Source organism: Pseudomonas putida, from assembly GCF_004357765.1.
Taxonomy (GTDB): Bacteria; Pseudomonadota; Gammaproteobacteria; order Pseudomonadales; family Pseudomonadaceae; genus Aquipseudomonas; species Aquipseudomonas putida_U.
The window spans coordinates 113,589-344,274 of sequence record NZ_SMTE01000002.1 but is presented as its reverse complement, the minus strand read 5'-3'; the positions used below and the strand labels follow the sequence as shown (position 1 = coordinate 344,274).

The window sequence follows — 230,686 nt, the reverse complement described above, 5'->3', positions numbered from 1 at the left end:
CGTGCGCCAACTGGTCAGCGGCGTGCTGTTGATCCCGCTGGGCTTCACCTTGGCCTGGTTGTCGATCTTCGGCAACACCGCGTTGGACCTGGTCATCAACCAGGGCGCCGTGGAGCTGGGCAAGACCGCGTTGGAACAGCCGTCGATGTCCATCTACCAGCTGCTGGAATATTTCCCGGCAGCGAAGATCGTGATCGGTGTGGCAGTGTTCGTCGGCTTCGTGCTGTTCCTCACCCCGGCCGATTCCGGCGCGGTGATGATGGCCAACCTGTCGTGCAAAGGCGGCAAGGTCGATGAGGACGCACCGCACTGGATGGTGGTGTTCTGGTCGGTGGTGATCACCCTGGTGACCATAGGCCTGTTGTTCGCCGGTAACTTCGAGGCGATGCAGACCATGGTGGTGCTCGCCGGCCTGCCGTTCTCGGTGGTGCTGGTGCTGTTCATGTTCGGTCTGTACAAGGCCATGAAGCAGGACGTGGCAGGGGAGCAGGAGCGCGCCGAATTGGCCGCCCGCGGTCGCCGAGGCTTCAGCGAGCGCCTGACCCAGCTGGAACTGCAACCGACCCAGGCGGTGGTGCAGCGCTTCATGGACCGGCAGGTGAGCCCGGCGTTGCAGGAAGCCGCCGCGCAGCTTCGTACCTTGGGCTTCGAGGTCGAGACCCGGGTTGGCCAGTCGCGCAACATGATGGGTTTGCGGGTGATGATGGAGGAGGGCAACCCCTTCGTCTATGAAGTGAGCCTGGACGGCTACCTGGCCGCGCCGAGCGAGGCGCCGGTCGAGGGCGAGCCGGAGGTGCGTCAGCGCTTCTATCGTGCCGAGGTGTACCTGCATGACGGCAGTCAGGAATACGACCTGATGGGCTTCGCGCCCGATCAGATCGTGCGCGATGTGCTCGATCAGTTCGAGAGCCATCGACAGTTGCTGGGTCGCGTCTACAGCTGATCGCAATATGTACAGCCTGGTGGGAGAGGTGGGGCGGCAAAGTCTTGCGCCCTTATCCCGCCAGGAGCTTCCCTTCCCATGCTGCACTCTGTCCAGGGCGACCAGACCCTCAAGCAAGCGGTCGCCACACAGTTCGCCTCCCGTCCGACGGTACGCCAGGTGCTCAGCCAGCAGGTGTTCGACGTCGTCTGTAGGCACTACCCGGCCCACGCCGCTGCCGCTATCGATCATCATCAGCATGAGCCCTATACCCTGTGGCGCCCCGATACTACCGGCACCGTGCAAGCAGAAGGCTGCCTGACCCTGTTGCTGAAGGTGTTCGTGCAGGGCGGGCAGGTGGCGTTCGGCAGCCGTGACCTGCTGGTGTTGACTCCCTATGCCGCCGGACAGACAAGCGTTCTCGAGACGCAGGACAGCGCCCTGGCGTTGGCCGCCTTGAACCATGACCTTGAACAGGCCCTCGACACATTGCTGGTGCGCTTCCAGCAGGCCCAGGTGGCGTTCTGGAACGAGGACGATGTGACCGGGCCGCAGGCATCGGGGATCAGCCGGCATGGCTGGATGCGTCAGATGCTCAGGCTGGGGCTGGCAGGTCATCTGCAGCGCAGCGCGCTAGGGCCGCAGGAGCGTGCGGTAGTCTACGAGGTGTTGCTGGGCCAGCCGCATGCACCGTCGGTTTCGGCCATCGAACTGACGCGTGAAAGCGACGGCGAGACCTACACCCAGTTGTTGCCGGAGTTGCTGATCGAGGCCGAGCGGGACGAACGCCGCCTGTTGTTGCGCTGTCCACCTTCTGGTCAGTTCGAGGAACTGGAGTCCGAACAGGCGTTGGTCCAGTCCCTGTACACCCGCTTCGCCGTGACGCACCAGATCGATGGATTGGCGTGGCGGCGACGGCAGTTGGCCGAAGACGTGTTCTTCCAGCAATCGGCCATGCTACTGGAGAGCCTGCTCAACGATATCGACCGTCTGCGCCTGTCGGCCATCGACGACAATGAAACCCTCGAGCAGACCTTGCACTGGCTCAGCGATCCTGCGCGGCATTTTCTCGACGATGTCCTGTCGGCGTTGAATGCCACACCCGAGGTACCGGACTGGTTGGTCGCGGCCACCAGCCGTGATCGGTTCGAGTACCAAGTCGCCATGCTGGATGTCGCCTTCTATCAAGGCGCTTGTCAAGGTGCGACCTCGCTCGATGGCGTACAACCGCTCTCTCTCTACGCTGCTGGGCGCCTGCGTGAGCAGTTGTTGAAAGAGTGGCCGGTTGAGGCCAACTACTTTCCCGACGACCTGGTACTGCACGTTTCGGTCCCTGACCCGACCGTGGACAAAGAGTTGCCTGCGCGGCTCAAACCCGCCGGTAGCGTGAGCCTGACCGAGTTCGCGATCAACCGCCTCGGCGGCCTGCAGGATGCCGTGGTGACGAGCATCGGCCACCTTAACGATCAGTTGATCATGCCTTGGATGACCCCGGCGTATTGCGTGCGTCTGGTGGAGACTGTCGATATCGGCGGGCATTATCCAGGCTATGTCGCAGCGCTGTTGCGCGATCCGGCTCAGCAAGCCCAGCGCATGCGGCTCTTCGCCCGCGAGTGGCGCCTTGGTCTGTTGTTCGATGCTCTGCGGGCCAAGGTCGATGGGGTGCTGGACGAGCACTGCTGGGAGACGCTGGCGGAGTTTTGCCGCAGTGACCGCGACCTCAAGGCCACCGTCGATGTCGCGCCATTGGGATTCAAGGCGGACCCGAGCAGCCAGCGGCGTGATGAGGTGACGTGCATGTATGTCATCACCTTGCATCAACCCAGTACCGTGTTGTTGTATCGGCCGCTGTATCCTCAGCAGGCGTTGCTGAGCTACCCGGACAATAGGGCGCTGATGGCGGCGATCGCTGCACCGGGGGCGCTCCAGCAGAGTGTCCTCGACTGGTTGCCGGAATCGCTCTTCAGCACGTACGCCAATGGCGGTTTCCTTGAGCCGCATCTGCGCCGGGTCATTTTCGACACCTCGCTCTGGCCGGAACCGGTCGCGCCTGCACGGCTCGCCTTGAGCCCGTACAAGGCCGACATCGACAGCCGTCTTTACGTCGACCGATGCCGGGCGCTGGTCGAGCTGGGCGATCGCCAGAGCCTCTCCAATGCCGAGCAGCGCTGGGAAGTGGTTCAACGCTTCGGCTGGCTGTTGTTCGACCTGGTGGCGCCGATCGTGCCTGGGCTGCTCGGCAAGATCGCCGGGCTCGCCAGCCTGTTCGCGCCGTTGCTGCAAGCGCCGGTGCGTCTGCCGCTGGCCGGATCCGACAGCGTGTTCTCGGTCGAGCTCGCCGCCAACCTGGCGCTGGCATTGTTGCATGGACGCTTGCCCGAGCAGGGCCGACCGAATGCGCCAGTGAATGCCGGCGTACCCGTCCTTGCAGCGCCCCGCTCGCGGGCCTTCATACCTCTGTTACCGGAACCGATCGGGGTGGTTCATCAACCCGCTTTGCCGCTGCAGGAGTGGGAGGGACACTTGGCGCTTGGCGATGGCTGGGGAATGGGGCCGGAGGCTCGGCGGCGCTTGCTGGAACCGTTCCGCGCAGACGTCGATCTGAGCAAAGCCGCGCGCGGCAACGGCCTGGACGAGGTGAATGGCCGCTTCTATGTCTCGCTGGCGGAGGGCACCTTCGAAGTGATGCACGATGATAACGAGCGACGTATCAAGGGGCCTGACGGAGCGCCTGGGCCGTTGTTGGTCGATGCTGGCGGTTGGCGTATCCGGCTCGATGGCGTCGGTCTTGGCGGCTCACCTGGCGGTGCGCGGCGACCTCGGAACCAGGCCCGCTTCGATAGCCTGGCGACCAGTACCAATCGGATGGTGGCGGACATCAACGCCGACATCGAGACCGGCCTCCGGTTGATGGCCGAAGAACAGCAGGCCCGTAGACAGTTGACGGCGTTGCAGGAAGCCAGGGCCAAAGCCCAGGCTAACGAAGGCGGCCTGTCACCCGAGCAGGTCGAACGACTGCTGACTCTCTATGAGGGCAAGGTCTCGAAGCAGCGCGAGGAAGCCAACCGGGTGACGCTCCGTTATGTGGAGCATCTCGAGGCAGTAGTCGAGAAAAATGTCAGGATCGTCGAACAGGTCGACGAGATGATCGACTTGCAGCGGCATCGGACTATCGTCAATCGCATTCCCATGGACGCCTTCCAGGCGTCGCGCAAGGTGGGCTGTGAAACGATCGTGCGCTATTGCTGGGCGTTGCTCCCGCGTCTGTTCGATGCCGTGGATTATCCACAGCTTCGAAGGATGGCTCAGGCGCTCAAGGGCAAACCCGTGGGGCCGTTCGATGCGCAGTACCAGGCGTACAGGACTCGGCTGGTCGAGGTCGTGCGCCTGCAGCCGCGCGTGGTCAAGGCCAGTGCGCTGTTGGACAGGTTCATGCCGCAGGTGGCTGCGGATGTGGTCATCATCGTCGATCACCGCGATGGAGCCATCCAGACGCTTGAGCAGGTCAAGGCCCAGCGCAACGTCACCACCGTCGAGATGCGCTTCCAGCAGGCGGTGTATTGCAGCGACTTGGCTCTGCGCCCCGACCAACCGGATCCGGCGGGCAACTTCATGCGTTATCAGCGCGGGCTGATGAACCGTCACCTGATGGCGGCTGCCTTCGCCCATGGTGAAGCGCAACTGGGCAATCTGTCGGTCGAAGATCGGATCGAGGTATTGCAGAGCGCCTGGGACGAGTACAGCGCCGCCTTGATCAACGCCATCGACGTCCGCGCCGACAGCGGTACGCTGGTCGATATCTCGTACCTGACCTTGTACCAGGAAGCCCTGCAGGGGCTCAAGAACGATGTCTCGGACCGTTTGGTCGAAGCCCAGGGGGTGTTGGACGGCGATGAGCCGCCAGGCCCCGGGGCGTACCTGCCCAGCCCAGAGACGCACGGCATAGCGAGGGCAGAGGATGGGCAGATTCTGGTCGGGACCGAGGTCGAGCATGAGGGCCGGATGTTGCTCGAGATTCGCGATCCGCTCAGTCGTCAGGTGGTCAAGCAGTACCAGCGCCAAGGCCAGGATTGGGTCGAACTGACCGAGGTGGCGGCAGGCTCGCCTTCCGTGCCGGCGCTCGACAAACCGGCCCTGATCGCCGAAGCATGGCTGCAACTGGGCCAAGACGTCGCGGTGCGTAACCAGGCACAGGAATACGTGGCTCAGCAGGTCAACCATCGGCTGTTGACGCGTCTGGTCGACGAGCACATTGCCAGGCTGCAGGCCGTGGCGCAGCCGTTGGCCCAGGACGATGGAGCCACCGCGCGGAGCCTGCGCAAGCGGCTGGAGGCGTGGCCAGATTTGCGCCGCTCACTGCTGGTAGAGCTGTTTTCGCAGACGCGCTTTCCTGATGCCCAGGGCCTGCGGTTCCTGCATGAAGAGGGGTTGATCAAGGTCGAGTACCTGTCGCCGCGGCGAGTGCTTGCTGACGGCAGCGCACTGGATGAGTACGTCATCCGTCTGCTCGCCCGTCCCGGCGCGGTCAATGGCAAACCTATCTGGGTAGCGCATTTCCACTTCGCTGCCCAGGGCGATCCGGCCACGGCGTTTACCCGTGGTCACCTCAAGGCATGGGCGCAGCGCAAGTATGGTGCCCGCGACGCCCGATTGCTGGCCGACCAGGGCGAACGCATCCATCGGGGGCCACTGACGCTGGCCCAGGCGCAGGGCATCATTCCGTTCCAGTGAGCCTCGGCGATCACCGCCAGCGGTTACTGTAGCGGCCATGCTTGCCATGGGCAGGCATGGCCTGGTTGCCGCGCTCGGCGATCATTTGGTTCAGGTCGATCAACTCGACCCCTTGGCTGTGCAAGCGCGGCAGTTCCTGCTCGAGCACTTCCAGCGTCTGTGGGTAAGGGTGGCCGATGAGCACTGCCGAGCCCTGCTTGCGCGCCTGGGCAATGCCCAGTTGCAACTGAGCGCGAATGGCCTCGACGGTGCGCACGTCATCGAGGAACACGTCGCGCGACACCTGGGCCAGCCCGATTTCCTGGGCCTGGGCCGCAGCCACGGTGGCGGCGCTGGTACGGCTGTCGACGAAGAACAGATGGCGACGTTGCAGCTCGGCCATCAGCCAGGCCATCGGTTCGCGCTGCGCCGTCATTCGGCTACCCATATGGTTGTTGATACCCGCGGCGTAGGGCACCTTGGTCAGGGCGGCCTGGAGGCGCTTGGCGAGCTCGTCCAGTGGTAATTCGGGATGCCAGGCGTAAGGGCCAGTGGCAGGGTCCATGGGCATGTGCAGGATCACCGTGCGCTTGGCGTCATGGGCCTGGCGGGCGAAATCGCTGGCATGGGGTGTATCGGGCATGATCGCCAGGGTTACCGGGCCCGGTAGCGCGAGGGTGCGACTGTCGCGCTCGCTGCTCTGACCCAGGTCGTCGATGATGATGCTCATGTAGGCCTTGGCCGGCGCCGCTTGGGCGACACCGGCCAACAGGCAGAGCAGCAGACACAGCAGATAACGCATGGGTGGGGTCAATTCCCCTTGGTGATGTTGAGGCCCTTGAGTAGGCTCAAGGCCTGGCTCAGCTGGAAGTCGTCGTCCTGTGGGCGTTCCTTGCGCTTGCTGCTGCCGGTTGGGCGATCGGCGCCGCCATTGCCGTTGCCGAGGTGACCCTGCAGGTCGGCTTCCTTGAAGTTCTCGGTGTCGACCTCGGCGGTCAGCTTGGCCGGGCGTACCTCGATATCGGGCACGATGCCCTGGGCCTGAATCGAGCGACCGTTCGGGGTGAAGTACAGCGCGGTGGTGAGTTTCAGCGCCCGGTCATTGGCCAGTGGCAGCACGGTCTGCACCGAGCCTTTGCCGAAGCTGTCGGTACCCATCAGGACGGCGCGCTTCTGGTCCTGCAGGGCGCCGGCGACGATTTCCGAAGCGGAAGCACTGCCACCGTTGATCAGTACCACCAGCGGCACGCCTTCGCTGGCGTCGGCGGGGTCGGCAGAGAAGCGCAACTCGGAGTTGGCGATACGGCCCTTGGTGTACACGATCAGGCCTTTGGTCAGGAAGTGATCGGCCACTTCCACCGCCGACTGCAATACACCGCCGGGGTTGTTGCGCAGGTCGAGGACGATCCCGCGCAGCTTCTTGCCGTTGTCCTTGCGCAGCTTGGCCAGGGCCTTGCCGACTTCCTCGCCGGTCTTGACCTGGAACTGGGTGATACGGATGTAGCCGTAGTCGTTCTCCAGCAGCTGACTCTTCACGCTCTTGACCTGGATGACGGCGCGGGCGAGGGTCACATCGAACGGAGTGCCACCGTCGCGCACCAGGGTCAGAGTGATTTTCTCACCGACCTTGCCGCGCATCTTGTCGACCGCCTCGGTCATGGTCTGGCCACGGGTCGGGGCACCATTGATCTTGACGATCAGGTCGCCGGCCTGGATGCCGGCACGCGAGGCCGGCGTGTCGTCGATGGGCGAGACCACCTTGATGAAGCCGTCCTCCTGGCCCACTTCGATGCCCAGGCCGCCGAATTCGCCGCTGGTGCTTTCCTGCAGCTCCTGGAAGTCCTCGGGGCCCAGGTAGGCCGAGTGCGGGTCAAGGTTGCTCAGCATGCCCTTGATGGCATTTTCCAGCAGGGTCTTGTCATCCACAGGCTCGACATAGGCCGCCTTGATGCGGTCCATGACCTCGGCGAAGGTACGCAGCTCTTCCAACGGCAGCGGCGCCTTGGCGGCCTCGGTTGCCGGCGCTGCGGCAGGCTTGACCACGGCCGGTTCGGCGGCGATGGCCAGAGGCGCACCGACCACGAGGGCGATGGTCAGGGCCAGCTGGGTGAGGCGAGGCGAGTGCAGCATGTCGAACGAACTCCTGATCCTGTAGGCGCTCCCTGCGGAGCAACGGCGTAGCGTCAGGCGCCATGCCGGATAAAGTGGATTTAGCCTCGGCACCATTGCGCAGGATCGGTCGGCCGGCCCTGCTGGCGAATGGCGAAGTACAAGCCTGCGCTGTCCTGACCACCGCTGTCGCCAACGGTGGAGATGGCTTCGCCGGCCTTGACGATGTCACCGGCGCTCTTGAGCAGGCTCTGGTTGTGGCCGTACAGGCTCAGGTAACCGTTGCCATGGTCGAGAATGACCAGAAGTCCAGCGCCGCGCAACCAGTCGGCGAACACCACGCGCCCGCCATGCACGGCATGCACCTGGGTGCCCGGGCTGGCGCTGATCATCACCCCGTCCCACTTGGCGCGGGAGTCGCTGCCACGGGCTTCACCGAAGCGTGCCAGCAATCGACCATTGACGGGCCATGGAAGTTTTCCGCGGGCAGCAGAAAATGCGCCGCCATAGCTCGCACCGTCGCTGGATACCAGGGGGCCGAGGGTGGTCCGGGCCTTCTTCGGCGGCTCGGTATCGGCCGCGTCGCGGGCCGCCAGGGCTTGCTGCTGGCGGCGCTTTTCCGCTTCCTGCTGGGCGAGCAGGGCCTTCTTGCGAGCCTCCTCGGCTTCGCGGGCCTGGCGGGCAAGGGTTTCCTCGATGGTCTTGAGGACTTTGGCCAACTCGGCCTGATCCTGCTGACGGGCCTGCAGCTTCTGGTCACTGCTCTTCATGTCGCTGTTGAGCTTGGCCAGTACCTGCTGGCGTTTGCTCCGTTCGGCGTCGAGCGCCTGGCGGCGGCTGTCGAGGTCGGCGCGCTGGGTCAGGAGCTCTTCCTGGTGACGACCGATGTCCTGTTCGACGTTGGCCAGCTGGCGCAGGGTCTCGTTGAAGGCGCGCAGTTGCTCCAGGCGCGCCTTGCTCAGGTAATCGTAATAGGTGAGGGTGCGGGCGAACTTCTCGGGATTCTGCTGGTTGAGCAGGAGCTTGAGGTATTCCTCGCGGCCATTCTGGTAGGCCGAGCGGGCCTGGATGGCGATCAGTCGCTGTTGTTCAACGCGGGCGCTCTGGAGTTTTTTTTTCTCGGTATCAAGGCGCTCCAGCTCGCCCTCGGTCTTTTTTAACTCTTGCTGCAACGCCTCCACCTGCTTCTCGAGGTTGCCGATGTCGGTTTCGGTGGCCTTGAGGTCCTTTTGCACGCCGGACTTCTCTTCCTGGAGCTTGCCCAAGGTTTTCTTGAGCTCGGCGATGTCCTGGCGGGTGGCTTCCAGTTGTTGCTGGGTCTGTGCGCGCTCGTCGGCGAAGGCCGGACTGAGCAGGCATGACAGGGCGAGGAGGATCAGGGCGCGAAGCATGGGGTTGGGGGTACCGAGGATGGAGACCGACCTAGTATGCCCGCCTGGGCTGGCAAAAAAAACGCCTCGCTGTGGCTGCTGCGGGGCGTTTGTCTGGAATTCATCGACAACGGGGGCCGCAGCGCGGCCCCTGCCCGAGGATTCAGGCGTCTACCAGGATCGAGGTGCCGGTCATCTCGGCCGGTTTTTCCAGCCCCAGCAGCTTGAGCATGGTCGGTGCCACGTCGGCCAGCACACCGCCTTCGCGGACCTGCACTTTGCGTTTGCCGACATAGATGAACGGTACCGGCTCGGTGGTGTGCGCGGTGTGCGCCTGGCCGGTGCATTCGTCTTCCATCTGTTCGACGTTGCCGTGGTCGGCGGTGATCAGCGCTTCGCCGCCGACCTTGTCCAGCGCTGCGACGATGCGGCCGACACAACCATCCAGGGCCTCGACGGCCTTCACCGCGGCCTCGAACACGCCGGTATGGCCGACCATGTCGCCGTTGGCGTAGTTGACCACGATCACATCGTAGCGCTGCTGCTCGATAGCCTCGACGATGCGGTCGGTGACCTCCGGTGCGCTCATCTCCGGCTGCAGGTCATAGGTGGCGACCTTCGGCGACGGGATCAGGATGCGCTCTTCGCCTTCGAAGGGCTCTTCACGTCCGCCGGAGAAGAAGAAGGTGACGTGGGCGTACTTCTCGGTCTCGGCGATGCGCAACTGGGTCTTGCCGTTTTTCGCCAGGTACTCACCGAGTACATTGTTCAGGCTGGCCGGGGCGAACGCCGCCGGGGCCGGGATCTTGGCCGAGTACTGGGTCAGGCCGATGTAGGCTGCCAGCTTCGGCAGACGGGCGCGTGGGAACTCGTTGAAGTCGGGCTCGACGAACACGCGCGACAGCTCGCGCGCTCGGTCGGCGCGGAAGTTCATGAAGATCACGGCATCGCCGTCTTCGACCTTGACGGCTTCGCCGATGCGCGTGGCCTTGACGAACTCATCGCTTTCATCACGCGCGTAGGCCGCTTCGAGGCCGGCCAGTGCGGTGTCGGCGCTATAGTCGGCAACGCTGTCGACGATCAGGTTGTAGGCGGCGCTGACGCGGTCCCAGCGGTTATCGCGGTCCATCGCGTAGTAGCGACCGATCAGGCTGGCGATGCGGCCTTTGCCGAGCTTGGCGAAGGTCGCGTCGAGCAGTTCGATGGACGACTGGGCGCTGCGCGGCGGGGTGTCGCGGCCATCGAGGAAGGCGTGCAGGTAGATTTTTTCGGCGCCACGTTGCGCCGCCAGTTCGGCCATGGCGACCAGGTGATCCTGGTGGCTGTGCACGCCGCCGTCGGAGAGCAGGCCAAGGATGTGCACGGCCTTGCCGGCACCGGCGGCCTTGTCCACCGCCCCGGTGAGCACCGGGTTGTGGAAGAACTCACCGTCACGGATGGCCTTGGTCACCCGGGTGAAGTCCTGGTAGACGACGCGACCGGCGCCGAGGTTCATGTGACCGACTTCGGAGTTGCCCATTTGCCCGTCCGGCAAGCCGACATCCATCCCGGAACCGGAAATCAGGCCATGCGGCTGGGTGGCGCGCAGGCGGTCGTAGACCGGTGTATTGGCGGCATAGATGGCATTGTATTCGGGGCTTTCGCTATGGCCGAATCCATCCAGGATGATCAGGACCAGGGGTTTGGGCGTACTCGTCATCAATCAAACTCACGGTTGTTCAAAGATGATAAAGACACGCATTTTAGGGCAAATACGCCATCAGCGGCGAATATTCGTCCGCTCGTCCGACCAGCGCGGGCGACCTGGCAACATGAAGGTACCGTTGCCGCCCGCCCGTCGGGCTTTGGTGGTACTGGGGTGCTGTGTATACTGGCCGGCATTTTCAATCGCCTGGAACACCGCTGATGGTTGCTCACCTGATTCAATTCGCGACAGATCACTACATCCTGGTCGCGATTTTCGTTGTTCTGCTGATCCTGCTGCTCGTCAATGAAGTCCGCCGTGGCGGCCAGAGCCTGAGCAATGGCCAGCTCACCGCACTGGTCAACGCCGACAAGGCCGTGGTCATCGATATCCGCCCGGCCAAGGAATACTCCGCCGGCCACATCGTCGGTGCGCTGAACATCCCCCAGGACAAGCTGGTCAACCGCATGGCCGAGCTGGAAAAGCACAAAGAGAAGACCCTGATCGTCGTCGACGCGATGGGCCAGCAGTCCGGCACGCTCTGCCGCGAGCTGCTAAAGGCTGGTTACACCGCTGCCAAGCTCAGCGGTGGTGTGTCCAGCTGGAAAGCCGACAACCTGCCTTTGGTGAAGTGATATGAAGCCAGTCATCGTCTACTCCAGCGACTATTGCCCCTACTGCATGCGCGCCAAATACCTGCTCGAGAGCAAGGGCGTGGCGTTCGAGGAAATCAAGGTCGACGGCAAACCGCAGGTGCGTGCCGAGATGAGCCAGAAGGCCGGTCGTACGTCGGTGCCGCAGATCTGGATCGGCAGTACGCATGTCGGTGGATGCGATGACCTCTATGCCCTGGAGCGTGCCGGTAAGCTCGACGCGCTGCTGGCGGCCTGATTTTCTGCATTGAACAACATTAGGATAAGGATCTGCCATGACTGACCAACAGACCAACGGCGCTGCTACCGAAGAAGACAACAGCCCACAGTTCTCCATGCAGCGCATCTACGTGCGTGACCTGTCGTTCGAGGCGCCGAAGAGCCCGCAGATCTTCCGCCAGCAGTGGGAGCCGAGCGTCGCGCTGGACCTGAACACCAAGCAAAAGGCCCTGGAAGGTGATTTCCACGAAGTGGTCCTGACCCTGTCGGTTACCGTCAAGAATGCTGACGAAGTGGCCTTCATCGCCGAAGTGCAGCAGGCGGGTATCTTCCTGATCAAGAACCTCGACGCGGCTTCGATGAGCCACACCCTCGGTGCGTTCTGCCCGAACATCCTGTTCCCCTATGCCCGCGAAACCCTGGACAGCCTGGTGACCCGTGGTTCGTTCCCGGCACTGATGCTGTCGCCGGTCAACTTCGACGCCCTGTACGCGCAAGAAATGCAGCGCATGCAGGAAGCTGGCGAAGCACCGACCGTGCAGTGATTGCTACGGCAATGAGAAAAGCGCCTTTCGGGGCGCTTTTTTGTTGCCTGGGCCGGCCTCTTCGCGGGCAGACGATGGATCAACTCCCGGCAAACCCGTTCTGCCGCCACGCCTCGTACACCGTCACCGCCACGGTATTGGACAGGTTCAGGCTGCGGCAGCCGGGCCGCATCGGCAGGCGCAGGCGTTGCTCCGCCGGCAGGCTGTCCAGCACCTCGGCGGGGAGGCCGCGGCTCTCTGGCCCGAAGAGGAAGGCATCCCCCGGTTGGTAGGCGGTTTCGTGGAAGGGATGCGAGCCCTTGGTGGTGAAGGCGAACAGGCGCGGATTGCCCAGGCTTTCCAGGCATCCGGCCAAGCTTTCGTGGCGCCTGAGCGTGGCATACTCGTGATAGTCCAGCCCGGCGCGGCGCAGGCGCTTGTCGTCCAGCTCGAAACTGATCGGCTCGATCAGGTGCAGGTCGCAACCGCTGTTGGCGCAAAGGCGGATGATGTTGCCGGTGTTCGGCGGAATTTCAGGTTGAAAAAGGATGACGTGAAACATGCACGGCTCCAAGCGTGAAGATGACGAGCATTCTACCCTCGAACCGGACGAGCGTTCGAAGGCTTGGCCGCGTGTGCTGTTTTCTCTGGCGATCTTCGGGATGCTGGTGGGGCTGATGATCGGTCGTCTGACGGCCCCAGAAGAACGGGTGCTGGAACAAATAGCGGTGGTGCAGGATGGCCTGGACCTGTGGTTCAACGAAGAACCCAAGCTGCACGGCGAAAACGTGGAAGGAACGGTGGCACTGCTCTTCGAGGCCGAGGGCAAGGTGCAGCGCGGCCAGCTCGACCTGGGGGGGAGGCCGGTTGCATGGCAACTGCGCAAGAGCAAGGAAGGGTTGTTGCTGACGGTGGTTGCCGCGCGTCCCCTGCACGGCGATTGGGCCGGTGCAGAGGACGCTGGGCGTTGGCGTGTGCAGGTGAGGCTGCACGAATAAAAGAGGGGATTTCCCGGCCTGCCTGTACCGAGGTCCCCAAAACAGCAATACCGCGAATAAAAGGGGGGTTCACCCGGCCTGCCTGTACCGAGGCCCCCAAAACTGGAGTTACATTGGTTATTGCAGGTGGCGTGCCAAGTTTGAAAACCCCGCAAATAAGGCGTTTCGGGGTATTTTGGCCGGGTTTTGAGGGGATTTATGCCTTCGCAGGGTGCGTTGAGCACAACATCGGTGCACCGGAAGGCAGAAATGACTGAGGCCGCAAAGCGGCCCCAGGGTCTCGACGGTTCGAACGATGGTCAGTGATCGTCACCCTCGTCATCATCCCCACCATCGACGTTCATCCCCAACTCCTTGATCTTGCGGGTCAGGGTATTGCGCCCCCAGCCCAGCAGCAACGCCGCGTCGCGCCGACGTCCAGCAGTGTGCTTGAGGGCGGTCTCGATCATGATCCGTTCGAAGCTGGGCACCGCGCTGTCGAGCAGGTTCGATTGGCCCCGGGCCAGGGCCTGGTCGGCCCACTGACGCAAGGCTTGTTCCCAATTGGTGACCGGTGCAGCATCCTGTGGCAGGTTGAGCAACTCAGGAGGTAGATCGCCGACCAGCACTTCACGACTGGAGGCCATCACCGTGATCCAGCGGCAGGTGTTTTCCAGCTGGCGCACGTTTCCAGGCCAGGGCAGGTTGCGGATGAATTCTTCAGTTTCCGGCTTCAACAACTTTGGCTCGACTGCCAGTTCCTGTGCCGCACGGCCGAGGAAGTGCCGGGCCAGCGCCGGAATGTCCTCGCGACGATCGGCCAGGCGTGGGATGTGGATCCGGATGACGTTCAGGCGGTGGAACAAGTCTTCCCGGAACTTGCCGGCCTGTACCAGCGATTCGAGGTTCTGGTGAGTGGCGGCGATGATGCGCACGTCGACCTTGACTGGGATATGGCCACCGACGCGATAGAATTCGCCATCGGCCAGCACGCGCAGCAGTCGGGTCTGGGTATCGGCCGGCATGTCGCCGATCTCGTCGAGGAACAGCGTTCCGCCATCGGCCTGTTCGAAGCGACCGCGGCGCAGGTTGGCTGCGCCGGTGAACGCGCCTTTCTCGTGGCCGAACAGCTCCGACTCCATCAGGTCCTTCGGAATGGCCGCCATGTTCAGGGCGATGAACGGCGATGCCGAGCGCGGGCTGTGGCGGTGCAGGGCGTGCGCCACCAGCTCCTTGCCGGTACCGGATTCGCCGTTGATCAACACGGTGATGTTGGAGTGGCTGAGGCGACCGATGGCGCGAAACACCTCCTGCATTGCCGGTGCTTCGCCGATGATTTCCGGCGTGCGCGTGAGATTCTGCGGCACATCCAGGCCTTGCTGTTCCTGGGCGTGCTGGTTGGCACGCTTGACCAGCGACACCGCTTCGTCCACGTCGAACGGCTTGGGCAGGTACTCGAACGCGCCGCCCTGATAGGAGGCTACGGCGCTGTCCAGGTCAGAATGCGCGGTCATGATGATGACCGGCAGGCGTGGATGCTGCTCGCGGATCTGGGCCAGCAGGTCGAGGCCGCTGGCGCCGGGCATGCGAATGTCGGAAATGATCACGTCGGGCTGTTGCCGGGCCAGTCGGCCCATCACGCCGTCGGCGCTGTCGAAGCTCTGGGTGGTCATGCCCTCCTGTTGCAGGGCTTTTTCCAGTACCCAGCGGATGGAGCGATCATCATCGACGATCCATACGGTTTCACTTCGGCTCATGAGGCGGTGGCTCCTTGTTCCAGAGGCAGGAAGATCGAGAAGGCGGTGTGCCCTGCGTGGCTTTCACACTCGATCAGGCCCTGGTGCTGGCTGATGATGTTCTGGGTAATGGCCAGGCCGAGCCCGGTGCCGTCCGGGCGCCCGCTGACCATGGGATAGAAGAGGGTGTCCTGCAGTTCCGCAGGAATGCCTGGGCCGTTGTCGATGATCTCGACACGGGCCACCAGGCGGTGGCGCACATGGCCGATGGTGAACTGGCGAACCGCGCGGCTGCGCAGGGTGATGCGGCCCAGGCGCAGTTCGTTCTGCGAACTGATGGCCTGCATGGCGTTGCGCACGATGTTCAGCACCGCCTGGATCATCTGTTCGCGGTCGATCAACACGTCCGGCAGGCTGGGGTCATAGTCGCGCACCAAAGTGATGCAACCTTGGCTTTCGGCTTCGACCAGGCTGCAGACGCGCTCCAGCACTTCATGGATGTTGGTCATCGCCAGTGATGGCAGCTTGTTCGAGCCGAGCATGCGGTCGACCAGGTTGCGCAGGCGGTCGGCCTCTTCGATGATCACATTGGTGTAGTCGCGCAAGCCGTCGTCGGGCAACTCTCGGGCGAGCAGTTGGGCCGCACCGCGGATGCCGCCGAGCGGGTTCTTGATTTCGTGGGCCAGGCCACGCACTAGCATTTTGGTGGTTTCCTGCTTGCTCAGCTGGGCTTCTTCCTTGGTGATGCGCAGCAGCCGGTCACGGGGGTGTACCTCCAGCAGCAACAGGGTGTTGCCCAGGTGCAGGATTGGGGTCACGGCATAGTCGACGGTGATCGTCTGCCCGGTCAGCGAAGTCAGTTGCGCTTCGCGCTTGGTGAACGGGTGCGCTTGCTCCACCGCCTGGCGCAGCGAGTTCAGCGCCTCGGTGGATTCGGTGAACAACTCGCTGATGAACTGCCCGTGACTGCGCTGGCCGCTGACGGCCAGAAGCATCTCTGCAGCGGGATTCATGTACTCAAGGCGCAGTTCGCCATTGAGCAGTAGCGTGGCGGTGGTCAGGTTGTCCAGGAGCAGACGGTGCTGTGCATCGCTGATGGTCATAAGGCGTCGTTGACCTCTTTTGGCGCCCGCCTGGCAATGCATGGGGCAGGGCCGGGCGCGCAGTGGATCCGCTGATACCTGGAAAATGCAAGAAACAAACCAAGGCTCCGAAAAGAAGCGGAAATTGCCGATAAAGGCCTGCAACTGCGCAAATACGGATCAGAATTTTCTGAAGCGACGATCCTTATGACCCTTTTTGGGGTGCACTGGAAGGCATCGGCCTTTTGTGTGCACCAATATAGAGCATAGGCGGGTCGACCGTTATGGCCTGGTTGGCTGGTGGCCCGCACCGATGTCCATCGGCACGTCGCCGGGCATCGTCGCTCGCTCGCAGTGGGCCTGGGGAACGGAGAGCGGGAGGTGTTCGATGCCCGCGTGGAACATGATGATCGTGGCGGGTTCAGCCGCTGTATGCCCCCGGTGGACCTCGTCGACGACCTCAGCCAGGCTGTCGCCGGCTGATAGCGTTATCCGTTTACCTGTTGTGGTTTCGACCTCGAGTTTTCCGGCCAGCAGGTAGCCGAGGCTGAAGGACGGGTGGCAGTGCCAGTCCAGGCTGGTGTTGGCCGGTACGCTCACTTTCATCAGGGACAGCATGGGCTTGCCTTCGGGGTAGTGCTGATAGGGCGTGCCATCCCAGCTGGCGGTGGTGCTTAGCAGAAGCTCGGCATTTACCTGGTCGGATTTGTCAGGTGCTTTGCCGCAACCGGCCAGGAGAGTGGTGATGGCAAGGACGGCGAGGAGGGGGGGACGCATGATGCAGGGGGCTCCTTGAAGATGAGCGCTTACCCTGCGTGGTTTGTCTGTCACCGAATGCCGGCTGGAGCTGACTTTGCTGAACGAAAAAGGCCTCCCGAGGGAGGCCTTTTCCTTGAGCGAGCGGTTAAGCCCGATCTATTTCACTTACACGCTGTAGTACAGGTCGTATTCCAGCGGGTGAACGAAGGTGCGGACCTTGATTTCTTCTTCCGACTTCAGCTCGATGTAGGCATCGATGAAGTCGTCGGAGAACACGCCGCCCTTGGTCAGGAAGGCACGGCCCTTGTCCAGCTCTTCCAGGGCTTCTTTCAGGCTACCGCAAACCTGTGGGATTTCCTTGGCCTCTTCAGGCGGCAGGTCGTACAGGTTCTTGTCGGCGGCATCGCCTGGGTGGATCTTGTTCTGGATACCGTCCAGGCCGGCCATCAGCAGTGCGGCGAAGCACAGGTACGGGTTGGCAGCCGGGTCCGGGAAGCGCGCTTCGATGCGGCGGGCTTTCGGGCTGGAAACGTAAGGGATACGGATCGAGGCCGAACGGTTACGGGCCGAGTAGGCCAGCATGACCGGAGCTTCGAAGCCAGGTACCAGACGCTTGTAGGAGTTGGTGGCCGGGTTGGTGAAGCCGTTCAGGGCCTTACCGTGCTTGATGATGCCGCCGATGAAGTACAGGGCGGTATCGGACAGGCCGGCATAGCCTTCACCCGAGAAGGTGTTCTTGCCGTCTTTGGAGATCGACATGTGGACGTGCATGCCCGAGCCGTTGTCGCCGTACAGTGGCTTCGGCATGAAGGTAGCGGTCTTGCCGTAGGCATCGGCTACGTTGTGCACGCAGTACTTCAGGGTCTGGACTTCGTCAGCCTTGGTGACCAGGGTGTTGAACTTCACGCCGATCTCGTTCTGGCCGGCAGTCGCCACTTCGTGGTGGTGAACTTCGACGACCAGGCCCATCTCTTCCATGGCGTTGCACATGGCGGTACGGATTTCGTGGTCGTGGTCGCACGGCGGAACCGGGAAGTAGCCGCCTTTGACGGCAGGGCGGTGGCCCTTGTTGCCGCCTTCGACGTCCTGGTCGGTCATCCAGGAGCCTTGCTCGGAGTAGATCTTGAACATCGAGCCGGAGATGTCCGACTTGAACTTGACCTGGTCGAAGATGAAGAACTCTGGCTCCGGGCCTACGAAGACGGTGTCACCGATACCGGTGGACTTCAGGAACTCTTCGGCACGCTTGGCGATGGCGCGTGGGTCGCGGTCGTAGCCTTGCATGGTGGACGGCTCGATCACGTCGCAGACCAGGATCAGGGTCGGCTCTTCGGTGAACGGGTCCAGCACGGCGGAGGAATCATCCGGCAGCAGGATCATGTCGGAGGCTTCGATGCCTTTCCAGCCTTCGATCGACGAGCCGTCGAACATCTTGCCTGCTTCGAAGAAGTCGTCTTCCAGCGCGTCGCGAGCCGGCATGGTGACGTGGTGCTGCTTGCCTTTGGTGTCCGTGAAACGCAGATCAATCCACTTGACGTCATGATCTTTGATGAGTTGAACCGACTTCGACATGTTGTCCTCCGGATGAACGAGAGCGCGGTGAGCCGCTGCCCTGGAAAAAGGGTGTTGCCGGGCGCGGATAGTCGGCCAAGCTTACCTGCCTCACAAGGGAGCAAATTGCATGCCAGTGCCCGAAAATGGCGAGGGCGGGATAAAAGGGGGCGTTTGCGGGCATTTGGGCAGGGTCCGGCGTGAAAAAGTGCACCTTTTGAATGCGTTTATTGGTTGGCGCGCACCAAATGTGTGCGAGTCGTGGTTTTTGTGGTGCGCCCGAGATCGAGCGCCGCGCGGGCGGCGCTCGATCTCACCGGCCACGACAAACCCGCCCTTGGCCCCCGTCTCAAACGCCCTGACCAAAAGTTGGTCAAAACCTGAGCAATTTCCGCTATAATTCGCGCCCCTCATTTTCGGCAGGCCCTGCGCGCGCTGTTAACCCAATGAAACTTATCGTCAAAGTCTTCCCAGAAATCACCATCAAGAGCCGGCCGGTGCGCAAGCGCTTCATCCGTCAGCTCGGCAAGAACATCCGCGTCGTGCTCAAGGATCTCGATCCCGAGCTCGCGGTCGATGGTGTCTGGGACAACCTCGAAGTGGTCACCCGCGTCGAGGACGAGAAGGTCCAGCGCGAGATGATCGAGCGGCTCACCTGCACCCCAGGTATCACCCACTTCCTGCAGGTCGAGGAATACCCGCTGGGCGACTTCGACGACATCGTCGCCAAGTGCAAGCAGCACTTCGGTCACCTGCTGGCCGGCAAGCGCTTCGCCGTGCGCTGCAAGCGTGGCGGTCACCACGATTTCACCTCGATGGACGTCGACCGCTATGTCGGCAGCCAGTTGCGCCAGCAGTGCGGTGCCGCCGGCATCGACCTGAAAGCGCCGGAAGTCATGGTGCGTATCGAGATTCGCGACCAGCGCCTGTACGTGATCCACAACCAGCACCAGGGCATCGGTGGCTACCCGCTGGGCGCCCTGGAGCAGACCCTGGTATTGATGTCCGGTGGCTTCGACTCCACCGTGGCGGCCTACCAGATGATGCGCCGTGGCCTCATGACCCACTTCTGCTTCTTCAACCTCGGTGGCCGTGCCCACGAGTTGGGCGTGATGGAAGTGGCCCACTACCTGTGGAAGAAGTTCGGCAGCAGCCAGCGCGTGCTGTTCATCAGCGTGCCGTTCGAGGAAGTGGTCGGCGAGATCCTGGGCAAGGTCGACAACAGCTACATGGGCGTGACCCTCAAGCGCATGATGCTGCGCGCCGCTGCACGCATGGCCGACCGCCTGGAGATCGACGCGCTGGTCACCGGCGAGGCGATTTCCCAGGTGTCCAGCCAGACCCTGCCGAACTTGTCGATCATCGATTCGGCTACCGACAAGCTGGTCCTGCGCCCGCTGCTGGCCAGCCACAAGCAGGACATCATCGACCAGGCCTACGCGATCGGCACCGCCGATTTCGCCAAGCATATGCCCGAATACTGTGGGGTGATCTCGGTGAATCCGACCACCCACGCCAAGCGCCATCGCATGGAGCACGAAGAGAAGCAGTTCGACATGCAGGTGCTGGAGCGCGCCCTGGAGCGCGCCAAGCTGATCTCCATCGACCATGTGATCGACGAACTGGGCAAGGACATCGAGATCGAGGAAGTGGGGGAGGCCCTGCCCGGCCAGATCGTCATCGACATCCGCCATCCCGATGCCCAGGAGGACGAACCCCTGGTGCTCGAGGGCATCGAAGTCCAGGCCATGCCGTTCTACGCGATCAACAGCAAGTTCAAGCACCTGGATGCCAATCGCCAGTACCTGCTGTATTGCGACAAGGGTGTGATGAGCCGTTTGCACGCACACCACCTGCTCAGTGAGGGACATGCCAATGTGCGTGTTTATCGTCCGACATAAGACGCCGGGGTTGTATGGCGGCAGTATTCGCCATCGCCCTCCCGACCGCCGGGCCCGCTGAGCCTTAAACAGTACATATTGGCCGCCTAGACTAGGTGGCAACCGAATCCTCTGATCGAGATACAGTTGTGATCGAAAATCTGCGTAACATCGCCATCATCGCCCACGTTGACCATGGTAAAACCACCCTGGTCGACAAACTCCTGCGCCAGTCCGGCACCCTGGAGCGTAACGAGCTCAACGACGAGCGCGTGATGGACTCCAACGACCAGGAAAAAGAGCGCGGCATTACCATTCTGGCGAAGAACACCGCCATCAACTGGAACGGCTACCACATCAACATCGTCGACACCCCCGGCCACGCCGACTTCGGTGGCGAGGTCGAGCGTGTAATGTCGATGGTCGACTCCGTGCTGCTGCTGGTCGACGCTCAAGACGGCCCGATGCCGCAAACCCGCTTCGTGACCAAGAAGGCCTTCGAAGCCGGCCTCAAGCCGATCGTCGTGATCAACAAGGTCGACCGCCCGGGCGCGCGTCCTGACTGGGTTCTGGACCAGATCTTCGATCTGTTCGACAACCTCGGCGCCACCGATGAACAGCTGGACTTCAAAGTCGTCTACGCCTCGGCCCTGAACGGCATCGCCGGTCTGGACCACACTGACATGGGCGAAGACATGACCGCGCTGTACCAGTCGATCGTCGACAACGTACCGGCACCGAGCGTTGACCGTGACGGTCCGTTCCAGATGCAGATCTCCGCACTGGACTACAACAGCTTCCTCGGTGTTATCGGCGTTGGCCGTATCGCCCGTGGTCGCGTCAAGCCGAACACCCCGGTCGTCGCCATCGACACCAACGGCAAGAAGCGTAACGGTCGTATCCTCAAGCTGATGGGCCACCACGGCCTGCACCGTGTCGACGTCGAAGAAGCCCAAGCTGGCGACATCGTCTGCATCAGCGGTTTCGACGAGCTGTTCATTTCCGACACCCTGTGCGCCCCGGATGCGGTGGAAGCGATGAAGCCGCTGACCGTTGACGAGCCGACCGTTTCCATGACCTTCCAGGTCAACGATTCGCCGTTCTGCGGTAAAGAAGGCAAGTTCGTCACCAGCCGTAACATCAAGGACCGCCTGGACAAGGAGCTGCTGTACAACGTTGCTCTGCGTGTTCAGGAAACCGACTCCCCTGACAAGTTCAAGGTATCGGGCCGTGGTGAGCTGCACCTGTCGGTGCTGATCGAAACCATGCGTCGCGAAGGCTTCGAGATGGCCGTGGGCCGTCCTGAAGTGATCATCCGCGAAGTCGACGGCGTCAAGCAGGAGCCGTTCGAGAACGTCACCATCGACATCCCTGAAGAATCCCAAGGCAAGGTCATGGAAGAGATGGGCCTGCGTAAAGGCGACCTGACCAACATGGTGCCGGATGGCAAGGGCCGTGTTCGCCTGGAATACAACATCCCAGCCCGTGGTCTGATCGGTTTCCGTAACCAATTCCTGACCCTGACCAACGGTGCAGGCATCCTGACCTCGATCTTCGATCGCTACGACACCATGAAGTCGGGCCAGATGTCCGGCCGCCTCAACGGCGTACTGGTTTCGGTCGAGACCGGCAAGGCACTGACCTACTCGCTGGAAACCCTGCAGGCGCGTGGCAAGCTGTTCGTTGAACACGGCCAGGAGATCTACAACGGTCAGATCATCGGTCTGAACAGCCGTGACAACGACCTGGGCGTGAACCCGACCAAAGGCAAGAAGCTCGACAACATGCGTGCTTCGGGCAAGGACGAAGTCATCGCCCTGGTACCGCCAGTTCGTCACACCCTGGAACAGGCCCTGGAATTCATCCAGGACGACGAGCTGTGCGAAGTCACGCCGAAGTCGATCCGTCTGCGCAAGAAGATCCTGGACGAAGGCGAGCGTACCCGCGCTGCCAAGAAAGCCAAGAACTGAGTTAGCTCAGGCTGAATGAAAACGCCCCCGGTCGAAAGGCCGGGGGCGTTTTTGTTTGTCTGCGGGAATGCTCAGCCTGTCATGCCCAGCTCGGCGTCGTCCATTAAGGCCTTTGCCAGGGCGCTGAGGTAGTACGCGGCCCAGCGGGTATCTGTGGGAGCGGGCTTGTCCCGCGAACACCGGCGAAGCCGGTGCCATCCACCGCGTCGCCCCATTCGCGGGACAAGCCCGCTCCCACAGATACCGCATTAGCCTTGGTTACTGGGCGATCCTGTGGGAGCCCCGCTAAGCAACGGATATCAATGCAGGTTGCCGCTACGCTCCACGGCAATGCCGTCAAGGGCGCGGTGTGACCCTAGCCATCCTTCGAGTCGGCCTACGGCGCTGAAGCGGCACGAGAAAATCAAAGGCTGGTTGCTGATGCTGAAAAAACTGAGAAATGAGCCGATTCGACGGCCTGTAAGGCGATAGTAGTCCGTAAAAATACGAAACCCCCAATGAAGGGGGTCGTATCGCGGATGCCCTTAGGGAAAAATCCCATCAACCGGCACGGCCGGAACCAAGTGGCGGCGTCTAGACACTTCCTGACGGAAGCTCCGTGTACATCGAGACAGGTGAAAGTCTATTGGGTCTGGGTGGGACCGTCAACGGCCAACCACCTTCGGTTTGTAAGCACAATACCCCGGTCGCGGCCCGACCTTGGGGTGGTTGCGGCAGGTATCCGGACGCTTGTCGTAGATGGTGCACAGCCGGCTCTTGCGATCCAGGTACAGGCAATCGTCGTTGCTCATCCGGGTCAGGGTGAAGATCCCCGACTTCTGGTTGAAGCGCTCGATGATGCCGTCCTTCTGCAGGCGCTTGGCGATGTTCTTCGGCGGTTCGTCTTTCTCGAACTCATCCACCACGCCAATGCGGATCAGATCCTTGATCTTCACCTCCACCGGCAGGGTGCAACAGGTCGAGTGGCAGCCGTGGCACATGTGGCTGGCATAGCGCTGCCAGGTTTCCAGGCGGTCGACTTCGGCGGCGGCAATCAGGGTCGTTTTCATCGTTATCTTGGGGTGAATCACGGTCTTGGGGCGCGCGATCATACCGGAGTTGTTCATTTTGTGAACAACCTTTTGACCGATTGCCCTTCGACCCAAAGAAAAGGCACATGAAAACCGCGAACCCAGGCTGTCGCCCTCGGTCGAAGCGTCTAGGCTGAACAGTCTCCCTCCGAATTCGTCAACTTGCCCGAGGATGCCGCATGTCTCAGGAACCTAAAGCACGTGACGCCGAGGTGGCCGATTTTCGCGCCGCTGTACTGGACAAGCTGACCTACGCGGTCGGCAAGGACCCCGAGCATGCCTTCGACCATGACTGGTTCGAGGCCATTGCCCTGGCTGCGCGCGATCACATGGTCGATCACTGGATGGATCACACCCGACAGGCTTACCGGCGTAGCCAGAAGCGCGTGTATTACCTTTCCCTGGAGTTTCTCATTGGCCGTCTGCTCTACGACAGCCTGAGCAATCTCGGCCTGCTGGACATCGCCCGCGAGGCCCTCGACGGCCTGGACGTCGACCTCGAACGCATCCGCCTGCTCGAACCCGACGCGGCGCTGGGCAATGGCGGGTTGGGGCGGCTGGCTGCGTGCTTCATGGAAAGCATGTCGACCCTGGGCATCGCTGCCCATGGCTACGGTATCCGCTACGAGCATGGCCTGTTCCGCCAGGCCCTGGTCGATGGCTGGCAGCAGGAGCAGACCGAGAACTGGCTGGACTTCGGCAACCCCTGGGAGTTCGAGCGGGCCGAGGTGATTTACCCGATCAGCTTCGGTGGCAGTGTCGAGACCGTCCACGATACCCACGGCCAGCAACGTCAGGTGTGGTGGCCGGGCGAGACGGTGCGGGCAGTGGCCTATGACACGCCGGTGGTGGGCTGGCGTGGCTCAAGCGTCAACACCCTGCGCCTATGGCGGGCGCGAGCCCTGGAAGAGCTCCACCTTGAGCGCTTCAATGCCGGCGACCACCTGGGCGCGGTGGCCGAGGTGGCGCGCGCCGAGAGCATCTCACGGGTGTTGTACCCAGCCGACAGTACCGAGGCCGGCCAGGAGTTGCGTCTGCGCCAGGAGTATTTCTTCGTTTCGGCTTCGCTGCAGGACTTGCTGCGGCGGCACCTGAACATGCACGACAATCTGCTCAACCTGCCGGATGCAGCGGCCATCCAATTGAACGACACCCACCCGTCGATCGCCGTGGCCGAACTGATGCGCCTGCTGGTCGACCAGCACGAAATTCCCTGGGATACCGCCTGGGAGCTGACCGTCGGCACCTTGGCCTACACCAACCACACCTTGCTGCCCGAGGCCCTGGAAACCTGGCCGGTTGCACTGATGGAACGCATGTTGCCGCGGCACATGCAGATCATCTACCTGATCAACGCCTACCACATCGACGCCTTGCGGGCGAAAGGCATGCACGACTTCGACGTGCTGCGCGCGGTGTCGCTGATCGAGGAAGACAACGGTCGCCGGGTACGCATGGGCAACCTGGCGTTTCTGGGGTCGCACAGCGTCAATGGGGTCTCGGCGCTGCACAGCAAGTTGATGAAGAGCACGGTGTTCGCCGAGTTGCACAAGCTCTACCCGACGCGGATCAACAACAAGACCAACGGCATCACTTTCCGCCGCTGGCTGTACCAGTCCAATGCGCAATTGACCGAGATGCTCGTCGAAGCGCTTGGGCCTGAACTCAAGGACGATCCCGAACGGTTGCTGGTCAACCTGGTGCCATACGCCGACAAGGCGGCTTTCCGCAAGCAGTTCGCCGCTCAACGTCTGCACAGCAAGCGCGCACTGGCCAGCATCATCCAGGACCGCCTGGGCGTCACGGTCAATCCGGAAGCGCTGTTCGACGTGCAGGTCAAACGCATCCACGAGTACAAGCGTCAGTTGCTCAACCTGTTGCACACCGTGGCCCTGTATCAGGCCATGCGTAACGATCCCGGCGCCAACTGGGTGCCTCGGGTGAAGATCTTCGCCGGCAAGGCTGCGGCCAGTTATCACCAGGCCAAGCTCATCATCAAGCTGGCCAACGACATCGCCCGGGTAGTCAACAACGACCCGACCCTGCGTGGGCTGCTGAAGGTGGTGTTCCTGCCCAATTACAACGTCAGTCTGGCCGAAAGCATCATTCCGGCGGCCGATCTGTCCGAGCAGATCTCCACGGCAGGCTACGAGGCTTCGGGGACCAGCAACATGAAGTTCGGCCTCAACGGCGCGCTGACCATCGGCACCCTCGACGGTGCCAACGTGGAAATGTGCGAGCACGTCGGTGCCGAGAACATGTTCATCTTCGGTCTCACTGCGCAGCAGGTGGAAGCGCGCCGGCGCGCGGGCGACTTCGGTGCCAGTGCCGCCATCGCTGCCTCCAGTCGCCTGAACGACGTGCTGCAGGCGATCCGCAGTGGGGTGTTCTCGCCGGATGATCCTGCGCGCTACACCGGGCTGGTGGATGGACTGGTGGCCTACGACCGCTTCTTGGTATGCGCCGACTTCGAGGCCTACTGGGACGCCCAGTGCCGGGTCGAGGAGCTCTGGCACAGGCCTCAGGAGTGGTGGCGCATGGCAGTGCTGAACACCGCACGGATGGGCTGGTTCTCTTCGGACCGGACCATTCGCGAGTATGCCGGGGAGATCTGGAAAGCCCTGGATTGAGCGGCGGGGCCAACCCATGGCCCCATCGCCGGCAAGGCAGCCCCAACCGACCGCTGACCGGGTACCTGCTGAACTCACGGCAGGAACTCGAGTCTCTTTGCTCGCTAGCCTGCAACTCTCCCTGTAAACTGCGGGGGTTTTCTCCCCCTATCCTTCGGAGCCATACATGTCCCGCGTTACCCTGAGTCGCTATCTGATTGAGCAGACCCGCAGCAACAATACCCCTGCCGATCTGCGCTTCCTGATCGAAGTGGTGGCGCGTGCGTGCAAGGAAATCAGCCACCACGTGTCCAAGGGCGCCCTGGGCGGCGTATTGGGCAGCATGGGCACTGAAAACGTGCAGGGCGAAGTCCAGAAGAAGCTCGACGTCATTTCCAACGACATTCTGCTCGAAGCCAACGAGTGGGGCGGCCACCTGGCCGGCATGGCCTCCGAGGAAATGGACAATGCCTACCAGATTCCGGGTAAATACCCCAAAGGCGCCTACCTGCTGGTGTTCGACCCGCTGGATGGTTCGTCGAACATCGACGTCAACGTCTCGGTCGGTACCATCTTCTCGGTCCTGCGTTGCCCCAACGAATACCTGAGCCAGAACGAAACCCTCAACGAAAACGCCTTCCTCCAGCCAGGCACCCAGCAGGTCGCCGCCGGTTATGCGATCTATGGTCCACAAACCATGCTGATCCTGACCCTGGGCAATGGCGTCAAGGGTTTCACCCTGGACCGTGAGCTGGGCAGCTTCGTCCTGACCCACGAGAACATCCGCGTTCCGGAAACCACCGCCGAGTTCGCCATCAACATGTCCAACCAGCGCCACTGGGAAGCCCCGGTACAGCGCTACGTGGGCGAGCTGCTGGCCGGTGAGACCGGGCCGCTGAAGAAAAACTACAACATGCGCTGGATCGCCTCGATGGTGGCCGACGTGCACCGCATCCTGACCCGTGGCGGCCTGTTCATGTATCCCCGTGATGCCCGTGAACCGAGCAAGCCGGGCAAGCTGCGCCTGATGTACGAGGCCAACCCGATGTCGTTCATCATCGAGCAGGCAGGCGGCGCATCCACCAACGGTTACGAGCGAATCCTCGACATCCAGCCGGACAGCCTGCACCAGCGCGTGTCGGTCATCCTCGGCTCGAAGGAAGAGGTCGAGCGCGTCACCGCCTACCACAAGGAGTAAGTCATGCTCGCACCTTGGCAGCCGTTGCTGGAGTGGTGGTTCGGTTGGGGCACCAGTCCCCAGGCCGTGGCTGACGAGAAAAGCACGCTATGGTTCGGCAAGCACCACGATGCCGAGGCCCAGGCGCTGTTTGGCGAGCTGGTCGAACAGGCCCTGGCGGGCGGGCTCGACGAGTGGCAACAGTCGCCGCAAGGCTGGCTGGGCCTGCTGATTCTGTTGGACCAGTTGCCGCGCATGATCTACCGCGACACCCCGCGCGCCTTCGAAGGCGACCGGCGGGCCCAGGTGGTGGCCATGCAGGGGTTGCAGAAGGCCTGGGACTACCAGCTGCTGCCGATCCAGCGGGTGTTCGTGCTGCTGGTGCTCGAGCACGCCGAGGTCCTCGACTGGCAGAACCTGTGCGTGGAGCGTTACCAGGTGCTGCTCGAAGAGCAGCCCGAGGCCAACAAGCGCTTGTTCGAAGGCTTCCTCGACTACGCCGAGCAGCATCAGCGGGTGATCGCCCGGTTCGGGCGCTTCCCGCATCGCAACCTGATGCTCAATCGCCCGAGCACCAGCGAAGAGATGGATTTCCTCCTGGAGCCTGGATCCAGGTTCTAGTGCCAGTGGGGCTGCAAAGCAGCCCCAGTGGTTTCAGATTCGGAAACTGCCCACCAGATGCTGCAACCGCTCGGCCTGGCGCTCCAGGTCGGTGCAGGCACGCAAGGTGCTCTGCAGGTTCAGTACACCTTCCTGGTTCAAGGTATTGATCTCGTTGATGTCGACATTGATCGACTCGACCACGGCCGTCTGTTCCTCGGTCGCCGTCGCCACCGACTGGTTCATGCCGTCGATCTCGCCGATGCGTTGAGTGACGCTGCCGAGGCGTTGTCCGGCCTGGTTGGCGATGCCGACGCTGTGATCACTGTGCTGACGGCTCTGGTTCATGGTACTGACCGCCGTCTGCGCGCCGGCCTGCAGCTCTTCGATCAGACTTTGCACCTGCTGCGCCGATTCCTGGGTGCGGTGGGCCAGGTTACGCACCTCGTCCGCCACCACCGCGAAGCCGCGTCCGGCTTCGCCGGCACGCGCCGCCTCGATCGCGGCATTGAGCGCCAGCAGGTTGGTCTGCTGCGAGATGCCGCTGATCACGTCGAGGATCTGGCCGATATTGGCGGTGTGCGCATTGAGGGTTTCGATATTGCCGCAGGCGTCGCTGATGCGCGCCGACAATTGGTTCATCACCTCGATGGTATTACCGACCACCTGCTGACCATCTTCGGCCAGACCACGGGCCTCGCTGGAATGCTGCGAGGCCAGCGCCGCGTTCTGGGCGATTTCCTGGGCGGCGGCACCCAGCTGATTGATCGCCGCCGCCACGCTGCTGGTCCGGCTGGACTGCTGGTCGGCGTTGTCGATCGAGGCATTGGACGCACTCACTACCTGCGCGGCCACGGCATTGACCTGGCCGGTGGCTGAGGCGACTTCACGGATCGACTCGTGGATGCGCTCGACGAAGCGGTTGAACGACTGGCCGAGACTGCCGAATTCATCTTGGGCATGGATGGTCAGGCGCCGGGTGAGATCGCCTTCGCCCTCGGCGATATCGTGCATGGCGCGGCCCATCACGTGCAGCGGGGCCATCAGCACGCGAATCAGCAGGCCGAGCAAGGCGATGATCGCGACCACGGCGATCAGCGTCGCGACGATGGCCGAAGTGCGCAGCTCGCCGAGCATGGCGAATGCGGCGTCCTTGTCCAGGACCAGCGCTACGTACCAGTCTGCCGATGGCACGCCGTCCACATGGGTGAAACTGATGAACTGCTCACGATCGCCTTCAGCGACCTCCTGCAGCCCGCCGGCGATGCGTGGTGCGCCTTGCGGGTAGGCATCGGCGAGGCCTTTGAGCGCCAACTCGCCCTTGGGGTGGATGAGGATCTTGCCTTCGCCGTTGACGATGAAGGCGTGGCCGTGGCCGTCGAAGTCCAAGGCGTTGATCAGGTTGCTGATGGTCTGCAGGTCGGTGTCGGCGCCGCTGACGCCGATCAACCGGCCCGCTTGCTGGACCGGCGTGGCCAGGGTGATCACCAGCTTGCCGGCCGATGCCGAAATATAGGGTTCGGTGACGATGGTCTGGTTGCTGGCGCTGGCAGCCTTGTACCAGCCGCGCACCCGTGGGTCGTAGTCGGCGGCGCGGTTGCCCACCGGCACCGACTGCATGCTGCCGTCCTGGCCGCCGAAATAGGTGAGCTGGAAATTGCGGCTGTACACCGGCAACGCCAGGCTGCGATCCAGGCTGGCCTTGCCAGGGCCGTCCACGGCGACCTGCTCGGCCAGCGAATTGACCAACTGGATGCGGCTGTCGAGCCAGTTGCGGATGTTGCCGGCGGTGAGGCTGCCGAGGTCTTGCAGGTTGGTCTGGACGTCATCGCGCAACGACTGACGCTGACGATAGTCGTTGAACAGCACGAAACAGCTAAAGGCGACGGCCACCACGAGGGCGGCGGCCAACAGGATCTTGTGGCTGAACTTCAGGTTCTTGGTCATTTTCTTGGTCTGCGCAAGGCACTTCTTAGAGGGTTGCCATGGCGACGGGCCACAGCGTACACGCTGTGTCGTCACCAACCGGGCAAAGCTTTATCGTTTGCGCAGTACCAGCCGACCAACGGCTGACAACGAAAGGGGGGAGGGTAGGGAACCAGGGACCGTTTTTTTCGTCGAAGGTCACTGCAGGCCACTTGCCTGTAGCTATTGTCCAGGAGTGTCCCTTCATGTCGTTGCGTTCTCTCGCCTTGTTGTCCTTGTGCGTCGTCCTGACTGCCTGCAGCAAGATCAACCAGGAAAACTATTCCAAGCTCAAGGCCGGTATGAACAAGGCCGAGGTCGAGCAGCTGCTCGGCACGCCTACCGAATGCTCCGGCGCACTGGGCATGAGCAGCTGTACCTGGGGTGACGAGAAGAGCTTCATCAGCGTGCAATATGCCGCGGACAAGGTGTTGATGTACTCCGGGCAGGGCCTCAAATGACCCGTCTGCACCTGTTGCTGGGGTTGTGCCTGGCGATGCTGCTGGGCGGCTGCGCGACCTCCGCCAACGACCCGCTGGCGCCAAAGACCGCCGGTGACGTCGACCTCAAGCGTTACCAGGGCAAATGGTACGAGCTGGCCCGCCTGCCAATGAAGTACCAGGCCGATTGCGCGCAGTCCGAGGCGCACTACAACCTCAAACCGGATGGTTCCTACGGCGTACTCAATCGCTGTCGCACCCTGGGCGATGAGTGGTTGCGCGCCGAAGGCCATGCCAACATCCAGGAGCCGGGGCACACCGACAGGTTATGGGTCGAGTTCGACAACTGGTTCACCCGCCTGGTACCGGGCGTGGCCAAGGGCGAGTACTGGATCCTCTACGTCGACGAGCACTACCGCACGGCGGTGGTCGGTAGCCCGGATCGCAAGTACCTGTGGCTGTTGTCGCGCACGCCGACGATGCCGGCGTGGGAGCGCGAGAGCCTGATGTCCAAGGCCCGACAGCAGGGCTACGACACTAGCCGGCTGATCTGGCGCACCCCCGACAAGCAGATCGTGCAGATGCATTGATATCAGCCTTATCGCCAGCCTCCGGCGTGACGCAGGAGGCTGGCTGTCGAGAGGGCCGCCGATTTCAACGTATCATCCCAGCAGTTGCCGCAATACGTCAGCGAACGCCCGCGCGCTCTCCGCTTCCTGGGCATGGTGCCCCTGGCGCACGACCCACTGTCCATTGACCATTACGTCCCGCACCTGGCGATCACCCCCGGCGAACAGCCAACGGTTCAGAATGCCGTCGCCATCGGCGGTTGCGATGTACGGGTCCTGCCCGTCCAGCACGAGCCAGTCAGCTCGCTTGCCCGCTGCCAGGCTACCGACGGGTTGGCCCAACGCCTGGGCTCCACCGCCCAGCGCTGCGTCATACAACGTGCGTCCTACCATGGGCTGGTGCTCGCCATACAGCCGGTTGCGGCGCTGGTCTCGCAGGCGCTGGCCGTATTCCAGCCAGCGCAACTCTTCCACTACGCTCAGCGAGACATGGCTGTCCGAACCGATGCCAAATCGCCCACCTTGAGCCAGGTAGTCCACCGCCGGGAAGATACCGTCACCCAGATTGGCCTCGGTGGTCAGGCACAGGCCGGCGACGGCGCCACTGCGGGCCATGGCCGTCACTTCAGCGGGGTTGGCGTGGGTGGCATGCACCAGACACCAGCGCGGATCGACGCTGACGTGTTCGTATAACCACTGCAGCGGGCGCAGACCGCTCCAGGCCAGGCAGTCATCGACTTCTTTTTGTTGCTCGGCTATGTGGATATGAACAGGGCTGTGCGGGTTGACTGCTGCCAGCACCTGGTCGATCTGCTCTGGGGTGACCGCACGCAGGGAGTGGAAGCACAGGCCCAGCTGTTGCGCGGGTTCTGCAGCCAGGAGAGGGGCGAGCTGCGCCTGCAGGCTCAAATACTGTTCGGTGGTGTTGATGAAGCGGCGCTGGCCGTCATTGGGAGCCTGGCCACCAAAGCCTGCATGGCTGTACAGAACCGGCAGCAAGGTCAGGCCGATGCCGCTGCTAGCGGCGGCGGCACTGATGCGTCGGGACAGCTCGGCTGGGTCGGCATAGGCCTTTCCAGTCGGATCATGATGGACGTAGTGGAATTCGGCCACCGAGGTATAGCCGGCCTTGAGCATCTCGATATAGAGCTGGCGGGCGATGATCTGCAGTTGTTCCGGCGAGACTTTGCCGACCATCCGGTACATCAGCTCACGCCAGGTCCAGAAACTGTCGTTGGGGTTGCCCGCCACCTCGGCCAGACCTGCCATGGCACGTTGGAAGGCGTGGGAATGCAGGTTAGGCATGCCCGGCAGCAGCGGTCCGCTCAACCGCTCGGCGCCATCAGCGCTGGCATTGGCTCGCACGTCTGTCAGATAGCCATTGTCGGCTACCTCCAGACGGACATCGTGAGCCCAACCGCTGGGCAGGAGGGCGCGTTCGGCAAAGTAGGCGGGCATCGGGCTATCCTGTTGGTGTTTAGCTTGTATATACATATACAGCCGTTTGCCTGCCGGGTAAACTCCGGCAAGCTACCGCTCAATCAATTCGCACAAGGACAAACGCCGTGCCGACACCTCCTGTCTCCACGTTGGTCGCCCAGATGGGCGAAGGGCCGGCGCCGCTGTATGCGCGGGTCAAGCAGATGATCATCCAGCAGATCGAAAACGGTAGCTGGCCGCCACACCATCGGGTTCCCTCGGAGAGCGAGCTGGTCAGCGAGCTCGGTTTCAGCCGCATGACCATCAACCGCGCGCTGCGCGAGTTGACCGCGGAGGGCCTCTTGATCCGCATGCAGGGCGTGGGTACCTTCGTCGCCGAACCCAAGACCCGTTCGGCGCTGTTCGAAGTTCATAACATCGCCGACGAAATTGCCGCCCGTGGCCACCAGCATAGCTGTCAGGTCATCACCCTCGCCGAAGAGGCGGCCGGCTCCGAGCGCGCGCTGGCCTTGGACATGCGCGAAGGTCAGCGGGTGTACCACTCGTTGATCGTGCATTACGAGAATGGCGTACCGGTGCAGATCGAGGACCGCTACGTCAATGCGGCGATCGCCCCGGATTACCTCAAGCAGGATTTCACCCGCCAGACTCCCTATGCCTACCTGTCCCAGGTCGCACCGCTGACCGAAGGCGAGCACGTGGTCGAGGCCATCCTCGCTGACCCCGATGAGTGCCAATTGCTGCAGATCGAGCGTGGCGAGCCTTGCCTGCTGATCCGCCGCCGTACCTGGTCGGGTCGTCTACCGGTGACCGCTGCGCGGTTGATCCACCCCGGTTCCCGTCATCGCCTGGAAGGACGTTTCAGCAAATGAGCCAGTTGCAGTGCTTACGCGCTCGGGATTACCCGCGCATGCCTTGGAAGAACGGTGGCGGTTTCACGGAAGAGATCACCCGCGATTCGGGGGATGGTCTGGACGGTTTCGGCTGGCGGCTTTCCATTGCCGATATCGAAGCATCAGGCGGATTTTCCAGCTTCGCCGGCTACCAGCGGATCATCACGGTGTTGCAGGGTGACGGCATGCGCCTCAGTGTCGATGGTGTCGCATCGCGGCCATTGTTACCGTTCGATGCGTTCGCCTTCGATGGCCACAGCCAGGTGAGCTGTCACCTGCTGGGTGGGCCGATTCGCGATTTCAACCTCATCTATGCTCCGGAGCGTTACCGGGCACGCCTGCAGTGGTTCAATGGCAGCACCCGATTGTTCAGTGCCGCGAGCACCTTGCTGGTGTTCAGCGGGCAGGCTCAGCTGCAACTGAGTGTCGGCGGCCAGCCTGTGGATGACCTCGACCGCTATGACTGCCTGCGCCTGAGCGACAACGAACAGCTGGTGGAGCTGGCGATCATTGGGTTGTGCTGTGTCATCGAACTGAGCGACGTTTCCCGGTAACGCACTGCAATCGCGCATTCTGTTACCGAATGTCCCAAGGTGGCGCAATGCCGCCTTGACCTGAGTCTTTCCTCGCATCGTCCTTTCAGATTTTTCTCACGTCCCCCAGCCCCCGAATGACGGGGTTTTCCTGCTCTTCACAGGTGGCGGTCGCGTGCCCAGGTAAGCGACTTGGCAATTCAATTGCATATGCTTGTATGTACAAGTAAAGCCAAGTGCGCGAAAGTGGATAGGCCGTCCCTTTCGCGTGTGACACAACGCACCACTGGCCCGCCGATCACGTCGGGTTTGGATAGATCGCTCAAGGAGCACTTTTCGTGACTGACAACAACCTGAACAAATTCCGTGACGTCGAGATTCGTGCCCCGCGTGGCAACAAGCTGACCGCCAAGAGCTGGCTGACCGAAGCACCGCTGCGCATGCTGATGAACAACCTCGACCCGCAAGTGGCGGAGAACCCCAAGGAGCTGGTGGTCTACGGTGGCATCGGCCGCGCCGCGCGCAACTGGGCCTGCTACGACAAGATCGTCGAGAGCCTGACCAACCTGAACGATGACGAAACCCTGCTGGTGCAGTCGGGCAAGCCGGTCGGCGTGTTCAAGACCCACGCCAATGCCCCGCGTGTGTTGATCGCCAACTCCAACCTGGTGCCGCACTGGGCCAACTGGGAGCATTTCAACGAGCTCGATGCCAAGGGCCTGGCCATGTACGGCCAGATGACCGCCGGCAGCTGGATCTACATCGGCAGCCAGGGCATCGTGCAGGGCACCTATGAAACCTTCGTCGAGGCCGGTCGCCAGCACTACAACGGCAACCTCAAGGGCAAATGGGTACTGACCGCCGGCCTGGGCGGCATGGGCGGCGCCCAGCCGCTGGCCGCGACCCTGGCCGGTGCCTGCTCGTTGAACATCGAATGCCAGCAGAGCCGCATCGACTTCCGCCTGCAGACTCGGTACGTGGATGAGCAGGCCACCGACCTGGACGACGCCCTGGCGCGCATCGCCAAGTACACCGCCGAAGGCAAGGCCATCTCCATCGCCTTGCACGGTAACGCCGCCGAGATTCTGCCTGAGCTGGTCAAGCGTGGGGTGCGTCCGGACATGGTCACCGACCAGACCAGCGCCCACGACCCGCTCAATGGCTACCTGCCGGTCGGTTGGACCTGGGAGCAGTACCGCGACCGTGCCCAGACCGAACCGGCTGCGGTGGTCAAGGCCGCCAAGCAGTCCATGGCCGTGCACGTCCAGGCCATGCTCGACTTCCAGAAACAGGGCATCCCGACCTTCGACTATGGCAACAACATCCGTCAGATGGCCAAGGAGGAGGGGGTGAGCAACGCCTTCGACTTCCCAGGCTTCGTGCCGGCCTACATCCGTCCTCTGTTCTGCCGTGGCATTGGCCCGTTCCGCTGGGCGGCGCTGTCCGGTGATGCCGAGGACATCTACAAGACCGACGCCAAGGTCAAGGAACTGATCCCGGACGACGCCCACCTGCACCGCTGGCTGGACATGGCCCGTGAACGCATCAGCTTCCAGGGCCTGCCGGCGCGTATCTGCTGGGTTGGCCTGGGCCTGCGGGCGAAGTTGGGCCTGGCGTTCAACGAAATGGTGCGCAGCGGCGAGCTGTCGGCACCGATCGTGATCGGCCGTGACCATCTGGATTCCGGCTCGGTATCGAGCCCCAACCGCGAAACCGAAGCCATGCGCGACGGTTCCGATGCCGTATCTGACTGGCCGCTGCTCAACGCCCTGCTCAACACCGCCAGCGGCGCCACCTGGGTGTCGCTGCACCATGGCGGCGGGGTGGGCATGGGCTTCTCGCAGCATTCGGGTATGGTCATCGTCTGTGACGGCACCGACGAAGCTGCTGAGCGTATCGCCCGCGTGCTGACCAACGATCCGGCCACTGGCGTGATGCGCCATGCCGATGCGGGGTACCAGATTGCGATCGATTGCGCCAAAGAGCAGGGCCTGAACCTGCCGATGATCACTGGCTGACGAGCCGGCAAGGGGCCTCGGCCCCTCTTTTCAATCCCTGCCGATGTCCACTTACAAGTTTGGGAGCGTCACGCAATGAAAACCAACAAGACCCTGCTCGCCTCGCTGTTCGCCCTGGGTTTGCTCGGTGCTGCCGGTAGCAGTCAGGCCGCAGGCTGGTGTGAATCCGGCAAGCCGGTGAAGTTCGCCGGGCTGAACTGGGAAAGCGGCATGCTGCTGACCGACGTGATGCAATTCGTACTCAAGCACGGCTACGGCTGCGAGACCGACAGCCTGCCCGGAAACTCCATCACCATGGAGAACGCCCTGGGCACCAATGACATTCAGGTGTTCGCCGAGGAGTGGGTGGGCCGCAGCGAGGTCTGGAACAAGGCCGAAGCCGCCGGCAAGGTGGTGGGGGTCGGTGCCCCGGTCGTGGGCGCAGAGGAGGGCTGGTACGTGCCGCGCTATGTGATCGAAGGCGATGCCAAGCGCAAGCTCGAAGCCAAGGCACCATACCTGCACAACGTCGCCGACCTGGCCAAGTATTCCAGCGTGTTCAAGGACCAGGAGGAGCCGAGCAAAGGCCGCTTCTACAACTGTCCGGCCGGTTGGACCTGTGAGCTGGACAACTCCAAGATGCTCAAGGAATACGGCCTGGAAAGCAGCTACACCAACTTCCGTCCCGGCACGGGCCCGGCACTGGATGCCGCAGTGCTGTCGAGCTACAAGCGCGGCGAGCCGATCCTCTTCTACTACTGGACGCCGACTCCATTGATGGGCCAGGTCGACCTGGTCAAGCTGCAGGAGAAAGCGGGCGTGAACAAATCCGTGACGATCAAGGTCGGCCTGTCCAAGGTGTTCCATGACCAAGCCCCCGAACTGGTGGCGGTGCTGGAGAAGGTCAATCTGCCGATCGATCTGCTCAACCAGAACCTGGCGCGCATGACCAAGGATCGGATCGAGTCGCCGGAACTGGCCAAGGCGTTTCTCAAGGAACATCCTGAAGTCTGGCAGTCCTGGGTCGGCGCGGATGCCGCCAAGAAGATCAACGCGGCGCTCTGAGCGTCCTCAGCTGATGAGTGGAACCTATGTTTCCTGACAACCTGACATTCTCCATCGCCGATTGGGTCAATGGCTGGGTCGACGCCCTGGTGACCAATTACGGGGATGTGTTCCGGCACATTTCCGACACCCTGCTCTGGGCAATCGTCAGCCTCGAAGGCTTGCTGCGCGCCACACCCTGGTGGCTGATGCTGGCGGTGGTGGCCGCCATCGCCTGGCACGCCACGCGGCGCATTCTGCCGACCCTGGTGATCGCCGGCCTGCTGTTCCTGGTCGGCGCTGTCGGCCTCTGGGACAAGCTGATGCAGACCTTGGCGCTGATGCTGGTGGCGACCTTGATCTCGGTGCTGGTGGGCATCCCGCTGGGGATTCTGTCTGCGCGCAGCAACCGCCTGCGCGCAGTGCTGATGCCGCTGCTGGATATCATGCAGACCATGCCAAGCTTCGTGTACCTGATTCCGGTGTTGATGCTGTTCGGCCTGGGCAAGGTGCCGGCTATCTTCGCCACCGTGATCTACGCCGCGCCGCCTCTGATCCGCCTGACCGACCTGGGCATTCGTCAGGTCGACGGCGAAGTGATGGAGGCCATCAACGCCTTCGGCGCCAACCGCTGGCAGCAGTTATTCGGCGTACAGTTGCCGCTGGCACTGCCAAGCATCATGGCCGGCATCAACCAGACCACCATGATGGCGCTGTCGATGGTGGTGATCGCCTCGATGATCGGTGCCCGTGGGCTGGGCGAGGACGTGCTGGTCGGGATCCAGACCCTCAACGTCGGCCGTGGCCTGGAAGCGGGCCTGGCTATCGTCATTCTCGCGGTGGTGATCGACCGCATTACCCAGGCCTATGGCCGGCCACGCCATGAGGTGAGCAAATGAACACGCAGGCGATCAACAAGATCGAGGTGAAGAATGTCTTCAAGATCTTCGGTGACCGCGCCGAGGAAGCGTTGCGGCTGATCCGCAACAAGCAGAGCAAGGACCAGGTGCTGGCGCAGACCGGTTGCGTGGTGGGGGTCAACGACCTGTCGCTGTCCATCGGCAGTGGCGAGATCTTCGTGATCATGGGCCTGTCCGGTTCCGGCAAATCCACTCTGGTGCGCCACTTCAATCGTCTGATCGACCCCACCAGCGGGCAGATCCTGGTCGATGGCGAGGACATTCTTCAGTACGACATGGAAGCCTTGCGCGAATTTCGTCGGCGCAAGATCAGCATGGTGTTCCAGAGCTTCGGCCTGTTGCCGCACCGTAATGTCCTGGACAACGTCGCCTATGGCCTGAAAGTGCGTGGCGAGAGCAAGCAACTGTGCGCCGAGCGTGCCCAGCAGTGGATCGAGACCGTAGGCCTGAAGGGCTACGAGAAGAAGTATCCGCACCAGCTGTCGGGGGGCATGCGCCAGCGTGTCGGCCTGGCCCGTGCCCTGGCAGCGGACACTGACATCATCCTCATGGACGAGGCGTTCAGCGCTCTGGACCCGCTGATTCGCGCCGAAATGCAGGATCAGTTGCTCGATCTGCAGAAGACCCTGCACAAGACCATCGTGTTCATCACCCATGACCTGGATGAAGCCGTGCGCATCGGCAACCGCATCGCCATTCTCAAGGATGGTCGCCTGATCCAGGTCGGTACGCCGCACCAGATTCTGCACAACCCCGCTGACGAATACGTTGATCGTTTCGTCCAGCGCCGGGCGGTTGCGGTATGAGAAGCGCCATGTCGCAAGGCGAAACCGTGGTCATCACTGGCGCCCCGGTGCGCTGGCAGGACATCGCCGCCGTCGCCCGCCATGGCGCTCGGCTTGAGCTGGCACCTGCGGTGTGGGCGCGCATCGACAATGCCGAGGCCATCGTGCGGCATATCGTCGAGAGCGGCGAGCGGGCCTATGGGGTCAACACCGGCCTCGGCGCGCTGTGCAACGTCTCGCTGCAAGGCGATCAGCTGAGCGCGCTGTCGCGCAACACCTTGCTCAGTCACGCCTGTGGTGTGGGGCCGGTGCTGCCCGATGAGCAGACCAGGGCGATCATCTGCGCCGCCATCGTCAACTACAGCCATGGCAAGTCCGGCCTGCAGCGGGGCGTGGTCGAGGCGCTGCTGGCGCTGCTCAACCATGGCATCACGCCCCAGGTGCCGTCCCAGGGTTCGGTGGGTTACCTGACCCACATGGCCCATGTCGGCGTGTGCCTGCTGGGTATCGGCAAGGTCAGCTATCGCGGGCAGGTCGTGGAAGCTGCCCAGGCCCTGGGCGCCGAGGGGCTGGCGCCTGTCCAGCTGGGTGCCAAGGATGGCCTGTGCCTGGTCAACGGCACGCCGTGCATGACCGGTTTGGCCAGCCTGGCGTTGGACGATGCCAGCCGCTTGCTGCAATGGGCTGATGTGATCGGGGCCATGAGCTTCGAGGCGTTGCGTGGACAGATCGCCGCCTTCGATCCGGAGATCATTGCACTCAAGCCGCATCCGGGCATGCAGGTGGTAGGTGCGAATCTGCGTGCCTTGCTCCAGGGCAGCGAGGTGATTGCCACCAGCAAAGGCATGCGCACCCAGGATGCCCTGAGCATTCGTTCGATTCCGCAGGTGCATGGCGCTGCCCGCGACCAGTTCGCCCATGCGGCACGGCAGATCGAGGCAGAACTCAATGGCGCCAACGACAACCCCTTGCTGCTGGGCACCCCGGAGGACTTCCGTGTGGTCTCCCAGGCCAATCCCCATGGTCAGTCGGTGGCCATGGCCGCAGACCTGCTGGCCATCGCCATGGCCGAGATCGGTTCGATCGCCGAGCGTCGTCTGGACCGCCTGGTGAACCCGCACGTCAGCGGGCTGCCGGCCTTCCTGGTCAGCGAGCCTGGCGTCAATTCGGGGATGATGATCGCCCAGTACGTCGCGGCCTCGCTGTGCGCGCAGAACCGTCAGCTGGCGCAACCGGCCGTGCTCGACAATTTCGTCACCTCGGGCTTGCAGGAAGACCACCTCAGCCTGGGCACCAATGCTGCGTTGAAACTGCATCAAGTGCTGGAAAACTGCACCCAGATCCTCGCCATCGAGTATCTGCTGGCAGCCCAGGCCTTCGAGTTCCTCAAGGAGCAATGCCTGGGCATCGGTACCGACGCTGCCTGGCGTCTGCTGCGCGAGCAGGTCCCAGCCTACCTGCAGGACCGTTGGCTGGCACCGGACATCGCCTGTGCCGCAGCCCTGCTCAAAGATCCCCGGTTGCCGCAGCCTGTGCTGTCGGCGCTGAACTGAACAACAACAAGGAGCCTGCACATGCAAGCTTTCAACCTGGTTCCCGGCAGCCTCACCTTGGCGCAATTGCGCCAAATCCATCACGCACCGGTTCGCCTGGCCCTGGACCCGAGCGCTGACGCAGGCATCGACGCCAGCGTCGCCTGCGTCGAGCGCATCATCGCCGAAGACCGCACGGCCTACGGCATCAACACCGGTTTCGGCCTGCTGGCCTCGACCCGTATCGCCAGCCATGACCTGGAGAACCTCCAGCGCTCGTTGGTGTTGTCCCACGCCGCCGGTATCGGCGCGCCGCTGGACGATGCCATGGTGCGGCTGATCATGGTGCTGAAGATCAACAGCCTGAGCCGGGGCTTTTCAGGTATTCGGCGCAAGGTCATCGATGCGCTGATCGCCTTGGTCAACGCCGAAGTCTACCCGCACATCCCGCTCAAGGGCTCGGTCGGCGCTTCCGGCGACCTCGCGCCGCTGGCGCACATGTCGCTGGTGCTGCTGGGCGAAGGCAAGGCGCGCTACCAAGGTGAATGGCTGCCGGCCAGCGAAGCCCTGGCCATTGCCGGTCTCGAGCCGCTGACGCTGGCTGCCAAGGAAGGCCTGGCACTGCTCAACGGAACTCAGGCTTCCACGGCCTATGCGTTGCGCGGCCTGTTCCAGGCCGAAGACCTGTTCGCGGCAGCCATCACCTGTGGCGGGCTGACCGTGGAAGCCGCGCTTGGCTCGCGGGCGCCGTTCGATGCCCGCATTCATGCTGCGCGCGGCCAACCTGGGCAGATCGATACCGCGGCCTGCTTCCGTGACCTGCTCGGCGAATCGACCGAAGTGTCGCGCTCGCACCAGAACTGCGGCAAGGTCCAGGATCCATACTCCCTGCGTTGTCAGCCTCAGGTCATGGGCGCCTGCCTGACCCAGTTGCGCCAGGCGGCGCAGGTGCTGGCGGTGGAGTCCAATGCCGTGTCCGACAACCCGCTGGTGTTCGCCGAGCAGGGCGATGTGATATCCGGCGGCAACTTCCACGCCGAGCCGGTGGCGATGGCCGCCGACAACATCGCCCTGGCCATCGCCGAGATCGGCGCGCTGAGCGAGCGCCGCATCTCGCTGATGATGGACAAGCACATGTCCCAGCTGCCGCCGTTCCTGGTGGAAAACGGTGGCGTCAACTCTGGGTTCATGATCGCCCAGGTCACCGCCGCCGCGCTGGCCAGCGAGAACAAGGCCCTGTCCCATCCACACAGCGTCGACAGCCTGCCGACCTCGGCCAATCAGGAAGACCATGTGTCCATGGCGCCAGCCGCTGGCAAGCGCCTGTGGGAAATGGCCGAGAACACCCGTGGCGTGCTGGCCATCGAATGGTTGGGCGCCTGCCAGGGCTTGGACCTGCGCGAGGGGTTGAAAACCTCGGCGAAGCTGGAGCAGGCGCGCCAGGTGCTGCGCCGCGAGGTGCCGCATTATGACCGCGACCGCTTCTTCTCGCCGGACATCGAAGTGGCCAGCGCCTTGTTGGCTGAAGGCAGGTTGACCGCGCTGTTGCCAGCCGGTGTGTTGCCCAGCCTCTGACAGGAGTACCCGCATGAGAACCCTTTGGCAGCATTGCCACGCGGCAACCATGGCCCAAGGCAGCTACTCGATCATCGAGGACGCGGCCATTGTCAGCAACGCCGGCCTGATCGAGTGGATCGGCCCGCGTGGCGAACTGCCGCCGCTGGAGATTGGCCGCACGATGGAGCTGAACGGCGCCTGGGTCACCCCGGGTCTGATCGACTGCCACACCCACGCCGTGTTCGGTGGCAACCGCAGCGGTGAGTTCGAGCAGCGTCTGCAAGGTGTGAGCTACGCCGAGATCGCCGCCCAGGGTGGCGGCATCGCCAGCACTGTGCGGGCCACCCGGGCGGCCAGCGAGGACGAACTGTTCGCCAGTGCCCGACAACGGGTCCAGGCCTTGATGCGGGATGGCATGACCACCATCGAGATCAAGTCCGGTTACGGTCTGGATCTGGCCAACGAGCGCAAGATGCTGCGTGTGATCCGGCGTCTGGCCGACGAGTTGCCGCTGGCGGTGCGCGCCACCTGCCTGGCCGCCCACGCCCTGCCACCGGAGTACGCCGGCAGGGCCGACGACTACATCGCCCACATCTGCGACGAGATGCTTCCTGCGCTGGTAGGCGAAGGGTTGGTGGATGCGGTGGACGCCTTCTGCGAGCACCTGGCGTTCTCGCCGGCGCAAGTCGAGAAGGTCTTCATCAAAGCGCGCGAACTGGGCGTACCGGTCAAATTGCATGCTGAGCAGTTGTCGTCACTGCACGGTTCGAGCCTGGCTGCACGCTATCAGGCATTGTCGGCAGATCACCTGGAATTCATGACCGAAGACGATGCCCGCGCCATGGCCCAGGCCGGCACCGTGGCGGTGCTGCTGCCAGGCGCCTTCTACTTCCTGCGTGAAACCCAACTGCCGCCGCTCGATGCCTTGCGCCGCCACGGCGTGAAGATCGCCCTGGCCAGCGACCTCAACCCAGGCACCTCGCCAGGGCTGTCGTTGCGCCTGATGCTGAACCTGGGTTGCACGCTGTTTCGCCTGACCCCGGAAGAGGCCCTGGCCGGCGTCACCCTGCATGCCGCCGCGGCGCTGGGTCTGGGCGACAGCCATGGATCGCTGGAGGTCGGCAAGGTGGCCGACTTCGTCGCCTGGCACATCGAACGCCCTGCCGACCTGGCCTACTGGCTCGGCGGCGACCTGCCCAAGCGCGTGGTGCGCAAGGGCCATGAAATCTCCAATTGAGCGAGGCCAGGATGGATAACGTACTGCATTACCACAAAGGCCGGTTGCCGCTGCTGATCAGCATGCCCCACGCAGGCCTGAACCTCACGCCCGCCGTGCGCGACGGTCTGGTCGATCAGGCGCGTAGCTTGCCCGACACCGATTGGCACATCCCGCAGCTGTACGATTTCGCCCGCGAGATGGGCGCCAGCGTGGTCGCGGCCGAGTACTCGCGGTTCGTCATCGACCTCAATCGTCCGGATGACGACACGCCGCTTTACACCGGTGCCACCACAGGCTTGTATCCGGCCACGCTGTTCGATGGCGAGCCTCTGTTCAAGGCGGGCCAAGCTCCCAGCGCTGGCGAGCGCGACACCTACCTTGAGCGAATCTGGCGGCCTTACCACGCAGCCATTGCCCAGGAACTGGCACGCCTGCGCGACACCTTTGGCTATGCACTGCTGTGGGACGCCCATTCGATTCGCTCGCAGGTCCCACGCCTGTTCGACGGCAAGCTACCGGACTTCAATCTCGGCACATTCGATGGTGCCAGCTGCGACGCCGACCTGGCCGCGCGGCTCGAGGATGCCTGCCGCCAAGCCCAAGGCTACAGCCACGTGCTCAATGGTCGTTTCAAAGGTGGCTACATCACCCGGCACTACGGCGACCCGGCCAAGGACATCCATGCGGTGCAGTTGGAGCTGGCGCAAAGCACCTACATGGATGAAGTGGAGCCGTTCACCTACCGCGACGACCTGGCACGACCTACCCAGGCCGTCTTGCGGCGGTTGTTGGAGACTGCGCTGCACTGGGGCAGCGCACGTTACGGCGGTTGATTCACAGCGCCTCGCGCTCTGGGTTGGCGAGAATGGTCAGTTCGCGAATCAGCTCGTTCTCCCTGGACGCTTTGTCATTTTCCAGCGCTTTGTACTCGGCGCCCAGGTGCTCGATAGGAGTACCAGGAAAAGCATCCGGCAATGCCAGCACCCGGGCCTGGTAGTCCTGCTCGATGGCCTCGAAGCGGTCGGCGTGCTGGTGGCGCAGGTAGCGTCTCCATCCTTCCTGCTGGATTGCGAACAGGAGGAAGGGCTCGCCATGCTCCGCTCGTTGAATCTCCGTCCTGGCAGCCAGCACTTCCGGCTGCTTCAGGTCGGCGCAGGATGCGAAACTCATTTCATCTGGAGGCAGACCCAGCGCGAGGTCTTCATTCAGATTGAGCCTGAAGGCCAGGCGTACCTCGGCTTCGTCCCGGCCAGCAGCCTTGCTGATCGCGTATTCATCCAGTTCCTGCACGCGGAACAGGCGGCGTAGTTCGCGGTACATGCCCTCTGGTGTGTCGGAGGCAGTGTCGATTATACGCTGGTTGGCGATCAGCATCTCGATGCTCTGGAACAACAGCAGTATGCCGTCCTTGCACGTGGGATGGGGCTGCGACAACTGATCCTCGGCGATCAGGTTGAACAGATAGCGTTGCTGCGCGTTGTTCAGCGCGATGGCCAGTACCCGGCGTACACGTCGGCACAGTTCGGTGCGCAGAAGGGGATTCGTATAGACCCCCGTCTGCCTGAGGCGACCGATCAGCTCCAGGAGATAGGGTGCTTGCCCGTTTTCTTCGAGCCCCTCCCAAGCGCTCTGCAGCCCGTTGTTTTCGTCCACGGAAGCGTGCAACCAGTCCGCGGCACTGGGCTCGCCCTCGACAGCGACGGGGACGGGTATGTGCAGATGACCCTGTTCGATCTCTTCGTTCGACCAATACAGCTCTTGTATGTCATGCGGCAGATCCATGGCGAACGTGAAGCTGCGCTGGCTGTCCGAGGATCCGCGCGCGCGCGTGATGGTTTCGTTACTCAGTGGGTTGCCGTATAGCGCGATGGAGGAAATGGGGAATCTGCTTTCCAGGTTGCTCAGCACGAAAGGGGGCAGTTCCGTCAGCTCATTACCGCTGAGCTCCAGTACATCCAGTGGCAACAACTGGTTGACCCAGTCCGGCCATTCGCGCAGTGCCATATCGTTGAGATCGAGGCGGCGTAACGGCTGCAAGGCGGCGGGCGGAGTACCGACATTGCCCATCCGGTTGCCGGACAGATCCAGGGAGCGCAGGTGTTCCAAGCCGGCCAGGGTGGCGAGCAGTGCGTCGTTGATCTCCAGGTCCATGTTGCGCAGCCCCACGTCCATCAGGCCCGGGCGCTGCAGCAGCGCGGAGGTTAGATTCGAGTCGGCGTTCACCTGGCCATCGATGTTGAGTTCGGTGACGTTGGCAAATCGCTGGAGCAGGGCGGCAAGTTGCTCCGTGGTTCCGGTGACCTGGGACAGGGTCAGGCTGAGCACCCGCTCTTCGAGGAACGAAGGCAGGCGCATCGGGAAGTTGGCCAGGTCGACCTCTTCCAGGCGCAACGGTGCATGCTGTATCCCTTGCTCCTGATGGCGCCAGAAAGTATTGATGGCATCGCCGATCCTGTTGCGCTGCACAGTGATGGTGGCGTCCGGCGAGCTGCTGGAGCCGGAGGCGTTGGCCCAGTTGTCCAGGATGTCGTGAATGACTTGCCGTTGCTGGCGGTAGCGTGCCAGTCGTGCGTTGAGGATGTCGGACACATCCACATCGAACAGTGGGGCGCGACCATCTTCATTGAGCAGTATCCGTTGCAGGTGTTCGCCGATGATGTCGTTGCCTTGCAGCGAAATCGTGGGGTGACGTGCCAGGTCTAGCCGGTTTTCAAGCAGAAAAGCCGGCAACAACCTCAGCCCGTTCTCACGCATGGCCAGCTCGCCGATACGCTGCAAGGCATTGATGCCCAGTGCCTCTGGCCATTGGCCCAGGTCCATGCGATCCAGTATGAGGGTGTCCAGGGAGAGCCTGCTGAAGTCCGGTGGTGAGCTCAGACGCCAGCGATTGCCCGCCAAGTTCAAAGACCGCAGATGCGCCAGCCCGCGTAGACTGGCGATATCGAGGGCGCAAACCTCAATGTTCAGGTCCATCAGGGTCAAGCTTTCGAGCCGTGGCAAATGCTCGGCAATGACGGGTATCGCGAACACGAAGGCGTCGGGCTGTACCGGGCCATACATTTCCAAGGAACGCAGGTTGGGGAACTGCCGCAGAAAACGAGTGATATGCCGGCTTCGCTGCGTCCAACCGGGGACGAGATCCAGGAGGGGTTGTTGCAGCACTAGATGGCTGATGCTTTCCCTGAAAAACGCGGGTAGGTCGAGTGGAAAATGTGACAGCGAAAGGTTGTGTAGTCGCAGCACAGGCTCCCTGCGATTGAGCTCCGGCAACGCCCTTTCGTACCAGTGCTCCTGAAGTGCGTTGTGTAAGCGGTCGAAGTCGATTTGCGGTGGTTCGGGCATGGCGGACAGGTGTGCTCGCCAATCTTGCAGGTCGCTTTGCAGGGCGTCGCGCTGCACTAATATCTCACGCAAGCGGCTGCGTATATCGGAGCGGTTCAGACCCGCATTTTCCAGGGCAGTCAGTAATTGTTCCGCTGATCGGGACAAGGCCTGGTCCAGGCCGACCTGTTGGATCTGCGCGAGCAGGGCACGTCGAGTGATGTTTCCTCTCATGCCTCCCATGCCCCCTAACGGATAACCGAAGCGGCCATCGGCAAGCCGCAGGGGCGAGCGGTATCCAGGGTGAATCTCCCGCAGGCCCAGCACTTGCCTGAGGGCCGCGCGCGGCAGGGGTGGCGCTTGGCGTAGACGTTGGCGCAGGGCTTGCGGCGTGTCGATGTCCAGCGATTGGCGCTGGGCCGGGGTCAGCGTTTCGAACAATGCCTGGTGCAACGAAGGGTGCATCGACGCAGGGGCGGTGCCTGGTCCAGGCATCATCAGATAGCCGTTGCGAGTACTGATGATATGCCTGTGCACAGGGGCGTCGTTGGGGCCGATGGTATCGAGGTGCGATGGCCAGCTTTGACGCAGCTCGAGGCTCAGGGCCAGGTCCGCAGGCCATCCGGAAAGATGGGGCAGGCTATGCAGGATCAGGCGATCGCTGTCGTCGTTGCGCGGGCAATCGAGGTAGAGTCCTTCGTAGGCGCGGGCGAGACGCACCTGTTGCTGATAGCCCCGAACCTCATGGGCGACCTGCAGGGGTATCTGTCCATCGGCCAGGGCCTGCCGCTCGGCGCTGGACGCATCGCGCACGAGCGCCTCGACCACGCTGGTCGGCAGACGTGGGTAGCGGCTGTGCAGGGTTCTGGCTTCGGGCATGGACGGCTGGGGCGATTGGGCGTACTGGTCGGCGAAGGCCTCGTGCAGTTGCTGGGGTGTCGCGTCTGGCTGGGTCTCGCGGATCTGACGATCCAGATCGAAACGGGTCAGGCTGTCCTCCATCAGCGCAGGCAGTCTCTGATTTTCGCTCACGATGCGCCTGAGCGCGTCTTCGTGGATGTCGCTGACCTGCAGGATGTGTTGAGCTGTCGCCTCGTCGAATTGCCCGCTCAGCGGGCCGGCGCGGCGGAACAGGGTCATGCGCGTCCAGCTGCGGGGCTGGTCCAGTTCGTGCAGCCAGGCGCCGGCACCGTTGTGCTGCAGGGGCGGCTGGTAGCTCGACGGTTTGTGCGGATGGACCAGGTAGTGCACGCCTTTCTGCGCATCGGATCCCAGTTCGAAGAACCGGTCTTCCAAAGCCAGCCAGGTCTTGCCCTCGTGGTAGTACAAACCGAACTCATCGGGCTCCAGCCCTGCGGGCAGCACGATGTCATGTGCGAACGGCAGCAGGTCTGGTTTCCACAGCCGGGTACTGCCATCGGGCAAGGTGACGGTCTTGAGTTCTTCGATGAAGGAAGGCGTCTCCACTGGGATTCTTTCCACGGCGGGGATGCCGGGGCGGCTGCCAGCCGCCCCGAGGGCGGCGGTGAATGCCACATTCTCGATCACATCCAGCAGGTAGCCTACCGCCTGATCGCGTTCGCCGTCGGCCCAACTTTCCAGGCCCTCGAACAGTTCGTAGCTCAGTTGCGCCACGCTCAACCCCATCATCAGCTGGCCCAGACCGGGGATGAAGAAGGCGCCGAGGTTGATGGCGTTCATCGCCAACTGCGAGAAATAGGCCCAGCGCCTCGCCGCGCTTTTCTGGTCTTCGATCGCGGTGGGCACGGCATGGAACTGGGCATCGTCCCTGAGTTGTTGTCGTTTCCCTGCGACCAGTTCGTCGATCAGTGGCCGGTTGAACGCTTGCAGCGTGAGCGGCACCCACGCGTTCGGGTCCCGGGCTCGCTGCACCTCCCCTCCAAGATGACCTGGGAACATCTTGACGGTGTTCCAATCTGGGGGGTTCAGGCAATCGAGCAGCTTTTGCAGAAAATCGCTGCGCTCGGAGGCGCGAATCCGGGTCAGCAGGGTCGGTACATCCCAGGCCCAGAACTGCTCACGCACGTGGGTCTGCACGGCCTGGCCAGTGGCATGCACGGCCAATGGATCCGGGGCACCGGGCAGGTAGGTCAGCAGCACGTTCTTGAACGGCAAATGGATGGGGTCGTAGGACAGCAGCCTTTCGGCAAAGGGCACCAGGCCAATCATCAGGGCGCCCTCGATTCGAGAGCCGAAGGCTTCGATGAAGGCGCAGCGCAGCGGGCTGCCGAGGTACTCGCACTGTCCGTCGCGGGCGAGACTCGAGAGGGCCTCGCGAAGCGGGAGCTCGATTTTCTTGGCCAGGAACGCTCTGTCGACTTCCAGTAGAAAGGCGCAGCGCTCGGTGTCGCTGAAGGTTGCCCACACTTGATCGGCCGATTCGCCCTCATTGGCGGTGTAGAGTTTGTCGATCAGGCGCTGGTACTGGCCGTCGATGTCCAGCTCGCGGCACAGCGCTGCGAACTCGTGGGCGCTGATCGCCACCTCCTTGCCAAGCGGCCAGGGGCCTAGGAACTGGTTGCTGTCCAGTACGGCGGCCGGAAGACCCGCGCCGTTCTGTCCATTGGCTTGGGCTTCATACGCCTCGAAGTTCTGCATGGCGCAATGCAGCAGGGATTGGGTGGCCATCCTGAATGCCCGCATGGCGCCGAGGATCGGGTCACCCTGCATGTATTGCTGGTAGGTCACGGCTTTGCCAGTGTTGAACAGGTACGTCTTGTCGACATCCAGGTCCAGGCCGAAACGCGCCTTGATACCTGCCGTCAGTTGCGCTCTGGCGAATGACTCAAGCGTAGGGAGCGTGTCCAGTCGCGCCGTTACCTGCGACTCGTGGGTCCGGTAGCGGGCGTAGTCCTCGACCAGCGTGCGCGCGGCAAGTGGCGCTGTCTGGCATGCCTGTTCGAACCAGGGGATGGGTACTTTGCTGGCGGCGCGTAGTTCGCGGTGGGTGTCGGCGGACGCCTGTCGCATCCAGGGGGCGATCTTGCCCGCAATCAGCGTGGCAACGTTCTCGTGACCGGTAGGGGGGGTGTTTTCAGGGGGATTCATGATCAAGCCTCGTCAGTGAGGCAGGACATGCTAGGCAGGAGCGCAGGCGGGGTGCGTTAGCATGATAGTGCGACCCAGGCCGCCGTCCTTGAGACGGCCTGGGTCATGATCGGTCAAAGGGATAATTCGTTGGTCAACTCACGAATCACGGCATTGTCCTGTGCGGCCTTTCGACGCTCCAGTGCAGCATACTCTTCGGTCAGGTCTTCGACCGCCCGGTCCGGGAATCGCTCGGGAAGGGCAAGCACTTGCTGCCTGTACTCGTTCTCGATCTCTGCAAAACGGTCCTCGTAGGCGCTGCGCAGATAATCGACCCAGGTTGGATGGCGCGAGACGTAATCCAGAAACCCGTTTCCGTGTTCGCGCCGCTGGACTTCTGCCAGCACCAGGTTTCGCTCGTTGGCAGACACCGCTGCCGCACCCGCGTAGAGCATGCTCGATGGTGCCAGCGGCAGGTCGAGCGCTGCGGCCAGGAGCACGCGATAGGCCAGACGTACTTCGGCCAGGTCGCGCGCTCCCGGTTCTACAAGCCGTTGGCCGTTTCGCGTGATTCCCGCATGCGCGATGTTGTCCAGTGCCTCCGTACGGAAGGTCTGGCGCATCAGGCGCAGGAGCGCTGCACCGCGCTCCGGGCCGTCAAGTCCTTGCAGCGTTTGCTCGCTGAACAGCCGCAATTCGATCTGATTGAACTCCAGCATCGCACCGTCGGGGCAGGTCCGACCTTGCAGTCCGGCCTCTGCCATGCCATTGAATAGCTGAAGATCGGCAGGGTTTTGGGCTGCGTGCACGAGCACACGACCGACACGTTCGGCGAAACTGTTGCGTGTCTCGACGTTGTTGTACGGCGCCGTCTGCTCCATACGTCGCACAAGGTGCAGCAAGTTGTCGGCGCCCGCGTTGTTCTCGAGCTGCTGCCAGGCTTGACGGAGCGCTTCATTCTGCTCGGGAGTCGAAAGTAGCCAAGGTTCGACGGTGGGTCGTGGAAGCGGCTCAGGGCTCGGCTCAGGGCCCGACTCATGGCTGTGGTAGGGCGAGCTGTCACTGGAGTTCGCGGGCGAGAGCGCCTGAATGTCGTCCGGCAAATCCATGTTGAACCTGAAGCTTCGACTGAACCCTTCGCTGGTGTGAGCGCGGATCATGCTGTCGCGATCCAGCGGGTTGCCCAGCAGAGAAATCTCGCTCTGCATTTGCTCGCTGCGGGGGTTGTCGAGAATAGGCTCGGGCAGAGTGGTGATTTGGTTACCGTCCAGGTCCAGCAAGTTCAAGGGCAGTAATTCGTCTACCCATTCCGGCCACGCTTGCAGTTGGGTGTTCGTCAGATAAAGGCGGCGAAGTGAGTTGAGCGAGGGTGCCGCTTGGGTGATCGCGCCCAGTCGATTGCCTGACAGATCGAGCATCAGCAGCCCGTTGATGTCATTGAAGCTGTCCATCACCGGCTGGTCGATCAGCAACCCCTGGTCATGCAGCGTCAAGGCTTGCAGTCGCGGTATGTTGGAAAGGGCACGGGGCAGTCCGGCCATGGGCTGTACATGCCCTGAGAGCTGCAATTCGGTGAGGTTTTGGAAGGGCGTCAGGAAGCTGTTCAACTGCTCGGCGGTCGCGGCTACGCGAGTCAGCACCAGGCTTTCGACGCCCGCCGGGAAGAACGCCGGTAGTTGCGGTGGAAAGTCAGCCAGGCTCACATCGACCAGGTTCAGCGGCACGCGCTGTCCTGTCCTGGTGGTCCGCCAGTAATCGATGAGTACCCGGCCAAGTCGTGCACGGGTCGCGAGCGTTTCGGCATTCGGGATGGCGGCGGAGCTGGAGCTGTGAGTCCACTGAGTGATCGACACATCAAGTTCTCTCAATTGCTCGCGCAGGTAACCGATCCGGTTCCGAAGGGAGTCCGGCATGTCCACTGCGATACGGAAACGTGGCTGTGTTTCCAGGCCGATGCGCCAGATCTGGGCAGGCGGCAATCCGTTGCCGTGAAGCAGGATCCGCGTGGCGCGCTCACCCTGCGAGCCTTGCGAGAGCAGAAAATCAGGCAGTTCGCTGATACGGTTGTGACACAGTGAAAGCGTGTCGAGGCTTTCCAGGATCTCGGCGTCCAACCACTCAGGCCAGCGGTCGAGTGACGTGCCGTCGAGTGTCAGATTGCGTAGCGAGAGGTCTCGCATCGGGATGGACCAGGGCTCCATCAGATAATTGCCGCTGAGGTCCAGTGTATGCAAATGGGCGAGTGAACCCATCGCCAAGAAGTCTCGCTCGCTGGGATGCAGCTGCAGGTTCGTCAACCGCAGCTCTCGCAGTTCCGGCAGAAGTGGGATGGCCACGCTCAGGATCGAAGGGAAGGGCAAGGGGGCCGAAGCCGCCATCTGCGCCCGGGTAATCGTCAGGGACGTGACGCGGGGGAAGCGCCCCAGGAAGCCCTGAAAGGTCTCCAGGCCGGCCACGCTGAAGGGCACGATTCCGCCTGGGACATCCAAGGTCATATCGGTCAGCCGCAAGGCCCGGGTGCGCTCGTAGATGAAACCGGGGAGTTGTTCCGGGAAATCCACCAGATGGGCCTGACTCAACTCGAACGTCAGCTCACGCCCACCAATCTCCAATAGGCTGGTGCCATACCAATGACGCCAGATGGCGCCAGCGATATTTGCACGGCTATACATCCTGGCGGGCAGGTCGATCAGCGATGCCGACTGGTCCGCCCAGTTCGACAGCGCCAGTTCGAGGGTTTGACGCTCGCCCATCAGGTGCTGCAAGCGACCCAGAATTTGCGCACGGGTCATGCCAATGGCCTCAAGGCGCTCGAGGACGTTTTCGGCTGACAGCGTGTAATGATCTTCAATACCCAGCAGGCGGATCGAGTCGAGCAAGGTCTCGCGCAGGATATAGCCGGCAGTGGCTCCCCTGCCGCTGAGCAGGTAGCCGATCCTGCCATCGGCCAGGCGCATCGGGGGCACGAAGCCTGGTTGGCGGGCAGGAAGACCCAGCACTCGGCGCAGCGTCTGGCGAGGCAGCAAGGGAGCCTGCTGCACGTGGCGTTGCAGATCAGCGGCGGCATTGTCTGCGGAGAGTCCCAGGGCGGACACTTGCTCTTCTGGCAGGGCCCGGACGACGGCCTCGTAGAGTGTCTGCGCACCTTCTCCGTTGCCACCATCCAGCGGCTGCAGGCGATAACCGCCGGGCTCTCGGCTCAACACGCGGTTGATGGAGGCGTCGGTCGGGCCGATGCTGTCCAACAGCGGACCGGCGAACGTTTCGTCGTGGATCGCGATACGCAGTTGTTGCGGCCAGCCTGGCAAACGCTCCAGGGTGTGGAGGATCAGCTTGTCGGTATCGAGCGAGCTTACCGAACGCAAGAACAGGTTCTCGTACGCGCGGGTCAAGCGCACGTTGGGCAGATAGGCCTCGATTTCCGCTGTCAGGCGAGGCGGCATACGGCCTTGGTCAAGCGCTGCCCGCTCGGCGTCGCTCGCTTCGCGCAGCAGCTCTTGGCGGATGGGGGCTGGCAATCCCGGCCCTGCCTCGGCGATCAGCCGCTCGCGAGGGTTCTGCAGGGGTTGGGTGTCGCCGTACAGAACGTCGAACATGGCGCTTCTGGACGAAGCAGAGAAAGAGCTGATCGCCGTTCGTCGCGTGATCTGATCATCCAGACGGAAGCGCTGAAGGGTGTCTTCCAGTTGCCCCGGCAAGCGCTGGGACTCGCTGATGACTCGGCGCAGCACGGCCTCGTGGGTATCGGTGATGCGCAGGATGCGACTGGCGACTTCATCGCTGAAGTACACGTGGTGAGGTCCGCTGCGGCGGAACAGTCGCATGCCCTGCCACTGCGACGGTCGGTCCGTTTCCGCGATCCAGCTGCCTGCGCCATTATGGCGAATGGTCGGTTCGTAGCTGGAGGGGTTGGTGGGGTGCTCGATTTTGTAGACGTCGGACGTGTCGGTCGGTCGGAGCGATAAAGCCCGGTCTTCCAGAGTGAGATAGGTCTTGCCCTGATACTCGTAAACACCGAATTCGTTGGGTCGCAGGTTGCCAGGCAGAATGACGTCATGGCCGAACGGCCCGAGGTCAGGTTTCCATAGGCGAGGCTCGCCATCAGGCATGCTGATGCTATCGAGCTCTTCGATGAACGAAGGCATTTCGACCGGGGTATGTTCGATGGCTGGCATACCGCTCGCATGGCCGGCGACGCCCAACGCAGCGATGAGCGCGACGTTCTCGACGACGTCGAACAGGTAGCCGAGCGCCTCGTCGGTGTCCCCTTTGCTCCAGCTGTCGATGCCTTCGAACACTTCGTGAGCCAGGTCGAAGGCGGCGACCCCCATCATGATTTCGCCCAAGGCGGGGACGAAGAAGGCTGCTACGCTCAATGCCTGCATCGTCCTTTGCGCGAAGTACAACAGGCGTTCCTCGAACGCTTTTTTGTCCATGACGGCGGTTGGCACTGCGTGGAACGCTGCATCATCCTCCAGGCGTTTGATCTTCTGGGTGGCGAGATCGCTGGTCAGCCGCTTGAGCTGGGTACCCACGACTAGCGGCAGGCGTGCATTGGGATCGGGCGCGCGACGTCGGATCCCTTTATGGAAGAAGCCAGGATAAGGCGTCAGGCAGTCCTCGAGCTTGCTCAGGAACTTTTCCAGGTCGGCGGCTGGCACGAAGCGATGGAAGAACGTCAGGTAGCTGTCCTCGCGTAAACGCTCACGCAGTTCCGCGGTAAAAGCAGCGGTCGATTCGTACTGTTTCAGTGGGTATATCGGATCGTCGGGGATGAATATGACCACTGGGACAGTCGTCTTGGCGGCGTTTCGGTCCGGTCCGATGGCGACGATGCCGGTCAGCTCGATATCCCATAGCGAGAGGAAGTGGCAACCGACAGGTGCGCCGCGGTAACGCGGCTGGTCCATTTCGGACACCTGTAGCAGGGCCGTGTGCATATCGTCATCGACATGGCCTTTGAGCACTGCCAGGTGGGCATCGAGGCGCAGGTTCGCGCGTGCTGCAGCCTTCAGGCAGGTGGCCAGCGGGTCGTCGGTGGCGTTCTCGCCTGATGCCGCTGGCACGGGTGTGCGCAGGGCACTGATCAGTTTCTGGTATTCGCCCCCGAAGTCCAATTCGCGTGCGAGCGCGGCGAATTTTTCCGGCGGTATGTTCACCGTCTTGCCCTCGAAACCGACGAGTGAAAAGGCCCGAGTGTCGACCACCATCGACTTGAGCGTTTCACTTTCATCGAGCCCGCCGGATTTCGTCTCCGACGGCTCGAAGTTCTGCAAGGCGCTATGCAGCAAAGATTGCGTCGCTTGTTTGAGCAGCCTGCTGGTAGCCGAAAACTTGTCGACGCTGCGATCTGCCTGTGCGTAGGCCGCAAACTTCTTCGCATTGAGCAAATAGGTCTGTTGCACATCGACCGTGAGGCCGAAGCGCTCTTCGATGGCCTTGGTCAATCGCGGCATGGCGAAGGCCTCAACCTTGGGGAGGGTGCCGAGCAGCGCCTTGAGATTGGCTTCGGCTTCGATATGCGCGGCATGGTCTTTGCGCAACAGCCGGACAATGTCCGGTTTTTCCTGGCGCGCCTTCTCGAACCAGGGCAATGAGGTCGAGGCGGCTTTGCGCAAGGCCTGGTGGGTCTTTTTCGGCGCCGATTTCATCCAAACGGGGATTTTCCGCTCGATCAGTACATAAGGGGTGGGGGGAATGGAAAGGGACAAGGTAATGACTCCGCGATGAGGGGGAGCGAAGCGTGGAACAACCCTCGGTGCGTGACGCGTTAGATATGTCAAACCTTCGCAGGCATACGGTTTCGCTCGAGTGTTCGACAGAGCATGCTCAAACGGGCGATTCAGGTTTATGATGGCCAACGGCCGAATCAATCCCCACACGGAGTGCGCAATGCAGACCCTGTACCCGCAGATCAAACCCTACGCCCGGCATGATCTGGCCGTGGAAGCGCCGCATGTACTGTACGTCGATGAAAGCGGCTCGCCGGAAGGTCTGCCGGTGCTGTTCATCCATGGCGGCCCCGGCGCCGGTTGCGATGCCCAGAGCCGCTGCTATTTCGACCCCAATCTGTACCGCATCATCACCTTCGATCAACGCGGCTGTGGCCGCTCCACGCCCCATGCGAGCCTGGAGAACAACACCACCTGGCACCTGGTCGAGGACATGGAGCGCATTCGCCAGCACCTGGGGGTCGACAAGTGGGTGCTGTTCGGCGGCTCGTGGGGCTCGACCCTGGCACTAGCCTATGCCCAGAAACACCCCGAGCGGGTGCACGGGCTGATCCTGCGCGGCATTTTCCTGTGCCGCCCCCAGGAGATCGAATGGTTCTACCAGGCCGGTGCCAGTCGACTGTTCCCCGACTACTGGCAGGACTACATCGCACCGATTCCAGCCGAGGAGCGTGGCGAGCTGGTCAAGGCTTTCCACAAGCGTCTGACCGGCAACGACCAGATCGCCCAGATGCATGCAGCCAAGGCCTGGTCCACTTGGGAAGGGCGCACCGCGACCCTGCGCCCCAACCCGCTGGTGGTCGACCGCTTCTCCGAACCGGCGCGGGCCTTGTCGATCGCCCGCATCGAATGCCACTACTTCATGAACGACGCCTTCCTGGAGCCCGACCAGCTGATTCGCGACATGCCCAAGATCGCACACCTGCCGGCGGTCATCGTGCATGGTCGCTATGACGTGATCTGCCCGCTGGACAACGCCTGGGCGCTGCACCAGGCCTGGCCCAACAGTGAGCTCAAGGTCATCCGCGATGCCGGTCACGCGGCCTCCGAACCCGGCATCACCGACGCCCTGGTCCGGGCTGCCGACCAGATGGCTCGGCGCCTGCTCGATCTGCCCCTGGAAGAGGCATGAAGGGCCTGTTGCAGCGCGTGCGTGGCGCGCGGGTCGAGGTGGGCGGGGACATCGTCGGCGCGATCGATCAGGGCTTGTTGGTGTTGGTCGCGGTCGAGCCTGAAGATACCCGCGAGCATGCCGACAAACTGTTGCACAAGTTGCTCAACTACCGGGTGTTCAGCGACCCCCAGGGCAAGATGAACCTGTCTTTGAAGGACGTCTCGGGCGGTCTGCTGCTGGTGTCGCAGTTCACCCTGGCGGCAGATACCCGCAGTGGCATGCGACCGAGCTTCTCGACGGCGGCGCCTCCGGCGTTGGGAGCCGAGCTTTTCGACTATCTTTGCCAGCAGGCCCAGAGCCAGCATGCCGCTGTAGCCAGCGGGCGATTCGGTGCAGACATGCAGGTGCATTTGGTGAATGATGGCCCCGTAACATTTATGTTACAAATATGAGGTCAAAAACCCCTTGTTTGTCGGAAAACAAGGGGTTTTTTACGATAAATAGTTGTTCCAGCCTGATGCGTTGTAACGCGACCTGCTGGATAATCGCGCGCTGCGTGAGCCTGCGTCCGCAGGTTCGTTTCACACCGACTCGAGCATTGTCTGGATCCGTTTGGGGAATCATTACGCCCTCACGGGGTCCGAACAGTGCTCGCCAACCCGGCATTGGTAGCTGGCCGTTGGTTTCATGATTTGTTTTCGGCGAGGGTTGCTCGTGATTGTAAGTCCCCAAAAAGCATCAAGAATCCCCAGCACGCGACTGCGCTCGGCACTCATGGCCGGTGTGGCACTGTTTGGCCTGATGAGCGCGGGTCAGCTGTGGGCATTCAATCTTGACGATGTTGCAGCCAAGGCAAAGGATCTGGCCGGCCAGAAGTACGAGGCACCGAAAAGCAATCTTCCGGCGGTGTTCCGCGATATGAAGTTCGCGGACTACCAGAAGATTCACTTCCTGCAGGAAAAGGCCGAGTGGGCCGACGACAAGACTCCGTTCAAGCTGTCGTTCTATCACCAGGGCATGCATTTCGACACCCCGGTGAAGATCAACGAGGTCACCGCCACGACGGTCAAGGAAATCAAGTACGACCCGAGCCGCTTCGCGTTCGGTGACGTGCCGCACGACCCCGAGTCCACCAAGAATCTGGGGTACGCCGGTTTCCGTGTGCTTTACCCGATCAACAAGGCGGACAAGCAGGACGAGATCATGACCCTGCTCGGCGCCAGCTATTTCCGCGTCGTCGGCAAGGGCCAGGTCTATGGCCTGTCGGCGCGCGGCCTGGCCATCGACACCGCGTTGCCGTCAGGCGAAGAGTTCCCGCGATTTACCGAGTTCTGGGTCGAGAAGCCCAAGCCGACCGACAAGCACCTGGTGATCTACGCCCTGCTCGACTCTCCACGCTCCACCGGCGCCTATAAGCTGATTCTGCGCCCGGGCACCGACACCGTGGTCGACGTGCAGTCGCGCGTGTTCCTGCGTGATCACGTCAGCCGCCTGGGCATCGCCCCGCTGACCAGCATGTACCTGTTCGGCCCCAACCAGCCATCCAAAGTGCTGAACTACCGTCCGGCTCTGCATGACTCCGAAGGTCTGTCGATCCATGCCGGCAATGGCGAGTGGCTGTGGCGTCCGCTGAACAACCCGAAACACCTGGCCGTCAGCAACTTCAGTGTCGAGAACCCGCGTGGTTTCGGCCTGATGCAGCGCCAGCGTGCCTTCAGCGACTATGAAGATCTCGACGACAACTACCAGAAGCGCCCGAGCGCCTGGATCGAGCCGAAAGGCGACTGGGGCAAGGGTACCGTCGATCTGGTCGAAATCCCCACGGCCGACGAGACCAACGACAATATCGTGGCGTTCTGGAGCCCGGAAAAGCTGCCTGAGGCTGGCCAGCCGATCGAGTATGCCTACCGCCTGCACTGGACCCTCGACGAGCCGAAGTTCCAGCCGCAGGAACTGGGCTGGGTCAAGCAGACCCTGCGCTCGACCGGCGACGTCAAACAGTCCAACCTGATCCGCCAGCCTGACGGCAGCATTGCCTTCCTGGTCGATTTCGACGGCCCTGCGCTGGCCGCCCTGCCGGAAGACGCTCCTCTGCGCAGCCAGGTCAGCGTCGGCGACAACGCCGAACTGGTCGAGAACAACCTGCGCTATAACCCGGAAATCAAGGGCTGGCGCCTGACTCTGCGGTTCAAGGTCAAGGAAGCCAACAAGTCGACCGAAATGCGAGCCGCATTGGTGCGCGATGTTCCGGTCGAGGCGCCCAAGGCTGCCGAGGATGCCAAGCAGGACAAGGCGGCTGCCAAGCACGCCAAGGCCGAGAAAGCCAGTAAGGCAGATGCCGCCAAGGCCGAACAACCTGCCGCCGATGCGGCGTCCACCAACGGGGCCGCGGCCACCACCGAACAGGTGCTGACCGAGACCTGGAGCTATCAGTTGCCTGCCGATGAGTAACTCAAGCGCAAGGCCGGAATCGCTTGGCGAGTATCTGGCCCACCTCCCACTGAGCGATGAGCAGCGCGCGGAACTCGCCAGCTGCACCTCGTTCGGTGAGCTGCACCAACGCCTGGCGGCCAAACCGGCCGCCACCTCCGCCGAGGCCGTCCAGGCCTCGGTCGGCGCACGCCTGACCGTGGGCAGCGCCGCCGAGCTGGAAGACGCCGAAATGCTCGGTGTCGACGGCAACGGTCGGGTGTGCCTCAAGATCGCGCCGCCGATCCAGCGCACCCGAGTGGTTCCGGAACCGTGGCGCACCAATGTCCTGGTCCGCGTCTGGCGACGCATGACCGGCCGCACCAATGCCCCGCAACCGCCCAAACGCGAGCTGCCGCCGGCGCGCTGGCGCACGGTCGGCTCGATCCGCCGATACATCCTGCTGACCCTCATGATCGGCCAGACCATCGTCGCCGGCTGGTACATGAAGGGCATCCTGCCTTATCAGGGCTGGTCGTTCGTCGATCTTGACGAGATTCTTGCCCAGCCGCTGTGGGACACCGTGGTGCAGGTCTGGCCGTATGCCTTGCAGACCTCCATCCTGATCCTCTTCGGTATTCTCTTCTGCTGGGTTTCGGCAGGCTTCTGGACCGCCTTGATGGGTTTTCTCGAACTGCTGACCGGGCGTGACAAATATCGCATCTCTGGCAGCAGTGCGGGCAATGAGCCGATCGCGCCGGAGGCACGCACCGCATTGGTGATGCCAATCTGCAATGAAGACGTGCCGCGTGTGTTCGCCGGCCTGCGCGCAACGTTCGAGTCGGTGGCCGCCAGCGGCAACCTCGACCGTTTCGATTTCTTCGTGCTCAGCGACACCAATGACACCGACATCGCCGTCGCCGAGCAACAGGCCTGGCTGGATGTGTGCTCCGAAACCAAAGGCTTCGGGCGCATCTTCTACCGCCGTCGCCGGCGTCGGGTGAAGCGCAAGAGCGGTAACCTCGATGATTTTTGCCGTCGCTGGGGCGGCGAATACAAGTATATGGTCGTGCTGGACGCCGACAGCGTCATGAGCGGTGAATGCCTGAGTGGTCTGGTCCGTCTGATGGAAGCCAACCCGGAAGCGGGGATCATCCAGACCGCGCCGAAAGCGTCGGGCATGGACACCCTGTATGCGCGCATGCAGCAGTTCGCCACCCGCGTCTATGGTCCGTTGTTCACCGCCGGCCTGCACTTCTGGCAGTTGGGCGAATCCCACTACTGGGGCCACAACGCGATCATTCGCATGAAGCCGTTCATCGAGCACTGCGCCCTGGCGCCGTTGCCGGGCAAGGGCGCGTTCGCCGGTGCGATCCTCTCCCACGACTTCGTCGAGGCGGCACTCATGCGCCGCGCCGGTTGGGGCGTGTGGATCGCCTACGACTTGCCGGGCAGCTACGAAGAACTGCCGCCGAACCTGCTCGACGAGCTCAAGCGTGACCGGCGCTGGTGTCACGGTAACCTGATGAACTTCCGCCTGTTCCTGGTCAAGGGCATGCACCCGGTGCACCGGGCGGTGTTCCTCACCGGGGTGATGTCGTATCTGTCGGCGCCGCTGTGGTTCCTGTTCCTGGTGCTGTCGACCGCGTTGCTGGCGACCAACACCCTGATGGAGCCGCAATACTTCATCGAGCCTTACCAGCTCTACCCGCTCTGGCCGCAGTGGCACCCGGAAAAAGCCGTGGCGCTGTTCTCCACCACCATCGTGTTGTTGTTCCTGCCCAAACTGCTCAGTGTCATCCTGATCTGGGCCAAGGGCGCGACCGAGTTCGGTGGGCGCATCAAGGTGACCCTGTCGATGCTGATGGAGATGCTGTTCTCCATGTTGCTGGCGCCGGTACGCATGATCTTCCATACCCGCTTCGTGCTGGCCGCGTTCCTCGGCTGGGCGGCGACCTGGAATTCGCCCAGCCGCGACGACGACTCCACGCCCTGGAGCGAAGCGGTGCGTCGGCATGGCCCGCAGACCCTGCTGGGCTTCGCCTGGGCCGGATTGGTGGCGTGGTTGAACCCGAGCTTCCTCTGGTGGCTGGCGCCGATCGTCGGCTCGTTGCTGCTGTCGATCCCGGTGTCGGTGATTTCCAGCCGCGTGCGCCTGGGCCTGGCAGCCAAGGACGAGAAGCTGTTCCTCATCCCCGAGGAATACGCAACGCCGCAGGAGCTGCTGGCCACCGACCAGTACGCCCACGAGAATCGCTGGCACGCCCTGCGTGACGGCTTCGTGCGCGCGGTGGTCGACCCCCGGCAGAATGCCCTGGCCTGTGCCATGGGTACCGCACGCCACGGCCAGGCTGCGCCGATCGAGGCGTACCGTGACGAGCGTGTGGCCAAGGCGCTGGAAGTCGGCCCGCAAGGGCTGGACCTTGCCACCCGCCTGGCGCTGCTGAGCGACCCTGTGGCCCTGTCGCGCCTGCACGAGCAGGTGTGGGCGGGCCATCATTCGGCATGGATCGACGCCTGGCGGGCCTCGATCGACAGCGATCCGCATTCGCCGCTGTTGCCGTTGCATCCCGAGAACGAAGGCCAGCCGGCGCTCGTCGGCGCCTGATCGGTCGCATTCGCGGGCAAGCCCGCTCCTACAGGACTCGCATCGGGCCTGTAGGAGGGGGTTCAGCCGCGACGCTTTTCCCCGCCAAGACCTATTTTGGCCAACAAAGTCCCCCCCGGCGCTAGGTCCCAGGCCCGCCATGCGTTAGCATCCCTCTCCGATATTGCGCACTGCTGGGTACGGCCGTGCCTATAAAAAGATTCGTAATTTCTCTTGCTAGGGGATCTGGTGATGATCAAGAAATACCTCTCGCGGCTGCTGGTCGGTGTGACTGCGCTGGTCGCGGTCACGGCGGCGCAAGCCGGCGCCATCGACGACGCGGTCAAGCGTGGCACCCTGCGGGTGGGCATGGACCCGACCTACATGCCCTTCCAGATGACCAACAAGCGCGGCGAGATCATCGGCTTCGAAGTCGACATTCTCAAGGCGATGGCCAAGTCCATGGGCGTCAAGTTCGAGGCAGTGTCCACTGCCTATGACGGCATCATCCCGGCTCTGTTGACCGACAAGTTCGACATGATCGGCAGCGGCATGACCCTGACCCAGGAACGCAACCTGCGTCTGAACTTCTCCGAACCGTTCATCGTCGTGGGCCAGACCCTGCTGATCCGCAAGGAGCTGGCGGGCGAGATCAAGTCGTACAAGGACCTGAACAACGAGAAGTACCGCATCACCTCCAAGCTCGGCACCACCGGTGAGATGGTGACCAAGAAGCTGATGAGCAAGGCCAAGTACCATGGCTATGACAACGAGCCGGAAGCGGTGATGGACCTGGTCAACGGCAAGGCCGATGCCTTTGTCTACGATGCTCCCTACAACGTGGTGGCCGTGGAGAAGATGGGCGCCGGCAAGCTGGTCTTCCTCGACAAGCCGTTCACCTTCGAGCCACTGGCCTTCGGCCTGAAGAAGGGCGATTACGACAGCATCAACTTCATCAACAACTTCCTGCACCAGATCAAGCATGACGGAACCTACGATCGTATCCACGACAAGTGGTTCAAGAACAAGGACTGGCTGAAGGAAATGGAATAAAAGGCAGCGTCAAGCCGCAAGTTGCAAGCTGCAAGAAGAAGCGGATCAATACTCGGTCCGCTTTTTCTTGCAGCTTGCAGCTTGCGGCTTGTGCCTTTCTGGAGTGCTCCACGTGATCAAACACAAGAAAGCCCAGTGGCCCTGGCATGCGCTGACCGCGCTGGTCCTGGTGGGCCTGGCCTTCAGCATGTACCTGGCCACCTCGATGATTTCCTACGAGTGGCGCTGGAACCGTGTACCTCAGTATTTCGCCTACAAGGCGGAAGAGGTGCAGCGGGCAGCCGGCTATGGCAGCGTGCAGGAAATCGTCGTTTCCGGTGACACCGCGCGTGTCACGCTCAAGGATGAAAACGGCGATGAGCAAGTGCTCGACGTGGCCAAGGACAGCCTGCAACTGAGCCGAGGCGATGACGTCGCCGAAGGTGATCAGATCGGTGTGACCCGTCACTGGGCCGCAGGCCCCTTGGCCTGGGGCCTTTGGACGACCTTGTGGATTTCGGTGCTCTCCGGGGCGATGGGGCTGCTGATCGGCTTGGTCGCCGGGCTGTGCCGTTTGTCCAGCAACCCGACCCTGCGCGACCTGTCCAGTGTGTACGTCGAACTGGTGCGTGGCACACCGTTGCTGGTGCAGATCTTCATCTTCTACTTCTTCATCGGTACGGTGCTCAACCTGTCACGGGAGTTCGCCGGGGTAGCGGCGCTGGCGCTGTTCACGGGTGCCTATGTGGCGGAAATCGTCCGGGCCGGTGTGCAGTCGATCGCCAAGGGCCAGAACGAAGCGGCCCGTTCGCTGGGCTTGAACGCCGGGCAGTCGATGCGCCATGTGATTCTGCCGCAGGCCTTCAAGCGCGTGTTGCCGCCGCTGGCCGGGCAGTTCATCAGCCTGGTCAAGGACACCTCGCTGGTGTCGGTGATCGCCATCACCGAGCTGACCAAGAGCGGCCGCGAGGCCATCACCACCTCGTTCTCGACCTTCGAGATCTGGTTCTGCGTGGCAGGCTTGTACCTGCTGATCAACCTGCCGCTGTCGCACCTGGCCAGCCGGCTCGAGCGGAGGCTTGCGCAAAGTGATTGAAGTTCGTGACCTGCTGAAAGTCTTCGACACCCGCGGCCAGGTGGTGCGCGCGGTGGACAACGTCACCACCCAGGTGGCCAAGGGCGAAGTCGTGGTGGTGCTCGGTCCGTCGGGTTCGGGCAAGTCCACCTTCCTGCGGTGCCTCAACGGCCTGGAGCATTTCGACGCCGGGCATGTGTCCATCGGCGGGCTGTGTCTGGACGACCCGAAGACCGACATCAATGCCTACCGCCGCGAAGTCGGCATGGTCTTCCAGCACTTCAACCTTTTCCCGCACATGACCGTGCTGGAGAACCTGTGCCTGGCGCAGAAAGTGGTACGCAAGCGTGGCAAGACCGAGCGCGAGGCCAAGGCGCGAGCGCTGCTGGAAAAGGTCGGTATCGCGGAAAAAGCCAACGAGTACCCGTCGCGGCTCTCCGGCGGTCAGCAGCAGCGCGTGGCAATTGCCCGAGCCCTGGCCATGGAGCCCAAGGTCATGCTGTTCGACGAGCCGACCTCGGCGCTCGACCCGGAAATGGTCGGCGAAGTGCTCGACGTCATGAAGACTTTGGCCCAGGAAGGCATGACCATGGTCTGCGTGACCCACGAGATGGGCTTCGCCCGGGAAGTGGCCGATCGCGTGCTGTTCTTCGATCACGGCAAGCTGCTCGAGGACGCCGCGCCAGCGGCGTTCTTCGATGCGCCACGGGACCCGCGGGCCCAGGCGTTCCTGCGCCAGGTGCTGTAACCGCAGCGGCCTCTTGGCGGGGTTACCCGCGAAGAGGCCAGTACAGCGACCCATTCCTCAGATCAGAGCTTGAACCGCCCCACCAGCCCCTGCAGATGCGTCCCCAGACGCGCCAGTTCCACGCTGGAACTGGCGGTCTCCTCACTCGCCGCCGACGTCTGATCGGAAATGTCCCGCACGTTCATCACGCTCCGGTTGATTTCCTCGGCCACCGCGCTCTGCTGCTCGGCCGCCGTGGCGATCTGCTGGTTCATGGCCTGAATGGCCGAGACGGTGCGGGTGATGGTATCCAGCGAACCGCCTGCCCGGCGGGTCAGCTCGACGCTGCTGTCGGTCAGCTCGCGGCTGTTCTGCATCACGCTGGCGACGCGTTGGGTGCCATTCTGCAGGCTGGCGATCAGCTCTTCGATTTCTTCCGTCGACTGTTGCGTGCGTTGGGCCAGGCTGCGCACTTCGTCGGCGACCACTGCGAAGCCACGTCCGGCTTCGCCGGCCCGGGCCGCTTCGATGGCGGCGTTGAGGGCCAGCAGGTTGGTCTGCTGGGCAACCGACTTGATCACGTCCAGCACGCTGCCGATCTTGTCGCTTTCTGCCTTGAGCTGGTTCATCGCCTCGCTGGAGTTCACCACCTCGCCGGCCAGTCGCTCGATCTGGGCGACGGCTTCGCCGACCACGCGATCACCTTCGCGGGCTTGCTGGTCGGCCATGAGTGCGGCCTCCGACGCCTGCTCAGCGTTACGTGCCACTTCGTGAACGGTGGCGGTCATCTGGTTCATGGCGGTGGCCACCTGGTCGGTCTCCACCTTCTGGTTGGTGACCCCGGCGCTGGTCTGCTCGGTGACCGCTGACAGTTCCTCGGCGGCGCTGGCGATCTGCGTGACGCCGTCGCCGATGCCGGAGATCAGTTCCCGCAGGCGTTGGGTCATACGCTGCATGCTGGCTTGCAACTGGCCCAGCTCATCGCCCCGTTCGACTCGGGCGGTTTCGCGTAGGTCGCCGTTGGCGATGAGGTCGGCTGCGGCCAGGGTCTGGCGCAGCGGTACGACGATCTGCCGGGTGATCGACCAGGCGGCGAGCAGCCCCAGGAGCAGGGCGAGGCCGGTAGCCCCGGCCAGCAGCATCTTGGCCCGGCGAGCGCCGTCATCGCGCACCTTGGTCTGCGACAGGGTCATGGCCTTGCTGGCCTCAAGCAGAAGGCTGCCTTGGTCTGCCATGCGCTGTAGCACTTGGGGCGCCGCAGCGCCCGCGCTGCCTGCTTGCTTGAGCTCGGCGAAAGCCTGTCGGTATTGGCGCACGGCATCGAGCTGCTGTCCCAGGCGCTGGTGGTCCTGGGGTTCCTCGATCACTGCCTGCATGCGCTGGATCTGTCGTTCGAGCTGATCCAGTGCTGCCTCCAACTGCGTCACCGTGGCGCTGTCGGGATTGAGCGCATAGGCCTGGCGAGCGATGCGCAGCTCCTGAGTGTACTGGTGGATCACCGAGATGTTCCCCAGCTTGTCACCTCGATGGATGATGCTGTCCATGCCCGTCCAGCCCGTGGCGGTAATGGCCAGGGTGAGCAATAGCACCAGGCCGAACCCCAGGCCCAGTTTACGATTGACGCTTACATTCCCCAGCGATTGGGCAAACCATTGGTACATAGGTGACTCCCCGGCGATGTGGCAGCACGAATTGTTGTTGTGATGCCAGGGCATCGGCCCACGCCGGAGAAACTTGATGGCTTAAAGCTAACCGTTTGGTCAGAAAATTCGCGAAAGCAGGGCGGTGACTGCCGTTTCCACTCGCAGGATCCGGTCGCCCAGTTGCACCGGGGCCAGCCCGGCCTTGGTCAGCAGGTCCACCTCATAGGGAATCCAGCCCCCTTCAGGGCCGATCGCCAGGGTTACCGGGCCCTCCACGGCGCGCGGGCAGGCTGGGTAGGGGCCGGGATGGCCGACCAGGCCAAGGGTGCCGTGGGCGATGGCCGGCAGCCGGTCTTCGACGAACGGTTTGAAGCGTTTCTCGATGATCACCTCGGGCAGCACCGTATCGCGCGCCTGCTCAAGGCCGAGAATGAGGTTTTCCCGAACGCTTTCGGGGCTGAGGAACGGGGTTTGCCAGAAGCTCTTCTCGACCTTGTAGCTGTTGACCAGGATCAGCCGAGGCACGCCCAGAGTGGCGATGGTCTGGAACAGTCGACGCAACATCTTCGGCCGGGGTACGGCCAACACCAGGGTCAACGGCAGCTTGGCCGGTGGCGATTGGTCGAAGGCCACCTGCAGTTCGGCTTCGTGCCGTTCCAGGCGCATGACGGTGGCCTGGCCCATCAGCCCACCGATACGGCCAACGCGCAGCGTATCGCCCACTACCACGCCATGGATCTGCTGCATGTGGGTGAAGCGCCGGTCTGCCAACACGACGCGGTCGGCCGACACGAAATCGGCCTCCTCGAGCAGCAACAGATTCACGGTTGGGTCGCAGGCGGTTGGTCGTTGTGATCGTCGGCCGGTTGCTCGTCGTGACCACGTTTGCGGATCAGGCTGCCACACAGCACGCCGATCTCGAACAGCAGCCACATGGGCACGGCGAGCAGCGTTTGCGAGAAGATGTCCGGTGGCGTAAGGACCATGCCGACCACGAAGCAACCGATGATCACGTAGGGGCGGGCTTTTTTCAGGTATTTCACGTCGACCACGCCGATCCATATCAGCAGCACCACTGCCACCGGGATCTCGAAGGCCACGCCGAAGGCGAAGAACAACGTCATGACGAAGTCGAGGTAGCTGGCGATGTCGGTCATCATCGCCACGCCATCGGGTGTGGCAGCGGCGAAGAACTTGAACATCAGCGGGAATACCAGGAAATAGGCGAAGGCCATGCCGGCGTAGAACAGCAGGATGCTCGACACCAGCAGCGGGATGGCGACGCGCTTTTCATGGCGATACAGCCCAGGTGCGATGAAGCCCCAGATCTGCTGGAGAATGAACGGAATCGCCAGGAACAGCGAGACGATCATGGTCAGCTTGAACGGGGTCAGGAACGGCGAGGCCACATCGGTGGCGATCATCGTCGCATTGGCCGGCAGGTGGTCGCGCAGCGGCGCCGACACCAGGGTGTAGATCTGCTGGGCGAAGGAGAACAGCCCGGCAAAGATCAGGAAGATCACCGCCACGCAACGTAGTAGGCGAGTTCGCAGTTCGGTCAGGTGCGAGACCAGCGGCATGGGCTGGTCGTGTTCCGGATTATCGCTCATGGGGCTCGCGGCGGTTGGGGCTGTTCGGGCTGCTCAGGTGCGCTGACCGGCGCTGCCGGCGTGCTCGGCGCATCGCTCGCGTTGGTAGCGGGTGCCTGAGCAGGTGGCGTCTGCGGGTTGAGGATGCGCTTGGCTTCCTGTTCCATCTGCAGGATGTGCTCGTTGTGCAACTGACGACGGATATCGTCAGCGCCGATTTCGCGCTCGACTTCCATCTTGATGGTATTGAAGCTGCGCTTGAGCCGACCGACCCACAGTCCCGCCGTACGCGCCGCACCCGGCAGGCGTTCGGGACCGAGCACCAGCAGGGCGACCAGGCCGACGAGCAGCAACTCGCTGAAGCTGATGCCGAACATGGGTCAGTCTTTCCGTTGTGGCTCTTGGACCGGCTGGGCCTGGCCCTCGATGGTGTGGCCCTGGTTCTGCGGGGCGCTGGTTTGCTGTTGGGCAGACTGCACCGGTGGCACGGGCTGGGCCGGTGGCGGGGTTGGCTCGGCAGGTTTGTTTTCCTCGTCGCTCATCGCCTTGCGGAAGCCCTTGATCGATTCGCCCAGGTCGCCGCCGAGGTTCTTCAGCTTCTTGGTGCCGAATACCAGCACGACGACGATCAGCAGGACGATCCAGTGTTTCCAGTCAAAAATACCCATGGTGTTCTCCTAGAACGCTTGTAGTCAGGCCGACGGTTGCCGGGCGGCTTTTTCATCGTGGCCCGAGAGGCCGAAACGGCGCTCCAGCTCGTCGAGCACGGCTTGTGGGTGCTGGCCCAGGGCGCTGAGCATCACCAGGCTATGAAACCACAGGTCGGCGGTTTCATAGATGACATCGCTGCAATCGTGGCTGATGGCGGCATCCTTGGCGGCGATGATGGTCTCGACGGACTCTTCGCCGAGCTTTTCCAGAATCTTGTTCAGACCCTTGTGGTACAGGCTGGCCACATAGGAGCTGTCGGGGGCCGCTTGCTTGCGTTGCTCCAGCACTTCGGCCAGGCGGGCGAGGGTGTCGCTCATGTCAGTGTCCTGCGTTGTAGATGGCGTGCGGGTCCTTCAGGACCGGGTCGACGGTATTCCACTGGCCGTTCTCGAAGACGCGATAGAAGCAGCTTTCGCGGCCGGTATGGCAGGCGATGTGGCCCAGTTGCTCGACCATCAGGATGATCACGTCGGCATCGCAGTCCAGGCGCATTTCGTGCAGCTTCTGGATATGGCCGGACTCTTCGCCCTTGCGCCACAGCTTGCCACGCGAGCGCGACCAGTAGATGGCGCGTTGTTCGGCGGCGGTCAGCGCCAGCGACTCACGGTTCATCCAGGCCATCATCAGCACGCGTCCGGTCTTGTGGTCCTGGGCGATGGCCGGTACCAGCCCGTCGCTGTTCCACTTGATCTCGTCCAGCCAGTCTTTCATCGTCGACTCCAAAACGGGCCCGCTCCCGTACCGGGCCCTTTGCGCTAGTGTGCCAGTCAGCGGCGTTGCTGGCTATTGGCGCACGATCAGGTAAAGGCCAGCGGCCAGCATCAGCCACGCCGGCCAGGCAACGGGGGCGGCCAGGCTGGCCGCTTCGGCGGCACCCGTGGCCAGCACCGCACCGCCGCCGAGCAGCCCGGCGCCGAGCAGGCGCAGCGCCCAGCGGTCGCCCTGACGACGGCGCTCCGGCAGTTCCGGGTCTTGCAGGTGGGGTTGCGACAGGCGCTCGAGCAGGTCGCGGGTCATGCCGGCCAGGTGCGGCAATTGTTCAGCCTGACTGTAGAGGTTGCCGAATACCGCCTTGGGGCTCATGCGCTCGCGCATCCAGCGCTCCAGGAAGGGTTTGGCGGTGCTCCACAGGTCCAGATCGGGGTACAGCTGACGGCCCAGGCCTTCGATGTTGAGCAAGGTCTTCTGCAGCAGCACCAGCTGCGGCTGGACCTCCATGTTGAAGCGCCGGGCGGTCTGGAACAGGCGCATCAGCACCTGGCCGAAGGAGATGTCCTTGAGCGGCTTCTCGAAGATCGGCTCGCACACGGTGCGGATCGCCGCTTCGAATTCGTTGACCTTGGTCTGCGCCGGTACCCAGCCCGAGTCGATGTGCAACTGGGCGACGCGGCGATAGTCGCGCTTGAAGAACGCGATCAGGTTGCGCGCCAGGTAGTCCTGATCCTCGGCGGTGAGGCTGCCGACGATGCCGCAGTCGATGGCGATGTATTGCGGGCTCCACGGTTTGACCGTGCTGACGAAGATGTTGCCGGGGTGCATGTCGGCATGGAAGAAGCTGTCGCGGAACACCTGGGTGAAGAACACTTCCACCCCACGCTCGGCCAACAACTTCATGTCGGTGCGCTGATCGGCCAGGGTCGCCATGTCGGTGACCGGGACCCCGTAGATGCGTTCCATCACCAGCACCTTGGGCCGGCACAGGTCCCAGTAGACCTGGGGCACGTACATCAGCTCCGAGCCCTCGAAATTGCGCCGCAGCTGGCTGGCGTTGGCCGCCTCGCGCAGCAGGTCGAGTTCGTCGTAGATGGTTTTCTCGTAGTCGCCGACGATTTCCACCGGATGCAGGCGACGGGCATCGGCCGAGGCGCGTTCGGCAGCCTTGGCGATCAGGAACAGCCAGGCCAGGTCCTGGGCGATCACAGGCTTGAGGCCTGGGCGCACCACCTTGACCACCACTTCCTCGCCACTTTTCAGGCGTGCGGCGTGCACCTGGGCCACCGAAGCCGATGCCAGTGGTTCGACGTCGAAGCGGCTGAACAGCTGGGCGACCGGCGCACCCAGTTGTGCCTCGATCAGCGCCACGGCGCGCTTGGGGTCGAAGGGCGGGACTCGGTCCTGCAGGAGCATCAGCTCATCGGCGATGTCGTTGGGCAGCAGGTCACGGCGGGTAGACAACAGCTGGCCAAACTTGATGAAGATCGGCCCCAGGTCCTGCAAGGCCAGGCGCAGGCGGGCGCCGCGGCTAAGCTCCGAGGCCTTGCGCGGCAGCCAGCGCCAGGGCATCAGCAGGCGCAGGCCCATCAGCCACCAAGGCAGCGGCAGGTCGAACAACAGGTCATCGAGACGGTAGCGGATCACCACACGCTGGATGCGAAAAAGACGGCGGACGGCGAGCAGCTTCATGCGTTATCGCTGGTATCAAGGTGGCGGGAGAGGCGCTGCAGGCGCGCCTCGAGTCGTTCTATGTCGAGCTTGAGGGCATCGAGTTCGCTGAAGGCGGCTTCGCCTTCGCGTCTGCCGACCAGGGTGCGGGACTCTTCGGCCAGGTACTCGGAAAGGTTCTGGCTGAAGCGCGCCAGGCCCTGGCGGGTCCAGCGCGCACGCAGGCGTACATGGCCGGCCAGCAGCGAGGTGGCGACCGGACCGAGCCAGCGTTGCAGTTCGTGTTCCCAGTCCAGCTCCAGGTCCTGCAGGATGCCGAACAGGTCGAGCAGCACGGCGCTGTCGCCATGCAGTTCGACCTGGGGACTGTGCAGCACGGCCGTCTTGTCACCGGCCACGGCCAATTGCACCAGGCTACCAGCCGGGGCGCGCAGGCTGCAGTGAACCTCGCCTTCCCAGTGGCCGGCGAGCATCAGCCCGTCGTCATCGGGCAGGATGAATACCTGCAAGGCCGGCTGGCGGCAGTCGATCTCGATGACCTTGCCTTCCAGCGCAGCCAGGCGTGGCAGAGCCGTGCTGTCCATGCGCAGGACCCGGTTCAAGCCATGTTCGACGCTGGCGAGCAGCCCGGCCAGGAGCATCAGGGCTTGATTCCCCGGTGCACGGCGACGATGCCGCTGGTCATGTTGTGGTAGGTCACGCGGTCGAAGCCGGCGTCGACCATCATGGCCTTGAGGGTTTCCTGGTCAGGGTGCATGCGAATCGACTCGGCCAGATAACGGTAGCTTTCCGAATCGTTGGTGATCAGCTTGCCGGCCAGCGGCATGAAGGCGAACGAGTAGGCGTCGTAGGCCTTGGACATGAACTTGTTGGTCGGCTTGGAGAACTCCAGCACCAGCAGGCGACCACCCGGCTTGAGTACCCGCAGCATCGAGCGGATGGCCTCGTCCTTGTGGGTGACGTTGCGCAGGCCGAAGGCGATGGTCACGCAGTCGAAGTGGTTGTCCGGGAAGGGCAGCTTCTCGGCGTCGGCCTGGACGAACTCGATGTTGCCCGCCACGCCGCGGTCGAGCAGGCGGTCACGGCCGACCTTGAGCATCGATTCGTTGATGTCGGCGAGCACCACCTGGCCGGTCGGACCGACCAGGCGCGAGAACTTGGCGGCCAGATCGCCGGTACCGCCGGCAATGTCCAGCACGCGGTTGCCGCTACGCACACCGGACAGCTCGATGGTGAAGCGCTTCCACAGGCGGTGCATGCCGCCGGACAGCACATCGTTCATCAGGTCGTACTTGGCGGCCACGGAGTGGAAAACCTCGGCGACTTTCTTCGCCTTCTGGCTTTCGGGCACATCCTGGTAGCCGAAATGGGTGGTGGGTTCGGCGTGTTCGCCTTTGCGCTGGTCGTTCATATCGCTTCACCGGAAAAAATTACCCGCCATTCTAGGGTGAACCGGCGGATTTGTCTTGGCGGGGTGTACCGCCCGCCGGGCACGGGCATAATGCGTCCATTGTCTTTTCAGTACAGGATCGCCTGCATGACTCAGATCAGCGTCGAACGCAAACATTCCCTTGGTCGCGACGCCGCCCGGGCCAAGGCCGAAGCGCTGGTGGACAAGCTGGCCCGCGAATACGATCTCAAGGCCACCTGGAACGGCGACCGGGTCGATGTGGCGCGCAGCGGTGCCAGCGGCAGCGTGCAGATATTCGATGATCGCATCCGCGTCGACCTCAAGCTGGGCATGATGCTGTCGATCATGGGCAGCAGTATCAAGAGCGAAATCGAGCGGGCGCTGGACAAGGCCCTGGCGTGATCGCCTCACCTTAGGGTGAAGATTCTAAATTCGGTCTCTACCTTATGCTCAAGCCCGACCCCCCGGGCGCATCCTCCCTCCCTGAACGAGCAAGAGGCAATGAGCATGGCCAACGTGAACGCGAAGAAAAAGGACGACGCCACAGGCACCCTGGGCGAGGTGCGTGGCTACGCGCGCAAGATCTGGCTGGCAGGTATCGGTGCTTACGCGCGGGTCGGCCAGGAAGGCTCCGATTACTTCAAGGAGCTGGTCAAGGCTGGCGAAGGTGTCGAAAAACGCGGCAAGAAGCGCGTCGACAAGGCGCTGGGCGCGGCCAACCACCAGATCGAGGAAGCGACCGAGCAGGTCAGTCGCGTGCCGGGCCGTGTGGAACTGCAACTCGACAAGATCGAGCGGGCGTTCGACGCACGGGTGGGGCGCGCCTTGAATCGCCTCGGCATTCCGTCTAAACATGACGTTGAGGCGTTGTCCATCAAGCTTGAACAGCTGCATGAGCTGCTCGAGCGCGTCGCGCACAAACCATAAGGAGAGCAGGATGGCTGGCAAGAAGAACACCGACAAAGAAGGCAGCTCCTGGGTCGGCGGGATCGAGAAGTACTCCCGCAAGATCTGGCTGGCGGGCCTGGGTATCTACTCGAAGATCGACCAGGATGGTTCGAAACTGTTCGACTCCCTGGTAAAAGATGGCGAGAAGGCCGAAAAGCAGGCGAAGAAGACTGCCGAAGAGGTGACCGAAGGCGCCAAGGCCTCGACCACCTCCCGTGTCTCGGGGGTCAAGGATCGCGCACTGGGTAAGTGGAGCGAACTCGAAGAAGCTTTCGACAAGCGCCTGAACAGCGCCATCTCCCGCCTGGGCGTGCCAAGCCGCAACGAGATCAAGGCCCTGCACCAGCAGGTCGACAGCCTGACCAAGCAGATCGAGAAACTGACCGGCGCCTCGGTGACCCCGGTTTCTTCGCGCTCGGCAGCGGCCAAGCCTGCGGCCGGCAAGACCGCAGCCAAGCCACTGGCCAAGGCTGCAGCCAAGCCTGCGGCTAAAGCGGCCGCGGCCAAGCCAGCGGCGAAAAGCGCAGCGGCGAAACCGGCTGCGAAGACGGCAGCGGCAAAACCTGTGGCCAAGCCTGCGGCCAAAGCGGCAGCCAAGCCAGCGGCCAAACCTGCTGCGGCGAAGAAGCCTGCGGTGAAAAAAGCGCCGGCCAAGCCTGCTGCGGCGAAACCGGCAGCACCGGCGGCCAGCGCCGCTCCGGCTTCCAATGCGGCACCTGCGCCAAGCGCAGCGCCGGAAAGCGCTGCTACCCAGGCCTGATATCGCGTAGGGCCTTTCGCGGGGACAGGTACTCCATCGTTCTCTGGGGCGGTGGTGTACCTGTGGGAGCGGGCTTGCCCCGCGAAGGGCGCACTGCGTAGTCGCAGACCTACCCTTCCAGATACCGCTGCGCCAACTGCTCCGCCGCCTCCCGCGCCGGTGCCTGCAGATGCGGCACCACCAGCATCATCACCTGGTACACGACGATCCCCACGTCTCCCTCACGCCCGAGCACCCGCTGGTAATCCAGCGAGAACAGCAGGGTCAGGCTGATCTGCTCCACCAGCTGGCCCAGTGCCTGGGTCTCGCTCACCACCTGTCCCTGGCTCTTGAGGCTGGCCAACAGGGCCGCCAGCGTACGCTTGAGCGCATTGATCAGGTTGCGCATGCCACGCGCCAGCTTGGGCAGGCGACCGGTCAGGTTGGACAGGTCCTGGAACAGGAACCGGTACTGCGCCATACGCTCGACGATCAGGTGCAGGAACAGCCAGTAGTCCTCGGCATCCAGGCGCACCTCGAGCGGAGGGTCGAGCAATGGCAGCAGCGCTTCCTCGAAGCGCTCGAACAAGCCCAGGACCAACGGCTCCTTGCCGTGGAAGTGGTAGTACAGGTTGCCAGGGCTGATGCCCAGTTCGTTGGCGATCTCCAGGGTCGAGACGTTGGGTTCGCCCTGCTGGTTGAACAGCTGCAGGGCGCAGTCGAGGATTCGGTCGCGGGTCTTCATCCGGGGCGTTTGCTCATCGCGCGCGTACATAACTGCCAGGCGCCGGGCCCAGCGTTGGGTAGGTGGCGTTGCCCAGGTCCGTGCGTGGCGCTTTGAGCGGGCCGGAGCGGGCCGTGATCCACTCCAGCCACACTGGCCACCAACTGCCTTCGCGACGCTGGGCATCGTGGGACCATGCGCGGGGATCGCTTGGCAGCGCAGGGTTGTCGAGATAGAAAGCCTTGGGATTGCCAGGTGGATTGATGATGCTCTGGATATGCCCGCTGTTGGCCAGCACGAAGCGCCGGTCGCCGCCGAGCAACAGGGCCGAGCGGTACACCGCGTCCCAGGGGGTGATGTGATCGTTGCTGCCGGCGACGGTGAAGCTGTCCAGGTTCACCTGGCCCAGGTCGATCGGCGTGCCGCACACCTCCAGCCCGGCGGCGTGGGTCAACGGGTTGTGCTTGAAGAAGTCCAGCAGATCACCGTGCAGGGCCGCAGGCAGGCGGGTGTTGTCGGCGTTCCAGTAGAGAATGTCGAAAGCCGGTGGCGCCTTGCCGAGCAGGTAGTTGTTGACCCAGTAGTTCCAGATCAGGTCGTTGGGCCGCATCCAGGCGAAGATTCGCGCCACCTCGGCGCCGTCGAGCACGCCGCGTTGGTAAGAGCGACGCTTGGCGGCTTCGACGGTCTGTTCGTCGGCGAACAGGCTGGCGGGGCTGTCGAACTGGCTGTCGAGCAGGCTCACCAGGTAGGTCGCGCTGCGGACCCGGCGCAATTGGCGCTTGGCCTGCAGATGCCCCTGCAGTGCGGCCATGGTCAGGCCACCGGCGCAGGCGCCCATCAGGTTGGGGTCGCGATTGCCGCTGATGCTGCGACACGCAGCCAGGGCCTGCTCCAGGGCCTCGACGTAGCTCGACAGCCCCCATTCGCGGTGGCGCGGTTCGGGGTTGCGCCAGCTGACCATGAACACCTGTAGGCCGTTCTTGAGCATGTACTGGACGAAACTGTTGCTCGGACTCAGGTCGAAGATGTAGTACTTGTTGATCTGTGGCGGGATCACCAACAGCGGCCGGGCATGCTGCTTCTCGCTCATCGGCAGGTACTGGATCAGCTCGAGCAGCTCGTTGCGGTACACCACCGCCCCAGGTGTCGTGGCGAGATTGCCGCCGACCTCGAAGGCGCGATCGTCCACCTGGCGGGGCAGGCCGTGGTTGTGGCGCAGGTCGTCGATCAGGTGGGCGACACCGCGTACCAGGCTCTGACCGCCCGTGTTGAACAGCTCCTTGACCGCCAGTGGATTGAGCAGCGAGTTGCTCGGTGCCAGGGCATCGTTGAGCAGGTTGAACAAGAAGTGCACCCGGGCCCGGTCGTCGGCGTCGAGCTGGCTTTCCTCGATCCACAGGCGGGTCTGGCGCTGCCAGGCCAGGTAGGCCTGCAGGCCACGGCGGTAAAGCGGATTCTGGGCCCAGGTCGGATCGTTGAAGCGTGCGTCCCGTGGGTTGGGCTGCAGCGGCGTGTCACCGAGCATGACCTTGCCCAGCTGGCCGCCCAGGGCGAGCATGTGGCGGGCGGTGTGCAGCGGGTTGCGCAGCCCGTGGCGACCGATGTGGCGCAAGGTCGAGAACAGGTCACGGCCACGCAGGCCGACCATGGCGTTGTGTACGTTCATCTGGGTGGCGGGAAGCGATGGCGTTCCTTTGGCCGGTTTGTCTTTCATGGCAACACTCCTTCGTCTTCCCCGTTCTGCTTGCGGGTCTAGCCACCGGAAGCAGGGCGCGGGTGCATCACCGCCCGCTGACGCTCTTGCTGGAGAAACTTCATGATGATCGGCGCGACGGCCTCGGCGCGGGTAATCAGGAACAAATGACCGTCGTCGATAATATGTAGCTGGGCGTTGGGAATTCGCCAGGCCAGCAGGCGCATGTTGATCAAGGGAATCAGCGGGTCGTCGTCGCCTGCCAGCACCAGGGTCGGTTGGCGGATCTTGTGCAGCCAATGGATGCTGGTCCAGCCAAGGCCGGCGAACAGCTGCCAGTAATAGCCCATCTTGCCGCCCGAGCGGACCTTGGCTGCATGGTGCAGGGCCAGGTCCGGGTCACGGCGAAAGGCGCCACCGTAGATCAGCGGCGCGATGCGGATGACATGCGATGGCTGCACGTAGCGCCGCGGGCTAGCCATCATCCACAGTACCTTGGGCTTGCCCGGCACCATGAAGGCCCCGGCGGCGGTGGCGGCCAGCACCAGCTTCTTGCAGCGCTCGGGATAGTCGTGGGCGAACTGCTGAGCCAGGGCGCCGCCCCAGGACACCCCGACGGCATCGACCTGGCCGTAGTCGAGGTAGTCGAGCATGCGCGCGGTGAGCTTGGCCAAGCCCGGAAAGCGATAGGGATGGCGTGGTGTCGATGAGCCACCGACCCCCGGCACATCGAATGCGATGACCTCTAGATCAGGGTCGAGCGCTTCGATGAAGGGAAACACCAACTCCAGGTTGGCGCCGATACCATTGAAGATCAGCAGTGGCGTCAGGTGGGGCTTGCCGGGACGTACGGCGGTGCGAATGGATTGGCCATCCAGTTCGACGGTCCTGAAAACATAGGGTTGCGGCATGCACATGACTCTGTGTTGGGTAAAGCGCCGTGGCGCCGTTAGGCCACCACGGCGGCAAGGCTCAACGTTCGTGAACGTAGGTCCCTGGCGCGGACTCGCCGACGGTATAGGTGCGGTTACCCAAACGTGTCGGCGCTTTCTTCAGCTCACCGGCGCGTTCGCTCAGCCAGGCCTGCCAGTGCAGCCACCAGGAGTCGACGTGCTTGACGGCGTTCTCCTGCCAGGCCAACGGGTCGCCTGGGCGGTCGACGCCGGTCATGAAGCGTGCCTTGGGGTTGCCTGGCGGGTTGAGGATGCTCTGGATGTGACCGCTGTTGGACAGCACGAACTCGATCTTGCCGCCAAACAGGTGTGCTGAGCGATAGCACGACGGCCACGGGGTGATGTGGTCGTTGGTGCCGGCCACGCTATAGATGTCGCATTGCACCTGCTTCAGGTCGATGGCGGTGCCGCAGACTTCCAGCGCGTTGGCACGGGTCAGCGGGTTGCTCTTGAACATCTCGATCAGGTCGCCGTGGAAAGCGGCGGGCAGGCGCGTAGTGTCGTTGTTCCAGAACAGGATATCGAACACCGGTGGTTCGTTGCCCAGCAGATAGTTGTTGACCCAGTAGTTCCAGATCAGGTCATTGGGCCGCATCCAGGCGAACACCTTGGCCATGTCGCTGCCTTCCAGGACGCCGGCCTGGTAAGAGTGGCGTTTGGCCGCTTCCAAGGTCTGTTCATCGACGAACAGCGCCACCTCGGTGTCGATCGTGGTATCGAGCACGCTCACCAGCAAGGTCAGGGCGTTGACCTTGTTCTCGCCCAGGGCGGCGTAGTGGCCGACCAGTGCGGTGCAGGTGATGCCGCCCGAGCATGCGCCGAGGATGTTCAGGTCCTTGCTGCCGGTGATCGCCAGCACGGCATCGACTGCCTCCTTGAGGGCATCGATGTAGGTCGACAGACCCCATTCCCGCTGGGCTTTGGTTGGGTTGCGCCAGCTGATCATGAAGGTCTGCTGGCTGGAGCGCAGACAAAAGCGCGTCAGGCTTTTTTCCGGGCTCAGGTCGAAGACATAGAACTTGTTGATTTGCGGTGGCACCACCAACAAGGGGCGCGAATGCACTTGTTCGGTGATCGGTCGATACTGGATCAGCTCCAGCACGTCGTTGCGGAACACCACCGAACCTTCACTGGTGCCCAGGTTCTTGCCGACCTCGAAGGCATCCATGTTCACCTGGCTGGGCATGCCACCGTTGTTGACCAGGTCCTTGGCCAGGTTGGACAGGCCATCGAGCAGGCTCTTGCCACCGGTCTCGAAGAAGCGCTTGACGGCGGCCGGGTTGGACAAGGTATTGGTCGGCGCCAAGGCTTCGGTCATCAGATTGATGACGAACTGGCCACGGCTGATGTCCTGGGGCGGTAGGTCGCTATTGCCAATCCAGTCATGCAGTTCCTTGCGCCAGGCCAGGTAGGTCTGCAGGTAGCGGCGGTACAGAGGGTTGTGTGCCCACGCCGGGTCGCTGAAACGGCGGTCGTCGCCGGCAGGCTGCAGGCTCGACTTGCCCAGCAGCACGTTCTTCAGCTCCATGCCGAAATGCGCCGCGTGCTTGGCACTCAAGAGGGGCTGGCGTACGGCCTGACGCAGCACGGTGCGTGCCGAGCTGAGCAGGTCCTTGCGGCGGATGCCGATGATCGGGTTCAGGCCGAGAGTGTTCGCCGAGGCCTGCCGCTGCAACTCATCGTTGTTCTTGTTACTCATCTACGACGCTCCGTTGTCCTGAGACGAGTACCGGTCGTTCTGCCCGGTACTGCTACTCGGGTTACCAGTGATAAGAAACAGCGGTGTTACTGAGGATTCCGTACAGGACGGCAGGTGATTCCAGTTCCATTGGTTACCCGACTTTGCTCGAATGCGCAAGACTGCCTGTCTGTAAGGCATTCAAACAAATGGCATTAGAAAATGCGCTCTAAATTGAGAAACTGTTGTTTCAGAGCATCAGTTTGACGACCGATTCGGACGGATCGCGGGCCTTTCCGGCCTTGTGGAGTTCGTCGAGGTAATCGGCCCACAACTGTTCCTGGCGCAGGCACAACTGTTCGAGGTATTCCCAGGTGAACAGGCCGCTGTCGTGGCCATCATCGAAGGTCAGCTTGAGCGCGTACTGGCCGGCTGGCTCCAGGCCGCTGAGGCCGACGTTGAGCTTGCCGTATTGCAGGATCGGGTTGCCGTGGCCCTGGACCTCGGCGGAGGGAGAGTGCACGCGCAGGAATTCGGCGGGCAAGTGGTACACCTCGCCGGGGGCGTAGGTCAGCGTGAGGGTTTTCGAGGCTTTGTGCAGGTTGATGGCGGTGGGCAGGCGGGCCATGGGGATCTCTCCTGAGCGTCAAGCTACAAGCTTCAAGCTACAGGAAGTGATATTCAAGCGACCGTGAACATTTTTTGGAATCGAAGCGCTGCAAGCGACGCAGCCCAGCTTGTCGCTTGCAGCTCGCAGCTTGCCGCTTACAGGATGTACCGCGACAGGTCTTCGTTCTGCGCCAGTTCACCCAGGTGGCCGTTGACGTAGGCGGCATCGATGCGGATCGGTGCTTCGTCGTGGGCGCTGGCCAGGTCACCGGCACTGAACGACACCTCTTCGAGCAGGCGCTCGAGCAGGGTGTGCAGGCGGCGGGCACCGATGTTCTCGGTCTTTTCGTTGACCTGATAGGCGATTTCGGCCAGACGCTTGATGCCATCCTCGGCGAACTCGATATTCAGGCCTTCGGTCTTGAGCAAGGCCTGGTACTGTTCGGTCAGCGAGGCGTGCGGCTCTTGCAGGATGCGCTCGAAGTCTTCCGGAGTCAGGGCCTTGAGCTCGACGCGGATCGGCAGGCGACCTTGCAGTTCGGGCACCAGGTCGCTCGGCTTGCTCAGGTGGAAAGCACCCGAAGCGATGAACAGGATGTGGTCGGTCTTGACCATGCCCAGCTTGGTGTTGACCGTGCAGCCTTCGATCAGTGGCAGCAGGTCACGCTGAACGCCCTCGCGGGAGACATCGGCGCCGCCGACGTTGCCACGCTTGGCCACCTTGTCGATCTCGTCGATGAACACGATGCCATGCTGCTCGACCGCTTCCAGGGCCTTGGCCTTGAGCTCCTCGTCGTTGACCAGGCGGCTGGCTTCTTCGTCGCGGACCATCTTCAGCGCATCCTTGACCTTGAGCTTGCGCGCCTTGCGCTTGCCCTTGCCCATGTTGGCGAACAGGCTCTGCAGCTGGTTGGTCATCTCTTCCATGCCGGGTGGCGCGGCGATCTCGACGCCGACGTTGTCGGCGACTTCGATTTCGATTTCCTTGTCGTCCAGCTGGCCTTCGCGCAGACGCTTGCGGAACAGCTGGCGGGTGTTGGAGTCGGTGCTGGTCTGCGCGGCTTCCTCGCTGAAGCTGCTGACCCGGGCCTGGGGCAGCAGGGCGTCGAGGATGCGGTCCTCGGCGGCGTCTTCGGCGCGGTGGCGCACGCGGATGATTTCCTGCTCACGCAGCATCTTCAGCGCTGCGTCGGCCAGATCGCGGATGATCGACTCGACGTCGCGACCGACGTAGCCGACTTCGGTGAACTTGGTCGCTTCGACCTTGAGGAAAGGTGCGTTGGCCAGTTTGGCCAGGCGACGGGCGATCTCGGTCTTGCCGACACCGGTGGGGCCGATCATCAGGATGTTCTTGGGGGTCACCTCGGCGCGCAGCTCGACGGGAAGCTGCATGCGCCGCCAGCGGTTGCGCAGGGCGATGGCCACGGCGCGCTTGGCGTCATCCTGGCCGATGATGTGGCGGTTGAGTTCGTGGACGATCTCGCGGGGGGTCATGGACATGATGAAAATGGTCCTCGAGCGGAGTATTCAGTGTGGAAAAGTCCCGCTGCGAGCGGGACGCCAAAACAACTGATTTACTCGGCCAGGTCCTGCTCCTCGATGGTCAGGTTGTGGTTGGTGAACACGCAGATGTCACCAGCGATGTTCAGGGCGGTTTCGGCGATTTCCCGAGCCGAGAGATCGGTCTTGTTCAAAAGAGCGCGGGCCGCGGCCTGGGCGTAAGCGCCACCGGAACCCATGGCGATCAGGCCGTCCTCGGGCTCGACCACGTCACCGTTGCCGGTGATGATCAGCGAGGCGTCCTTGTTGGCCACTGCCAGCATGGCTTCCAGACGGCTCAGGGAACGGTCGGTACGCCATTCCTTGGCCAGTTCGACGGCGGCACGGATCAGGTGGCCCTGGTGTTTCTCGAGCTGTCCTTCGAAACGTTCGAACAGGGTGAAGGCGTCGGCGGTGGCACCGGCGAAACCGGCGATGACCTGGCCGTGGTACAGGCGACGGACCTTCTTGGCGTTGCCTTTCATCACGGTGTTGCCGAGGGATACCTGGCCGTCGCCGCCCATGACGACTTTGCCGTTACGGCGGACAGAAACGATGGTGGTCAAGGGAGAGTCTCCACGCAGCGGGGCGAAAATGCCTGATGCAGACTCATATGGGGGGAGGGGGGAAGAGTTTCAAGCTTCAAGCTGCAAGCACCAAGAAAAAGCAGATCGGCGGGACCGGCTTCTTCTTGCGGCTTGCAGCTTGCCGCTTCCCTTCAAGCCTCGTGGCAGATGTGCCCATCGACCAAGGTATAGCGCACCGCGCCCGGTAGGCAGTGGCCGATGAACGGGCAGTTCTCGCCGCGTGACAGCCAGCGTTCGCCGGCCACGGTGGACGCTTTGGCATCGAACAGCACCAGATCGGCCGGGCCGCCGACCTTGAGCTCGCCCGCCGGCAGGCGCATGGCTGCAGCCGGGCCGCTGCTAAGGCGGGCCAGCAGGGTCGGCAGGTCGAGCAGGCCGTCCTCGACCAGGGTCATGGCCAGCGGCAGTAGCAGCTCGACACTGCTGATGCCAGGCTCGGTGGCGCCGAACGGCGCTAGCTTGGCATCGCGCTCGTGGGGCTGGTGATGGCTGGCGATCGCCTGGATCACACCTGACTTCACCGCTTCGCGCAGGCCGTCACGGTCGGCAGCGGTGCGCAGTGGCGGTTGCACGTGGTACAGGCTGGAGAACTCACGCAGCGACTCGTCGGTGAGAATCAACTGATACAGCGCCACGTCGGCGGTCACAGGCAGGCCCAGTTCCTGGGCCTGGGCGATCAGCCGTGCGCCGCGGGCGCTGGTGATCTGGGTGAAATGCGCGCGGACGCCGGTTTGTTCGACCAGCAGCAGATTGCGCGCCAAGGCCACGGTTTCGGCGGTTTCGGGGATGCCCGGCAAGCCGAGGAAGCTGGCCATGGCGCCTTCGTGGGCCAGGCCACCCTGGGCCAGGTCGCGGTCCTGGGAGTGGAACACCACGGTCAGGTCGAACGTGGCGGCGTACTCCAGGGCCCGGGCCAGGGTGCGGTTGTTGGGGATTTCCTTGAGGCCGTTGCCGAAGGCCACGCAGCCGGTATCGCGCAGGGCTACCAGTTCGGCCAACTGCTCGCCTTCCAGGCCCTTGGTCAGCGCGCCAATCGGGTAGACCTTGCTGTTGCCGGCCTCGCGGGCGCGGTCGAGGATCAGCTCCGCTACCGCCGAGGTGTCCAGGATCGGTTTGGTCTGCGGCGGGCAGCACAGGCTGGTGACACCGCCGGCCACGGCGGCCCGGGTTTCGCTGGCGATGGTGCCCTTGCGGCTGTAGCCGGGCTCGCGCAGCGACACGCCCAGGTCGACCAGGCCGGGGGCGGCGATCAGGCCACTGGCCTCGATCGTGCGATGGGCGCTGAAACCGGCCGGGGCGGCGCCGATAGCGGTAATACGACCGCCATCGAGGTGCAGGTCGGTGACTTGGTCCAGGCCGCTGTTGGGATCGATGACCCGGGCGCCGAGAATACTGATGTTCACTGGGCGTTCTCCTGGTCGAACTGACGTTGTGCGTTTTGCCCGCTCATGGCCATCGACAGTACCGCCATGCGCACGGCGATGCCGTAGGTGACCTGGTTGAGGATCACCGAGTGGGCGCCGTCGGCCACCGCCGATTCGATTTCCACGCCGCGGTTGATCGGGCCAGGGTGCATGACGATGGCATCGGGCTTGGCCGCGGCCAGACGTGCGGTAGTCAGGCCGAACAGGCGGTAGAACTCGCCCTCGCTGGGCAGCAGGCCACCGGCCATGCGCTCACGCTGCAGGCGCAGCATGATCACCACGTCGACATCCTTGAGGCCTTCGGCGAGGTCGGTGAATACCTTCACGCCGTACTGCTCGATGCCGATCGGGATCAGGGTCTTCGGCCCGATCACGCGGATGTCCGGGCAACCCAGTGCCTTGAGCGCCAGCATGTCGGAGCGCGCCACCCGCGAATGCAGAATATCGCCGACGATCGCCACCGATAGATTCTCGAAGCTGCCCTTGTGCCGGCGAATGGTCAGCATGTCCAGCATGCCCTGGGTCGGGTGCGCGTGACGACCGTCACCGCCGTTGATCACAGCTACGTCGGGGCACACGTGCTCGGCGATGAAGTGCGCGGCACCGGAGTCGGAGTGGCGCACGACGAACATGTCGGCGGCCATGGCCTCAAGGTTACGCAAGGTGTCGAACAGGGTCTCGCCCTTGCTGGTCGAGGAGGTCGATACGTTGAGGCTGATCACGTCGGCGGACAGGCGTTGGGCTGCCAGCTCGAAGGTGGTGCGGGTACGGGTCGAGTTCTCGAAGAACACGTTGCACACGGTCTTGCCGCGCAGCAGCGGGACTTTTTTCACGGCCCGGGCGCCGACTTCGAGGAACGAGTCGGCGGTGTCGAGGATCTCGGTGAGCAGTTCGCGGGGCAAACCGTCGAGCGAGAGGAAGTGGCGCAGCTGGCCCTGGTCATTGAGCTGCAGCGGGCGCTTGGCGTCGATTGGCGTCATCGCGGGGGACTCTTTCAAAGGGCGGAGGCAGAAGCGAGGTCCTGGCGCTCGAGTGCGAGCGGCGTGGGGCCGGTCAATTTTACCCGCTCATGGGCAGCCAGCGACAGGGTGGCACCCAGCACATTGGGACGGATCGGCAGCTCGCCGGCGTCCAGGTCGAGCAGGCAGACCAGCGTCACGCTGGCCGGGCGCCCGTAGTCGAACAGCTCGTTGAGCGCGGCGCGGATGGTGCGTCCGCTCATCAGTACGTCATCGACCAGCACCAGGTGCTGGCCTTCCACCTCGAACGGCAGTTCCGAAGGTTGTACCTGCGGGTGCAAACCGTTCTGGCTGAAGTCGTCACGGTAGAACGATACGTCGAGCACGCCCATCGGGCTGCTGTCGGCCATCTCCTGCTGCAGGGCCTGGGCGACCCAGACGCCGCCGGTGCGGATGCCTATATAGCGGGGTTCGCCGATGCCGCGGCGGGCCAGGTGGGCGCGAAGGTCGACGGCCATCTGCCGGATCAGCTCGGCGGGATTGGGTAGGCTCATTGCGTGCGGGCTCCAGTAAGTGGTCGCGCGCCGGGGTGGCCCGGCGCCAGCGGATTAAGTATTGGCCTCCAACCAGCCCTGCAGCAGCAGGGCGGCGGCGATGGCATCGACCGGATTGTCGCGATAGCTGCCGCGCTGGCCGCCCCGGGCCAGGCGTTCGCCCTTGGCCTCGAAGGTGGTCAGGCGTTCGTCGTGGGTATGTACCGGCAGGTTGAAGCGGCCGTTGAGGCGGCGGGCGAACTTTTCGGCGCGGGCGCTCATTTCGCTGGGAGTGCCGTCCATGTTCAGCGGCAGCCCGACGACGATGGCGTCGGGTTTCCATTCAGCGATGAGTTTTTCCACCTGGGCCCAGTCGGGCACGCCGTTCTGGGCCTTGAGCGTGCACAGCTCACGGGCCTGGCCGGTGACCACCTGGCCGACGGCCACGCCAATCTGTTTGCTGCCATAGTCGAAGCCCAGCAGTAGGCGCAGTTCGGCCATCAGGCGTGACCTGCCTGGCTGGTCAGCAGGCTCAGATTGATGCCCAGACTGGCGGCGGCGGCGTCGAGGCGGCGGTCGCTGGCCAGGTCGAAGATGATCTCGGGGTCGAACGGGCAGTTGAGCCAGGCGTTGTCGGCCAGCTCAGCCTCCAGCTGGCCGGCTTCCCAACCGGCGTAGCCGAGGGTGATCAGGCTCTGCTTGGGGCCTACGCCTTCGGCGATGGCGAACAGCACGTCCTGGGAGGTCGACAGCGACAGGCCCTGTAGCTCGATGGTGGCCTGGTAGGAGCACTCGCTGGTGTGCAGCACGAAACCACGATCGGTCTGCACCGGGCCTCCCTGGTAGATCGGCACTTGCAAGGTGCCGACCGGCGGTGCTTCGTCCGGACGCAACTGCTCGAGAATATCGCCGAGATTCAGTTCCTGGGGACGATTGATTACCAGGCCCATGGCGCCATTGGCGTTGTGCTCGACGATGTACGTGAGGGTCTGGGCGAAGTTCGGATCGGCCATGTGCGGCATGGCGATCAGGAACTGATGCTTGAGATAGCTCGGCGTGAGGGTTTTCATGGGAGATAGTGTGGCGCCAGGTGGCGAGGCTGACAAGGTGGTTGTGCGGCGTTCGGCGGGAGGTCTGCGGCGCTCGATCTCTGCCCCACCGCAAACCTCATCCCGAACGCCCCAACCATTCAATCAGTTGCTCGACAACCGGTCCCCCCGGGCAAAGCGCCAGGTGCGGATGATCTCCAGGCGGTCGAACTCGGCCAGGTCCCCGGTGAACGGCGCGAACGGTGCCGCCAGTCGCACGATGCGTTGCGCTGCCTGGTCGAGCACTGGCTGCCCGGACGATTCCAGCACCAGCACCTCGTACAACGAGCCGTCGCGGTTGATCGACACCATCATCCGCAGGTTGCCGTAGATCTGCTGGCGGCGAGCTTCATCCGGGTAGTTCAGATTGCCCACCCGCTCGACCTTCTTGCGCCACTCTTCCTTGTACCAGGCGCCCTTGTCGCGCATGGTCGAGGCGGCATTGATGCGATGAATGCGCGGGCGTTTGGCATATAGCTGTTGCTCGTTGGAAAGCTCCGCCTCTAGGCTGGCGATCTGGCTGGACAGCTGCGAGCTGTCAAAATCCGGCGTCGCCGCCGGCTTGGGTTGCGGCTTGCTTTCCTTGGGCTTGGTCTCGACCTTGTGCGGTTTCGCCGCCTGGGTCACCACGGCGGATTTCTTCGGCGTTGGCGGCGGAGCGACCTCGGGTCTGGGGGCCGGCGGCGGGGTGACCTTGTTGATCTTGCTGTCCTGGAACGGCGCCACCTCGGTGGTCTTGGGCACTGCCTTCTTCTCCAGCGTGCCGCTACCCTGCTGGTTGTCCTGGGCCTGGAAATCGGCCTTCTCGGGCGGTTTCTCGCTCTTGAAGGTGGCCAGGGTGATGTCCATGGTGTGACGGACCTGCGCCGGCTTGACCACGGCGAAGCCGACGCCAAGGATCAATGCCAGATGCACCAGCGCCGCCAGAAACAAGGTAAAGCCCAGCCGGTCCACCGGGCGAACGCGGGGTGGCAGCAGGTCGGCGGGGATATCGGCAGGCAGCGTCATCGGGTATCCAGCAACCGCAGGGCGGGGCAGTAGCTCAATCGAAAAGGACCGGCATCATACCCCACTCTGCGGTTTTGCTCCGCGTCGGTGGTCAGCGCGCCTGGAGCTTGCGATCAATGGCATCCATCAGCTTGCCACCGATATCGGTGTTGTAGGCGGCGTCGATCTCGCGGATGCAGGTGGGGCTGGTCACGTTGATTTCGGTGAGGTAATCGCCGATCACGTCGAGGCCGACGAACAGCAGGCCCTTCTCGCGCAAGGTCGGGCCGACCTGGGCGGCGATCCAGCGGTCGCGCTCGGTCAGCGGGCGAGCCTCGCCGCGACCGCCGGCAGCCAGGTTGCCGCGGGTCTCGCCGCTGGCCGGGATGCGTGCCAGGCAGTAGTCGACCGGCTCGCCGTCGATCATCAGGATACGTTTGTCGCCGTCGACGATCTGCGGCAGGTAGGCCTGCGCCATGATCTGCTGGCCGCCATGCTGGGTCAGTGTTTCGAGAATCACCGAGAGGTTGGGGTCGCCTGGGCGGTGGCGGAATACCGAGGTGCCGCCCATGCCATCGAGCGGTTTGAGGATCACATCGCCATGGGTGGTCGCGAATTCACGCAGAATGTCGGCGCGGCGGCTGACCAGGGTCGGCGCCATGCACTGCGGGAACTGGGTGGCGAACAGCTTCTCGTTGCAGTCGCGCAAGCTCTGCGGGCGGTTGACCACCAGCACCCCTTCGCGTTCGGCTTGCTCCAGCAGGTAGGTGCTGTAGACGAACTCCATGTCGAAGGGTGGGTCCTTGCGCATGAGGATCGCGTCCAGATCGGCCAGGGCGGCGTCCTGCTCCTCGCCCAGCTCGAACCAGCGTTGCGGGTCGGCGAACACCTTGAGCGGACGCATCTGCGCGCGGGCCTGGCCGGCGCCCAGGTAAAGGTCGCGCTGTTCCATGTAGAACAGGCTCCAGCCACGGGCCTGGGCGGCCAGCAGCATGGCCAGCGAACTGTCCTTCTTGTAGGAGATGGACGCGATGGGGTCCATGACAATGCCGAGGCGAACGCTCATGGGGTGGTTCCTCTTGGCGGCGCACGGCCGCGATCGATCGAAAGAAAAGTGGCTCAGGGTGGCGCCGTGGACGCCTCGGGTCAAGGGGCGCGGCAGATGGAATGGCCCCTCGGAGTGTGCTAAAAATGCAGCTGCAGGCTCTCAACCGCAAGCCTCGAGACAAGGGCCAGCCAAGCCCGGTGTGCTTTTTCTTGCAGATTGTCGCTTGCACCTTGCCGCTTATATCCACTGGTAGGCCTCTATGGAACAACCCCTGAAGGTGATGGTGATCGATGATTCCCGCACGATCCGCCGCACCGCGCAGATGTTGCTCGGCGAAGCGGGCTGCGAAGTGATCACCGCCAGCGATGGTTTCGATGCCCTGGCCAAGATCGTCGACCACCAGCCTCGGATCATCTTCGTCGATGTGCTGATGCCACGCCTGGATGGGTATCAGACCTGCGCCGTGATCAAGCACAACAGTACCTTCAAGGATATCCCGGTGATTCTCCTGTCCTCACGCGATGGCCTGTTCGACAAGGCCCGTGGCCGGGTGGTCGGCGCCGACCGGTTCCTGACCAAGCCTTTCGGCAAGGAAGAGCTGCTCGATGCGATCAGGGCCCACGTACCCGGTTTCGTCGCTCACGAACAACACGCACCCTGACCGCGCCCGCCCTGGCGCGGCCACTTTTTGCCTGATGGGGAAACAGCATGGCCCGAATTCTGATTGTCGACGACTCGCCGACAGAGATGTACCGACTGACCGCATGGCTGGAAAAGCACGGCCACCAAGTGTTCAAGGCCAACAACGGTGCCGACGGCGTGGCCTTGGCCCGCCAGGAGAAACCCGATGCGGTGCTCATGGACATCGTCATGCCTGGCATGAACGGTTTCCAGGCCACCCGCCAATTGAGCAAGGATCCGGAAACCAGCGCCATACCGGTGATCGTGGTCACCACCAAGGACCAGGAAACCGATCGCATCTGGGCCACGCGCCAGGGCGCCCGGGTGTTCTTGACCAAACCGGTGGAAGAGGATGCGCTGATCGCCAAGCTCAAAGAGGTGCTGGGCGCTTGACCACCCGCCCCCAAGGCGCGTCGCTGACCGCCTTCGAGCTGTTGCTGGACATCGATCGGCGTTGTCGCCTGCTGGTGGCCGACCAGCCGCCCCAGGACACTCGGATGCAGAGCTGGAGCGGCATTGGTTTTCGTGTCGCCGGACAGTGGTTCGTCGCGCCCATGGGCGAGGTCGCCGAGGTCCTGCGCGAGCCGCGCAGCAGTCGGGTGCCAGGCGTGCAGCCCTGGGTCTGCGGGGTAGCCAACTTGCGTGGGCGGTTGCTGCCGGTGATGGACCTGAGCAGTTTCTTCGGCCTTGGTCCGGCGGCGCCGGGCAAGCAGCGGCGGGTGTTGGTACTGGATCACGAAGATTTGTTCGTCGGCCTGCTGGTCGACGAGGTACTGGGTCTGCAGCACTTCGCCCTCAGCAGCCTTGAGTTATCGCCCCCGCAGCCACTGCTGCGGGCTGCCGCACGCTTCGTCCAGGGCCACTTCGCCCGCGAGCGCAACTGGGCGATCTTCAGCCCCTTCGCCCTGGCCCAGGCCCCGGGCTTTCTCGACGTGGCGCTATAGGACCTACCAACGTGAACAAGCCGGCCCCCACCGTCGTCGCGCCCTCAGGCATGACCCCGCGCACACGCAGCATCGCGCAGATCACCGTATTGTTCGTGATCCTGATCCTGTCGATCATCCTGCTGTTCGCCAACTTCGCCTATCTCAACACCCAGTCCAATCACGACAAGCAGTACATCGGCCATGCCGGCGAACTACGGGTGTTGTCCCAACGCATCGCCAAGAACGCCACCGAGGCGGCGGCCGGCAAGTCTCTGGCGTTCCGCTTGCTGTCCGATGCGCGCAACGATTTCGAGCGGCGCTGGGGCTATCTGCGCGAAGGCGACAAGTCCACGGGCCTGCCGGCGGCGCCGCCTGCGGTTCGTGATGAGATGGAAGCGGTGGGCCGTGACTGGGAGAACCTGCGCAAGAACACCGACACCATTCTCGCCAGCGAACAGACCGTGCTGTCACTGCACCAGGTGGCCGCGACCCTGGCCGAGACGGTGCCGCAGTTGCAGGTCGAGTACGAAAAGGTGGTGGAGATCCTCTTGCAGAGCGGTGCTCCTGCCAGCCAGGTGGCGGTCGCCCAGCGTCAGTTGCTGCTGGCCGAGCGTATTCTCGGCTCGGTCAACACCGTGCTCGCAGGCGATGACAGCGCCGCCCAGGCTGCCGATGCCTTCGGGCGTGACGCCAGCCGCTTCGGTCAGGTGCTCGATGGCATGCTCAACGGCAATGCGGCCATCCAGGTGAGCCGGGTGGCGGATGCCGATGCGCGGGCGCGTCTGAGCGAGATCGCCGAGTTGTTCCAGTTCGTCGCAGGCTCGGTGGACGAGATCCTCGAGACCTCGCCGGAACTGTTCCGCGTGCGTGAGGCGGCCGGCAACATCTTCAGCCTGTCGCAAACCCTGCTCGACGAGGCCTCGCACCTGGCCAACGGCTTCGAGAACCTGGCCGGTGGGCGCACTCTCGACACCGTCGGCGGCTATGCCCTGGGTCTGCTGGCCCTGGCCTCGATCATCCTCATCGGCTTGGTGATGGTGCGCGCCACCCATCGCCAACTGCGCGAAACCGCCGAGAAGAACGAACGCAATCAGCAAGCGATCATGCGCCTGCTCGACGAAATCGAAGAACTGGCCGATGGCGACCTGACGGTGACGGTGTCGGTGACCGAGGACTTCACCGGCGCCATCGCCGACTCGATCAACTACTCGGTCGACCAGTTGCGCGATCTGGTCGCCACCATCAACCACAGTGCCGTGCAGGTCGCCGCCGCCGTGCAGGATACGCAGAACACCGCCCGCCAGTTGGCCAAGGCGTCCGAGCACCAGGCCGAGCAGATCAGCGAAGCCTCCGAGGCGGTGGGCGACATGGTCGAGTCGATCGACCGGGTCTCGGCGCACGCCTACGAGTCGGCCAAGGTCGCCGAGCGCTCGGTGGCCATCGCCAACAAGGGTAACGAGGTGGTGCACAACACCATCAACGGCATGGACAACATCCGCGAACAGATCCAGGACACGGCCAAGCGCATCAAGCGCCTGGGTGAATCCTCCCAGGAGATCGGCGATATCGTCAGCCTGATCGACGATATCGCCGATCAGACCAACATCCTCGCCCTCAACGCGGCAATCCAGGCCTCCCTGGCCGGCGAAGCCGGGCGCGGTTTTGCCGTGGTCGCCGACGAGGTGCAGCGCCTGGCCGAGCGTTCGTCCTCGGCCACGCGGCAGATCGAGGCGCTGGTGCGCACCATTCAGGCCGACACCAACGAGGCGGTGATCTCCATGGAGCAGACCACCGCCGAGGTGGTGCGTGGCGCGCGGTTGGCCCAGGACGCCGGGGTGGCCTTGGCCGAGATCGAGGGCGTGTCGCAGAACCTGGCGGAGCTGATCCACAGCATTTCCGACGCCGCGCAATTGCAGACTTCCTCGGCCGGGCAGATTTCCCACACCATGGCGGTGATCCAGCAAATCACTGCGCAGACCTCGGCCGGCTCTGGCGCCACTGCCGACAGCATCCGCCACCTGGCACGCATGGCCAGCGAGATGCGCCGTTCGGTGTCCGGTTTCACCTTGCCCCCGCCGCCCGAGCCCCGTTGAGGAGTCGCCCATGGCTGTCGCCGCTGTAAGCCTCGAGCGCCACGAAACGGTCGCCCTGGCCTGGACCAAGGATGCCCTCCTCGACTGCCTGGGGCAGGCCCGCCAGGCCTTGGAACGCTTTGCCGCTGATACCGGCGATCTGTCCATGCTGGCTTTCGTGGTGGACAATCTGCATCAGGTGCAGGGTTGCCTGCGGATGCTCGAGCTGCAGGGGGCCGCGCGCCTGGCCGACGAACTGGAGCAGCTCGCCCGGGCGCTAGCAGATGGCCAGGTCAGCCCGCGTGGCGATTGCCTGGGGGCATTGTTTCGAGGCCTGGAGCAACTGCCGGCCTATCTGCAGCGACTGCGTGGGGCGCGCCACGACCTGCCTCTGGTGATGCTGCCGTTGATCAACCAGCTCAGGTCCTGCCGCGGCGTCGAGCCGATGGCCCAGGGCAGTCTGGTCGGCGAGGCCGCGCAACGCCTGGCTGGCGAGGATGACCTGGCCGACCTCGACCTGTCGCTGGGTGCCTGGCGTGAACAACTGCAGGCCGGACCCGGGCGTGATGCGTTGCGCTCGGTGGTGGTGGCGTTGTGCGACGATCTGATGCGCATCAAGGAGCGCCTCGACCAGCAACCCGCGCACCTGGAGCAACTGCTGGCACCGCTGCGCCACGTTGCCGATACCCTGGCGGTACTGGGCTTCCAGCAACCGCGGCGGGTGATCATCGACCAGGTGTTGGCCTTGCAGGCGCTGGCCCAAACCGAACGCGAGCCCGGCGATGCGGTGCTGATGGACGTGGCGGGGGCGCTGCTCTACGTCGAAGCCACCCTCAACGGCATGGTCGGCCAGATGGAGCAGAGTGGCCAAGGCAACCTGCCGGGCTCGGATTTGGTCGAGATCCGCCAGGTGGTGCTGGAAGAAGCGCTGGCCGTGCTGCATCAGGCCAAGGAGTTGATCGGCGATTGCCTGGAGTCCGGCTGGCCGCGCGAGCGCCTGCTGGCGCTACCGGGTTTGTTGCAGCAGGTGCGTGGAGCCCTGACGATGTTGATGCTGCCGGCTGCAGCGGAGCTGTTTGGCGGCTGCGCGTCCTACGTGCAGGGCTGGTTGCAGCACCTCGAGGAGGAGCCGCCGGACGACGAGTTGACCCACTTGGCCGAGGCCCTCAGTGCCGGTGAGTGCTACCTGCAGTGGCGCGTCGCCGACCCCCTGGCCGATGGCCAGCCGTTCGTCGAGCGGGCTCGTGTCAGCCTGGCGGCCCTGGGCGTGCCGTGTCTGGTCGACAGCTCGATCGCCTTGCCGGCAGCGGGCAAGATCGCCACGCCGGATGCGCCAGAGCCGAGCGCCTCGATCGATGGGTTGGACCGGCAGTTGCTGGACATTTTCCGCCATGAGGCGCTGGGTCACCTGGCCAGTGTCGAGGCGTTCCTCGCCCAGGCCAGCGGCGACGATGCCGCGGTCGACGATAGCCTGCAGCGTGCCTTGCACACGCTCAAGGGCAGCGCCGGCATGGCTGGGGTTTTGCCGATCGCCGAGTTGGCGGCCGCCTTCGACCGCTTGGTGCGGGAATATCGCAGCCACCAGGTGACATTGCACCAGGGCGAGCTCAAGTACTTGGCGGTGGCGCTCGATCTGTTCCAGGCTGGCCTGGAGCAACTGCACGTCACACCGTTGGCGCCGATTCCTGGGGCCGCCGAGTTGATCGAGCAGGTCGACCGGGCCCTGGAGGCGCACTTCGGTACGTCTACCGAAACCCGTACCGAGAAGCGCCGTCGCGACCCGCAGCAGACGGCACGATTCCTTGGCCAGGCCATGGACATCCTTCTCGATGCCGAATCACTGTTGTCCGATTGGCAGGAGCAACCCGGCCAACGCCAGGCACTGGAGCCGCTGCTGGAGCAGTTGACGACCTTGGGGCATGCGGCTCACCTGGCCGATCTGTGGGCGATGGATGAAGTCTGCGAAGCGTTGCTCGACCTCTATGGCGCGGTGGAAGAGGGCAGCCTGGCCGCCGACGCTCGGTTCTTCGCCCAGGCCCAGCAAGCGCACGAGACACTGATCGACATGCTCGACGAGCTGGCTGCCGGTCAGGAGCCGACGGTGCGCAGGGCCACTGTAGAGGCCCTGCGCGGGCTGCTCGACGAGGGGTTGGCGCCAGATGCGATGGGCGTGGTCGGTGCGACTGGCGTGACTTCGCTCGACCCCATCGATGGCGTTGCCCAAGTCATTGACGAGGACCCGCAGAGTCCAGGTGACAAGGCGTTGATGGATGTCTTCCTGGAAGAGAGCGCCGACATCGTGGAGAGCGCCGCGAGTGCGCTGGCGCGTTGGCAGGCCGACCCACGCAATGGCGCCGAGGTAGAGAACCTCATGCGCGACCTGCACACCCTCAAAGGCGTGGCGCGCATGGTCGAGATCAGCGCCATTGGCGATCTTGCCCACGAACTGGAGTTTCTCTACGAGCTGCTGGCGGCGGGTCGCCTGCCGCCGACTCCGGCGCTGTTCTCGTTGCTGCAGAACTGCCATGACCGCCTGGCGCACATGCTCGATGCCGTGCGCCTGGGGCAGCCGTTACACGCTGCCACGGCGCTGATCGACTACATCCGCAACTTCAGCAGCGCCGCCCTGGCCGACAGCGTGGCGGCCCAGGCACCGACCGAGGCGGCACCTGCCGAAGCCCCGACGACATCGCCCGAGCGCGCGGCCGGTGACATGGTCAAGGTCGATGCCGAGTTGCTCGACGATCTGGGCAACCTGGCTGGTGAGCACTCGGTGATTCGCGGGCGCATCGAGCAGCAGGTCAACGATGCGCAGTTCGCCCTCAGCGAAATGGATACCACCCTCGAGCGCATGCGCGACCAGCTGCTGCGCCTGGACATCGAGACCCAAGGCCGCATCACCAGCCGTCAGCCCTTCGAAAGCGATGCCTACGAAGACTTCGACCCGTTGGAGATGGATCGCCATTCGCAGTTGCAGCAATTGTCGCGGGCACTGTTCGAGTCGGCGTCTGACCTTATCGAACTGAAGGAAACCCTGGCCCAGCGCGCTCAGGAAACACAAGGCCTGTTGCAGCAGCAGGCGCGGGTCAACAGCCAGTTGCAGGAGGGCCTGACCGCCACCTTGATGGTGCCGTTCGAGCGCCTGGTGCCGCGCCTGCAGCGGGTGGTGCGGCAGGTGGCCAGCGAGCTGGGCAAGCAGGTCGAACTGGTGGTCGGCAACGCCGAGGGCGAGCTGGACCGCAGCGTGCTCGAACGCATGGTCGCGCCCCTCGAACACATGCTGCGCAATGCCGTCGACCATGGCCTGGAGTCGCGACAGGCGCGCTTGGCGGCGGGCAAGCCGGAGCAGGGCACCATCCACTTGAACCTGCTGCACGAGGGCGCCGACATCGTCATCGAGATGATCGACGATGGCGCCGGCGTGCCGCTGGAGGCCGTGCGCCGCAAGGCGATCAAGCGTGGCCTGCTGGATCCGGCGGCGCAGCTGAGTGACCACGAGATCCTTCAGTTCATCCTGCGCCCAGGCTTCTCCACCGCGGAGAAGATCACCCAGATCTCCGGTCGTGGTCTGGGCATGGACGTGGTGCACGAGGAGGTCAAGCAACTGGGCGGCTCGATGACCATCGAGTCGGCCCAGGGCAAGGGGGCGCGCTTTCTGATTCGCCTGCCGTTCACGGTTTCGATCAACCGTGCCGTGATGGTGCACCTGGGCGAAGAGCAATACGCCATCCCGCTCAACACCATCGAGGGCATCGTGCGGGTGCCGCCTGGCGAGCTCGAAGCCTGCTACCAGCTGGACTCGCCGCGCTACACCTACGCCGGTTACGAGTACCAGCTGCGTTACCTGGGCGAGCTGGTGCAGGGTGTGCCTAGGCCGACCCTGTTGGGCCAGCGCGTGCCATTGCCGGTGCTGCTGGTGCATTCCCAGGAGCAGTCGTTCGCCATCCAGGTCGACAGCCTGTCACCGAGCCGGGAAATCGTGGTCAAGAGCCTGGGGCCGCAGTTCGCTGCCGTTGCCGGGTTGTCTGGCGCGACCTTGCTGGGGGATGGTCGGGTGGTGCTGATTCTCGACCTGCTCGGTCAGTTGCGTGGCCAGCAGCGCCGGCTGGCACGCCTGCCCGGTGGCAGCGGGGTGCAGCGCACGCTGTTCGGGCCGGCGCCACGGCGGCCGTTGTTGGTGATGGTGGTGGATGACTCGGTGACCGTGCGCAAGGTCACCAGCCGGCTGCTCGAGCGCCATGGCATGAGCGTGCTGACGGCCAAGGACGGCGTCGACGCCATGGCGCAATTGGATGTCCATCGCCCCGATATACTGCTGCTGGATATCGAGATGCCGCGCATGGACGGCTTCGAGGTGGCGACGCGCATTCGTGGTGATGCCCGCCTCAAGGACCTGCCGATCATCATGATCACCTCGCGTACCGGCCAGAAGCACCGTGAGCGGGCCATGGCCATCGGCGTCAACGACTACCTCGGCAAGCCCTACCAGGAATCGGTGGTGTTGCAGAGCATCGCCCATTGGAGCCAGCAGCATGCTTGAAATGATCGCCGGTCAGCGCAGCACCCTCACCGGTCTGTTGCTGCCGCTGGGTGACCGCACTCTGGTATTGCCGAACGTCGCCGTGGCCGAGTTGATCGGCCAGCGCAATCTGGCATGCCAGCCAGGGCAGCCGGCCTGGCACCTGGGCTGGATCGACTGGCGGCAGCAGCGCCTGCCGCTGATCGGTTTCGAAACCGCATGCGGTGGCGAGACGCCTTGTGGCGAGCGGGCCCGTATCGTCGTGCTCAATGCCCTGGGCGACACGGGACTGCGCTACCTGGCCGTGCTACTGCAGGACATCCCGCGCTCGTGCAAACTCGACAGCCAGCTCAACTATGTGGATGTGGCGTTGGGCAGCCTTGAGCTGGCGGCGGTGCAGGTGGGCGACCAGATTGCGCGAGTGCCGGATCTGGTGGGCTTGGAAAGATTGGTGCGTGACGCGGATCTGCAATCTGGGTTTGGGTAGGATGGGGTCTGTGCGGGCCTCTTCGCGGGCACGCTCCATGTCAGGAACCCAGCCCATCTCAGGAGGTCTGTGTTTGCATGTACTACGGTGAACGCTTCAATGCCTGGACCCACCTGGTCGGTGCCGTCCTGGCCTGTATCGGGGCAAGCTGGCTGATCGTCGTCGCGGGCTTGCAAGGCGATCCCTGGAAGATCGTCAGCTTCTCCATCTACGGCAGCACCTTGCTGCTGCTCTACAGCATCTCCACGCTCTACCACAGCACTCGCGGGCGGGCGAAGGTGATCATGCGCAAGCTCGATCACCTGTCGATCTACCTGCTCATCGCCGGCAGCTATACCCCTTTTTGCCTGGTCAGCCTGCGCGGCCCCTGGGGTTGGAGCCTGTTCGGCGTGGTCTGGGGATTGGCGGTGATCGGCATGTTGCAGGAGATCAAACCGCGTTCGGAAGCGCGGATCCTGTCGATCATCATCTACGCGGTGATGGGCTGGGTGGTGCTGGTGGCGGTCAAGCCGCTGTTGCACACCCTGGGTGCCGCCGGCTTCGCCTGGTTGGCAGCCGGCGGCTTGTTCTACACCATCGGCATCATCTTCTTCGCCCTCGACAGCCGCCTGCGCCACGCCCATGGCATCTGGCACCTGTTCGTGATCACCGGCAGCCTGCTGCACTTCGTCGCTGTTTCGGTCTACGTGCGCTAGTGCTGGAGGGCTAGAAATCGCCCCACAGTTGCTGCGCCACCGAAAGGGCCACCACCGGCGCGGTTTCGGTGCGCAGCACGCGCGGGCCCAGGCGTGCGGCATGGAAACCCGCAGCCTTGGCCTGATCGACTTCCGCTTCGCTCAGACCACCTTCCGGGCCGATCAAGAACGCCAGCTTGGCCGGCTTGGCATGGCTGGTCAGCGGTTTTGCCACCGGGTGCAGCACCAGTTTGAGCTCGGCCTCGCTGCCCTTGAGCCATTCGGCCAGGGTCAGCGGTGGGTGGATCACTGGCAAGGTCGAGCGTCCGCACTGCTCGCAGGCGCTGATCGCCACTTGGCGCCAATGGGCCAGACGCTTGTAGGCGCGCTCGTCCTTCAGACGCACTTCGCAGCGTTCGCTGACGATCGGGGTGATTTCGTTGGCGCCCAGTTCGGTGGCCTTCTGGATCGCCCAGTCCATGCGTTCGCCGCGGGACAGGCCCTGGCCGAGATGAATCTGCAAGGGCGAGTCGGGCTGGCCGGCAAGCGCCTGGTCAAGGCTGACCCGGACGTTTTTCTTGCCCACCTCGAGCAACTGGCCAAGGTACTCCTGGCCGCTGCCGTCGAACAGTTGCACGGCATCGCCGGGGCCCATGCGCAACACGCGGCCGATGTAATGGGCCTGGGCTTCGGGCAGGTCGTGCTGGCCAAGGCTCAGGGGGGCGTCGATGAAGAAGCGGGACAGTCTCATGGTTCAGCTCGAAATATGGAAGGACGCATGCCCCCTGTGGGAGCGGGTGGGACCGTGGGGAAGCGGGTTCAACCCGGATCGCGAAAGTCGGGATGGAAGTCTGCTGGCACTGCCACGCTCACGCTGCTGCGGGTGGCGATGTCGATGCCTTCGCTGGCCACCTCGGCCAGGAAGTCGATCTGCTCGGGGGTGATCACATAGGGCGGCAGGAAGTACACCACGCTGCCCAGCGGTCGCAGCAAAGCGCCTCGGGTCAGGGCATGCTCGAAGACCTTCAGGCCGCGCCGCTCCTGCCACGGATAGGCGGTCTTGCTGGCTTTGTCCTGGACCATTTCGATGGCCAGGGCCATGCCGGTCTGGCGGATCTCGGCGACATGGGCATGTTCGGCCAGGTGCGCGGTGGCGCTGGCCATGCGCGTGGCGAGTGCTTTGTTGGCCTCGATCACGTTGTCCTGCTCGAAAATGTCCAGAGTCGCCAGGGCGGCCGCGCAGGCCAGCGGGTTGCCGGTGTAACTGTGCGAGTGGAGGAAGGCCCGCAGGGTCGGGTAGTCGTCGTAGAACGCCTGGTACACGGTGTCGGTGGTCAGGCAGGCGGCCAGGGGCAGGTAGCCGCCGGTGAGCGCCTTGGACAGGCACAGGAAGTCCGGGCGGATGCCGGCCTGTTCGCAGGCGAACATCGTGCCGGTGCGGCCGAAGCCCACGGCGATCTCGTCATGGATCAGGTGCACGCCGTAACGGTCACAGGCTTCGCGCAGCAGCTTGAGGTAGACCGGGTGGTACATGCGCATGCCGCCGGCACCCTGGATCAGCGGTTCGATGATCACGGCGGCGATGGTTTGGTGATGCTCCGCCAGGGTCTGCTCCATGGCCGCGAACATGTTGCGCGAATGCTCTTCCCAGCCCATGCCTTCAGGGCGCTGGTAGCAGTCGGGGCTCGGTACCTTGAGGGTGTCGAGCAGCAATGCCTTGTAGGTTTCGGTGAACAGCGGCACATCGCCCACCGACATGGCCGCGATGGTTTCGCCGTGATAGCTGTTGGTGAGGGTGACGAAGCGTTTCTTCGCCGGCTGGCCGATGTTCTGCCAGTAGTGGAAGCTCATCTTCAGGGCGACTTCGATGCATGATGAGCCATTGTCGGCGTAGAACACCCGGTCGAGCCCGGCCGGCGTCATGGCGACCAGGCGCTCGGACAGCTCGATCACCGGCTGGTGGCTGAAACCGGCCAGGATCACGTGTTCCAGCTGGTCGACCTGATCCTTGATGCGCTGGTTGATGCGCGGGTTGGCGTGGCCGAAGACGTTGACCCACCAGCTGCTCACGGCATCCAGGTAGCGCTTGCCCTCGAAATCCTCGAGCCATACGCCTTCGCCGCGCTTGATCGGGATCAGCGGCAGTTGCTCGTGGTCTTTCATCTGGGTGCAGGGGTGCCACAGGACCTTGAGGTCACGTTGCATCCACTGATCGTTGAGGCCCATGGGCACTTCTCCTGGCGACGCGGCTTGATTGACCGCGTAAGCCTAAGCAATGCCGGGAGGCAGGACAACCGCCATGGTTCGCTGGGCGTGTTCAGTGGCGGCAGGTAGGCGTCCACCGCAGTCTGCGGATGTGCACGGTGCCGGCCTGAGAGGTGGAGATGGTCAGGCGACGAAACGGCCCCAGGACCAGATGGCTGGAAGGGCGGCTGAACACGGGGCCGGGGAGGAATTCGGTGTAGCCACTGCCGGTGAGCGTGATCCAGTAGAAGTAGCTCAGCGGTGCCAGTTGCGGATCGCCCTCCAGGCCCTGCGCGTCGGCCAGATCCCTTAGCTCGCCCTCCCGGTCGCTGACCACGTACAACTCCAGGTGCAGTTGTTCGACCTCCTGATTGAAAGCGATTTCCACGTCGCAGTTCTCGCCAATCACCAGTTCGGTGCCATCCTCGCCGCGGAAGGCCTCGTGCAGGCCGGCGCCGGCGATGCTGTTGGCGCGGATGCTCAGGCCCGAGTCGGTATGCAACGCCTGACACGGCACGAGACTCTGCTGGCCGACGTGGTCGAAGTCTTCGAACTGCTCCTTGTAGCGCATGCTCCACCCCCCTTTGTTCGGTTGGCAGCCTGTGGGCCAGCATCGCCCGCATGGTCTGTCTGCGCTACTGACAAAAATGCCAGTTGCCAAAGGCACTTGTTGCCGCTGCGCTGGCGAGGTGCCGGTACCTGACGTATTCTTAACGCATCGTCTTTCGAGACCCAGATCTCCCTTTTTTCGCTACTTCAACTCGGAGTTCGCCGACATGGCTGCTGCTTGGGTGCGCCTGTGCGCGTTGGTATTGATCGGTGTGTCCAGCGGCGCCGCGCTGGCGAAGGACAAGACACCCTCGGCAATCGTCGTCGGCGGCGGCCTGGCGGGCTTGACCGCTGCCTATGAGCTGCAGAGCAAAGGCTGGCAGGTGACCTTGCTGGAGGCCAAGTCGGGCATGGGCGGGCGATCGGGCCTGGCCACCAGCGAGTGGATCGGCAACAGCAAGGCGCAGCCGGTGCTCAACCAGTACCTGGACCGTTTCAAGCTTGAAACACTGCCGGCACCCGAGTTCGTTCGGACCCCGGGTTATCTGATCGATGGCGAATACTTCAGCGCCACCGACCTTGCCACCAAACAACCGGCTACCGCCGAAGCGCTCAAGCGCTACGAGAAAACCCTCGATGACCTGGCGCGCTCCATCGAAGACCCGCTCAAGCCCCAGGCCAACAGCACGCTGTTCGCCCTTGATCAGATCAACGTTTCCACCTGGCTCGACAAGTTGCAGCTGCCCGCCACCGCCCGCCAGTTGATCAACCAGCAGATCCGTACCCGCTACGACGAGCCTTCACGTCTGTCCCTGCTTTACTTCGCTCAGCAGAACCGTGTCTATCGCGGCGTCAGCGATCGCGACTTGCGCGCCGCGCGCTTGCCGGGCGGCAGTCCGGTGCTGGCCCAGGCCTTCGTCAAGCAGCTCAAGACCATCAAGACCAACTCGCCGGTCACCTCCGTCGTTCAGGACAAGGACGGCGTGACGGTCAAGGTCGGCAGTGTCGGTTACCAGGCCGATTACCTGGTCATGGCCGTGCCACTGCGCGCCCTGGCCAAGATCCAGATGATCCCTGGGCTGGACAGCCAGCATCTGGCGGCACTCAAAGGGACCAACTACGGTTGGCGCGACCAGTTGATGCTCAAGTTCAAGAAGCCAGTCTGGGAAAGCCGTGCGCGCATGTCCGGCGAAATCTTCAGCAACGCAGGCTTGGGCATGTTGTGGATCGAACCGGCGCTCAAAGGCGGCGCCAATGTAGTGATCAACCTGTCCGGCGATAACGCTCGCCTGTTGCAGGCATTTGGTGACAAGCAGATGGTCGACCAGGTGCTCATCCGCCTGCATGCCTTCTATCCACAGGCCCGCGGCTCGTTCACCGGCTACGAGGTCAAGCGCTACAGCACCGATGCGGGTACCGGGGGTGCCTACCTGGCCTATGGGCCGGGGCAGATCAGCAAGTATTGGCGGCTGTGGGAGCGACCGGTGCAACGCGTGGCGTTCGCCGGTGAGCACACCGACGCGATGTACCCGGGAACCCTGGAGGGCGCCCTGCGCAGTGGCCAGCGCGCAGCCGGCCAGGTCCAGGACTTGCTTGCCGGCAAGTCGTTCGAGCCGGAGAAAGCCGCTCCGGTGGCCGCCACGCCAGCCGCCAACGCAGCCAAGGGCAAGGGTGGTTTCTTCTCCAACTTGTTCGGGAGTGATTCAGAGCCGGAAGGCAAGGCCGACAAGGCTGACAAGGCGCCTGCCAAGGCCGAGCCTGCCAAGCGCGAAGAAGCCCAGCGCGAGGAGTCCCGGCAGGAGAAGCCAGGGTTCTTCTCGCGGCTGTTCGGTACAGCCGACAAACCTGAGGCCAAGCCTGCGCCGGTCACCCCGGCCAAAGCCAGCTGATCGCTCCTCGCCCCGGCGCCTGCAAGCCTTGTCAGGTGCCGGTTCGGTGGGGATGAGGCGGTACTGGCAACCTCATTTCCCAGCGCTATCGTTAATGTTTCCTTAACGGGACACCTGCAGACTTGCTATCGGATTTCTTGATGATCCGAAGCAGTTTTTTCCGCTTTTATTCGATACGTTTCGCGTTAGTCTGTGCACAGCTTTCACGGGGAAACAGGTCAACATGCAACTGCGCAATTCACCTTCTCGCTACGGCGTGGTCAGTATCGTCCTGCACTGGGGCGTGGCTCTGGCGGTCTTCGGCCTGTTCGGCCTGGGCCTGTGGATGGTCGGACTCGACTACTACAGCCCCTGGCGCAAGGCCGGCCCGGATCTGCACAAGAGCATCGGCCTGGTGTTGTTGGCGGTAATGACGCTGCGGGTGGTCTGGCGCTTCATCACCCCGCCGCCGCCGGCACCGGCCAACCATGGGGCATTCACCCGTTTGGCGGCCAAGCTGGGGCACCTGGCGCTGTACCTGGGGCTGTTCGCGGTGATGATCGCCGGTTATCTGATCTCAACCGCCGATGGCGTTGGCATCCCGGTATTCGGATTGTTCGAGGTCCCTGCGCTGATCAGTGATCTGCCTGATCAGGCCGACCTGGCCGGTGAGATCCACTTGTACCTGGCCTGGGCGTTGGTGATCTTCGCCGTGCTCCACGCCCTGGCTGCCCTAAAGCACCACTTCATCGACCGTGACGCGACCCTGACCCGCATGCTGGGCCGCAAAGCTTGATTCTCAACTCAATTGCATAGGAAGGAAGTAAGGATGTTGAAAAAGACTTTTGCCGCTCTGGCGCTCGGTACCGCACTGCTCTCGGCTGGCCAGGCCATGGCTGCCGAGTACAAGATCGACAAGGAAGGCCAGCACGCTTTCGTCGACTGGAAGATCAGCCACCTGGGCTACAGCTTCATCCATGGCACCTTCAAGGACTTCGACGGCACCTTCAGCTGGGACAGCGCCAAGCCAGAAGCCAGCAAGATCAGCGTCGATCTGAAAACCGCCAGCCTGTGGTCGAACCATGCCGAGCGTGACAAGCACATCGCCAGCGCCGACTTCCTCGACGTGAAGAAGTACCCTGAGGCCAAGTTCGTCTCCACCGCTGTCAAATCGACCGGCGACAAGACCGCTGACGTGACTGGCGACCTGACCTTGCATGGCGTGACCAAGCCGGTCACCTTCAAGGCCACCTTCAACGGCGAAGGCAAGGATCCATGGGGCGGCGAGCGTGCAGGCTTCAACGCCACCACCACGCTGAACCTGAACGACTTCGGCATCAAGGGCCCAGGCCCGACCTCGCAGACCCTGGACCTGGATATCAGCCTCGAAGGCGTGAAGCAGAAGTAACATTGCCTCGGCAATGAAAAACGCCGCCCATTGGGCGGCGTTTTCGTTGGTCCTGGAACCGTTGGCATCGTTATCCGGCCTTTCGCGGGCAAACCACACAAGTACAGTGCCGACCTCAAGGCGTGCACGCACCTGCGGGAGCGGCCTTGCCCGCGAAGGGCTGCGAAGCAGCCCCGGTTACCTGTCAGCCCTTGCGGGTAAGCAGCGCAGGACGCTCGCCGCGTGGGCGGCTCGGCAGGTCGTCCAGTTGCTCAGGCGTCGGATAACGATCGAGCTTGGATTCCTTGCGGATAATCACGGGTTGATGCTGCTCGCGACCACTGCGTACCGCTGGCTCCTGGCGCGAGGCCTCGTCGCGACCCGCCGGACGGTTGCGACCGCCGCCACCATCGCGACGGGCACCGCCGCCGGTGTTGTTGCGAGGACGTTTGTCACCGCCGCCGCTGCGTGCCTGACCACCGCCGTTGCGGCCCTGGCCACCGCCGTTCTTGGCGCGTTGACCGCCGCCCTGCGATTGACCCTGGCCTTGACCTTGACCGCCTGGACGACGGTTGCGGCCTTGGTTCTTGGCATTCTGGTAGGGGCTGACGTAATCGGCGCGGTTACCGAAGTTATCGATCTCGTCATCCAGGAACTCCTCCGGATCTCGATCGGCTGGCACCTTGGGCAGCCCGGCCTGGGCGCTCTGCTGCTGGCGGGGCTTCTTGTCACGCGGTTTGCGTTGTTGCGCTGGTTTGTCGCCAGACTTTTCCTTCTCGGCGGGCTTGTCGGCAGCCTGCTGCTTGGCTTTGCCTTTGTCCTTGCCCTTGTCCTTGCGGCCACCGTTGGTTTCTTTGCCGCCGTCACCGCGTGCCTGCTGGTTGCGACCGCGGCCGTTGTTCTGCGGACGCTCACGGACTTCAGGCTTCTCGGCTTCGACCTGGCTGGCATCGAAGCCCATCAGGTCGCCGTCGGCGATTTTCTGCTTGGTGACGCGCTCGATGCTCTTGAGCAGCTTCTCTTCATCCGGCGCCACCAGCGAAATCGCCTCGCCCGAACGACCGGCACGGCCGGTGCGGCCGATACGGTGAACGTAATCCTCCTCGACGTTGGGCAGCTCGAAGTTGACCACATGGGGCAACTGATCGATGTCCAGGCCGCGGGCGGCGATGTCGGTCGCCACCAGTACACGCACGCTGTTGGCCTTGAAGTCGGCCAGTGCCTTGGTGCGGGCGTTCTGGCTCTTGTTACCGTGAATCGCGGCGGCGGTCAGGCCGTGCTTTTCCAGGTACTCGGCCAGGCGATTGGCGCCGTGCTTGGTTCGGGTGAACACCAGCACCTGTTCCCAGGCACCAAGGGTGATCAGGTGCGCCAGCAGTGCACGTTTGTGACTGGCTGGCAGACGGTAGACACGCTGTTCGATGCGCTCGACGGTGGTGTTCGGCGGCGTGACCTCGATGCGCTCCGGGTTATGCAGGAGCTTGTCGGCCAGGTCGGTGATGTCCTTGGAGAAGGTCGCCGAGAACAGCAGGTTCTGGCGCTTGGCCGGCAGGCGGGCAAGGACCTTCTTGACGTCGTGGATGAAGCCCATGTCGAGCATGCGGTCGGCTTCGTCGAGCACCAGGATTTCCACATGGGCCAGGTCGACCTTGCCTTGACCGGCCAGGTCGAGCAGACGGCCCGGGCAGGCGACCAACACGTCGACACCCTTGGCGATGGCCTGGATCTGCGGGTTCATGCCGACGCCGCCGAAGATGCAGGCGCTGACCAATGGCAGGTCACGGGCATAGACCTTGAAACTGTCGTGGACCTGGGCGGCCAGTTCGCGGGTCGGGGTCAGGACCAGTACGCGCGGTTGGCGCGGGCCGTGACGCTGGGATTTGTCAGGGTGGCCGTCCGGGAACAGGCGCTCGAGGATCGGCAGGGCGAAGCCGCCGGTTTTACCAGTACCTGTCTGTGCGGCAACCATCAGGTCGCGGCCTTGCAACACGGCGGGAATCGCCCGCTGTTGCACCGGAGTCGGCTGGGTGTAGCCCGCAGCCTCGATAGCGCGGACAAGAGCCTCGGAGAGACCGAGGGAAGCAAAGGACATGGGCAATCCTGTTCTCGTGTGGGCTGGGCCCGTAGGGATGTTCTGCCTGGCGCGACGGGCATCGGTGGGATGCGATCGCGTCCGGTCCAGCTGGGCTTTCACTGCGCATCCGGGAAGCGGAGGGCGGACGCAGGCTGCGTCGCTGCTGATCGGGATGCCTGTTGCTAGGCCGAGCGTCCGGGCGTGAGCCGGGCGGGAAGGCCCGAGTATAACAGAGCTATCGGGCTGTGCTGCGTTCCTGCTGCTCAACGGCGACAGGAAGTTCGCCAACAGCGTCACTGGCCGCGGCAGTATGGGCGACAATGGCCCTGGCGCGGGGCCAGGACCCTTGCCGGGGTCGCTTAGCGCGGCAGCTTCAGGTTGTTCCAGATTGCCAGGCTCGGCTCGGCCTGGTTCAGGGTGTAGAAGTGCAGTCCTGGAGCTCCGCCCTGCAGCAACTGTTCGCACATGCGGGTGATGACTTCCTCGCCGAAGGCCTGGATGCTGGCGGTGTCGTCGCCGTAGGCTTCCAGTTGCTTGCGGATCCAGCGTGGGATCTCGGCGCCGCAGGCGTCGGAGAAGCGTGCCAGCTTGCTGTAGTTGGTGATCGGCATGATGCCGGGCACCACCGGAATGTCCACGCCCAGCTTCTGTGCCCGCTCGACGAAATAGAAGTAGCTGTCGGCGTTGAAGAAATACTGGGTGATGGCGCTATCGGCACCGGCCTTGACCTTGTGCGCGAAGTTGGCGAGGTCGCTTTCGAAATTGCGCGCCTGTGGGTGCATCTCGGGGTAGGCGGCGACTTCAAGGTGGAAGTGATCGGCCGTTTCCTGGCGGATGAATTCGACCAGGTCGCTGGCATAACGCAGTTCGCCGCTGGCCATGCCCATGCCCGAAGGCAGGTCGCCACGCAGGGCGACGATGCGCTTGATGCCAGCGGCCTTGTACTCGGCCAGCAGCGCGCGCAGATCGTCCTTGCTGTCGCCGACGCACGACAGGTGCGGGGCGGCAGGGACTTTCACCTCATTTTCCAGCTGCAGCACGGTGTTCAGCGTGCGGTCGCGGGTAGAGCCCCCGGCACCGTAGGTGCAGGAGAAGAAGTCGGGGTTGTAGGTGGCCAGTTGGCGGGCGACACCCATCAGTTTTTCGTGACCGGCATCGGTCTTGGTCGGGAAAAACTCGAAACTGTAGCGGCGTTCCTGGGACATCAGGTGTTCCTCTAGCAGCAAGCTTCAAGCGGCAAGCTGCAAGTAAAAGCCAGGTCGGTGAAGGCCGACCTGGCTTGGCATGATTCAAGATTTCGGAGTTCGGGCATCAAGTGGCAATGGCATGAGCTGCCTTGGCTTGCCGCTTGAAGCTTCGAGCTTGCCGCTTAGTAGCGGTAAGCGTCCGGCTTGAACGGGCCTTCGACGGTGACGCCGATGTACTCGGCCTGCTGCGGGGTCAGCTGGGTGACCACGCCGCCGAAGCCGCGGACCATTTCCAGGGCCACTTCCTCGTCGAGTTTCTTCGGCAGCACTTCCACGGTCAGGCGCTCGGCTTTCTTGGCGGCTGGCAGTTCGGCGAACTTCTGCTCGAACAGGAAGATCTGGGCCAGTACCTGGTTGGCGAACGAGCCGTCCATGATGCGGCTTGGGTGACCGGTGGCGTTGCCCAGGTTCACCAGGCGGCCTTCGGCCAGCAGGATCAGGTAGTCGTCGTTCTGCGGATCGAAGGTGCCAGCACCGGTACGGTGGATCTTGTGCACCTGCGGCTTGACCTCTTCCCAGGCCCAGTTCTTGCGCATGAAGGCGGTGTCGATCTCGTTGTCGAAGTGGCCGATGTTGCAGACCACGGCACGCTTTTTCAGGGCCTTGAGCATGTTGGCATCGCAGACGTTGACGTTACCGGTGGTGGTGACGATCAGGTCGATGCGGCCCAGCAGGTCGGCGTTGATGCCGGCTTCGGTACCGGTGTTGATGCCGTCCTTGAACGGCGAGACGACTTCGAAGCCGTCCATGCAGGCCTGCATGGCGCAGATCGGGTCGACTTCGGTGACCTTGACGATCATGCCTTCCTGACGCAGCGACTGGGCCGAGCCCTTGCCCACGTCACCGTAGCCGATCACCAGGGCCTGCTTGCCGGACAGCAGGTGGTCGGTGCCACGCTTGATGGCGTCGTTGAGGCTGTGACGGCAACCGTACTTGTTGTCGTTCTTGCTCTTGGTGACCGAATCGTTGACGTTGATCGCCGGGACTTTCAGCTCGCCTTTGGCCAGCATGTCCAGCAGACGGTGCACGCCGGTGGTGGTTTCTTCGGTCACGCCGTGGATCTTTTCCAGCATGGCCGGGTATTTCTTGTGCAGGATCTCGGTCAGGTCACCGCCGTCGTCCAGTACCATGTTGGCATCCCATGGCTGGCCATCCTTGAGGATGGTCTGCTCGATGCACCACTCGTATTCCTGCTCGGTTTCACCTTTCCAGGCGAACACCGGGATGCCTGCGGCGGCGATGGCGGCAGCGGCCTGGTCCTGGGTCGAGAAGATGTTGCAGGACGACCAGCGGACCTCGGCACCCAGGGCGACCAGGGTTTCGATCAGTACGGCGGTCTGGATAGTCATGTGGATGCAGCCCAGGATCTTTGCGCCCTTGAGCGGTTGCTCGGCTTGATACTTGCGGCGCAGGCCCATCAGCGCGGGCATTTCCGATTCGGCGATGATGACTTCCTTGCGGCCCCAGTCGGCCAGGGAAATGTCGGCGACCTTGAAGTCGGAAAAACCTGCAGGCGTGTTTACAGCGCTCATGAGAGCCTCCATTCGTAGTGTGCGAATGGGCGCCGTTGTGCGTTAAGCGTCCGCGGGAGCGGACAACGCCCCATCCGAGCCTGACAGGCCGAGCCTGCTGCAGCGCCCCTCGGGTGGGTGGCGGGCATGGCCGCGCCCAGCCGAGGGGCGTCGCCATGTGAAACGGCAGGGATTATAGCCGCGCCGTCGGCCAAGCCCAAGGTTTTCCGTCGATTAATCGAGACGATAGTCGATCTTCAATGGAGTGCTGGCGACGGCTCTGCCATCATGGTTGCATGTCAGGCAAGCAGGTCAGGAGAACAGATGAACTTTCATACCCGCAAATGGGTTAAACCCGAAGACCTCAACCCCAACGGCACCCTGTTCGGCGGCAGCCTGTTGCGTTGGATCGACGAGGAAGCGGCGATCTACGCCATCGTCCAGCTAGGCAATCAGCGCGTGGTCACCAAGTACATCTCGGAGATCAACTTCGTCAGCGCCTCGCGCCAGGGCGACATCATCGAGTTGGGCATCACCGCCACCGAGTTCGGTCGCACCTCCATCAGCCTCAAGTGCGAAGTGCGCAACAAGATCACTCGCAGGCCCATTCTCACGGTCGACAAGATGGTCTTCGTCAATCTCGGCGAGGACGGCCTGCCGGCGCCACACGGGCGCACCGAGATCAAGTACATTCAGGACCAGTTCCCGGACTCCGCCGTGGAGTGACGTCCGCCCATGGCGCTTCGCGGGCAAGCCCGCGAAGAGACCAGAACCTATCTCAGGGCTGGGCGCTGACGTTGCGTACCACGCGGCCGATGCTCAGGCCCTGCACCAGGATCGACGACAGCACCACGATGTAGGTGATCGACAACAGCAGGTCGCGTTCCTCGCCCTGGGGTAGCGACAGCGCCAGGGCCACCGACACTCCGCCGCGCAGGCCTCCCCAGGTCAGCACCCGGATCGTGCCCTTGGGCACCGAACGCCAGCGGCGCAGCAGAACGATCGCCGGTGCCACGGTGAGCAGGCGCGACAGCAGCACCGCCACCGCCAGCACACCGCCTGCCGCCAGGTGCAACCAGTTGAACGGCAGCAGCAACAGTTCCAGGCCGATCAAGGCGAACAGCAAGGCGTTGAGCATGTCGTCGATCAATTCCCAGAAGCCATCCATGTAGCGCCGGGTCATGTCGTTCATCGCCAGGTTGCGCCCCAGGTTGCCGATGATGAGGCCGGCCACCACCATGGCGATCGGTGCCGATACGTGCAGCTCGTAGCACATCGCCGAGCCGCCGATGACCAGGGCCAGGGTCAGCATGACTTCGACCTGGTATTGCTCGACGCTCTTGATCATGCGGTAGGTGGCATAGCCGATCAGGCCACCGAACGCGACGCCGCCGATGGCTTCGTGGGCGAACAGCAGTGCCGTTTCGCCGATAGTGGGGGTTTCGCCGAGTTGGACGATGCCCAGCAGTACGGTGAACACCACCACCGCTGTGCCATCGTTGAACAGCGACTCGCCGACGATCGTGGTCTTCAGCGGTTTCGACGCGTTCGCCGTGCGCAACGCGCCCAGTACGGCGATCGGGTCGGTTGGCGAGATCAGGGCGCCGAACAGCAAGCAGTAGATCAGCGGTACCTGCCAGCCGAACAGGGCGAACACCCAGTGCGCGAGAAAACCGATCACCACGGTGGCGATCAGCACCCCGAGCGTCGCCAGCAAGCCAATCGGCCAACGGTAGCTGCGCAGGTCGGAGAGGTTGACGTGCAGGGCGCCGGCGAACAGCAGGAAGGCCAGCATCCAGTGCATCAGCAGGTCATTGAAGTCGATCTGGTTCATCAACCCTTCGACCCGCGCCTCCAGACCTGGGAAACCGACCAGGCTCAAGCCCTGGAGAATCAGAGAGAACAGCAGCGCCGTGACCATCACGCCGATGGCAGGCGGTAGGCCGATGAAGCGGTAGTTGACGTAGGTGAGAAGGGTGGTGAGGCAGATAAACGCAGCAACGAGTTCGAGCATCCCAAGTCCTGTAACAGTGGCTTCCAAGTCGTAGCCCGAATCGCTCGGGCAGTTCTTTGATGATCTGGCGAAGGGACCGGGACACACGATTTGACCGGATTTGTTGGAAACGTTCTGTTTGGCGCTCGATCTCAAACGCGGCGAGGGCCTCTCGCCGTACTCGCGGAAGCACCACCCCCCCGAACGCTATATATTCACCTCTCCAAACGTCACAAGGACCCGCAGACGTGCTGGCAACTTCCCTGGTCTTGGTCGCCGCCCTGTTGCACGCGACCTGGAATACCTTGATCAAATTCAGCGGCGAGCGCTTGCTGGTGATTGCCAGCATGGATTCGGTGGCGCTGGTCTTCGCCGTCATCGCCGTGGCCTTCGTCGATCTGCCGCCGGCGGAGATCTGGCCGTGGCTCCTGGCCTCGGCGTTTGCCGAACAGCTCTACCGTTTTCTGCTGATCCAGGCGTATCGGGTGGGGGACCTTGGTCTGGTCTATCCTCTGATGCGCGGGCTGTCGCCGCTGGTGGTGCTGGGCTTGACCCTGACCTTTGCCGGCGAATCACTCAGCGGTCAGCAGATCATTGGCATCCTGCTCATCCCGTGTGGCATGGCTTGCCTGTTGTGGCAGGGCGGGGGTGGAGATCGGTTGCCGTGGTCGATGCTGCCGGTGGTGGCCCTGATTGGCCTGTGCATCGGTTGCTATACCTGGTTCGACGGCCAGGCCGTTCGTTTGTGGGGCAAGCCTTGGGATTACCTGGTGTGGCTAACCCTGCTCAGTGCCTGGCCGTTTCCAGTGTTGGCCTGCGTCGCACGGCGCGCGCCGTTCGTGCTGTTCTGGCGTACCCAATGGCGCCTGGGCGTGGCGGTCGGTGTATGCGTATTGTTCAGCTATGCCCTGGTCCTTTGGGCCATGCACCTTGGCTCGGTGGCGGAAGCTGCGGCGCTGCGCGAGCTGAGTGTGATCCTGGTGGTACTGCTGGGCATGCGTTATCTCAAAGAACCTTTCGGCGGCCCCAGACTCCTAGCTTGCGGGCTGGTCCTGGCAGGCATGCTGGTGATGAAGCTCTAACCCATTATCCAACAAGGAGTCCTGAGCATGACCGTCGCCCTGTGGTGCATTCTGATCGCGCTGCTGTTGAACCCCCTGTGTGCCTTGATCGCCAAGGTGAGCAGCGGCCGCTTCGGCCTCAAGGACAACCACGACCCGCGAGCCTTCCTCGACACCTTGTCAGGGCTGCCTCGGCGTGCCCATGCCGCCCAGCAGAACGGTTACGAGGCGTTTCCGGCGTTTGCCGCTGCGGTGCTGGTCGCCGATATCGTCGGCAATGCCGAGCAGGTGACCCAGGATGTGCTCGGCGTGCTGTATATCACCAGCCGCTTGCTGTACATCATCTGTTACCTGGCGGACTGGGCGGCGTTGCGCTCGCTGACCTGGTTTGCCGGGTTGGCGTTGATCGTATCGTTCTTCGTGGTTTCCATCTGAATCGCGGCGCTCTGTTCGCGGGCTTGTCGGAGCGCCGAACCGCCGCGAACAGAGCGACACGACTCAAAGTACTTTAGGTACTTCCGGCAGCGGCTTGCCTTTTGGCCACAGCATCCAGATCTGGCCTTGCTGCTTCATGTTACCGGCCAGTTCACCGGCCTCTGGTCCGGTTCCCCAGAACAGGTCCGCACGCACCTCGCCGCTGATCGCGCCGCCGGTGTCCTGGGCGCCTACCGGGCGAACCACGGGCGAGCCGTCGGGGCGTGTCGTCGATAGCCACAGCAGGCTGCCCAATGGGATCACCTTGCGGTCGATGGCCACGCTGTAGCCAGCGGTCAGTGGCACGTTGAGCGAGCCACGAGGCCCTTCGTTGCTGTCCGGGCGAGTGCTGAAGAACACGTAGCTGGGGTTGCTGGCCAGCAGCTCGGGGACGCGCTGCGGGTTGGCCTCGGCCCAGGCATGGATGCTGCCCATGCTGACGTCTTCTTTTTTCAGCAGACCTTGTTCCACCAGCCAGCGCCCGATGGGCCGATAGGGGTGTCCGTTCTGGTCGGCATAGCCCACGCGCAGTTGCCGGCCATCTTCCAGTTGGATCCGCCCCGATCCCTGGATCTGCAGAAACTGCAGGTCCATCGGGTCGGTCAGCCAGGCCAGCACCGGGGCCTTGGCACCTTCGCGGTTGATCACCTCGGCGGTGTCGTATGGCTTGAGTACGCGGCCTTCCAGTCGCCCACGCAGGCGTTTGCCCTTGAGCTCCGGATAGACGCTGGCCAGGTCCACCACGATCATGTCGTCCGGCACGCCATAGACCGCCACATGCGCGGTTTCGCTGCGGGTCAGGCTGCCCGGGTAGACCGGCTCGTAGTAACCGGTGATCAGACCGTTGGCATCGTTCTGTGCCGAACGCAGGCCGTACACTTCCAGGCGCTCCTGCAGGAAGCTGCGCACCTGCTGGGCGTCCACTGGCAGGTCGGCAGCGGCGGTGCAGGTCTCGGCCCACACTGCGTCGCGTTTGAGTTTCTCGCAGCCATTGCGCCAGGCTTGGAAACCGGCGACCAGGTCGCTGTCGCTGACGCTCGGTAAGTCTTGCCAGGTGGCGTGGCTATAGGTGGCGACGGCGTGAGGCTCGGGTTTGGCTTTGTCGCTGCCATTGCAGCCCGCCAGCAGGGCCAGGGCCGGGAGTGTCCAGGCAAGGTGACGCAAGGCTGATTTCATAAGTCTGTGTTCCTGTGCGTGGCGAAGATGAAGATTCGCCCCTGTTATTCGTATGGCTATTGGCCTTTGGCTGCTTGCCAGCGATACTGGCCGCCCTTTGCCCAGGCCTGGATGACCGTGATGTTCAAGCGATTGACCGTGATACTGCTCGCCGCGCTGAGCCTGGCTGCCTGTGGCGGTGTCGACCCGAACTCGCCCCTGGGCAAGCGCAAGGCGATCTTCAAGGCCATGCTCCATACCAGCGAGGACATGGGCGGCATGTTACGCGGTCGCCTGCCATTCGATGGGGTGAAGTTCGCCGAAGGCGCGCTGAAGCTCGATGGTCTGGCCCATGAGCCCTGGCAGCATTTTCCGCAGGTGAAGGATACCGGTGAAAGCAGTGCTCGTGCCGAGGTGTGGGAAAAGCAGGCACGGTTTCAGGAACTCGCCCGGCAACTGGAAAGCGTAACCGGCGAGTTGGTCGAGGTGACGCGTGAGCAGCCGCTGCTGGCGTCCGAGATGAAAGCGCCGATGGACAAGGTCGAGGCGGCTTGCAAGGCCTGTCATCGTGAGTTTCGTAATCATTGAGCAGTTGCACGATCGCCGGCAGCCTGCCCCCAGAACTGCGTAGACTTCGAGCACGCCGCAGTCGTTGGGGGCCAGCTTGCCGGCGATGAGAGCCTGATGGCTGGAGCCTGCTTCAGCGGTCCAGATCGTCGACCGCTTCCTGCAGCTCTTTACGGGCCTCGGCAAGCTTGTCCTTGCGCTTGTTGATCTTCTCGGCGTCGCCTTTCTTTTCAGCCTTCTTCAGATCGTATTCACGCTCGGCCACCTCGTGGCGCGCTTCTAGAACCTTCTGCTCGCGTTCTTTGCGCAGGCTGCTGTCGGTGCAGTGCTTGACGCCGTCCAGAGCCTTTTCGAGGCCGTCGACCTGGGCGTCGTTGTCAGCGGCGCGGGCCTCTTTCAGCTGGTTCTCGATAGCGCTGCGCTTGGCGGCGCAACCGGTCAGGCCGGGGTCGGGCTGGGCGGCTTGAGCCAGGCCAGCGGCGAGCCCGAGGGCAGTCAGCAGGACGAAAGTGGAAATACGTTTCATAGGGCCTCCTTGACGGGGCGGTGCAAAAAAGTGGGGAAATCCTGCCTGGGTTTTGCTGATTTAGGAACCCTTGGTGGGCAATTGCAATGCAGATTCAGAATTTTCCTAGCTCTCTTGTAGGAACTGATGGCTTGGTCAAGAGCTGCTTCTGTTGGAATCCGTCGACACCCTGTTCACCTAGCGCAAGCGCGATGGCTTGCACCGACGGTTCGGCGAAAAATGCCGCCAGCCGGGCCGCACGGGACTGACCGATGCCTGGCAAGGTTTGCCAGTCCTGTACGCTGCGTTGGGCGAGCTGCTGCCAATCGCCCTGCAGCACACTGTTTCGCGGCAGGGGGACACCGAGGCCGCGCAGCCACTGCTCGAATGGACGCGCGCGGGCGAGCTCGGCCAGTGCCTGCAGCTTGGCTGCGCGGGCGCTGTCGAAACCCGCCAGCGTTGCCAGGTGCAGGCTGTCGAGCGTCAGCCAGTCGGTCATGTCCGTCACTTGCCCTGCTTGTACCAGGTGCCGCCAGGTGCCCTGGCCCAAGCCGGGCAATGCCAGCCCCTGCTTACCACTGAGCCAGGTCAAACGGGCTATGAACTGGGCTTCGCAGCGCTCGCTGGTTTGCCAGCAGGTAAGAGCGCCATGCTGCATGGGGTCGGGCGATGCGACTGGCTGGCGCTCGCTGGCGCGGTGCACCACCTGCTCGAAACGGGGGATGGTCAATCCGGCCAAGCTGACGGCGACCTGATCGCCGGGGCGGATGTCGAGCGCCTGCCAGCGGGCCAGCGAACCCAAGCTGACCTGGCTGATGCGGCGGTCATCCAGCATCACGGGCTTGAGCTTCAAAACAGGGGTGATCTGCCCGGTGCGACCGATGCGAAAGTCGACGTCACCGACTTCGGCCAGGGCCTGGGCGAATGGGTACTTCCAGGCTGCGATCCAGGATGGGGCGCGGGCCTGCCAGCGCTGTGCGGGAGGCCGGCTGTCCTGGCGCAGAATCACCCCGTCGGTGGCGAAAGGCAGCGCTGACCGGTACCAGTGCTGGCGCCACTCAGCGGCCTCTTGTGGGGTGCTGATGGCCCTGCTGTAACGCAGGCTGTCGGCAAACCCCAGGGTGGCCAGTTGTGCCAGGCGCTCGGCCTGGTTGTCCGGCCCGTGTGGCCAATCCCAGACGAACAGGCCGATGCGCGTACCTTGCTCGTGCCCCAAGCGCTTGCGGGCCAGTAACCCTGCCACGCTGCCGCGGGCGTTGGCACTGCCGGCCTGGGCCTGGACATGCGCCTGCAGGCGCAGATAGAGCTCGCCTTGCAGCACGAGGTCCAACGCCTGCGGCAATTGCCGGGGCAGGGTGCCGAGGTCGCCGATATGGCGGCTCCAGTCATGGCCGTGAACTCCATCGCCGCGGCTGAGCAGGCTTTCCAGCCTACCCTTGCGATAGATCAGGGTGACAGCGACGCCATCGACCTTGGGCTGAATCCAGACGCCTTTCTTGCCGGCCATCCAGCGCTCCACGGCCTGGCTGTCGGCCAGCTTGTCGACCCCGGTGTGTACGACCGGATGGCTGATCGGGCCGCCGGCGCTGGCCAGAGGCGGCCGTGCGCCAGCGAGGCTGAAGCAGCGTTGCAGTTGCCGCAGGCGGCTCTGGCTCTGGTCGTAGATGTCGTCGGGCACCTTGGATAGCCCCAGGCGATGGTATTGGTCGTCCCAGTAGCCCAGGGTCTCGCGCAGCCGTCCGGCCTCGGCTTCGGCCTGTTCGGGGGTGTGCTCGGGGCATTGTGTGGCATGGGCGCTGAGCAGCGGCAGCATCAGCAGAAGGCACAACAGAAGCGACAGTGGCATTGCCTGCGTCCTTGCATGGCGGGTGGAACCGTCAGACTAGGCGGTCGCCCGGGGACAAGGTCGGCAGCTTTGTCAGCCGATATGTCATGAAAAAAGCCCCTGCCAATTGCTTGGCAGGGGCTTTCTCAGGCGGCTGTAGGAAACTTACAGGCCGGCTGCATCACGCAGCGCCTGGGCACGGTCGGTGCGCTCCCAGGTGAAGGTGGTGAAGGTGTCGTCGCCCACGGTCTTCTGCTGTGGGGTGCGGCCGAAGTGGCCGTAGGCGGCCGTCTCCTGGTACATCGGGTGGAGCAGGTCGAGCATGTTGGTGATGGCGTATGGGCGCAGGTCGAAGCACTCGCGGACCAGTTGCACGATCTTGTCGTCGGAGACCTTGCCGGTGCCGAAGGTGTTGATCGAAATGGAGGTCGGCTGGGCCACGCCGATGGCGTAGGACACCTGGATCTCGCAACGCTCGGCCAGGCCGGCGGCGACGATGTTCTTGGCGACATAGCGGCCAGCATAGGCAGCGGAGCGATCGACCTTGGACGGGTCCTTGCCGGAGAACGCGCCACCGCCGTGGCGGGCCATGCCGCCGTAGGAGTCGACGATGATCTTGCGACCGGTCAGGCCACAGTCGCCCACCGGGCCGCCGATGATGAAGTTACCGGTCGGGTTGATGTGGTACTGGGTGTCCTTGTGCAGCAGTTCGGCTGGCAGAGTGTGCTTGACGATCAGTTCCATGACCGCTTCCTGCAGGTCTTTCTGCGAGACCTCGGGGTTGTGCTGGGTCGACAGGACCACCGCGTCGATGCCGATCACCTTGCCGTTCTCGTAGCGGCAGGTGACCTGCGACTTGGCATCCGGGCGCAGCCAGGGCAGCAGCTTGGATTTGCGGGCTTCGGCCTGGCGCTCGACCAGACGGTGCGAGAAGCAGATGGGCGCGGGCATCAGCACGTCGGTTTCGTTGCTGGCGTAGCCGAACATCAGGCCCTGGTCGCCTGCACCCTGGTCTTCCGGCTTGGAGCGGTCGACGCCCTGGGCGATGTCCACCGACTGCTTGCCGATGATGTTCATCACGGCGCAGGTGGCACCGTCGAAGCCGACGTCGGAGCTGTTGTAGCCGATGTCGATGATCACCTTGCGGACCAGCTCTTCCAGGTCGACCCAGGCCGAAGTGGTGACTTCGCCGGCGATGATGGCGACACCGGTCTTGACCAGGGTTTCACAGGCAACGCGGGCATATTTGTCCTGGGTGATGATAGCGTCCAGGACCGCGTCGGAAATCTGGTCGGCGATCTTGTCCGGATGCCCTTCGGACACGGACTCGGAGGTGAAAAGGGAGTATTCGCTCATCTCGACGGGTTCCTAAAATTTACCGGTGGTGAGTGTCGCCAGCCGTCCGCTGAAAATGGCGGACCTGGATCTGGAAACCGTTACGCAAGCCCACATAGAGGCTGTCCCCGGGGGCTAGCCCCGCTGCGTTGGCCCAGCGGGCCAGTTCGTCCTGCTCGAAGCCCAGCCAGAGATCGCCGCAGGCATCCCGCGCCCAGCTCTGGTCATGGCTGCACAGCTCGGTGATCAGCAGGCTGCCGCCCGCCGCCACCCGTTTGGCCAGCAGGCGCAGGGCCAGGGCCGGGTCGCTGAAATGGTGCAGCACCATGTTCAGCACAACGCAGTCGGCTTGCACATCCGTTGCACCCAGTGCATCGGCCAACTGCAGGTTTACGTTTGCCAGGTTCTCGCGCTCGCACACCTGGCGTGCCAGCTCGAGCATGGTCGGACTGTTGTCTAGCGCGGTCACCTGGGCGAAGCGGCGGGCCAGGTCCGGCAGGAAACCGCCGTCACCCGGGCCGACCTCCAAGGCGCTGGCGGTCGGTGCGAAGCTCAGGTTGTCGAGCAGCGCCAAGAGGCTCTCGCGGTACTGCGGCAGCCCGGCGATCAGGTCCTGCTGGGCGCGGAATTTCTCCTCGACGCGCAGGAAGAAGTCCTGGCTGGTGGCCGCGCGGCGCTGCTGCACCTGGGCGATCCGGGCCTGGACGTCTTCGGGCAGGACCAGCTCGTCGACCTCTTCGAGCAGCGCCGCATGCAGGCGGCCGCCCAGGCGCAGGCTATCGGGCAGCGCACGGCGGTAGAAGATGGCATTGCCCTCGCGGCGGGTGGCCACCAACTCGGCCTGGGCCAGCACTTTCAGGTGGTGGCTCATGCCAGACTGGCCGACGCCGAAGATCTGCGCCAGCTCCAGCACGCCGAACGAATCGCTGGCCAGCGCGCGCAGGACGTTCAGGCGCAACTCGTCGCCACTGGCCTTGCACAAGGCGGCCAGTGCGTCGCTTTGCTGGGGGGCAGGATGCGCACGAAGGTTCATGAGGCGGCAGTCTAGTCAGGCCGGGTGGGCGCTGCAAGGCCAATATCAAAAAGTTTTGATATTGCGCGATGGGTGGCATCGAAGAAGGCTTCATTGGCTGTCAATACGTATCGCCAGAGACTTTTCTTACAGATTCCGCTGAAATCACAGGAAAATCGCCCAACCGCGACCATCCGTCATTGCCCCCAGGCCCGCTGTGGGCGAAAATGGCGACCTTTTTTCGTTTCACTACCTCATTCAAGCCCCAGGAGATTAGCGATGCCCAGCCGTCGTGAGCGTGCCAACGCCATTCGTGCCCTCAGCATGGATGCCGTGCAAAAGGCCAACAGCGGCCATCCAGGTGCCCCCATGGGCATGGCGGATATCGCCGAAGTGCTTTGGCGCGACTATCTGAAGCACAACCCGAGCAACCCGGATTTCGCCGACCGTGACCGTTTCGTGCTGTCCAACGGCCACGGCTCGATGCTGATCTATTCGCTGCTGCACCTGACCGGCTACGACCTGTCGATCGACGATCTGAAGAGCTTCCGCCAGTTGCACAGCCGCACCCCAGGTCACCCGGAATACGGCTATACCCCAGGTGTCGAGACCACCACCGGCCCGCTTGGCCAGGGCATCGCCAACGCCGTGGGCTTCGCCCTGGCGGAAAAGGTCCTGGCGGCTCAGTTCAACCGTGAAGGCCACACCATCGTCGACCACCACACCTACGTGTTCCTTGGCGACGGCTGCATGATGGAAGGCATCTCCCACGAAGTCGCGTCGTTGGCTGGCACCCTGGGGCTGAACAAGCTGATCGCCTTCTACGACGACAACGGCATTTCCATCGACGGTGAAGTGCACGGCTGGTTCACCGACAACACGCCGGCGCGCTTCGAAGCGTACAACTGGCAGGTGATCCGCAACGTCAACGGTCACGATGCCGACGAGATCAAGATGGCCATCGAGACGGCGCGCAAGAGCGACCGTCCGACCCTGATCTGCTGCAAGACCATCATCGGTTTCGGCTCGCCGAACAAGCAGGGCAAGGAAGACTGCCACGGCGCGCCACTGGGCAACGACGAAATCGCCCTGGCCCGCAAGGAACTGAACTGGAACTACGGCCCGTTCGAAGTTCCGGCAGAAATCTACGCCGAGTGGGACGCCAAGGCCGCCGGTGCCAAGGCCGAAGCCGAGTGGAACCAGCGCTTCGAAGCCTATGCCAAGGCCTACCCGGAACTGGCGGCGGAGTTCAAGCGCCGTGACAGCGGCGAGCTGCCGGCCGACTTCAGCGAAAAGGCCCAGGCCTATATCAATGAAGTCGCTGCCAAGGGCGAGACCATCGCCAGCCGCAAGGCCAGCCAGAACACCCTGAATGCATTCGGCCCGCTGCTGCCCGAGTTCCTCGGCGGCTCCGCCGACCTGGCCGGCTCCAACCTGACCCTGTGGAAAGGTTGCAAGGGCGTCGAAGCCAATGACGCCAGCGGCAACTACGTGTTCTATGGCGTGCGTGAATTCGGCATGACCGCGATCATGAACGGCGTTGCCCTGCACGGCGGTCTGGTGCCTTACGGCGCGACCTTCCTGATGTTCATGGAATACGCCCGCAATGCCGTGCGTATGTCGGCACTGATGAAGCAGCGCGTCATCCACGTCTACACCCACGACTCCATCGGTCTGGGCGAAGATGGCCCGACCCACCAGCCGATCGAGCAGCTGACCAGCCTGCGCAGCACCCCGAATCTGGACACCTGGCGTCCAGCCGACGCGGTCGAGTCGGCCGTGTCCTGGAAACACGCCCTGGAGCGCAAGGACGGCCCATCGGCGCTGATCTTCTCGCGCCAGAACCTGCAACATCAACCACGCGATGCCCAGCAGATCGCCGATATCAGCCGCGGTGGATACGTGCTCAAGGATTGCGCGGGCGAGCCTGAGCTGATCCTGATCGCCACCGGTTCGGAAGTGGGGCTGGCCGTCCAGGCCCAGGCCAAGCTGACCGAGCAGGGTCGCAAGGTACGTGTGGTGTCGATGCCGTGCACCAGCGTATTCGACGCCCAGGATGCGGCCTACAAGCAGTCGGTACTGCCCGTGGAAGTCGGTGCGCGCATCGCCATCGAAGCAGCGCATGCCGACTTCTGGTACAAGTACGTCGGCCTCGAAGGTCGTATCATCGGTATGACCACTTATGGCGAGTCGGCCCCGGCTGCCGCGCTGTTCGAGGAATTCGGCTTCACCCTGGAGAACATCCTGGGCACCGCCGAAGAGCTGCTGGAAGACTGATGTAAAGATCTGCGAGCGGTGTCGCTGCTGTTCGCGGGCAAGCCCGCTCCCACAGGGTTTCTTGCAACCTCTGTGGGAGCGGGCTTGCCCGCGAATGCGACACCACAAATGCTGCAGACAACCCACAACGATCTGTTCCGCGAGCCAACGAATGCCCCACCCGCGTCCCTATAAAGTTGCACTCAACGGTTACGGCCGCATCGGTCGTTGTGTCCTGCGCGCACTGTTCGAGCGAGGGGCGAAGGCCGGATTCGAGATCGTCGCACTGAATGACCTGGCCGATCAGGCCAGCATCGAATACCTGACTCGCTTCGACTCCACCCATGGGCGTTTCCCCGGTGAGGTGAAGGTCGATGGCGATTGTCTGCATATCAATGGCGACTGCGTGAAAGTGTTGCGCAGCGCCACGCCAGAGGGCGTCGACTGGGCGGGCCTGGACATCGACCTGGTGCTGGAGTGCTCCGGCGCCTACCACACCCGCGCCGATGGTCAGCGTTTCCTGGAGGCCGGTGCACCGCGCGTCCTGTTCTCCCAGCCCATGGCCAGCGAGGCCGATGTCGATGCCACGGTGGTCTACGGGATCAACCAGGATTGCCTGAACGGTAGCGAGCGTCTGGTCTCCAACGCCTCCTGTACCACCAACTGCGGCGTGCCGTTGCTGCGGGTGCTGGATCAGGCGTTCGGCATCGAGTACGTGCAGATCACCACCATCCACTCGGCGATGAACGACCAGCCGGTGATCGACGCCTATCACCACGAAGACCTGCGCCGCACGCGCTCTGCCTTCCAGTCGGTGATTCCGGTCTCGACGGGGCTTGCGCGCGGCATCGAGCGCCTGCTTCCGGAACTTGCCGGGCGAATCCAGGCCAAAGCGGTACGCGTACCGACCGTCAACGTCTCGTGCCTGGATATCACCCTGCAGACTGCGCGTGACACCAGCGCCGCCGAAGTGAACCAGGTACTGCGCGAGGCTGCGCTGCATGGCCCGCTGCAAGGTCTGCTGGCCTACACCGAGCTGCCGCATGCCAGCTGTGATTTCAACCACGACCCGCATTCGGCGATCGTCGATGCCAGCCAGACCCGCGTCTCCGGCCCACGCCTGGTGAACCTGCTGGCTTGGTTCGACAACGAATGGGGGTTCGCCAACCGTATGCTCGACGTTGCACAGCACTACCTGCACGTCGTCAACCCAACCCGCACCAAACAGCCCTGAAGGACTGCATTCATGACCGTGTTGAAGATGACCGACCTCGACCTGCAAGGTAAGCGCGTACTGATCCGCGAAGACCTCAACGTACCTGTGAAGGACGGCGTGGTCGCCAGCGACGCGCGTATCCAGGCCGCGCTGCCGACCATCAAGCTGGCCCTGGAGAAGGGCGCGGCGGTCATGGTCTGCTCGCACCTGGGGCGCCCGACCGAAGGCGAGTTCTCGGCCGAGAACAGCCTCAAGCCAGTGGCCGAGTACCTGACCAAGGCCTTGGGCCGTGAAGTACCGCTGGTTGCCGATTACCTCGAAGGCGTCGAGGTCAAGGCCGGTGACCTGGTGCTGTTCGAGAACGTGCGCTTCAACAAGGGCGAGAAGAAGAACGCCGACGAGCTGGCACAGAAGTACGCCGCCTTGTGCGACGTATTCGTCATGGACGCCTTCGGCACCGCGCACCGCGCCGAAGGTTCGACCCACGGCGTGGCCAAGTTCGCCAAGGTCGCTGCTGCCGGTCCGCTGCTGGCGGCCGAGCTGGACGCACTGGGCAAGGCACTGAAGGCGCCGGCCAAGCCGATGGCGGCCATCGTCGCCGGTTCCAAGGTGTCGACCAAATTGGACGTGCTGAACAGCCTGAGCTCGGTCTGTGACCAGCTGATCGTCGGTGGCGGCATCGCCAACACCTTCCTCGCCGCCGCCGGTCACCCGGTCGGCAAGTCGCTGTACGAAGCCGACCTGGTCGACACGGCCAAGGCCATCGCCGCCAAGGTCAGCGTGCCGCTGCCGGTCGATGTGGTAGTCGCCAAGGAATTCGCCGAGAGCGCCGAGGCTACCGTCAAGGCCATCGCCGACGTTGCCGCCGACGACATGATCCTCGACATCGGCCCACAGACCGCCGCCAACTTCGCCGAGCTGCTGAAGTCGTCCAAGACCATTCTGTGGAACGGCCCGGTCGGCGTGTTCGAGTTCGACCAGTTCGGCAACGGCACCCGGGTGCTGGCCAAGGCCATTGCCGAAAGCGCTGCGTTCTCCATCGCCGGGGGTGGCGATACCCTGGCCGCTATCGACAAGTATGGCGTGGGCGCGGATATCTCCTACATTTCTACCGGTGGCGGTGCGTTCCTCGAGTTCGTCGAGGGCAAGGTTCTGCCTGCCGTGGCAATCCTGGAAGAACGGGCCAAGGCCTGATAATGGCAGCGCCTGGCAAAGGGAGCGACCTGATGGTCAAACTGTTGCCTTTGATGATCACCGCCGGTCTGCTGGGCGCTTGCTCCGGCAGCCCGCCCGCGGAAGACCCGGCACATCCGCCCAAGGGCGGTTGCTACCAGTCGCAGTGGCAGGCCGAGACCGTGCCGGTGATCAACAAGCGCGTGGGCCCGGAGGGCCTGGAAAAGTACGATGAAGAACACCAGCGCCAGGCCCCGGGTTGCCCTTGATCGGTAACCGGGCAACCTAATCGGCATTTGGTGGTCTTGAACACAGGGGCCGCACCGCAGCCCCCAGCGGAGTAATGTGATGAAAGCGCTACTGGCCTCGATGGCCCTGGCGACATTGGCAGGATGCTCGCTGCTGCAGCCGGCGCCAGAAGCACCGGCTGACGATTGGACCCGCTGGGTCTGCGACACCCAGGCTGAAGTGCTTTGGCGCTTCGCCGACGCGCAACGCGACGCGGTCGACGTGCGCCTCGGCGGCGGCGACCAGGTCTATCGGCTCAAGTCCGAGCCGGGCGCTTCGGGCGCGCTGTACAGCGATGGCGTGCTGGCGTTCCACACCAAGGGTGAGGAAGGCCTGGTCTACTGGGTGGCGACCAACGATCTGATTGGGCGGGGCTGCAAGGCACCGTGACTGGCCGGGCCGTATCGATGGCCCACACTACTTGAACAGCAACCGCCCCTGCGGCAGGCTTGCACGAAACAAACGACGCTTGTCGGGAGAGAGATACACAATGGCACTCATTAGCATGCGCCAGATGCTGGACCACGCCGCCGAGTTCGGTTACGGCGTTCCAGCTTTCAACGTCAACAACCTCGAGCAAATGCGCGCCATCATGGAAGCCGCCGACAAGACCGACTCCCCGGTCATCGTCCAGGCGTCGGCCGGTGCGCGCAAATACGCCGGTGCCCCGTTCCTGCGCCACCTGATCCTGGCGGCCATCGAGGAATTCCCGCACATCCCGGTGTGCATGCACCAGGACCACGGCACCAGCCCTGACGTGTGCCAGCGCTCCATCCAGCTGGGCTTCAGCTCGGTGATGATGGACGGTTCGCTGAAGGAAGACGGCAAGACCCCGTCCGACTACGACTACAACGTCCGTGTGACTCAGCAGACCGTGGCGTTCGCCCACGCCTGTGGCGTGTCGGTAGAGGGCGAGCTGGGCTGCCTGGGTAGCCTGGAAACCGGCCAGGCTGGCGAAGAGGACGGTATCGGCGCCGAAGGCACCCTGGACCACAGCCAGATGCTGACCGATCCGGAAGAGGCCGCCGACTTCGTCAAGAAGACTCAGGTCGACGCCCTGGCCATCGCCATCGGCACCAGCCACGGTGCCTACAAGTTCACCAAGCCACCCACCGGTGACATCCTGGCGATCGACCGCATCAAGGAAATCCACAAGCGCATCCCCAACACGCACCTGGTGATGCATGGTTCGTCCTCGGTACCGCAGGACTGGCTGGCGATCATCAACGAGTACGGTGGCCAGATCAAGGAAACCTACGGCGTACCGGTCGAAGAAATCGTCGAAGGCATCAAGTACGGCGTACGCAAGGTCAACATCGATACCGACCTGCGCCTGGCCTCGACCGGTGCCATTCGCCGTTACATGGCCCAGCATCCGAGCGAGTTCGACCCACGTAAGTTCTTCGCCGAAACCGTGAAGGCCATGCGTGACGTGTGCATCGCCCGTTACGAAGCCTTCGGCACCGCCGGCAATGCCTCGAAGATCAAGCCGATCTCCCTGGAAGGCATGTTCCAGCGTTACGCCAAAGGTGAACTGGCCGCCAAGGTCAACTGATCGGCTCTCGCCGCTCAGACCCCGAAAAACCCGCAGCGATGCGGGTTTTTTTTGGGCTCTTCACGGAATGTTGGGAAAGAGTGGCGGCGATTGGCTTAGCGGCAGATTGGTGAGAGCCACCAGGTGCTTGTCTTGGGGGTTGAGGCGGCGCTCGATCTCACAGGCGCCAAATACCTTATGGCAGGCATTAAATAGGTTTCTTCCGCGCAAATGGATTGCACCAACATGAAGTTGGCAAGCTGACCGTTAGTCGGCTAGTTTCATAATTGATGGCGGATTGCCATTTTGTCGCGTTGCGAGTTTTCTGGCCACCGCTAAAGTAAACAATCGGATCCAATTGCAAGTCGAAGTCGATCTAACAAGAGACGCAGCATGGATGGCGCTAACCCTCACCCCCCGGAAAACCGTTCGGTCCTTCTGGTGGTAGACGATTACCCCGAGAACCTCATCAGCATGCAGGCTTTGCTCGCCCGTCAGGATTGGCAGGTGGTAACCGCCAGCTCAGGTATGGAAGCCCTGAGCGCATTGCTCGAATATGAGGTCGATCTGGTATTGCTGGATGTACAGATGCCGGAAATGGACGGCTTCGAAGTCGCCCGGTTGATGCGCGGCAGCCAGCGCACCCAGCTCACCCCAATCATCTTCCTCACCGCCAACGAGCAGTCCGAGGCCGCCGTGCGCAAGGGTTACGCCAATGGCGCGGTGGATTACGTATTCAAACCCTTCGACCCGCAAATCCTCAAACCGAAGGTGCAGGCCCTGCTGGATCAGCAGCGCAACAGACGCATGCTGCAGCGGCTCACCCGCGAGCTGGAGGCAGCGCACGTCTTCAATGCCTCGATTCTGGACAACGCTGCCGAGGGCATCCTGGTCGTCGATGTGCAAGGCACCATCGGCTTTGCCAATCCCGCGATCTGCAGGCTGCTGGACACGTCCGTGGAGCAGCTCCGGGGCAGCCACCTGCTGAGCCTGTTGCCGGTACCGGAAGGGACTGCCTGGAGCGAATCGGACTTCTTCAGGGCCTTCCAGGCTCAGCAGATCTTCCGGGTGCATGATGCCCAGTTGCGCACCCGGAGCGGGCAACTGGCGCCAGTAGCGTTGTCGTGCGCACCGTTGCCGGCCGAGCAGCGAGCGATGGTGGTGACCGTGCTCGACATGTCGGCGGTACGCAACCTGCACCAGCAACTGGAGTATCAGGCGGTGACCGATCCGCTGACCGGTCTGCTCAATCGAAGAGGCTTCTACCAAGCGGCCGAGGGCGTGTTGCTGCGCAACGAGCGTTCGGAAAAAGCGCAGGCGTTGATGTACATGGACCTGGACGGTTTCAAGCGGATCAACGATTCGCTTGGCCATGAGACCGGCGATCACGTGTTGCGCTGGGTTGCCGAGCAGTTCAAGGACTGCCTGGGCAGCGAGGCTCTGCTGGCGCGAATGGGCGGTGACGAATTCACCGCACTGTTCGATGGCCTGCCGTACCCCGAGCTGGCCGGTCGATACGCCGAAAAACTGCTCGAGCGCATGTCGGTGTGCCAGCAGGTCAATGGGCTGGAGCTCAGCCTTGGTGTCAGTATCGGCATCGCCACTTATCCGGACTGCGGTGCCACGGTCGAGGGCTTGTTGCGTGCGGCCGACGCCGCCATGTACGCGGCCAAGCAGGCCGGGCGCCAGCAGTATCGCTTCTATGACCAGGAACTCAACGGCCGCGCGCGTTCGCGGCTGATGCTCGAGACCAGCGTGCGCAGCGCCATCGAGCAGCACGACTTCAGCCTGGTCTATCAGCCCCAGGTGGGCTTTGCCGATGGTCGCCTGCGCGGCTTCGAAGCCTTGTTGCGTTGGCAGCATCCGAGTGTCGGCGATGTGCCGCCGGGGCTGTTCATCCCCTTGCTGGAGGAAGCGCGGCTGATCAGCCGCCTGGCCAGCTGGATCTACCGCCAGGGGGCTGCGCAGCGACAGGCCTGGTGCGAGCGCTTTCCAGCGGATCTGGTGCTGGGCATCAGTTTGAGCAGAGCACAGTTCACCATGCCCAACCTGGTGGAGGAGCTGCGTCAGGTCATCGAGACATGTGACTTGGTGCCGTCGCAGCTGGAAGTCGAGATTGCCGAGACCTCGTTGATGTACAACATCGATGCTGCGGTGAAGCAGGTGCATCGCCTGCGCGACCTGGGGGTGCGGGTCGCGCTGGACGATTTCGGCGCTGGCGACTGTTCGCTGCGTATGATCCGCGACCTGCCCATCGACACCCTCAAGCTCGACCGCCATCTGGTGGCCCGGCTGCCGGATTCGGAGTTGGACACTGCACTGGCGCGCAGCGTCATCGGCCTGTGTGACGAGTACCGCATCACGGTGATCGCCGAAGGCGTGGAGACACCGGCCCAGGCCGCCTGGCTCAAGGCCAATGGCTGTGCCTACGTGCAGGGCTTCCTCGTTGCCCACCCGTTGACCGCCGTGGATGCCGGCAACTTTGCGCCGATTTTCCCCTGGCCAGCCTGCTAGTTGGATAAACTCGCGTCTGTTATCCAAGAACGTCGGGCCATGACCGTCTTACGCTATTTGCAAGCCTACCCGCCGCACCTTCAGGAGCAGGTCCGCCAGATGATCGACAACGATCGACTGGGCGAGTACCTGCAGCGGCGCTATTTCGAGCGTCACGACGTGCAGAGCGACCGGGCGTTGTACGAGTATGCCCAGGGCCTGCGCCAGCAGTACCTGCGCAGCGCGCCGAACCTCGACAAGGTGCTGTTCGACAATCGTCTGGACCTCACCCACCGGGCCCTGGGGTTGAATACCGCGGTGTCGCGTGTGCAGGGCGGCAAGCTCAAAGCCAAGAAGGAAATCCGTATCGCCTCGCTGTTCAAGGAGGCCGCGCCACAGTTTCTGCGCATGATCGTCGTGCATGAACTGGCCCACCTGCGCGAGCGCGATCACAACAAGGCGTTCTACCAGCTTTGCCAGCACATGGAGCCGGACTACCACCAACTGGAATTCGACCTGCGCATCTACCTGACCTATCGGGAACTGCCGGGCCACGCTTGAGGACCACGCAGCATGGAAGTGAGCAAGACCAAGAGCAGTTTCTATCGGCGCCTTTACGTGGCCTGGCTCATCGATAGTCAGACTGCGACCAGTGTGCCGGCGCTGATGGAGGCCACCGGCATGCCGCGGCGCACGGCGCAAGACACCATCGTCGCGCTGGCAGACCTGGACATCGTCTGCGAGTTCGAGCAGCAGGAGGGCGCGCGCAATCACGCCGGGCACTACCGCATCCATGATTGGGGGGCGATCGACAAGCAATGGATCATCCGGCACCTGCGGCAGATCCGCGAGGTGCTGGGCTACCCCTGAACGCTTAGCCTTTGCGCATGCCGATGTGGGGGATGCCGTCCTCGAGGTATTCCTCGCCAGCCACTTCGAATCCATGTTGGGCATAGAAGCCCTTCAGGTGGGCCTGGGCCGAGAGATAGACCGGCGTGCCGGGCCAGCAGTGCCCGGCGGCTTCCAGGCCCTTGAGCAACAGCGGATGACCGAGCTTTTCGCCTCGTGCCCGCGGTGATGTCACCACCCGGCCAATGACCACATCGCCACCCTGGGACTGCGGGTCGAGCAGGCGCAGGTAGGCCACCAGTTGGTCATCCTGCCAACCCATCAGGTGCAGGGTATCGCCGGTCAGGTCCTGGCCGTCGACTTCCTGGTAGGCGCAGTGTTGTTCGACCACGAAGACTTCGGTGCGCAATTGCAGAATGGCATAGAGCTGTTCCTTGCTCAGGTCGGTGTGATGCTTGCAGATCCATTCAGTGGACATTGAAGTAACTCCTCGGAAAGACGAGCGATCATCGCAAATCGAGGCGGCGACGACGAGCCGATCGGTGCTTCAAGCCATGTCGATCCAGGGCCGGACAACGAGTCGGCCAAAATAGAGGCTAATTGACATTAATGGCCGCTGCCCAACGGGATGGCTTTGTGTAACCTCGTGGTCTGGCGTTTCCCTCCACAGCATCTCCCCTGTTGCAAAAGGACTTGAACATGAAGTCACTGCTTTGTGTATTGGGCCTGTTGAGCATAATGCTGTCGCCTCCGGCTCCGGCCAGCGACACGCTGCGGCTGGTGGCAGATAACTGGCCGCCGTTCACCGATGCCAGTATGCCAGGTGGTGGTTTGGCCACCCGCATCGTCAGCACGGCGCTGACCCGCGCGGGGTATACCTGCGTCACCGAGGAAGTGCCTTGGGCGCGGGCGCTGATGGGCATCGGCGAAGGCCGTTACGATGTACTGGTCAATGCTTGGTACAACGATTCGCGTACCCGTATCGGGCACTTCTCCAAGGCGTACCTGAGCAACCGGGTCCGTCTGCTCAAGCGCAAGGGTGACAGCTTCCTATATCGACGCCCGGCCGACCTGTATCCGCACAGCATCGCCGTGGTTCGTGACTACGCCTACACGACACAATTCGACGGTGATGCCCGGTTACGCAAGGTCGAGGTGCGCTCATTCTCGTCCGCCGTGCGCATGCTGGCGGCTGGGCGTGTCGATCTGGCGGTGGAGGATGAGCAGGTTGCCCGTTTCCATTTGCAGCGCGAGCCGGCCTGGGTGCGCGATGCGGTCGAGTTGGTGGAGCCGCCGCTGGCGGAGAATACCCTGCATATCCTGGTGAGCCTGAAGCACCCGGGGCACGAGGAGATCATCGAGCGCTTCGAGCGGGCCATCGCTGCAATGAAGGCCGATGGCAGCTACGCGCGGTTGTCGCGCCAGTACGGCTTCTGATTGATGTCCGCTTTTTCAAGTCGGCGCACTTTCCTTGATCAGGTGCGCAGCCATGGTGCGCAGCGGCGCCAATTGTCGACAGATCAATGCCAGCTGGGTCTGCACCAGGCGTTGATGCTCATCCAGCTCATCGGGCATCTGCTCCAGCTGATTGGCCAAGGCTTCTTCTGCATCGCTGTGGATCGCTACCGGCAAGCGCGCCGCCAGGCCATTGGCGATCTCATCGAGACTGTTGGCCAGGCTCTGCGCCGCGCCATCGATCAACTGTTCCTGGACCTCGGCCGGTAGCGCCGTATCGCGGTGGGCGCCAAGGCCGGAAAGATAGCTGAGCAAGGTATGCGACAGCACCAGGAAGCGGAAACCGACGTCGGCTTCCTTGCGGAAGTGCCCAGGCTCCATGAGCATGTTGGCCAACGTGGTGGACAGCGCCGCGTCGGCGTTGTGGGCGTTGCGTCGGGCCAGGCGGTAGGCCAGGTCGTCGCGTTTGCCATGGGCGTACTGCTGCATGATCTGGCGCAGGTACACGCTGGCGCAGGCGAGGGTGTTGGCCAGCGCCTTGTTCAGGCGCCGTCCCTGCCAGTCGGGCAGGAACAGGAACACCGCCAGGATGGCGATCAGACTGCCGACCAAGGTATCGAACAGCCGCGGCAGGAACAGGCCGTAGCCATCGCCGATCTGGTTGAAGCAGAACAGCACCATCAGCGTGATCGCGGCGGTAGCCAGGGTATAGCGGGTGGTACGGTTGACGAAGAACACCACCCCTGCGACCACGGCGAACAGCGACTGGATGATCGGATTGGGGAACAGGTCGAACAGCGCCCAGCCCACGGTCAGGCCGATGGCCGTGCCGAACACCCGCTGCACCAGCTTGCGCCGGGTGGCGCCGTAGTTGGGTTGGCAGACGAACAGCGTGGTGAGGATGATCCAGTAGCCCTGGGTCGGGTGGATCAGATGCACCATGCCATAGCCGATCGACAGCGCCAATGGCAGGCGCAAGGCATGCCTGAACAATAGCGAAGTGGGAGTGAGCTGGGTGCGTAGACGCGTCCAGACGTCCTTGAGGGTGCGCGGCGAACGGTCCAGCAGGCTGCTGTCGCTGGCGTCGGCGAGGCTGTCGGGGTTGCTGGCGGCACTGAGCAGGCGGTCGAGGGTGGCCAGGTTGGCTGCCAGTGCGCGCAGCGAGCGCAACAAACCCCGCCAGGCGGGATTGTTCTGTTGGCGTAGGTGTTCGAGTGAGGCGTTGAGGTCTTCCAGGGCATCGGCGAAGCGGGAGTCGAGGACGAACGGCTGACGCAGGCGGATCGACCGCCCCAGCTCCTGGCAAGCCGAGCCCTGCTGGCGCAGCAGGCGCTGGCAGCGGAACATCACGTCGCTGTGGAAGAACGCCTCCGCCAGGGCGTTGTAGGGATAGTGCGAGGCGCTGACCCGCTCATGGATGTCCTGGGCCAGAAAGTACAGTTTCAGGTAGCGGCTGACCTTGGAGTTGGGCTGGCTGTTGCCGACGCGGTGCAGAATGATTTCCTTGGCGGCGTTGAGCGCCGCCACCACCTTGCCGTTCTGCTGTGCCAACTCCAGGCGCCGAGCCTCGAGGTCAAGGTTGCGGATCGGTTCGAACAGATTGGCCTTGAGCTTGAGGTACAGGCCCAGCTCCTGGAATAGCTTGGCCAGGCTCTGCTGCACCGGTTGATTGGAAAACAACAGTTGCCACACTACCGACAGCAGGCCGTACCAGGCCGCGCCGGCCACCAGCAGCATCGGCTCGTGCCAGAAATCGCTGACCTGGCCGCCCCGCTGGTCCACGCCGATCATGGTGTATACCGAGGTGATCAGTGTGGCCGAAGCGATCGCCCCATAGCGTTCGCCGAGCGCGCCGAGCATGGTCAGGCCGAATGCGGCCAGGGCCAGGGCGATGACGAAGATCCAGGGGTAGGGGAACAACAACTCCACCGCCAGGGCGGCGATGGCGAAGCACACCAGAGTCACGGCCAGGGCGCTGAGACGCCCTTGCCAGCTGTCGTCGGTTTCGGCCAGGGCGCTGGCGATGATGCCCAGGAACAAGGGAATCAGCAGCCCCATCTCGTCCTGGTACCAGCACAGCGCCATGCTGCCGGTAAGCGCAACCGTTACCCGGATGCTGTAGCTGAACTTGTCTTGGCCCCACAGGCGACGCAGTGACTGACGGAACGAGCTCGATGACATGATGGCCTGCTGGGCAGTGATCGATTGAATGCATGAGCGCACGGACCAGCAAGAAGCGTTCCGTGCTGCTCGATGGACTCTACTCTACACGAACTGCGCGGCGGCGTTGGCAGAGGCCCAGGCCCACTGGAAATTGAAACCGCCCAGGTGGCCGGTGACGTCGAGCACTTCGCCGATGAAGTACAGGCCCGGGCTCTTCAGCGACTCCATGGTCTTGGACGACACCTCGCGGGTATCGACGCCGCCGAGGGTCACTTCGGCGGTGCGGTAGCCTTCGGTGCCGGCCGGCACCAGTTGCCACGCGGCCAGTTTATCGGCGATCTGCGTCAGCTCTGCCGGGGTGTACTGCTTCATCGGCCGCGAGTCGAACCACTGTTCGGCCAGCAGGTTGGCCAACTTGCGGGTGAACACCTCGCCGAGCACCGTCTTCAGCTCGCTGTTGCCTCGTTCGGCCTGCTGTTGTTGCAGCCATTGCAGGGCGTCGTGGTCAGGCAGCAGGTTGAGCTCCAGCGTGTCGCCTGCTTCCCAGAACGACGAGATCTGCAGGATCGCCGGACCGCTGAGGCCGCGGTGGGTGAACAGCAGGTTTTCCCGGAAACTGGTGCCATTGCAGCTGGCGATGCAGTCTAGCGAGGTGCCGGAAAGCTCTGTGCACATTGCCTTGAGTTGCGGCTCGGTGATGGTGAACGGCACCAGTCCTGCGCGGGTCGGCAGCAGTGTATGGCCGAACTGGCGCGCCACTTGATAACCGAAACCGGTGGCGCCGAGGGTCGGAATCGACAGACCGCCGGTGGCGATCACCAGTGACTGGCAGGCGAACGGGCCGACGCTGGTCTGTAGCAGGTAACCGGCTTCGGTTTTTTCGATGTGCTCGATGCTGGTGTGCATGCGCAACTGCGCACCGGCCTCGTCGCATTCGCTCAGCAGCATGTCGAGGATGTCGCTGGCCTTGTTGTCGCAGAACAGCTGGCCGAGCTTCTTCTCGTGATACGGCACCCCGTGCTTGGCTACCAGCTCGATGAAGTCCCACTGGGTGTAGCGGGCCAGGGCCGACTTGCAGAAGTGCGCGTTGTGCGAGAGGAAGTTGCCGGGCTCGGTGTACAGATTGGTGAAGTTGCAGCGCCCGCCGCCGGACATGAGGATTTTCTTGCCAGGCTTGTTGGCGTGGTCGAGCAGCAGTACCCGGCGGCCACGGCGGGCGCTTAGCTGAGCGCACATCAGGCCCGCGGCGCCAGCGCCGATGATGATCACGTCGGTGGTGTGCACGGTGTTACCTCTTGAATGTTTCTGGGGCTGCTGTGCCGCCCATTCGCGGGGCAAGCCCGCTCCCACAGGATCTCAATGATCCTTCAGACGGGGGAGTACCTGTGGGAGCGGGCTTGTCCCGCGAATGGCCCGTGCAGCGGCCGCAAAGAATGATCAGACGATACGAACCTTCAGCGATCGACCCTTGATCTTGCCGCTGTTGAGTCGCTGCATGGCCTGTTTGGCCAGCGCGCGCTCGACGGCGACAAAGGCCTGGAAGTCGAAGATGGCGATCTTGCCGACCTGCTTGCCGGGGATACCGGCGTCGCCGGTCAACGCACCGAGGATGTCGCCTGGGCGCAGCTTGTCCTTGCGCCCGGCAGCGATGCACAGGGTGCTCATGACCGGCAGCAACGGCTCACCACCCTTGTTCTTCAGGCTCTCAAGCGGGTCCCAGCGCAGCGGACTCTTCTGCAGGTCTTCGATGGCCTGGGCGCGGTGCCCTTCGGCCGGGGCCACCAGGCTGATGGCGATGCCTTTCTCGCCGGCACGGCCGGTACGGCCGACACGGTGCACATGAATTTCGGCATCGCGGGCCAACTCGACGTTGATGACCATGTCCAGACCGTCGATGTCCAGGCCACGGGCGGCCACGTCGGTGGCCACCAGCACCGAGCTGCTGCGATTGGCGAACATGGTCAGCACCTGGTCGCGATCACGTTGTTCCAGGTCGCCATGCAGGGCCTGGGCGACGATGCCTTTGGCCGTCAGGTGAGCGACAACATCTTCGCACTGCTGCTTGGTGAAGCAGAACGCCACGCACGATTGCGGGCGGTAGTGGCCGAGCACCCGGGTGACAGCCTCGAGGCGCTGCTGCGGGTCGATCTCGATGAAGCGCTGTTCGATCTGGTTGTCGGCGTGCAGGCTCTCGACCTTGACCTGCTGCGGCTTGCGCATGAAATCGGCGGCCAGTTGCTCGATACCGGCCGGATAGGTGGCGGAGAACAGCAGGGTCTGGCGGCGCGACGGGGTCTTGCCGATGATGCTGGCGATGGCATCGAAGAAGCCCATGTCGAGCATGCGATCGGCTTCATCGAGCACCAGGGTGTTGAGTCCATCGAGCACCAGGGTGCCCTTGTCCAGGTGTTGCTGGATACGCCCTGGCGTGCCGACGATGATGTGCGCACCGTGCTCCAGAGAGGCGATCTGGGGGCCGAGCGAGACACCGCCGCACAGGGTCAGGATCTTGATGTTGTCTTCGGCGCGGGCCAGGCGGCGCAGCTCCTTGGCGACCTGGTCGGCCAGCTCGCGAGTAGGGCACAGCACCAGGGCCTGGCAACCGAAGTAGCGTGGGTTGATCGGATTGAGCAGACCGATGCCGAATGCCGCGGTCTTGCCGCTGCCGGTCTTGGCCTGGGCGATCAGGTCCTGGCCCTTGAGAATGACCGGCAGGCTTTGCGCCTGAATCGGTGTCATCGAGGCATAGCCGAGGGCGTCCAGGTTGGCCAGCATGGCGGCGGACAGCGGCAGGGAGGCGAAGGCGGTGGAGTCGGTGGTCACGAGGCGGGCCTGCGGTGCGAAGCGAAAAATGTCGCACAGTCTACCAGCCTCATGGCCATTCGCCCTACGATTCCATGTGCGCTTCCGGACGACGGGCACGCCTTCCGTCCGTCGGCGACAACTGCAGGAAGATCGCCGCTGCCAGCGTGGCCATGACGCCGATGGTCACGAAGGTCAGTTGGAAGGCCCCCAGCGTGCTATCCACACCTTCGGCGCTGCCGGCTGCGGTGAACCCTCCGAGCAGTGCACCGGCGCACGCCACACCGAGGCTCAGCGACAGCTGCGCGACCACCGACAGCAGGCTGTTTCCGCTGCTGGCGTGTGCATCGTCGAGGTCGATCAGGGTCACCGTGTTCATGGCCGTGAACTGCATCGAGTTGACCGCGCCGAGCAGGCCGAGATGGATGAGCAGCACGGCATAGGGCGTTTGCTCGTCCACCAGCCCGAGGCTGGCCAGGAGCATACCGAGCAGCAAGGTATTGGCGGTGAGGATGATGCGGTAGCCGAAGCGCTCGATCAGTGGCCGGGCTATGGACTTGGCGACCATCGCCGCCGCCGCCAGCGGGATCATGCTCATGCCAGCCTGGGCCGGCGAGTAGCCCAGCGCCACCTGCAGCAGCAGCGGCACCAGGAAGGGCAGGGCGCCGCTGCCCAGACGGGCGAACAGGTTGCCGAGGATGCCGATGGCGAAGGTCCGTACGCGGAACAGGCTGGGCGAGAACAGCGGTTGGGGGTCGCGCCCGGCGCGCAGCCAATAGGCCGCCAGGCAGGCCATGCCGGCGAACAGCAGCAGCATCACCCGCAGGTGCGGCAGGTGCAGTTCGCCCAGGCCCTCCATGGCGATGGTGATCAGCACCATCGCCGCGCCGAACAGCAGGAACCCTGGGCCGTCGAAGGTGGTACGTTCGGCGCCGCGCAGGTCAGGGATGAACTTCCACACGGCATAGCAGCCCAGGACGCCGACCGGCAGGTTGAGCAGGAAGATCCAGTGCCAGCTGAGAATCTCCACCAGCCAGCCGCCCACCGTAGGGCCCAGCAGTGGCCCGAGCAGGCCGGGGATGGTGATGAAGCTCATGATCCGCACCAGGTCGCTGCGCGGGTAGGCGCGCAACACCACCAGGCGCCCGACCGGAAGCATCAGCGCCCCGCCCAGACCCTGCACGACCCGCGCGAAGATCAGAAAACCCAGGCTGTTGGCGGCGGCGCACAGCAGCGAGCCGAAGCTGAACAGCAAGATCGCGCTGAAGAAGATGCGCTTGGTGCCGAAGCGGTCGGCGATCCAGCCTGAGGCCGGGATGAGCAGCGCTACGGTGAGCATGTAGGCGATGATCACCCCCTGCATGCGCAGCGGGTCTTCAGCCAGCGAGCGAGCCATGGCCGGCAGCGCGGTGTTGAGGATGGTGCCGTCCAGCGATTGCATGAAGAAGGCGATGGCCACCACCCAGGGGATCCAGCGGGCAGTGACAGGGTCTAGCGGCGTGCGTTCGGGCATGACGTCCTCGTTTGTCAGTGCCGGCCCTTTCGCGGGGCAAGCCCGCTCCTACATGGATTGCGTGATCATCCTGGAGCGGGCTTGCCCGCGAAAGGGCCGGTGGTGCCAATCACAATGTCAGGGTCAGCCCTTTGACCAATGCCCCCGGCAAATGACTCGATCCGGTACTGCGCTGTCCATAGGTACTGGTCGACAGAATCATCTCGCGCTCCTGGGTCAGCGCTTCCAGCTCGCTGCCCAGCAGGTTGTACAGGCTGTCATCGAAGCGCATGGTGCTCACCGGCCCCTGGATCTGCCCGTTCTCGACCCAGAAGGTGGCGAAACGGGTCAGCCCGGTCATGCGCGCGGCGGGTAGGTCCGAGTAATTGAGGTACCAGAGGTTGCTGATGTACAAACCGGTGCCCAGTCGCTCGAGTATCTCGGCGTTGGGCAGATTGCCTGCGGCCAGGCTCAGTGCGCAAGGCGATTCGTAGCGGTCGGCGCCATTGCTCTGCAGTGCGAACTCGGCGGCGCTGCGGGCACTGATCAGTCGTTCGTGGGCCTGGCCGTGGTCGATCAGAGAGACGTCCAAACGTGGCGAGCCTTCGTCGGAAAACGCCGGGCTCAGCGACCCACTGACCTGCTCGGCGAAGCTGACCTGCGGGCTGAGCGTCGCATCGCCGTTGTACAGGCGCTGCAAGGCGCTGTTGCCGGTGGCCAGGGCCTGTGCCGAAAACCCGCCCCAGCACAGCATGCCGGCGATTTCGTCCATGGCCGCCGGGGCCAGGTAGGCGCGGTAACTGCCGGGTTTCAGGGTGATGGCTGCAAGGCCGAGGAAGCCCAGTTGTTCGCGCGCCTGACGCAACCTCGCGGTGAAGTCCACGGCGTTCCAGGCCTGGCCGGCATAGTTGGCTTTAACGGCTTGGCCATTGGCGTGGAACAGGCTCCAATCGAAGTTGAAGCTGTTCGCCTGGTGCCAGCCGAAGGCTCCGAACGAACTGGCGAAGCCGCGGCAGATCGGGCCCGCTGCATAGATGCCGACCAGATCAAGGTCGCCGGCCTCGCCCTCGACCAGTGCCAGCACCTCGTCCAGCTCGGGCAGCGGGTGCTGCTGCTGGCTGTGGGTGTGCCAGGCACTCTCGTTCAGACTCAGGTAAGGGTCGAGCGCCAGCAGTGGCAGGGTCTGGCGCAGCTGCTGCAACGCGTCGTCCAGACGCTGCCGGTCCAGTTGCGCGTCGTCGCTCAAGGTCACCTGCTGCTGCGCCTGGCGCCCCTCGCGCACCAGCCGCAGTTGGGCGCTGGCCTGGGCAACCGTGCCGGCCTGGCGCACCTTGGCGTGGTTGAAGCGGACGAACTGCGACTGCTCGGCACTGAAGCCGAGGGTGAACTGCTCGCCTGGAAGCAGGGCCGCGTGCAGTGCGCTGACCAGTGCTTCGAAGCGGTGGCGTGGGGTGTCGCTCATCAGGCGTCTCCTCCGAATACATCGATCTGGCGGAATACGCAGGCGGGCGAGGCGTGGCCGACGCGCACCACCTGGTTGGGTTCGCCCTTGCCGCAATTGGGTGTGCCGAGCACTTCGAAGGTGCTGTGGTCGCCGACTGCCATCAGGTTGCGCCAGAACTGCGCGGAGATGCCGCGGTAGTTGGGGTTCTTGACGATACCCTTGAGCTCGCCGTCCTCGATCACTTGACCCCACTCGCAACCGAACTGGAACTTGTTGCGGGCATCGTCGATGGACCAGGAGCGGTTGTTGCTCATCAGGATGCCGTGTTCGATGCCCTCGATCAGCTGTTGCAAGGTCCGATCGCCGGGTTCGAGGTTGAGGTTGGCCATACGGTCGATCGGCGCCCGGTTCCAGCCACAGGCGCGGCTGTTGGCCACGCCGCCCAGGCCGGAGCGCAACTGCGACAGCGCACCACCCAGGGGACGTACCAGCAGGCCGTCACGGATCAGGAACTGCTTGCTGGCCGGCGTGCCGTCATCGTCGTAGCTGTAGCTGGCCAATTCCTGCTCCAGGGTCGGGTCGAAGGTGACGTTGAGCAGATCGGAACCGTAGCGCAGGTGGCCGAAGTCGCTGGCCTTGACGAAGCTGGTGCCGGCGTAGTTGCGCTCGTCGCCGAGAATGCGGTCCATCTCCAGCGGGTGGCCGATGGATTCATGGATCTGCAGCATCATCTGATCGGGCATCAGCAGCAGATCGCGCGGGCCGCTTGGCGTATTGGGCGCCAGCAGCAGTTGCAGGGCCTGGTCGGCAATCCGCGGGGCGGCGCCGATCAGGCCGCAGCGGTGGATGACCTCGAAGCCACCTTGCTGGCCGAAGTTGCTCAGCCCCAGGCTGCGACTCTGGCTGTCCTTGCCATCACTGGCGGTCACGCTCAGGCCGGGGAACAGGAAGCGATGGGCATGGCGCAACTCGGCGCCGGCGGAGTTGAGGTAGGTCTGTTCGACCAGGCTGATGTCCAGGCTCGCCAGCCAGTCCACCAGGCGGCTGTCCCTGGGCACGCTGGCCGACTCGCTGGCCAGCAGGCCAAGGCAATCGGCGATGCCGGGCACGGCCTGGTCGAGGTTAGGCGAAAGGTGGTCGTGACGGGCACTGGTTACCGCTTGTCCGCGCAGGTCGAGCAGGCTGTGTCTGGCGATCTGCCGGGCCAGTGCCTCGGCCTGTTCCAGCGCCCGCTGCAAACCTGCCTGAGACAGATCGGCGGTGGCCGCATAGGCCTCGACGCCATCGACCCGCACCGTCAGCATGGCGCCTTCGTCCTGGCTGAACGAGGGCGGTTCGGCGACATTGCGCCGCACACAGAGTGCCTGATGCGATTGTTTGACGTGACGTAGGGAAAACACTTCGGCCTTGCTGCGCAGCGCGTTGAAGCGCTGGCGCAGCAGGGCGCCGGAATCGAACATGGGACAAGCCTCCGTCTACACGGTGGCTCCCCCTAGAACCACCCGTCTTGCATTTCGAGACAAGTGTCGTCGCGGGCCTCGAGCAATGCCAGGTCATTATGGCAGCCAGGCACCTCCCAGGTCAGGAAATAACGCGCGGCCTGCAGCTTGCCCAGGTAGAAGTCGCGATCGGCGTCGTTGCCCTGAAGCAGGCCGAGTTCGGCGTGGATCGCTTGCTGCAGCCAGCGCCAGCCGATCACGCAATGACCAAATGCCTTGAGGTACAGGGCGGCGTTGGCCAATGTCGCGCTGACCTTGCCCTGTCCCAGGTCGCCCAGCAGGGCCAGGGTCACGCCTTGCAGGCGACTGACCAGCTGTTCCAGGGGCCGGCGCAGGGCGTCCAGATTGGGGTGGTGGCTGGCGCGCTCGGCGGTGGCGGCGATCAGGCGGATCAGTTGCTTGAGCCCGGCCCCGTCACGCTGAGCCAGTTTGCGGCCGAGCAGGTCGAGTGCCTGGATGCCCTCGGTGCCTTCATGGATCGGGTTCAAGCGGTTGTCGCGGTAGTACTGCTCCACCGGATACTCGCGGGTGTAGCCGTGGCCACCGAGGATCTGGATGGCCAATTCGTTGGCTTTCAGGCAATAGGCCGAGGGCCAGGACTTGACGATGGGCGTCAGCAGATCGAGCAATACCTGGGCTTGCTGGCGTTCGGTCAGGTCGGCCGCGGTGTGCGTGTCATCGAACAGACGCGCAGCGTAGAGGCCCAGGTCGAAGGCGCCTTCGACGTAGGCTTTCTGCGCCAGCAGCATGCGCTTGACGTCGGCATGCTCACTGATCGCCACCGGCGGGCTTTGCGGGTCCTTGTTGTCCGGCAGGCGGCCTTGCGGCCGTTGACGGGCGTACTCCAGCGAGTAGAGGTAGCCGGCATAGCCGAGCATCACTGCACCCATGCCGACACCGATACGGGCCTCGTTCATCATCTGGAACATGCAGGCCAGGCCCTGGTGCGGCTGGCCGACCAGATAGCCGACGCACTGGCCGTCGTCACCGAAGTTCAGCGCCGTGGAGGTCGTGCCGCGCCAGCCCATCTTGTGGAACAACCCGGCCAGCACTACGTCGTTGCGCGGGCCGAGGCTGCCATCGGCGTTGACCCGATACTTGGGCACGATGAACAGCGAGATGCCTTTGACCCCGGGCGGGGCGTCCGGAAGCTTGGCCAGGACCATGTGGATGATGTTCTCCGACAGTTCGTGGTCGCCGCCGGAGATGAAGATCTTGTTGCCCTTGATGTGGTAGGTCCCATCGCCCAGCGGTTCGGCGCGCGTGCGGATATCGGCCAGCGAGGATCCGGCGTGCGGCTCGGTCAGGGCCATGGTGCCGAAGTAGCGACCCTCGATCATGGGCTGCAGGAACAGACGCTTCTGTTCATCGCTGCCGAAGCTCTCGATCAGATTGGCCGCGCCCATGGTCAGGAACGGGTAGGCCGTTGTGCCGGCGTTGGCGGCCTGGAAGTGAGCGAAGCAGGCCTGGGAGACCAGGCTGGGCAGTTGCATGCCGCCGACGTCGAAGTCGCGGTTGGCGTTGAGGAAGCCGGCGTCGAGAAACGCTTCGATGGCCGGCTTGACCTCGGCAATCAGCTCGGCCCGGCCCTCGACGTAGCGAGGCTCGTTTTCATCGGCCTTGCGGTTGTGCGGGGCGAAGTACTTTTCGGCGACGGTGCGGGCAGTCGCCAGCGCTGCGTCGAAGGTTTCGCGGCTGTGCTCGGCGAAACGCGGGCGCTGGGTGAGGGTTTGGGCGTCGAGGACTTCGTAGAGTTCGAAGGCCAGGTTGCGGGCGCTGAGCAGGGTCTCGGGCATGGGGGCGGTCCTGGGACGGGGATGCTACGAGTCTAGGGGGGGCGTGGAGGCAGGGGGAGGTTAATAGGTTTGGGTGATATGGGTATAGAAAGGGTGGGGGCATGCAGGTGCATGCCTTGATGCTTTCAGCGCCTGTGAAATCGAGCGCCGCGCGGGCGGCGCTCGATCTGGCAGGCGCCAAACCTCTCAAGGCGTACACCATGAAAAAGGAGAGCCGAAGCTCTCCTTTCTCTGTCCAGCAACCGCCCACCATCAACCGATGGTCATCAGGCTCGCGTTCCCGCCAGCGGCCGCGGTGTTCACACTCACCGCGCGCTCGATGACCAACCGCTCCAGCGCAATCTGGTGATCGCCGCTGGACAGCCCATGCACACCGACGATGGCACCGGCGCGCTTGGCCACCTGTTGGCAAACGCGGCGCAGTTGGTCCGAGTCGCCATGATGGAGCACAGCGTCGAATGCCACTTCGTCCTTGTTCCAGTCCGCTACCAGCTTGACCTTGGCCTGCAGCTCCTTCGGCAGGCGGCCACGCAGAGCCTTGCCGGGCTCGCCGTCGACCCATACTGCCGAGCTGCCCACCGCCAGTACGGCGGCGAACTGCGCCAGCAGGTCAGCCTCGTTGTCTGCCAGGCACAACACGTGCTCGCGGGGCAGGATGGTGTAGCTGTTGCGCTCGCCGGTCGGACCGGGGAGCAGGCGGGCGATGCCGCTCTGCGACTGGCCGGCGAACTGATCGCACAATACGGCCAGGTCGGCTTGCTGGTTGCTCTGCGCCCAGTCCTTGAGGACGTGCAGCGGCTTGATCAGTTGATCGTGCAGGGCGCGATCCGGCTGGCCGGCGCCGTCCTGTTGCTGGAAGTGGCGACCGATCGCGTCCGCCGGGCGGGTCGACAGCAGGCGGTACAGGTACAGCGGGCCACCTGCTTTCGGACCGGTGCCGGACAGACCTTCACCGCCGAACGGCTGCACGCCGACGACCGCACCGACGATGTTGCGGTTGACGTACATGTTGCCGGCGTTGGCTTTCTCCACCACCTTGGCGATGGTCTCGTCGATGCGGGTATGCACGCCGAGGGTCAGGCCGTAGCCGGAGTCGTTGATCTGCTGGATCAGTTGGTCCAGGTTGCGGCGGTTGTAGCGCACCACGTGGAGGACAGGGCCGAAGATCTCGCGCTTGAGCTCGTCGAAGCTCTCCAGTTCGATCAGGGTCGGCATGACGAAGGTGCCGCGCTTGACCTCGGCAGCATCGGCGATGGCTACCTGGTAGACCGAGCGACCTTTTTCGCGCATGCCCTGGATGTGCTTCTCGATGCCAGCCTTGGCTTCGGCATCGATCACCGGGCCAATGTCCACGGCCAGGCGGTCGGGATTGCCCAGGCGGCTTTCGGCCATGGCGCCCTTGAGCATCTCGATCACGCGGTCGGCGGAATCTTCCTGCAGGCACAGCACGCGTAGGGCCGAGCAGCGCTGACCGGCGCTGTCGAAGGCCGACGACACCACGTCGATGACCACTTGCTCGGTGAGTGCCGAGGAGTCGACGATCATCGCGTTCTGGCCACCGGTTTCGGCGATCAACGGGATCGGACGGCCCTGGTTGTCCAGGCGGCCGGCGACATTGCGTTGCAGCAGACGGGCGACTTCGGTGGAACCTGTGAACATCACGCCTTTGACGCGCTCGTCACCGACCAGGCCGGCACCGACGCTTTCGCCCTGGCCTGGCAGCAGTTGCAGCACGCCCTCGGGAATGCCGGCTTCGAGCAGCAGGCGCACTGCTTGGGCAGCGATCAGCGGGGTCTGTTCGGCAGGCTTGGCCAGTACCGGGTTGCCCGCGGCCAGTGCGGCCGCGACCTGGCCGGTGAAGATCGCCAGTGGGAAGTTCCACGGACTGATGCACACCACTGGACCCAGTGGGCGATGCGCGTCATTGCTGAAGTCGTTGCGTGCCTGCACAGCGTAGTAACGCAGGAAGTCCACTGCCTCGCGCACTTCGGCGATGGCGTTGGCGAAGGTCTTGCCGGCTTCGCGGATCAGCAGGCCCATCAGCGGCTGGATCTCCGCTTCCATCAGGTCGGCGGTACGCTCGAGGATCGCGGCACGCTCGGCCGGTGGAGTGGCCTGCCAGATCGGTGCGGCGTTGAGCGCGCACTGGATGGCATTGTCGACGTCGGCCACGGTGGCTTCGTGCACGTGGCCGACCACGTCACGGTGATCTGCAGGGTTGAGTACCGCAATTGCTGGGCTTTCGCTGGCGGCGCACGCCAGCAGCGGGGCGGCTTTCCAGTCGTTGTGAGCGGTGGCCAGCATGGCGCAGGACAGCGACGCCAGGCGGTGTTCGTTGGCCATGTCGATGCCCGCCGAGTTGGCCCGTTCGCTGCCGTACAGCTCGCGAGGCAGCGGAATGCGTGGGTGCGGCAGGCCGATGCCGCCTTCCTGGGTGGCCATGCGTTCGATGCTGACGACCGGATCGGCCACCAGCTCCTGAATGGAGATCGAGTGGTCGGCGATACGGTTGACGAACGAGGTGTTGGCGCCGTTTTCCAGCAGACGGCGAACCAGGTAGGCCAGCAGCGTTTCGTGAGTGCCCACCGGGGCGTAGACGCGGCAGGGGCGGTTCAGTTTGCCTTCGGAGACCTTGCCGACCACTTGTTCGTACAGCGGTTCGCCCATGCCGTGCAGGCACTGGAACTCGTACTGGCCGGGGTAGTAGTTCTGCCCGGCGATATGGTAGATCGCCGACAGGGTGTGGGCGTTGTGGGTGGCGAACTGCGGGTAGATGGATTCCGGCACGGCCAGCAGTTTGCGGGCGCAGGCCACATAGGACACGTCGGTGTAAACCTTGCGGGTGTAGACCGGATAGCCTTCCAAGCCCTCGACCTGCGCGCGCTTGATCTCGCTGTCCCAGTAGGCGCCTTTGACCAGGCGGATCATCAGACGGTGACGGCTGCGCTTGGCCAGGTCGATGACGTAGTCGATGACGTACGGGCAGCGCTTCTGGTAGGCCTGGATGACGAAGCCGATACCGTTCCAGCCAGCCAGAGACGGCTCGAAGCACAGGCGCTCGAGCAGGTCGAGCGACAATTCCAGGCGGTCGGCCTCCTCGGCATCGATGTTCAGGCCGATGTCATATTGCTTGGCCAGCAGGGTCAGCGACAGCAGGCGCGGGTACAGCTCTTCCATCACGCGCTCGTACTGCGCTCGGCTGTAGCGCGGGTGCAGGGCGGAGAGCTTGATGGAGATGCCTGGACCTTCATAGATGCCACGGCCATGGGAGGCCTTGCCAATCGAGTGGATCGCTTGCTCGTAGGAGGCCAGGTACTTCTGTGCATCCTGTTCGGTCAGCGCGGCTTCGCCGAGCATGTCGTAGGAGTAGCGGAAGCCCTTGGATTCGAAGCGGCTGGCGTTGGCCAGGGCTTCGGCGATGGTTTCGCCGGTGACGAACTGTTCGCCCATCAGGCGCATGGCCATGTCGACGCCCTTGCGGATCATCGGTTCGCCACTCTTGCCGATGATCCGCGTGAGCGAAGCGGACAGGCCGGATTCGTTGTGGGTGGAGACCAGCTTGCCGGTCAGCAGCAGACCCCAGGTCGCGGCGTTGACGAACAGCGACGGGCTGTTGCCCAGGTGTGGCTGCCAGTTACCGTTGCTGATCTTGTCGCGGATCAGGGCGTCGCGGGTGCCCTTGTCGGGGATGCGCAGCAGTGCTTCGGCCAGGCACATCAGCGCCACGCCTTCCTGGGACGACAGGGAGAACTCCTGCAACAGCCCCTGGACGATGCCGGCACGTCCACCGGCGCTCTTCTGATTGCGCAGCTTCTCGGCAATGCCGGCGGCCAGCTTGTTGGTGGCCTCGGCCTGCGCCGTGGTCAGTCGCGCCTGCTCCAGAAGCATGGGCACCACTTCCTGCTCGGGGCGGCGATAGGCGGCGGTGATGGCCGAGCGCAGGACCGACTGCGGCAGGATGCTCTCGGCGAACTCGAGGAAGCACTGATGGCCATGGTCCGGCTGGATGTCACCGACATCGTCGGCTAGGCTGCTGGCATGGCCATCGAGTTCAGACAGAGTGGCGCCACCCTCGAGCTTTTCCAGGTAGTTGAAGATCGCTTGCTTGATCAACCAGTGTGGTGTGCGGTCGATGGATTGTGCAGCGGTCTTGAGTCGCTCACGGGTGGGGTCGTCGAGTTTGACACCCAGGGTGGTCGTCGCCATGTCTTATCCTCGTTATTGCCACGGCTGTGGCCTTAGCTGGCGCCAAGATTAGCGGGAGGCGAATTCGGGTGCAACTAGGTGCAACCGGAAATTTTGACGGTCGGGGTGCAACTCGTCAGTTGCCTCAATCTACAACGGAAAAATGCTCAGGCTCAGTGCGTTTTTTTCTTAAAAACACCTTTTTTGCTCCATAAAGGAGCAAAAAGTAGGTTATTTCGGAAAAAATGCTTACGGTGCAACTGCTTGTAGAAAAGGGGTTGCACCTTGTTTGCGTTGTTGCATAGGATGCGCCGCCTGGGTGCAACCATCCTCAGGTGGTTGTACGTGAGATAAAAACAAACGCCAGGGCACACGTATGGGCAATCCACTCACGATCACCTTCGTGATCTACATCGCGGCAATGGTGCTGATCGGCTTCGCGGCCTATCGCTCCACCAAGAACCTTTCCGACTATATTCTCGGCGGTCGTAGCCTCGGCAGCGTGGTTACCGCGCTCTCCGCCGGCGCTTCCGACATGAGCGGCTGGCTGCTGATGGGCCTGCCGGGGGCCATCTACTTCTCCGGCCTGTCCGAAGCCTGGATCGCCATCGGTCTGACCGTCGGCGCCTACCTGAACTGGCTGTTCGTCGCCGGGCGCCTGCGCGTGCAGACCGAGCACAACGGTGATGCACTGACTCTGCCGGACTACTTCGCCAGCCGTTTCGAAGACAGCAGTGGCCTGCTGCGCATCATTTCGGCGGTGGTCATCCTGGTATTCTTCACCATCTACTGCGCCTCGGGCATCGTGGCTGGTGCGCGCCTGTTCGAAAGCACCTTCGGCATGTCGTACGAAACAGCCCTTTGGGCGGGTGCTGCGGCGACCATCGCCTATACCTTCATCGGTGGTTTCCTGGCGGTGAGCTGGACCGACACCGTGCAGGCGACGCTGATGATCTTCGCGCTGATTCTCACCCCGATCATCGTACTGATCTCCACTGGCGGCTTCGACACCACCATGCTGGCGATCGAGGCGCAGAATCCGGCGAACTTCGACATGCTCAAGGGCGCCACTTTCATCGGCATCATTTCGCTGATGGGCTGGGGTCTTGGCTACTTTGGCCAGCCGCACATCCTGGCGCGTTTCATGGCCGCCGATTCGGTCAAGTCGATCGCCAAGGCGCGTCGCATTTCCATGACCTGGATGATCCTGTGCCTGGCCGGTACCTGTGCCGTTGGCTTCTTCGGTATCGCCTACTTCTCGGCGAACCCTGAGCTGGCCGGTCCGGTGACCGAAAACCACGAACGCGTGTTCATCGAACTGGCGAAGATCCTGTTCAACCCTTGGGTCGCGGGTGTACTGCTGTCGGCGATCCTGGCGGCGGTGATGAGCACCCTGAGCTGTCAGTTGCTGGTCTGCTCCAGTGCGCTGACCGAGGACTTCTACAAGGCCTTCCTGCGCAAGAACGCGACCCAGGGCGAGCTGGTCTGGGTAGGTCGCCTGATGGTGCTGGCCGTGGCGCTGATCGCCATTGCCCTGGCCGCCAACCCAGAGAACCGCGTTTTGGGCCTGGTGGCCTATGCCTGGGCCGGCTTCGGCGCAGCGTTCGGTCCGGTGGTGCTGATTTCGGTGCTGTGGAAAGGCATGACCCGCAACGGCGCCTTGGCCGGTATCGTGGTCGGTGCGGTCACCGTGATCCTGTGGAAGCAGTTCGACACCCTGGGGCTGTACGAAATCATTCCTGGCTTCCTGTTCGCCAGCATCGCCATCGTGCTGGTCAGCAAGCTGGGCAGCCCGTCGCAGTCGATGGTGCAGCGCTTCGAAGCGGCGGATACCGCCTATCACGCTGACAAGTAACTCACGCTGAACGGCGGCGGCCCCATCCAGGGGCGCCGCCGATCGGCAGCCAGGCCTGACTCCGCCTGCAAGGCAAGGTAAACTTGCCCTCCCCGCAGGAGTTGCCATGAACTATCGTCACGCCTTCCACGCCGGCAATCACGCCGACGTTCTCAAGCACATCGTGCTGACCCGCCTCATCGCCCTGATGTCGCGCAAGGAACAACCGTTCGCCTACCTCGATACCCATGCCGGCCTGGGTCTTTATGACCTGCAAGGCGATCAGGCGACCCGCACCGGTGAGTACCTGGAAGGTGTCGCACGGTTGTGGAATCGCGACGACTTGCCGGCGATGACCGCTGACTATCTGCGCATCATCAAACGTCTGAACGCCGACGGCGAGTTGCGTTACTACCCCGGTTCGCCCGAGTTGGCGCGGCGCCTGATGCGTCAGCAAGACCGAGCCCTGCTCAACGAGAAGCATCCCGAAGACGGGCCGCTGCTCAAGGAGAACATGAAGAAGGATCCTCGCGTGGTCGTGCACCTGGGCGAGGGCTGGCACGTGCCGCGGGCATTGCTGCCCGTGCAGGAAAAGCGCGCGATCATGCTCATCGACCCACCGTTCGAGCAGGCCGACGAGCTCAAGCGCTGCACGCTGGCGATGAAGGAAGCGATCGGCCGCATGCGTCAGACCGTCGTCGCCATCTGGTACCCGATCAAGGATCAGCGCACGCTGACCCGTTTCTACCAGGACCTGACCAGCACCGGTGCGCCCAAGCTGCTGCGGGCCGAACTGTACGTGCATCACCAGGACAGTCCACAGGGCCTCAACGGTTCCGGCCTGGCCATCGCCAACCCACCTTGGGGGCTGGAAGAGGAACTGCGCGAGTTGCTGCCCTGGTTGGCCAAGGAGCTGGCGCAGAGCGCTGGCAGCTTCCGCATGGACTGGTTGATCGCCGAATGATCCACCACTGAAGCTCCGATGGGGCGGGCTCGCCGTAAAGCAGTGTCTCCGCTGATCTTTGCGTTATAATCCCGCTCTTTAGCCGCCACCCGCCCAAGAGGCCGCTGGCGCATCTCTACCGAATGAAGAGGCTCATCCCTTGGCATTGACGATTCTTGGCCTGTCCGGCGCCCTTAGCCATGACCCTTCCGCGGCGCTGTACATCGACGGCAAGCTGATTGCCGCCGCCGAAGAAGAGCGCTTCGTGCGTGACAAGCATGCGAAGAACCGCATGCCCTACGAGTCGGCGAAGTTCTGCCTGGAGCAGGCCGGCATCAAGCCGTCCGACGTCGACGTGGTGGCCATTCCGTTCGCCCCGATCAGTCTGTTCGGCAAGGCCCGTTGGCACTATGCCAAGCGTTACTGGTATGCCCCGGATCGCGCGCTCGACGCCATCCTGATGGGCAATCGTCGTTACAAACGCTACCGCAAGAAGATCGTCTGGTGCCTGGAGCAGCTCGGCTTCGACCCGAAGAAGGTCAAGATCGAGCCGGTCGAGCACCACCTTGCCCATGCGTCCAGCGCCTACCACTGTTCCGGTTTCAAGGAAAAGACCGCGATCCTCGGTATCGACGGCAAGGGTGAGTACGCCACCACCTTCTTCGGCTACGGCGAGAACGGCAAGATCCACAAGATCAAGGAATTCTTCGACCCGGATTCGCTGGGTGGCCTGTATGGCGCGATCACCGAGTTCCTTGGCTTCGAAATGCTCGATGGCGAGTTCAAGGTCATGGGCATGGCCCCGTACGGCGATGCCAGCAAGTACGATTTCTCCCGTTTGGCCAGCTTCGAGAACGGCGAGCTGGTGATCAACACCGAGTACGCCAACGTCATCGGCCTGCGTCGTTATAAAGAGAAGGGCAAGGGTTTCTACTTCTCGCCCAAGCTGATCGAATGGCTGGGGCCCAAGCGCGAAGGCGACATCGCCGACGAGCCTTACATCCATTACGCGGCGAGCATGCAGGCGCTGTTCGAGAAGCTGGCGCTGCAGATGATCGATCACTACCTGGGCGATACCCTGCGTGAAACCGGCAAGCTGGCGTTCGCCGGTGGCTGCGCGCTGAACGTCAAGCTGAACCAGAAGATCATCGCTCGTTCGGACGTCAAGGAGCTGTTCGTCCAGCCGGCCTCCGGCGATGCCGGTACTGCGGTCGGCGCTGCGGCCTATGTATCCCACGCCCGTGGCGTACCGGTCGAGAAGATGGAGCATGTCTATCTCGGCCCTGCCTACTCTAACGAAGACGTGATCGCCGCCTGTGCCCGTCATCCGAACGCGCCGAAGTGGCGCAAGCTGGACGACATGCCGCAGCGCATCGCCAAGATCATGGTCGACGGCAACCCGGTGGCCTGGTTCCAAGGGCGCATGGAGTTTGGTCCGCGCGCACTGGGCGGTCGCTCGATCATCGGTTGCCCGAGCGTGCCGGGCGTGGCCGATCGCATCAACGAGCAGATCAAGTTCCGTGAGCGCTGGAGGCCTTTCTGCCCGTCGATGCTCGACACCGTCGCCCCGCAGATGATCAAGGTCGACCATCCGGCACCGTTCATGACCTTCACCTTCGAAGTCGCCGAAGAATGGAAGACCCGGGTACCGGAAGTGGTCCACGAGGACGGTACTTCGCGCGCCCAGGTGCTCAAGCGCGAGTACAACCCGCGCTACTACGACATGATGAAGGCGTTGGAAGACCTGACCGGTAACGGTGTGTCGCTGAACACCTCGCTCAACCGCCGGGGCGAGCCGATGATCTGCTCGCCGACCGATGCGTTGAACATGTTCTTCGGTTCGGACCTGCAGTACCTGATCATGGAAGACATCCTGGTGGTCAAGGACGGCGCGGCCCTGTATGACCAGCCGCTCTGAACCGCGCGTCCTGCAGTTCTGCCATGGCTACGACGGGCCGTTCCTCGACTGCGCCCGTCAGTACGCCAGCCTGTTCCAGGGCAGCGGCTACAAGGTCACCACGGTGTTTCTCACCGGCGCTGCCGACCCGCAGGTAGCCGCAGGCTGTGCCTCGGATGAGGTGCTGTTCCTCGAATTCAGCTCCAAGGCCGTGCGCGGCCTGAAGCTGGGGGCGATTCGTGCATTGCGCAGGATTGCCGCCGAGCGCAACTTCAACTTCTGTATCGCCCATCGTTTCAAGCCCATCTACGTGGCCTTGTTGGCCACCCGGCTGCCGGTGATCGGCGTGCACCATGCCTTCGGTGACTACCAGCGCAAAGGCCGTCAGGTATTCGCCAACCTGTTCCGTCAGCGCCTGAGCCTGCTCGGTGTGTCGGATGCAGTGCGTGACGACATGCGCCGGTGCCTGGCGCAATGGCCGGCTGAGCGGATTCAGACGTTGTACAACCGCATCGACATCCCGGCGCTGCAGGCCAGCCTGGTGTCCCGTGCCGAAGCGCGTGCCGCGTTGGGCCTGGATACCCAGGCGTGGGTGGTCGGCAACGTCGGGCGTCTGCACCCGGACAAGGACCAGGCGACCTTGCTGCACGGTTTCGCCCAGGCCTTGCCCGAGTTACCGACCGGCGCTCGACTGGCGATACTGGGTCAGGGGCGCCTGGAGGACAAACTCAAGGCCCTGGCCATGGAGCTGGGCATCGCCGGCCAAGTCGATTTCTTTGGCCAGGTGCCCGATGCACGACGCTATTTCCAGGCGTTCGACGTGTTCGCCCTGAGTTCGGATCATGAGCCGTTCGGCATGGTCTTGCTCGAAGCCATGGTGGCCGGTGTGCCGCTGCTGGCCACTGCTTGCGGTGGAGCGCGTGAGGTGGTCGAAGGCGTTGGCGTGCTGTTCCCGCTGGGCGATGCCGAGCAATTGGCCCAGGGTTTGGTGCACATGTCGGGGCTGGATGCCGAGCAACGTCAGCTCTGTGCCGAGCGCATGCTGCAGCGTCTGCAGGAGCGTTTTTCCGACCATGCCGTGCGGGAAGCCTTCTGGCAACTGCCGCAGGTGCGTGCGCTGGTGGACCAGGCATGATGCTCAATCGTCTGCAAGCGTTTCGCGAGCGCGGCTGGACGCCGATCGATGCGGCGGCCTATGCCGATGCCTGGGCGCGTTTTGGCGGCAGTGTCGCCAGCCATCCACTGGTGGTCGAGGAGCTAGCCAATCTGGCGCAGATTCCGGTGCGCTACCTGGGCTGGTTCCAGTCGGGTGAGCTGAAGGCTGCGCTGCCTGCCTGGGGGCGTCACTTGGCGTTGTCCAAGGAGGTGCTCAAGCGCGCCGGCAAGAAAGGCCTGTTCGATCTCGGCAACGCCGAAATCATTCTCCCGGCAGCGCCCCAGGCCGCTGCGCCGTTGCGCCATGCCGGACGCTATCTGTCCGAGCTGAACCAGGGGCGTTTCGTCGGCCTCAAGCCGCAGGCCGAGCAACTGGCCATGGCGCGCGCCCATGAAGACCTGTCGAAGAAGTTTCGCTATAACCAGCGTCGCGAATTGCGCCTGCTCGAAGAAGCCGGCGGGATGGTCAAACCGATCGGTGATTTCAGCGCTGCCGAGATTGCTGCGATGTACTGCGATCTGTTCCAGCGCCGCTGGGGCTTCCCGGCAACCGGAGCCGAGCGCATGGCTGAGGTGGTGGAGCGTTTGCGTGCCTTGCTGATCGGTTCGGTGCTGTTGCTCGAAGACAGGGCCATCGCCATCCAGCTGGTGTATCGCGTCGAGGCGCCGGAGTGGATCAGCGTCGAGTACGTCAATGGCGGGGTCGATCCCGAGACCAAGGCGTTCAGCCCCGGCAGCGTGCTGAGCTTCCTCAATACCCAGGCGGCCTGGGAAGACGCCCGGGCATGCAGCAAACCGTTGCGGTTCTCCTTCGGTCGTGCCGATCGCGAGTACAAGGACCGTTGGTGCAACCCTGTGCCGGTGTTTCAGGTGTGAATCGCAAGCAGCAACTCCTCAAGCGCCACCGGCGCAATAAACGCCTGGGCCTGCTCGCGGCGCTGCTCGCGTTAGGGTTGCTCGGCGTGTTCGGCGGGTGGTGGTTGCCGGTGTTGCTTGTGCCGTTGCTCTGGGCAGCGCATGAGGCCTGGTTCGCCGATCACCTGTTTTACGCGCCTGGCGAGGACTATGCCTACGATTTCGGCGAGCAGAGTGTCGAGTCTGCGGTGAGCCTGCGCGATGGCAGGCTCATTACCGACGTCGCGCTCTCGGGTGAAGAAACCCTGGTGCTGGCACTGCGGGTGAAGAGCACGTGGCTGGGGCGTTTCCTCGATCCGCGTGTCGAACTACTGGCCGGCACCGAGGGTGACCGGCAGACTTTCGAGCGTGGCGTCGACGGCCTCCGCTATCTGAACCTCACCGGCCTGGGCGCACCACTGCAGGCCGGTGAGCTGCGCCTGCGCGGTCGTCACTGTCGGCTGCTGGGCGAGCCGCGGCTATGGGTCACCCCGGGCGTCGAGCTGCGCCGCCGGCGGGTGATGGTCATCGCGCCCCATGCCGATGATGCCGAACTGGCGGCCTATGGGCTGTACAGCCAGGCCGAGGAAACCTGGGTGGTCACACTGACAGCCGGTGAGATCGAGGCCGAGCACTACCAGCGCATGGGCTTGGACAGCGCCGATGCCGCGCGGCTCAAGGGCCGTTTACGCGCCTGGGACAGCATCGCGGTGCCTCGCTGGGCCGGCGTGCCGGAGTCGCGTTGTATCCAGCTGGGCTACTTCTGCCTGCAACTACCGACCATGCAGGCCGCGCCCGACGTCCCAGCCGCTTCACGTGAAGCCGAGTTGGGCGATATCCGTGCGTTCCGCCAGTTCAACCCGTTCCCGCTGCCAGGTGATGCCGATGGCGCCCCGACCTGGAACAACCTGCTGGCCGACCTGCGCGCCTTGCTGGCCTTGGCCAAGCCGCAGGTGCTGGTGATGCCGCACCCGCAGCTCGACCCGCATCCCGACCATGTCTGTGCCCAGGCGGCGGTGCTCGAGGCCCTGCAAGGTCTGGCCTGGCAGCCGCAGACACTGCTCTGCTACGCCAATCACCTGCACGACAACGACCGCTGGCCGATGGGTGATAGTGGTGACGGTGTGGCCCTGCCGCCTCAGCTTGAGGCTGTGCAGCCCTGGGCGCCGTGCAGTCTGGTCCTGGATCTGGCCACCCAGCGTGACAAGGCAATGGCCTTGGGCATGATGCACGATTTGCAACCACCGGCTCCGTTCAAGCGTCGGTTGCGTCGCTTGCTTCAGCGCTGGCTGGCAGGCCGTCGCGCGTCGCCCTACGGTGAGAATGAGTTTTTCCGCAAAGCCGTGCGTCGCCACGAACTGTTCTGGCGCCGCGATGTGAACAACGACCTTTGATTGACCGCGATGGCGTGAGTGCCCAAGGAATGCAATGAGAGTCCTATTTCTGGTGCAGCAGGAGCAACGGGCGATTCTTGACCGTTTGTACGATGGCGTCGCGGCCAACTGCGAATGCGACATCCGTTGGGTCAGTGACGAAGACCAGCGTAACCTGCGTCGCTATTTCAAGCGTGAGGTCGACGTAGCGCGTTACGACCGCATCTTGTTCTTCCTGCGTTTCAAGAAGGAAATGCGCCAGGCGTCGTTCATCAGCACCGTGCCCAACCTGGTGATTCTCGAGCACGATGCCTACCAGAACTACATCCCTTGCAAGTACACCGGCAAGTTCAGCGCGCACTATCGCAAGATGCCATGGGCGCGGGTGATCAGCTCTGGCTATAACGTCAGCGAGCGGCTGCGCCGGGAGGGCTTCGATGCGGTGTTCGTGCCCAAGGGCTACGACGAGCAGTTGCTCAGCGACCAGGGACGCGAGCGTGACATCGAGCTGGCGTTCGTCGGCAGTACCGGTAGCGTCGCCTACAGTGGCCGCAAGGCGCTGCTCGATGAGCTGGGTCGTGTGGAAGACCTGGTGGTGACCAAGACCAATTCGGGTGAAGACTACTGCAACACCCTCAACCGCATCCGCTTCTTCGTCAGTGCCGATGTGGGCATGGGCGAGTACATGATCAAGAACTTCGAAGCCATGGCCTGCGGTTGCGTGTTGTTCGCCTTCGACCAGGGCGAGGAGGAAAACCGTGCCCTGGGCTTGCAGGACATGCACAACATCGTTTTTTACAAAGATATTCCTACGCTACAACAGAAACTTCGTACACTGCGTTCGGACTTAGGCCTGGCTCAGCAGATTGCAGAGAATGGTCGCCGTTTGGCAGTATCTCGGTTTGCGTTCGGCCAGGTCGGTCGTAGTATCGTTGAACATATGCGCCCCGACCTGAGGCCGCATCCGCCACTCTCGGCCTGGCAGCGCCTGCGCCTGCGCCTGGGAGTCTGATAACAGTGCTTTGATGCCCACGGACTGGGTATACAAAGTCGCCTGCTGTAACTCGGAGGGAGTCCGTGCGTTTTTCTGATGACAGTGACATCACGCTGGTGGTCACCAGCTGTGGCCGCTTCGACCTGCTCAAGGACACCTTGGCCAGCTTCGATCGTTACAATACGGCACCGATCCGGGAGGTGTTCATCACCGAGGATTCCGGGGACGATGCGGTGCATGCGGCTGTCCCGGAACACTGGAAAAACCACTGCACGGTGTTCGTCAATCGACCCAAACTGGGTCAGCTGCCTTCCATCGACCTGGCCTACAGCCACGTCAAGACCCCCTATATTTTCCATTGCGAGGACGACTGGCAGTTCTATCGCCAGGGTTTCGTCGAGGACTCGCGGGCGATTCTCGAGGTCAGCCCGAACCTGCTGCAGGTGTGGCTGCGCAGCCATGCCCATGACCTGGCGATACATAGCCCGTATATCCACCTGGGCGACCGGCAGGTCATTGCCGGCGTCCCTTGCTACCCACTGCTGTCCGAGAAGGCCGACTGGCAGGCTTTCTCGCTCAACCCGGGCCTGCGCCGCTTGAGCGATTACCAGCGCTGCGCGCCATTTGCCGCCTATGCTGGTGAGAAGGCACTTTCCCGACGCTATTCGGAGCTGCAACTGACGGCGGTCACCCTGGAAGGTGATGCGGTGTTGCACACGGGGTTCGGTAACCATGTGACCTTGCCGGAAGAGGTGCAGCGCAAGGCCAAGCGGCGTCAACGCGATCGGATCAAGTTGGCGGCAACGTTGTTGGTCGGTGCGCTGATCGGTACGGGAATCACCCTTCTTGTTCAATGAATATGCTGTCCCACCTGGCTTGTGCGGGAGAGGGGCGCTGACCCCATGAACATCGTCAACGTGATGTGGGCGGGTGGCTCGCCCTACATGTCGGTGCACAAGGTGCATCGCCAGGTGTTGTCACTGGTCGGCTCGGACGTGCGGATCAGCAATTGGCTGCTGACCGGCGAGGGCTTGTGCCATGGCCTGGGCTCGACGCTGGAGTGGCGCATGCCGCAACGAGCGCTCAAGGGGCGAGGCATGTGGCGCCTGATCCGGCCGTGGCTGCGGTATCGCCTGGGCAAGGCGCTGATCGAAGCCAAGGCCGATGTGGTACTGATCGACGGGGTGGGGGTTGCCCGCATGGTGCTGCCATTGCTGCGGCGCCTTCCTGACCTGCGCGCCAAAGTCATGTTCCATGGCGAAACGCGCCTGAGTCCGGGTGATGTACGTCTGATCAACGGCCTTCCGCCCGGGCGCGTGGCGCTGGCGGCCGTTTCACGGACCTTGGCCGAACACCTCGGCCAGATCCTGCAACGCCCGGTGCAGACCTTGCGCATGGCTCACGAGCCGCAGGCATTCAGCGCCAGCCTGATGAGCCGCGAGCAGGCGCGCCAGGCACTCGAACTACCCCTGGAAGGCGGTCCGGTGTTCGGCGCTGTCGGGCGGCTGGTGGAGAGCAAGGGCTTCGAGATGCTCATCCAGGCATTCGCCCTGGCGCATGCACGGCTTCCGGATATGCGCCTGGTAGTGCTCGGTGATGGCAATGAGCGGGCTCGTCTGCAGGCCTGCATCGAGGCACGGGGGATGGCTGATTGCATCACCCTGCACGGTCATCGCAAGGACATGCAGCAGCTCTACCGTGCCTTCGACTGGTTGCTGGTACCATCCCGGGCCGAAGGTCTGGGTCTGGTGGTGCAGGAGGCGGTGTTAGCCGATGTGCCGGTGATCTGCAGCGAACTGCCGGTATTTCGCGAGCAGTTGCAGGATGGCGGGTGCTACCTGCCGGTCGGCGATGTGCAGGCCTGGGCCGGGGCGATCCTGCAGGCGGTCGAGCGCCGTCCGCAGGAGTGTGTCCGTCAGCAGCGCCAAGCCCTGGACCCTGAGGCGTCGTGGCAAGCGTTCCGGGAAGGCTCCGAGCGCTTGCTGCGGGATTGAGCTCAGGCGCCCAGCAAGGCTGCCTGGAAGTCGGCGAGCGGAAAGCGTTCGCCGAGCCTCTCGCGCTCGATGTAACGCACCATGTGTTGCACGTTGCGGCGAATCATGCGGGCGGGCAACGGCGCGCGCAGGAAGCGCATATCGGCGACATCGATCAGGCCCAGGCGATCGTCGGGCGTCACCACGACGTTGCCCAGGTGCAACGAGCGGAAATACACCCCTGAACGGTGCAGTTGGCGAATCAGCTCGACCAGCCGTGGCAGGTATACCTCCCAGCTGAAACTTTCTTCCCGGGCCATCTGCAGCAGTGTCCGTCCAGGAAGCGGACGATACAGCACCGCGGTGCGGCCTGGCAGGTCGAGCTTGTGATGGCTGATCACTTCCAGGGTCGGGATGCCCAGTTGCGTCAGACGCTGGGCGTTATCGATGAAGCGCTGCGAGTAGGGACGCAACAGGGCGGATGAAAATAAGCGTTTGCGACGAAAAACCTTGAGGATATTGCCATCGCCAAGCAGGTAGACTTTGGCGCCGTAACTATCCGCCTCCAGAATCTGGGCGCCAAGTGTCAGCTGATCGAAGTCGACCTGAGGTAGCCGGGAGCATTGCATGGATAGGGGCCTTGTCTCTGGCAAGCAAATTGACCGGCAATAATGCCGAAAATAACGCGGCAGCACCATGATGGTGTCTTGATGATCCACCGGGGAGATGGATGTTGTATCAAAAGAGCTGGGCGCGTGCTTGGCTAGGATTCGGCTTGGTATGGTTCCTGGGTGCGATCGCTTTGGCACCCAGCAACAAGATCTACCAACAGGGCATCATTCTTTTCCTGTGGTTACCGACCTTGATCATGGCGTGGTCAGGCAGGCGAGTGCTTTTACAGGCCTGGCGATTGCAACCAGCCTTGTGGGCCAGCGTTTTGCTTTTGTTGGTCTGGAGCGCCCTGAGTTTGCTCTGGTCGGCGACAGATGAAGGTGGACGCGACGGCAAGCGCCTGGTCTACATACTCCTGTTCCTGATGGCATTCCCCTTGCTGGCCCAAGCCGGGCTTTCGCGGGTACGTTGTCTGCTTCAGGTCGGCGCCGGGCTGCTTGCCATCGCCGCATTGGTGTCCATTGTTCTGTTCTATGGCATGCATGGACGGGCCTGGCTGGCGCGGCTCCAGGGAATCGGCGAAATTTCCCATCCCATTCTCGGCGCCTACGTGATCGCGGCAGCGGTGCTTTGTTTGCTCCATAAACTGCCTCGCCAACGTGGCGCCCAGCTTGCCTGGGGATTGGCACTTGCAGCGCTGGGGGCTTTCGTGGTGCTGAGCCAGAGCCGGGGTGCGGCTGTAGCGTTGGTACTGACGACGATGGCCAGACCGCTTTGGTATCGCAACCGTCAGAGCCAGGTATTTGCCGGATTGGCCATCGTTGCCACCTGTATCGCGTTCTTCCTGATGTCTGACGTGATCTTGAGACGTGGTGCTTCTCACCGGCCAGAGATCTTCGAGGCTGCGCTGCAGATGATTGGGCAGCATCCCTGGGGTGGCTTGGGACTGGGCAGCGTTTATCAGGTCGTCGTCGGCCGATCTCAGTTCGATCACACCCACAATATGTTCACCCACGCGGCAGTGGAGTTGGGGGTGCCGGGAATGGTGCTCTGGGTAGCTGTGTGGTTGTTCGCGTTTGCAGAAATCGTCCGAGCCCGTCATACGGGTATGGGTAAGGCCTTGCTAGGCCTGTGGCTGTACTCAACCCTGGCCATGCAGTTCGACGCCGCGAGCCTTACCGATACGCCACGCGCTGAATGGTTCATCAGTTGGTTGCCGGTTGGTCTGGTCATGCTATTGCCATGGGGGCGTGCCGAAAACAAAGCCTGTGGTAAAATTTCCGGTTCAACCTGAACAGCGAGCTCGATGATGGCCGAAACACCGCGACCGGCGGAGCACAACTCCAGCCTGAAGATCTATTTCCGGCTGTTGAGCTACGTGAAACCCTATGTCGGCATTTTCCTGCTGAGCATCATCGGTTTCGTGATCTTCGCCTCGACCCAGCCGATGCTGGCCGGGATCCTCAAATATTTCGTCGATGGCCTGAGCAATCCGCAGGCGGTCCTGTTCCCCAACGTGCCTTACCTGCGTGACCTGCAGTTGCTGCAGGCCGTGCCTTTGCTGATCATTCTGATCGCTGCCTGGCAAGGCTTCGGTTCGTTCCTCGGAAACTATTTCCTGGCCAAGGTCTCCCTGGGCCTGGTGCACGACCTGCGTGTGGAGTTGTTCAACAAACTGTTGGTGCTGCCCAATCGCTACTTCGACAACCATAACTCCGGGCATCTGATCTCGCGGATCACCTTCAACGTGACCATGGTCACCGGTGCTGCCACCGATGCGATCAAGGTGGTCATCCGTGAGGGACTGACCGTGGTGTTCCTGTTCGGCTACCTGGTGTGGATGAACTGGCAGCTGACCATGGTGATGCTCGCCATCCTGCCGGTCATCGCGATCATGGTCAGCGTGGCCAGCAAGAAATTCCGCAAGCAGAGCAAGAAGATCCAGGTAGCCATGGGCGATGTCACCCACGTTGCCTCGGAAACCATCCAGGGTTATCGGGTGGTGCGCAGTTTCGGCGGTGAAACCTACGAGCAGAAGCGCTTCCAGCGTGCCAGCCAGAGCAACACCGACAAACAGCTGAAGATGACCAAGACCGGCGCACTGTATACCCCCATGCTGCAGTTGGTGATCTACACCGCCATGGCTGCGCTGATGTTCCTGGTGCTGTTCATGCGTGGCGATTCGTCGGCCGGTGAACTGGTGGCCTACATCACCGCCGCCGGCCTGCTGCCCAAGCCGATCCGCCAGCTTTCCGAGGTCAGCTCGACCATTCAGAAAGGCCTTGCCGGCGCCGAGAGCATCTTCGAGCAGCTCGACGAAGCCCCTGAGGTGGATACCGGCACGGTCGAGAAGGACCGCGTGGAAGGCCGCCTGGAAGTGCGCAACCTGAGCTTCAGCTACCCCGGCACCGACCGTGAAGTGCTCAGCGACATCAGCTTCGTGGCCGAGCCCGGACAGATGATCGCGCTGGTGGGCCGCTCAGGCAGCGGCAAGTCGACCCTGGCAGCGTTGATTCCGCGCTTCTATCACCATGACCAGGGACAGATCCTGCTCGATGGCCTGGAAATATCCAAGTACCGACTGCGCAACCTGCGACGCCATGTGTCCCAGGTGACCCAGCATGTCACGCTGTTCAACGACACCGTGGCCAATAACATCGCTTACGGTGACCTGGCCGGAGCTCCGCGTGCCGATATCGAGGCGGCAGCGGCCGATGCCTATGCCAAGGAGTTCGTCGACAAACTGCCCAAGGGCTTCGACACCGAAGTGGGCGAGAACGGCGTGCTGCTGTCCGGTGGTCAACGCCAGCGTCTGGCGATTGCCCGGGCTCTGCTGAAGAATTCGCCGTTGTTGATCCTCGACGAGGCCACCTCGGCCCTGGATACCGAGTCCGAGCGACATATCCAGGCCGCCCTGGATCACGTGATGAAGGGCCGCACCACGTTGGTGATCGCCCACCGCCTGTCGACCATCGAGAAGGCCGACCTGATCCTGGTCATGGACCAGGGGCGTCTGGTGGAACGCGGCACCCATGCCGAGTTGCTGCAGGCCAACGGTCACTACGCCCGTCTGCACGCCATGGGGCTGGACGAGCCGGAAAAGGCCGACATCACCTGAAACATCATTACGGGGCCGGAACACGGCCCCGATCGTCACCGGGAATTTCCACAGCCCAACAGCCAGTAAGGCTTGCGCCGGCCCTGTGCTAATATCCTGCCCCTGTTCATTATTTCTTTTGGGTTGCCCATGAAGTTGTCCATGCCGCGTTTCGATCAAGCCCCGGTACTGGTGGTCGGCGATGTCATGCTCGACCGCTACTGGCATGGCGGTACTTCGCGTATTTCGCCGGAAGCGCCGGTGCCGGTGGTCAAGGTCGATCAAATCGAGGACCGCCCCGGTGGCGCGGCCAACGTCGCCTTGAACATCGCTGCCCTCGGTGCGCCGGCCTCACTGGTTGGCGTCACCGGCCAGGACGAGGCCGCCGAAAGTCTGGCCAACAGCCTCCAGGCCGCTGGCGTTCGCTCGTTGTTCCAGCGCATTGCGCATCAGCCGACGATCGTCAAGCTGCGGGTCATGAGCCGTCATCAGCAACTGCTGCGCATTGATTTCGAGCAGCCGTTCGCCACTGATGCGGTTTCATTGGGCACCCAGGTCGACAGCTTGCTCGAAGGCGTCAAGGTGCTGGTGCTGTCCGACTACGGCAAAGGCGCCCTGAAAGACCCACAGGGCCTGATCGAGGCGGCCCGCGCCCGTGGTATTCCGGTGCTGGCCGACCCCAAGGGCAAGGACTTCACCATCTACCGTGGTGCGAGCCTCATCACTCCGAACCTCAGCGAGTTCGAAACCATCGTCGGTCGTTGCGCCGACGAGAACGAGTTGGTCGCCAAGGGCCTGCAACTGCTGCAGGATCTCGACCTGGGCGCACTGCTGGTGACCCGCGGCGAACATGGCATGACCCTGCTGCGTACCGGTCAACCCGCATTGCACCTGCCGGCGCGGGCCCGTGAAGTGTTCGATGTCACCGGTGCCGGCGATACCGTCATCTCCACCCTCGCCGTGGCCATCGCGGCTGGCGAGGACCTGCCCCATGCCGTCGCCCTGGCCAACCTGGCTGCGGGAATCGTGGTCGGCAAACTGGGTACCGCGGCCATCAGCGCCCCGGAGTTGCGCCGCGCGATCCAGCGCGAAGAGGGCTCCGAGCGCGGGGTGCTGGGTCTGGAGCAACTGCTGCTGGCGATCGACGATGCGCGCGCGCACAACGAGAAGATCGTGTTCACCAATGGTTGCTTCGACATCCTCCACGCCGGGCATGTGACCTACCTGGAGCAAGCTCGTGCCCAGGGAGATCGCCTGATCGTCGCGGTCAACGACGACGCTTCCGTCAGCCGCCTCAAGGGGCCAGGTCGTCCGATCAACAGTGTCGATCGGCGCATGGCCGTGCTGGCTGGACTGGGAGCGGTGGACTGGGTCATCAGCTTCCCCGAGGACACCCCGGAAAATCTGCTGGCCGAGGTCAAGCCCGATGTGCTGGTCAAGGGCGGCGACTACGGCATCGACCAGGTGGTCGGGGCTGATCTGGTGAAGGGCTATGGCGGTACCGTGAAGGTGCTGGGGCTGGTTGAAAACAGCTCGACCACGGCCATCGTCGAGAAAATCCGCAAGAACTGACGCTATCGGGGCCGCGCAGCGGCCCCGACGTTCATTTGTGTATCGAAGTCCGCGCTCGCGCCAGCAGTGCCCGAGCCTTGTCGCCAAAGCGTTGCAGGTGCGACGAGCGATTCGGCTTGGGTTCTTCCAGCCCTTGCTGCTTCACCCAGTCCTTCCAGCGAATCCGCTCATCCTCGACCACCCACCCCTCTTGCCGGGCAAAGCTTTCGGCCAGGTACAGCCCGCGTGTGCTGGCGCGTACCAATTCGTCCCGGCGCAAGGTATACAGCTCGGCAAGCGGCTGTCCGTCCTTGAGCGGCATCAGGTACAGGTCAGGGCGTTTGCGATTGAGGCGGGCCACCAGTTGATCGCCTTCCAGGCGTTCGTCGACGTGAAACAGGCTGAGCTTCTTGGCCTCCCGTGGCACCTGCAAGCGCATGTCGTAGATCAGCTGCAGTGACGCCGTAGGCAGATGAACGTAGGCCCGTGGTCGTTCCAGCAACATCAGGTTGGCGCAGTGCACGGGACGGGCGGCGCCGGACTGGGGCGTCAGCACGAAAGGCAGGGTTTCACGGTAATGCAGGGCCGCGGCATAGGGGGCAGGCAGCCAAGTGTCATTGAAGCGCCCGCCCAGCCAGCCTTCAGGTGTCTCCAGCAGGCATTCTTCGGCCACCTCCTGCACGGCTGTGTGCAGTGGCAGGTTCAACTCCTGAGCCGGGACGTAGCCGGAAATCAGCTTGAGCACCACGTCGCCTCGGTCCTGGCGCCGCTGGCGGACCAGTACCCAGAAGTCGCGGTTTTGCCAGTGCAGGGTCAGACGCACGGAAACCCCAAGGTTGGCCAATTCGGTGACGAAGCGTTGTGGATCGGGCAGTTGGATGGCACGCCGGCGTTGCTGGGTCTGGCTGAAATTCAGCGGCATGCCGATGCTCTGGTAGGCCAGTCCTTCCGGGGTAGCCTCGACATGCAGAGGCAGGGTCTTGAAATTGCTCGGATTCTTGCGGATCAACGTTCGCGGCACGAGGCTCCTCCTTGCGTCGGTGCGCCCTGGCGGGCGCGGCTCAATGCTGGCCCAGGATGCGGGCGACGGTGGCCACGTTATGGGCCAGATGCAGCGGATTGATGGTGCCGACGATAGCACTGCTGACGCCTGGATGGGAGAACAGCAACTCGAAGCTGGCCTGTACCGGGTCCACTCCCGGCGCCAGGCAGATGTGTCCGCTGGCCAGAGCCTTCTTTACCAGAATGGCCTTACCGTGCGCGGCAGCGTAGTCCAGTACCGGTCGCTCGGCCTGCTCGTTGAGGTTGTAGGTAACCATGGCGCAATCACCCTGTTCCAGTGCCTTGAGGCCTCCTGCGGCGGTTTTGCCGGAGAAACCGTAGCCAAGAATCTTACCCTCGCGCTTGAGCTCGGCCAGGGTCTGGTAGACCTCCTGTTGCTCGAGGATCGCCAGATCGTTACCGTCGGAATGCACCAGCACCAGGTCGATGCGGTCGGTTTCCAGACGTCGCAGGCTGCGCTCTACCGAGCGGCGGGTGTGGGCGGCGCTGAAGTCGAAGTGCGAAAGTCCGTTGTCGAACTCTTCACCGACCTTGCTGACGATCACCCACGCGTCGCGTTGGCCGCGCAGCAGTGGACCCAGTCGCTCCTCACTTCGGCCATAAGCCGGTGCAGTGTCGATCAGGTTGATCCCCAGGTCGCGGGCCTGGTTCAACAGCAGACCGGCCTCGTCGTCGGCGGGAATGGTGAAACCGCTGGGATACTTCACGCCCTGGTCGCGGCCGAGCTTGACCGTGCCCAGGCCGAGGGGCGACACCTGGAAGCCGGTGCTGCCCAGGGGGCGGTGGAAGTCGTGCAGGGTCGGCAGGCTCATGGCAGCAAGCGCTCCCAGGCCGGCACGCCGAGGGTCGGACGCGGCAGGTCGGCGAGCTCGGGCTGGGCCATGGGGCGCACGCCATCGCGTTCCAGGCTGGCCAGGACACGGTCGCTGAAATCCGGTGCCAGCGCCAGTTTGGTCGGCCAGCCGACCAGCAGGCGTTGCTGTTCAGCGAGGAAAGCGTTGTCCGGACGCACCAGGCCCGTTTGCGCGGGCTCGGCGCGGTCGACGCGCAGGGTGGCCCAGCGCACCTGACCCTGGTCGACCCATGGCAGCAGGTTGGCGATTTCCTTTTGCGCGGCGGCGATCTGCGCCGCAGGCTCGCGGGCCACGCCATCGGCTTCGGCCAGATCTCCGCCGAGGTACCAGACCCACTGGCCATCGGCTGCCGGATGGGTCGTGACGGTCACACGTGGCTTTGGCCCGCCGCCCAGGCAGTGGGCATACAGGGGTTTGAGGTTCGGCCCCTTGGCCATGACCATGTGCAGTGGCCGCAGTTGCATGGCCGGCTGCTCCAAGCCCAGGGCGTGCAGGATATCTGCGGTACCGCCGCCGGCACTGAGCACGATACGTTGCGCGCGGATCTGCCGAGCGTCGACGCTCAGGCCGACCAGTTCGTCCCCCTCGCGCAGGGGCTCGATGCGCTCGCCAGCCAGCAGGCTATCACCGGCCAGGTCGGCCAGGTTGGCCAGCAGGCTCGGCACGTCGATCACCAGCTCGGAAAGGCGATACACCTTGCCCTTGAACGCGCGGTCCTGCAGAGCGGGAGGCAGTTGCTCGCCCTTGACCTGTTCGACCCGGCTGCGCACGGCCTTGCTGGCGAAGAAGCTGGTCAGGTTGCCGGCCAGGGTGCCGGGCGACCACAGATAGTGGGCATCGGACAGCAGCCGGGTAGCGCTCAGATCCAGCTCACCGTTGCCGGCCAGGGCCTCGCGCCAGCGTCGCGGCATGTCGGCGATGGCCTCCGAGGCGCCGGTCAATGCGCCGTGCAAGGCGTACTTGGTGCCGCCATGGATGATACCTTGGGACTTGACCGTCTGTTCGCCACCGAGGGTGGCGCGTTCCACCAGTACCGTCGAATAGCCCAGGCGACGCAGCCGGGCATTGAGCCAGAGGCCTGCGACCCCGGCGCCGACGATCAGCACGTCAGTGGAAATGGCAGATGGCATGGCAGTACCTCGAAGACTGGGACAGCTGGCAAGTATACAGGGTGTGCGAACGATCAGTGTCCGACGGTCTTGGAGAACACCTGGATCACCACCACGCCGCCGACGATCATGGCCATGCCCAGCATGGCCGGGACGTCCAGTTTCTGCCCGTAGATCACCAGCGCTACGGCGCTGATCAGCACGATGCCCAAGCCCGACCAGATGGCGTAGGCGATTCCCACCGGAATGCTGCGTACCACCAGGGTCAGCATCCAGAAGGCGACGGCATAGCCACATACCATCAACAGCAACGGCAGCGGCGTGCTAAGGCCCTTGACCGCCTTCATGGACGCAGTGGCGATGACTTCGGCGCAAATGGCGATGGCCAGGTAGGTGTATGCATTCATGGTGGGAATCTCCAGGGACTGGAGCGTATTCTAGAGGTAGCTGGTATGGGGTAAAGTCATTACCTATCTGTTCAGGAGATAGGTCGATGCCTCCCCAGTGGAATCTGGAACAACTGCGCACCTTCGTGCGTGTCGTGGAGTTGCGCTCGTTCTCCGCCGTCGCCCGTGAGCAGCACAAAGCGCAATCGGCGATCAGCAACGCCATCGCGCTGCTCGAAGCGGACCTTGGCGTCGCCTTGTTCGACCGCAGCAGTGGGCGGCAGCCGAAGCTGACCGAGAACGGCGCTGCTCTGCTCGAAGATGCCCATGAACTGTTGCGCCAGTGTGAGCGCCTTGAAGGCCGGGCGCTGGCCCTGATGCGTGGCCAGGAAGCGTTGCTGCGCGTGGCTCAGGATGAAGCCATGCCTTATCAACCGGTAATCGACAGCCTGGACGAGTTGGCCAGCCGTTATCCGTACCTGCAGGTGCAACTGGCCAGTGGTGCCCAGGGCGATGTCGCCCGCAAGTTGGTAGAGCGGCGCGCCGACCTGGGGCTGTTCTTCAATCATGAGCGGATGCCTGCCTCGCTGGAGCGGCGGGCCCTGGGCAGTGTGGAAATGGTCACGGTGTGCGCGGCCGGCCATCCCTTGGCCGGGCAGGGCAGAGTGACCTGCCAGCAGTTGGCGCGTTACCGCCAGCTGCTGATCACGCCGCAGGAAAGTGGCTACCCCGGGGGAGAGGTGGTCAGTCCGCAGGTCTGGCGCGCCGACAGTTTCTACGCCATGGCCGAACTGCTGATGCGTGGCTTGGGTTGGGCCTGGCTGCCGCGTCACGTGGTGCAGTACCCCACCTATCAGGCGCACATGGTGGAGCTCGATTGCGAGTGGTGTCCGCCGGCGCTGGTGGTCGAGCTGGCCTGGCGTCGCGACGAGCCGCTGGGGCCCGCCGCGCAATGGTTGGCCGAGCGCTTTGCGGTGCACCTGCGCGCGATCGGTTAAACTCCGCCGCCATGAACAGAACTCTCTATACCTTGCTCTTCCACCTGGGCCTGCCACTGGTTGCGCTGCGCCTGTACCTGCGTGCGCGCAAGGCGCCGGCCTATCGCCAGCGTATCGCCGAGCGCTTCGCTTGCAACCTGCCGCCGATGCAGCAGGGCGGGATCTGGGTGCATGCTGTGTCGGTGGGCGAAAGCATCGCCGCGGCGCCGATGGTGCGCGCGCTGCTCAAGGCCTATCCGGGCATGCCGATCACGCTGACCTGCATGACCCCGACCGGCTCCGAGCGAATTCGCGCGTTGTTCGAAGGCGAGCCGCGTGTACAGCATTGCTACCTGCCCTACGATCTACCCTGGGCCGCGGCACGCTTCCTCGACCATGTCCGTCCGCGTCTGGGCATCATCATGGAAACCGAACTGTGGCCGAACCATATCCATCAGTGTGCCAAGCGCGGCATTCCCGTGGCTTTGGCCAACGCGCGCTTGTCCGAGCGTTCGGCGCGCGGCTATGCGCGTTTTGCCAAGCTGACCCGACCGATGCTCGCCGAAATGAGCCTGATCGCGGTGCAGACCGAAACCGAGGCGCAGCGTTTTCGTGACCTGGGCGCGCGGCCCGAGTGCGTGCAGGTGACCGGTTCGATCAAGTTCGACCTCAAGGTCGACGAGCGGCTGGTGCCACGGGCGCACGCGCTGCGTGAGCAGTGGGGCGCTACCCAGCGCCCGGTGTGGATCGCTGCCAGTACCCACGAGGGCGAGGATGCGTTGATCCTGCAGGCGCACCGGCAGTTGCTGCAGGTGCATGGCGATGCGCTGCTGATTCTGGTGCCTCGTCATCCTGAGCGTTTCGCTGCGGTGCATACGTTGTGCAGCGAGCAGTTCACCACGGTGCAACGCTCTTCAGGGGCGGCGGTGGATGCGCAGACCGCGGTACTGCTTGGCGACACCATGGGCGAATTGCTGTTCCTTTATGCCCTGGCTGATATCGCCTTCGTCGGTGGCAGCCTGGTCGCCACCGGAGGCCACAATCCGCTGGAGCCGGCGGCCCTGGCCCTGCCGGTGATCATGGGGCCGCATGTGTTCAACTTCCAGGAAATCAGCGCGATGTTGCGTGAGGCAGGGGCGTTGCGACAGGTGGAGGATGCAAGCGGCCTGGCAGCGGTCGTTCGGCAGCTGGTCGAATTACCGCAGGACGCGGTGCGCATGGGGGCGGCAGGGCAAAAAGTGATGCAGCGCAACCAAGGTGCGCTGCATCGTCTGCTGGACGGGCTTGGGCGCCTGATCAAGCGCTGAGCGGATGTATCGCCACGAATCCCTGTGAGTCACCGCTATCCTTCCTACGAACCCCGCCACCGATCACCAGTCGTGGCGGAGCTTGGAGCAGGGCTACGCTTGTTGCCATCGTGGTCTCGGTACCGGTTGCGACACCGTCCAAGAAGTCATCATTGGCCAGTCCTCGTTTGTCGAAGGCTGCCGCGATGTAGCCTGGCGTGGGAAAGGCGAGTCTTCCTCCAACTGCATAGATGCGTTCCTCCTGGTCTTGATTCAACCGGGATGCCACCTGCAAGAACGATGTCTCTTGGTTTTCGAATGTGAGATGGAACGGCTGGCCGTTGTTGAACATTGCGTCGGCACTGCCTTTGTAGGCGTCGATACGGGCCAGCAATCCGCGTCGTTGGCCGCTCACGTAGGTCATGCCGACGATGTTCAAGACTTTTCCATCGGGTGAGAAGGACAGGTTTCTCAGGTTCACGCCCTCTTCATGCTCGATTTCCACGACCGCCTGGTCGAGGAACCCATCCGTAGGCTGTCCGGATAGATCGTAGCTCGCCACAATCCCTTTGCTACCAGAGTTGCCGATCAGCAGGATGATGTTGTCGCCCCGGAGTGTTGCGTTGGTCAATTCGAAGTCGGCAACGCCTGGTGGGGTCGGTAATAGCTTGCCACCACCCGCAAAACTGGCATCGAGTTCGCCGTCATGGGTAATCCGCAACAGATACCCGGTCTCGGCCGACGCTACCAGGTAGCCACCGTCGGGCAGGACGACCCGGGTCGTATGGGACGGGGAGCCGTGGGTCGCATTCAGCTTGGCTCCACGCTTTTGATGGGAGGATATTCCGGCAGTTGGGGCCCGGGAGGCTGTCAGATCTCGAAAAATCCGTACGCCGTGGTCGCCAAACGAAGTGTCCAGTGGCCCGGTCGCCTTCATTCGTGCAACCGCCGGGTAGAGATCGTCTCCCCACAAGGCACCTGCCAGAAAGATCGTCTGGTCTGGGCTGACGTGCGCGGACAGCCCAAAGAACAGTTCCTCGTCATCCCCGAAACTGTGGGTTGCCAAGAGCTTTTCGGAGCCATCGCTATTGAGACGCGACAGGGTGAATGTAGGGGTATCCCCCTGCGAGTCACCTGTCAGCAGCAGTGAGTCGCTGACGTCTGGGGCGATGCACAGGGTGCCTACGTCGCCAGTTTCGTCCAGGCGAATGAAATCGGCTTGCGTGTCGCCTTTTGGATGGTGCATGTTCGTTTCACCTCTCTCGACCTTGGTAGCGGTGATGCCCACGTTAAAAGGTCTGAACAGAGAGTGGCACTGGTGAAACTGCTAGGTCAGCCCCGGAGGGTCGCCCCCCCAGGTCTGGTTGGTGGGCCTATGGCCTGCGCTCGAAATTCTTCGCCGCTGCCGCCGCCAAGTCCGGAGGCAGGAAATCCTTGTCCGGGTTGTAGTCCGCCTTCAGATAGCGTTTGAGGTCTTGCAGGTCCTGGGGGCTCAAGGTCCCTGCCGCCTGCTTGAGGCTCAGGTTATCGAGAATGTAGTCGTAGCGGCTATTGTTGTAGTCGCGCACCGAGGTGTACAGCTGGCGCTGAGCGTCCAGCACGTCGACGATGTTGCGGGTACCGACCTGATAGCCGATCTCGGTGGCCTCCAGCGCGCTCTGGTTGGAGATGATCGATTGCTTGCGTGCCTGCACCTGTTCCACGTCGGTGTTTACCGCGCGGTGCAGGTTGCGGGTGTTCTCCACCACCTGGCGGCGCAGACTTTCGCGCTGTTGCTCGCTCTGGTTCAGACGCTGGTAGGCCTCGCGCACTTGCGAACTGGTCAGGCCACCGCTGTAGATGGGGATGTTCAACTGCAGGCCGATGCTGGTCTGCTCCACGTCGCCGCTGTAGCGCACCCCTGGTTGCGGCGCCGGGTTGGTGAAACCGAGGCTGTCGTTATCGCCCTTTTGATAGCGCGCCACGGCGTCCAGCGTTGGGGCGTGCCCCGCTTTGCGCTGGCGTAGGGTTTCCTCGGCAGCGTCGACGGCATAGTTGGTCGCCAACAGGTTGAGATTCTGCCGCGCCGCTGTTTCGACCCAGGCCTTGGCGTCATTGGGCGTTGGCACCTGCACCGGTAGGGTATGAACCACGCCCTGGATCGCCGTGTACTCGCGGTTGGTCAGTGTCACCAAAGCCTCGAAGGCATCCTGTACCTGACGCTCGGCGATGATTCGGTTGGCCCGCGCGGTGTCATAGCTGGCCTGGGATTGCAGTACATCGGTCTTGTCCGACAGCCCGACGTCGAAGCGCTCGTTGGACTGATCGAGTTGACGCTTGAACGCGGCTTCCTCTGCCTTGGTCGCGGCCAGGTTGTCCTGGGCGCGCAGTACGGCGAAATAGTTCTGCGCCGTCTGCAGGATGAGGTTCTGCTCGGTGGCCGAGAGTTCCAGGGCCGCCTGTTCGTTGACCGCTTCGGCCGCTTGCAACTGGAACCAGCGGTCGGCGCGGAAGATCGGCTGCGACAAGGTCGCGCTCCAGGAATTACCACTGCGGTTCGAGGTGATGGAGGGCTCATCGAGCTTGGTGCGAGTGTTCATCATCTCGGCACCGGCCGACAGGTTCGGCAGCAAACCGGCCCTGGCCTGGGGGACCACTTCGCGCCGGGCGCCATAGTCGGCGCGGGCAGCCGCCAGGTCGGCGTTGTTGGTCACCGCTTCCTGATAGACGCTGACCAGGTCGGTCTTCACTGTCGTAGGCACATCCGCTGCCCATACCACTGCGTTGGACGCACAAGACACGGCTATGGCCAGTGAAAGTTTGCGCAGCATAGAGGCAATCCTTGTACGAAATTAATTACTGAACTGTTGAGTATCGAATGACTGGCCAGTGTAGTGCCATGGGCTGTTGGCAACAATCGTAGTGCCTCCCTTTCATCACCTCTTGTTTTTAGTCGCTTGGCTTTGCCGACCACTCCAGTCTAGACTGCGCATGTTCTTGTCGGGGTGCCTTGAAGCAAAGGCTGAGATCGCAAAGTTGCGGATCCCGTTGAACCTGATCAGGTTAGCGCCTGCGTAGGGAACAAGATTGCTCGCCTTCCCGGGGAGCCTCTTGTGCCAGGTCCGGGAATGTCGCAGCTCCAGCAGCTTCAGGCACTCCATGTATCCGGCACTGCACTCGTCACAGAGTGCGTCCGCGCCTTTCAGGTTCACCCCGACATCCATCCGCTAGGAAGCTGTCTGGAGAGCCTGTGATGAGCAAACAAGAAAAAACGATCAACCTCAGCGAGTCGGCGCAAGTCGATCAGCAGTCCGTGCAACCCTTCCCGCGTTCGCGCAAGGTCTATGTCCAAGGCTCGTGCCCGGACATCCGCGTGCCCATGCGCGAAATCAGCCTGCACGACACCCCGACCGACTTCGGCGGCGAGAGCAATGCCCCGGTGCTGGTGTATGACACCTCGGGCCCCTACACCGATCCCAACGTGATCATCGATGTGCGCAAGGGCCTGGCCGACGTGCGTTCTGCCTGGATCGATGGCCGTGGCGATACCGAACGCCTGGGCGGCCTGAGTTCGGACTTCGGCCAGCAGCGCCTGAACGATGCCGAACTGGCCAAGCTGCGCTTCGCCCACGTGCGCAACCCACGGCGTGCCAAGGCCGGCGCCAATGTCACGCAGATGCACTATGCCCGCCAGGGCATCATCACGGCCGAGATGGAATACGTCGCCATCCGCGAGAACATGAAGCTGCAGGAGGCCCGCGCTGCGGGCTTGCTCGACCAGCAGCACGCCGGGCATAGCTTCGGCGCCAGCATCCCCAAGGAAATCACCGCCGAGTTCGTCCGTGAGGAGATCGCCCGCGGTCGTGCGATCATCCCGGCCAACATCAACCACCCGGAATTGGAGCCGATGATCATCGGCCGCAACTTCCTGGTGAAGATCAACGGCAACATCGGCAACAGCGCCTTGGGTTCCTCGATCGAGGAAGAAGTGGCCAAACTGACCTGGGGCATCCGTTGGGGCTCAGACACGGTCATGGACTTGTCCACTGGCAAACACATCCACGAGACTCGCGAGTGGATCATCCGCAACTCGCCGGTTCCGATCGGCACCGTGCCGATCTACCAGGCCTTGGAAAAGGTCGGTGGAGTCGCCGAGGACCTGACCTGGGAGTTGTTCCGCGACACCCTGATCGAACAGGCCGAGCAGGGCGTCGACTACTTCACCATCCATGCCGGCGTGCTGCTGCGCTATGTGCCGTTGACCGCCAAACGGGTGACCGGCATCGTCAGCCGTGGCGGTTCGATCATGGCCAAGTGGTGCCTGGCGCATCACAAGGAAAACTTCCTGTACACGCATTTCGACGAGATCTGCGAGATCATGAAAGCCTATGACGTCAGCTTCTCGCTGGGCGACGGTCTGCGCCCGGGCTCGATCGCCGACGCCAACGACGCGGCGCAGTTCGGTGAGCTGGAAACCCTCGGCGAACTGACCAAGATCGCCTGGAAGCACGACGTGCAGTGCATGATCGAAGGCCCGGGCCACGTGCCGATGCAGTTGATCAAGGAAAACATGGACAAGCAGCTCGAGTGCTGCGACGAAGCGCCGTTCTACACCCTTGGCCCGCTGACCACCGACATCGCGCCGGGCTACGACCACATCACTTCGGGCATCGGCGCGGCGATGATCGGTTGGTTCGGTTGCGCCATGCTTTGCTACGTCACGCCCAAGGAGCACTTGGGCCTGCCGAACAAGGACGACGTCAAGACCGGAATCATCACCTACAAGATCGCCGCGCACGCCGCCGACCTTGCCAAGGGGCATCCGGGCGCGCAGATTCGCGACAATGCGCTGTCCAAGGCGCGTTTCGAGTTCCGCTGGGAAGACCAGTTCAACCTTGGTCTGGATCCGGACACCGCACGCGCCTTCCATGACGAGACCCTGCCCAAGGAATCGGCCAAGGTTGCGCACTTCTGCTCGATGTGCGGGCCGAAGTTCTGCTCGATGAAGATCACCCAGGAAGTGCGCGAATATGCCGCCAAGATCGAGACCGTGGACGTGACGGTGGAGCAGGGCATGCGTGAGCAGGCCGAGCGCTTCCGCCAGGAAGGCAGTCAGCTCTACCACAAAGTCTAAGGCGCAAAACTCTAGCCCTGTGGGAGCGGGCTTGCCCGCGAACGGGACACCGCGGTGGCTTCTTCGCGGGCAAGCCCGCTCCCACAGGGACGCGTGTTTACTTCAGATTTCTTCCGGCGAATGAAAAAATGACCACCCCCAGCCACTTCTCACCCGACCACGCGGTTCCCGCGAGCCAGCGCCTGTTCGGCGCCCGCGACCTGTTCTCGCTGTGGTTTTCCCTTGGTATTGGCCTGATGGTCCTGCAGGTCGGCGCGTTGCTCGCTCCCGGCCTGGGCCTGTCCGGCGCGCTGTTGGCGATTGTCCTGGGCACCGGCGTCGGCGTGCTGCTGTTGGCCGCGGCTGGTGTGGTCGGCAGCGATACCGGGTTGTCGGCCATGGCCACTTTGCGCCTGAGCTTAGGCGGCCACGGCGCGCGCCTGCCGGCGGTGCTCAACCTCCTGCAGTTGGTGGGCTGGGGATCTTTCGAGATCATCGTCATGCGCGATGCCGCCAGCCTGCTGGGCGCGCGGACCTTCGGCGAAGGCAGTGCCTGGAACAGTCCGGTGCTGTGGACCCTGTGCTTTGGCGCCCTGGCCACCTTGCTGGCAGTCAGCGGGCCGTTGGCGTTCGTGCGCAAGGTGCTGCGTAAATGGGGGATCTGGCTGCTGCTCGGCGCCTGCCTGTGGCTGACCTGGAACCTGTTCGTCAAGGCCGACCTCGCTGCCCTGTGGGGGCGTACCGGGGACGGCTCGCTGTCGTTGGCGGTGGGTTTCGACATCGTCATCGCCATGCCGCTTTCGTGGTTGCCGCTGATCGCCGACTATTCGCGTTTCGGCCAGCGTGCCAGCCGGGTGTTCGGTGGTACCGCGTTAGGCTTCTTCCTTGGCAATGCCTGGCTTATGAGCCTGGGTGTGGCCTACACCCTGGCGTTTGCCGCCGATGGCGAAACCAATGCGCTGCTGCTGGCCCTGGCCGGTGCCGGTCTGGGAATCCCACTGCTGTTGATTCTGCTCGACGAGTCGGAAAACGCCTTTGCCGACATTCATTCTGCGGCGGTGTCCACGGGCCTGCTGGTGCGCCTCAAGGTCGAGCACCTGGCGCTGGCCATCGGCGTGCTGTGTACCCTGATCGCGTTGCTGGCGCCGCTGGCCCAGTACGAGAACTTCCTGTTACTGATCGGCTCGGTGTTCGCGCCACTGTTCGGCGTGGTGCTGGTCGACCACTATCTGATGCGCCGCCGCCGCATGCCAGCACGAGTGGCGGGCCTGCATTGGCCTGCGCTGGTGGCGTGGGCGGCAGGTGTCGCGGCGTATCACCTGATCGCCGCACAGGCGCCGGACTTCGGTGCGACCCTGCCAGCCTTGCTGCTGGCAGGTGCGCTGCATGCGCTACTGGGTGTCAGCCGCGGCCGGGAAACAGCTCGGGCTTGATCACGCCATTGAGGCGTGGGTACGGAATCTTCAGCTCGACGTGGCCCATGGAGTAGGGCGCGATGGCATAGACTTCGTACTTGACCACCACCGCGCCGTACGTCAGGGCGACGTGCGGCGAGCGCTTGAACGGCCAGGTTTTGACGAATTCGGCGTCCTTGTCCATGCCCACGCTGATCAGCCAGGCCTTGTGCGACTCTTCTACGGTTTTCCAGAAGGTCTCTTCCTGGCCGGGCACCAGCATGTCCTGCAGGGTCAGCACCTTGTCCAGCTTGCGTGAGTAGTTGATGAAGCCGCGCCCTGGCATGCCGTGGGCGCCGCCGCTGTCGAGGTAGCTCGACAGTTCGATGATCACCAGCCCGTCATGCTGCTCGCGTACCTTGGCCTGCAGGTAGCTGCTGTTGCGCTTGTCGGCGTTGGCCAGGTACTGCTGTTCGTAGGCTTGCAGGGTCGCCGGAGCGGCGCCGTGCTGGTTGTCCTCGGTCAGTTGCAGCAAGCGTTTTTCGACGATGCCGTCGAGCTTGGGCAGGGCCGGGAAGTGGATGGTGTCGATATTGACCAGCGGGCAGTCGCTTTCGCTGCAGCCGGGTTTGACATGCTCCCAGGCATCGCGCTTGACCTCGAGCGGAGCCCGGTAATTGGGCGTGAACAGGCTTTGGCAGGCGCCCAGTGCCAGTGCCAGCACGGCCACGGAAGTCAGTTTGACGAGCGTCATGATGATCCTTGCAGAACAGGGAAAAGTCGGCCTTTGACCGTCTGCGCGGCCTTCAGTTCGCCACTAAGCTAACAGAGTAGGCGCTCGCTGTCCCGACCGTGCGAACGGTCGCCCAAGGGGGGTGAAACGTGAAAGCGTGCAGAGTAGGATGGCGCGATGCGGTAAACGAGGTAGCGAGGATTTTCATGTCGGATACGTTGAATTCGGTACCCAGGACGGTCGAGATCGTCGAGCGGGCCAACTGTTTCCAGGGCTTCTACAAGCTCGACAAGGTGCGCCTGCGTCATGAGCTGTTCGCCGGTGGCTTGGGCCGCGAGATCAGTCGTGAGCTGTTCGTGCGCCACGATGCGGTGTGCGTGTTGCCTTATGATCCGCTGCGTGACGAAGTGGTCTTGATCGAACAGTTCCGGGTCGGCGCCATGGACAAGGTCGACAACCCTTGGCTGATCGAGATGGTCGCCGGGCTGATCGACAAGGATGAGCAGCCCGAGGAGGTTGCCCACCGCGAGGCCGAGGAAGAAGCAGGCCTGGTCTTCAGCGCCTTGTGGCCGATGACCCGTTACTTCCCGTCGCCCGGCGGCAGTGATGAATATGTGCATCTGTTCCTTGGCCGTTGCAGCAGTGAAGGGGCCGGTGGCCTGCATGGCCTGGAAGAGGAGGGCGAGGACATCCGTGTGCGGGTGTGGTCATTCGAAGACGCCCTGCAGGCGGTGCGTGATGGGCGCATCTGCAACGCCGCGACCATCATCGGCCTGCAATGGCTGGCGCTGAACAAAGACGAAGTCCGAGGTATGTGGAAGTGAACCTGTTGCGTGAGCGTTATCGGGTCGACCTGGCCGGGTTGCAGGCAGCCTGCGAGGCCAATTACGCCCGGCTCATGCGGTTGTTGCCCGACATGCGCACCACCCAGAGCTCACGGCGCATCGGCATGGCCCAGGGCGACCAGATGCTTGGCGTGCTGGTGCTCGATGTGCTGTTGGCCTGTCCGTACACCACCACCTTGCGCGTGCGCCAGGAGCACAGCCTGCCCTGGTTACCGGTGCCGCAAATGGAGGTGCAGGTGTACCACGACGCACGCATGGCCGAGGTGGTCAGTGCCGAGCATGCCAGGCGGCTGCGCAGCATTTACCCCTACCCCAACGAAGCGATGCACCAGCCCGACGAGAAGGCCCAGCTCAACCTGTTCCTCGGCGAATGGCTGAGTCACTGCCTGGCCTGCGGTCACGAACTGGCAAGCGTGCGCTGAAATGTGACGCTGTGCTCGTAACAGAGGGTGTGCTGGCTGTTTTCTGACGACCGTTCGCCCGCCATAATTGCCGCTGAATCCGTTCGAGGAGACGGCCGTTGCCGCACCCAGATCCACTCCAGGCCCCCGTGCACGTCGTGCAGTTGACCGATGCCCATCTGTTCGGCGATGCGACCGGTACCCTGCTTGGCCTAAATACCCGCGACAGCCTCCGCCATGTGATCGCCCAGGTTCGTCGCGAGCAGCCGCGCATCGACCTGTTGCTGTGCACCGGCGACCTATCGCAAGACGGCAGCGTGGCGTCCTATGAGGCGTTTCGTCAGTTGACCGGCGAAATCCAGGCGCCGACCCGCTGGTTGCCGGGCAACCACGACGAGGCCAGGGTCATGGCCGAAGTCGCGCCGGAGCTGGTCCAGGCGGTCACCGATATCGGTGCCTGGCGTGTGGTGATGCTCGATTCGTCGGTACTCGGCGCCACCCATGGCCTGCTGGAACCTGATCAACTGGCCTTGCTCGACCAGGCCCTGGCCTCGGCAGCAGGGCGTCACTGCCTGGTGTGCTGCCACCACCAGCCGGTCGACATTGGCTGTGCCTGGATCGCGCCGATCGGCCTGCGCAATGCCGATGACCTGTTGCAGCGCCTGAAAGGTTATCCACAGGTCAAGGCGTTGCTCTGGGGGCATATTCATCAAGCGTGGGATGAGCAACGCGATGGCATGCGCTACCTGGCTACGCCATCGACCTGCATCCAGTTCGCGCCGGGCAGCGAGGACTTCAAGGTGAGCGAGGAGCTGCCGGGGTATCGCTGGCTGCGCCTGCATGCTGACGGTCGCCTGGAAACGGGTGTGGAGCGTGCCCGAGACTTCGAGGTGCGGCTCGATTTCGACAGCCCCGGCTATTGAGGTGGAGCCATCACCGGCTTGCCGGCGATCGGGCCGCTGCGCTTGAAGAATATGTTGCAAGACAATCGAGCCAGCACCAAAACCCGGTGAACACGCTACACTGCGCGTCCCAGCGCCCGCCTGTCGGGGCGCGAAGCCAAAGACACCGGGGGCAGCATGTCGGGTTCCATCCTCTATATCCATGGCTTCAACAGCTCGCCGTTGTCGACCAAGGCTCGCCAGCTTGAAGCGGTGATGCAACAGCTTGGCCTGGCCGAGCAGTTGCGCGTGCCCGAACTGCACCATCATCCGCGCCAGGCTATCGCCCAGCTCGAGGCCTGCATCGCCGAGCTCGGTGCGCCCTTGCTGGTCGGCAGCTCGCTCGGCGGCTACTATGCCACCCATCTGGCCGAGCGCCACGGCCTCAAGGCCCTGCTGATAAACCCGGCGGTGACGCCGCACAAGCGTTTCGATGGCTACCTCGGCACCCAGCGCAACCATTACAGTGGTGAAACCTGGGAGCTGACTCTGGACCACGTACAGGCGCTGGCCGAGCTCGAAGTCGCGCCGCCCGCCGACCCCGACCGCTACCAGATATGGTTGCAGACCGGGGACGAAACCCTGGATTATCGCCACGCCGAGCAGTATTACCGCGGTTGTGCCTTATGTATCGAGGCCGGTGGCGATCATGGCTTCCAGGGCTTCGCCGAACGCCTGCCGGCTCTGCTGGCATTCGCCGGAGTTGCCCCAGGGCGGTATTCAGCGCTCGATTTTTCTGTATTTTGACCTTTTTGCATTCACCAGACTGACGACGAGAACCCATGGCCAATCCCAGCGCTAGCGCCTATAACGCAGACGCCATCGAAGTCCTCTCGGGCCTTGACCCGGTCCGCAAGCGGCCGGGCATGTACACCGACACCAGCCGGCCCAATCACCTGGCCCAGGAAGTCATCGACAACAGCGTCGACGAAGCCCTGGCCGGCCACGCCCGCTCGGTGCAGGTCATCCTTCACGCCGACCACTCGCTGGAGGTCAGCGACGATGGCCGCGGCATGCCGGTGGACATCCACCCCGAAGAGGGCGTCTCGGGGGTCGAGCTGATCCTCACCAAGCTGCATGCCGGCGGCAAGTTCTCCAACAAGAACTACCAATTCTCCGGCGGCCTGCACGGCGTCGGTATCTCCGTGGTCAACGCCCTGTCGACCCAGGTGCGGGTGCGCGTCAAGCGCGACGGCAACGAGTACCAGATGACTTTCGCCGATGGCTTCAAGTCCAGCGAGCTGGAGGTGGTCGGATCGGTCGGCAAGCGCAACACCGGCACCAGCGTCTACTTCAGCCCCGATCCGAAATACTTCGATTCGCCCAAGTTCTCCATCAGCCGCCTCAAGCATGTGCTCAAGGCCAAGGCCGTGCTGTGCCCGGGGCTGTTGGTCAGCTTCGAGGACAAAGCCAGTGGTGAGAAGGTCGAATGGCATTACGAGGACGGCCTGCGTTCCTACCTGGTCGACTCGGTCAGCGAGTTCCAGCGCCTGCCTGACGAGCCGTTCTGCGGTAGCCTGGCCGGCAACAAGGAGGCTGTCGACTGGGCCTTGCTGTGGTTGCCCGAAGGGGGCGACAGTGTCCAGGAAAGCTACGTCAACCTGATTCCCACCGCCCAGGGCGGTACCCACGTCAATGGCCTGCGCCAAGGCCTGCTCGACGCCATGCGCGAGTTCTGCGAGTTCCGCAACCTGCTGCCGCGCGGTGTCAAGCTGGCCCCCGAGGACGTGTGGGAGCGCATCACCTTCGTGCTGTCGATGAAGATGCAGGAACCGCAGTTTTCCGGGCAGACCAAGGAGCGCTTATCGTCCCGCGAGGCGGCGGCGTTCGTCTCCGGCGTGGTCAAGGACGCGTTCAGCCTGTGGCTCAACGCCCATCCCGAACTGGGCATGCAACTGGCCGAGCTGGCGATCAGCAATGCCGGGCGGCGCTTGAAGGCCAGCAAGAAGGTCGAGCGCAAGCGCGTCACCCAGGGCCCGGCGTTGCCTGGCAAGTTGGCCGACTGCGCCGGGCAGGACCCGATGCGCGCCGAGCTGTTCCTGGTCGAAGGTGACTCCGCCGGCGGTTCCGCCAAGCAGGCCCGTGACAAGGAATTCCAGGCCATCCTGCCGCTGCGTGGCAAGATTCTCAACACCTGGGAAGTGGACGGCGGCGAAGTCCTGGCCAGCCAGGAAGTGCACAACATCGCTGTGGCCATCGGCGTCGATCCAGGCGCTAACGACCTGTCGCAACTGCGCTACGGCAAGATCTGCATCCTCGCCGACGCCGACTCCGACGGTTTGCATATCGCCACCCTGCTGTGCGCACTGTTCGTCCAGCACTTCCGTCCGCTGGTCGAGGCCGGGCACGTCTACGTGGCCATGCCGCCGCTGTACCGCATCGACCTGGGCAAGGAAATCTACTACGCCCTCGACGAAGCCGAGCGCGATGGCATTCTCGATCGCCTGGTGGCCGAGAAGAAGCGCGGCAAGCCCCAGGTCACTCGCTTCAAGGGGCTGGGCGAGATGAACCCGCCGCAATTGCGCGAGACCACCATGGACCCGAACACCCGGCGCCTGGTCCAGCTGACCCTGGACGATCTGCAGGGCACCACCGAGATCATGGACATGCTGCTCGCCAAGAAGCGCGCCGGTGATCGCAAGAGCTGGCTGGAAACCAAGGGCAACCTGGCCGAGGTCCTGGTTTGATTCGTCTGCTGTTAGCTGCCTGCCTTGCCCTGGTTGCCCTGACGTGTCAGGCCAGCGAGTGGCCGCAGTTGAAGTTGACCGCCGAGCACCCGATCGAAGGCATGCGCGGCGGCAATCTTTCCGGCCTGGCGTTTTGTCGTGGCAGCTTGTGGGGCGTTTCGGACCGCGATGACGACCGTATCTATCGCTACGACCAGCAAGAAGCGGTCTGGCGCGCCGAGCCGTTGATATTCACCCCCCCGCCAGTCCCTGAAAGTGGCCTGCCCTGGGGCTTGAAGGCGCGGAGCTGGGCGGCGGCGCTGGTGCGCGGCGGTGATCTGGATTTCGAGGGCATCACCTGCGACCAGAGCGACAACCTCTATCTGGTCAGCGAAGCCCATGCTGCCGTTCTGCAATTGCCCCTCGAAGGCGAGCCCAACTGGCTGAAGATCGACCCGGTGATGATGCGCCAGGCTCGTGCCAGCGGCATGCTGCTGAACTTCAATGCCCTGTTCGAAGGCCTGGCCATCAATCCAGCCGGTGACCGCTTGTGGTTGGCGGCCGAGCGTGAGCGACGGGGCCTGGTGGTGATCGAGCGACAGCAATCGCTATGGAACTGTGGGCGCAGCTGCGTGTTGCTCAGTGAAGCCGGGGTCGAGATGCAGCCACCGCAGATGCCCAATCCACGGCCACTGTCCCGGGACTTTTCCGACCTGGCGATGTTCGAGGGCAAGCTGTTCACCCTCGAGCGCAACGCGTTTCGTGTGTGCCGCCGCGATCCAGACACCGGCAAGGTCGAGCGCTGCTGGTCGTTCGCCGCCGATGCCCTGGTCCCCGAGCGTCGCTACGATCAGCCGTTCGGCCTGGCCGAAGCGCTGGTGATCGACGCCAAGGGCGCATGGATCGGCCTGGACAACAACGGCAGCGACCGCGCCGATGGTGAGACTCGGCCGATCGTCTGGCGCTTTGCCGCGCCCGAGGGCGGCTGGAGCGCCCAGCCATGACCCAGCCAGCGGGCAAGCGCGCCGGCAAGGTGCTGATGATCGTGGCCTGGGCCGCCGCGCTGTTCCTGGCTACGCGCTTCTTCGGCCAGTGGGAGGAGCGCCAGCGCAACCCCAATGCACAGGTGCAGTCCGAGCACGGCGATGGTTTCATCGAGGTGCGGCTGCTGGGCAATGGCCAGGGCCATTTCGTGCTGGACGGTGCGATCAATGGCCAGGTCGTGCATTTCATGCTCGACACCGGCGCCACCGACGTGGCCATTCCCGAGGCCCTGGCCAACGAGCTGGGCCTGGCGCGCGGCAGCCCGGTCATCCTGAGTACCGCCAATGGTCGCACCGAGGGCTATCGCACGCGGCTCGACAGTGTGCAGCTTGGCGATATCCGCCTGCACGGCGTCCGTGCCCTGGTGGTCCCGGGACTGGACGGGCAGACCGTACTGCTCGGCATGAGCGCCCTGAAACAACTTGAATTTACCCAGCGCGGCGGCACCATGTTGCTGCGCCAGAACCTGAAATGACGAGGCCCGCATGAGCGACTCACTGGAACTCAGCCTGGACGGCGTCGAACGCCGCTCGCTGGCTGACTTCACCGAACAGGCCTACCTCAACTACTCCATGTACGTGATCATGGACCGGGCACTGCCGCACATCGGCGACGGCCTCAAGCCGGTGCAGCGACGCATCGTCTATGCCATGAGCGAGTTGGGGCTCGATGCCGATGCCAAGCACAAGAAGTCGGCGCGTACCGTCGGTGACGTGCTCGGCAAATTCCATCCCCATGGCGATTCGGCCTGCTACGAGGCCATGGTGCTGATGGCGCAGCCGTTCAGCTACCGCTATACCCTGGTCGATGGCCAAGGCAACTGGGGGGCTCCGGACGATCCAAAGTCGTTCGCCGCCATGCGCTACACCGAGGCGCGCCTGTCGCGGTATTCCGAGGTGTTGCTCAGCGAACTGGGCCAGGGCACCGTGGACTGGGTGCCGAACTTCGACGGCACGCTGCAGGAGCCGGCGGTGTTGCCGGCACGTCTGCCCAACATTCTGCTCAACGGCACCACGGGTATCGCCGTGGGCATGGCCACCGACGTACCGCCGCACAACCTGCGTGAGGTTGCCAGCGCCTGCGTGCGGTTGCTCGATGAGCCCAAGGCCACCCTCGAGCAGCTCTGCGAGCATATCCAGGGCCCGGACTACCCGACCGAGGCCGAGATCGTCACGCCGCGTGCGGAAATCCTCAAAATCTACGAAAGCGGCCGCGGCTCGATCCGCATGCGTGCCGTCTACCGTGTCGAGGATGGCGATATCGTCGTCACTGCGCTGCCGCACCAGGTCTCCGGGGCCAAGGTGCTGGAGCAGATTGCCGCGCAGATGCAGGCCAAGAAGCTGCCGATGGTGGCCGATCTGCGCGATGAGTCGGACCACGAGAACCCCTGCCGCATCGTCATCATTCCGCGCTCGAACCGGGTCGATGCCGATGAATTGATGCAGCACCTGTTCGCTACCACCGACCTGGAAAGCAGCTACCGCGTCAACGTCAACATCATCGGTCTCGATGGTCGGCCGCAGTTGAAGAACCTGCGGGCCTTGCTGCTGGAATGGCTGCAGTACCGTATCGGTACCGTTCGTCGCCGCTTGCAGCATCGTCTGGAGAAGGTCGAGAAGCGCTTGCACCTGTTGGAAGGTTTGCTCACCGCGTTCCTCAACCTGGATGAAGTGATCCACATCATTCGTACCGAGGATCACCCCAAGCAGGCCCTGATCGCCCGTTTCGACCTGACCGAGATCCAGGCCGACTACATCCTCGAGACTCGTCTGCGCCAGCTCGCCCGCCTGGAAGAGATGAAGATCCGCGGCGAGCAGGACGAACTGCTCAAGGAACAGGCCAAGCTGCTCGCGCTGCTGGGCAGCGATGCCAAGCTGCGCAAGCTGGTTCGCAGTGAACTGATCAAGGATGCCGAAACCTATGGCGACGACCGCCGTTCGCCGATCGTCGAGCGTGCTGAAGCCAAGGCCCTTTCTGAAACCGAACTGATGCCGACCGAGCCGGTGACCGTGGTGCTTTCGGAAAAAGGCTGGGTGCGCTGCGCCAAGGGCCACGATATCGACGCCACCGGCCTTTCCTACAAGGCCGGCGATGGCTTCAAGGCTGCTGCTGCCGGACGCTCAAACCAGTTTGCCGTGCTCATCGACTCGACCGGGCGCAGCTATTCCCTGGCCGCCCACAGCCTGCCGTCGGCCCGTGGCCAGGGCGAACCGCTGACCGGCCGTCTGGCGCCGCCGCCGGGGGCGACCTTCGAATGCGTGCTGCTGCCCGAAGACGACGCGCTGTATGTGGTGGCATCCGACGCCGGCTACGGCTTCGTGGTCAAGGGCGAGGACCTGCAGGCCAAGAACAAGGCGGGCAAGGGCCTGCTCAGCCTGCCTAACGGCGCCAAGGTCATCACCCCGCGACCGGTGGCCAATCGCGACCAGGACTGGCTGGCGGCGGTCACTACCGAAGGCCGTCTGCTGGTGTTCAAGGTCAGCGACCTGCCGCAACTGGGCAAAGGCAAGGGCAACAAGATCATCGGTGTGCCGGGAGATCGCGTCGCCAGCCGTGAGGAATACGTCACCGACCTGGCGGTGCTCGGCGAGGGCGCGACACTTGTATTGCAGGCCGGTAAGCGTACGCTATCTCTGAAGCCGGACGACCTGGAACACTACAAGGGCGAGCGGGGCCGGCGCGGCAGCAAGCTGCCACGGGGCTTCCAACGGGTCGACGGATTGCAGGTGGAAGGTCCGGCATGATCCGCCAGACTGCCTGGAACGGCAATTTCAGCGTCGTTCCGGGCAGAAATGCTGGAGTCGGGCGGCTATTTCGCGGATGATAGTGCCCTTGTGGTGCCAGCGTGGCTGTGTGCCCAAATGAATCTAAGTCAGTATCATTGCGGTTTGCTGATTAGCGACCGCCTGGACGGGATGATGAAATTTCTGCGCCTTCCATTTGCGCTGTTGATGACGGGTTTGCTGGGGTTGGGCGGATGCAGCATGCATCAGCCGGTAGCCTTGTACCAACTCGACAGCGGTGATCCTGGTCAGCCTTCGCAAAGCGCGGGCATGGCCGTGGTGCTCGGCCCGGTATCGATCGCCGACTACCTGCAACGTGAGACCTTTCTGCAGCGTCAGGCCGATGGCAGCCTGAGCTCGGCGACCGACGGTCGCTGGGCCGGTAGCCTGTCGTCCGATATCGACCAGTTGCTGGTTCGTCAGCTGGCCTGGCGGCTGGACAGCCAGCGTGTCGTGCTGGCACCGGCAAGCACCGGCTTCACGCCGGACGTGCAAGTGCTGTTGTCGATCACCCGCCTGGACTCGGGCAAGAACCAACCGGCTGTGCTCGATGCCCAATGGCGTCTGCTCGACCGTCGTGGCCATGTGCGCGACAACCGTATCGTGCACCTCGAGCAACAGCACGAGGGCAGCGAGTCTTCGCAGGTGCAGGCCCAGGGCCAGCTGTTGCAGAAGCTGGCCGAGCAGTTGAGCTCGGCGGTCAAGCCGTTGGCCAATCAGCCGGCCATCGCTGAAGAAACGCCGAAGAAGCCGGCACCGGTGCAGGTCAAGAAGGCACCGGAGAAAGCCAAGATTCCAATGGCTTCGCCGATTCGCACGGACATGGAGGTGTATCGGTTCTGACCGAACGGATACCCACAAAAAAGCCCGCATCATTGCGGGCTTTTTTGTGGGTGTACGGCAGGGTCATTCAGTTCGAGCGCCGAAGCTCACCGCGTATTGGCAGTCAGCTCTTGCGCTCATCCAGTCGTGCCAGTTGTCGTTCCAGCATCGACGGGTACGGCTCCATCAATCGCTCCACACAGCAGGCTCCTTCAGGGCTGGCAATCGGGCGGATGCGTGCGCGTTGGCGGATCAATGCGTCGTCGCTGATCTGCCGCTCGACCAGCAGCAAATTGCGGCTGTGCTGTGACAAGGCCAGAGCGTCCTGGGCCTTTTCGGTCATCAGCACGTCGACCAGTTCCAGCCCCTGCAGGTCATCACCGTGCACCAGGCCCAGCTGCAGTTGCAGGGTGATGCCGCTGTCGGCTACCTCGATCTGCAAGGCATGGCCCAAGGCGCGCAGCAGCTCGCCGCAGCAAATGGCGTTGGTCAGGTAGTCTTCGCCGCTGTCGCGGCTGTGGAACAACACCAGGGTACTGCCATCATTGAGCGTGTGGGTTTCGCCTTCGTACAATGAGGCGGCCTGCTCCAGGCAATCGCGATAACGCTCCAGCAACTCGGTCAGGCGCGTGCGTGGCAGGCGCCGCAGTTGTTCCTGGGAACCCAGTTGCACGGCCAGCACGGCGCTGTTCTGCGGCTCGTCGGACTCGACCAGGGCCACTTTGGGCGCGGGCTCGTCGCTGTCCAGCAGGCCGGCAAAGGCCTCGTCATCGTCCTCGTCGGCCTGGGCCGTGGCACGTGGCGCCGGGGGCTGCTGGTCGTACAGGTCGTCGAAGTCGCCTTCGTCTTCCTCGTCCTCCTCAGGCTCCGGTGGCGGAGGCGGTGCCAAGCGGGCGTGCAACTGACGCGCCAGGTCGCCGATCTCGTCCTGGCGGTCGATCGCCGGGGTATAGGGGTGTGGATCCCGCAGCCAGACGCGCAGTTGCAGCAGCGGCGTGGTGATGTAGCGACCTTGGCGCAGGCTCAGGCTCAAGGCCAGGGCCAGCAGGATCGCGGCGAGGATCCCCATGCTCTGCAGGCTGATCAGCATGGGCTGCTGGAACTGGCTCATGTCCAGGCTGATGCGCAGTTGCCCGGCGGTGACGTCCTGGAAGGTGATCTTGGTCTGGAACAAGCCCTCGGCTTCGCCCAGCAGGCTGTTGCGCGGACGCTGGCCGGCCTCGGCGAGGATGCGGTTGTCGACGCTGTAGATCGCTGCGTGGGCCACCAGAGGGTTTTTCACCAGGTTGCCGAGCAGCACATTGAGGCTGAGGATGTCGTTGGACACCAACAGTTCCGTGGCCGAGGTCGCGGTCTGGGTGGTCAGGCTCTGGCCGAGGGCATCGGCCTGTTCATGCATGGCCTGCTTGAACTGCAGGCCCATGACGCAGGCATAGATCACCAGCGCCAGCGCGACCAAAAATATGTTGGTGCTGGCGATGCGCAGTGCCAGGGGAACGCGGCGTTGACGCAGGGCACGGAAGATCATCAGGAAGAAGTTGTCTGGCTTGACGGGCGTGGGCCGGTTCACAGAGCGCGGCTCTTAATGGCAGAAAAGTGTTGCGCAGTATAGCGAGCCATAATTTGTCGGCAAAGTAGCGTTGGTGCCCGATGGTCATGGAAAATCGGTAGAATGCGCATTTTTCATCGAAGTCGGAGCCAGGTTGTGCGCGAAATCGTCCTGATCAACATCACCGGTGAGGACCGTCCCGGTCTTACCGCCGCCCTGACCGGCGTCCTGCTCCAGGGCGGTGTGAACATCCTCGACATCGGCCTGGCCGTCATGCACGGCACCTTGTCGTTCGGCATCCTGGTCGATATCCCGGATAACGAAGTGGCTACCAACCTCCTGCAAAGCGTGCAGGCCAAGGCGCACGAGTTGAACCTGCAAGCCCGCTACACGCCGATCTCCGAAGCCGATTATCAGCATTGGGCCGATGGCCATGGCGAGGCGCGGCACATCGTGACGGTGCTCAGCCGCAAGATCAAACCCGAGCAACTGCAGCGGGTGAGTGCGGTGATCAGCCAGTATGGCCTGACCATCGAGCGCATCGAGCGCCTGTCTGCTCGCGTGTCGCTGGATAATGAAAGCGTGAAAGGCAAGTCTGCCCTGGAGATTTCCGTGCGTGGCGTGCCGAGCGATGCTCAGGCCCTGCGCAGCGAATTCTTCGCCCTGGCCGAAGCGCTGAATATCGACATCGCCTTCCAGAAGGACGACCTGTTCCGTCGTAACCGCCGCCTGGCGGTGTTCGACATGGACTCGACGCTGATCGAGGCCGAAGTCATCGACGAGCTGGCCAAGGCCGCTGGAGTCGGCGAACAGGTGGCGGCCATCACCGAGCGGGCGATGCGCGGCGAGCTGGATTTCCGTGCCAGCTTCAAGGAGCGCATGGCGCTGCTCAAGGGGCTGGACGTTGGTGTCCTGGATCAAATCGGTGCTTCGCTGCGTCTGACCGAAGGCGCTGAGAACCTGTTCGCCGAGCTCAAGCGTCTGGGTTACAAGACTGCGATCCTGTCCGGTGGCTTCACCTACTTCGCCAAGCAAGTGCAGGCGCGCCTGGGCATCGACTACGTGTTCGCCAATGAGCTGGAAGTGGTGGATGGCAAGGTCACGGGCGTTGCCGTGGAGCCGATCGTCGACGCCCAGCGCAAAGCCGAGCTGCTGCAGAAGCTGGCCGCCGATGAGGGCCTGCAGCTTCAGCAGACGATTGCCGTGGGCGATGGCGCCAACGACCTGCCGATGCTGGCCCTGGCCGGTCTGGGCGTGGCCTTCCGCGCCAAGCCGCTGGTACGTCAGTCTGCCAAGCAGGCGATCTCGACCTTGGGCCTGGACGGCGTGTTGTACCTGCTGGGGCTTCGGGATCGTGAGGCGCGTGGGTAAGGGGTTGCTTCGAGTGCTTTGGCGCCTGTGAGACCGAGCGCCGCCCGCGCGGCGCTCGGTCTCACAGGCGCAGAAAGTACCGCGCCAAACCTTCAGGCCTGGGCAGGCGTTGCCAGCAATTCACCCATGCGCACCGCTGAGCTTGCGCCGAGGGTCTGCGCCCACTTCACCTGCTCGGGGCCGAACAGCACGATCGCGGTGGAGCCCAGCTTGAAGCGGCCAAGCTCGGCACCTTTTTCCAGATGGATCGGCGTACGGCTGCCTTCGTCATAACGGAATGTCTTGATCTCGCGCTTGGGCGGCGTGACCAGCCCGGCCCAAACGGTCTCGATCGAGGCGACGATCATCGCGCCGACCAATACCACGGCCATCGGCCCACGTTCGGTGTCGAACAGGCACACCACGCGCTCGTTGCGGGCGAACAGCTCCGGCACGTTCTCGGCGGTGGTCTGGTTGACCGAGAACAGACGGCCCGGTACGTAGACCATTTCGCGCAGGGTGCCGGCCAGCGGCATGTGCACCCGGTGGTAGTCCTTTGGCGACAGGTACACGGTGGCGAATTCGCCACCCATGAACGGCGCTGCCAGGGCCGGATCGCCGCCCAGCAGCTCCTGGGCGCTGAAGCTGTGGCCCTTGGCCTGGAAGATGCGACCGTGTTCGATCGGGCCAAGCTGGCTGATCGCGCCATCGGCTGGGCAGAGGATGGCGCCCGGCGTTTCGTCCAGCGGGCGGGCGCCGGGCTTCAGGGCGCGGGTGAAGAAGGCGTTGAAGTGCTCGTAGGCGGTGAGGTCTTCGACCACGGCCTCGCTCATGTTCACCTGGTAGCGCTTGGCGAACCACGCGGTGAAAGCATTCTTGAACCAGCTTACGCGGCACTCGGCAATGCAGCCGGCCAGGCGCGACAGTAGGTGGTGCGGCAGCAGGTACTGGCTGATGATGAACAAACGGGATTTCATGCAGGTTCCTTAGACTTCTACAGGCGTGTCCGGGTGGTTGCCCCATTCGCTCCACGAGCCGGCATACGCCTTGACCCGTGGGTAGCCGAGGGCCTTGGCCACCAGGTAAGTGAAACCGGAGCGGCGGTGGGTCTGGCAGTGGGTGATCACTTCCTTGTCCGGGGTGATGCCCAGGCGCTCGAGCACTTCGGCGATGTCCTTGCGGATGCGCAGGTGGTCATTGAGGTCCATGCCGGCGGTCCACTCGAAGTTGACCGCGCCAGGTATATGGCCGCCCTTGGCTGCCAGGACCTTCTCGCCATTGTATTCCTGCGGCCCACGGGCATCCCAGATGACCAGGTCATCGTCGCCCAGGCGGCTCTGCAGGTACTCGCGGGAAGCCGTTGGTTCGCTGTGAAACCGCAGCCTCACCGGGGTGTTGCCCGCTGGGGGCACTTCGGTGGTGAGCTTGTCCGCCGGCCAGGCCTGGATGCCGCCGTTGAGATAGTGGTGGGCCTTGTGACCGATGACGTCGAGCAACCAGATGAAGCGCCCGGCCCAACCGCCGCCCTCGTCGTCGTAAACCACGTAGACGGCATCGTCGCGATGACCGAGCTCGCTGAACAGCTTCTCCAGTTCACCCAGAGGCGGCAGCAGGCCAGGAGCAGGCGGCTGGCCAAGCTGGGTGCGCTTGCCTTCGACGAAACGGGCGCCGGGAATGTGCCCGCTGATGTAGCGGTTGATGCTGCTCAGGTCGACCAGGATCAACTGGGGGCAATCCAGGCGCGGCAGCAGGTCCTCGGGCTCGATCACCAGAGGCAAGCCGGAAAAGTCAGTCATCCACGTTCTCCGATGTGGAAAGAGGGGCGATTGTAGCGCAAGGCTCAAGGGTTGCGGCTGGCGAAAAGCGCCAGGGCCCGCTCGATGCATTGTGCGGTCTTGCCGAACGCCTGCACGCTGACATCGGCCAGCGGCTTTCCGCCCTGGTCGGCCACGGCCAGCATCAAGACCTGGTCATCCACGGCCAGCGAACGCAACAGCAGGTGCTCGCCGCTGAACAGTGTGCGCAAGGGGGCGGGCAGCAGGGCGGCGAACTGGGCGTGGTTATCGGGGGTCAGTCGCAGCTGCGCGGCCTTGCTCAGCAGCTTTTGCAGCAACTTGTTCTGCGGTACTTGCAGGGCGATGGCCTCCGCTTCCTTGGGCAGCCCGCTGGCTTGCTGTACGCGCAGGTAATCGCAGGTTCGATCCAGGCTCAGCAGCAGGATGCGCTGCATGCCGCAGGCCTGCAGGGCCTCGCGGGCCTGGCTGGCCAGGTGCACGGCATTGGCGAATGGACTGGGTTGTGCCAATAGCTCCTGACACAGCTTGCGCCAGCGTGCCAAGTCGTCGCTGCCGGGCGGCGGTGGGGTGAGCATGTCGGGGTGCGGGCGGCGCTGCTGCCAGGGCCAGATCAAGGCTTCGGCGGGGTGGAATACGGCGTACCGGGCATGGTGACGGGCACTCGCGGCAGCCTGCTGATGCACCTGCTGCTGCACGTCGTCCAGCGATGTCTGCAGGTACAGGGCAGTCAGCAGCTGCCAGCGCAGCAAATGGGGATTGTCCCAGCCCACTTGTGCGGCCAATGCCAGGTTGTTGGCCAACAATACGGTATTGGCGGGCTGGTTGAACCAGCGGCGCAGCCCCGGCTCCTCGTCCAGGCGGTGCTGTTGGCTGAGTTCGTCCGAATCGCGGGCGATATTCAGCACCAGCGCCAGTTGCTCGCGCTCTTCGAGCAGCAGCCGGTAGCCCTGGGTGACCCACTGGGGCAGGCGCCAATGCTCGGCCACAGCCCGGCACAGAGCCATGATGCGCACGCCAAACAACTCGTGCTCCACCTGCGCGGCGTCCTCGCCCTTGTGGATAACCCGCAGTTCCCAGGTGTCGAGTAATTTGGGGTAGGCCAGGGCCAGCGGCCATAGCGGTGCCAGAAACAGCAGACTGCCCCAGTGGATCTCCTGCCACAGCCGCGCCAGGCGGCTGGCGAACAGTCCGCTGGCCTGTTGCGCAGCGTGCTGGCTGATGAGCAGGAACTGGCACAGGACCGGCGGCAGTTCTTCGTCTGGCAGTGAAGGCAAGCGCTTGAGCAATTGCTCGGTGCGCGCCAGGCCCAGACGGTTGAGGGCGATTTCCAGGCTTTCGGCCGGCTCGGCCTGGCTTGGATTGCCGGGATGGTTGGCTTCGCGCATCACCGAGAGCACCAGAGCCGGGCTGTCCTGCATCAGTTCGGCGATGTCGCGCAGGGACCGTCGGCTGTCGTTGATGGCGGCCATTACCCGGTCATGACTGTGTTTCGGCACCGGCAGGCGAATGCCGTCGAGTACCGTTACCCAGGTCTTCAACGTGCGCGGAATCTCAGCAGGTACCTTAGTTTCAATTGGCATTTTGACATCAGTCCGAACTGGCTTTTCGCTTTGAGTGGCTATAGTCTGGCGCAGTTCTGCCGATAAGTAGAAGAAGAGTTTTAAAGCTCCCGTCCCCCGACCCTGACCACGACTGCAAGTGCTTTGAACCTATGGCTAAAATTATCGGCATCATCGTCGTATTCGCGAGCGTGCTCGGCGGATACGTTCTTTCCCACGGCAAGATTGCGGCGCTGATCCAGCCATTCGAAGTGCTGATCATCGGCGGCGCTGCCTTCGGTGCGTTCCTGCAGGCCAACCCCGGTTACATGACCATGCATGTAATCAAGAAGTCGATGAAGATGTTCGGCTCGCGGTTTACCCATAGTTACTACATGGAAGTGCTGGGCCTGGTCTACGAAATCCTCAACAAGAGCCGTCGCGAAGGCATGATGGCGATCGAGAGCGATATCGAAGATGCCGCGGCCAGCCCGATCTTCGCCAAGTATCCATCGGTGCTGGGCGATGAGCGCATGACTGCGTTCATCTGCGACTACCTGCGCATCATGTCCACCGGCAACATGGCGCCGCACGAGCTCGAAGGCCTGTTCGACATGGAACTGTTGAACATGAAGGAAGAGCTCGAGCACCCGTCCCATGCGGTCACTGGCATCGCCGACGGCATGCCCGGCTTCGGTATCGTCGCGGCGGTACTGGGCATCGTGGTGACCATGGCTTCGCTGGGGGACGGCGACCAGGCCTCGATCGGTCTGCATGTGGGTGCGGCGCTGGTCGGTACCTTCTTCGGTATTCTCGCGGCCTATGGTTTCTTCGGTCCGCTGGCCAAGTGCCTGGAGCACGATGCCAAGGAAGAGATCAACCTCTACGAGTCGATCAAGGCGTCGCTGGTGGCCTCGGCCTCTGGCATGCCACCTTCGCTGGCGGTGGAATTCGGCCGCAAGGTGCTGTACCCGAAGCATCGCCCGAGCTTCTCCGAGCTGGAACAAGCGGTTCGTGGTCGCTGAGTCATGGAGAACAATCAGCCGATAATCATCAAGCGCGTCAAGCGCTTCGGCGGCGGTCACCATGGCGGTGCCTGGAAGATCGCCTTCGCCGACTTCGCCACGGCGATGATGGCGTTCTTCCTGGTGCTCTGGCTGCTGTCCACGGCCACGCCCGAGCAGAAGATCGCCATCGCCGGCTACTTCAAGGATCCGATCGGCTTTTCCGAAAGCGGCACGCCTTACGTCATCGACCTGGGCGGTTCGCCGCAGTTGGCGCCGGAAAAGACCATCAACCCGGAAGAGAAATCCGAGCCTACACCCGACACCAGCATGCAACTGGACAAGGACCAGGTCGAAACTCTGGCCGAGCAGGTCGAGCGCGAACGCCTGGAGCTGCTGTTGCAGGAATTGCAGAACAAGGTGGAGGAAAATCCCGAGCTGCAGAAGTTCAAGGATCAGATTCTGTTCGAGATCACCCAGGACGGCTTGCGCATTCAGATCATGGACGCCGAGAACCGGCCGATGTTCGATCTCGGCAGTGCGCGCTTGCAGCCGTATTTCGAGGACATCCTGCTGGCCATGGCCGACACCATCAAGGCGGTGCCGAACAAGATCAGCATCAGTGGCCACACCGATGCCAAGCCGTATGCGGGTACCGGTGACTTCGGCAACTGGGAGCTGTCGGCCAACCGTGCCAACGCGGCGCGTCGGGCACTGGTGGCCGGGGGCTATCCGGACGAGCAGGTGGCGCGGGTGGTCGGCTATGCCTCGTCGTCGCTGTTCGACCGCAAGAATCCGTTCAATCCGGTCAACCGGCGCATCGATATCATCGTCCTGACCAAGAAGGCCCAGCGCGATATCGAAGGCAAGCAAGGCGCTCCGGAGACACCGCCTGCGTCTGAAGCAACGCCACCAGCCCCCTCCACGGCGCCCACATCGCCTGGCGCTTCGGCGGCGCCGGGGGCGAGCGACACGCCGATGCAGCCGCGTGAGCTGCGCCAGAAGCTGAATATCTTCGAGGATGGCGTGTTGAAGATGGACGACGCCAAGGATCAATGAAGACGCTGAAATGAAAGAAGGGGCTGCGCTGCAGCCCCTTCTTTCATTCTGGCCCGGCGGCCGGGCGTCGAGCTCAGTAGCTGTCTTGGGTGAGGCTGGCGATGATCGAGCGGTAGCTGTTCATCCGCTGTGGCTTGATCCGGCCATCGTCCAGGGCCTTGAGCAGTGCGCAGCCTGGCTCCCGGTCATGCTTGCAGTCGCGGAAACGGCAGGTGCCGAAAAGGTCGCGGAACTCGATGAAGCCCGCTTCGACGTCATCGCGGCTGACGTGGGCCAGGCCGAACTCGCGAATCCCTGGCGAGTCGATCAGGTCGCCGCCGTTGGGGAAGTGGTACAGGCGGGCCGTGGTGGTGGTATGCGTGCCTTGGCCAGACCATTCGGACAGGTCGCCGACTCGTGTGCCGGCGTCCGGCAGCAGGCTGTTGACCAGCGACGATTTGCCCACCCCCGACTGCCCGACGAATACGCTGATGTGCCCGTCCAGCATCTGTTGCAGGCGTTGCATGCCGTCGCCTTGATGGGCCGAGACTTCCAGCAGCGGATAACCCAGTTCGCGGTACACCTCGAGCAGTTCGTGCAGGCCTGGGCCATTCTGCTCGTCGATGAGGTCGGCCTTGTTCAGCAGCAGCAGGGGGCGGATGCCGGCATGCTCGGCTGCCACCAGATAGCGGTCGATGAGGTTGGGGTGCGGTTCAGGTGCCGGGGCGAAGACGATCACGATCAGATCGACGTTGGCCGCGACCGGCTTGAGTTGACCGTGATTGTTCGGCCGGCACAATTCGGTGCTGCGGGGCATCTGCGCGACTATCACGCCGATACCCTGGTTGCCAGCGCGCCAGACCACGCGATCACCGGTGACCAGCGCCGGCAGGTTGGCCCGCAGGTGGCAACGGAATACCTGGCCGGCCGACTCGCCGTCCTGGGCCTCGACTTCCACCTGCACGCCGAAGTGGGCGATCACCAGGCCCAGTTGCTCCGGCCCCAGGTCGCCGCCCTCCAGTTCCTGCAGCAAATGCTGTTCGCGCTTGGCGGCGCGTGCGGCGCGTTCGTTCTGGATCTTTTCGATACGCCAGTTCTGGCGGCGGTTGAGCTGGCGTTTGGCCATGAAGGTTCCGTGTCGGCGGGGCGGTAAGAAAACGGCTGGCAGTTTAGCACGCAAAGCCCGAGACCTGCGGCCTGACCTGTGGCGGCGCGAATGCACCTTGGCGTGCGGCTAGGCTACTATAGCGGCCTATACGAGGAGCCTTTCATGCACAACCCACAGAACCTGATCTGGATCGATCTGGAAATGACCGGGCTCGACCCGGACAGCGACGTCATCATCGAGATGGCGACGATCGTCACCGACAGCGAGCTCAATACCCTGGCCGAAGGCCCGGTGATCGCCATCCACCACAGTGACGAGGTGCTGGCGCGCATGGACGAATGGAACACCCGCACCCACGGCGCCTCGGGCCTGACCCAGCGTGTGCGGGAAAGCCGCATCGACATGGCCGAGGCCGAGGCCCAGACCCTGGCCTTCCTGGAGCAGTGGGTGCCCAAGGGCAAGTCGCCGATCTGCGGCAACAGCATTTGCCAGGACCGTCGCTTCCTCTATCGGCACATGCGCAACCTGGAAAACTACTTCCACTACCGTAATCTCGACGTGTCCACGCTCAAGGAGCTGGCGGCGCGCTGGGCGCCGGAGGTGCGTGACAGTTTCAAGAAGGGCAGTACTCACCTGGCGCTGGACGACATCCGCGAATCGATCGCCGAGCTGCGCCACTATCGCGAGCACTTCATCAAAATCTAAGCTTCAAGTCTCGAGCTGCAAGCGCCAAGTCAAGCGGTTTGTCTTTGCGTCGGATGCAATGGTCCGATCAGCGCGTACCGCTTGTTGCTTGAGGCTTGCTGCTTGCCGCTATTCTGGAGCCGCGCCATGTTGTTGATGCTCTACCTCATCGCCATTACCGCCGAAGCCATGACCGGTGCCTTGTCCGCAGGACGTCGCGGCATGGATTGGTTTGGCGTCGTGCTGATCGCCTGCATCACCGCGCTGGGCGGTGGTTCGGTGCGCGACGTGCTGCTCGGCCACTACCCGCTGACCTGGGTGAAGCACCCCGAGTACCTGGTGCTGACCAGTTGTGCAGCGCTGCTGACGATCTTCATTGCGCCGATGATGCGACGACTGCGCTCATTGTTCCTGGTGCTCGATGCCTTGGGGCTGGTGGCCTTTACCCTGATCGGCTGCATGACTGCGCTGGAGATGGGGCAGGGGATGCTGGTGGCTTCGCTCAGTGGGGTGATCACCGGGGTGTTCGGCGGCATCCTGCGGGATATCTTCTGCAACGATATTCCGTTGGTATTCCGCCGTGAGCTATATGCCAGCGTGTCGTTTGCGGCGGCCTGGTTCTATCTGGGGTGTGTGTACTTCAAGGTGCCGGCGGAACAGGGCATGCTGCTGACCTTGTTCGGTGGCTTTCTCCTGCGTTTGCTGGCGATCCGTTTTCATTGGGAAATGCCCAAGTTTCATTACAACGATCAGCAGTGAGTGCCTGGCTTGGGGGCGGCGCTCGGTCTCAGGGCCTCTGAAAATCTGAATTCAGGCGCATCGGCAGCACATCGCTCTACACCACCCCATGCCGCTCCAGCGCCCACTCCACATGCTCGCGCACGAGCTCCGAGGCATCGTCGCGACGGGCCTTGAGTGCCTCGATCACCGGTATCGTCGTGGGCGCATTGCCCAGCCCCACCGCCAGGTTACGCAGCCAGCGCTCGTATCCCGCCCTCCGCAAGGGTCCACCCTCGGTCTTGCGCAGAAAGGTCCGTTCGTCCCACAGGAACATCTCCGCCAACTCGGCATTCTCCAACCCGTGCCGCGGCTGGAAGTCTTGTTCCTTGGTAGGGTTGGCGAAGCGGTTCCACGGGCAGACGATCTGACAGTCGTCGCAACCGAACACGCGGTTACCCATCATCGAACGCAACTCCACCGGGATAGCACCCTTGAGCTCGATGGTCAGGTACGAGATGCAGCGCCGTGCATCCAGCACATAGGGGCCGACGAAGGCCTGGGTCGGGCAGATGTCCAGGCAGGCCTGGCAGCGCCCGCAGTGCTCGCTGCTGGTGGCTTCGTCCAGCGGTAGCGGCAGGTCGACGAACAGTTCGGCGAGAAAGAAGTAGCTCCCCGCCTTGCGGTTGAGCAGCAGGGTGTTCTTGCCGATCCAGCCCAGCCCGGCCTGCTCCGCCAGGGCCTTTTCCAGTACCGGGGCGCTGTCGACGAAGGCGCGGTAGCCGAACGGGCCGATCGCTTCCTGAATACGGTCGGCCAGGTGTTGCACGCGCTTGCGCACCAGCTTGTGATAGTCGCGGCCCAGGGCGTAGCGCGAGACGTAGGCCTTTTCCGGTTGCGCCAGGCGTTGGGCCATCTGCGTGTCGCCGGGCAGGTAGTCCATGCGCAGCGATACCACGCGCAGCGTGCCGGGAATCAACTGCTCCGGATGCGCACGCTTGCTGCCGTGGGCGCCGAGGTACTCCATCTCACCCTGGTAACCGGCGTCGAGCCAGCGTTGCAGATGGTGTTCGTGCTCGCCAAGGTCGATCCCGGCGATGCCGACGTGGGCAAAACCGAGTTCTCGGCCCCAATCCTTGATCGATTGGGCCAGCAGGGCGAGGTCAGGTGAGGTGGCAGGCATGGATGGGTAAGGCAATACGGGCTCAGGTGCGTATAATTCTGCCAGACATTGGAGCCTTTGACCCTATGCCCCAGACCAAACACCCTGGCCATGCCCCGCAGATACTCAGCAGCCTGAGCGTCGCGCACCTGCCTGCACGTGCCCCGCAGGCGCACAAAGGCGATTTTGGCCATGTGCTGGTGGTCGGTGGCGACCTCGGCACCGGTGGCGCGGTACTACTCAGCGCCGAAGCTGCGTTGCGCTGCGGCGCCGGCCTGGTCAGCGTGGCTACCCGGCCCGAGCATGTCGGCGCCGCCCTGGCCCGGCTGCCTGAGGTCATGTGCCTGGGCGTGGAATCGGCCAATCAGCTGATGGATGTGCGCGAGCGTGCCTCCGTGCTGGTGGTCGGCCCTGGCCTGGGCCAGGCGGCCTGGGGCCGCAGCCTGTTGTCGGTGGTGGCCAATGCCGAGCGGCCGCAGGTGTGGGATGCCGACGCACTCAACCTGCTGGCGCGTACACCGCTGTCATTGCCGCCCGGCAGCGTCCTCACCCCGCATCCAGGGGAGGCGGCGCGTCTGCTCGGAGTGTCCACCGAGGCTGTGCAGGCCGATCGCCCCGGCGCTGCGCTCAAGCTGGCGCGCCGCTATGCCAGCGTCTGTGTGCTCAAGGGCGCCGGTACCCTGGTGGCTGACCCTGATGGCCGGCTGGCACTGTGCGAACGTGGCCACCCGGCAATGGCTGGCGCCGGACTGGGCGACGTGCTGACTGGTGTAGTGGCGGCGTTGCTGGCCCAGGGCCTGGATGCCTGGAACGCGGCCTGCCTGGGGGTGTGGCTGCATGCCTGCGCCGGCGAGCGATTGGGCGTAAAGGGGAGGGGGCTGGCGGCAGGTGACCTGGCGCCGATCATTCGTGAGTTGTTGGAGGAGCATTCTGCGTGTCTGGGCTAACCCTGTTTCTGGCCGATGAAGCGGCAACCGTCGCATTTGGTGCGCGCCTGGCTGAAGTGACCAATGGTCATGGCGTGATTTTTCTCGAAGGCGACCTGGGAGCGGGCAAGACCACCCTTTCCCGTGGTCTGATTCGGGGGCTGGGCCATACCGGTGCAGTAAAAAGCCCCACGTTCACGGTGGTCGAACCCTACGAGATCGGAGACGTTCGCGCCTTCCACTTCGACCTGTATCGCCTGGTCGATCCTGAGGAGCTGGAGTTCATGGGGATCCGCGATTATTTCGAAGGTGACCCGTTGTGTCTGTTCGAATGGCCGCAAAAGGGGGCGGGCGTTTTGCCAAAGCCCGACCTGACCATTACCATAAGCCCCCAAGCGAGCGGACGTTCGCTGAACCTGTCGCCGCAGGGGGCTCGCGGCGAGGCCTGGTGCGTGGCACTGGCCGAATACCATAAACAGTAAGTGGGGTAGGTATGCGCATACGCGCACTGGTCGCTGTGGTTGGGCTGCTGCTGACAGCGGTGACCGTTGACGCTCTGGCCGTCACGCAAGTCAAGAGCATGCGCCTTTGGCGTGCGCCGGACAACACGCGACTGGTCTTCGACCTGTCCGGGCCGGTGCAGCACAGCGTCTTCACCTTGACCGCTCCGGATAGGCTGGTGATCGACATCAATGGAGCGACCCTCGCCGGGCCGCTGAACGTGTCCACATCCAATACCCCGATCAGCAACGTGCGGTCGGCTCAGCGTACGCCAACCGACCTGCGCGTGGTCGTCGATCTGAAGAAGTCGGTCACGCCCAAGAGCTTCACCTTGACGCCCAATGCCCAGTACGGCAACCGCCTGGTGGTCGACCTGTACGACCAGGAAGCCGATGCCATTGCCGCCAGTACCCCAACACCACCGCCAACTCCGGCGCAGACGCCTGCGACCACCCCGGCGGTACCGGTGACGCCGACGCAGCCGGCCATCAAGCTGCCGCCTGTCCCCAGTGGCAAACGCGACATCATCGTTGCCATCGATGCCGGGCACGGCGGGGAGGACCCGGGTGCCTCCGGCTCACGTGGTCAGCATGAAAAAGACATCGTGTTGCAGATCGCCAAGGAGCTGCAGCGCCAGATCAACACCGAGAAGGGCTTCCGCGCCGAGCTGACCCGTACCGGCGACTACTTTATCCCGCTGCGCAAGCGCACCGAGATCGCCCGCAAGAAGGGTGCGGACCTGTTCATCTCGATCCATGCCGATGCCGCTCCTTCCCGCGCCGCCTTCGGTGCATCGGTGTTCGCCCTCTCCGACCGCGGCGCCACTTCTGAGACCGCCCGTTGGCTGGCTGACACGGAAAACCGTTCCGACTTGATCGGGGGGGCCGGTAACGTCAGCCTCGATGACAAGGACCGCATGCTCGCGGGTGTGTTGCTCGACCTGTCGATGACCGCCACCCTGAGCTCCAGCCTGAATGTGGGGCAGAAAGTGCTGGGTAACATGGGGCGAATCACTTCCCTGCACAAGCACCGGGTGGAGCAGGCCGGGTTCATGGTGTTGAAGTCGCCCGACATTCCATCGATCCTGGTCGAAACCGGGTTCATTTCCAACAATGCCGAGGCGGCCAAGCTGGCCACGCGCAGCCACCAGCAGGCACTGGCCCGCTCGATCCGTACCGGCGTGCGTCAGTACTTCCAGCAGAATCCGCCCCCCGGCACCTACATCGCCTGGTTGCGCGACAGTGGCAAGATCGCCCAGGGCCCGCGTGAACATACCGTGCGCCCGGGCGAGACCCTGGCCATGCTCGCCGTGCGCTACCAGGTGAGCGTTGCCAGTCTGCGCAGCACCAACAGCCTCAAGAGCGACGAGCTCAAGATCGGTCAGCGCCTCGATATTCCTGCCGCCACCCTGGTTTCCCAGCAATGAGTGGGGGCGCGCGCATCCAGCTGCTGACTCCGCGGCTGGCTAACCAGATTGCCGCCGGAGAGGTGGTCGAGCGCCCGGCCTCGGTGGCCAAGGAGCTGCTGGAGAACAGCCTGGACTCCGGTGCCCGGCGCATCGACGTCGAGGTCGAGCAGGGTGGTGTCAAGCTGCTGCGGGTGCGCGACGACGGCGGGGGCATTTCCGCCGAGGACCTGCCGCTGGCGCTGGCGCGCCATGCCACCAGCAAGATCCGCGAGTTGGAAGACCTCGAAGGTGTATTGAGCCTGGGCTTTCGTGGTGAGGCGCTGGCATCGATCAGTTCGGTGGCGCGCCTGACCCTGACCTCGCGTACCGCTAGCGCCAGTGAGGCCTGGCAGGTCGAGACCGAAGGTCGCGACATGACCCCTCGGGTGCAACCTGCTGCGCACCCGGTAGGCACTTCGGTCGAAGTGCGTGACCTGTTCTTCAATACCCCGGCTCGGCGCAAGTTCCTCAAGGCCGAGAAAACCGAATTCGATCACCTGCAGGAAGTCATCCGGCGCCTGGCCCTGGCCCGCTTCGATGTCGGATTCCATCTGCGACACAATGGCAAGAGCATTCTCAGCCTGCACGAGGCCCACGACGAGATGGCCCGGGCGCGACGGGTCGGAGCCATCTGCGGGGCGGGCTTCATGGAGCAAGCCTTGCCGATCGACGTCGAGCGCAATGGCTTGCGCCTGTGGGGATGGGTCGGCTTGCCGACCTTCTCGCGCAGTCAGGCGGACCTGCAGTATTTCTTCGTCAATGGCCGAGCGGTGCGGGACAAACTGGTCGCCCACGCGGTACGCCAGGCCTACCGGGACGTGCTGTTCAATGGCCGGCACCCGACCTTTGTGTTGTTCCTGGAGCTCGACCCTACCGGGGTCGACGTCAACGTGCATCCGACCAAGCACGAAGTGCGTTTTCGTGAAGGGCGCTCGGTGCACGACTTTCTCTACGGCACCCTGCATCGCGCCCTGGCCGACGTTCGCCCGGAAGACCAGTTGGCCACGCCCGCTGCTGCCAGCGAGATCGTCCGCCCAAGCGGCCTGCAGGTCGGTGAGTTCGGGCCGCAGGGTGAAATGCGCCTGGCCGCGTCAGCGCTCGAGCAGCCACAGGTGCCCCAGCATGCCATTTCCAACGGCGGCAGCGGCGCCGGCTACCAGTACCAGTACACGCCTCGGCCTTCGCAGCCATTGCCGACGGCCGAGTCCCAGGCGGTCTACCGCGAGTTCTACAAGCCTCTGAACGATGGCGCGGCGGCGCCTGCGACGACGCTCCCGGAAAGCCAGGGCGACATTCCGCCCCTGGGTTACGCCCTGGCCCAGCTCAAGGGTATCTACATTCTTGCCGAGAACGCCGTAGGCCTGGTGCTGGTCGATATGCACGCCGCCCATGAGCGGATCATGTACGAACGCCTCAAGGTGGCGATGGCCAGCGAGGGCCTCAGCGGTCAGCCGCTGTTGGTGCCCGAGTCGCTGGCACTGAGCCAGCGCGAGGCCGATTGTGCCGAAGAGCATGCCCAGTGGTTCCAGCGCCTGGGTTTCGAGTTGCAGCGTCTGGGCCCGGAAACCCTGGCGATCCGCCAGATTCCTGCGCTACTCAAACAGGCCGAAGCCAATCGCCTGGTCCAGGATGTGCTGGCCGATCTCATGGAGTACGGCACCAGCGATCGCATCCAGGCCCACCTCAATGAGTTGCTCGGCACCATGGCCTGTCATGGTGCGGTGCGTGCCAATCGGCGTCTGGCCATTCCTGAAATGAACGCGCTGCTGCGCGACATGGAAAACACCGAGCGCAGCGGCCAATGCAACCATGGCCGTCCGACCTGGACCCAGATGGGCCTGGATGATCTGGACAAACTTTTCCTGCGCGGTCGATGAAATGAGCGGCAAGCCACCAGCGATATTCCTCATGGGGCCGACCGCGGCCGGCAAGACCGACCTCGCCATCGAGCTGACCAAGGTCTTGCCGTGCGAGCTGATCAGCGTCGATTCGGCGCTGGTCTACCGCGGCATGGACATCGGCACGGCCAAGCCATCCAAAGAACTGCTGGCCGCGCACCCCCACCGCTTGATCGACATTCTCGACCCGGCCGAGAGCTATTCGGCGGCGCTGTTCTGCAAAGATGCCCTGGCAGCCATGGCCGACATCACTGCACGCGGCAAGATCCCGCTGCTGGTGGGGGGCACCATGCTCTACTACAAGGCCTTGGTCGAAGGCCTTGCGGACATGCCGCCGGCCGACGCCGCGGTCCGTGCCGAACTGGAAGCCGAGGCCGATGCGCTGGGTCTGGCCGAACTGCATCGACGACTGGCCGAGGTCGATCCGCAGTCGGCGGCGCGTATCCACCCCAACGACCCCCAGCGGCTTATCCGAGCGCTTGAGGTATACCGGGTCAGTGGCCAGAGCATGACAGCCCATCGCCAGCGTCAATTCGCGGAAAGTAGCGGCGCAGACGCAGGCAACGGCGGTCATTTCCCCTATACTGTCGCAAGTTTGGCGATCGCTCCTACAGATCGTCACATTTTGCATCAGCGAATTGCGTTACGATTTTCACAGATGCTGGAACAGGGCTTCATCGACGAGGTCCGATCGCTGCGTGCCAGAAGTGACTTGCACGCCGGACTGCCGTCTATACGGGCAGTGGGATACAGGCAGGTCTGGGATTACCTCGACGGCCAGCTGAGTGAGAATGAGATGCGCGAACGCGGTATCATCGCCACACGCCAGCTAGCCAAGCGGCAGTTCACCTGGCTGCGTGGCTGGCCCGATGCGCATTGGCTCGACAGCCTGGCCTGCGACAATCTGTCCCGCACCTTGAAATACCTGGGAGCCATCTCCATATTGAGCTGAGTCCCTGCTGATTGCCGTCTATTCTTGCGAAGGGGCGGCCTAATTTATCGATTTTCTTTGATTTTCTACTATTGATCCTTACAGGAGTGCGGCATATGTCAAAAGGGCATTCGCTACAAGACCCTTACTTGAATACCTTGAGAAAAGAAAAGGTCCCGGTTTCGATCTATCTGGTCAACGGGATCAAGCTGCAGGGCTCGATCGAATCCTTCGACCAGTTCGTGGTGCTGCTGAAGAACACCGTCAGCCAGATGGTCTACAAGCACGCCATTTCGACCGTGGTACCTGCCCGTCCGGTTCGCCTGCCAAGCCCGTCCGATTCCGACAGCGGTGACAGCGAGCCAGGCAACGCCTGATAGGAGCCTGCATTGTTCTTTGAGCGCCACGGTGGTGGTGAGCGGGCGCTGCTCGTTCACTTGGAAGGTCAGAACCCTGAGGCGCGCGAAGACCCGCAGGAGTTTCAGGAACTGGCACTGTCGGCCGGAGCGGACATCGTTTCGCTGGTGACAGTGACGCGACACCAGCCTACGGCCAAATACCTGATTGGCAGCGGCAAGGTCGAGGAATTGCGCGACCTGGTCAAAGCCGAACAGGTAGACCTGGTGATTTTCAATCACACCCTCACGCCCAGCCAGGAACGTAACCTCGAACGTGTCTTCGAGTGTCGCGTGCTGGACCGTACCGGGCTGATTCTCGATATCTTCGCCCAGCGGGCGCGTACCCATGAAGGCAAGCTGCAGGTCGAACTGGCCCAGCTCGAGCACATGAGCACGCGGCTTGTGCGCGGCTGGACCCACCTCGAGCGGCAGAAGGGCGGTATCGGTTTGCGCGGCCCGGGCGAAACCCAGCTGGAAACCGACCGCCGTCTGTTGCGGGTACGCCTGCGCCAGATCAAGGCGCGCCTGGAGAAAGTGCGCAGCCAGCGCGAACAGGCCCGTCGTGGTCGTCGTCGCGCCGAAATTCCATCGGTATCGTTGGTGGGCTACACCAACGCCGGCAAGTCCACGTTGTTCAACGCCCTGACCACGGCCGAGGTCTACGCTGCCGACCAGTTGTTCGCAACCTTGGATCCGACCCTGCGCCGGCTCGAGATCGACGACATCGGTCCGATCGTGCTGGCTGACACCGTGGGCTTCATTCGCCACCTGCCACACAAACTCGTCGAGGCATTTCGGGCTACGCTCGAAGAGTCGAGCAACGCCGACCTGTTGCTGCATGTGATCGATGCCCATGAGCCGGAGCGCATGGAGCAGATCGAGCAGGTGTTGGCGGTGTTGGGCGAGATCGGTGCCGAAGGCTTGCCCATCCTCGAGGTCTATAACAAACTCGACCTGCTCGAAGATGTCGAGCCGCAGATCCAGCGCGATGCCGATGGCAAGCCGGAGCGGGTCTGGGTATCGGCACGCGATGGTCGAGGTCTGGAGCTGGTAGGCCAGGCGATAGCCGAGTTGTTGGGGGATGATCTGTTTGTCGGTACCTTGCGCCTTGAGCAACGTTTTGCCCGCTTGCGTGCGCAATTCTTTGCCCTCGGAGCGGTGCAGAGTGAAGAGCACGACGAAGAAGGGCGCAGCCTGCTGAGCGTGCGACTGTCCAGGATCGAACTGAATCGCCTGGTCAGCCGCGAAGGCATGGAGCCGCAAGTGTTTGTCCAGCAACACACTTTGCAATAAATGCCTGGCGAGGTGGCCGGGCAGCAGTGACAGGCATTCTGTAGCATTGGACGGCGCGCCGTGGGTGCGTCTTTGCTTTATCAGATGGAGAGCGCTATGGCTTGGAACGAGCCGGGTGGCAACTCGAACAATCAGGATCCCTGGGGCGGCCGCCGCGGTGGCGGTGGTGGCGACAAGAAAGGTCCGCCGGATCTTGACGAGGCCTTCCGCAAGCTGCAGGACAGCCTCAACGGCATGTTCGGTGGCGGCAAGAAACGAGGCGGCGGTGACCGCAATGTCGGCAAGGGCGGTGGCCTTGGCCTGCTGGGCATCGGCCTGGCGGTGCTGGCCGCGATCTGGCTGTACAACGCCGTCTACGTGGTCGACGAACAGGAGCAGGCCGTGGTGCTGCGCTTCGGCAAGTACTATGAGACGGTCGGTCCCGGCCTGAACATCTACTTCCCGCCGATCGATCGCAAGTTCATGGAAAACGTCACGCGTGAGCGTGCCTACACCAAGCAAGGGCAAATGCTGACCGAAGACGAGAACATCGTCGAGGTGCCGCTGACCGTGCAGTACAAGATCACCAACCTGCAGGACTTCGTGCTCAACGTCGACCAGCCCGAGGTGAGCCTGCAGCATGCGACCGAAAGCGCCCTGCGCCACGTGGTGGGCTCCACGTCCATGGACCAGGTGCTGACCGAGGGTCGCGAGCAGATGGCCGTGGACATCCGCGAGCGCTTGCAGCGTTTCCTCGACAACTACCGGACCGGTATCACCGTCACCCAGGTCAACGTTCAGAGCGCGGCAGCCCCGCGTGAAGTACAGGAAGCCTTCGATGACGTGATCCGCGCCCGCGAAGATGAGCAGCGCGCCCGCAACCAGGCCGAGTCCTACGCCAATGGCGTGGTGCCGGAAGCCCGCGGTCAGGCCCAGCGCATCATCGAGGACGCCAATGGTTACCGTGATGAAGTCATCGCCCGGGCCAAGGGTGAGGCCGATCGCTTCACCAAGCTGGTCGCCGAGTACCGCAAGGCTCCTGACGTGACTCGTGAGCGCCTTTACCTGGAGACCATGCAGAAGGTCTACAGCAATTCGAGCAAGGTCATGGTGGCCACGAAGGATGGGCAGAACAACCTGCTCTACCTGCCGCTGGACAAAATGGTCGAAAGCGGTCGCAATTCGTCGACGCCATCGGGCAGCGTGTCGCCATCGGTCAACGATGCAGCCAGCCGTGCCGCGCAGGACCTGCAACAGCAACAGCAGCCGCTGCGTACTAGGGAGAGCCGCTGATGAGCAATAAATCGCTGATCGCCCTGATCGCCGCAGTGGTGCTGGCCGTCGTGGCCTGGAACAGCTTCTACATCGTGTCCCAGACCGAACGCGCGGTTCTACTGCAATTCGGTCGCGTGGTCGAGGCCGATGTCCAGCCAGGTCTGCACGTGAAGATTCCTTACGTGAACCAGGTGCGCAAGTTCGATGCCCGGCTGATGACCCTCGACGCCCCGACCCAGCGGTTCCTGACCCTGGAGAAGAAAGCGGTGATGGTAGACGCCTACGCCAAGTGGCGCGTCAAGGACGCCGAGCGTTTCTACACGGCCACGTCCGGCCTCAAGCAGATCGCCGACGAACGCCTGTCGCGTCGTCTGGAAAGCGGCCTGCGTGACCAGTTCGGTAAACGTACCCTGCACGAAGTGGTTTCCGGTGAACGTGACGCGCTGATGGCTGACATCACCGCCTCGCTGAACCGCATGGCCAGCAAGGAGCTGGGTATCGAGGTCATCGACGTACGCGTCAAGGCCATCGACCTGCCGAAGGAAGTCAACCGCAGCGTGTTCGACCGTATGAGCACCGAGCGTGAGCGAGAAGCCCGCGAGCACCGCGCCAAGGGTAACGAGCTGGCCGAGGGTATTCGTGCCGACGCCGATCGTCAGCGTCGGGTGCTGTTGGCCGAGGCCTACCGTGAAGCGGAAGAAACCCGCGGTGACGGTGATGCCCAGGCGGCCGCCATTTACGCCAAGGCCTATACCCAGGACGCCGATTTCTATGCGTTCTACCGTAGTCTGCAGGCGTATCGTGAAAGCTTCTCCAGCAAGAGCGACGTGCTGGTCCTGGATCCGAAGAACGAGTTCTTCCGCTTCATGGACAAGAGCAAACCCTGATCGACCGCATGGGAATCGCCCCGCCTGGCAGCTAATGCACCAGGCGGGGTGCATCCTGAAGGAAAAGCGGTGTATGATGAGTCAGCCGGGAAATTTCCCGGCTTTTTTGCGTCTGCAAGGTTGATTGGCACTCCGCCAGTTGACGGTTTGGTCAGTTCGCAAGGCAATTCGAGGGTATTGGGTACGGTGGTGGCGCTGGGATCAGTGCTGCCTGCTGCTGTGCGCCAATGCCTGCTTCACTGACGGCTCGCCTGCTGGCTAGCCGCCCGGACCAGAGGGGAAATGGCGTAATGGCAACGGTAGACCGCTGGCTGCTGCCAGATGGCATCGAGGAAGTACTGCCACCGGAGGCCGCGCGTATCGAGATCGCGCGGCGCCAGGTGTTGGACCTGTTCCAGAGTTGGGGCTACGAACTGGTCGTCACCCCGCATATCGAGTACCTGGAATCGCTGCTGACCGGCGCCGGCCAGGACCTGGACCAGCGTACCTTCAAGGTGGTCGATCCGCAGTCTGGCCGTCTGATGGGCTTTCGCGCGGACTTCACGCCGCAGGTGGCGCGCATCGATGCCCACACCCTGCGCCGTGAAGGCCCGAGCCGCCTGTGCTACGCCGGCAGCGTACTGCACGCCCAGCCCCGTGCCCTGTCCACCTCGCGCAGCCCGATCCAGTTGGGAGCCGAGTTGTACGGCGATGCCAGCCCCACCAGCGACGTCGAAGTCATCAGCCTGATGCTCGCCACGCTGCAGCTGGCCGATGTGCCGGATGTGCACATGGACCTCGGTCATGTCGGTATCTACCGCGGCTTGGCCCGTGCCGCTGGTCTTTCCGGTGCGGTAGAGCAGCAGCTGTTCGATGCCCTGCAGCGCAAGGCCGTCGATGAAGTGCAGGCGCTCACTGCCGATCTGCCGAAAGATCTGGGCAGCATGCTGCGTGCGCTGGTCGAGCTGTGCGGTGGTCGGGAAGTACTGGCCGAGGCCCGAGTGCGTCTGGGGCGTGCCCCGGCCAGCGTACTGGCAGCGCTCGATGACCTGCTGGCGATCGCCGATCGCCTGGCATCGCGCTATCCGGACCTGCCGCTGTACTTCGACCTCGGCGAGCTGCGCGGCTACAACTACCACACCGGTGTGGTGTTTGCGGTGTTCGTGCCGGGTGAAGGGCAGTCGATCGCCCAGGGCGGTCGCTACGACGACATCGGCGCCGATTTCGGCCGGGCGCGCCCGGCCACTGGATTCTCCACGGATTTGAAGACCCTGGTCACACTGGGGCGAGCGGAGGTCGTATTGCCAACTGGCGGCATCTGGATGCCCGACAGTGGTGATGCGGCCCTCTGGCAGCAGGTCTGCCAGTTGCGCAACGAGGGCCAGCGTGTGGTCCAGGCCCTGCCTGGCCAGCCGTTGAGTGCTGCCCTCGAGGCGGATTGTGATCGGCAATTGATTCAGCAAGACGGGCGCTGGCAGGTTCTGCCGCTGGCCCAGTGAGTTTCTGCGTCGGCAGTAGGCCGGCAACCAAGTTTGCGTGAATGAGGACCAATGTAATGGGTAAGAATGTCGTCGTCCTGGGCACCCAGTGGGGTGATGAGGGCAAAGGCAAGATCGTCGATCTGCTGACCGAACATGCTGCCGCCGTAGTGCGCTATCAGGGTGGCCACAACGCGGGCCACACCCTGGTGATCAACGGTGAAAAGACCGTTCTGCACCTGATTCCATCCGGCATCCTGCGTGAAGGCGTACAGTGCCTGATCGGCAACGGCGTGGTCGTTGCCCCCGATGCGCTGATGCGTGAAATCACCAAGCTGGAAGAGAAGGGCGTGCCCGTGCGCGAGCGCCTGCGCATCAGCCCGGCTGCGCCGCTGATCCTGTCCTACCACGTTGCCCTGGACCAGGCGCGCGAAAAAGCCCGTGGCGAAGCCAAGATCGGCACCACCGGTCGCGGCATCGGTCCTGCCTACGAAGACAAGGTTGCGCGTCGCGGCCTGCGTGTCGGCGATCTGTTCCACCGTGAACGTTTCGCTGCCAAGCTCGGTGAGTTGCTGGACTACCACAACTTCCAGTTGGTGAACTACTACAAAGAGCCGGCCATCGACTTCCAGCAGACTCTGGACGAGTGCATGGCCTATGCCGAGCAGCTCAAGCCGATGATGCTCGACGTCACCGCCGAGCTGCACAACCTGCGTCGCGCCGGCAAGGACATCATGTTCGAAGGTGCCCAGGGTTCGCTGCTGGACATCGACCACGGCACCTATCCGTACGTCACCAGCTCCAACACCACCGCTGGCGGTATCTCCACCGGCTCCGGCGTTGGTCCGATGTACCTCGACTACATCCTCGGTATCACCAAGGCCTACACCACTCGCGTGGGTTCCGGCCCGTTCCCGACCGAGCTGTTCGATGATACTGGCGCCACCTTGGCCAAGCGTGGTCACGAGTTCGGTTCCACCACCGGTCGTGCCCGTCGCTGCGGCTGGTTCGATGCCGTGATCCTGCGTCGGGCCATCGACGTCAACAGCATCTCGGGCATCTGCCTGACCAAGCTGGACGTACTGGACGGCCTGGAAACCATCAACATCTGCGTAGGTTACAAGGATGAAAATGGTGAAGTGATCGAAGCACCGACCGACGCCGACAGCTACATCGGCCTGCAGCCGGTGTACGAAGAGCTGCCGGGCTGGAGCGAGTCGACCTTGGGTGCCAAGACCCTGGAAGAGCTGCCAGCCAATGCGCGTGCCTATATCACCCGCATCGAGCAACTGATTGGCGCTCCAATCGACATCATCTCCACCGGCCCGGACCGCAACGAGACCATCGTGCTGCGTCATCCGTTCGCCTGATCCGCCTCCGGGCAGGTCTGACGCCGCGGTCCTGAAAAGGGCCGCGGCGTTTTTGTAAGTGCTGGCTTCGCGCGCTCGGAAGCTATTGCTTGAACTTGGCCGATTTCCCTGTCGACCCCGGCACACCTCTTGCTCCAACAATGCCTTCGTAGATGCCATCAAAATAGTGGCGCCAGAAAACACGAGGGTTACACCGTGTCTGCCATCTTTTCACTGTTACGAAGCCGCCTGTTGCGGCCCGTGTTTGTAGCGCTTGGTATCGCCCTTTTGGTGCAGGTGCTGGTTGCCGTGGTACTGACCCGGAGCACCGTTACCGCCCTGGAGGCCGATCTGGGCGAACGTTTGGGGGCTGACAGCCAGAAGTTGGCCGGCGAGCTCGAACAAGCCGGGCAGGATGTGCGCTCTGGCCTGGACAGTCTCTCCAGCAGCACCCGCCAGCGCCTCAGTGCTGGGCTGTCGGCTCGCCTGCAGGACGAGCAGCAGCAACTTCGGGTGACGCTGGAGAGCAGCCTGAAGGATTCGGCCAACGACATGGCCGAACTGCTGGCGTCGGTCGCGCCGCGGGCCATTTGGGACAACGATGTACCGACCCTGTCGGAGTTCGCCCGCCGAGCGCAGCGTAATCCCAACGTACTGTTCGTGATCTATGACGATGCCGAAGGGCAGCATCTGACCCGCTATCTGAACCGGCAGAATCCGATCAACCAGGCCCTGATGGAGAAGGGGCAGGGTGAGCGGGCGCTGGACAAGGTGCTCGATGCCGCTCGTCGCGACCCTTCCGTCTACTACGTCGAGGCTTCGATCAGCCCGAATGGGGCGCAGATCGGCAAGGTCCTGATGGGCGTATCCACCGTCGCGGTCGAGCAACAACTCAAGGCGCTGGACCAGCGCTTCGCCACGCTGATCGGCAGTAGCGAGCAACTGGTGGGGGACAGCCTGGGCGCTGCAGCGGCCGACAGTGGCAAAGCCCTGCGCGAACGTCTGGCCACCGCCCAGGGCAGCGCTGCGGCCATGCAGGCCAATACCGCGCAAGCCGTGCGCGAAGCTGCCGAAACGCTGCGCTGGCGCATTGGTCTGGGGTTGGCGCTGGTGGGTCTTGGCGTATTGCTGGTGGTGGCTGTAGTGCTGGGGCGGCGGGTGCTCAGCAAGCTGCGCCTGCTGATCGCTGCGCTCGACGACCTGGCCGCTGGCGAAGGGGATCTGACTCGCCGTGTGCCCCTTGATAGCCGCGATGAGATTGGCGACATGGCCTCGGCGGTCAACCGCTTTGTCGACAAGCTGCAACCCATCGTCCGCGAGGCCGGCGAGGTGGCGCAGCGCACCGGTGTCGAGATCGGCACCATGGCCCAGCGCACTGCGGGTGCCGACGCCGCTGCCGCGCTACAGCGCGACGAAGTTGCGGCCAGTCTGCGCGATCTGTCGCACATGGCCGACGAGGCTCAGGCCGAAAGCCAGGCCATGCAGGCAGCCTTGCGCCAAGTGGTCGACATTCGCCAGGCGACGGATGAGAACAGCCGCACCTCGACGCAGTTGGCAGGGCTGATCGACAGCCTCGCCGGCCAGGTAGAGAGTGGTTCCCAGGTCATCGAACGACTGGCCCGGCAAAGCGAACAGATCGAGGTGGTGCTGACCGTCATCCATGGCATCGCCGAGCAGACCAACCTGTTGGCGTTGAACGCCGCCATCGAAGCGGCGCGTGCGGGTGAGAGCGGGCGGGGGTTTGCCGTGGTGGCGGATGAGGTGCGTGCCTTGGCGAGCAAGACGCAGCGTTCCACAGGCGACATCCAGGCGCATATCTCGGCACTGCAGCAGGGCGCCAAGGAAGCGGTCGCGACCATCAGTGAGGCCGGTGCCAGGGCCAGCGAAGGATTGGTGGTGCTGCGTGATAGCGAGCGCCGTCAGCAATCGGTGCAGGCAGCCGTAGAGCAGGTGCACGCGGCGATCGGCCTGGCCACGCGGGCGGCCGAGCAGCAGGCACAGGGGGCTCAGGCGGTTCGCGGGCGAGTGGAGAACATCCATGCCCAGGCTGAACGGTCCGCCGAGGTGGTGATGCAGACCACTGCCAGCAGCAAGGTGCTCGACGGGCTGGCTGCGCAGTTGCGGGCCAGCCTGGGGCAGTTCAGGGCCTGAGGGGGGTTGCGTAGCTGCCATGAAGGGGCTACGCCTTGTTCAGGTACATCCGTGTGGTCAGCAGGTATACCGGCAGGCCCGAGACCACGATCAGCAGTGCGGCGTAGGGCGCTGCCGCGGCGAACTCGACGTTGGCGGTATGTGCCCAGACTTCCGTGGCCAGGGTGGTCATGCCGGTCGGACTGAGCAGCAGGGTGGCGGTCAGTTCCTTCATGGCGTCGAGGAACACCAGAGCGAAAGCGGCCGCCAGGGCTGGGAAGATGATCGGCAGGGTTACCCGGCAGAATGCCGCGAAGCTGCTGGCACCCAGGGTGCGTGCCGCCTCTTCGAGGGTCGGCGATGCCTTGTTCAGTGCCGTGCGTACCGGTGCCTGAGCCAGTGGCAGGAAGAGCAGGGCGTAGGCCAGCAGCAACAGCGCGGTGGTCTGGTAAAGCGCTGGTACGTAGTGCAGCGAGAACACCACCAGGGTCAGGGCGATCACCAGGCCGGGCAAGGCATGAAGCAGATACGGCAAGCGTTCTGCCCAGATCGCCAGGCGACCCTTGTAGCGCACCACCAGGAAGCTTACCGGCAGCGCCAACAGCACGCAGAATCCGGCGCCCCCGAGCGACACCGACAACGACGTCAGCAGCGCCTTGCTGATGGCCGCCACCGGAAACGCTGCCGACGACCCCACGCTCAACCAATAGCCGAGCATCGCCAGCGGAATCCCGCTACCGAGGATCGCCAGACCGAGACAGAACACCTGTGCCAGCGGCATCCAGCCACGCAGGCGTACCGGTTGACCTCGCCGTGCTACGCCCTGGCCGATCCGCACATGGCGGGCTTTGCCGCGCACGCGCAACTCCAGCCACAGCATCAACAGGCACAACACCAACAGCACTGCCGAAAGCATCGCAGCGTTGGCGTTGCTGAACTCCAATTCGAACTGCTGGTAGATCGCCGTGGTGAAAGTCTGCAGGCCAAGGATCGACAGCGCGCCGAACTCGACCAGCATATGCAGGGCGATCAGCAGTGCCCCGCCCAGAATCGAAGGCCACAGCAGCGGCAGGGTGATCTTGTAGAACACGCCCCAGCGGTTGCAGCCCAAGGTGCGTGCCGATTCCTCGACCGAGGTGTCGAGGTTGCGCAAGGTGGCCGCGACCGGTAGGAACACCAGGGGGTACTTGGACAGCGCCATGACCATGATCGCCCCGCCCAGGCCTTCGAAGTCCGAGCTCAGCGACACCCAGGTGAAACTGCTGACGAACGACGGCACGGCGAATGGCAAGCACAGCACCACGCCCCACAGTCGGCGACCGGGCAGGTTGCTGCGTTCGAGCAACCAGGCCAGGGCCAGGCCAACCACCATGCAGGTCAGCGTCACCCCGACCATCAACATCAGGGTGTTGCGCATCAGCCCCCAGACGAATGGGCGCCAGAGCAGGTGCAGGGCTTCGCGCCAGCCGGCTTCCCAGGCTTTCATGGCGACGTACAGCAGCGGTAGCAAGCTCATTGCCACCAGGAACAGCACAGGCAGCACCACCCAGATGGAGGGGCGCTTGCGGCGCGGCACGAAGCGTGCCAGCACCGGCTCGGACAGGGCGGCGGTCATCAGAGCAGGCCGACCTCACGTTCAAGCTCGATCGCTTCCTCGGCATTGCCCAGGTCCGCCGGCGAGATCTTCGGTGGGCGCAGGTCTTCGAACGGCTTCAGGCCACGATCGGAAACCATGCCCTTGTGCAGTGGATACTCGGCGGTGGTCTGAGTGATCACTCGCTGACCTTCTTCGCTGGCCATCCAGTTGAGCAGGGCCTGGGCTTCCTTGGGATGCTTGCTGGCTTTGACCGCGCCGGCACCGGAGATGGTCACCAGGTTGCCGGCATCGCCATCGGCCAGGTAGTACAGCTTGGAGTCGAGCTTGCCGCGCTCGCGCTCCAAGGCGTACCAGTAGTAGTTGTTGACCAGTACCGCGTCGACTTCACCTTTTTCCACGGCCTTCAGTGCGACCATATTGTTGGTGTAGGTCTTGCCGAAGGCTTTCAGGCCGGTCAGCCATTCTTCGGTGGCTTCGCGGCCGTGCATCTTGAGGATGGCCACCGCCTGCTCCTGGAACGCGCCGCTGGTCGGCACGTAGCCGACACGGCCATCCCATTCAGGGCTGGCGAAGTCCATCACGGTGGTCGGCAGGTCTTTTTCGTCGACCTTCTTGGGGTTGAACACCACCACGCGGGTGCGCGCGGTAACGCCCATCCAGGTGCCATTGGCGCCGACGTACTCCTTGGGCAGCATGTTCAGCGTGGCGTCGTCGATCTTGGCCAGCAGGCCCAATTCGCCGAGATTGTTCAAGGGGGGCGATTCTTCGGTGTAGATGATGTCGGCCGGCGAGCGATCGCCTTCCTCGATGATCTGGCTGGCCAGCTGATTGCTGCTGCCCTTGCGGATATTGATATGGATGCCGGTCTTGGCCTCGTAGGCCTTGGCGATGGCTTCGCCGATCTCCTTGTGCTGGCCGTTGTACATGGTCAGCGTGACAGGCTCGTCTGCCATGGCGGCCGGAGCGCCGATCACCAGGCTCAGAACAGCAGCGGCCAGGGTGCGCATCAGCGGTTGCGGGCGGATCGTCATGCGGGTACTTCCTCGCTTACGGCTACATATTTGGCAACAATGGTAAACGAAATCGGTTCTCAAGTGGCCGGGTGACGAGAAATTCATGAGGGCTTTTTGACGGGCCAGTCGTCGGCGCAATGCCGGTAGGCGAGGGCGATGCAAAAATCGCAGGCAAGAAAAAACCCACTAGCAAGCTAGTGGGTTTTTATATGGTGCCCAGGAGAAGACTCGAACTTCCACGACCGTTAAGTCACTGATACCTGAAACCAGCGCGTCTACCAATTCCGCCACCTGGGCAAAGCTTTGCATCATCTGAAGAAGGCGACTATTGTTCGCTTCACTCAGTTGTAATAGATCCTTGGTCATCTATTACTTGAAAATCATTGGTGCCCAGGAGAAGACTCGAACTTCCACGACCGTTAAGTCACTGATACCTGAAACCAGCGCGTCTACCAATTCCGCCACCTGGGCACACATTTCGTCGAGGTCACATGATGCTTTACATCGCGCTTCATCTCAACTACAACGTCGGCTGTCCGTCGTTGTGGTGCGCACTATACGGACGCTCCTGAGGGCTGTAAAGCCCCCGATCAAAAAAAAATTCAAAAAATTCAACTCGTTGATTCCACAGGCCTATTGCCATTGTCTGGACCCTCCTCTGGGGCTGTCCAATGCGGAGATTTCCGGTTTCAATACGCCTATGCCAGAATTCATATCTATATACCCCAAGGTGAACCCCTTCTGATGGCCGATTGGCAATCCCTCGATCCCGAGGCCGCTCGCGAAGCGGAAAAATACGACAACCCTATCCCCAGCCGTGAGCTGATCCTGCAGCGCCTCGCCGACCGTGGCGAACCGGCCGCCCGCGAGGAGCTGGCGGCCGAATTCGGTCTTCACGACGAAGACCAGATCGAAGCCCTGCGTCGTCGGCTGCGCGCCATGGAGCGCGACGGCCAGCTTATCTATACCCGGCGCGGCACCTATGCCCCGGTAGACAAGCTCGACCTGATCTGTGGCCGTGTATCCGGCCATCGCGATGGCTTCGGCTTCCTCATCCCCGACGACGGCAGTGACGACCTTTTCCTCAGTCCCGCGCAGATGCGCCTGGTGTTCGACGGCGACCGGGCCTTGGCCCGGGTCTCCGGTGTCGATCGCCGTGGTCGCCGCGAAGGCGCGCTGGTGGAAGTGATCTCCCGCGCCCACGAAAGCGTGGTCGGCCGCTATTTCGAGGAAGGCGGCATCGGCTACGTCACTCCGGACAACCCCAAGATCCAGCAGGAAGTGCTGGTGACCGCCGGTCGTAACGGCGGCGCCAAGATCGGTCAATTCGTCGAGATCAAGATCACCCACTGGCCGACCCCGCGCTTCCAGCCACAGGGTGATGTGGTCGAGGTGATCGGCAACTACATGGCCCCGGGCATGGAAATCGACGTGGCGCTGCGCAGCTACGACATCCCGCATGTCTGGCCCAAGGATGTGATCAAGGAAGCGCGCAAGTTCCGCTCCGAAGTCGAAGAGAAGGACAAGGAAAAGCGCGTCGACCTGCGCCATCTGCCGTTCGTCACCATCGACGGCGAGGATGCCCGCGACTTCGACGATGCGGTCTATTGCGAACCACTGGGCAAACTGCGGCTGTTCTCCGGCGGCTGGCGCCTGTACGTGGCCATCGCCGACGTTTCCAGCTATGTGCGCCTGGGCTCGGCCCTGGACGTCGAGGCCCAGCAACGCGGCAACTCGGTGTACTTCCCCGAGCGCGTGGTGCCGATGCTTCCCGAGGAGCTGTCCAACGGGCTGTGCTCGCTGAACCCCCACGTCGATCGCCTGGCCATGGTCTGCGAGATGACCATGAACAAAGCCGGCCAGATGGTCGACTACCAGTTCTACGAAGGCGTCATCCACTCGCACGCCCGTCTGACCTACAACAAGGTCAGCAGCATGCTGGAGCACTCGCGTACCCGCGAAGGCAAGGCGCTGCGCGAGGAGTACAAGGAGGTGCTGCCGGACCTCAAGAACCTGTACAACCTGTACAAGGTGCTCGTGGCGGCCCGTCATGCCCGTGGGGCCATCGATTTCGAGACCCAGGAAACCCGCATCATCTTCGGTGACCAGCGCAAGATCGCGGAAATTCGCCCGACCGTGCGCAACGATGCCCACAAGCTGATCGAAGAGTGCATGCTGGCGGCCAACGTCGCCACGGCCGAGTTTCTGCAAAAGCACGGCGTTCCTTCGCTGTACCGTGTGCACGACGGCCCGCCGCCGGAGCGCCTGGAGAAACTGCGCGCGTTTCTCGGTGAGCTGGGTCTGACCCTGCACAAGGGCAAGGACCCGTCGCCGAAGGACTACCAGGCCCTGCTGGCGAGCATCGCCGGGCGCCCGGATTTCCACCTGATCCAGACCGTGATGCTGCGCTCGTTGAGCCAGGCGGTGTACAGCACCGACAACAACGGCCACTTCGGTCTGAACTACGAAGCGTACACCCACTTCACCTCGCCGATCCGTCGCTACCCGGACCTGCTGGTACACCGTGCCATTCGCAGCGTCATCCGCTCCAAGGTCGACACGCCGCACGTCAAGCGTGCTGGCGCGATGAGCATTCCCAAGGCGCGTATCTACCCGTATGACGTGAACACCCTGGATCAGCTCGGCGAACAGTGCTCGATGACCGAACGCCGCGCCGACGAGGCCACCCGTGACGTGGTCAACTGGCTCAAGTGCGAGTTCATGAAGGATCGCGTCGGCGAGACCTTCCCTGGGGTGATCACTGCCGTCACCGGTTTTGGCCTGTTCGTCGAGCTCACCGACATCTACGTCGAGGGCCTGGTGCATGTCAGTGCCTTGCCGGGCGACTACTACCACTTCGATCCTGTGCATCACCGTCTGTCCGGTGAGCGCACTGGGCGCAGCTTCCGCTTGGGCGACACCATCGAGGTCAAGGTCATGCGCGTCGACCTCGATGAGCGAAAGATCGATTTCGAAGTGTCCGAGCAGCAGCTCGCCGCACCGATCGGTCGCAAGGGGCGTGGCACTGCGCCTGCCGCCGAGAAGGCCGATTTGGCGCCGGAAGCACCCGCCCGGGCCACGCCCAAACCGCGTAGCCGCAAGAGCGAGACCGCCGAGGCGTACTTCCCCAAGGACGCCGTGCAGCGCAATGCCGAGGTGCGCAAGAGCCGCGAGATGAAGAAAGCGCTGATGAGCGAGGCGCGCACCGGCGGCCATGCCAGCAGCAAGGCGGACAAAGGGGGCAAGTCGTCCGGCAAGTCGACCAAGCATCGTAAGGGGCCGTCGAAGTCCGGCGCGCCACGCAAGAGCAAGAACAAGTCATGAGTCAGCTGGAAAAGATCTACGGCGTGCACGCCGTGCAGGCGTTGCTGCAGCACCATCCCAAGCGGGTCAAGCAGATCTGGCTGTCGGAAGGTCGCAGCGAGCCGCGTGTCCAGGCGTTGCTGGCACTGGCCGCGGAGAACCGCGTGCCGGTCGGTCAGGCCGAGCGTCGGGAGCTGGATGCATGGGTTGAAGGCGTGCACCAGGGTGTGGTCGCCGAGGTCAGCCCCAGCCAGGTGTGGGGCGAATTGATGCTCGAGGAGTTGCTCGAGCGCACGGAAACGCCACCCCTGATCCTGGTGCTGGACGGCGTCACCGATCCCCATAACCTCGGCGCCTGCCTGCGCACGGCGGATGCCGCCGGTGCCACGGCGGTGGTGGTGCCCAAGGACAAGTCGGCGACCCTGACGCCGGTGGTGCGCAAGGTGGCCTGCGGCGCAGCGGAAGTCATCCCGCTGGTGGCCGTGACCAACCTGGCGCGGACCCTGGAGAAGCTCCAGCAGCGTGGCCTGTGGGTGGTCGGTACCGCTGGCGAGGCCGAGCAGGAGATCTATCAACAGGACCTCACCGGGCCGCTGGTGATGATCATGGGTGCCGAAGGCAAGGGCATGCGCCGGTTGACCCGCGAGCATTGCGACTTTTTGGTGAAGTTGCCGATGGCCGGTAGCGTCAGCAGTCTGAACGTGTCGGTAGCGACCGGCGTCTGTCTGTTCGAGGCCGTGCGCCAGCGGCAGGCCAAGCGCTGATTTTTGTCTGTACCGGCCTCTTCGCGGGGCAAGCCCGCTCCCACAGGATCCCCGCAGGGGCTGAATGCAATGCGATCCTGTAGGAGCGGGCTTGCCCCGCGAAGAGGCCGGTACAGGCTAAAGTTTTTCCGGCTGTTCAAATAATCACCACTCTCCTTGCTTGTCCGTCCCGCCTTCTCTACAATTGCGCCCCTTGCCGAGCTGGCAGGCGTGCATGCGCCTCCCCTCCATGGCAAGACATACAGTGTCATTCACTCCTTGTCTGACCAGATTCGCTGGCAGACTACTAACCCGTAAGGAGCATTCATGCGTCATTACGAAATCATCTTCCTGGTTCACCCGGACCAGAGCGAGCAAGTCGGCGGCATGGTTGAGCGTTACACCAAGCTGATCGAAGAAGATGGCGGCAAGATCCACCGCCTGGAAGACTGGGGCCGTCGTCAACTGGCCTACGCAATCAACAATGTTCACAAGGCTCACTACGTGATGCTGAACGTTGAGTGCACCGGCAAGGCCCTGGCCGAGCTGGAAGACAACTTCCGCTACAACGATGCCGTGATCCGTAACCTGGTCATCCGTCGCGACGAAGCCGTTACCGGTCAGTCCGAGATGCTCAAGGCCGAAGAGAACCGCAGCGAGCGCCGTGAGCGTCGTGAGCGTCCTGAGCATGCTGACTCCGCCGAAGGCGACGACAGCAATGACAGCGACTCCAGCGATAACGCTGACGAGTAATCCACGGACCTTTTGAGGAGCCTATTACATGGCACGTTTCTTCCGTCGTCGTAAATTCTGCCGCTTCACTGCTGAAGACGTGAAAGAGATCGACTTCAAAGATCTCAACACCCTGAAAGCTTACGTATCCGAAACCGGCAAAATCGTTCCAAGCCGTATCACCGGTACCAAAGCTCGTTATCAGCGTCAGCTGGCTACCGCTATCAAGCGCGCCCGCTTCCTGGCCCTGCTGCCCTACACCGACAGCCACGGCCGCTGAGACCGGGTCGTCGACAAGTAGTAAGGGATAAGCATGCGAGCGTTGGCTGATTTCATCATGCGCGGTCGTGTGCAGGCCACCCTGGTGGTGGTTGCAAGTGCGGTATTGCCGCTGCTGTTCTGGTTGAGTGCCGCTGCTGGGAGTCTCGTGCTCCTGCGGCGCGGGTTCAAGGACGCTTCAACGGTCATCGCCTGGGGGCTTCTGCCCGCGGTGGCCATTTGGGTCTTCGGCGACCCGAGCACCTTGCTGGTGTTCGTCGGTACGCTGGGACTGGCCGCCTTGTTGCGTGCCGGGCATTCCTGGAGCCGGGTGTTGTTGTCCAGTGTGTTGTTGGGGTTGGTCTACAGCCTCATCCTGGACGCGGTGCTGCGCGACACCTTCGAGGTGCTGGCCAAGGCGCTTGTAGAAGCCCTGCCGCAATTCGAAGGCAAGCCGGTGATTCCCGGTGAGCTGATCGGCCCCGTGCTGGTCGCTTCCACAGCGGTGATGTTGCAGTTGTTCAGCGTGCTGGCTCTGATGCTGGCGCGTTATTGGCAAGCTGCGTTGTACAACCCTGGAGGCTTCGGTCGCGAGTTCCGCGCCCTGAAGTTGCCGCGAGTGGTCATGCTGGCCTTGGTTGCAGTGATGGTGTTGGGCCCGTTCATCGGTCCGCAGTTCATCGTCCTGGCTTCCGCGTCCAGTCTGGTGCTCGTACTGGCCGGTGTCGCTTTGATGCACGGTCTGGTGGCACAGGGGCGACTGGCCGGTTTCTGGCTGGTAGGTATGTACGTCACGCTGGTGCTGGTGATGCAGCTGATTTATCCGTTACTCGTGGTCCTGGCCATTGTCGACAGCCTGATTGATTTTCGCGGTCGCAAGTCCCCTGAGGGGAATGACTCCGCGAACGGTGAAGGTTAAAAGTTAAGAGGTTTTACCAAATGGAACTGATCCTGCTGGAAAAAGTCGCTAACCTGGGCAACCTGGGCGACAAAGTAAAAGTTAAGGCTGGTTACGGCCGTAACTTCCTGCTGCCATTCGGCAAGGCCACCGTTGCCAACGCCGCCAACCTGGCCGCGTTCGAAGAGCGTCGCGCCGAGCTGGAAAAAGCAGCTGCTGACCGTAAATCGTCGGCTGAAAGCCGCGCTGCCCAACTGGCCGAGCTGGAAGTGACCATCACTGCCACCGCTGGCGACGAAGGCAAGCTGTTCGGTTCGATCGGCACCCACGACATCGCTGACGCACTGACCGCCTCGGGCGTTGAAGTGGCCAAGGCTGAAGTTCGTCTGCCGAACGGCACGATCCGTCAGGTTGGCGAATACGACGTAGCCGTGCACCTGCACAGCGACGTTGAAGCCACCGTACGCGTGGTCGTCGTAGCAGCCTAAGCTGCGCTGATCGGCTGGCCGCTCGCGGCCAAGCCGGTTAACATCGGGCACGGTCCTGTTCTGACAGGCCGTGCCCTTTGTCTTTTTCATCCTCCAGAATTCTTTCGTGGCCATGAACGAGATCACCAACCCCGAACAACTCGACCTGCAGACCGCAGCCCTGAAGGTCCCGCCCCATTCCATCGAGGCCGAACAGGCTGTGCTCGGTGGCTTGATGCTGGACAACAACGCCTGGGAGCGCGTGCTGGATCAGGTGTCGGATGGCGATTTCTATCGACATGACCATCGCCTGATTTTCCGTGCCGTGCACAAGCTGGCCGACGCCAACCAACCGTTCGACGTCGTGACCCTGCACGAGCAGTTGGACAAGGAAGGCCTGTCGACCCAGGTCGGTGGGCTTGCGTACCTGGCCGAGCTGGCCAAGAACACCCCGTCGGTGGCCAACATCAAGGCCTACGCCGCGATCATTCGCGAACGTGCCACGCTGCGCCAGCTGATCAGCATCAGTACCGACATCGCCGACAACGCGTTCAACCCGCAGGGTCGCAACGCCGAGGAAATCCTCGATGATGCCGAACGGCAGATCTTCCAGATCGCCGAAGCGCGACCCAAGACTGGCGGTCCGGTGGGGGTCAACGAACTGTTGACCATGGCCATCGACCGCATCGATACACTGTTCAACTCCGACAGCGATATCACCGGCGTCTCCACCGGCTTCACCGACCTGGATGAGAAGACCAGCGGCCTGCAGCCTGCCGACCTGATCATCGTCGCCGGCCGTCCTTCGATGGGTAAGACCACCTTCGCCATGAACCTGGTGGAAAACGCCGTGCTGCGTACCGACAAGGCGGTGCTGGTGTTTTCCCTCGAGATGCCAGGCGAATCGCTGATCATGCGTATGCTGTCCTCCCTGGGCCGCATCGACCAGACCAAGGTGCGTTCCGGCCAACTGGACGACGACGATTGGCCGCGCCTGACCTCGGCGGTCAACCTGCTCAATGACCGCAAGCTGTTCATCGACGATACCGCCGGTATCAGCCCTTCGGAAATGCGCGCGCGTACCCGTCGTCTGGCCCGCGAGCACGGCGAAATCGCCATGATCATGGTGGACTACCTGCAGCTGATGCAGATCCCGGGCTCTGCTGGTGACAATCGGACCAACGAGATTTCCGAGATCTCCCGCTCGCTCAAGGCCCTGGCCAAGGAATTCAACTGCCCGGTCATCGCTCTGTCCCAGCTCAACCGCTCCCTGGAGCAGCGTCCCAACAAGCGCCCGGTGAACTCCGACTTGCGTGAATCGGGTGCGATCGAGCAGGACGCCGACGTGATCATGTTCGTGTACCGGGACGAGGTGTATCACCCCGAGACCGAGCACAAGGGCGTGGCGGAAATCATCATCGGCAAGCAGCGTAACGGCCCCATCGGTTTCGTACGCCTGGCGTTTATCGGCAAGTACACCCGCTTCGAGAACCTCGCGCCGGGCATGTACAACTTCGACGACGACGAATAACCCCTGGCCCCATGAATCCGACAACCATCGTCGGATTTGGTCAAAATTTGTGCTATATTCCGCGCCCGCGATTTCCCTGCACACCAGAACCGGTCACTGACATGCAAGCAGCCAAACCTCTCTACGACTATCCCAAGTACTGGGCCGAATGCTTCGGACCAGCACCTTTCCTGCCGATGAGCAGGGAGGAGATGGATCTGCTCGGCTGGGATTCCTGCGACATCATCATCGTGACCGGTGACGCCTACGTCGACCATCCGTCGTTCGGCATGGCCATCATCGGCCGCCTGCTGGAAGCCCAGGGCTTTCGCGTAGGCATCATCGCCCAGCCGAACTGGCAGTCGAAGGACGACTTCATGAAGCTCGGCGAGCCGAACCTGTTCTTCGGTGTCGCGGCGGGCAACATGGACTCGATGATCAACCGCTACACGGCGGACAAGAAGGTTCGTTCCGACGACGCCTACACCCCCGGTGGCCTGGCCGGTGCGCGGCCGGATCGGGCCAGCCTGGTGTACAGCCAGCGCTGCAAGGAAGCCTACAAGCATGTGCCGATCGTGCTTGGCGGCATCGAGGCCTCGCTGCGCCGTATCGCCCACTATGACTATTGGCAGGACAAGGTCCGCCATTCGATCCTGATCGATGCCAGTGCCGACATCCTGCTGTTCGGCAACGCCGAGCGTGCGGTGGTCGAGGTCGCCCAGCGCCTGTCCAATGGCGAGAGGATCGAGACCATCACCGATGTGCGCGGTACCGCCTTCGTGCGTCGTGACACCCCGCAAGGCTGGTATGAGATCGACTCCACGCGGATCGACCGCCCGGGCCGGGTCGACAAGATCATCAACCCTTACGTCAACACCCAGGATACCCAGGCCTGCGCCATCGAGCAGGCCAAGGGCGAGGTGGAAGATCCGAACGAAGCCAAGGTCGTGCAGATTCTCGACAGCCCGGCCGTGACCCGGGAAAAGTCAGTGATCCGCCTGCCGTCGTTCGAAAAGGTCCGCAACGACCCGGTGCTCTATGCCCATGCCAACCGTGTGCTGCACCTGGAAACCAACCCGGGTAACGCCCGTGCCCTGGTGCAGAAGCATGGTGAGGTGGATGTGTGGTTCAACCCACCACCCATTCCCATGAGCACCGAGGAAATGGACTACGTGTTCGGCATGCCCTACGCCCGTGTGCCGCACCCGGCCTATGGCAAGCAGCGCATCCCGGCCTACGAGATGATCCGCTTCTCGGTCAACATCATGCGTGGCTGCTTCGGCGGCTGCACCTTCTGCTCGATCACCGAGCACGAAGGCCGCATCATCCAGAACCGCTCCCACGAGTCGATCCTGCACGAGATCGAGGAAATGCGTGACAAGGTGCCAGGCTTCACCGGCGTGGTCTCGGACCTCGGCGGGCCGACTGCCAACATGTACCGCATCGCCTGCAAGAGCCCCGACATCGAGAAGCACTGCCGCAAGCCGTCGTGCGTGTTCCCGGGCATCTGCGAGAACCTCAACACCGACCACAGCTCGCTGATCGAGTTGTACCGCAAGGCCCGTGCCCTGCCAGGTGTGAAGAAGATCCTGATCGCCTCGGGCCTGCGCTACGACCTGGCGGTGGAGTCCCCGGAATACGTCAAGGAACTGGTCACCCACCACGTCGGTGGTTACCTCAAGATCGCCCCGGAGCACACCGAGCGTGGCCCTCTGGACAAGATGATGAAGCCGGGCATCGGCACCTACGACCGCTTCAAGCGCATGTTCGAGAAGTTCTCGAAAGAGGCGGGCAAGGAACAGTACCTGATCCCGTACTTCATCGCCGCCCACCCAGGCACCACCGACGAAGACATGATGAACCTGGCCCTATGGCTCAAGGGCAACGGTTTCCGCGCCGATCAGGTGCAGGCCTTCTACCCGTCGCCGATGGCCTCGGCGACCGCCATGTACCACTCGGGCAAGAACCCGCTGCGCAAGGTGACCTACAAGAGCGAAGGGGTGGAGATCGTCAAGAGCGAGGAGCAGCGTCGCTTGCACAAGGCATTCCTGCGCTATCACGATCCGAAGGGCTGGCCGATGCTGCGTGAAGCATTGCAGCGCATGGGGCGTGCCGACCTGATCGGGCCGGGCAAACACCAGCTGATTCCGCTGCACCAACCGCAGACCGATAGCTACCAGAGTGCCCGCCGCAAGAACTCGACCCCGGCAGGTAGCCACAAGGTGGGCAAGGATCAGAAGATCCTGACCCAGCACACTGGTTTGCCGCCGCGTGCCAGTGATGGCAGCAAACCGTGGGACAAGCGCGAGAAAGCCAAGGCTGAGGCGTTTGCGCGCAATCAGCAGGCAGCCAAGGAGCGCAAGGAGGCGGCCAAGGGTGGCAAGGGCCGCAAGCCGCGCCAGCCGGTGATTCCGCGCTGATCTTACCAGCAGCCTGGAAAACCTGTAGGAGCGGGCTTGTCCCGCGAATGCGATGGTGAACTCACCGACGCATTCGCGGGCAAACCCGCTCCTACAGGGAGGGCGGCGTCCGACCGATCAATCAGGCTTCTTGTCGACCCACTTGGGCAGCACCGGCGCCTCGAACCGTTCCATCCCATCCAATAGCGCATCGGCCTGCTGCTCCAGCAACAGCATCGCCCGATGCTGCGGGCGCACGAAGCCTTCCTCGACGATATGGTCGAGGAAGCCGCCGAGCTTTTCATAGAAGCCATTCACATCCAGCAGCCCCAGCGGCTTGGCGTGATAGCCCAGCTGACCCCAGGTCCATACCTCGAACAGCTCCTCCAGCGTGCCCAGTCCGCCAGGCAGCGCAATGAAGGCATCGCTAAGTTCAGCCATGCGCGCCTTGCGTGCATGCATGCCATCGACGACTTCGAGGCGAGTCAGGCCCTTGTGACCGATTTCGGCGTTCATCAGACTCTGCGGGATGATTCCTATCACCTCGCCACCCGCAGCCATCGCTGCATCGGCCACAGTGCCCATCAGGCCCACCGCGCCGCCGCCATAGACCAGGGTCAGACCGCGCCGGGCAATGGCCTGGCCAAGCGCCACGGCGGCCTCTCGGTAGGCCGGGTTGGCGCCGATGCTGGCGCCACAGAAGACACAAACGGAACGTACAGGCATTGCTCATCTCCCTTCACACAGGGTGACAGGGTACGGCGCATGCCTCTCGCTTCCAAGGCAGGTGTCACTCCGGGCGGGAAAATTCGCAGATTGCACCCGTGGCGCCATGGGCGTACGCGGCAAGCATGATTTTCATGAAATGTATGTGGGACATTGGATTGCTCCTGAATGAGAGGTTGTCCCATCGTCCCGGAAAAGGGCATGATGTGCTCTTAGATTGGTTGTATACAATCCATTGAACAATTCTACTGATTGGCCGCTTGACACCCCCTTGATGCATATCAGCCAGGGGGCTCGCGTTTTCAGGCAGTCTTGCGATCGATAAAAACCCCTGCCAAGGAGATTCATGATGTTTGCGAAAGCTGTAGCGGTATCCCTGCTGACCCTCGCCAGCGCCTCCGTCTTCGCAGCCGAGTGCTCGGTGACCGTCGACTCGACCGACCAGATGTCCTACACCAGCAAGGAGTTCACCGTCGACAAGAGCTGCAAGGAATTCACCGTAAAACTGACCCACTCCGGCAAACTGCCGAAAAACGTCATGGGCCATAACCTGGTGATCAGCAAGACCGCCGATATGCAGGCCATCGCCACCGAAGGCATGAGCCAGGGCCTGGACAAGGACTACCTCAAGGCCGACAACGCCGCGATCATCGCCCACACCAAGATGATCGGCGCGCCGGAAAAGGAAACCGAAGTGAAGTTCGATACTTCCAAGCTGGAAGCCGGTGGTGACTACAGCTTCTTCTGCACCTTCCCAGGCCACATCGCGATGATGAAGGGCAAGGTTGTAGTCAAGTAACGAAAGCTGGATCGGCTTTTCGGGCTCATTCGCGGGACAAGCCCGCTCCCACAGGTTCATTAATGAGAATCTTGTGGGAGCGGGCTTGTCCCGCGAAGCTTTTTACGGGGCGAACGGCAGTTCGCGTTTGTGCTGGGTTTTGCGGTAGGTGGCGACAATAATGTCGAACGCCTGCTGATCGACCGGCTGCCCATGCAGGAAGGCGTCGATCTGCGCGTAGGTGACGCCATGGGACGCTTCGTCCGGCTTGCCCGGCTCCAGGTCTTCGAGGTCCGCCGTCGGTACTTTCTCGACCAGCGCTTCAGGTGCGCCAAAGCTGCGCGCGATCGCTCGTACCTGGTTCTTCACCAAGCCGCTCAAAGGTGCCAGGTCGCATGCGCCATCACCGAACTTGGTGAAGAAGCCCATCACCGCCTCGGCAGCATGGTCGGTGCCGATCACCAGGCCTGCGCGGGCGCCGGCGATGGTGTATTGGGCGACCATGCGGGTACGCGCCTTGACGTTGCCGACGACGAAATCGACATGGGCCGGCGCAGCGTTCTCCAGTGCTTTCACCTCAGCCGCCAGGGCGCGCACGGCAGGGGCGATATCGACGGTATGCACCTCATCGGCCTTGATCACCGCCAGGCAGGCCTGGGCGTCATGCTCATCGTGCTGGACCTGGTAGGGCAGGCGCACGGCGATGAAGCGGTAATCCGGGTCGTTCTTTTCCGCGCGCAGCTCGTTGATGGCGCGTTGCGCAAGCAGGGCGGCAGTCAGTGAGTCGACGCCGCCGCTGATTCCCAGTACCAGGGTCTTGAGCCGGGCATTACCCAGGCAATCCTTGATGAATGCCACGCGCCGGGCAACTTCGGCCTCGAGCGCAGCGGCGTCGGCAAATGGCGGCTGCACCTTCAGCGCCTGGGCAATTTCCTGCTGAACCGCTTGCATGAGTTACTCCTTGCTGGGGACTTTGAAGACATGACGCATGTAGGCGACGAAGTTGGCGTCGCGACACTGGGTCTTGGCGGCCTCGTCGGAAATTTTTGCTACCGGCGAGCCGTTGCAATCGGTCATTTTAAGCACGATGTTCATCGGCGCGACCCCCGGAATGTCGCAGGTCAGGTTGGTGCCGATACCGAAACTGACGTTGATGCGGCCGCGCAGGGCACGGAAGATTTCCAGCGAGCGGGTCAAGTTCAGGCCATCGGAAAACACCAGCGTCTTGGTCATCGGGTCGATACCCAACTTCTCGTAGTGGGCGATGGCTTTCTCGCCCCAGGCCACGGGTTCGCCCGAGTCATGGCGCAGGCCATCGAACAGCTTGGCGAAGTACAGGTCGAAATCGCCGAGGAAGGCATCCATGGTGATGCAGTCGGTCAGGGCGATGCCGAGCAGGCCGCGGTACTCGCGAACCCAGCAGTCGAGCGCGGCGATCTGGCTGTCGATCAGGCGTGGGCCGAGCTGCTGGTGGGCCATGAACCACTCGTGGGCCATGGTGCCCAGTGGCTTGATATCCAGTTTCCATGCCAGATCGACATTGCTGGTGCCGACGAAGCGGGCCGGGAAGTCATCGCGCAGCACCCGCACCACGTCTTCTTGAACGCGGCTGGAAAAACGCCGGCGGGTGCCGAAGTCGGCCACCTGCAGCTCGGACAGTTCCTCTTCGCTGGCATGCGCGCGTAGCCAGTCGAACTTACGGTAGAGCTGGTCGCGGGCTTCGGCCAGGCGCATACGTGGGTGCAATTGGCGGTTGCGGACTTCGCTGATGATCGCCAGCAGCGGCACCTCGAACAGGATCACATGCAGCCAGGGGCCGCGCAGGCGCAGGCACAGCTGGTCGTTCTCGATGCCCAGGTGGACATAGCGCAGATTGAAGCGGAACAGGCCGAGAAAACGCAGGAAATCCGGCTTGAGAAAACTGATGCGCTCGAGGAAGGCCAGTTGTCCCGGGTCCAGGGTCAGCTCGCCGAGTTGCTCGATCTGGGTGCGGATTTCTCCCAGGTAAGGCCGCAGGTCTTCACCGTTTCGGCAGCGGAACTCCCATTCCACATCGGCATCCGGATAATTGTGCAGCACGGCCTGCATCATCGTGAGCTTGTAGAAGTCGGTGTCGAGCAGGTTATGCACGATGCGCTCGGCGAATGCGCTCTCGCTCATGAGTGGCCTCCAAGGCGGCGAATGTCGGCCATTGTGCCAGTGTTTTGCGTCTTGTTGGGTCTATACCGGCCTTTTAACGGGCAATTTGGAACGTTGCGCAAGGGCCGGAAAGGACAAAACAGGTGTTTTTTTTGTGCACGGTCTAGCCTTGAAAAGGTGCTGCCTGTAGCAGTCGCGCACCAGGGGTGTGCACTTCGGTGACGTCTGTTGTTACAGGGCGGTTGCACGTTAACACTTGCTGGGGTTGCAATGATGGCACGTAAAGGTTGCTCCTTGTCTGTACGTTTGGTGGCGCCCGCCCCGTGGCAGACGGTTGCACGCTCAGTAAAGAAAAGGCCGTCGGTCGCTTCCCAGCATTCCCTTCAGTGTGTTTCTGCAAATAACAAAACCAATGGCACGGCCCTTGCTCGGAGCACAAGGCTGAGAAGTTGTAGTGCCAACCAAAAAAACTCTAGGAGCACCACCTCATGTCGCAGACGTTTTACAAGAAAGGTTTCCTGGCTCTGGCCGTAGCTACGGCACTGGGTGTTTCTTCGTATGTTCAGGCCGACGTCAAGATCGGTGTCGCGGGGCCCATGACCGGTGCCAACGCAGCGTTTGGTGAGCAGTACATGAAAGGTGCCCAGGCGGCGGCCGACAAGATCAACGCCGCCGGCGGCGTGAACGGCGAAAAGATCGTCTTGGTCAAAGGTGACGATGCCTGTGAGCCGAAGCAGGCCGTGGCCGTGGCCAACCGCCTGGTCGACCAGGACAAAGTCATCGGTGTGGTCGGACATTTCTGTTCTTCCAACACCATTCCCGCCTCCGAGGTGTATGACGAAGCCGGCGTGATCGCCATCACCCCCGGCTCTACCAACCCGCAAGTCACCGAGCGCGGCCTGTCTGCGATGTTCCGTATGTGTGGTCGTGACGACCAGCAAGGCATCGTTGCCGGCGATTACATCGTCGATGTGCTCAAGGGCAAGAAGGTCGCGGTATTGCACGACAAGGATACCTACGGCCAGGGCCTGGCGGATGCGACCAAGGCGCAGTTGGAGAAACGCGGCGTCAAGCCGGTGCTGTACGAAGGCCTGACCCGTGGCGAGAAAGATTTCAGCGCCGTGGTCACCAAGATCCGTGCCGCCGGTGCCGACGTGGTCTACTTCGGTGGTCTGCATCCGGAAGCCGGCCCCTTGGTGCGACAACTGCGCGAGCAGGGCCTGAAGGACGTCAAGTTCATGTCCGATGATGGCATCGTCACCGATGAGTTGGTGGCCACTGCCGGTGGCGCCCAGTACGTGGACGGCGTGTACATGACCTTCGGCGCCGACCCGCGCCTGCTGCCGGACAGCAAAGCCGTGGTGGAAGAGTTCCGTAAAGCCGGTACTGAGCCTGAAGGCTACACCCTGTACGCCTACGCCTCTCTGCAAGCCCTGGCCGCGGCCTTCAACGGCGCCAAGTCGAACAATGGCGAGGACGCCGCCAAGTGGCTCAAGGCCAATCCGGTGCAGACCGTCATGGGCGAGAAGAAGTGGGATAGCAAGGGTGACCTGACCGTTTCCGACTACGTGGTCTATCAGTGGGACGCCCAAGGCAAGTACCACCAGCTGGAAAAACAAAAATAACAACGGCCACCGGCCCGGGTGCGCATTCACCCGGGTCCAGGCCCCGCGGTACCTGTCTTTATCCGTAGATCTGCACAGTACTGCGCTGCGAGGGCTGCTCTGTTCGAGGCCCGCCGTGGTCGGCGCTCGTGCAATCTCAATCAGGTGAGATTGCGTTATGGATGGTATTTTCCTGCAGCAACTGGTCAATGGCCTGACCCTAGGGTCGGTCTATGGCCTGATCGCCATCGGCTACACAATGGTCTATGGCATCATCGGCATGATCAACTTCGCGCACGGCGAGGTGTATATGATCTCCGCTTACCTCGCGGCGATCAGCCTGGCATTGCTGGCTTACTTCGGTATCGAATCCTTCCCGCTGCTGATGCTCGGCACGCTGTTGTTCACCGTCGTCGTCACCGGCGTCTATGGCTTCACCATCGAGCGCATCGCATACAAACCCTTGCGTAACTCCACCCGTCTGGCTCCGCTGATCAGTGCTATCGGTATTTCGCTGATCCTGCAGAACTACGCGCAGATCAGCCAGGGCGCTCGCCAGCAAGGCGTGCCGACCCTGCTCGAAGGGGCCATGCGTATCGAGGTCGGCAGCGGCTTCGTGCAACTGACCTACACCAAGATCTTCATTCTGGTAGCCGCCTTCGTCGGCATGGGCCTGCTCACCTACGTGATCAAGTACACCAAGCTCGGTCGTATGTGCCGCGCTACCCAGCAAGACCGCAAGATGGCCTCGATCCTCGGCATCAATACCGACCGAGTGATTTCCTACGTGTTCGTCATCGGTGCGGTGATGGCCGCTCTGGCTGGCGTACTGATCACCATGAACTACGGCACCTTCGACTTCTACGCCGGCTTCATCATCGGCATCAAGGCGTTCACCGCCGCGGTGCTCGGCGGTATCGGTTCGCTGCCCGGCGCCATGCTCGGCGGCATCATCCTGGGGATTTCCGAGTCGCTGTTCTCGGGCCTGATCAACTCCGACTACAAGGATGTGTTCAGTTTCTCGCTGCTGGTACTGATCCTTATCTTCCGCCCGCAAGGCCTGCTGGGCCGTCCGCTCGTGGCTAAGGTGTGAACATGTCCGTTGCCAAAACTGCCTCAGTATCCGAAACCAAGGGTTTCGATCTCAAACGCAGCCTGCTGGAGACCATCGTCGCCGGCCTGCTGGCGCTCATCGTATTCGGCCCAGTCGTTGGCGTCGTGCTCGACGGCTACAGCTTCAATGCCCAACCTGCGCGCGTGGCGTGGTTGGTCGGTGGGGTGATGATCGGGCGCTTCCTGCTCAGCCTGTATCTGCAGTCGGCGAGCGGCCAACGCGTATTGCAGGGCTTCGACAGCGGCGGCTCCGGCGTGCACGTGCTGGCGCCGGGCTACAAGTCGCGGCTGCGCTACATCATCCCGGCGCTGATCGTGATCGCCATCGTGTTCCCGATCTTCGCCAACAAGTATCTGCTGACTGTGGTCATCCTCGGCCTGATCTACGTGTTGTTGGGCCTGGGCCTGAACATCGTGGTGGGTCTGGCAGGGCTGCTCGACCTGGGCTACGTGGCGTTCTATGCCATCGGTGCCTATGGCCTGGCGCTGGGTTATCAGTACCTTGGGCTTGGTTTCTGGAGCGTACTGCCTCTGGCGGCCATCGCCGCAGCCCTGGCCGGGTGCATTCTAGGGTTCCCGGTATTGCGCATGCACGGCGACTACCTGGCGATCGTGACCCTGGGCTTTGGTGAGATCATCCGCCTGGTGCTCAACAACTGGCTGTCGTTCACCGGTGGTCCGAACGGCATGCCGGCGCCGTCGCCGACCTTCCTGGGCCTGGAGTTCGGCCGCCGGGCCAAGGACGGTGGGGTGCCGTTCCATGAGTTCTTCGGCATCGACTACAACCCTAACGTGAAATTCCTGTTCATCTACGTCGTGCTGTTCCTGGTGGTGCTGGCAGTGCTGTACATCAAGCATCGCCTGACCCGCATGCCGGTCGGGCGTGCCTGGGAAGCGTTGCGCGAGGACGAGATCGCCTGCCGCTCGATGGGCCTGAACCACGTCCTGGTCAAGCTCTCGGCGTTCACGCTGGGTGCCTCCACCGCAGGCCTTGCGGGGGTGTTCTTTGCCACCTACCAAGGCTTCGTCAACCCCTCCTCGTTCACCTTCTTCGAGTCGGCGCTGATTCTGGCCATCGTCGTGCTCGGCGGGATGGGCTCGACGGTGGGCGTGGTGATCGCGGCCTTCGTGCTCACCGTGGCGCCGGAGTTGTTGCGCAGTTTCTCCGAGTACCGGGTGCTGCTGTTCGGTGTGCTGATGGTGCTGATGATGATCTGGCGACCGCGGGGGCTGATCCGCATCAGCCGTACCGGTGTGGTTCCGCGTAAAGGAGTGGCGCCATGAGCGACGATATCATTCTCTCGGTCGACAATCTGATGATGCACTTCGGTGGCATCAAGGCGCTCAGCGATGTCAGTCTGAAGGTCCGGCGCAATCAGATCTTCGCTCTGATCGGCCCTAACGGCGCGGGCAAGACCACCGTGTTCAACTGCCTGACCGGCTTCTACAAGGCCAGTGGCGGGCGCATCGAACTGAACCTGCGTGGCAGCCAGACCAACGTCATCCAGTTGCTCGGCGAGCGCTTCCAGGCCGCCGACTTCGTTTCGCCTGCGCGCTTGGGCAAGCGCATTTACTACAAGATGTTCGGCGGAACCCACCTGGTCAACCGCGCCGGGCTGGCGCGAACTTTCCAGAACATCCGCCTGTTCAAGGAAATGTCGGTGGTGGAGAACCTGCTGGTGGCCCAGCACATGTGGGTCAACCGCAACCTGCTGGCCGGTGTGCTCAATACCAAGGCCTACCGCAAGGCCGAGAGCGATGCCCTGGACCATGCGTTCTACTGGCTGGAAGTCGTCGACCTGGTCGACTGCGCCAACCGCCTGGCCGGTGAGCTTTCCTACGGCCAGCAGCGGCGTCTGGAAATCGCTCGGGCCATGTGCACCCGACCCAAGATCATCTGCCTGGACGAGCCGGCCGCCGGCCTCAACCCACAGGAAACCGAGGCCTTGAGCCGCATGATCCGCGTGCTGCGCGACGAGCACGACATCACCGTGGTGCTGATCGAGCACGACATGGGCATGGTCATGAGCATTTCCGACCATATCGTGGTGCTGGACCACGGCACCGTGATTGCCGAAGGTACGCCACAGGATATCCGCCACAACCCGACAGTGATCGCCGCCTACCTGGGTGCGGATGAAGAGGAGCTGGTATGAGCGCGCCCATTCTCGAACTGCGTGACCTGGATGTGTTCTACGGGCCGATCCAGGCGCTGAAGAAGGTGTCGATGCACATCGACGAAGGCGAGACGGTGAGCCTGATCGGTGCCAATGGTGCCGGCAAGTCCACCTTGCTGATGTCGATCTTCGGCCAGCCGCGCGCGGCGTCGGGCCACATCGTCTATCGCGGCACCGACATCACCCGCAAGTCGTCGCACTACATCGCCTCCAACGGCATCGCCCAATCGCCGGAGGGGCGGCGGGTGTTCCCCGACATGAGCGTCGAGGAAAACCTGATGATGGGCACCATCCCCATCGGTGACAAGCATGCCGACGAAGACATGCAGCGTATGTACGAGCTGTTCCCGCGGCTCAAGGAGCGGCGTAACCAGCGCGCCATGACCATGTCCGGTGGCGAGCAGCAGATGCTGGCCATCGCACGTGCTTTGATGAGTCGGCCTAAGTTGCTGTTGCTCGACGAGCCGTCGCTTGGCCTGGCACCGATCGTGGTC

The 230,686-nt window shown here is 63.2% G+C and carries 190 protein-coding genes, 2 tRNA genes, 4 pseudogenes and 2 riboswitches (2 of these 198 only partly in view); of the genes and pseudogenes, 114 read left to right on the top strand and 82 right to left on the bottom strand.

Annotated elements, in window-relative coordinates:
* A protein-coding gene (locus E2H86_RS04045) for a BCCT family transporter (protein ID WP_243744028.1) crosses the window boundary here: on the top strand, positions 1-943 show its end. The gene continues 1,004 nt to the left of window position 1, outside the view; 943 of the gene's 1,947 nt are visible here — the last part of the coding sequence; its start codon lies beyond the left edge, outside the window; the stop codon is at positions 941-943.
* 78 nt (positions 944-1,021) lie between these two features.
* Positions 1,022-5,653 carry a DUF6543 domain-containing protein gene (locus E2H86_RS04040; RefSeq protein WP_133324955.1) on the top strand — a complete coding sequence of 1,544 codons (4,632 nt, stop codon included), beginning with the start codon at positions 1,022-1,024 and terminating at the stop codon, positions 5,651-5,653.
* A gap of 10 nt (positions 5,654-5,663) precedes the next feature.
* Here E2H86_RS04040 and E2H86_RS04035 read toward each other — a convergent pair whose 3' ends face one another.
* The 4 genes from E2H86_RS04035 to gpmI all read right to left on the bottom strand — a co-directional run bounded on the left by E2H86_RS04035 (position 5,664) and on the right by gpmI (position 10,810).
* Positions 5,664-6,434: a divergent polysaccharide deacetylase family protein gene (locus E2H86_RS04035; protein WP_133324953.1), complete on the bottom strand. Its 771-nt coding sequence runs from the start codon at positions 6,432-6,434 to the stop codon at positions 5,664-5,666.
* Positions 6,435-6,442: 8 nt separating this feature from the next.
* Positions 6,443-7,762, bottom strand: a complete 1,320-nt coding sequence (locus E2H86_RS04030; RefSeq protein WP_133324951.1) for a S41 family peptidase — start codon at positions 7,760-7,762, stop codon at positions 6,443-6,445.
* An 80-nt stretch (positions 7,763-7,842) separates the two neighbouring features.
* Positions 7,843-9,132: a murein hydrolase activator EnvC family protein gene (locus E2H86_RS04025; RefSeq protein WP_133324949.1), complete on the bottom strand. Its 1,290-nt coding sequence runs from the start codon at positions 9,130-9,132 to the stop codon at positions 7,843-7,845.
* Positions 9,133-9,274: 142 nt separating this feature from the next.
* Positions 9,275-10,810 carry a 2,3-bisphosphoglycerate-independent phosphoglycerate mutase gene (gene gpmI, locus E2H86_RS04020; protein ID WP_133324947.1) on the bottom strand — a complete coding sequence of 512 codons (1,536 nt, stop codon included), beginning with the start codon at positions 10,808-10,810 and terminating at the stop codon, positions 9,275-9,277.
* Between the two features lie 206 nt (positions 10,811-11,016).
* On the opposite strand from gpmI, the gene E2H86_RS04015 reads away from it, so the two are divergent.
* The 3 genes from E2H86_RS04015 to secB are packed head-to-tail and all read left to right on the top strand — an operon-like array spanning position 11,017 to position 12,212.
* The gene (locus E2H86_RS04015) at positions 11,017-11,430 is read left to right on the top strand and encodes a rhodanese-like domain-containing protein (RefSeq protein WP_133324945.1); all 414 of its coding nucleotides are present in this window, start codon (positions 11,017-11,019) and stop codon (positions 11,428-11,430) included.
* Between the two features lies 1 nt (position 11,431).
* Positions 11,432-11,686 carry a glutaredoxin 3 gene (grxC, locus tag E2H86_RS04010; protein WP_003249204.1) on the top strand — a complete coding sequence of 85 codons (255 nt, stop codon included), beginning with the start codon at positions 11,432-11,434 and terminating at the stop codon, positions 11,684-11,686.
* A gap of 37 nt (positions 11,687-11,723) precedes the next feature.
* Positions 11,724-12,212 carry a protein-export chaperone SecB gene (secB, locus tag E2H86_RS04005; RefSeq protein WP_133324943.1) on the top strand — a complete coding sequence of 163 codons (489 nt, stop codon included), beginning with the start codon at positions 11,724-11,726 and terminating at the stop codon, positions 12,210-12,212.
* A 79-nt stretch (positions 12,213-12,291) separates the two neighbouring features.
* On the opposite strand, the gene trmL is transcribed toward secB, so the two are convergent.
* Positions 12,292-12,753, bottom strand: a complete 462-nt coding sequence (trmL, locus tag E2H86_RS04000; protein ID WP_133324941.1) for a tRNA (uridine(34)/cytosine(34)/5-carboxymethylaminomethyluridine(34)-2'-O)-methyltransferase TrmL — start codon at positions 12,751-12,753, stop codon at positions 12,292-12,294.
* Between trmL and E2H86_RS03995 the strand changes: the two genes are divergently transcribed.
* Positions 12,752-13,189 (top strand): hypothetical protein, encoded by a 438-nt coding sequence (locus E2H86_RS03995; RefSeq protein WP_133324939.1) that lies wholly within the window; start codon positions 12,752-12,754, stop codon positions 13,187-13,189. The two genes, trmL and E2H86_RS03995, sit on opposite strands and share 2 nt — an antisense overlap.
* Positions 13,190-13,488: 299 nt before the next feature.
* Here the strand turns inward: E2H86_RS03995 and ntrC are convergent, their stop codons facing one another.
* From ntrC to glnA, 4 genes are all read right to left on the bottom strand, one after another.
* Positions 13,489-14,925 (bottom strand): nitrogen regulation protein NR(I), encoded by a 1,437-nt coding sequence (gene ntrC, locus E2H86_RS03990; protein WP_133324937.1) that lies wholly within the window; start codon positions 14,923-14,925, stop codon positions 13,489-13,491.
* A complete protein-coding gene (glnL, locus tag E2H86_RS03985; RefSeq protein ID WP_133324935.1) occupies positions 14,922-16,007 on the bottom strand; it encodes a nitrogen regulation protein NR(II) in 1,086 nt (361 codons plus the stop codon). Before glnL ends, ntrC begins: the two co-directional genes overlap by 4 nt.
* A 261-nt stretch (positions 16,008-16,268) precedes the next feature.
* Positions 16,269-16,763, bottom strand: coding sequence for a cupin domain-containing protein (locus E2H86_RS03980; protein WP_133324933.1), 495 nt, complete (start codon positions 16,761-16,763; stop codon positions 16,269-16,271).
* Positions 16,764-16,910: 147 nt separating this feature from the next.
* On the bottom strand, positions 16,911-18,317 hold the full coding sequence (glnA, locus tag E2H86_RS03975) for a glutamate--ammonia ligase (protein ID WP_038411143.1): 1,407 nt from the start codon (positions 18,315-18,317) through the stop codon (positions 16,911-16,913).
* Positions 18,318-18,742: 425 nt separating this feature from the next.
* Here glnA and thiI point away from each other — a divergent pair, with 425 nt between their 5' ends.
* On the top strand, positions 18,743-20,197 hold the full coding sequence (gene thiI, locus E2H86_RS03970) for a tRNA uracil 4-sulfurtransferase ThiI (protein WP_133324931.1): 1,455 nt from the start codon (positions 18,743-18,745) through the stop codon (positions 20,195-20,197).
* 128 nt (positions 20,198-20,325) lie between these two features.
* Positions 20,326-22,146 (top strand): translational GTPase TypA, encoded by a 1,821-nt coding sequence (gene typA, locus E2H86_RS03965; protein WP_133324929.1) that lies wholly within the window; start codon positions 20,326-20,328, stop codon positions 22,144-22,146.
* A 71-nt stretch (positions 22,147-22,217) separates the two neighbouring features.
* Here the strand turns inward: typA and E2H86_RS26740 are convergent.
* A pseudogene (locus tag E2H86_RS26740) lies at positions 22,218-22,289 on the bottom strand (DUF3077 domain-containing protein); the annotation flags it as partial.
* Between the two features lie 501 nt (positions 22,290-22,790).
* Positions 22,791-23,252: a YkgJ family cysteine cluster protein gene (locus tag E2H86_RS03955; RefSeq protein WP_133324927.1), complete on the bottom strand. Its 462-nt coding sequence runs from the start codon at positions 23,250-23,252 to the stop codon at positions 22,791-22,793.
* Positions 23,253-23,395: 143 nt separating this feature from the next.
* On the opposite strand from E2H86_RS03955, the gene E2H86_RS03950 reads away from it, so the two are divergent.
* The 3 genes from E2H86_RS03950 (at position 23,396) to E2H86_RS03940 (ending at position 27,623) form a co-directional block, all read left to right on the top strand.
* Positions 23,396-25,846: a glycogen/starch/alpha-glucan phosphorylase gene (locus E2H86_RS03950; protein WP_133324925.1), complete on the top strand. Its 2,451-nt coding sequence runs from the start codon at positions 23,396-23,398 to the stop codon at positions 25,844-25,846.
* A 166-nt stretch (positions 25,847-26,012) separates the two neighbouring features.
* Entirely contained in the window at positions 26,013-27,023 is a 1,011-nt protein-coding gene (locus tag E2H86_RS03945; RefSeq protein ID WP_133324923.1) for a class 1 fructose-bisphosphatase, read from the top strand.
* Positions 27,024-27,026: 3 nt separating this feature from the next.
* Complete coding sequence (locus E2H86_RS03940) at positions 27,027-27,623, top strand: DUF924 family protein (RefSeq protein ID WP_133324921.1); 597 nt, start codon at positions 27,027-27,029, stop codon at positions 27,621-27,623.
* A gap of 33 nt (positions 27,624-27,656) precedes the next feature.
* Here E2H86_RS03940 and E2H86_RS26735 read toward each other — a convergent pair whose 3' ends face one another.
* Both E2H86_RS26735 and E2H86_RS26730 read right to left on the bottom strand, forming a co-directional pair.
* Entirely contained in the window at positions 27,657-28,382 is a 726-nt protein-coding gene (locus tag E2H86_RS26735; RefSeq protein WP_409977265.1) for a methyl-accepting chemotaxis protein, read from the bottom strand.
* A gap of 129 nt (positions 28,383-28,511) precedes the next feature.
* Positions 28,512-29,549 (bottom strand): annotated as a pseudogene (locus tag E2H86_RS26730) (HAMP domain-containing protein); the annotation flags it as partial.
* Positions 29,550-29,773: 224 nt separating this feature from the next.
* On the opposite strand from E2H86_RS26730, the gene bamE reads away from it, so the two are divergent.
* Positions 29,774-30,028 carry an outer membrane protein assembly factor BamE domain-containing protein gene (gene bamE, locus E2H86_RS03930; protein WP_079230016.1) on the top strand — a complete coding sequence of 85 codons (255 nt, stop codon included), beginning with the start codon at positions 29,774-29,776 and terminating at the stop codon, positions 30,026-30,028.
* Positions 30,025-30,597 carry a lipocalin family protein gene (locus E2H86_RS03925; protein WP_133324917.1) on the top strand — a complete coding sequence of 191 codons (573 nt, stop codon included), beginning with the start codon at positions 30,025-30,027 and terminating at the stop codon, positions 30,595-30,597. The genes bamE and E2H86_RS03925 overlap by 4 nt, the downstream gene beginning before the upstream one ends.
* A 72-nt stretch (positions 30,598-30,669) precedes the next feature.
* On the opposite strand, the gene E2H86_RS03920 is transcribed toward E2H86_RS03925, so the two are convergent.
* Positions 30,670-32,034 carry a formimidoylglutamate deiminase gene (locus tag E2H86_RS03920; RefSeq protein WP_133324915.1) on the bottom strand — a complete coding sequence of 455 codons (1,365 nt, stop codon included), beginning with the start codon at positions 32,032-32,034 and terminating at the stop codon, positions 30,670-30,672.
* 143 nt (positions 32,035-32,177) lie between these two features.
* On the opposite strand from E2H86_RS03920, the gene hutC reads away from it, so the two are divergent.
* The 10 genes from hutC (at position 32,178) to hutG (ending at position 43,329) form a co-directional block, all read left to right on the top strand.
* Complete coding sequence (gene hutC / locus E2H86_RS03915) at positions 32,178-32,888, top strand: histidine utilization repressor (RefSeq protein WP_196171388.1); 711 nt, start codon at positions 32,178-32,180, stop codon at positions 32,886-32,888.
* Positions 32,885-33,463: a HutD/Ves family protein gene (locus E2H86_RS03910; protein WP_133324911.1), complete on the top strand. Its 579-nt coding sequence runs from the start codon at positions 32,885-32,887 to the stop codon at positions 33,461-33,463. Before hutC ends, E2H86_RS03910 begins: the two co-directional genes overlap by 4 nt.
* A 317-nt stretch (positions 33,464-33,780) precedes the next feature.
* Positions 33,781-35,460, top strand: a complete 1,680-nt coding sequence (gene hutU, locus E2H86_RS03905; protein WP_133324909.1) for a urocanate hydratase — start codon at positions 33,781-33,783, stop codon at positions 35,458-35,460.
* A gap of 75 nt (positions 35,461-35,535) precedes the next feature.
* Positions 35,536-36,504 (top strand): ABC transporter substrate-binding protein, encoded by a 969-nt coding sequence (locus E2H86_RS03900; protein WP_133324907.1) that lies wholly within the window; start codon positions 35,536-35,538, stop codon positions 36,502-36,504.
* A 26-nt stretch (positions 36,505-36,530) separates the two neighbouring features.
* On the top strand, positions 36,531-37,382 hold the full coding sequence (locus E2H86_RS03895) for an ABC transporter permease (RefSeq protein ID WP_133324900.1): 852 nt from the start codon (positions 36,531-36,533) through the stop codon (positions 37,380-37,382).
* Complete coding sequence (locus E2H86_RS03890; protein ID WP_133324898.1) at positions 37,379-38,209, top strand: quaternary amine ABC transporter ATP-binding protein; 831 nt, start codon at positions 37,379-37,381, stop codon at positions 38,207-38,209. The genes E2H86_RS03895 and E2H86_RS03890 overlap by 4 nt, the downstream gene beginning before the upstream one ends.
* An 8-nt stretch (positions 38,210-38,217) precedes the next feature.
* The gene (locus E2H86_RS03885) at positions 38,218-39,741 is read left to right on the top strand and encodes an HAL/PAL/TAL family ammonia-lyase (protein WP_133324896.1); all 1,524 of its coding nucleotides are present in this window, start codon (positions 38,218-38,220) and stop codon (positions 39,739-39,741) included.
* Positions 39,742-39,762: 21 nt separating this feature from the next.
* Positions 39,763-41,295 carry a histidine ammonia-lyase gene (gene hutH, locus E2H86_RS03880; RefSeq protein ID WP_133324894.1) on the top strand — a complete coding sequence of 511 codons (1,533 nt, stop codon included), beginning with the start codon at positions 39,763-39,765 and terminating at the stop codon, positions 41,293-41,295.
* A gap of 13 nt (positions 41,296-41,308) precedes the next feature.
* Positions 41,309-42,514 carry an imidazolonepropionase gene (gene hutI / locus E2H86_RS03875; RefSeq protein ID WP_133324892.1) on the top strand — a complete coding sequence of 402 codons (1,206 nt, stop codon included), beginning with the start codon at positions 41,309-41,311 and terminating at the stop codon, positions 42,512-42,514.
* Positions 42,515-42,525: 11 nt separating this feature from the next.
* Entirely contained in the window at positions 42,526-43,329 is an 804-nt protein-coding gene (gene hutG, locus E2H86_RS03870; protein WP_133324890.1) for an N-formylglutamate deformylase, read from the top strand.
* Position 43,330: 1 nt separating this feature from the next.
* On the opposite strand, the gene E2H86_RS03865 is transcribed toward hutG, so the two are convergent.
* Both E2H86_RS03865 and E2H86_RS03860 read right to left on the bottom strand, forming a co-directional pair.
* Entirely contained in the window at positions 43,331-48,886 is a 5,556-nt protein-coding gene (locus E2H86_RS03865) for a dermonecrotic toxin domain-containing protein (protein WP_133324888.1), read from the bottom strand.
* A gap of 113 nt (positions 48,887-48,999) precedes the next feature.
* Complete coding sequence (locus E2H86_RS03860; RefSeq protein ID WP_133324886.1) at positions 49,000-54,576, bottom strand: dermonecrotic toxin domain-containing protein; 5,577 nt, start codon at positions 54,574-54,576, stop codon at positions 49,000-49,002.
* Positions 54,577-54,757: 181 nt separating this feature from the next.
* Between E2H86_RS03860 and pip the strand changes: the two genes are divergently transcribed.
* From pip to E2H86_RS03825, 7 genes are all read left to right on the top strand, one after another.
* Positions 54,758-55,729, top strand: coding sequence for a prolyl aminopeptidase (pip, locus tag E2H86_RS03855; RefSeq protein ID WP_133324884.1), 972 nt, complete (start codon positions 54,758-54,760; stop codon positions 55,727-55,729).
* Complete coding sequence (gene dtd, locus E2H86_RS03850) at positions 55,726-56,163, top strand: D-aminoacyl-tRNA deacylase (RefSeq protein ID WP_133324882.1); 438 nt, start codon at positions 55,726-55,728, stop codon at positions 56,161-56,163. Before pip ends, dtd begins: the two co-directional genes overlap by 4 nt.
* A 262-nt stretch (positions 56,164-56,425) precedes the next feature.
* Positions 56,426-58,162 (top strand): glucan biosynthesis protein G, encoded by a 1,737-nt coding sequence (locus E2H86_RS03845; protein ID WP_207955609.1) that lies wholly within the window; start codon positions 56,426-56,428, stop codon positions 58,160-58,162.
* The gene (gene mdoH / locus E2H86_RS03840) at positions 58,155-60,728 is read left to right on the top strand and encodes a glucans biosynthesis glucosyltransferase MdoH (protein ID WP_133324880.1); all 2,574 of its coding nucleotides are present in this window, start codon (positions 58,155-58,157) and stop codon (positions 60,726-60,728) included. The genes E2H86_RS03845 and mdoH overlap by 8 nt, the downstream gene beginning before the upstream one ends.
* Before the next feature lie 234 nt (positions 60,729-60,962).
* Entirely contained in the window at positions 60,963-61,760 is a 798-nt protein-coding gene (locus E2H86_RS03835) for a transporter substrate-binding domain-containing protein (protein ID WP_133325163.1), read from the top strand.
* Positions 61,761-61,872: 112 nt separating this feature from the next.
* On the top strand, positions 61,873-62,835 hold the full coding sequence (locus E2H86_RS03830; protein WP_133324878.1) for an amino acid ABC transporter permease: 963 nt from the start codon (positions 61,873-61,875) through the stop codon (positions 62,833-62,835).
* Positions 62,828-63,562 carry an amino acid ABC transporter ATP-binding protein gene (locus E2H86_RS03825; RefSeq protein WP_133325162.1) on the top strand — a complete coding sequence of 245 codons (735 nt, stop codon included), beginning with the start codon at positions 62,828-62,830 and terminating at the stop codon, positions 63,560-63,562. The genes E2H86_RS03830 and E2H86_RS03825 overlap by 8 nt, the downstream gene beginning before the upstream one ends.
* Before the next feature lie 62 nt (positions 63,563-63,624).
* On the opposite strand, the gene E2H86_RS03820 is transcribed toward E2H86_RS03825, so the two are convergent.
* The 10 genes from E2H86_RS03820 to ubiE form a co-directional block, all read right to left on the bottom strand.
* Positions 63,625-65,202, bottom strand: coding sequence for a methyl-accepting chemotaxis protein (locus E2H86_RS03820; RefSeq protein WP_133324876.1), 1,578 nt, complete (start codon positions 65,200-65,202; stop codon positions 63,625-63,627).
* A 99-nt stretch (positions 65,203-65,301) separates the two neighbouring features.
* Positions 65,302-66,009 (bottom strand): 16S rRNA (uracil(1498)-N(3))-methyltransferase, encoded by a 708-nt coding sequence (locus E2H86_RS03815; protein ID WP_133324874.1) that lies wholly within the window; start codon positions 66,007-66,009, stop codon positions 65,302-65,304.
* The gene (tatC, locus tag E2H86_RS03810; protein WP_133324872.1) at positions 66,006-66,794 is read right to left on the bottom strand and encodes a twin-arginine translocase subunit TatC; all 789 of its coding nucleotides are present in this window, start codon (positions 66,792-66,794) and stop codon (positions 66,006-66,008) included. Before tatC ends, E2H86_RS03815 begins: the two co-directional genes overlap by 4 nt.
* The gene (gene tatB, locus E2H86_RS03805) at positions 66,791-67,150 is read right to left on the bottom strand and encodes a Sec-independent protein translocase protein TatB (RefSeq protein ID WP_133324870.1); all 360 of its coding nucleotides are present in this window, start codon (positions 67,148-67,150) and stop codon (positions 66,791-66,793) included. Before tatB ends, tatC begins: the two co-directional genes overlap by 4 nt.
* A 3-nt stretch (positions 67,151-67,153) precedes the next feature.
* Positions 67,154-67,441: a twin-arginine translocase TatA/TatE family subunit gene (locus E2H86_RS03800; protein ID WP_133324868.1), complete on the bottom strand. Its 288-nt coding sequence runs from the start codon at positions 67,439-67,441 to the stop codon at positions 67,154-67,156.
* Between the two features lie 24 nt (positions 67,442-67,465).
* Positions 67,466-67,801, bottom strand: a complete 336-nt coding sequence (locus E2H86_RS03795) for a phosphoribosyl-ATP diphosphatase (protein ID WP_133324866.1) — start codon at positions 67,799-67,801, stop codon at positions 67,466-67,468.
* A 1-nt stretch (position 67,802) separates the two neighbouring features.
* Positions 67,803-68,195 carry a phosphoribosyl-AMP cyclohydrolase gene (gene hisI, locus E2H86_RS03790; RefSeq protein ID WP_133324864.1) on the bottom strand — a complete coding sequence of 131 codons (393 nt, stop codon included), beginning with the start codon at positions 68,193-68,195 and terminating at the stop codon, positions 67,803-67,805.
* A 72-nt stretch (positions 68,196-68,267) separates the two neighbouring features.
* Positions 68,268-69,887, bottom strand: a complete 1,620-nt coding sequence (ubiB, locus tag E2H86_RS03785; RefSeq protein ID WP_133324862.1) for a ubiquinone biosynthesis regulatory protein kinase UbiB — start codon at positions 69,885-69,887, stop codon at positions 68,268-68,270.
* Complete coding sequence (locus E2H86_RS03780; protein ID WP_133324860.1) at positions 69,884-70,507, bottom strand: ubiquinone biosynthesis accessory factor UbiJ; 624 nt, start codon at positions 70,505-70,507, stop codon at positions 69,884-69,886. Before E2H86_RS03780 ends, ubiB begins: the two co-directional genes overlap by 4 nt.
* Positions 70,507-71,277 carry a bifunctional demethylmenaquinone methyltransferase/2-methoxy-6-polyprenyl-1,4-benzoquinol methylase UbiE gene (gene ubiE / locus E2H86_RS03775; protein ID WP_133324858.1) on the bottom strand — a complete coding sequence of 257 codons (771 nt, stop codon included), beginning with the start codon at positions 71,275-71,277 and terminating at the stop codon, positions 70,507-70,509. The genes E2H86_RS03780 and ubiE overlap by 1 nt, the downstream gene beginning before the upstream one ends.
* Positions 71,278-71,403: 126 nt before the next feature.
* Between ubiE and E2H86_RS03770 the strand changes: the two genes are divergently transcribed.
* From E2H86_RS03770 to E2H86_RS03760, 3 genes are all read left to right on the top strand, one after another.
* Positions 71,404-71,679 (top strand): polyhydroxyalkanoic acid system family protein, encoded by a 276-nt coding sequence (locus tag E2H86_RS03770; protein WP_133324856.1) that lies wholly within the window; start codon positions 71,404-71,406, stop codon positions 71,677-71,679.
* A 105-nt stretch (positions 71,680-71,784) separates the two neighbouring features.
* Positions 71,785-72,204 carry a phasin family protein gene (locus tag E2H86_RS03765; protein ID WP_133324854.1) on the top strand — a complete coding sequence of 140 codons (420 nt, stop codon included), beginning with the start codon at positions 71,785-71,787 and terminating at the stop codon, positions 72,202-72,204.
* A 10-nt stretch (positions 72,205-72,214) separates the two neighbouring features.
* Positions 72,215-72,985 (top strand): phasin family protein, encoded by a 771-nt coding sequence (locus E2H86_RS03760; RefSeq protein WP_133324852.1) that lies wholly within the window; start codon positions 72,215-72,217, stop codon positions 72,983-72,985.
* Positions 72,986-73,094: 109 nt separating this feature from the next.
* Here E2H86_RS03760 and E2H86_RS03755 read toward each other — a convergent pair whose 3' ends face one another.
* The 14 genes from E2H86_RS03755 to gshB form a co-directional block, all read right to left on the bottom strand.
* Positions 73,095-73,709, bottom strand: a complete 615-nt coding sequence (locus E2H86_RS03755; protein ID WP_133324850.1) for a TetR/AcrR family transcriptional regulator — start codon at positions 73,707-73,709, stop codon at positions 73,095-73,097.
* Between the two features lie 13 nt (positions 73,710-73,722).
* A complete protein-coding gene (gene phaC / locus E2H86_RS03750) occupies positions 73,723-75,405 on the bottom strand; it encodes a class II poly(R)-hydroxyalkanoic acid synthase (RefSeq protein WP_133324848.1) in 1,683 nt (560 codons plus the stop codon).
* Positions 75,406-75,443: 38 nt separating this feature from the next.
* Complete coding sequence (phaZ, locus tag E2H86_RS03745) at positions 75,444-76,295, bottom strand: poly(3-hydroxyalkanoate) depolymerase (protein WP_133324846.1); 852 nt, start codon at positions 76,293-76,295, stop codon at positions 75,444-75,446.
* A gap of 61 nt (positions 76,296-76,356) precedes the next feature.
* The gene (gene phaC, locus E2H86_RS03740) at positions 76,357-78,036 is read right to left on the bottom strand and encodes a class II poly(R)-hydroxyalkanoic acid synthase (protein ID WP_133324844.1); all 1,680 of its coding nucleotides are present in this window, start codon (positions 78,034-78,036) and stop codon (positions 76,357-76,359) included.
* Positions 78,037-78,265: 229 nt separating this feature from the next.
* The gene (locus tag E2H86_RS03735) at positions 78,266-78,643 is read right to left on the bottom strand and encodes a gamma-butyrobetaine hydroxylase-like domain-containing protein (RefSeq protein ID WP_133324842.1); all 378 of its coding nucleotides are present in this window, start codon (positions 78,641-78,643) and stop codon (positions 78,266-78,268) included.
* A 137-nt stretch (positions 78,644-78,780) separates the two neighbouring features.
* On the bottom strand, positions 78,781-80,124 hold the full coding sequence (gene hslU, locus E2H86_RS03730) for an ATP-dependent protease ATPase subunit HslU (protein WP_133324840.1): 1,344 nt from the start codon (positions 80,122-80,124) through the stop codon (positions 78,781-78,783).
* A 74-nt stretch (positions 80,125-80,198) separates the two neighbouring features.
* Entirely contained in the window at positions 80,199-80,729 is a 531-nt protein-coding gene (hslV, locus tag E2H86_RS03725) for an ATP-dependent protease subunit HslV (RefSeq protein ID WP_023533032.1), read from the bottom strand.
* A gap of 152 nt (positions 80,730-80,881) precedes the next feature.
* Positions 80,882-82,153: a dihydroorotase gene (locus tag E2H86_RS03720; protein WP_133324838.1), complete on the bottom strand. Its 1,272-nt coding sequence runs from the start codon at positions 82,151-82,153 to the stop codon at positions 80,882-80,884.
* Positions 82,150-83,154 carry an aspartate carbamoyltransferase catalytic subunit gene (locus E2H86_RS03715; protein ID WP_133324836.1) on the bottom strand — a complete coding sequence of 335 codons (1,005 nt, stop codon included), beginning with the start codon at positions 83,152-83,154 and terminating at the stop codon, positions 82,150-82,152. The genes E2H86_RS03720 and E2H86_RS03715 overlap by 4 nt, the downstream gene beginning before the upstream one ends.
* A gap of 14 nt (positions 83,155-83,168) precedes the next feature.
* Positions 83,169-83,687 (bottom strand): bifunctional pyr operon transcriptional regulator/uracil phosphoribosyltransferase PyrR, encoded by a 519-nt coding sequence (gene pyrR / locus E2H86_RS03710; RefSeq protein ID WP_133324834.1) that lies wholly within the window; start codon positions 83,685-83,687, stop codon positions 83,169-83,171.
* Between the two features lie 54 nt (positions 83,688-83,741).
* The gene (ruvX, locus tag E2H86_RS03705) at positions 83,742-84,167 is read right to left on the bottom strand and encodes a Holliday junction resolvase RuvX (RefSeq protein ID WP_054900324.1); all 426 of its coding nucleotides are present in this window, start codon (positions 84,165-84,167) and stop codon (positions 83,742-83,744) included.
* Positions 84,167-84,736, bottom strand: coding sequence for a YqgE/AlgH family protein (locus E2H86_RS03700; protein ID WP_133324832.1), 570 nt, complete (start codon positions 84,734-84,736; stop codon positions 84,167-84,169). The genes ruvX and E2H86_RS03700 overlap by 1 nt, the downstream gene beginning before the upstream one ends.
* 123 nt (positions 84,737-84,859) lie before the next feature.
* Positions 84,860-85,762, bottom strand: coding sequence for an energy transducer TonB (locus E2H86_RS03695; RefSeq protein WP_133324830.1), 903 nt, complete (start codon positions 85,760-85,762; stop codon positions 84,860-84,862).
* A 91-nt stretch (positions 85,763-85,853) separates the two neighbouring features.
* Positions 85,854-86,807 carry a glutathione synthase gene (gshB, locus tag E2H86_RS03690; protein WP_133324828.1) on the bottom strand — a complete coding sequence of 318 codons (954 nt, stop codon included), beginning with the start codon at positions 86,805-86,807 and terminating at the stop codon, positions 85,854-85,856.
* A gap of 241 nt (positions 86,808-87,048) precedes the next feature.
* Here gshB and E2H86_RS03685 point away from each other — a divergent pair, with 241 nt between their 5' ends.
* The 7 genes from E2H86_RS03685 (at position 87,049) to trhA (ending at position 96,169) form a co-directional block, all read left to right on the top strand.
* Positions 87,049-87,450, top strand: coding sequence for a response regulator (locus E2H86_RS03685; RefSeq protein ID WP_133324826.1), 402 nt, complete (start codon positions 87,049-87,051; stop codon positions 87,448-87,450).
* 47 nt (positions 87,451-87,497) lie between these two features.
* Entirely contained in the window at positions 87,498-87,863 is a 366-nt protein-coding gene (pilH, locus tag E2H86_RS03680) for a twitching motility response regulator PilH (protein WP_133324824.1), read from the top strand.
* Positions 87,860-88,414 carry a chemotaxis protein CheW gene (locus E2H86_RS03675; RefSeq protein WP_133324822.1) on the top strand — a complete coding sequence of 185 codons (555 nt, stop codon included), beginning with the start codon at positions 87,860-87,862 and terminating at the stop codon, positions 88,412-88,414. Before pilH ends, E2H86_RS03675 begins: the two co-directional genes overlap by 4 nt.
* A gap of 50 nt (positions 88,415-88,464) precedes the next feature.
* Positions 88,465-90,489, top strand: coding sequence for a methyl-accepting chemotaxis protein (locus E2H86_RS03670; RefSeq protein WP_230385187.1), 2,025 nt, complete (start codon positions 88,465-88,467; stop codon positions 90,487-90,489).
* 10 nt (positions 90,490-90,499) lie between these two features.
* Positions 90,500-95,008: a hybrid sensor histidine kinase/response regulator gene (locus E2H86_RS03665; RefSeq protein ID WP_133324818.1), complete on the top strand. Its 4,509-nt coding sequence runs from the start codon at positions 90,500-90,502 to the stop codon at positions 95,006-95,008.
* Positions 95,001-95,474 (top strand): chemotaxis protein CheW, encoded by a 474-nt coding sequence (locus E2H86_RS03660; RefSeq protein WP_133324816.1) that lies wholly within the window; start codon positions 95,001-95,003, stop codon positions 95,472-95,474. Before E2H86_RS03665 ends, E2H86_RS03660 begins: the two co-directional genes overlap by 8 nt.
* A 77-nt stretch (positions 95,475-95,551) precedes the next feature.
* On the top strand, positions 95,552-96,169 hold the full coding sequence (gene trhA / locus E2H86_RS03655; RefSeq protein WP_133324814.1) for a PAQR family membrane homeostasis protein TrhA: 618 nt from the start codon (positions 95,552-95,554) through the stop codon (positions 96,167-96,169).
* Between the two features lie 10 nt (positions 96,170-96,179).
* Here trhA and E2H86_RS03650 read toward each other — a convergent pair whose 3' ends face one another.
* The 3 genes from E2H86_RS03650 to E2H86_RS03640 all read right to left on the bottom strand — a co-directional run bounded on the left by E2H86_RS03650 (position 96,180) and on the right by E2H86_RS03640 (position 98,963).
* Complete coding sequence (locus E2H86_RS03650; protein ID WP_133324812.1) at positions 96,180-96,899, bottom strand: 16S rRNA (uracil(1498)-N(3))-methyltransferase; 720 nt, start codon at positions 96,897-96,899, stop codon at positions 96,180-96,182.
* A gap of 68 nt (positions 96,900-96,967) precedes the next feature.
* Positions 96,968-98,374 carry an adenosylmethionine--8-amino-7-oxononanoate transaminase gene (locus E2H86_RS03645; protein WP_133324810.1) on the bottom strand — a complete coding sequence of 469 codons (1,407 nt, stop codon included), beginning with the start codon at positions 98,372-98,374 and terminating at the stop codon, positions 96,968-96,970.
* Between the two features lie 91 nt (positions 98,375-98,465).
* A complete protein-coding gene (locus tag E2H86_RS03640) occupies positions 98,466-98,963 on the bottom strand; it encodes a hypothetical protein (RefSeq protein WP_133324808.1) in 498 nt (165 codons plus the stop codon).
* A 205-nt stretch (positions 98,964-99,168) separates the two neighbouring features.
* Here E2H86_RS03640 and E2H86_RS03635 point away from each other — a divergent pair.
* The 3 genes and pseudogenes from E2H86_RS03635 to E2H86_RS03625 all read left to right on the top strand — a co-directional run.
* A pseudogene (locus E2H86_RS03635) lies at positions 99,169-100,821 on the top strand (FAD-dependent oxidoreductase); the annotation flags it as partial.
* A 232-nt stretch (positions 100,822-101,053) separates the two neighbouring features.
* Entirely contained in the window at positions 101,054-101,605 is a 552-nt protein-coding gene (locus E2H86_RS03630; RefSeq protein ID WP_133324806.1) for a cytochrome b, read from the top strand.
* 33 nt (positions 101,606-101,638) lie between these two features.
* Positions 101,639-102,217 carry a YceI family protein gene (locus E2H86_RS03625; RefSeq protein WP_133324804.1) on the top strand — a complete coding sequence of 193 codons (579 nt, stop codon included), beginning with the start codon at positions 101,639-101,641 and terminating at the stop codon, positions 102,215-102,217.
* Between the two features lie 184 nt (positions 102,218-102,401).
* Here the strand turns inward: E2H86_RS03625 and E2H86_RS03620 are convergent, their stop codons facing one another.
* The 3 genes from E2H86_RS03620 to ahcY all read right to left on the bottom strand — a co-directional run bounded on the left by E2H86_RS03620 (position 102,402) and on the right by ahcY (position 107,049).
* Complete coding sequence (locus tag E2H86_RS03620; RefSeq protein ID WP_207955608.1) at positions 102,402-104,288, bottom strand: DEAD/DEAH box helicase; 1,887 nt, start codon at positions 104,286-104,288, stop codon at positions 102,402-102,404.
* 341 nt (positions 104,289-104,629) lie between these two features.
* On the bottom strand, positions 104,630-105,478 hold the full coding sequence (metF, locus tag E2H86_RS03615; protein ID WP_268868225.1) for a methylenetetrahydrofolate reductase [NAD(P)H]: 849 nt from the start codon (positions 105,476-105,478) through the stop codon (positions 104,630-104,632).
* A 161-nt stretch (positions 105,479-105,639) separates the two neighbouring features.
* A complete protein-coding gene (ahcY, locus tag E2H86_RS03610) occupies positions 105,640-107,049 on the bottom strand; it encodes an adenosylhomocysteinase (RefSeq protein WP_133324800.1) in 1,410 nt (469 codons plus the stop codon).
* Between the two features lie 20 nt (positions 107,050-107,069).
* Positions 107,070-107,166, bottom strand: a riboswitch (S-adenosyl-L-homocysteine riboswitch).
* 186 nt (positions 107,167-107,352) lie between these two features.
* Here ahcY and E2H86_RS03605 point away from each other — a divergent pair.
* The gene (locus E2H86_RS03605; protein WP_133324798.1) at positions 107,353-107,754 is read left to right on the top strand and encodes an acyl-CoA thioesterase; all 402 of its coding nucleotides are present in this window, start codon (positions 107,353-107,355) and stop codon (positions 107,752-107,754) included.
* 52 nt (positions 107,755-107,806) lie between these two features.
* Here the strand turns inward: E2H86_RS03605 and E2H86_RS03600 are convergent, their stop codons facing one another.
* Positions 107,807-109,042, bottom strand: a complete 1,236-nt coding sequence (locus E2H86_RS03600; protein WP_133324796.1) for a cation:proton antiporter — start codon at positions 109,040-109,042, stop codon at positions 107,807-107,809.
* Between the two features lie 227 nt (positions 109,043-109,269).
* Between E2H86_RS03600 and E2H86_RS03595 the strand changes: the two genes are divergently transcribed.
* The gene (locus E2H86_RS03595) at positions 109,270-110,103 is read left to right on the top strand and encodes an EamA family transporter (RefSeq protein ID WP_133324794.1); all 834 of its coding nucleotides are present in this window, start codon (positions 109,270-109,272) and stop codon (positions 110,101-110,103) included.
* Positions 110,104-110,130: 27 nt separating this feature from the next.
* Complete coding sequence (locus E2H86_RS03590; protein WP_133324792.1) at positions 110,131-110,517, top strand: MAPEG family protein; 387 nt, start codon at positions 110,131-110,133, stop codon at positions 110,515-110,517.
* 63 nt (positions 110,518-110,580) lie between these two features.
* On the opposite strand, the gene mltA is transcribed toward E2H86_RS03590, so the two are convergent.
* A complete protein-coding gene (gene mltA, locus E2H86_RS03585; protein ID WP_133324790.1) occupies positions 110,581-111,732 on the bottom strand; it encodes a murein transglycosylase A in 1,152 nt (383 codons plus the stop codon).
* 120 nt (positions 111,733-111,852) lie between these two features.
* Here mltA and E2H86_RS03580 point away from each other — a divergent pair, with 120 nt between their 5' ends.
* The gene (locus E2H86_RS03580) at positions 111,853-112,299 is read left to right on the top strand and encodes a c-type cytochrome (protein ID WP_133324788.1); all 447 of its coding nucleotides are present in this window, start codon (positions 111,853-111,855) and stop codon (positions 112,297-112,299) included.
* A 112-nt stretch (positions 112,300-112,411) separates the two neighbouring features.
* On the opposite strand, the gene E2H86_RS03575 is transcribed toward E2H86_RS03580, so the two are convergent.
* From E2H86_RS03575 to E2H86_RS03560, 4 genes are all read right to left on the bottom strand, one after another.
* Positions 112,412-112,804 (bottom strand): DUF1090 domain-containing protein, encoded by a 393-nt coding sequence (locus E2H86_RS03575; RefSeq protein WP_133324786.1) that lies wholly within the window; start codon positions 112,802-112,804, stop codon positions 112,412-112,414.
* Positions 112,805-112,898: 94 nt separating this feature from the next.
* Positions 112,899-114,629 carry an NAD-dependent DNA ligase LigB gene (gene ligB / locus E2H86_RS03570; protein WP_133324784.1) on the bottom strand — a complete coding sequence of 577 codons (1,731 nt, stop codon included), beginning with the start codon at positions 114,627-114,629 and terminating at the stop codon, positions 112,899-112,901.
* A gap of 144 nt (positions 114,630-114,773) precedes the next feature.
* The gene (gene metK / locus E2H86_RS03565; protein ID WP_133324782.1) at positions 114,774-115,964 is read right to left on the bottom strand and encodes a methionine adenosyltransferase; all 1,191 of its coding nucleotides are present in this window, start codon (positions 115,962-115,964) and stop codon (positions 114,774-114,776) included.
* A gap of 19 nt (positions 115,965-115,983) precedes the next feature.
* Positions 115,984-116,976 carry an ArsR/SmtB family transcription factor gene (locus E2H86_RS03560; RefSeq protein ID WP_133324780.1) on the bottom strand — a complete coding sequence of 331 codons (993 nt, stop codon included), beginning with the start codon at positions 116,974-116,976 and terminating at the stop codon, positions 115,984-115,986.
* A gap of 258 nt (positions 116,977-117,234) precedes the next feature.
* Between E2H86_RS03560 and tkt the strand changes: the two genes are divergently transcribed.
* The 9 genes from tkt (at position 117,235) to E2H86_RS03515 (ending at position 126,785) form a co-directional block, all read left to right on the top strand.
* Complete coding sequence (gene tkt / locus E2H86_RS03555) at positions 117,235-119,232, top strand: transketolase (RefSeq protein ID WP_133324778.1); 1,998 nt, start codon at positions 117,235-117,237, stop codon at positions 119,230-119,232.
* 151 nt (positions 119,233-119,383) lie between these two features.
* Positions 119,384-120,445: an erythrose-4-phosphate dehydrogenase gene (epd, locus tag E2H86_RS03550; RefSeq protein WP_133324776.1), complete on the top strand. Its 1,062-nt coding sequence runs from the start codon at positions 119,384-119,386 to the stop codon at positions 120,443-120,445.
* Between the two features lie 12 nt (positions 120,446-120,457).
* Entirely contained in the window at positions 120,458-121,621 is a 1,164-nt protein-coding gene (locus E2H86_RS03545) for a phosphoglycerate kinase (protein ID WP_133324774.1), read from the top strand.
* A complete protein-coding gene (locus tag E2H86_RS03540) occupies positions 121,621-121,869 on the top strand; it encodes a hypothetical protein (RefSeq protein WP_207955611.1) in 249 nt (82 codons plus the stop codon). The genes E2H86_RS03545 and E2H86_RS03540 overlap by 1 nt, the downstream gene beginning before the upstream one ends.
* A 79-nt stretch (positions 121,870-121,948) precedes the next feature.
* The gene (locus E2H86_RS03535; protein WP_133324770.1) at positions 121,949-122,278 is read left to right on the top strand and encodes an MliC family protein; all 330 of its coding nucleotides are present in this window, start codon (positions 121,949-121,951) and stop codon (positions 122,276-122,278) included.
* A 100-nt stretch (positions 122,279-122,378) separates the two neighbouring features.
* Positions 122,379-123,443 carry a class II fructose-bisphosphate aldolase gene (gene fba, locus E2H86_RS03530; protein ID WP_133324768.1) on the top strand — a complete coding sequence of 355 codons (1,065 nt, stop codon included), beginning with the start codon at positions 122,379-122,381 and terminating at the stop codon, positions 123,441-123,443.
* Positions 123,444-123,815: 372 nt separating this feature from the next.
* Entirely contained in the window at positions 123,816-125,936 is a 2,121-nt protein-coding gene (locus tag E2H86_RS03525) for a putative bifunctional diguanylate cyclase/phosphodiesterase (RefSeq protein WP_133324766.1), read from the top strand.
* A 39-nt stretch (positions 125,937-125,975) separates the two neighbouring features.
* Positions 125,976-126,476, top strand: a complete 501-nt coding sequence (locus tag E2H86_RS03520; protein WP_133324764.1) for a M48 metallopeptidase family protein — start codon at positions 125,976-125,978, stop codon at positions 126,474-126,476.
* A 12-nt stretch (positions 126,477-126,488) separates the two neighbouring features.
* A complete protein-coding gene (locus E2H86_RS03515) occupies positions 126,489-126,785 on the top strand; it encodes a winged helix-turn-helix domain-containing protein (RefSeq protein ID WP_010955532.1) in 297 nt (98 codons plus the stop codon).
* Positions 126,786-126,789: 4 nt separating this feature from the next.
* On the opposite strand, the gene E2H86_RS03510 is transcribed toward E2H86_RS03515, so the two are convergent.
* Positions 126,790-127,242, bottom strand: coding sequence for a GNAT family N-acetyltransferase (locus E2H86_RS03510; protein WP_133324762.1), 453 nt, complete (start codon positions 127,240-127,242; stop codon positions 126,790-126,792).
* Positions 127,243-127,463: 221 nt separating this feature from the next.
* Here E2H86_RS03510 and E2H86_RS03505 point away from each other — a divergent pair, with 221 nt between their 5' ends.
* On the top strand, positions 127,464-128,201 hold the full coding sequence (locus tag E2H86_RS03505; RefSeq protein ID WP_133324760.1) for a substrate-binding periplasmic protein: 738 nt from the start codon (positions 127,464-127,466) through the stop codon (positions 128,199-128,201).
* Between the two features lie 15 nt (positions 128,202-128,216).
* On the opposite strand, the gene yccS is transcribed toward E2H86_RS03505, so the two are convergent.
* The 8 genes from yccS to putA form a co-directional block, all read right to left on the bottom strand.
* Positions 128,217-130,400: a YccS family putative transporter gene (yccS, locus tag E2H86_RS03500; RefSeq protein WP_133324758.1), complete on the bottom strand. Its 2,184-nt coding sequence runs from the start codon at positions 130,398-130,400 to the stop codon at positions 128,217-128,219.
* 84 nt (positions 130,401-130,484) lie between these two features.
* Positions 130,485-131,666, bottom strand: a complete 1,182-nt coding sequence (locus tag E2H86_RS03495) for an NAD(P)/FAD-dependent oxidoreductase (protein WP_133324756.1) — start codon at positions 131,664-131,666, stop codon at positions 130,485-130,487.
* Between the two features lie 153 nt (positions 131,667-131,819).
* Positions 131,820-133,157 carry an ATP-dependent RNA helicase DbpA gene (dbpA, locus tag E2H86_RS03490; RefSeq protein WP_230385190.1) on the bottom strand — a complete coding sequence of 446 codons (1,338 nt, stop codon included), beginning with the start codon at positions 133,155-133,157 and terminating at the stop codon, positions 131,820-131,822.
* A gap of 112 nt (positions 133,158-133,269) precedes the next feature.
* Complete coding sequence (gene mdtD / locus E2H86_RS03485) at positions 133,270-134,697, bottom strand: multidrug transporter subunit MdtD (RefSeq protein ID WP_133324752.1); 1,428 nt, start codon at positions 134,695-134,697, stop codon at positions 133,270-133,272.
* A 109-nt stretch (positions 134,698-134,806) separates the two neighbouring features.
* Positions 134,807-136,138, bottom strand: a complete 1,332-nt coding sequence (locus E2H86_RS03480) for a TldD/PmbA family protein (RefSeq protein ID WP_133324750.1) — start codon at positions 136,136-136,138, stop codon at positions 134,807-134,809.
* Positions 136,138-137,580: a TldD/PmbA family protein gene (locus E2H86_RS03475; RefSeq protein WP_133324748.1), complete on the bottom strand. Its 1,443-nt coding sequence runs from the start codon at positions 137,578-137,580 to the stop codon at positions 136,138-136,140. The genes E2H86_RS03480 and E2H86_RS03475 overlap by 1 nt, the downstream gene beginning before the upstream one ends.
* Positions 137,581-137,612: 32 nt before the next feature.
* Positions 137,613-139,415, bottom strand: a complete 1,803-nt coding sequence (locus E2H86_RS03470) for an acyl-CoA dehydrogenase (protein ID WP_133324746.1) — start codon at positions 139,413-139,415, stop codon at positions 137,613-137,615.
* Between the two features lie 252 nt (positions 139,416-139,667).
* A complete protein-coding gene (putA, locus tag E2H86_RS03465) occupies positions 139,668-143,621 on the bottom strand; it encodes a trifunctional transcriptional regulator/proline dehydrogenase/L-glutamate gamma-semialdehyde dehydrogenase (RefSeq protein ID WP_133324744.1) in 3,954 nt (1,317 codons plus the stop codon).
* A gap of 355 nt (positions 143,622-143,976) precedes the next feature.
* Between putA and putP the strand changes: the two genes are divergently transcribed.
* From putP to E2H86_RS03420, 9 genes are all read left to right on the top strand, one after another.
* Entirely contained in the window at positions 143,977-145,455 is a 1,479-nt protein-coding gene (gene putP, locus E2H86_RS03460) for a sodium/proline symporter PutP (RefSeq protein ID WP_133324742.1), read from the top strand.
* Positions 145,456-145,561: 106 nt separating this feature from the next.
* Positions 145,562-146,398, top strand: a complete 837-nt coding sequence (locus E2H86_RS03455; RefSeq protein ID WP_133324740.1) for a 23S rRNA (adenine(2030)-N(6))-methyltransferase RlmJ — start codon at positions 145,562-145,564, stop codon at positions 146,396-146,398.
* Positions 146,399-146,537: 139 nt separating this feature from the next.
* Entirely contained in the window at positions 146,538-148,295 is a 1,758-nt protein-coding gene (locus tag E2H86_RS03450; RefSeq protein WP_133324738.1) for a carbamoyltransferase family protein, read from the top strand.
* Positions 148,279-149,409 carry a glycosyltransferase gene (locus tag E2H86_RS03445; RefSeq protein ID WP_133324736.1) on the top strand — a complete coding sequence of 377 codons (1,131 nt, stop codon included), beginning with the start codon at positions 148,279-148,281 and terminating at the stop codon, positions 149,407-149,409. The genes E2H86_RS03450 and E2H86_RS03445 overlap by 17 nt, the downstream gene beginning before the upstream one ends.
* On the top strand, positions 149,409-150,305 hold the full coding sequence (locus tag E2H86_RS03440) for a GNAT family N-acetyltransferase (RefSeq protein ID WP_133325160.1): 897 nt from the start codon (positions 149,409-149,411) through the stop codon (positions 150,303-150,305). The genes E2H86_RS03445 and E2H86_RS03440 overlap by 1 nt, the downstream gene beginning before the upstream one ends.
* Positions 150,302-151,717 (top strand): PIG-L deacetylase family protein, encoded by a 1,416-nt coding sequence (locus E2H86_RS03435; protein WP_133324734.1) that lies wholly within the window; start codon positions 150,302-150,304, stop codon positions 151,715-151,717. The genes E2H86_RS03440 and E2H86_RS03435 overlap by 4 nt, the downstream gene beginning before the upstream one ends.
* A 34-nt stretch (positions 151,718-151,751) precedes the next feature.
* Positions 151,752-152,708, top strand: coding sequence for a glycosyltransferase family protein (locus E2H86_RS03430; RefSeq protein WP_133324732.1), 957 nt, complete (start codon positions 151,752-151,754; stop codon positions 152,706-152,708).
* Between the two features lie 65 nt (positions 152,709-152,773).
* Complete coding sequence (locus E2H86_RS03425; RefSeq protein ID WP_133324730.1) at positions 152,774-153,547, top strand: glycosyltransferase family 2 protein; 774 nt, start codon at positions 152,774-152,776, stop codon at positions 153,545-153,547.
* Positions 153,548-153,592: 45 nt separating this feature from the next.
* Positions 153,593-154,684, top strand: a complete 1,092-nt coding sequence (locus E2H86_RS03420; RefSeq protein ID WP_133324728.1) for a glycosyltransferase — start codon at positions 153,593-153,595, stop codon at positions 154,682-154,684.
* Between the two features lie 2 nt (positions 154,685-154,686).
* On the opposite strand, the gene E2H86_RS03415 is transcribed toward E2H86_RS03420, so the two are convergent.
* Complete coding sequence (locus E2H86_RS03415) at positions 154,687-155,292, bottom strand: lipopolysaccharide kinase InaA family protein (RefSeq protein WP_133324726.1); 606 nt, start codon at positions 155,290-155,292, stop codon at positions 154,687-154,689.
* A 101-nt stretch (positions 155,293-155,393) separates the two neighbouring features.
* Here E2H86_RS03415 and E2H86_RS03410 point away from each other — a divergent pair, with 101 nt between their 5' ends.
* The 3 genes from E2H86_RS03410 to hldE all read left to right on the top strand — a co-directional run bounded on the left by E2H86_RS03410 (position 155,394) and on the right by hldE (position 159,944).
* Positions 155,394-156,569 (top strand): O-antigen ligase family protein, encoded by a 1,176-nt coding sequence (locus E2H86_RS03410; protein ID WP_133324724.1) that lies wholly within the window; start codon positions 155,394-155,396, stop codon positions 156,567-156,569.
* Between the two features lie 15 nt (positions 156,570-156,584).
* On the top strand, positions 156,585-158,393 hold the full coding sequence (gene msbA, locus E2H86_RS03405; RefSeq protein ID WP_133324722.1) for a lipid A export permease/ATP-binding protein MsbA: 1,809 nt from the start codon (positions 156,585-156,587) through the stop codon (positions 158,391-158,393).
* Positions 158,394-158,522: 129 nt separating this feature from the next.
* Positions 158,523-159,944, top strand: coding sequence for a bifunctional D-glycero-beta-D-manno-heptose-7-phosphate kinase/D-glycero-beta-D-manno-heptose 1-phosphate adenylyltransferase HldE (hldE, locus tag E2H86_RS03400; protein WP_133324720.1), 1,422 nt, complete (start codon positions 158,523-158,525; stop codon positions 159,942-159,944).
* 31 nt (positions 159,945-159,975) lie between these two features.
* On the opposite strand, the gene E2H86_RS03395 is transcribed toward hldE, so the two are convergent.
* Genes E2H86_RS03395 through E2H86_RS03380 form a run of 4 tightly spaced genes read right to left on the bottom strand, consistent with a single transcriptional unit; the run spans position 159,976 to position 163,355 of the window.
* Positions 159,976-160,944 (bottom strand): metal ABC transporter ATPase, encoded by a 969-nt coding sequence (locus E2H86_RS03395; protein WP_133324718.1) that lies wholly within the window; start codon positions 160,942-160,944, stop codon positions 159,976-159,978.
* Positions 160,945-160,984: 40 nt separating this feature from the next.
* Positions 160,985-161,797: an aldo/keto reductase gene (locus E2H86_RS03390; protein ID WP_133324716.1), complete on the bottom strand. Its 813-nt coding sequence runs from the start codon at positions 161,795-161,797 to the stop codon at positions 160,985-160,987.
* A complete protein-coding gene (locus E2H86_RS03385) occupies positions 161,794-162,969 on the bottom strand; it encodes an NAD(P)/FAD-dependent oxidoreductase (protein ID WP_133324714.1) in 1,176 nt (391 codons plus the stop codon). Before E2H86_RS03385 ends, E2H86_RS03390 begins: the two co-directional genes overlap by 4 nt.
* Positions 162,970-163,022: 53 nt before the next feature.
* Complete coding sequence (locus E2H86_RS03380) at positions 163,023-163,355, bottom strand: DMT family transporter (RefSeq protein WP_133324712.1); 333 nt, start codon at positions 163,353-163,355, stop codon at positions 163,023-163,025.
* An 86-nt stretch (positions 163,356-163,441) separates the two neighbouring features.
* Here E2H86_RS03380 and E2H86_RS03375 point away from each other — a divergent pair, with 86 nt between their 5' ends.
* Both E2H86_RS03375 and waaA read left to right on the top strand, forming a co-directional pair.
* Complete coding sequence (locus tag E2H86_RS03375; protein WP_133324710.1) at positions 163,442-164,332, top strand: LysR family transcriptional regulator; 891 nt, start codon at positions 163,442-163,444, stop codon at positions 164,330-164,332.
* Positions 164,333-164,343: 11 nt separating this feature from the next.
* A complete protein-coding gene (gene waaA, locus E2H86_RS03370; protein WP_133324708.1) occupies positions 164,344-165,618 on the top strand; it encodes a lipid IV(A) 3-deoxy-D-manno-octulosonic acid transferase in 1,275 nt (424 codons plus the stop codon).
* Here the strand turns inward: waaA and E2H86_RS03365 are convergent.
* Both E2H86_RS03365 and E2H86_RS03360 read right to left on the bottom strand, forming a co-directional pair.
* The gene (locus E2H86_RS03365; RefSeq protein WP_133324706.1) at positions 165,608-166,843 is read right to left on the bottom strand and encodes a hypothetical protein; all 1,236 of its coding nucleotides are present in this window, start codon (positions 166,841-166,843) and stop codon (positions 165,608-165,610) included. The two genes, waaA and E2H86_RS03365, sit on opposite strands and share 11 nt — an antisense overlap.
* Before the next feature lie 127 nt (positions 166,844-166,970).
* Positions 166,971-168,407 carry a TolC family outer membrane protein gene (locus tag E2H86_RS03360; protein ID WP_133324704.1) on the bottom strand — a complete coding sequence of 479 codons (1,437 nt, stop codon included), beginning with the start codon at positions 168,405-168,407 and terminating at the stop codon, positions 166,971-166,973.
* A 160-nt stretch (positions 168,408-168,567) separates the two neighbouring features.
* Positions 168,568-168,674: riboswitch (TPP riboswitch) on the top strand.
* A 155-nt stretch (positions 168,675-168,829) separates the two neighbouring features.
* Between E2H86_RS03360 and thiC the strand changes: the two genes are divergently transcribed.
* Together thiC and cytX are read left to right on the top strand one after the other, a co-directional pair.
* A complete protein-coding gene (thiC, locus tag E2H86_RS03355) occupies positions 168,830-170,710 on the top strand; it encodes a phosphomethylpyrimidine synthase ThiC (protein ID WP_133324702.1) in 1,881 nt (626 codons plus the stop codon).
* Between the two features lie 128 nt (positions 170,711-170,838).
* The gene (cytX, locus tag E2H86_RS03350; protein WP_133324700.1) at positions 170,839-172,122 is read left to right on the top strand and encodes a putative hydroxymethylpyrimidine transporter CytX; all 1,284 of its coding nucleotides are present in this window, start codon (positions 170,839-170,841) and stop codon (positions 172,120-172,122) included.
* Here the strand turns inward: cytX and E2H86_RS03345 are convergent.
* A complete protein-coding gene (locus tag E2H86_RS03345) occupies positions 172,091-172,837 on the bottom strand; it encodes an RsiV family protein (RefSeq protein ID WP_133324698.1) in 747 nt (248 codons plus the stop codon). The genes cytX and E2H86_RS03345 overlap by 32 nt on opposite strands.
* Before the next feature lie 185 nt (positions 172,838-173,022).
* On the opposite strand from E2H86_RS03345, the gene E2H86_RS03340 reads away from it, so the two are divergent.
* The 9 genes from E2H86_RS03340 (at position 173,023) to E2H86_RS03300 (ending at position 182,339) form a co-directional block, all read left to right on the top strand.
* Positions 173,023-173,640 (top strand): NUDIX domain-containing protein, encoded by a 618-nt coding sequence (locus E2H86_RS03340; protein ID WP_133324696.1) that lies wholly within the window; start codon positions 173,023-173,025, stop codon positions 173,638-173,640.
* Positions 173,631-174,083: a DUF1249 domain-containing protein gene (locus tag E2H86_RS03335; RefSeq protein ID WP_133324694.1), complete on the top strand. Its 453-nt coding sequence runs from the start codon at positions 173,631-173,633 to the stop codon at positions 174,081-174,083. The genes E2H86_RS03340 and E2H86_RS03335 overlap by 10 nt, the downstream gene beginning before the upstream one ends.
* Positions 174,084-174,181: 98 nt before the next feature.
* A complete protein-coding gene (gene cpdA / locus E2H86_RS03330) occupies positions 174,182-174,985 on the top strand; it encodes a 3',5'-cyclic-AMP phosphodiesterase (protein ID WP_133324692.1) in 804 nt (267 codons plus the stop codon).
* A 156-nt stretch (positions 174,986-175,141) separates the two neighbouring features.
* Positions 175,142-175,750: a YqiA/YcfP family alpha/beta fold hydrolase gene (locus tag E2H86_RS03325; RefSeq protein WP_133324690.1), complete on the top strand. Its 609-nt coding sequence runs from the start codon at positions 175,142-175,144 to the stop codon at positions 175,748-175,750.
* Positions 175,751-175,785: 35 nt separating this feature from the next.
* Complete coding sequence (gene parE / locus E2H86_RS03320; protein ID WP_133324688.1) at positions 175,786-177,690, top strand: DNA topoisomerase IV subunit B; 1,905 nt, start codon at positions 175,786-175,788, stop codon at positions 177,688-177,690.
* Positions 177,687-178,673 carry an esterase-like activity of phytase family protein gene (locus tag E2H86_RS03315; protein WP_133324686.1) on the top strand — a complete coding sequence of 329 codons (987 nt, stop codon included), beginning with the start codon at positions 177,687-177,689 and terminating at the stop codon, positions 178,671-178,673. Before parE ends, E2H86_RS03315 begins: the two co-directional genes overlap by 4 nt.
* Positions 178,670-179,188: a retropepsin-like aspartic protease family protein gene (locus E2H86_RS03310; RefSeq protein ID WP_133324684.1), complete on the top strand. Its 519-nt coding sequence runs from the start codon at positions 178,670-178,672 to the stop codon at positions 179,186-179,188. Before E2H86_RS03315 ends, E2H86_RS03310 begins: the two co-directional genes overlap by 4 nt.
* A 10-nt stretch (positions 179,189-179,198) precedes the next feature.
* Positions 179,199-181,457 carry a DNA topoisomerase IV subunit A gene (parC, locus tag E2H86_RS03305; protein ID WP_133324682.1) on the top strand — a complete coding sequence of 753 codons (2,259 nt, stop codon included), beginning with the start codon at positions 179,199-179,201 and terminating at the stop codon, positions 181,455-181,457.
* Positions 181,458-181,631: 174 nt separating this feature from the next.
* The gene (locus E2H86_RS03300; RefSeq protein ID WP_133324680.1) at positions 181,632-182,339 is read left to right on the top strand and encodes a PqiC family protein; all 708 of its coding nucleotides are present in this window, start codon (positions 181,632-181,634) and stop codon (positions 182,337-182,339) included.
* Between the two features lie 103 nt (positions 182,340-182,442).
* On the opposite strand, the gene E2H86_RS03295 is transcribed toward E2H86_RS03300, so the two are convergent.
* Positions 182,443-183,888, bottom strand: a complete 1,446-nt coding sequence (locus E2H86_RS03295) for an AhpA/YtjB family protein (protein WP_133324678.1) — start codon at positions 183,886-183,888, stop codon at positions 182,443-182,445.
* 135 nt (positions 183,889-184,023) lie between these two features.
* Between E2H86_RS03295 and serB the strand changes: the two genes are divergently transcribed.
* Positions 184,024-185,238 (top strand): phosphoserine phosphatase SerB, encoded by a 1,215-nt coding sequence (gene serB / locus E2H86_RS03290; protein WP_165976028.1) that lies wholly within the window; start codon positions 184,024-184,026, stop codon positions 185,236-185,238.
* Between the two features lie 92 nt (positions 185,239-185,330).
* Here serB and asd read toward each other — a convergent pair whose 3' ends face one another.
* Genes asd through E2H86_RS03275 form a run of 3 tightly spaced genes read right to left on the bottom strand, consistent with a single transcriptional unit; the run spans position 185,331 to position 188,593 of the window.
* Complete coding sequence (asd, locus tag E2H86_RS03285) at positions 185,331-186,194, bottom strand: archaetidylserine decarboxylase (RefSeq protein WP_133324674.1); 864 nt, start codon at positions 186,192-186,194, stop codon at positions 185,331-185,333.
* 9 nt (positions 186,195-186,203) lie between these two features.
* A complete protein-coding gene (locus E2H86_RS03280) occupies positions 186,204-187,013 on the bottom strand; it encodes a rhodanese-like domain-containing protein (RefSeq protein ID WP_133324672.1) in 810 nt (269 codons plus the stop codon).
* A gap of 44 nt (positions 187,014-187,057) precedes the next feature.
* On the bottom strand, positions 187,058-188,593 hold the full coding sequence (locus E2H86_RS03275) for an HDOD domain-containing protein (protein WP_133324670.1): 1,536 nt from the start codon (positions 188,591-188,593) through the stop codon (positions 187,058-187,060).
* A gap of 131 nt (positions 188,594-188,724) precedes the next feature.
* Here E2H86_RS03275 and motA point away from each other — a divergent pair, with 131 nt between their 5' ends.
* Together motA and motB are read left to right on the top strand one after the other, a co-directional pair.
* Positions 188,725-189,576 carry a flagellar motor stator protein MotA gene (motA, locus tag E2H86_RS03270; protein WP_133324668.1) on the top strand — a complete coding sequence of 284 codons (852 nt, stop codon included), beginning with the start codon at positions 188,725-188,727 and terminating at the stop codon, positions 189,574-189,576.
* 3 nt (positions 189,577-189,579) lie between these two features.
* Positions 189,580-190,614, top strand: a complete 1,035-nt coding sequence (gene motB / locus E2H86_RS03265; RefSeq protein WP_133324666.1) for a flagellar motor protein MotB — start codon at positions 189,580-189,582, stop codon at positions 190,612-190,614.
* Positions 190,615-190,687: 73 nt separating this feature from the next.
* Here the strand turns inward: motB and rsgA are convergent, their stop codons facing one another.
* The gene (gene rsgA, locus E2H86_RS03260; RefSeq protein ID WP_133324664.1) at positions 190,688-191,719 is read right to left on the bottom strand and encodes a small ribosomal subunit biogenesis GTPase RsgA; all 1,032 of its coding nucleotides are present in this window, start codon (positions 191,717-191,719) and stop codon (positions 190,688-190,690) included.
* A gap of 144 nt (positions 191,720-191,863) precedes the next feature.
* On the opposite strand from rsgA, the gene orn reads away from it, so the two are divergent.
* Positions 191,864-192,406: an oligoribonuclease gene (orn, locus tag E2H86_RS03255; protein WP_133324662.1), complete on the top strand. Its 543-nt coding sequence runs from the start codon at positions 191,864-191,866 to the stop codon at positions 192,404-192,406.
* A 126-nt stretch (positions 192,407-192,532) separates the two neighbouring features.
* The gene (locus tag E2H86_RS03250; protein ID WP_133324660.1) at positions 192,533-193,144 is read left to right on the top strand and encodes a trimeric intracellular cation channel family protein; all 612 of its coding nucleotides are present in this window, start codon (positions 192,533-192,535) and stop codon (positions 193,142-193,144) included.
* Between the two features lie 76 nt (positions 193,145-193,220).
* On the opposite strand, the gene queG is transcribed toward E2H86_RS03250, so the two are convergent.
* Positions 193,221-194,285, bottom strand: a complete 1,065-nt coding sequence (queG, locus tag E2H86_RS03245; RefSeq protein ID WP_133325158.1) for a tRNA epoxyqueuosine(34) reductase QueG — start codon at positions 194,283-194,285, stop codon at positions 193,221-193,223.
* Between the two features lie 65 nt (positions 194,286-194,350).
* Between queG and E2H86_RS03240 the strand changes: the two genes are divergently transcribed.
* The 13 genes and pseudogenes from E2H86_RS03240 to E2H86_RS26720 all read left to right on the top strand — a co-directional run bounded on the left by E2H86_RS03240 (position 194,351) and on the right by E2H86_RS26720 (position 208,756).
* Positions 194,351-195,211, top strand: coding sequence for an NAD(P)H-hydrate dehydratase (locus tag E2H86_RS03240; RefSeq protein WP_165976027.1), 861 nt, complete (start codon positions 194,351-194,353; stop codon positions 195,209-195,211).
* Entirely contained in the window at positions 195,199-195,672 is a 474-nt protein-coding gene (tsaE, locus tag E2H86_RS03235; protein ID WP_133324656.1) for a tRNA (adenosine(37)-N6)-threonylcarbamoyltransferase complex ATPase subunit type 1 TsaE, read from the top strand. Before E2H86_RS03240 ends, tsaE begins: the two co-directional genes overlap by 13 nt.
* 11 nt (positions 195,673-195,683) lie before the next feature.
* Positions 195,684-197,117, top strand: a complete 1,434-nt coding sequence (locus E2H86_RS03230) for an N-acetylmuramoyl-L-alanine amidase (protein ID WP_133324654.1) — start codon at positions 195,684-195,686, stop codon at positions 197,115-197,117.
* Positions 197,114-199,015, top strand: a complete 1,902-nt coding sequence (mutL, locus tag E2H86_RS03225) for a DNA mismatch repair endonuclease MutL (protein ID WP_133324652.1) — start codon at positions 197,114-197,116, stop codon at positions 199,013-199,015. Before E2H86_RS03230 ends, mutL begins: the two co-directional genes overlap by 4 nt.
* 1 nt (position 199,016) lies before the next feature.
* The gene (miaA, locus tag E2H86_RS03220; protein ID WP_133325156.1) at positions 199,017-199,988 is read left to right on the top strand and encodes a tRNA (adenosine(37)-N6)-dimethylallyltransferase MiaA; all 972 of its coding nucleotides are present in this window, start codon (positions 199,017-199,019) and stop codon (positions 199,986-199,988) included.
* Between the two features lie 95 nt (positions 199,989-200,083).
* Positions 200,084-200,344 carry an RNA chaperone Hfq gene (hfq, locus tag E2H86_RS03215; RefSeq protein WP_133324650.1) on the top strand — a complete coding sequence of 87 codons (261 nt, stop codon included), beginning with the start codon at positions 200,084-200,086 and terminating at the stop codon, positions 200,342-200,344.
* Between the two features lie 12 nt (positions 200,345-200,356).
* Positions 200,357-201,658 (top strand): ribosome rescue GTPase HflX, encoded by a 1,302-nt coding sequence (gene hflX / locus E2H86_RS03210; RefSeq protein WP_133324648.1) that lies wholly within the window; start codon positions 200,357-200,359, stop codon positions 201,656-201,658.
* 96 nt (positions 201,659-201,754) lie between these two features.
* Positions 201,755-202,930, top strand: coding sequence for an FtsH protease activity modulator HflK (gene hflK, locus E2H86_RS03205; RefSeq protein ID WP_133324646.1), 1,176 nt, complete (start codon positions 201,755-201,757; stop codon positions 202,928-202,930).
* A complete protein-coding gene (hflC, locus tag E2H86_RS03200) occupies positions 202,930-203,799 on the top strand; it encodes a protease modulator HflC (protein ID WP_133324644.1) in 870 nt (289 codons plus the stop codon). Before hflK ends, hflC begins: the two co-directional genes overlap by 1 nt.
* Before the next feature lie 290 nt (positions 203,800-204,089).
* Positions 204,090-205,277: an ATP phosphoribosyltransferase regulatory subunit gene (locus tag E2H86_RS03195; RefSeq protein WP_133324642.1), complete on the top strand. Its 1,188-nt coding sequence runs from the start codon at positions 204,090-204,092 to the stop codon at positions 205,275-205,277.
* Between the two features lie 56 nt (positions 205,278-205,333).
* Entirely contained in the window at positions 205,334-206,626 is a 1,293-nt protein-coding gene (locus tag E2H86_RS03190; protein ID WP_133324640.1) for an adenylosuccinate synthase, read from the top strand.
* Between the two features lie 531 nt (positions 206,627-207,157).
* Positions 207,158-207,850 (top strand): annotated as a pseudogene (locus tag E2H86_RS26725) (methyl-accepting chemotaxis protein); the annotation flags it as partial.
* A gap of 21 nt (positions 207,851-207,871) precedes the next feature.
* Positions 207,872-208,756 (top strand): methyl-accepting chemotaxis protein, encoded by an 885-nt coding sequence (locus E2H86_RS26720; protein ID WP_439958278.1) that lies wholly within the window; start codon positions 207,872-207,874, stop codon positions 208,754-208,756.
* A gap of 28 nt (positions 208,757-208,784) precedes the next feature.
* On the opposite strand, the gene E2H86_RS03180 is transcribed toward E2H86_RS26720, so the two are convergent.
* The 4 genes from E2H86_RS03180 to E2H86_RS03165 form a co-directional block, all read right to left on the bottom strand.
* Complete coding sequence (locus E2H86_RS03180) at positions 208,785-210,350, bottom strand: ABC transporter permease (protein ID WP_133324636.1); 1,566 nt, start codon at positions 210,348-210,350, stop codon at positions 208,785-208,787.
* The gene (locus tag E2H86_RS03175; protein WP_133324634.1) at positions 210,350-211,363 is read right to left on the bottom strand and encodes an extracellular solute-binding protein; all 1,014 of its coding nucleotides are present in this window, start codon (positions 211,361-211,363) and stop codon (positions 210,350-210,352) included. The genes E2H86_RS03180 and E2H86_RS03175 overlap by 1 nt, the downstream gene beginning before the upstream one ends.
* Before the next feature lie 192 nt (positions 211,364-211,555).
* A tRNA-Leu gene (locus tag E2H86_RS03170) sits at positions 211,556-211,642 on the bottom strand.
* Between the two features lie 87 nt (positions 211,643-211,729).
* Positions 211,730-211,816 (bottom strand) — tRNA-Leu (locus E2H86_RS03165).
* Between the two features lie 273 nt (positions 211,817-212,089).
* Here E2H86_RS03165 and rnr point away from each other — a divergent pair.
* From rnr to E2H86_RS03125, 8 genes are all read left to right on the top strand, one after another.
* Positions 212,090-214,669: a ribonuclease R gene (gene rnr, locus E2H86_RS03160; RefSeq protein ID WP_133324632.1), complete on the top strand. Its 2,580-nt coding sequence runs from the start codon at positions 212,090-212,092 to the stop codon at positions 214,667-214,669.
* Positions 214,666-215,412, top strand: coding sequence for a 23S rRNA (guanosine(2251)-2'-O)-methyltransferase RlmB (gene rlmB, locus E2H86_RS03155; protein ID WP_133324630.1), 747 nt, complete (start codon positions 214,666-214,668; stop codon positions 215,410-215,412). Before rnr ends, rlmB begins: the two co-directional genes overlap by 4 nt.
* A gap of 306 nt (positions 215,413-215,718) precedes the next feature.
* Positions 215,719-216,144 (top strand): 30S ribosomal protein S6, encoded by a 426-nt coding sequence (rpsF, locus tag E2H86_RS03150; protein WP_003249557.1) that lies wholly within the window; start codon positions 215,719-215,721, stop codon positions 216,142-216,144.
* A 28-nt stretch (positions 216,145-216,172) separates the two neighbouring features.
* On the top strand, positions 216,173-216,403 hold the full coding sequence (gene rpsR, locus E2H86_RS03145; RefSeq protein ID WP_003249563.1) for a 30S ribosomal protein S18: 231 nt from the start codon (positions 216,173-216,175) through the stop codon (positions 216,401-216,403).
* A gap of 33 nt (positions 216,404-216,436) precedes the next feature.
* A complete protein-coding gene (locus E2H86_RS03140; RefSeq protein WP_133324628.1) occupies positions 216,437-217,300 on the top strand; it encodes a hypothetical protein in 864 nt (287 codons plus the stop codon).
* Between the two features lie 20 nt (positions 217,301-217,320).
* The gene (gene rplI / locus E2H86_RS03135) at positions 217,321-217,767 is read left to right on the top strand and encodes a 50S ribosomal protein L9 (RefSeq protein ID WP_012316464.1); all 447 of its coding nucleotides are present in this window, start codon (positions 217,321-217,323) and stop codon (positions 217,765-217,767) included.
* 112 nt (positions 217,768-217,879) lie between these two features.
* Positions 217,880-219,277 (top strand): replicative DNA helicase, encoded by a 1,398-nt coding sequence (gene dnaB / locus E2H86_RS03130; protein ID WP_133324626.1) that lies wholly within the window; start codon positions 217,880-217,882, stop codon positions 219,275-219,277.
* Positions 219,278-219,378: 101 nt separating this feature from the next.
* Positions 219,379-221,676 carry a YgiQ family radical SAM protein gene (locus E2H86_RS03125; RefSeq protein WP_133324624.1) on the top strand — a complete coding sequence of 766 codons (2,298 nt, stop codon included), beginning with the start codon at positions 219,379-219,381 and terminating at the stop codon, positions 221,674-221,676.
* A 117-nt stretch (positions 221,677-221,793) separates the two neighbouring features.
* Here the strand turns inward: E2H86_RS03125 and E2H86_RS03120 are convergent, their stop codons facing one another.
* The gene (locus E2H86_RS03120; protein ID WP_133324622.1) at positions 221,794-222,381 is read right to left on the bottom strand and encodes a TIGR00730 family Rossman fold protein; all 588 of its coding nucleotides are present in this window, start codon (positions 222,379-222,381) and stop codon (positions 221,794-221,796) included.
* 349 nt (positions 222,382-222,730) lie between these two features.
* Between E2H86_RS03120 and azu the strand changes: the two genes are divergently transcribed.
* Entirely contained in the window at positions 222,731-223,180 is a 450-nt protein-coding gene (azu, locus tag E2H86_RS03115; protein ID WP_133324620.1) for an azurin, read from the top strand.
* Positions 223,181-223,282: 102 nt separating this feature from the next.
* Here the strand turns inward: azu and nadE are convergent, their stop codons facing one another.
* Together nadE and pncB are read right to left on the bottom strand one after the other, a co-directional pair.
* Entirely contained in the window at positions 223,283-224,110 is an 828-nt protein-coding gene (gene nadE / locus E2H86_RS03110; RefSeq protein ID WP_133324618.1) for an ammonia-dependent NAD(+) synthetase, read from the bottom strand.
* A 3-nt stretch (positions 224,111-224,113) separates the two neighbouring features.
* Positions 224,114-225,319: a nicotinate phosphoribosyltransferase gene (gene pncB, locus E2H86_RS03105; protein ID WP_133324616.1), complete on the bottom strand. Its 1,206-nt coding sequence runs from the start codon at positions 225,317-225,319 to the stop codon at positions 224,114-224,116.
* A gap of 467 nt (positions 225,320-225,786) precedes the next feature.
* On the opposite strand from pncB, the gene E2H86_RS03100 reads away from it, so the two are divergent.
* The 5 genes from E2H86_RS03100 to E2H86_RS03080 form a co-directional block, all read left to right on the top strand.
* Entirely contained in the window at positions 225,787-226,923 is a 1,137-nt protein-coding gene (locus E2H86_RS03100; protein WP_133324614.1) for a branched-chain amino acid ABC transporter substrate-binding protein, read from the top strand.
* Between the two features lie 157 nt (positions 226,924-227,080).
* Positions 227,081-227,995, top strand: coding sequence for an ABC transporter permease subunit (locus E2H86_RS03095; protein WP_133324612.1), 915 nt, complete (start codon positions 227,081-227,083; stop codon positions 227,993-227,995).
* Positions 227,996-227,997: 2 nt separating this feature from the next.
* Positions 227,998-229,299, top strand: a complete 1,302-nt coding sequence (livM, locus tag E2H86_RS03090) for a high-affinity branched-chain amino acid ABC transporter permease LivM (protein ID WP_133324610.1) — start codon at positions 227,998-228,000, stop codon at positions 229,297-229,299.
* Positions 229,296-230,171, top strand: coding sequence for an ABC transporter ATP-binding protein (locus tag E2H86_RS03085; protein ID WP_133324608.1), 876 nt, complete (start codon positions 229,296-229,298; stop codon positions 230,169-230,171). The genes livM and E2H86_RS03085 overlap by 4 nt, the downstream gene beginning before the upstream one ends.
* A protein-coding gene (locus E2H86_RS03080) for an ABC transporter ATP-binding protein (RefSeq protein ID WP_133324606.1) crosses the window boundary here: on the top strand, positions 230,168-230,686 show its 5' portion. Its footprint extends 198 nt past the window's final position; 519 of the gene's 717 nt are visible here — the first part of the coding sequence; it begins with the start codon at positions 230,168-230,170; its stop codon lies off the right edge, out of view. Before E2H86_RS03085 ends, E2H86_RS03080 begins: the two co-directional genes overlap by 4 nt.

What these genes read in the sequence shown, in the direction of transcription:
- E2H86_RS03925 (WP_133324917.1), top strand. Translation starts at nt 30,025, where the DNA reads ATGACCCGTCTGCACCTGTTGCTGGGGTTGTGCCTGGCGATGCTGCTG.
- ligB (WP_133324784.1), bottom strand. Translation starts at nt 114,629, where the DNA reads ATGCCACTGTCGCTTCTGTTGTGCCTTCTGCTGATGCTGCCGCTGCTC.
- E2H86_RS03180 (WP_133324636.1), bottom strand. Translation starts at nt 210,350, where the DNA reads ATGACCGCCGCCCTGTCCGAGCCGGTGCTGGCACGCTTCGTGCCGCGC.
- E2H86_RS03520 (WP_133324764.1), top strand. Translation starts at nt 125,976, where the DNA reads ATGACCGTCTTACGCTATTTGCAAGCCTACCCGCCGCACCTTCAGGAG.
- E2H86_RS03630 (WP_133324806.1), top strand. Translation starts at nt 101,054, where the DNA reads ATGCAACTGCGCAATTCACCTTCTCGCTACGGCGTGGTCAGTATCGTC.
- asd (WP_133324674.1), bottom strand. Translation starts at nt 186,194, where the DNA reads ATGAAATCCCGTTTGTTCATCATCAGCCAGTACCTGCTGCCGCACCAC.
- E2H86_RS03645 (WP_133324810.1), bottom strand. Translation starts at nt 98,374, where the DNA reads ATGGGCCTCAACGATCAGTGGATGCAACGTGACCTCAAGGTCCTGTGG.
- livM (WP_133324610.1), top strand. Translation starts at nt 227,998, where the DNA reads ATGTCCGTTGCCAAAACTGCCTCAGTATCCGAAACCAAGGGTTTCGAT.
- E2H86_RS03175 (WP_133324634.1), bottom strand. Translation starts at nt 211,363, where the DNA reads ATGACGATCCGCCCGCAACCGCTGATGCGCACCCTGGCCGCTGCTGTT.
- glnA (WP_038411143.1), bottom strand. Translation starts at nt 18,317, where the DNA reads ATGTCGAAGTCGGTTCAACTCATCAAAGATCATGACGTCAAGTGGATT.
- E2H86_RS03580 (WP_133324788.1), top strand. Translation starts at nt 111,853, where the DNA reads ATGTTCAAGCGATTGACCGTGATACTGCTCGCCGCGCTGAGCCTGGCT.
- motB (WP_133324666.1), top strand. Translation starts at nt 189,580, where the DNA reads ATGGAGAACAATCAGCCGATAATCATCAAGCGCGTCAAGCGCTTCGGC.
- mdoH (WP_133324880.1), top strand. Translation starts at nt 58,155, where the DNA reads ATGAGTAACTCAAGCGCAAGGCCGGAATCGCTTGGCGAGTATCTGGCC.
- miaA (WP_133325156.1), top strand. Translation starts at nt 199,017, where the DNA reads ATGAGCGGCAAGCCACCAGCGATATTCCTCATGGGGCCGACCGCGGCC.
- mutL (WP_133324652.1), top strand. Translation starts at nt 197,114, where the DNA reads ATGAGTGGGGGCGCGCGCATCCAGCTGCTGACTCCGCGGCTGGCTAAC.
- E2H86_RS26720 (WP_439958278.1), top strand. Translation starts at nt 207,872, where the DNA reads ATGGCCTCGGCGGTCAACCGCTTTGTCGACAAGCTGCAACCCATCGTC.
- E2H86_RS03440 (WP_133325160.1), top strand. Translation starts at nt 149,409, where the DNA reads ATGCTCAATCGTCTGCAAGCGTTTCGCGAGCGCGGCTGGACGCCGATC.
- E2H86_RS03390 (WP_133324716.1), bottom strand. Translation starts at nt 161,797, where the DNA reads ATGAGCCTGCCGACCCTGCACGACTTCCACCGCCCCCTGGGCAGCACC.
- gshB (WP_133324828.1), bottom strand. Translation starts at nt 86,807, where the DNA reads ATGAGCGTTCGCCTCGGCATTGTCATGGACCCCATCGCGTCCATCTCC.
- E2H86_RS03650 (WP_133324812.1), bottom strand. Translation starts at nt 96,899, where the DNA reads ATGAGACTGTCCCGCTTCTTCATCGACGCCCCCCTGAGCCTTGGCCAG.
- queG (WP_133325158.1), bottom strand. Translation starts at nt 194,285, where the DNA reads ATGCCTGCCACCTCACCTGACCTCGCCCTGCTGGCCCAATCGATCAAG.
- E2H86_RS03385 (WP_133324714.1), bottom strand. Translation starts at nt 162,969, where the DNA reads ATGCCATCTGCCATTTCCACTGACGTGCTGATCGTCGGCGCCGGGGTC.
- E2H86_RS03445 (WP_133324736.1), top strand. Translation starts at nt 148,279, where the DNA reads ATGACCAGCCGCTCTGAACCGCGCGTCCTGCAGTTCTGCCATGGCTAC.
- fba (WP_133324768.1), top strand. Translation starts at nt 122,379, where the DNA reads ATGGCACTCATTAGCATGCGCCAGATGCTGGACCACGCCGCCGAGTTC.
- rpsR (WP_003249563.1), top strand. Translation starts at nt 216,173, where the DNA reads ATGGCACGTTTCTTCCGTCGTCGTAAATTCTGCCGCTTCACTGCTGAA.
- ahcY (WP_133324800.1), bottom strand. Translation starts at nt 107,049, where the DNA reads ATGAGCGCTGTAAACACGCCTGCAGGTTTTTCCGACTTCAAGGTCGCC.
- E2H86_RS03920 (WP_133324915.1), bottom strand. Translation starts at nt 32,034, where the DNA reads ATGCCCGCCTACTTTGCCGAACGCGCCCTCCTGCCCAGCGGTTGGGCT.
- dtd (WP_133324882.1), top strand. Translation starts at nt 55,726, where the DNA reads ATGAAGGGCCTGTTGCAGCGCGTGCGTGGCGCGCGGGTCGAGGTGGGC.
- E2H86_RS03340 (WP_133324696.1), top strand. Translation starts at nt 173,023, where the DNA reads ATGTCGGATACGTTGAATTCGGTACCCAGGACGGTCGAGATCGTCGAG.
- E2H86_RS03470 (WP_133324746.1), bottom strand. Translation starts at nt 139,415, where the DNA reads ATGCCCGAGACCCTGCTCAGCGCCCGCAACCTGGCCTTCGAACTCTAC.
- azu (WP_133324620.1), top strand. Translation starts at nt 222,731, where the DNA reads ATGTTTGCGAAAGCTGTAGCGGTATCCCTGCTGACCCTCGCCAGCGCC.
- phaC (WP_133324844.1), bottom strand. Translation starts at nt 78,036, where the DNA reads ATGAGTAACAAGAACAACGATGAGTTGCAGCGGCAGGCCTCGGCGAAC.
- hisI (WP_133324864.1), bottom strand. Translation starts at nt 68,195, where the DNA reads ATGAAAGACTGGCTGGACGAGATCAAGTGGAACAGCGACGGGCTGGTA.
- hfq (WP_133324650.1), top strand. Translation starts at nt 200,084, where the DNA reads ATGTCAAAAGGGCATTCGCTACAAGACCCTTACTTGAATACCTTGAGA.
- E2H86_RS03940 (WP_133324921.1), top strand. Translation starts at nt 27,027, where the DNA reads ATGCTCGCACCTTGGCAGCCGTTGCTGGAGTGGTGGTTCGGTTGGGGC.
- E2H86_RS03195 (WP_133324642.1), top strand. Translation starts at nt 204,090, where the DNA reads ATGGCAACGGTAGACCGCTGGCTGCTGCCAGATGGCATCGAGGAAGTA.
- E2H86_RS03325 (WP_133324690.1), top strand. Translation starts at nt 175,142, where the DNA reads ATGTCGGGTTCCATCCTCTATATCCATGGCTTCAACAGCTCGCCGTTG.
- ubiB (WP_133324862.1), bottom strand. Translation starts at nt 69,887, where the DNA reads ATGAAGCTGCTCGCCGTCCGCCGTCTTTTTCGCATCCAGCGTGTGGTG.
- parE (WP_133324688.1), top strand. Translation starts at nt 175,786, where the DNA reads ATGGCCAATCCCAGCGCTAGCGCCTATAACGCAGACGCCATCGAAGTC.
- E2H86_RS03765 (WP_133324854.1), top strand. Translation starts at nt 71,785, where the DNA reads ATGGCCAACGTGAACGCGAAGAAAAAGGACGACGCCACAGGCACCCTG.
- E2H86_RS03820 (WP_133324876.1), bottom strand. Translation starts at nt 65,202, where the DNA reads ATGTACCAATGGTTTGCCCAATCGCTGGGGAATGTAAGCGTCAATCGT.
- thiI (WP_133324931.1), top strand. Translation starts at nt 18,743, where the DNA reads ATGAAACTTATCGTCAAAGTCTTCCCAGAAATCACCATCAAGAGCCGG.
- E2H86_RS04040 (WP_133324955.1), top strand. Translation starts at nt 1,022, where the DNA reads ATGCTGCACTCTGTCCAGGGCGACCAGACCCTCAAGCAAGCGGTCGCC.
- metK (WP_133324782.1), bottom strand. Translation starts at nt 115,964, where the DNA reads ATGAGCGAATACTCCCTTTTCACCTCCGAGTCCGTGTCCGAAGGGCAT.
- rpsF (WP_003249557.1), top strand. Translation starts at nt 215,719, where the DNA reads ATGCGTCATTACGAAATCATCTTCCTGGTTCACCCGGACCAGAGCGAG.
- E2H86_RS03755 (WP_133324850.1), bottom strand. Translation starts at nt 73,709, where the DNA reads ATGAAGACCCGCGACCGAATCCTCGACTGCGCCCTGCAGCTGTTCAAC.
- tkt (WP_133324778.1), top strand. Translation starts at nt 117,235, where the DNA reads ATGCCCAGCCGTCGTGAGCGTGCCAACGCCATTCGTGCCCTCAGCATG.
- E2H86_RS03685 (WP_133324826.1), top strand. Translation starts at nt 87,049, where the DNA reads ATGGAACAACCCCTGAAGGTGATGGTGATCGATGATTCCCGCACGATC.
- E2H86_RS03715 (WP_133324836.1), bottom strand. Translation starts at nt 83,154, where the DNA reads ATGACGCCAATCGACGCCAAGCGCCCGCTGCAGCTCAATGACCAGGGC.
- grxC (WP_003249204.1), top strand. Translation starts at nt 11,432, where the DNA reads ATGAAGCCAGTCATCGTCTACTCCAGCGACTATTGCCCCTACTGCATG.
- E2H86_RS03945 (WP_133324923.1), top strand. Translation starts at nt 26,013, where the DNA reads ATGTCCCGCGTTACCCTGAGTCGCTATCTGATTGAGCAGACCCGCAGC.
- E2H86_RS03140 (WP_133324628.1), top strand. Translation starts at nt 216,437, where the DNA reads ATGCGAGCGTTGGCTGATTTCATCATGCGCGGTCGTGTGCAGGCCACC.
- E2H86_RS03600 (WP_133324796.1), bottom strand. Translation starts at nt 109,042, where the DNA reads ATGCTCGAACTCGTTGCTGCGTTTATCTGCCTCACCACCCTTCTCACC.
- E2H86_RS03525 (WP_133324766.1), top strand. Translation starts at nt 123,816, where the DNA reads ATGGATGGCGCTAACCCTCACCCCCCGGAAAACCGTTCGGTCCTTCTG.
- hutH (WP_133324894.1), top strand. Translation starts at nt 39,763, where the DNA reads ATGCAAGCTTTCAACCTGGTTCCCGGCAGCCTCACCTTGGCGCAATTG.
- E2H86_RS03280 (WP_133324672.1), bottom strand. Translation starts at nt 187,013, where the DNA reads ATGACTGACTTTTCCGGCTTGCCTCTGGTGATCGAGCCCGAGGACCTG.
- E2H86_RS03410 (WP_133324724.1), top strand. Translation starts at nt 155,394, where the DNA reads ATGTTGTATCAAAAGAGCTGGGCGCGTGCTTGGCTAGGATTCGGCTTG.
- E2H86_RS03415 (WP_133324726.1), bottom strand. Translation starts at nt 155,292, where the DNA reads ATGCAATGCTCCCGGCTACCTCAGGTCGACTTCGATCAGCTGACACTT.
- E2H86_RS04035 (WP_133324953.1), bottom strand. Translation starts at nt 6,434, where the DNA reads ATGCGTTATCTGCTGTGTCTGCTGCTCTGCCTGTTGGCCGGTGTCGCC.
- ubiE (WP_133324858.1), bottom strand. Translation starts at nt 71,277, where the DNA reads ATGAACGACCAGCGCAAAGGCGAACACGCCGAACCCACCACCCATTTC.
- E2H86_RS03085 (WP_133324608.1), top strand. Translation starts at nt 229,296, where the DNA reads ATGAGCGACGATATCATTCTCTCGGTCGACAATCTGATGATGCACTTC.
- E2H86_RS03910 (WP_133324911.1), top strand. Translation starts at nt 32,885, where the DNA reads ATGAGCCAGTTGCAGTGCTTACGCGCTCGGGATTACCCGCGCATGCCT.
- E2H86_RS03770 (WP_133324856.1), top strand. Translation starts at nt 71,404, where the DNA reads ATGACTCAGATCAGCGTCGAACGCAAACATTCCCTTGGTCGCGACGCC.
- hflC (WP_133324644.1), top strand. Translation starts at nt 202,930, where the DNA reads ATGAGCAATAAATCGCTGATCGCCCTGATCGCCGCAGTGGTGCTGGCC.
- E2H86_RS03890 (WP_133324898.1), top strand. Translation starts at nt 37,379, where the DNA reads ATGAACACGCAGGCGATCAACAAGATCGAGGTGAAGAATGTCTTCAAG.
- thiC (WP_133324702.1), top strand. Translation starts at nt 168,830, where the DNA reads ATGAGCAAACAAGAAAAAACGATCAACCTCAGCGAGTCGGCGCAAGTC.
- trmL (WP_133324941.1), bottom strand. Translation starts at nt 12,753, where the DNA reads ATGTTTCACGTCATCCTTTTTCAACCTGAAATTCCGCCGAACACCGGC.
- E2H86_RS03620 (WP_207955608.1), bottom strand. Translation starts at nt 104,288, where the DNA reads ATGTCCTTTGCTTCCCTCGGTCTCTCCGAGGCTCTTGTCCGCGCTATC.
- E2H86_RS03480 (WP_133324750.1), bottom strand. Translation starts at nt 136,138, where the DNA reads ATGAGCGACACCCCACGCCACCGCTTCGAAGCACTGGTCAGCGCACTG.
- E2H86_RS03800 (WP_133324868.1), bottom strand. Translation starts at nt 67,441, where the DNA reads ATGGGTATTTTTGACTGGAAACACTGGATCGTCCTGCTGATCGTCGTC.
- E2H86_RS03475 (WP_133324748.1), bottom strand. Translation starts at nt 137,580, where the DNA reads ATGTTCGATTCCGGCGCCCTGCTGCGCCAGCGCTTCAACGCGCTGCGC.
- E2H86_RS03955 (WP_133324927.1), bottom strand. Translation starts at nt 23,252, where the DNA reads ATGAACAACTCCGGTATGATCGCGCGCCCCAAGACCGTGATTCACCCC.
- E2H86_RS03535 (WP_133324770.1), top strand. Translation starts at nt 121,949, where the DNA reads ATGAAAGCGCTACTGGCCTCGATGGCCCTGGCGACATTGGCAGGATGC.
- E2H86_RS03190 (WP_133324640.1), top strand. Translation starts at nt 205,334, where the DNA reads ATGGGTAAGAATGTCGTCGTCCTGGGCACCCAGTGGGGTGATGAGGGC.
- E2H86_RS03895 (WP_133324900.1), top strand. Translation starts at nt 36,531, where the DNA reads ATGTTTCCTGACAACCTGACATTCTCCATCGCCGATTGGGTCAATGGC.
- E2H86_RS03345 (WP_133324698.1), bottom strand. Translation starts at nt 172,837, where the DNA reads ATGACGCTCGTCAAACTGACTTCCGTGGCCGTGCTGGCACTGGCACTG.
- E2H86_RS03455 (WP_133324740.1), top strand. Translation starts at nt 145,562, where the DNA reads ATGAACTATCGTCACGCCTTCCACGCCGGCAATCACGCCGACGTTCTC.
- E2H86_RS03240 (WP_165976027.1), top strand. Translation starts at nt 194,351, where the DNA reads ATGCCCCAGACCAAACACCCTGGCCATGCCCCGCAGATACTCAGCAGC.
- E2H86_RS03560 (WP_133324780.1), bottom strand. Translation starts at nt 116,976, where the DNA reads ATGAACCTTCGTGCGCATCCTGCCCCCCAGCAAAGCGACGCACTGGCC.
- ruvX (WP_054900324.1), bottom strand. Translation starts at nt 84,167, where the DNA reads ATGGCCGAACTGCGCCTACTGCTGGGCTTCGACTATGGCAGCAAACAG.
- E2H86_RS03515 (WP_010955532.1), top strand. Translation starts at nt 126,489, where the DNA reads ATGGAAGTGAGCAAGACCAAGAGCAGTTTCTATCGGCGCCTTTACGTG.
- E2H86_RS03995 (WP_133324939.1), top strand. Translation starts at nt 12,752, where the DNA reads ATGCACGGCTCCAAGCGTGAAGATGACGAGCATTCTACCCTCGAACCG.
- E2H86_RS03760 (WP_133324852.1), top strand. Translation starts at nt 72,215, where the DNA reads ATGGCTGGCAAGAAGAACACCGACAAAGAAGGCAGCTCCTGGGTCGGC.
- E2H86_RS03575 (WP_133324786.1), bottom strand. Translation starts at nt 112,804, where the DNA reads ATGAAACGTATTTCCACTTTCGTCCTGCTGACTGCCCTCGGGCTCGCC.
- E2H86_RS03275 (WP_133324670.1), bottom strand. Translation starts at nt 188,593, where the DNA reads ATGCCAATTGAAACTAAGGTACCTGCTGAGATTCCGCGCACGTTGAAG.
- hldE (WP_133324720.1), top strand. Translation starts at nt 158,523, where the DNA reads ATGAAGTTGTCCATGCCGCGTTTCGATCAAGCCCCGGTACTGGTGGTC.
- E2H86_RS03780 (WP_133324860.1), bottom strand. Translation starts at nt 70,507, where the DNA reads ATGCTCCTGGCCGGGCTGCTCGCCAGCGTCGAACATGGCTTGAACCGG.
- E2H86_RS03380 (WP_133324712.1), bottom strand. Translation starts at nt 163,355, where the DNA reads ATGAATGCATACACCTACCTGGCCATCGCCATTTGCGCCGAAGTCATC.
- pncB (WP_133324616.1), bottom strand. Translation starts at nt 225,319, where the DNA reads ATGAGCGAGAGCGCATTCGCCGAGCGCATCGTGCATAACCTGCTCGAC.
- yccS (WP_133324758.1), bottom strand. Translation starts at nt 130,400, where the DNA reads ATGTCATCGAGCTCGTTCCGTCAGTCACTGCGTCGCCTGTGGGGCCAA.
- E2H86_RS03545 (WP_133324774.1), top strand. Translation starts at nt 120,458, where the DNA reads ATGACCGTGTTGAAGATGACCGACCTCGACCTGCAAGGTAAGCGCGTA.
- glnL (WP_133324935.1), bottom strand. Translation starts at nt 16,007, where the DNA reads ATGACCATCAGCGATGCACAGCACCGTCTGCTCCTGGACAACCTGACC.
- E2H86_RS03505 (WP_133324760.1), top strand. Translation starts at nt 127,464, where the DNA reads ATGAAGTCACTGCTTTGTGTATTGGGCCTGTTGAGCATAATGCTGTCG.
- E2H86_RS03120 (WP_133324622.1), bottom strand. Translation starts at nt 222,381, where the DNA reads ATGCCTGTACGTTCCGTTTGTGTCTTCTGTGGCGCCAGCATCGGCGCC.
- orn (WP_133324662.1), top strand. Translation starts at nt 191,864, where the DNA reads ATGCACAACCCACAGAACCTGATCTGGATCGATCTGGAAATGACCGGG.
- bamE (WP_079230016.1), top strand. Translation starts at nt 29,774, where the DNA reads ATGTCGTTGCGTTCTCTCGCCTTGTTGTCCTTGTGCGTCGTCCTGACT.
- ntrC (WP_133324937.1), bottom strand. Translation starts at nt 14,925, where the DNA reads ATGAGCCGAAGTGAAACCGTATGGATCGTCGATGATGATCGCTCCATC.
- trhA (WP_133324814.1), top strand. Translation starts at nt 95,552, where the DNA reads ATGTACTACGGTGAACGCTTCAATGCCTGGACCCACCTGGTCGGTGCC.
- E2H86_RS03430 (WP_133324732.1), top strand. Translation starts at nt 151,752, where the DNA reads ATGAGAGTCCTATTTCTGGTGCAGCAGGAGCAACGGGCGATTCTTGAC.
- E2H86_RS03230 (WP_133324654.1), top strand. Translation starts at nt 195,684, where the DNA reads ATGCGCATACGCGCACTGGTCGCTGTGGTTGGGCTGCTGCTGACAGCG.
- E2H86_RS03640 (WP_133324808.1), bottom strand. Translation starts at nt 98,963, where the DNA reads ATGCGCTACAAGGAGCAGTTCGAAGACTTCGACCACGTCGGCCAGCAG.
- rplI (WP_012316464.1), top strand. Translation starts at nt 217,321, where the DNA reads ATGGAACTGATCCTGCTGGAAAAAGTCGCTAACCTGGGCAACCTGGGC.
- hslU (WP_133324840.1), bottom strand. Translation starts at nt 80,124, where the DNA reads ATGTCCATGACCCCCCGCGAGATCGTCCACGAACTCAACCGCCACATC.
- parC (WP_133324682.1), top strand. Translation starts at nt 179,199, where the DNA reads ATGAGCGACTCACTGGAACTCAGCCTGGACGGCGTCGAACGCCGCTCG.
- nadE (WP_133324618.1), bottom strand. Translation starts at nt 224,110, where the DNA reads ATGCAAGCGGTTCAGCAGGAAATTGCCCAGGCGCTGAAGGTGCAGCCG.
- dnaB (WP_133324626.1), top strand. Translation starts at nt 217,880, where the DNA reads ATGAACGAGATCACCAACCCCGAACAACTCGACCTGCAGACCGCAGCC.
- E2H86_RS04030 (WP_133324951.1), bottom strand. Translation starts at nt 7,762, where the DNA reads ATGCTGCACTCGCCTCGCCTCACCCAGCTGGCCCTGACCATCGCCCTC.
- secB (WP_133324943.1), top strand. Translation starts at nt 11,724, where the DNA reads ATGACTGACCAACAGACCAACGGCGCTGCTACCGAAGAAGACAACAGC.
- E2H86_RS03660 (WP_133324816.1), top strand. Translation starts at nt 95,001, where the DNA reads ATGCTTGAAATGATCGCCGGTCAGCGCAGCACCCTCACCGGTCTGTTG.
- E2H86_RS03980 (WP_133324933.1), bottom strand. Translation starts at nt 16,763, where the DNA reads ATGCGTCCCCCCCTCCTCGCCGTCCTTGCCATCACCACTCTCCTGGCC.
- epd (WP_133324776.1), top strand. Translation starts at nt 119,384, where the DNA reads ATGCCCCACCCGCGTCCCTATAAAGTTGCACTCAACGGTTACGGCCGC.
- E2H86_RS03375 (WP_133324710.1), top strand. Translation starts at nt 163,442, where the DNA reads ATGCCTCCCCAGTGGAATCTGGAACAACTGCGCACCTTCGTGCGTGTC.
- cytX (WP_133324700.1), top strand. Translation starts at nt 170,839, where the DNA reads ATGACCACCCCCAGCCACTTCTCACCCGACCACGCGGTTCCCGCGAGC.
- motA (WP_133324668.1), top strand. Translation starts at nt 188,725, where the DNA reads ATGGCTAAAATTATCGGCATCATCGTCGTATTCGCGAGCGTGCTCGGC.
- rnr (WP_133324632.1), top strand. Translation starts at nt 212,090, where the DNA reads ATGGCCGATTGGCAATCCCTCGATCCCGAGGCCGCTCGCGAAGCGGAA.
- tatB (WP_133324870.1), bottom strand. Translation starts at nt 67,150, where the DNA reads ATGTTCGGCATCAGCTTCAGCGAGTTGCTGCTCGTCGGCCTGGTCGCC.
- pip (WP_133324884.1), top strand. Translation starts at nt 54,758, where the DNA reads ATGCAGACCCTGTACCCGCAGATCAAACCCTACGCCCGGCATGATCTG.
- hflK (WP_133324646.1), top strand. Translation starts at nt 201,755, where the DNA reads ATGGCTTGGAACGAGCCGGGTGGCAACTCGAACAATCAGGATCCCTGG.
- E2H86_RS03735 (WP_133324842.1), bottom strand. Translation starts at nt 78,643, where the DNA reads ATGGCCCGCCTGCCCACCGCCATCAACCTGCACAAAGCCTCGAAAACC.
- mltA (WP_133324790.1), bottom strand. Translation starts at nt 111,732, where the DNA reads ATGAAATCAGCCTTGCGTCACCTTGCCTGGACACTCCCGGCCCTGGCC.
- E2H86_RS03670 (WP_230385187.1), top strand. Translation starts at nt 88,465, where the DNA reads ATGACCCCGCGCACACGCAGCATCGCGCAGATCACCGTATTGTTCGTG.
- hutG (WP_133324890.1), top strand. Translation starts at nt 42,526, where the DNA reads ATGGATAACGTACTGCATTACCACAAAGGCCGGTTGCCGCTGCTGATC.
- hutI (WP_133324892.1), top strand. Translation starts at nt 41,309, where the DNA reads ATGAGAACCCTTTGGCAGCATTGCCACGCGGCAACCATGGCCCAAGGC.
- E2H86_RS03250 (WP_133324660.1), top strand. Translation starts at nt 192,533, where the DNA reads ATGTTGTTGATGCTCTACCTCATCGCCATTACCGCCGAAGCCATGACC.
- E2H86_RS03865 (WP_133324888.1), bottom strand. Translation starts at nt 48,886, where the DNA reads ATGAATCCCCCTGAAAACACCCCCCCTACCGGTCACGAGAACGTTGCC.
- E2H86_RS03420 (WP_133324728.1), top strand. Translation starts at nt 153,593, where the DNA reads ATGAACATCGTCAACGTGATGTGGGCGGGTGGCTCGCCCTACATGTCG.
- E2H86_RS03100 (WP_133324614.1), top strand. Translation starts at nt 225,787, where the DNA reads ATGTCGCAGACGTTTTACAAGAAAGGTTTCCTGGCTCTGGCCGTAGCT.
- waaA (WP_133324708.1), top strand. Translation starts at nt 164,344, where the DNA reads ATGAACAGAACTCTCTATACCTTGCTCTTCCACCTGGGCCTGCCACTG.
- phaZ (WP_133324846.1), bottom strand. Translation starts at nt 76,295, where the DNA reads ATGCCGCAACCCTATGTTTTCAGGACCGTCGAACTGGATGGCCAATCC.
- E2H86_RS03795 (WP_133324866.1), bottom strand. Translation starts at nt 67,801, where the DNA reads ATGAGCGACACCCTCGCCCGCCTGGCCGAAGTGCTGGAGCAACGCAAG.
- E2H86_RS03360 (WP_133324704.1), bottom strand. Translation starts at nt 168,407, where the DNA reads ATGCTGCGCAAACTTTCACTGGCCATAGCCGTGTCTTGTGCGTCCAAC.
- pilH (WP_133324824.1), top strand. Translation starts at nt 87,498, where the DNA reads ATGGCCCGAATTCTGATTGTCGACGACTCGCCGACAGAGATGTACCGA.
- E2H86_RS03125 (WP_133324624.1), top strand. Translation starts at nt 219,379, where the DNA reads ATGCAAGCAGCCAAACCTCTCTACGACTATCCCAAGTACTGGGCCGAA.
- E2H86_RS04015 (WP_133324945.1), top strand. Translation starts at nt 11,017, where the DNA reads ATGGTTGCTCACCTGATTCAATTCGCGACAGATCACTACATCCTGGTC.
- E2H86_RS03695 (WP_133324830.1), bottom strand. Translation starts at nt 85,762, where the DNA reads ATGACGCTGCCTGCCGATATCCCCGCCGACCTGCTGCCACCCCGCGTT.
- E2H86_RS03590 (WP_133324792.1), top strand. Translation starts at nt 110,131, where the DNA reads ATGACCGTCGCCCTGTGGTGCATTCTGATCGCGCTGCTGTTGAACCCC.
- putP (WP_133324742.1), top strand. Translation starts at nt 143,977, where the DNA reads ATGGGCAATCCACTCACGATCACCTTCGTGATCTACATCGCGGCAATG.
- pyrR (WP_133324834.1), bottom strand. Translation starts at nt 83,687, where the DNA reads ATGAGCCTACCCAATCCCGCCGAGCTGATCCGGCAGATGGCCGTCGAC.
- E2H86_RS03665 (WP_133324818.1), top strand. Translation starts at nt 90,500, where the DNA reads ATGGCTGTCGCCGCTGTAAGCCTCGAGCGCCACGAAACGGTCGCCCTG.
- E2H86_RS03900 (WP_133324907.1), top strand. Translation starts at nt 35,536, where the DNA reads ATGAAAACCAACAAGACCCTGCTCGCCTCGCTGTTCGCCCTGGGTTTG.
- E2H86_RS03885 (WP_133324896.1), top strand. Translation starts at nt 38,218, where the DNA reads ATGTCGCAAGGCGAAACCGTGGTCATCACTGGCGCCCCGGTGCGCTGG.
- rlmB (WP_133324630.1), top strand. Translation starts at nt 214,666, where the DNA reads ATGAGTCAGCTGGAAAAGATCTACGGCGTGCACGCCGTGCAGGCGTTG.
- phaC (WP_133324848.1), bottom strand. Translation starts at nt 75,405, where the DNA reads ATGAAAGACAAACCGGCCAAAGGAACGCCATCGCTTCCCGCCACCCAG.
- E2H86_RS04025 (WP_133324949.1), bottom strand. Translation starts at nt 9,132, where the DNA reads ATGCTTCGCGCCCTGATCCTCCTCGCCCTGTCATGCCTGCTCAGTCCG.
- E2H86_RS03605 (WP_133324798.1), top strand. Translation starts at nt 107,353, where the DNA reads ATGAACTTTCATACCCGCAAATGGGTTAAACCCGAAGACCTCAACCCC.
- E2H86_RS03625 (WP_133324804.1), top strand. Translation starts at nt 101,639, where the DNA reads ATGTTGAAAAAGACTTTTGCCGCTCTGGCGCTCGGTACCGCACTGCTC.
- msbA (WP_133324722.1), top strand. Translation starts at nt 156,585, where the DNA reads ATGGCCGAAACACCGCGACCGGCGGAGCACAACTCCAGCCTGAAGATC.
- E2H86_RS03310 (WP_133324684.1), top strand. Translation starts at nt 178,670, where the DNA reads ATGACCCAGCCAGCGGGCAAGCGCGCCGGCAAGGTGCTGATGATCGTG.
- E2H86_RS03950 (WP_133324925.1), top strand. Translation starts at nt 23,396, where the DNA reads ATGTCTCAGGAACCTAAAGCACGTGACGCCGAGGTGGCCGATTTTCGC.
- E2H86_RS03095 (WP_133324612.1), top strand. Translation starts at nt 227,081, where the DNA reads ATGGATGGTATTTTCCTGCAGCAACTGGTCAATGGCCTGACCCTAGGG.
- hutC (WP_196171388.1), top strand. Translation starts at nt 32,178, where the DNA reads ATGGGCGAAGGGCCGGCGCCGCTGTATGCGCGGGTCAAGCAGATGATC.
- E2H86_RS03700 (WP_133324832.1), bottom strand. Translation starts at nt 84,736, where the DNA reads ATGAAAACCCTCACGCCGAGCTATCTCAAGCATCAGTTCCTGATCGCC.
- putA (WP_133324744.1), bottom strand. Translation starts at nt 143,621, where the DNA reads ATGGCGACGACCACCCTGGGTGTCAAACTCGACGACCCCACCCGTGAG.
- E2H86_RS03510 (WP_133324762.1), bottom strand. Translation starts at nt 127,242, where the DNA reads ATGTCCACTGAATGGATCTGCAAGCATCACACCGACCTGAGCAAGGAA.
- tatC (WP_133324872.1), bottom strand. Translation starts at nt 66,794, where the DNA reads ATGAGCGATAATCCGGAACACGACCAGCCCATGCCGCTGGTCTCGCAC.
- rsgA (WP_133324664.1), bottom strand. Translation starts at nt 191,719, where the DNA reads ATGGCCAAACGCCAGCTCAACCGCCGCCAGAACTGGCGTATCGAAAAG.
- E2H86_RS03300 (WP_133324680.1), top strand. Translation starts at nt 181,632, where the DNA reads ATGAAATTTCTGCGCCTTCCATTTGCGCTGTTGATGACGGGTTTGCTG.
- gpmI (WP_133324947.1), bottom strand. Translation starts at nt 10,810, where the DNA reads ATGACGAGTACGCCCAAACCCCTGGTCCTGATCATCCTGGATGGATTC.
- E2H86_RS03365 (WP_133324706.1), bottom strand. Translation starts at nt 166,843, where the DNA reads ATGCACCATCCAAAAGGCGACACGCAAGCCGATTTCATTCGCCTGGAC.
- mdtD (WP_133324752.1), bottom strand. Translation starts at nt 134,697, where the DNA reads ATGCCCGAACGCACGCCGCTAGACCCTGTCACTGCCCGCTGGATCCCC.
- dbpA (WP_230385190.1), bottom strand. Translation starts at nt 133,157, where the DNA reads ATGCTGGCCAACCTGGACGCCCTCGGCTATGCCTCGATGACACCGATT.